Origin of the sequence: Hyphomicrobium denitrificans ATCC 51888 (assembly GCF_000143145.1) — a bacterium.
GTDB lineage: Bacteria > Pseudomonadota > Alphaproteobacteria > Rhizobiales > Hyphomicrobiaceae > Hyphomicrobium_B > Hyphomicrobium_B denitrificans.
The window spans coordinates 1,424,373-1,646,270 of record NC_014313.1 but is presented as its reverse complement, the minus strand read 5'-3'; the positions used below and the strand labels follow the sequence as shown (position 1 = coordinate 1,646,270).

At 60.5% G+C, this 221,898-nt stretch carries 242 protein-coding genes and 1 tRNA gene (1 of these 243 cut by a window edge); 117 read left to right on the top strand and 126 right to left on the bottom strand.

All coding sequences use genetic code 11. The features are described from left to right. From tkt to HDEN_RS07935, 6 genes are all read right to left on the bottom strand, one after another. Positions 1-1,084: the 5' portion of a transketolase gene (gene tkt, locus HDEN_RS07960; protein WP_013215588.1), read on the bottom strand. It extends 926 nt beyond the left edge of the window; the window shows 1,084 of its 2,010 coding nt (coding positions 1-1,084); the start codon lies at positions 1,082-1,084; its stop codon lies beyond the left edge, outside the window. 153 nt (positions 1,085-1,237) lie between these two features. Beyond that, on the bottom strand, positions 1,238-3,076 hold the full coding sequence (locus tag HDEN_RS07955) for a monovalent cation:proton antiporter-2 (CPA2) family protein (protein ID WP_013215587.1): 1,839 nt from the start codon (positions 3,074-3,076) through the stop codon (positions 1,238-1,240). 256 nt (positions 3,077-3,332) lie between these two features. Then, entirely contained in the window at positions 3,333-3,971 is a 639-nt protein-coding gene (locus HDEN_RS07950) for a PQQ-dependent catabolism-associated CXXCW motif protein (RefSeq protein WP_013215586.1), read from the bottom strand. A gap of 119 nt (positions 3,972-4,090) precedes the next feature. Beyond that, complete coding sequence (locus HDEN_RS07945) at positions 4,091-4,975, bottom strand: substrate-binding domain-containing protein (protein ID WP_245256754.1); 885 nt, start codon at positions 4,973-4,975, stop codon at positions 4,091-4,093. 253 nt (positions 4,976-5,228) lie between these two features. After that, the gene (locus tag HDEN_RS07940) at positions 5,229-5,759 is read right to left on the bottom strand and encodes a c-type cytochrome, methanol metabolism-related (RefSeq protein WP_245256753.1); all 531 of its coding nucleotides are present in this window, start codon (positions 5,757-5,759) and stop codon (positions 5,229-5,231) included. A 344-nt stretch (positions 5,760-6,103) separates the two neighbouring features. After that, positions 6,104-7,930, bottom strand: coding sequence for a methanol/ethanol family PQQ-dependent dehydrogenase (locus HDEN_RS07935; protein WP_013215583.1), 1,827 nt, complete (start codon positions 7,928-7,930; stop codon positions 6,104-6,106). Between the two features lie 445 nt (positions 7,931-8,375). Here HDEN_RS07935 and HDEN_RS07930 point away from each other — a divergent pair, with 445 nt between their 5' ends. Beyond that, positions 8,376-9,344: a quinoprotein relay system zinc metallohydrolase 2 gene (locus tag HDEN_RS07930; protein ID WP_013215582.1), complete on the top strand. Its 969-nt coding sequence runs from the start codon at positions 8,376-8,378 to the stop codon at positions 9,342-9,344. 177 nt (positions 9,345-9,521) lie between these two features. Here HDEN_RS07930 and HDEN_RS07925 read toward each other — a convergent pair whose 3' ends face one another. From HDEN_RS07925 to HDEN_RS07910, 4 genes are all read right to left on the bottom strand, one after another. Further along, positions 9,522-9,884: a hypothetical protein gene (locus HDEN_RS07925; protein WP_013215581.1), complete on the bottom strand. Its 363-nt coding sequence runs from the start codon at positions 9,882-9,884 to the stop codon at positions 9,522-9,524. Next, entirely contained in the window at positions 9,881-10,564 is a 684-nt protein-coding gene (locus HDEN_RS07920) for a hypothetical protein (RefSeq protein WP_013215580.1), read from the bottom strand. The genes HDEN_RS07925 and HDEN_RS07920 overlap by 4 nt, the downstream gene beginning before the upstream one ends. A 177-nt stretch (positions 10,565-10,741) precedes the next feature. After that, on the bottom strand, positions 10,742-11,692 hold the full coding sequence (locus tag HDEN_RS07915) for a beta-propeller fold lactonase family protein (RefSeq protein WP_013215579.1): 951 nt from the start codon (positions 11,690-11,692) through the stop codon (positions 10,742-10,744). Beyond that, positions 11,692-12,246, bottom strand: coding sequence for an SRPBCC family protein (locus HDEN_RS07910; RefSeq protein WP_013215578.1), 555 nt, complete (start codon positions 12,244-12,246; stop codon positions 11,692-11,694). The genes HDEN_RS07915 and HDEN_RS07910 overlap by 1 nt, the downstream gene beginning before the upstream one ends. Before the next feature lie 222 nt (positions 12,247-12,468). Here HDEN_RS07910 and HDEN_RS07905 point away from each other — a divergent pair, with 222 nt between their 5' ends. The 5 genes from HDEN_RS07905 to HDEN_RS07885 all read left to right on the top strand — a co-directional run bounded on the left by HDEN_RS07905 (position 12,469) and on the right by HDEN_RS07885 (position 17,520). After that, on the top strand, positions 12,469-13,755 hold the full coding sequence (locus HDEN_RS07905; RefSeq protein WP_013215577.1) for a formylmethanofuran dehydrogenase subunit B: 1,287 nt from the start codon (positions 12,469-12,471) through the stop codon (positions 13,753-13,755). A 20-nt stretch (positions 13,756-13,775) separates the two neighbouring features. Next, the gene (locus HDEN_RS07900; RefSeq protein ID WP_013215576.1) at positions 13,776-15,440 is read left to right on the top strand and encodes a formylmethanofuran dehydrogenase subunit A; all 1,665 of its coding nucleotides are present in this window, start codon (positions 13,776-13,778) and stop codon (positions 15,438-15,440) included. Then, positions 15,437-16,339, top strand: a complete 903-nt coding sequence (fhcD, locus tag HDEN_RS07895) for a formylmethanofuran--tetrahydromethanopterin N-formyltransferase (RefSeq protein ID WP_013215575.1) — start codon at positions 15,437-15,439, stop codon at positions 16,337-16,339. Before HDEN_RS07900 ends, fhcD begins: the two co-directional genes overlap by 4 nt. Beyond that, positions 16,339-17,148 (top strand): formylmethanofuran dehydrogenase subunit C, encoded by an 810-nt coding sequence (locus HDEN_RS07890; protein WP_013215574.1) that lies wholly within the window; start codon positions 16,339-16,341, stop codon positions 17,146-17,148. The genes fhcD and HDEN_RS07890 overlap by 1 nt, the downstream gene beginning before the upstream one ends. A gap of 114 nt (positions 17,149-17,262) precedes the next feature. Next, positions 17,263-17,520, top strand: coding sequence for a hypothetical protein (locus HDEN_RS07885; protein ID WP_013215573.1), 258 nt, complete (start codon positions 17,263-17,265; stop codon positions 17,518-17,520). A 2-nt stretch (positions 17,521-17,522) separates the two neighbouring features. Here HDEN_RS07885 and HDEN_RS07880 read toward each other — a convergent pair whose 3' ends face one another. After that, complete coding sequence (locus HDEN_RS07880; RefSeq protein WP_013215572.1) at positions 17,523-18,305, bottom strand: DUF1194 domain-containing protein; 783 nt, start codon at positions 18,303-18,305, stop codon at positions 17,523-17,525. Positions 18,306-18,533: 228 nt separating this feature from the next. On the opposite strand from HDEN_RS07880, the gene HDEN_RS07875 reads away from it, so the two are divergent. The 4 genes from HDEN_RS07875 (at position 18,534) to HDEN_RS07860 (ending at position 22,378) form a co-directional block, all read left to right on the top strand. Then, positions 18,534-20,270 carry a cytochrome c biogenesis protein DipZ gene (locus HDEN_RS07875; RefSeq protein ID WP_013215571.1) on the top strand — a complete coding sequence of 579 codons (1,737 nt, stop codon included), beginning with the start codon at positions 18,534-18,536 and terminating at the stop codon, positions 20,268-20,270. 157 nt (positions 20,271-20,427) lie between these two features. Continuing rightward, complete coding sequence (locus HDEN_RS07870; protein ID WP_013215570.1) at positions 20,428-20,718, top strand: GlsB/YeaQ/YmgE family stress response membrane protein; 291 nt, start codon at positions 20,428-20,430, stop codon at positions 20,716-20,718. Positions 20,719-20,851: 133 nt separating this feature from the next. Beyond that, positions 20,852-21,583 carry a hypothetical protein gene (locus HDEN_RS07865; protein ID WP_041921602.1) on the top strand — a complete coding sequence of 244 codons (732 nt, stop codon included), beginning with the start codon at positions 20,852-20,854 and terminating at the stop codon, positions 21,581-21,583. 207 nt (positions 21,584-21,790) lie between these two features. Beyond that, positions 21,791-22,378: an HdeD family acid-resistance protein gene (locus HDEN_RS07860; RefSeq protein ID WP_013215568.1), complete on the top strand. Its 588-nt coding sequence runs from the start codon at positions 21,791-21,793 to the stop codon at positions 22,376-22,378. 89 nt (positions 22,379-22,467) lie between these two features. On the opposite strand, the gene HDEN_RS07855 is transcribed toward HDEN_RS07860, so the two are convergent. Beyond that, complete coding sequence (locus HDEN_RS07855; protein ID WP_013215567.1) at positions 22,468-22,764, bottom strand: hypothetical protein; 297 nt, start codon at positions 22,762-22,764, stop codon at positions 22,468-22,470. Positions 22,765-23,118: 354 nt separating this feature from the next. Here HDEN_RS07855 and HDEN_RS07850 point away from each other — a divergent pair, with 354 nt between their 5' ends. After that, positions 23,119-23,514, top strand: coding sequence for an ankyrin repeat domain-containing protein (locus HDEN_RS07850; protein ID WP_013215565.1), 396 nt, complete (start codon positions 23,119-23,121; stop codon positions 23,512-23,514). Between the two features lie 311 nt (positions 23,515-23,825). Here the strand turns inward: HDEN_RS07850 and HDEN_RS07845 are convergent, their stop codons facing one another. Next, a complete protein-coding gene (locus HDEN_RS07845) occupies positions 23,826-24,086 on the bottom strand; it encodes a hypothetical protein (RefSeq protein ID WP_013214224.1) in 261 nt (86 codons plus the stop codon). Positions 24,087-24,125: 39 nt separating this feature from the next. Next, positions 24,126-24,848 carry a hypothetical protein gene (locus tag HDEN_RS07840; RefSeq protein WP_150103159.1) on the bottom strand — a complete coding sequence of 241 codons (723 nt, stop codon included), beginning with the start codon at positions 24,846-24,848 and terminating at the stop codon, positions 24,126-24,128. Between the two features lie 89 nt (positions 24,849-24,937). Between HDEN_RS07840 and HDEN_RS07835 the strand changes: the two genes are divergently transcribed. After that, positions 24,938-25,423 (top strand): HNH endonuclease, encoded by a 486-nt coding sequence (locus tag HDEN_RS07835; RefSeq protein WP_013214222.1) that lies wholly within the window; start codon positions 24,938-24,940, stop codon positions 25,421-25,423. A gap of 154 nt (positions 25,424-25,577) precedes the next feature. Here the strand turns inward: HDEN_RS07835 and HDEN_RS07830 are convergent, their stop codons facing one another. The 5 genes from HDEN_RS07830 to HDEN_RS07810 are packed head-to-tail and all read right to left on the bottom strand — an operon-like array spanning position 25,578 to position 28,744. Continuing rightward, positions 25,578-25,826: a hypothetical protein gene (locus HDEN_RS07830; protein WP_013214221.1), complete on the bottom strand. Its 249-nt coding sequence runs from the start codon at positions 25,824-25,826 to the stop codon at positions 25,578-25,580. Continuing rightward, positions 25,826-26,623, bottom strand: a complete 798-nt coding sequence (locus HDEN_RS17750; protein WP_013214220.1) for a TIGR02594 family protein — start codon at positions 26,621-26,623, stop codon at positions 25,826-25,828. Before HDEN_RS17750 ends, HDEN_RS07830 begins: the two co-directional genes overlap by 1 nt. Next, complete coding sequence (locus tag HDEN_RS07820) at positions 26,620-26,967, bottom strand: hypothetical protein (RefSeq protein ID WP_013214219.1); 348 nt, start codon at positions 26,965-26,967, stop codon at positions 26,620-26,622. The genes HDEN_RS17750 and HDEN_RS07820 overlap by 4 nt, the downstream gene beginning before the upstream one ends. Further along, positions 26,954-27,397 (bottom strand): hypothetical protein, encoded by a 444-nt coding sequence (locus HDEN_RS07815; RefSeq protein WP_013215564.1) that lies wholly within the window; start codon positions 27,395-27,397, stop codon positions 26,954-26,956. The genes HDEN_RS07820 and HDEN_RS07815 overlap by 14 nt, the downstream gene beginning before the upstream one ends. A gap of 57 nt (positions 27,398-27,454) precedes the next feature. Then, positions 27,455-28,744, bottom strand: a complete 1,290-nt coding sequence (locus HDEN_RS07810; RefSeq protein WP_013215563.1) for a DUF2793 domain-containing protein — start codon at positions 28,742-28,744, stop codon at positions 27,455-27,457. A 14-nt stretch (positions 28,745-28,758) separates the two neighbouring features. Here HDEN_RS07810 and HDEN_RS07805 point away from each other — a divergent pair, with 14 nt between their 5' ends. After that, on the top strand, positions 28,759-29,001 hold the full coding sequence (locus tag HDEN_RS07805; protein ID WP_041921476.1) for a hypothetical protein: 243 nt from the start codon (positions 28,759-28,761) through the stop codon (positions 28,999-29,001). On the opposite strand, the gene HDEN_RS07800 is transcribed toward HDEN_RS07805, so the two are convergent. From HDEN_RS07800 to HDEN_RS18630, 23 genes are all read right to left on the bottom strand, one after another. Further along, positions 28,967-31,066, bottom strand: a complete 2,100-nt coding sequence (locus HDEN_RS07800) for a hypothetical protein (protein WP_013214216.1) — start codon at positions 31,064-31,066, stop codon at positions 28,967-28,969. The genes HDEN_RS07805 and HDEN_RS07800 overlap by 35 nt on opposite strands. Beyond that, complete coding sequence (locus HDEN_RS17745; RefSeq protein WP_013214215.1) at positions 31,066-32,247, bottom strand: hypothetical protein; 1,182 nt, start codon at positions 32,245-32,247, stop codon at positions 31,066-31,068. The genes HDEN_RS07800 and HDEN_RS17745 overlap by 1 nt, the downstream gene beginning before the upstream one ends. Then, a complete protein-coding gene (locus HDEN_RS07790) occupies positions 32,247-32,735 on the bottom strand; it encodes an HNH endonuclease signature motif containing protein (protein ID WP_013214214.1) in 489 nt (162 codons plus the stop codon). Before HDEN_RS07790 ends, HDEN_RS17745 begins: the two co-directional genes overlap by 1 nt. Then, the gene (locus tag HDEN_RS07785) at positions 32,735-33,340 is read right to left on the bottom strand and encodes a hypothetical protein (protein WP_013214213.1); all 606 of its coding nucleotides are present in this window, start codon (positions 33,338-33,340) and stop codon (positions 32,735-32,737) included. The genes HDEN_RS07790 and HDEN_RS07785 overlap by 1 nt, the downstream gene beginning before the upstream one ends. A 31-nt stretch (positions 33,341-33,371) precedes the next feature. Next, entirely contained in the window at positions 33,372-33,953 is a 582-nt protein-coding gene (locus HDEN_RS07780; RefSeq protein ID WP_150103158.1) for a hypothetical protein, read from the bottom strand. A gap of 107 nt (positions 33,954-34,060) precedes the next feature. Beyond that, positions 34,061-34,513 (bottom strand): hypothetical protein, encoded by a 453-nt coding sequence (locus tag HDEN_RS07775; protein WP_013214211.1) that lies wholly within the window; start codon positions 34,511-34,513, stop codon positions 34,061-34,063. Then, a complete protein-coding gene (locus HDEN_RS07770) occupies positions 34,510-35,931 on the bottom strand; it encodes a hypothetical protein (RefSeq protein ID WP_013214210.1) in 1,422 nt (473 codons plus the stop codon). The genes HDEN_RS07775 and HDEN_RS07770 overlap by 4 nt, the downstream gene beginning before the upstream one ends. Next, positions 35,931-36,302 carry a hypothetical protein gene (locus HDEN_RS07765; RefSeq protein ID WP_013214209.1) on the bottom strand — a complete coding sequence of 124 codons (372 nt, stop codon included), beginning with the start codon at positions 36,300-36,302 and terminating at the stop codon, positions 35,931-35,933. Before HDEN_RS07765 ends, HDEN_RS07770 begins: the two co-directional genes overlap by 1 nt. After that, a complete protein-coding gene (locus HDEN_RS07760) occupies positions 36,283-36,498 on the bottom strand; it encodes a hypothetical protein (RefSeq protein ID WP_013214208.1) in 216 nt (71 codons plus the stop codon). The genes HDEN_RS07765 and HDEN_RS07760 overlap by 20 nt, the downstream gene beginning before the upstream one ends. A 50-nt stretch (positions 36,499-36,548) precedes the next feature. Next, entirely contained in the window at positions 36,549-37,004 is a 456-nt protein-coding gene (locus HDEN_RS07755; RefSeq protein ID WP_013214207.1) for a hypothetical protein, read from the bottom strand. Between the two features lie 14 nt (positions 37,005-37,018). Next, positions 37,019-38,131 carry a phage capsid family protein gene (locus tag HDEN_RS07750; protein WP_013214206.1) on the bottom strand — a complete coding sequence of 371 codons (1,113 nt, stop codon included), beginning with the start codon at positions 38,129-38,131 and terminating at the stop codon, positions 37,019-37,021. Between the two features lie 56 nt (positions 38,132-38,187). Beyond that, positions 38,188-39,060: a hypothetical protein gene (locus HDEN_RS07745; protein ID WP_013215562.1), complete on the bottom strand. Its 873-nt coding sequence runs from the start codon at positions 39,058-39,060 to the stop codon at positions 38,188-38,190. A gap of 135 nt (positions 39,061-39,195) precedes the next feature. Continuing rightward, complete coding sequence (locus tag HDEN_RS18330) at positions 39,196-39,366, bottom strand: hypothetical protein (RefSeq protein ID WP_013215561.1); 171 nt, start codon at positions 39,364-39,366, stop codon at positions 39,196-39,198. Then, a complete protein-coding gene (locus HDEN_RS07740) occupies positions 39,366-40,781 on the bottom strand; it encodes a portal protein (RefSeq protein ID WP_041921601.1) in 1,416 nt (471 codons plus the stop codon). The genes HDEN_RS18330 and HDEN_RS07740 overlap by 1 nt, the downstream gene beginning before the upstream one ends. After that, positions 40,723-41,406: a portal protein gene (locus HDEN_RS18460; RefSeq protein ID WP_245256752.1), complete on the bottom strand. Its 684-nt coding sequence runs from the start codon at positions 41,404-41,406 to the stop codon at positions 40,723-40,725. The genes HDEN_RS07740 and HDEN_RS18460 overlap by 59 nt, the downstream gene beginning before the upstream one ends. Before the next feature lie 420 nt (positions 41,407-41,826). Further along, entirely contained in the window at positions 41,827-42,789 is a 963-nt protein-coding gene (locus HDEN_RS18455) for a hypothetical protein (protein WP_245256751.1), read from the bottom strand. 88 nt (positions 42,790-42,877) lie between these two features. Next, positions 42,878-43,285, bottom strand: coding sequence for a terminase small subunit (locus HDEN_RS07725; RefSeq protein ID WP_013214200.1), 408 nt, complete (start codon positions 43,283-43,285; stop codon positions 42,878-42,880). Next, a complete protein-coding gene (locus HDEN_RS07720) occupies positions 43,282-43,620 on the bottom strand; it encodes a hypothetical protein (protein WP_013214199.1) in 339 nt (112 codons plus the stop codon). The genes HDEN_RS07725 and HDEN_RS07720 overlap by 4 nt, the downstream gene beginning before the upstream one ends. Continuing rightward, positions 43,621-43,812, bottom strand: a complete 192-nt coding sequence (locus tag HDEN_RS07715) for a hypothetical protein (RefSeq protein ID WP_013214198.1) — start codon at positions 43,810-43,812, stop codon at positions 43,621-43,623. A 3-nt stretch (positions 43,813-43,815) separates the two neighbouring features. Continuing rightward, positions 43,816-45,546 carry a pectate lyase family protein gene (locus HDEN_RS07710; protein ID WP_013215559.1) on the bottom strand — a complete coding sequence of 577 codons (1,731 nt, stop codon included), beginning with the start codon at positions 45,544-45,546 and terminating at the stop codon, positions 43,816-43,818. Further along, on the bottom strand, positions 45,546-46,871 hold the full coding sequence (locus HDEN_RS17960) for a hypothetical protein (RefSeq protein ID WP_013215558.1): 1,326 nt from the start codon (positions 46,869-46,871) through the stop codon (positions 45,546-45,548). The genes HDEN_RS07710 and HDEN_RS17960 overlap by 1 nt, the downstream gene beginning before the upstream one ends. Before the next feature lie 35 nt (positions 46,872-46,906). Then, complete coding sequence (locus tag HDEN_RS07700; RefSeq protein ID WP_049775114.1) at positions 46,907-47,515, bottom strand: sce7726 family protein; 609 nt, start codon at positions 47,513-47,515, stop codon at positions 46,907-46,909. Positions 47,516-48,124: 609 nt separating this feature from the next. Continuing rightward, positions 48,125-48,580 carry an HNH endonuclease signature motif containing protein gene (locus HDEN_RS18630; RefSeq protein WP_425337344.1) on the bottom strand — a complete coding sequence of 152 codons (456 nt, stop codon included), beginning with the start codon at positions 48,578-48,580 and terminating at the stop codon, positions 48,125-48,127. A gap of 681 nt (positions 48,581-49,261) precedes the next feature. Between HDEN_RS18630 and HDEN_RS07680 the strand changes: the two genes are divergently transcribed. Next, complete coding sequence (locus HDEN_RS07680; RefSeq protein ID WP_013214190.1) at positions 49,262-50,299, top strand: hypothetical protein; 1,038 nt, start codon at positions 49,262-49,264, stop codon at positions 50,297-50,299. A 27-nt stretch (positions 50,300-50,326) separates the two neighbouring features. On the opposite strand, the gene HDEN_RS07675 is transcribed toward HDEN_RS07680, so the two are convergent. The 9 genes from HDEN_RS07675 to HDEN_RS07640 all read right to left on the bottom strand — a co-directional run bounded on the left by HDEN_RS07675 (position 50,327) and on the right by HDEN_RS07640 (position 54,491). Continuing rightward, complete coding sequence (locus HDEN_RS07675) at positions 50,327-50,632, bottom strand: hypothetical protein (RefSeq protein ID WP_013214189.1); 306 nt, start codon at positions 50,630-50,632, stop codon at positions 50,327-50,329. Positions 50,633-50,770: 138 nt separating this feature from the next. Beyond that, positions 50,771-51,325: a transcription termination/antitermination NusG family protein gene (locus HDEN_RS07670; RefSeq protein WP_013214187.1), complete on the bottom strand. Its 555-nt coding sequence runs from the start codon at positions 51,323-51,325 to the stop codon at positions 50,771-50,773. Continuing rightward, complete coding sequence (locus HDEN_RS17950) at positions 51,322-51,672, bottom strand: hypothetical protein (RefSeq protein WP_013214186.1); 351 nt, start codon at positions 51,670-51,672, stop codon at positions 51,322-51,324. The genes HDEN_RS07670 and HDEN_RS17950 overlap by 4 nt, the downstream gene beginning before the upstream one ends. Continuing rightward, a complete protein-coding gene (locus tag HDEN_RS18325) occupies positions 51,669-51,809 on the bottom strand; it encodes a hypothetical protein (protein ID WP_013214185.1) in 141 nt (46 codons plus the stop codon). Before HDEN_RS18325 ends, HDEN_RS17950 begins: the two co-directional genes overlap by 4 nt. Before the next feature lie 100 nt (positions 51,810-51,909). Then, on the bottom strand, positions 51,910-52,116 hold the full coding sequence (locus HDEN_RS17945; RefSeq protein WP_013214184.1) for a hypothetical protein: 207 nt from the start codon (positions 52,114-52,116) through the stop codon (positions 51,910-51,912). Positions 52,117-52,453: 337 nt separating this feature from the next. Beyond that, complete coding sequence (locus HDEN_RS07655) at positions 52,454-52,681, bottom strand: hypothetical protein (protein ID WP_013214183.1); 228 nt, start codon at positions 52,679-52,681, stop codon at positions 52,454-52,456. Next, entirely contained in the window at positions 52,678-52,992 is a 315-nt protein-coding gene (locus tag HDEN_RS07650; protein ID WP_150103222.1) for a hypothetical protein, read from the bottom strand. The genes HDEN_RS07655 and HDEN_RS07650 overlap by 4 nt, the downstream gene beginning before the upstream one ends. A gap of 120 nt (positions 52,993-53,112) precedes the next feature. Next, positions 53,113-54,075 carry a hypothetical protein gene (locus HDEN_RS07645; protein WP_013215556.1) on the bottom strand — a complete coding sequence of 321 codons (963 nt, stop codon included), beginning with the start codon at positions 54,073-54,075 and terminating at the stop codon, positions 53,113-53,115. A 68-nt stretch (positions 54,076-54,143) separates the two neighbouring features. Further along, complete coding sequence (locus tag HDEN_RS07640) at positions 54,144-54,491, bottom strand: hypothetical protein (RefSeq protein ID WP_013214180.1); 348 nt, start codon at positions 54,489-54,491, stop codon at positions 54,144-54,146. 352 nt (positions 54,492-54,843) lie between these two features. Here HDEN_RS07640 and HDEN_RS07635 point away from each other — a divergent pair, with 352 nt between their 5' ends. Together HDEN_RS07635 and HDEN_RS07630 are read left to right on the top strand one after the other, a co-directional pair. Further along, positions 54,844-55,122 (top strand): hypothetical protein, encoded by a 279-nt coding sequence (locus tag HDEN_RS07635; RefSeq protein WP_013214179.1) that lies wholly within the window; start codon positions 54,844-54,846, stop codon positions 55,120-55,122. Between the two features lie 200 nt (positions 55,123-55,322). Then, positions 55,323-55,697, top strand: coding sequence for a helix-turn-helix domain-containing protein (locus HDEN_RS07630; protein ID WP_150103156.1), 375 nt, complete (start codon positions 55,323-55,325; stop codon positions 55,695-55,697). An 80-nt stretch (positions 55,698-55,777) separates the two neighbouring features. Here the strand turns inward: HDEN_RS07630 and HDEN_RS07625 are convergent, their stop codons facing one another. Further along, on the bottom strand, positions 55,778-56,401 hold the full coding sequence (locus HDEN_RS07625; RefSeq protein WP_013214177.1) for a hypothetical protein: 624 nt from the start codon (positions 56,399-56,401) through the stop codon (positions 55,778-55,780). 365 nt (positions 56,402-56,766) lie between these two features. On the opposite strand from HDEN_RS07625, the gene HDEN_RS07620 reads away from it, so the two are divergent. From HDEN_RS07620 to HDEN_RS18625, 22 genes are all read left to right on the top strand, one after another. Continuing rightward, positions 56,767-57,135: a hypothetical protein gene (locus HDEN_RS07620; RefSeq protein WP_013214176.1), complete on the top strand. Its 369-nt coding sequence runs from the start codon at positions 56,767-56,769 to the stop codon at positions 57,133-57,135. Continuing rightward, positions 57,135-57,341, top strand: coding sequence for a hypothetical protein (locus HDEN_RS07615; protein ID WP_013214175.1), 207 nt, complete (start codon positions 57,135-57,137; stop codon positions 57,339-57,341). The genes HDEN_RS07620 and HDEN_RS07615 overlap by 1 nt, the downstream gene beginning before the upstream one ends. 325 nt (positions 57,342-57,666) lie before the next feature. Continuing rightward, positions 57,667-58,077, top strand: a complete 411-nt coding sequence (locus HDEN_RS07610; protein ID WP_013214173.1) for a hypothetical protein — start codon at positions 57,667-57,669, stop codon at positions 58,075-58,077. After that, a complete protein-coding gene (locus tag HDEN_RS18320; RefSeq protein ID WP_013214172.1) occupies positions 58,064-58,234 on the top strand; it encodes a hypothetical protein in 171 nt (56 codons plus the stop codon). Before HDEN_RS07610 ends, HDEN_RS18320 begins: the two co-directional genes overlap by 14 nt. After that, positions 58,231-58,947: an ERF family protein gene (locus HDEN_RS07605; RefSeq protein WP_013214171.1), complete on the top strand. Its 717-nt coding sequence runs from the start codon at positions 58,231-58,233 to the stop codon at positions 58,945-58,947. Before HDEN_RS18320 ends, HDEN_RS07605 begins: the two co-directional genes overlap by 4 nt. Next, the gene (locus HDEN_RS07600) at positions 58,944-59,588 is read left to right on the top strand and encodes a lambda exonuclease family protein (protein WP_013215555.1); all 645 of its coding nucleotides are present in this window, start codon (positions 58,944-58,946) and stop codon (positions 59,586-59,588) included. Before HDEN_RS07605 ends, HDEN_RS07600 begins: the two co-directional genes overlap by 4 nt. Further along, the gene (locus tag HDEN_RS18315; RefSeq protein ID WP_013214169.1) at positions 59,585-59,743 is read left to right on the top strand and encodes a hypothetical protein; all 159 of its coding nucleotides are present in this window, start codon (positions 59,585-59,587) and stop codon (positions 59,741-59,743) included. Before HDEN_RS07600 ends, HDEN_RS18315 begins: the two co-directional genes overlap by 4 nt. After that, positions 59,740-60,114, top strand: coding sequence for an HNH endonuclease (locus HDEN_RS07595; protein ID WP_013214168.1), 375 nt, complete (start codon positions 59,740-59,742; stop codon positions 60,112-60,114). Before HDEN_RS18315 ends, HDEN_RS07595 begins: the two co-directional genes overlap by 4 nt. Then, positions 60,111-60,866 carry a hypothetical protein gene (locus HDEN_RS07590; protein ID WP_013214167.1) on the top strand — a complete coding sequence of 252 codons (756 nt, stop codon included), beginning with the start codon at positions 60,111-60,113 and terminating at the stop codon, positions 60,864-60,866. Before HDEN_RS07595 ends, HDEN_RS07590 begins: the two co-directional genes overlap by 4 nt. Before the next feature lie 396 nt (positions 60,867-61,262). Further along, positions 61,263-61,697 carry a hypothetical protein gene (locus HDEN_RS07585; RefSeq protein WP_013214166.1) on the top strand — a complete coding sequence of 145 codons (435 nt, stop codon included), beginning with the start codon at positions 61,263-61,265 and terminating at the stop codon, positions 61,695-61,697. Beyond that, entirely contained in the window at positions 61,691-61,936 is a 246-nt protein-coding gene (locus HDEN_RS07580; protein ID WP_013214165.1) for a hypothetical protein, read from the top strand. The genes HDEN_RS07585 and HDEN_RS07580 overlap by 7 nt, the downstream gene beginning before the upstream one ends. Further along, a complete protein-coding gene (locus tag HDEN_RS07575; protein ID WP_013214164.1) occupies positions 61,933-62,250 on the top strand; it encodes a hypothetical protein in 318 nt (105 codons plus the stop codon). Before HDEN_RS07580 ends, HDEN_RS07575 begins: the two co-directional genes overlap by 4 nt. Next, on the top strand, positions 62,251-62,601 hold the full coding sequence (locus HDEN_RS07570) for a hypothetical protein (protein WP_013214163.1): 351 nt from the start codon (positions 62,251-62,253) through the stop codon (positions 62,599-62,601). It abuts the gene before it with no gap. Between the two features lie 142 nt (positions 62,602-62,743). Beyond that, positions 62,744-63,004, top strand: coding sequence for a hypothetical protein (locus tag HDEN_RS07565; RefSeq protein ID WP_013214161.1), 261 nt, complete (start codon positions 62,744-62,746; stop codon positions 63,002-63,004). Continuing rightward, positions 63,001-63,729, top strand: coding sequence for a hypothetical protein (locus tag HDEN_RS18150; RefSeq protein WP_013214160.1), 729 nt, complete (start codon positions 63,001-63,003; stop codon positions 63,727-63,729). Before HDEN_RS07565 ends, HDEN_RS18150 begins: the two co-directional genes overlap by 4 nt. Further along, positions 63,719-63,955 carry a hypothetical protein gene (locus HDEN_RS07555; protein WP_013214159.1) on the top strand — a complete coding sequence of 79 codons (237 nt, stop codon included), beginning with the start codon at positions 63,719-63,721 and terminating at the stop codon, positions 63,953-63,955. Before HDEN_RS18150 ends, HDEN_RS07555 begins: the two co-directional genes overlap by 11 nt. Before the next feature lie 251 nt (positions 63,956-64,206). Then, positions 64,207-64,461, top strand: coding sequence for a hypothetical protein (locus tag HDEN_RS07550; RefSeq protein WP_013214157.1), 255 nt, complete (start codon positions 64,207-64,209; stop codon positions 64,459-64,461). A 12-nt stretch (positions 64,462-64,473) separates the two neighbouring features. After that, a complete protein-coding gene (locus tag HDEN_RS07545) occupies positions 64,474-64,821 on the top strand; it encodes a hypothetical protein (protein WP_013214156.1) in 348 nt (115 codons plus the stop codon). A 4-nt stretch (positions 64,822-64,825) separates the two neighbouring features. Beyond that, positions 64,826-65,335, top strand: a complete 510-nt coding sequence (locus tag HDEN_RS17935) for an HNH endonuclease (RefSeq protein WP_013214155.1) — start codon at positions 64,826-64,828, stop codon at positions 65,333-65,335. Positions 65,336-65,384: 49 nt separating this feature from the next. After that, positions 65,385-65,576, top strand: coding sequence for a hypothetical protein (locus HDEN_RS07540; RefSeq protein WP_013214154.1), 192 nt, complete (start codon positions 65,385-65,387; stop codon positions 65,574-65,576). Between the two features lie 6 nt (positions 65,577-65,582). Beyond that, positions 65,583-65,852, top strand: a complete 270-nt coding sequence (locus HDEN_RS07535) for a helix-turn-helix transcriptional regulator (protein WP_013214153.1) — start codon at positions 65,583-65,585, stop codon at positions 65,850-65,852. Continuing rightward, the gene (locus HDEN_RS18625; protein ID WP_013215553.1) at positions 65,849-67,084 is read left to right on the top strand and encodes a tyrosine-type recombinase/integrase; all 1,236 of its coding nucleotides are present in this window, start codon (positions 65,849-65,851) and stop codon (positions 67,082-67,084) included. Before HDEN_RS07535 ends, HDEN_RS18625 begins: the two co-directional genes overlap by 4 nt. On the opposite strand, the gene HDEN_RS07530 is transcribed toward HDEN_RS18625, so the two are convergent. The 5 genes from HDEN_RS07530 to HDEN_RS07510 all read right to left on the bottom strand — a co-directional run bounded on the left by HDEN_RS07530 (position 67,036) and on the right by HDEN_RS07510 (position 72,821). After that, positions 67,036-67,110 (bottom strand) — tRNA-Glu (locus tag HDEN_RS07530). The two genes, HDEN_RS18625 and HDEN_RS07530, sit on opposite strands and share 49 nt — an antisense overlap. A gap of 146 nt (positions 67,111-67,256) precedes the next feature. After that, entirely contained in the window at positions 67,257-69,107 is a 1,851-nt protein-coding gene (gene recJ, locus HDEN_RS07525) for a single-stranded-DNA-specific exonuclease RecJ (RefSeq protein WP_013215552.1), read from the bottom strand. 111 nt (positions 69,108-69,218) lie between these two features. Further along, positions 69,219-70,217 (bottom strand): class II fructose-bisphosphatase, encoded by a 999-nt coding sequence (glpX, locus tag HDEN_RS07520; RefSeq protein WP_013215551.1) that lies wholly within the window; start codon positions 70,215-70,217, stop codon positions 69,219-69,221. A gap of 42 nt (positions 70,218-70,259) precedes the next feature. Then, positions 70,260-71,585 (bottom strand): homoserine dehydrogenase, encoded by a 1,326-nt coding sequence (locus HDEN_RS07515; RefSeq protein ID WP_013215550.1) that lies wholly within the window; start codon positions 71,583-71,585, stop codon positions 70,260-70,262. A 9-nt stretch (positions 71,586-71,594) separates the two neighbouring features. Further along, entirely contained in the window at positions 71,595-72,821 is a 1,227-nt protein-coding gene (locus HDEN_RS07510; RefSeq protein ID WP_013215549.1) for an LL-diaminopimelate aminotransferase, read from the bottom strand. Between the two features lie 384 nt (positions 72,822-73,205). Between HDEN_RS07510 and HDEN_RS07505 the strand changes: the two genes are divergently transcribed. Further along, on the top strand, positions 73,206-75,020 hold the full coding sequence (locus HDEN_RS07505) for a PHA/PHB synthase family protein (RefSeq protein WP_013215548.1): 1,815 nt from the start codon (positions 73,206-73,208) through the stop codon (positions 75,018-75,020). Between the two features lie 69 nt (positions 75,021-75,089). Here the strand turns inward: HDEN_RS07505 and HDEN_RS07500 are convergent, their stop codons facing one another. The 3 genes from HDEN_RS07500 to HDEN_RS07490 form a co-directional block, all read right to left on the bottom strand. Further along, positions 75,090-75,410: a hypothetical protein gene (locus HDEN_RS07500; protein ID WP_013215547.1), complete on the bottom strand. Its 321-nt coding sequence runs from the start codon at positions 75,408-75,410 to the stop codon at positions 75,090-75,092. A gap of 21 nt (positions 75,411-75,431) precedes the next feature. Continuing rightward, positions 75,432-76,721: an O-acetylhomoserine aminocarboxypropyltransferase gene (locus HDEN_RS07495; protein WP_013215546.1), complete on the bottom strand. Its 1,290-nt coding sequence runs from the start codon at positions 76,719-76,721 to the stop codon at positions 75,432-75,434. 85 nt (positions 76,722-76,806) lie between these two features. Next, positions 76,807-77,013: a hypothetical protein gene (locus tag HDEN_RS07490; RefSeq protein WP_013215545.1), complete on the bottom strand. Its 207-nt coding sequence runs from the start codon at positions 77,011-77,013 to the stop codon at positions 76,807-76,809. 863 nt (positions 77,014-77,876) lie between these two features. On the opposite strand from HDEN_RS07490, the gene HDEN_RS07485 reads away from it, so the two are divergent. Beyond that, positions 77,877-78,641, top strand: a complete 765-nt coding sequence (locus HDEN_RS07485; RefSeq protein ID WP_013215543.1) for an arginyltransferase — start codon at positions 77,877-77,879, stop codon at positions 78,639-78,641. A 27-nt stretch (positions 78,642-78,668) separates the two neighbouring features. On the opposite strand, the gene HDEN_RS07480 is transcribed toward HDEN_RS07485, so the two are convergent. Continuing rightward, positions 78,669-79,088 (bottom strand): hypothetical protein, encoded by a 420-nt coding sequence (locus tag HDEN_RS07480; RefSeq protein WP_013215542.1) that lies wholly within the window; start codon positions 79,086-79,088, stop codon positions 78,669-78,671. A 108-nt stretch (positions 79,089-79,196) separates the two neighbouring features. After that, positions 79,197-81,446: a DNA topoisomerase IV subunit A gene (gene parC / locus HDEN_RS07475; protein ID WP_013215541.1), complete on the bottom strand. Its 2,250-nt coding sequence runs from the start codon at positions 81,444-81,446 to the stop codon at positions 79,197-79,199. A 174-nt stretch (positions 81,447-81,620) separates the two neighbouring features. On the opposite strand from parC, the gene HDEN_RS07470 reads away from it, so the two are divergent. The 3 genes from HDEN_RS07470 to HDEN_RS07460 all read left to right on the top strand — a co-directional run bounded on the left by HDEN_RS07470 (position 81,621) and on the right by HDEN_RS07460 (position 83,714). After that, on the top strand, positions 81,621-82,328 hold the full coding sequence (locus HDEN_RS07470) for a CAP domain-containing protein (protein ID WP_013215540.1): 708 nt from the start codon (positions 81,621-81,623) through the stop codon (positions 82,326-82,328). 90 nt (positions 82,329-82,418) lie between these two features. Next, on the top strand, positions 82,419-82,688 hold the full coding sequence (locus HDEN_RS07465; protein ID WP_013215539.1) for a hypothetical protein: 270 nt from the start codon (positions 82,419-82,421) through the stop codon (positions 82,686-82,688). Positions 82,689-82,874: 186 nt separating this feature from the next. Further along, entirely contained in the window at positions 82,875-83,714 is an 840-nt protein-coding gene (locus tag HDEN_RS07460; protein ID WP_013215538.1) for an LssY C-terminal domain-containing protein, read from the top strand. 6 nt (positions 83,715-83,720) lie between these two features. Here HDEN_RS07460 and HDEN_RS07455 read toward each other — a convergent pair whose 3' ends face one another. Both HDEN_RS07455 and HDEN_RS07450 read right to left on the bottom strand, forming a co-directional pair. Beyond that, entirely contained in the window at positions 83,721-84,713 is a 993-nt protein-coding gene (locus HDEN_RS07455; RefSeq protein ID WP_013215537.1) for a L,D-transpeptidase, read from the bottom strand. A 157-nt stretch (positions 84,714-84,870) separates the two neighbouring features. Then, the gene (locus tag HDEN_RS07450; RefSeq protein WP_013215536.1) at positions 84,871-85,146 is read right to left on the bottom strand and encodes a metal-sensitive transcriptional regulator; all 276 of its coding nucleotides are present in this window, start codon (positions 85,144-85,146) and stop codon (positions 84,871-84,873) included. A gap of 81 nt (positions 85,147-85,227) precedes the next feature. Here HDEN_RS07450 and HDEN_RS07445 point away from each other — a divergent pair, with 81 nt between their 5' ends. Then, positions 85,228-87,804 carry a heavy metal translocating P-type ATPase gene (locus tag HDEN_RS07445; protein ID WP_013215535.1) on the top strand — a complete coding sequence of 859 codons (2,577 nt, stop codon included), beginning with the start codon at positions 85,228-85,230 and terminating at the stop codon, positions 87,802-87,804. Between the two features lie 16 nt (positions 87,805-87,820). Here the strand turns inward: HDEN_RS07445 and HDEN_RS07440 are convergent, their stop codons facing one another. Both HDEN_RS07440 and HDEN_RS07435 read right to left on the bottom strand, forming a co-directional pair. After that, on the bottom strand, positions 87,821-89,134 hold the full coding sequence (locus HDEN_RS07440; protein WP_013215534.1) for an MFS transporter: 1,314 nt from the start codon (positions 89,132-89,134) through the stop codon (positions 87,821-87,823). A 56-nt stretch (positions 89,135-89,190) separates the two neighbouring features. Beyond that, a complete protein-coding gene (locus HDEN_RS07435) occupies positions 89,191-89,901 on the bottom strand; it encodes an MgtC/SapB family protein (protein ID WP_013215533.1) in 711 nt (236 codons plus the stop codon). 183 nt (positions 89,902-90,084) lie between these two features. Between HDEN_RS07435 and HDEN_RS07430 the strand changes: the two genes are divergently transcribed. Next, positions 90,085-90,963, top strand: coding sequence for an NAD(P)-dependent oxidoreductase (locus tag HDEN_RS07430; protein ID WP_013215532.1), 879 nt, complete (start codon positions 90,085-90,087; stop codon positions 90,961-90,963). An 18-nt stretch (positions 90,964-90,981) separates the two neighbouring features. Here HDEN_RS07430 and HDEN_RS07425 read toward each other — a convergent pair whose 3' ends face one another. Then, entirely contained in the window at positions 90,982-92,160 is a 1,179-nt protein-coding gene (locus HDEN_RS07425; protein ID WP_049775244.1) for an FAD-dependent oxidoreductase, read from the bottom strand. A gap of 347 nt (positions 92,161-92,507) precedes the next feature. On the opposite strand from HDEN_RS07425, the gene HDEN_RS07420 reads away from it, so the two are divergent. Both HDEN_RS07420 and HDEN_RS07415 read left to right on the top strand, forming a co-directional pair. Beyond that, positions 92,508-93,623, top strand: a complete 1,116-nt coding sequence (locus tag HDEN_RS07420) for a WD40/YVTN/BNR-like repeat-containing protein (protein ID WP_013215530.1) — start codon at positions 92,508-92,510, stop codon at positions 93,621-93,623. Positions 93,624-93,629: 6 nt separating this feature from the next. Next, positions 93,630-93,926, top strand: a complete 297-nt coding sequence (locus HDEN_RS07415; RefSeq protein ID WP_013215529.1) for a MoaD/ThiS family protein — start codon at positions 93,630-93,632, stop codon at positions 93,924-93,926. A gap of 117 nt (positions 93,927-94,043) precedes the next feature. On the opposite strand, the gene HDEN_RS07410 is transcribed toward HDEN_RS07415, so the two are convergent. Then, the gene (locus HDEN_RS07410) at positions 94,044-95,576 is read right to left on the bottom strand and encodes an acyl-CoA carboxylase subunit beta (protein WP_013215528.1); all 1,533 of its coding nucleotides are present in this window, start codon (positions 95,574-95,576) and stop codon (positions 94,044-94,046) included. 141 nt (positions 95,577-95,717) lie between these two features. After that, positions 95,718-96,410: a DUF2750 domain-containing protein gene (locus HDEN_RS07405; RefSeq protein WP_013215527.1), complete on the bottom strand. Its 693-nt coding sequence runs from the start codon at positions 96,408-96,410 to the stop codon at positions 95,718-95,720. Positions 96,411-96,628: 218 nt separating this feature from the next. Between HDEN_RS07405 and HDEN_RS07400 the strand changes: the two genes are divergently transcribed. Then, complete coding sequence (locus HDEN_RS07400; RefSeq protein ID WP_013215526.1) at positions 96,629-97,927, top strand: hemolysin family protein; 1,299 nt, start codon at positions 96,629-96,631, stop codon at positions 97,925-97,927. Here the strand turns inward: HDEN_RS07400 and HDEN_RS07395 are convergent. The 4 genes from HDEN_RS07395 to HDEN_RS07380 all read right to left on the bottom strand — a co-directional run bounded on the left by HDEN_RS07395 (position 97,924) and on the right by HDEN_RS07380 (position 101,078). After that, the gene (locus HDEN_RS07395) at positions 97,924-98,739 is read right to left on the bottom strand and encodes an ATP12 family chaperone protein (RefSeq protein WP_013215525.1); all 816 of its coding nucleotides are present in this window, start codon (positions 98,737-98,739) and stop codon (positions 97,924-97,926) included. The two genes, HDEN_RS07400 and HDEN_RS07395, sit on opposite strands and share 4 nt — an antisense overlap. Continuing rightward, a complete protein-coding gene (locus HDEN_RS07390; RefSeq protein ID WP_013215524.1) occupies positions 98,736-99,416 on the bottom strand; it encodes an HAD-IA family hydrolase in 681 nt (226 codons plus the stop codon). The genes HDEN_RS07395 and HDEN_RS07390 overlap by 4 nt, the downstream gene beginning before the upstream one ends. A gap of 107 nt (positions 99,417-99,523) precedes the next feature. Beyond that, a complete protein-coding gene (locus HDEN_RS07385; RefSeq protein ID WP_013215523.1) occupies positions 99,524-100,054 on the bottom strand; it encodes a DUF6790 family protein in 531 nt (176 codons plus the stop codon). 40 nt (positions 100,055-100,094) lie between these two features. After that, on the bottom strand, positions 100,095-101,078 hold the full coding sequence (locus tag HDEN_RS07380; RefSeq protein ID WP_013215522.1) for an RluA family pseudouridine synthase: 984 nt from the start codon (positions 101,076-101,078) through the stop codon (positions 100,095-100,097). A 206-nt stretch (positions 101,079-101,284) separates the two neighbouring features. Between HDEN_RS07380 and HDEN_RS07375 the strand changes: the two genes are divergently transcribed. The 3 genes from HDEN_RS07375 (at position 101,285) to HDEN_RS07365 (ending at position 104,012) form a co-directional block, all read left to right on the top strand. Continuing rightward, positions 101,285-101,935: a polymer-forming cytoskeletal protein gene (locus HDEN_RS07375; RefSeq protein WP_013215521.1), complete on the top strand. Its 651-nt coding sequence runs from the start codon at positions 101,285-101,287 to the stop codon at positions 101,933-101,935. A gap of 98 nt (positions 101,936-102,033) precedes the next feature. After that, positions 102,034-103,353 carry a replication-associated recombination protein A gene (locus HDEN_RS07370; RefSeq protein ID WP_013215520.1) on the top strand — a complete coding sequence of 440 codons (1,320 nt, stop codon included), beginning with the start codon at positions 102,034-102,036 and terminating at the stop codon, positions 103,351-103,353. A 23-nt stretch (positions 103,354-103,376) separates the two neighbouring features. Further along, the gene (locus HDEN_RS07365) at positions 103,377-104,012 is read left to right on the top strand and encodes a ParB-like protein (RefSeq protein ID WP_013215519.1); all 636 of its coding nucleotides are present in this window, start codon (positions 103,377-103,379) and stop codon (positions 104,010-104,012) included. Between the two features lie 38 nt (positions 104,013-104,050). Here the strand turns inward: HDEN_RS07365 and HDEN_RS07360 are convergent, their stop codons facing one another. Together HDEN_RS07360 and HDEN_RS07355 are read right to left on the bottom strand one after the other, a co-directional pair. After that, positions 104,051-105,763: an NADPH-dependent assimilatory sulfite reductase hemoprotein subunit gene (locus HDEN_RS07360; RefSeq protein WP_013215518.1), complete on the bottom strand. Its 1,713-nt coding sequence runs from the start codon at positions 105,761-105,763 to the stop codon at positions 104,051-104,053. Between the two features lie 60 nt (positions 105,764-105,823). Beyond that, positions 105,824-107,611, bottom strand: coding sequence for a diflavin oxidoreductase (locus tag HDEN_RS07355; protein ID WP_013215517.1), 1,788 nt, complete (start codon positions 107,609-107,611; stop codon positions 105,824-105,826). A gap of 633 nt (positions 107,612-108,244) precedes the next feature. On the opposite strand from HDEN_RS07355, the gene pqqA (HDEN_RS07350) reads away from it, so the two are divergent. From pqqA (HDEN_RS07350) to HDEN_RS07325, 6 genes are all read left to right on the top strand, one after another. After that, on the top strand, positions 108,245-108,334 hold the full coding sequence (gene pqqA / locus HDEN_RS07350; RefSeq protein WP_041921595.1) for a pyrroloquinoline quinone precursor peptide PqqA: 90 nt from the start codon (positions 108,245-108,247) through the stop codon (positions 108,332-108,334). 142 nt (positions 108,335-108,476) lie between these two features. Continuing rightward, positions 108,477-109,409: a pyrroloquinoline quinone biosynthesis protein PqqB gene (gene pqqB / locus HDEN_RS07345; protein WP_013215514.1), complete on the top strand. Its 933-nt coding sequence runs from the start codon at positions 108,477-108,479 to the stop codon at positions 109,407-109,409. Then, positions 109,406-110,182: a pyrroloquinoline-quinone synthase PqqC gene (pqqC, locus tag HDEN_RS07340; RefSeq protein ID WP_013215513.1), complete on the top strand. Its 777-nt coding sequence runs from the start codon at positions 109,406-109,408 to the stop codon at positions 110,180-110,182. Before pqqB ends, pqqC begins: the two co-directional genes overlap by 4 nt. Before the next feature lie 12 nt (positions 110,183-110,194). Continuing rightward, a complete protein-coding gene (gene pqqD, locus HDEN_RS07335) occupies positions 110,195-110,497 on the top strand; it encodes a pyrroloquinoline quinone biosynthesis peptide chaperone PqqD (protein ID WP_013215512.1) in 303 nt (100 codons plus the stop codon). 29 nt (positions 110,498-110,526) lie between these two features. Further along, complete coding sequence (gene pqqE / locus HDEN_RS07330) at positions 110,527-111,687, top strand: pyrroloquinoline quinone biosynthesis protein PqqE (protein ID WP_013215511.1); 1,161 nt, start codon at positions 110,527-110,529, stop codon at positions 111,685-111,687. A gap of 152 nt (positions 111,688-111,839) precedes the next feature. Beyond that, a complete protein-coding gene (locus tag HDEN_RS07325; RefSeq protein ID WP_013215510.1) occupies positions 111,840-112,196 on the top strand; it encodes a c-type cytochrome in 357 nt (118 codons plus the stop codon). A 112-nt stretch (positions 112,197-112,308) separates the two neighbouring features. Here HDEN_RS07325 and folK read toward each other — a convergent pair whose 3' ends face one another. Both folK and HDEN_RS07315 read right to left on the bottom strand, forming a co-directional pair. Then, on the bottom strand, positions 112,309-112,836 hold the full coding sequence (gene folK / locus HDEN_RS07320; RefSeq protein ID WP_013215509.1) for a 2-amino-4-hydroxy-6-hydroxymethyldihydropteridine diphosphokinase: 528 nt from the start codon (positions 112,834-112,836) through the stop codon (positions 112,309-112,311). A 12-nt stretch (positions 112,837-112,848) separates the two neighbouring features. Next, on the bottom strand, positions 112,849-113,226 hold the full coding sequence (locus HDEN_RS07315; RefSeq protein WP_013215508.1) for a 4a-hydroxytetrahydrobiopterin dehydratase: 378 nt from the start codon (positions 113,224-113,226) through the stop codon (positions 112,849-112,851). A 116-nt stretch (positions 113,227-113,342) separates the two neighbouring features. On the opposite strand from HDEN_RS07315, the gene HDEN_RS07310 reads away from it, so the two are divergent. The 7 genes from HDEN_RS07310 to fae all read left to right on the top strand — a co-directional run bounded on the left by HDEN_RS07310 (position 113,343) and on the right by fae (position 119,932). Then, positions 113,343-114,311 carry a beta-ribofuranosylaminobenzene 5'-phosphate synthase family protein gene (locus HDEN_RS07310; RefSeq protein ID WP_013215507.1) on the top strand — a complete coding sequence of 323 codons (969 nt, stop codon included), beginning with the start codon at positions 113,343-113,345 and terminating at the stop codon, positions 114,309-114,311. 28 nt (positions 114,312-114,339) lie between these two features. Further along, positions 114,340-115,242 (top strand): NAD(P)-dependent methylenetetrahydromethanopterin dehydrogenase, encoded by a 903-nt coding sequence (locus HDEN_RS07305; RefSeq protein ID WP_013215506.1) that lies wholly within the window; start codon positions 114,340-114,342, stop codon positions 115,240-115,242. Between the two features lie 4 nt (positions 115,243-115,246). Continuing rightward, entirely contained in the window at positions 115,247-116,371 is a 1,125-nt protein-coding gene (locus tag HDEN_RS07300; protein ID WP_013215505.1) for an ATP-grasp domain-containing protein, read from the top strand. A 28-nt stretch (positions 116,372-116,399) separates the two neighbouring features. Continuing rightward, the gene (mch, locus tag HDEN_RS07295; protein ID WP_013215504.1) at positions 116,400-117,365 is read left to right on the top strand and encodes a methenyltetrahydromethanopterin cyclohydrolase; all 966 of its coding nucleotides are present in this window, start codon (positions 116,400-116,402) and stop codon (positions 117,363-117,365) included. After that, positions 117,349-118,332 (top strand): ATP-grasp domain-containing protein, encoded by a 984-nt coding sequence (locus tag HDEN_RS07290; protein ID WP_013215503.1) that lies wholly within the window; start codon positions 117,349-117,351, stop codon positions 118,330-118,332. The genes mch and HDEN_RS07290 overlap by 17 nt, the downstream gene beginning before the upstream one ends. Beyond that, positions 118,329-119,189: a triphosphoribosyl-dephospho-CoA synthase gene (locus tag HDEN_RS07285; RefSeq protein WP_013215502.1), complete on the top strand. Its 861-nt coding sequence runs from the start codon at positions 118,329-118,331 to the stop codon at positions 119,187-119,189. The genes HDEN_RS07290 and HDEN_RS07285 overlap by 4 nt, the downstream gene beginning before the upstream one ends. Positions 119,190-119,419: 230 nt before the next feature. Continuing rightward, complete coding sequence (fae, locus tag HDEN_RS07280) at positions 119,420-119,932, top strand: formaldehyde-activating enzyme (RefSeq protein ID WP_013215501.1); 513 nt, start codon at positions 119,420-119,422, stop codon at positions 119,930-119,932. A gap of 180 nt (positions 119,933-120,112) precedes the next feature. On the opposite strand, the gene HDEN_RS07275 is transcribed toward fae, so the two are convergent. After that, positions 120,113-120,820, bottom strand: coding sequence for a HisA/HisF-related TIM barrel protein (locus tag HDEN_RS07275; protein WP_013215500.1), 708 nt, complete (start codon positions 120,818-120,820; stop codon positions 120,113-120,115). A gap of 58 nt (positions 120,821-120,878) precedes the next feature. Here HDEN_RS07275 and HDEN_RS07270 point away from each other — a divergent pair, with 58 nt between their 5' ends. Then, complete coding sequence (locus tag HDEN_RS07270) at positions 120,879-121,892, top strand: hydantoinase/oxoprolinase family protein (RefSeq protein WP_013215499.1); 1,014 nt, start codon at positions 120,879-120,881, stop codon at positions 121,890-121,892. Between the two features lie 60 nt (positions 121,893-121,952). Here the strand turns inward: HDEN_RS07270 and HDEN_RS07265 are convergent, their stop codons facing one another. The 10 genes from HDEN_RS07265 to HDEN_RS07220 form a co-directional block, all read right to left on the bottom strand. Further along, positions 121,953-122,234, bottom strand: a complete 282-nt coding sequence (locus HDEN_RS07265) for a PepSY domain-containing protein (protein WP_013215498.1) — start codon at positions 122,232-122,234, stop codon at positions 121,953-121,955. Positions 122,235-122,360: 126 nt separating this feature from the next. After that, positions 122,361-123,542: a class I SAM-dependent methyltransferase gene (locus tag HDEN_RS07260; protein ID WP_013215497.1), complete on the bottom strand. Its 1,182-nt coding sequence runs from the start codon at positions 123,540-123,542 to the stop codon at positions 122,361-122,363. Further along, positions 123,539-124,126, bottom strand: coding sequence for a DUF447 domain-containing protein (locus HDEN_RS07255; RefSeq protein WP_013215496.1), 588 nt, complete (start codon positions 124,124-124,126; stop codon positions 123,539-123,541). Before HDEN_RS07255 ends, HDEN_RS07260 begins: the two co-directional genes overlap by 4 nt. Beyond that, positions 124,126-124,740, bottom strand: coding sequence for an amino acid kinase family protein (locus HDEN_RS07250; protein ID WP_013215495.1), 615 nt, complete (start codon positions 124,738-124,740; stop codon positions 124,126-124,128). The genes HDEN_RS07255 and HDEN_RS07250 overlap by 1 nt, the downstream gene beginning before the upstream one ends. Then, positions 124,733-125,194, bottom strand: a complete 462-nt coding sequence (locus tag HDEN_RS07245; RefSeq protein WP_013215494.1) for a dihydroneopterin aldolase — start codon at positions 125,192-125,194, stop codon at positions 124,733-124,735. Before HDEN_RS07245 ends, HDEN_RS07250 begins: the two co-directional genes overlap by 8 nt. Next, a complete protein-coding gene (locus tag HDEN_RS07240) occupies positions 125,191-125,928 on the bottom strand; it encodes a (5-formylfuran-3-yl)methyl phosphate synthase (RefSeq protein WP_013215493.1) in 738 nt (245 codons plus the stop codon). The genes HDEN_RS07245 and HDEN_RS07240 overlap by 4 nt, the downstream gene beginning before the upstream one ends. 40 nt (positions 125,929-125,968) lie before the next feature. After that, the gene (locus HDEN_RS07235) at positions 125,969-126,700 is read right to left on the bottom strand and encodes an ABC transporter ATP-binding protein (RefSeq protein ID WP_013215492.1); all 732 of its coding nucleotides are present in this window, start codon (positions 126,698-126,700) and stop codon (positions 125,969-125,971) included. Then, positions 126,697-127,506 carry an ABC transporter permease gene (locus tag HDEN_RS07230; protein ID WP_013215491.1) on the bottom strand — a complete coding sequence of 270 codons (810 nt, stop codon included), beginning with the start codon at positions 127,504-127,506 and terminating at the stop codon, positions 126,697-126,699. The genes HDEN_RS07235 and HDEN_RS07230 overlap by 4 nt, the downstream gene beginning before the upstream one ends. Further along, on the bottom strand, positions 127,469-128,449 hold the full coding sequence (locus tag HDEN_RS07225; protein ID WP_013215490.1) for an ABC transporter substrate-binding protein: 981 nt from the start codon (positions 128,447-128,449) through the stop codon (positions 127,469-127,471). Before HDEN_RS07225 ends, HDEN_RS07230 begins: the two co-directional genes overlap by 38 nt. Continuing rightward, on the bottom strand, positions 128,446-128,952 hold the full coding sequence (locus HDEN_RS07220) for a DUF3280 domain-containing protein (protein WP_013215489.1): 507 nt from the start codon (positions 128,950-128,952) through the stop codon (positions 128,446-128,448). Before HDEN_RS07220 ends, HDEN_RS07225 begins: the two co-directional genes overlap by 4 nt. A gap of 362 nt (positions 128,953-129,314) precedes the next feature. Between HDEN_RS07220 and HDEN_RS07215 the strand changes: the two genes are divergently transcribed. From HDEN_RS07215 to HDEN_RS07185, 6 genes are all read left to right on the top strand, one after another. After that, positions 129,315-130,571, top strand: coding sequence for an ABC transporter substrate-binding protein (locus HDEN_RS07215; RefSeq protein WP_013215488.1), 1,257 nt, complete (start codon positions 129,315-129,317; stop codon positions 130,569-130,571). Between the two features lie 68 nt (positions 130,572-130,639). Further along, positions 130,640-131,623, top strand: coding sequence for a PQQ-dependent catabolism-associated beta-propeller protein (locus tag HDEN_RS07210; RefSeq protein ID WP_013215487.1), 984 nt, complete (start codon positions 130,640-130,642; stop codon positions 131,621-131,623). A gap of 30 nt (positions 131,624-131,653) precedes the next feature. Next, on the top strand, positions 131,654-132,451 hold the full coding sequence (locus HDEN_RS07205; RefSeq protein ID WP_013215486.1) for an ABC transporter ATP-binding protein: 798 nt from the start codon (positions 131,654-131,656) through the stop codon (positions 132,449-132,451). Continuing rightward, positions 132,451-133,461 (top strand): ABC transporter permease, encoded by a 1,011-nt coding sequence (locus HDEN_RS07200; protein WP_013215485.1) that lies wholly within the window; start codon positions 132,451-132,453, stop codon positions 133,459-133,461. The genes HDEN_RS07205 and HDEN_RS07200 overlap by 1 nt, the downstream gene beginning before the upstream one ends. Positions 133,462-133,472: 11 nt before the next feature. Then, a complete protein-coding gene (locus HDEN_RS07195; protein ID WP_013215484.1) occupies positions 133,473-134,153 on the top strand; it encodes a hypothetical protein in 681 nt (226 codons plus the stop codon). 424 nt (positions 134,154-134,577) lie between these two features. Beyond that, positions 134,578-134,820: a hypothetical protein gene (locus HDEN_RS07185; protein ID WP_013215483.1), complete on the top strand. Its 243-nt coding sequence runs from the start codon at positions 134,578-134,580 to the stop codon at positions 134,818-134,820. A 170-nt stretch (positions 134,821-134,990) separates the two neighbouring features. On the opposite strand, the gene kdsA is transcribed toward HDEN_RS07185, so the two are convergent. Together kdsA and pqqA (HDEN_RS07175) are read right to left on the bottom strand one after the other, a co-directional pair. After that, positions 134,991-135,854 carry a 3-deoxy-8-phosphooctulonate synthase gene (gene kdsA, locus HDEN_RS07180; protein ID WP_041921927.1) on the bottom strand — a complete coding sequence of 288 codons (864 nt, stop codon included), beginning with the start codon at positions 135,852-135,854 and terminating at the stop codon, positions 134,991-134,993. Positions 135,855-135,971: 117 nt separating this feature from the next. Beyond that, the gene (gene pqqA, locus HDEN_RS07175; RefSeq protein WP_015597947.1) at positions 135,972-136,061 is read right to left on the bottom strand and encodes a pyrroloquinoline quinone precursor peptide PqqA; all 90 of its coding nucleotides are present in this window, start codon (positions 136,059-136,061) and stop codon (positions 135,972-135,974) included. A gap of 339 nt (positions 136,062-136,400) precedes the next feature. On the opposite strand from pqqA (HDEN_RS07175), the gene HDEN_RS07170 reads away from it, so the two are divergent. After that, positions 136,401-136,658, top strand: a complete 258-nt coding sequence (locus tag HDEN_RS07170) for a hypothetical protein (protein WP_013215481.1) — start codon at positions 136,401-136,403, stop codon at positions 136,656-136,658. A 115-nt stretch (positions 136,659-136,773) separates the two neighbouring features. Here HDEN_RS07170 and HDEN_RS07165 read toward each other — a convergent pair whose 3' ends face one another. The 5 genes from HDEN_RS07165 to tpiA form a co-directional block, all read right to left on the bottom strand. Next, positions 136,774-138,402: a CTP synthase gene (locus tag HDEN_RS07165; protein WP_013215480.1), complete on the bottom strand. Its 1,629-nt coding sequence runs from the start codon at positions 138,400-138,402 to the stop codon at positions 136,774-136,776. Positions 138,403-138,512: 110 nt separating this feature from the next. Beyond that, entirely contained in the window at positions 138,513-139,103 is a 591-nt protein-coding gene (locus HDEN_RS07160) for a hypothetical protein (RefSeq protein WP_013215479.1), read from the bottom strand. Positions 139,104-139,215: 112 nt separating this feature from the next. Then, positions 139,216-139,593: a preprotein translocase subunit SecG gene (secG, locus tag HDEN_RS07155; RefSeq protein WP_013215478.1), complete on the bottom strand. Its 378-nt coding sequence runs from the start codon at positions 139,591-139,593 to the stop codon at positions 139,216-139,218. A 109-nt stretch (positions 139,594-139,702) separates the two neighbouring features. Continuing rightward, entirely contained in the window at positions 139,703-140,347 is a 645-nt protein-coding gene (locus HDEN_RS07150; RefSeq protein ID WP_245256750.1) for a dihydrolipoyllysine-residue succinyltransferase component of 2-oxoglutarate dehydrogenase complex, read from the bottom strand. Further along, positions 140,344-141,120: a triose-phosphate isomerase gene (gene tpiA, locus HDEN_RS07145; protein WP_013215475.1), complete on the bottom strand. Its 777-nt coding sequence runs from the start codon at positions 141,118-141,120 to the stop codon at positions 140,344-140,346. Before tpiA ends, HDEN_RS07150 begins: the two co-directional genes overlap by 4 nt. Positions 141,121-141,334: 214 nt before the next feature. Between tpiA and HDEN_RS07140 the strand changes: the two genes are divergently transcribed. Both HDEN_RS07140 and trpE read left to right on the top strand, forming a co-directional pair. Continuing rightward, positions 141,335-143,221, top strand: coding sequence for a SurA N-terminal domain-containing protein (locus HDEN_RS07140; protein ID WP_013215474.1), 1,887 nt, complete (start codon positions 141,335-141,337; stop codon positions 143,219-143,221). A 14-nt stretch (positions 143,222-143,235) separates the two neighbouring features. Continuing rightward, the gene (gene trpE, locus HDEN_RS07135; protein WP_049775235.1) at positions 143,236-144,843 is read left to right on the top strand and encodes an anthranilate synthase component I; all 1,608 of its coding nucleotides are present in this window, start codon (positions 143,236-143,238) and stop codon (positions 144,841-144,843) included. A 25-nt stretch (positions 144,844-144,868) separates the two neighbouring features. Here trpE and HDEN_RS07130 read toward each other — a convergent pair whose 3' ends face one another. Further along, positions 144,869-145,270: a hypothetical protein gene (locus HDEN_RS07130; RefSeq protein ID WP_013215472.1), complete on the bottom strand. Its 402-nt coding sequence runs from the start codon at positions 145,268-145,270 to the stop codon at positions 144,869-144,871. Between the two features lie 111 nt (positions 145,271-145,381). Here HDEN_RS07130 and HDEN_RS07125 point away from each other — a divergent pair, with 111 nt between their 5' ends. From HDEN_RS07125 to HDEN_RS07100, 6 genes are all read left to right on the top strand, one after another. Then, positions 145,382-145,900, top strand: coding sequence for a SixA phosphatase family protein (locus HDEN_RS07125; protein ID WP_013215471.1), 519 nt, complete (start codon positions 145,382-145,384; stop codon positions 145,898-145,900). A 124-nt stretch (positions 145,901-146,024) separates the two neighbouring features. Beyond that, positions 146,025-146,621 (top strand): anthranilate synthase component II, encoded by a 597-nt coding sequence (locus tag HDEN_RS07120; protein ID WP_013215470.1) that lies wholly within the window; start codon positions 146,025-146,027, stop codon positions 146,619-146,621. 62 nt (positions 146,622-146,683) lie between these two features. Continuing rightward, positions 146,684-147,682: an anthranilate phosphoribosyltransferase gene (gene trpD / locus HDEN_RS07115; RefSeq protein WP_041921926.1), complete on the top strand. Its 999-nt coding sequence runs from the start codon at positions 146,684-146,686 to the stop codon at positions 147,680-147,682. Positions 147,683-147,685: 3 nt separating this feature from the next. Beyond that, positions 147,686-148,489 (top strand): indole-3-glycerol phosphate synthase TrpC, encoded by an 804-nt coding sequence (gene trpC / locus HDEN_RS07110; RefSeq protein ID WP_013215468.1) that lies wholly within the window; start codon positions 147,686-147,688, stop codon positions 148,487-148,489. Further along, positions 148,486-148,980 carry a cyclic pyranopterin monophosphate synthase MoaC gene (gene moaC / locus HDEN_RS07105; protein WP_013215467.1) on the top strand — a complete coding sequence of 165 codons (495 nt, stop codon included), beginning with the start codon at positions 148,486-148,488 and terminating at the stop codon, positions 148,978-148,980. Before trpC ends, moaC begins: the two co-directional genes overlap by 4 nt. Before the next feature lie 4 nt (positions 148,981-148,984). After that, positions 148,985-150,196 carry a molybdopterin molybdotransferase MoeA gene (locus HDEN_RS07100; protein WP_013215466.1) on the top strand — a complete coding sequence of 404 codons (1,212 nt, stop codon included), beginning with the start codon at positions 148,985-148,987 and terminating at the stop codon, positions 150,194-150,196. 51 nt (positions 150,197-150,247) lie between these two features. On the opposite strand, the gene efp is transcribed toward HDEN_RS07100, so the two are convergent. After that, a complete protein-coding gene (gene efp, locus HDEN_RS07095; RefSeq protein ID WP_013215465.1) occupies positions 150,248-150,817 on the bottom strand; it encodes an elongation factor P in 570 nt (189 codons plus the stop codon). 154 nt (positions 150,818-150,971) lie between these two features. On the opposite strand from efp, the gene epmA reads away from it, so the two are divergent. From epmA to HDEN_RS07080, 3 genes are all read left to right on the top strand, one after another. After that, complete coding sequence (gene epmA, locus HDEN_RS07090; protein ID WP_013215464.1) at positions 150,972-152,021, top strand: EF-P lysine aminoacylase EpmA; 1,050 nt, start codon at positions 150,972-150,974, stop codon at positions 152,019-152,021. Positions 152,022-152,083: 62 nt separating this feature from the next. Then, positions 152,084-152,569 (top strand): GFA family protein, encoded by a 486-nt coding sequence (locus tag HDEN_RS07085; protein WP_013215463.1) that lies wholly within the window; start codon positions 152,084-152,086, stop codon positions 152,567-152,569. After that, positions 152,566-153,636 (top strand): lysine-2,3-aminomutase-like protein, encoded by a 1,071-nt coding sequence (locus HDEN_RS07080; RefSeq protein WP_013215462.1) that lies wholly within the window; start codon positions 152,566-152,568, stop codon positions 153,634-153,636. Before HDEN_RS07085 ends, HDEN_RS07080 begins: the two co-directional genes overlap by 4 nt. Before the next feature lie 71 nt (positions 153,637-153,707). Here HDEN_RS07080 and HDEN_RS07075 read toward each other — a convergent pair whose 3' ends face one another. Beyond that, on the bottom strand, positions 153,708-154,082 hold the full coding sequence (locus HDEN_RS07075; RefSeq protein ID WP_013215461.1) for a DUF6980 family protein: 375 nt from the start codon (positions 154,080-154,082) through the stop codon (positions 153,708-153,710). Between the two features lie 228 nt (positions 154,083-154,310). On the opposite strand from HDEN_RS07075, the gene HDEN_RS07070 reads away from it, so the two are divergent. From HDEN_RS07070 to HDEN_RS07055, 4 genes are all read left to right on the top strand, one after another. Further along, on the top strand, positions 154,311-156,443 hold the full coding sequence (locus HDEN_RS07070) for a molybdopterin-containing oxidoreductase family protein (RefSeq protein ID WP_013215460.1): 2,133 nt from the start codon (positions 154,311-154,313) through the stop codon (positions 156,441-156,443). Positions 156,444-156,663: 220 nt separating this feature from the next. Then, positions 156,664-157,050, top strand: a complete 387-nt coding sequence (locus HDEN_RS07065; RefSeq protein ID WP_013215459.1) for a DUF3307 domain-containing protein — start codon at positions 156,664-156,666, stop codon at positions 157,048-157,050. A gap of 132 nt (positions 157,051-157,182) precedes the next feature. Continuing rightward, on the top strand, positions 157,183-157,740 hold the full coding sequence (locus HDEN_RS07060; RefSeq protein WP_013215458.1) for a sigma-70 family RNA polymerase sigma factor: 558 nt from the start codon (positions 157,183-157,185) through the stop codon (positions 157,738-157,740). Next, entirely contained in the window at positions 157,737-158,378 is a 642-nt protein-coding gene (locus HDEN_RS07055) for an NrsF family protein (RefSeq protein WP_013215457.1), read from the top strand. The genes HDEN_RS07060 and HDEN_RS07055 overlap by 4 nt, the downstream gene beginning before the upstream one ends. A 282-nt stretch (positions 158,379-158,660) precedes the next feature. On the opposite strand, the gene HDEN_RS07050 is transcribed toward HDEN_RS07055, so the two are convergent. From HDEN_RS07050 to HDEN_RS07030, 5 genes are all read right to left on the bottom strand, one after another. Then, the gene (locus HDEN_RS07050; RefSeq protein ID WP_013215456.1) at positions 158,661-159,947 is read right to left on the bottom strand and encodes an NAD(P)/FAD-dependent oxidoreductase; all 1,287 of its coding nucleotides are present in this window, start codon (positions 159,945-159,947) and stop codon (positions 158,661-158,663) included. Between the two features lie 55 nt (positions 159,948-160,002). Continuing rightward, a complete protein-coding gene (locus HDEN_RS07045; protein ID WP_013215455.1) occupies positions 160,003-160,827 on the bottom strand; it encodes an ABC transporter permease in 825 nt (274 codons plus the stop codon). After that, a complete protein-coding gene (locus tag HDEN_RS07040) occupies positions 160,824-161,729 on the bottom strand; it encodes an ABC transporter permease (protein WP_013215454.1) in 906 nt (301 codons plus the stop codon). Before HDEN_RS07040 ends, HDEN_RS07045 begins: the two co-directional genes overlap by 4 nt. Before the next feature lie 9 nt (positions 161,730-161,738). Beyond that, positions 161,739-162,935: an ABC transporter ATP-binding protein gene (locus HDEN_RS07035; RefSeq protein ID WP_013215453.1), complete on the bottom strand. Its 1,197-nt coding sequence runs from the start codon at positions 162,933-162,935 to the stop codon at positions 161,739-161,741. 97 nt (positions 162,936-163,032) lie between these two features. Continuing rightward, on the bottom strand, positions 163,033-164,145 hold the full coding sequence (locus tag HDEN_RS07030; protein ID WP_013215452.1) for a polyamine ABC transporter substrate-binding protein: 1,113 nt from the start codon (positions 164,143-164,145) through the stop codon (positions 163,033-163,035). Positions 164,146-164,621: 476 nt separating this feature from the next. Here HDEN_RS07030 and HDEN_RS07025 point away from each other — a divergent pair, with 476 nt between their 5' ends. The 6 genes from HDEN_RS07025 to HDEN_RS07000 all read left to right on the top strand — a co-directional run bounded on the left by HDEN_RS07025 (position 164,622) and on the right by HDEN_RS07000 (position 174,488). Continuing rightward, the gene (locus HDEN_RS07025; RefSeq protein ID WP_013215451.1) at positions 164,622-166,022 is read left to right on the top strand and encodes a glutamine synthetase family protein; all 1,401 of its coding nucleotides are present in this window, start codon (positions 164,622-164,624) and stop codon (positions 166,020-166,022) included. A 207-nt stretch (positions 166,023-166,229) separates the two neighbouring features. Then, positions 166,230-167,381 (top strand): response regulator, encoded by a 1,152-nt coding sequence (locus tag HDEN_RS07020; protein WP_013215450.1) that lies wholly within the window; start codon positions 166,230-166,232, stop codon positions 167,379-167,381. A 108-nt stretch (positions 167,382-167,489) separates the two neighbouring features. Continuing rightward, positions 167,490-168,887 carry a class I SAM-dependent methyltransferase gene (locus HDEN_RS07015; protein ID WP_013215449.1) on the top strand — a complete coding sequence of 466 codons (1,398 nt, stop codon included), beginning with the start codon at positions 167,490-167,492 and terminating at the stop codon, positions 168,885-168,887. Positions 168,888-168,984: 97 nt separating this feature from the next. Further along, the gene (locus HDEN_RS07010; RefSeq protein ID WP_245256786.1) at positions 168,985-171,537 is read left to right on the top strand and encodes an ATP-binding protein; all 2,553 of its coding nucleotides are present in this window, start codon (positions 168,985-168,987) and stop codon (positions 171,535-171,537) included. Further along, complete coding sequence (locus HDEN_RS07005; protein WP_013215447.1) at positions 171,518-172,756, top strand: response regulator; 1,239 nt, start codon at positions 171,518-171,520, stop codon at positions 172,754-172,756. Before HDEN_RS07010 ends, HDEN_RS07005 begins: the two co-directional genes overlap by 20 nt. A 307-nt stretch (positions 172,757-173,063) precedes the next feature. Then, a complete protein-coding gene (locus HDEN_RS07000) occupies positions 173,064-174,488 on the top strand; it encodes a coniferyl aldehyde dehydrogenase (protein ID WP_013215446.1) in 1,425 nt (474 codons plus the stop codon). Between the two features lie 22 nt (positions 174,489-174,510). Here HDEN_RS07000 and HDEN_RS06995 read toward each other — a convergent pair whose 3' ends face one another. Further along, positions 174,511-175,041: a c-type cytochrome, methanol metabolism-related gene (locus HDEN_RS06995; RefSeq protein WP_013215445.1), complete on the bottom strand. Its 531-nt coding sequence runs from the start codon at positions 175,039-175,041 to the stop codon at positions 174,511-174,513. Positions 175,042-175,306: 265 nt separating this feature from the next. On the opposite strand from HDEN_RS06995, the gene HDEN_RS06990 reads away from it, so the two are divergent. Next, positions 175,307-175,723: a thymidylate synthase family protein gene (locus HDEN_RS06990; RefSeq protein ID WP_013215444.1), complete on the top strand. Its 417-nt coding sequence runs from the start codon at positions 175,307-175,309 to the stop codon at positions 175,721-175,723. A gap of 86 nt (positions 175,724-175,809) precedes the next feature. On the opposite strand, the gene HDEN_RS06985 is transcribed toward HDEN_RS06990, so the two are convergent. Next, positions 175,810-176,187: a hypothetical protein gene (locus tag HDEN_RS06985; protein WP_013215443.1), complete on the bottom strand. Its 378-nt coding sequence runs from the start codon at positions 176,185-176,187 to the stop codon at positions 175,810-175,812. Positions 176,188-176,547: 360 nt separating this feature from the next. Here HDEN_RS06985 and HDEN_RS06980 point away from each other — a divergent pair, with 360 nt between their 5' ends. Beyond that, positions 176,548-177,435, top strand: a complete 888-nt coding sequence (locus HDEN_RS06980; RefSeq protein WP_041921923.1) for a TIGR01459 family HAD-type hydrolase — start codon at positions 176,548-176,550, stop codon at positions 177,433-177,435. A 28-nt stretch (positions 177,436-177,463) separates the two neighbouring features. On the opposite strand, the gene HDEN_RS06975 is transcribed toward HDEN_RS06980, so the two are convergent. From HDEN_RS06975 to mdoH, 3 genes are read right to left on the bottom strand one after another with little or no spacing between them, the layout of a single operon-like run. Beyond that, positions 177,464-178,471 (bottom strand): hypothetical protein, encoded by a 1,008-nt coding sequence (locus HDEN_RS06975; protein ID WP_013215441.1) that lies wholly within the window; start codon positions 178,469-178,471, stop codon positions 177,464-177,466. 32 nt (positions 178,472-178,503) lie between these two features. Next, positions 178,504-179,253 carry an FkbM family methyltransferase gene (locus HDEN_RS06970; protein WP_041921591.1) on the bottom strand — a complete coding sequence of 250 codons (750 nt, stop codon included), beginning with the start codon at positions 179,251-179,253 and terminating at the stop codon, positions 178,504-178,506. Position 179,254: 1 nt separating this feature from the next. Next, entirely contained in the window at positions 179,255-181,066 is a 1,812-nt protein-coding gene (mdoH, locus tag HDEN_RS06965) for a glucans biosynthesis glucosyltransferase MdoH (RefSeq protein ID WP_013215439.1), read from the bottom strand. Between the two features lie 20 nt (positions 181,067-181,086). Here mdoH and HDEN_RS06960 point away from each other — a divergent pair, with 20 nt between their 5' ends. Genes HDEN_RS06960 through HDEN_RS06945 form a run of 4 tightly spaced genes read left to right on the top strand, consistent with a single transcriptional unit; the run spans position 181,087 to position 184,413 of the window. Next, on the top strand, positions 181,087-182,112 hold the full coding sequence (locus HDEN_RS06960) for a zinc-dependent alcohol dehydrogenase (protein WP_013215438.1): 1,026 nt from the start codon (positions 181,087-181,089) through the stop codon (positions 182,110-182,112). Between the two features lie 24 nt (positions 182,113-182,136). After that, the gene (locus tag HDEN_RS06955; RefSeq protein WP_013215437.1) at positions 182,137-182,541 is read left to right on the top strand and encodes a 6-pyruvoyl trahydropterin synthase family protein; all 405 of its coding nucleotides are present in this window, start codon (positions 182,137-182,139) and stop codon (positions 182,539-182,541) included. Then, complete coding sequence (locus tag HDEN_RS06950) at positions 182,534-183,580, top strand: glycosyltransferase family 4 protein (protein WP_013215436.1); 1,047 nt, start codon at positions 182,534-182,536, stop codon at positions 183,578-183,580. Before HDEN_RS06955 ends, HDEN_RS06950 begins: the two co-directional genes overlap by 8 nt. Further along, positions 183,577-184,413 carry a class I SAM-dependent methyltransferase gene (locus tag HDEN_RS06945; RefSeq protein WP_013215435.1) on the top strand — a complete coding sequence of 279 codons (837 nt, stop codon included), beginning with the start codon at positions 183,577-183,579 and terminating at the stop codon, positions 184,411-184,413. Before HDEN_RS06950 ends, HDEN_RS06945 begins: the two co-directional genes overlap by 4 nt. Before the next feature lie 17 nt (positions 184,414-184,430). Here the strand turns inward: HDEN_RS06945 and HDEN_RS06940 are convergent, their stop codons facing one another. Further along, positions 184,431-185,036: a cytochrome b gene (locus tag HDEN_RS06940; protein WP_013215434.1), complete on the bottom strand. Its 606-nt coding sequence runs from the start codon at positions 185,034-185,036 to the stop codon at positions 184,431-184,433. Positions 185,037-185,250: 214 nt separating this feature from the next. Here HDEN_RS06940 and HDEN_RS06935 point away from each other — a divergent pair, with 214 nt between their 5' ends. Beyond that, positions 185,251-187,032: a glucan ABC transporter ATP-binding protein/ permease gene (locus HDEN_RS06935; RefSeq protein ID WP_013215433.1), complete on the top strand. Its 1,782-nt coding sequence runs from the start codon at positions 185,251-185,253 to the stop codon at positions 187,030-187,032. Positions 187,033-187,058: 26 nt separating this feature from the next. Here HDEN_RS06935 and HDEN_RS06930 read toward each other — a convergent pair whose 3' ends face one another. The 5 genes from HDEN_RS06930 to HDEN_RS06910 form a co-directional block, all read right to left on the bottom strand. Further along, positions 187,059-188,366, bottom strand: a complete 1,308-nt coding sequence (locus HDEN_RS06930; RefSeq protein WP_013215432.1) for an SAM-dependent methyltransferase — start codon at positions 188,364-188,366, stop codon at positions 187,059-187,061. A gap of 79 nt (positions 188,367-188,445) precedes the next feature. Continuing rightward, positions 188,446-189,750 (bottom strand): acetyl-CoA C-acetyltransferase, encoded by a 1,305-nt coding sequence (locus tag HDEN_RS06925; RefSeq protein ID WP_013215431.1) that lies wholly within the window; start codon positions 189,748-189,750, stop codon positions 188,446-188,448. 51 nt (positions 189,751-189,801) lie between these two features. Beyond that, a complete protein-coding gene (locus tag HDEN_RS06920; protein WP_013215430.1) occupies positions 189,802-191,817 on the bottom strand; it encodes a 3-hydroxyacyl-CoA dehydrogenase NAD-binding domain-containing protein in 2,016 nt (671 codons plus the stop codon). An 8-nt stretch (positions 191,818-191,825) separates the two neighbouring features. Further along, positions 191,826-194,327 carry an acyl-CoA dehydrogenase gene (locus HDEN_RS06915; RefSeq protein ID WP_013215429.1) on the bottom strand — a complete coding sequence of 834 codons (2,502 nt, stop codon included), beginning with the start codon at positions 194,325-194,327 and terminating at the stop codon, positions 191,826-191,828. Between the two features lie 238 nt (positions 194,328-194,565). Then, positions 194,566-195,882, bottom strand: coding sequence for an NAD(P)/FAD-dependent oxidoreductase (locus HDEN_RS06910; RefSeq protein ID WP_013215428.1), 1,317 nt, complete (start codon positions 195,880-195,882; stop codon positions 194,566-194,568). A 157-nt stretch (positions 195,883-196,039) separates the two neighbouring features. Here HDEN_RS06910 and HDEN_RS06905 point away from each other — a divergent pair, with 157 nt between their 5' ends. The 3 genes from HDEN_RS06905 to HDEN_RS06895 all read left to right on the top strand — a co-directional run bounded on the left by HDEN_RS06905 (position 196,040) and on the right by HDEN_RS06895 (position 197,183). Then, complete coding sequence (locus HDEN_RS06905) at positions 196,040-196,525, top strand: thiosulfate oxidation carrier protein SoxY (RefSeq protein WP_013215427.1); 486 nt, start codon at positions 196,040-196,042, stop codon at positions 196,523-196,525. A 10-nt stretch (positions 196,526-196,535) separates the two neighbouring features. Further along, positions 196,536-196,859: a thiosulfate oxidation carrier complex protein SoxZ gene (soxZ, locus tag HDEN_RS06900; RefSeq protein WP_013215426.1), complete on the top strand. Its 324-nt coding sequence runs from the start codon at positions 196,536-196,538 to the stop codon at positions 196,857-196,859. 84 nt (positions 196,860-196,943) lie between these two features. Next, the gene (locus tag HDEN_RS06895) at positions 196,944-197,183 is read left to right on the top strand and encodes a hypothetical protein (protein ID WP_013215425.1); all 240 of its coding nucleotides are present in this window, start codon (positions 196,944-196,946) and stop codon (positions 197,181-197,183) included. A gap of 22 nt (positions 197,184-197,205) precedes the next feature. On the opposite strand, the gene cimA is transcribed toward HDEN_RS06895, so the two are convergent. The 7 genes from cimA to HDEN_RS06860 form a co-directional block, all read right to left on the bottom strand. Next, entirely contained in the window at positions 197,206-198,825 is a 1,620-nt protein-coding gene (cimA, locus tag HDEN_RS06890; protein WP_013215424.1) for a citramalate synthase, read from the bottom strand. Further along, complete coding sequence (locus tag HDEN_RS06885) at positions 198,822-199,337, bottom strand: GNAT family N-acetyltransferase (protein ID WP_013215423.1); 516 nt, start codon at positions 199,335-199,337, stop codon at positions 198,822-198,824. The genes cimA and HDEN_RS06885 overlap by 4 nt, the downstream gene beginning before the upstream one ends. 153 nt (positions 199,338-199,490) lie before the next feature. After that, positions 199,491-200,132: a GTP cyclohydrolase II gene (locus HDEN_RS06880; RefSeq protein ID WP_013215422.1), complete on the bottom strand. Its 642-nt coding sequence runs from the start codon at positions 200,130-200,132 to the stop codon at positions 199,491-199,493. 202 nt (positions 200,133-200,334) lie between these two features. Continuing rightward, positions 200,335-200,772, bottom strand: coding sequence for a CoA-binding protein (locus HDEN_RS06875; protein WP_013215421.1), 438 nt, complete (start codon positions 200,770-200,772; stop codon positions 200,335-200,337). Further along, positions 200,769-201,212: a VOC family protein gene (locus tag HDEN_RS06870; protein ID WP_041921590.1), complete on the bottom strand. Its 444-nt coding sequence runs from the start codon at positions 201,210-201,212 to the stop codon at positions 200,769-200,771. Before HDEN_RS06870 ends, HDEN_RS06875 begins: the two co-directional genes overlap by 4 nt. Continuing rightward, positions 201,205-202,020, bottom strand: coding sequence for an enoyl-CoA hydratase (locus HDEN_RS06865; RefSeq protein WP_013215419.1), 816 nt, complete (start codon positions 202,018-202,020; stop codon positions 201,205-201,207). The genes HDEN_RS06870 and HDEN_RS06865 overlap by 8 nt, the downstream gene beginning before the upstream one ends. A 53-nt stretch (positions 202,021-202,073) precedes the next feature. Further along, complete coding sequence (locus HDEN_RS06860; protein WP_013215418.1) at positions 202,074-202,670, bottom strand: hypothetical protein; 597 nt, start codon at positions 202,668-202,670, stop codon at positions 202,074-202,076. A gap of 392 nt (positions 202,671-203,062) precedes the next feature. Between HDEN_RS06860 and queD the strand changes: the two genes are divergently transcribed. From queD to argC, 5 genes are all read left to right on the top strand, one after another. Continuing rightward, a complete protein-coding gene (gene queD, locus HDEN_RS17740) occupies positions 203,063-203,452 on the top strand; it encodes a 6-carboxytetrahydropterin synthase QueD (protein WP_150103218.1) in 390 nt (129 codons plus the stop codon). Positions 203,453-203,674: 222 nt separating this feature from the next. Then, positions 203,675-204,136, top strand: a complete 462-nt coding sequence (gene rplM / locus HDEN_RS06850; protein WP_013215416.1) for a 50S ribosomal protein L13 — start codon at positions 203,675-203,677, stop codon at positions 204,134-204,136. Positions 204,137-204,140: 4 nt separating this feature from the next. Continuing rightward, a complete protein-coding gene (rpsI, locus tag HDEN_RS06845; RefSeq protein ID WP_013215415.1) occupies positions 204,141-204,620 on the top strand; it encodes a 30S ribosomal protein S9 in 480 nt (159 codons plus the stop codon). A gap of 166 nt (positions 204,621-204,786) precedes the next feature. Further along, entirely contained in the window at positions 204,787-205,542 is a 756-nt protein-coding gene (locus HDEN_RS06840; RefSeq protein ID WP_013215414.1) for a TerC family protein, read from the top strand. Between the two features lies 1 nt (position 205,543). Next, on the top strand, positions 205,544-206,494 hold the full coding sequence (argC, locus tag HDEN_RS06835; RefSeq protein WP_013215413.1) for an N-acetyl-gamma-glutamyl-phosphate reductase: 951 nt from the start codon (positions 205,544-205,546) through the stop codon (positions 206,492-206,494). Positions 206,495-206,552: 58 nt separating this feature from the next. On the opposite strand, the gene HDEN_RS06830 is transcribed toward argC, so the two are convergent. Next, positions 206,553-207,638, bottom strand: a complete 1,086-nt coding sequence (locus HDEN_RS06830; RefSeq protein WP_013215412.1) for a COX15/CtaA family protein — start codon at positions 207,636-207,638, stop codon at positions 206,553-206,555. 117 nt (positions 207,639-207,755) lie between these two features. Here HDEN_RS06830 and HDEN_RS06825 point away from each other — a divergent pair, with 117 nt between their 5' ends. Continuing rightward, positions 207,756-207,965 carry a DUF2842 domain-containing protein gene (locus HDEN_RS06825; protein ID WP_013215411.1) on the top strand — a complete coding sequence of 70 codons (210 nt, stop codon included), beginning with the start codon at positions 207,756-207,758 and terminating at the stop codon, positions 207,963-207,965. Here the strand turns inward: HDEN_RS06825 and HDEN_RS06820 are convergent. Then, a complete protein-coding gene (locus HDEN_RS06820; RefSeq protein WP_013215410.1) occupies positions 207,934-209,058 on the bottom strand; it encodes a polysaccharide deacetylase family protein in 1,125 nt (374 codons plus the stop codon). The genes HDEN_RS06825 and HDEN_RS06820 overlap by 32 nt on opposite strands. Before the next feature lie 30 nt (positions 209,059-209,088). After that, a complete protein-coding gene (locus HDEN_RS06815; protein WP_245256785.1) occupies positions 209,089-211,344 on the bottom strand; it encodes a GumC family protein in 2,256 nt (751 codons plus the stop codon). Between the two features lie 154 nt (positions 211,345-211,498). On the opposite strand from HDEN_RS06815, the gene HDEN_RS06810 reads away from it, so the two are divergent. The 6 genes from HDEN_RS06810 (at position 211,499) to HDEN_RS06785 (ending at position 218,633) form a co-directional block, all read left to right on the top strand. Continuing rightward, positions 211,499-212,173, top strand: coding sequence for a polysaccharide biosynthesis/export family protein (locus HDEN_RS06810; RefSeq protein WP_013215408.1), 675 nt, complete (start codon positions 211,499-211,501; stop codon positions 212,171-212,173). Positions 212,174-212,227: 54 nt separating this feature from the next. Further along, on the top strand, positions 212,228-213,382 hold the full coding sequence (locus HDEN_RS06805) for a glycosyltransferase family 4 protein (RefSeq protein WP_013215407.1): 1,155 nt from the start codon (positions 212,228-212,230) through the stop codon (positions 213,380-213,382). 73 nt (positions 213,383-213,455) lie between these two features. Continuing rightward, on the top strand, positions 213,456-214,982 hold the full coding sequence (locus HDEN_RS06800; RefSeq protein ID WP_013215406.1) for an undecaprenyl-phosphate glucose phosphotransferase: 1,527 nt from the start codon (positions 213,456-213,458) through the stop codon (positions 214,980-214,982). Between the two features lie 49 nt (positions 214,983-215,031). Beyond that, a complete protein-coding gene (locus HDEN_RS06795; RefSeq protein ID WP_013215405.1) occupies positions 215,032-216,468 on the top strand; it encodes an O-antigen ligase family protein in 1,437 nt (478 codons plus the stop codon). 186 nt (positions 216,469-216,654) lie between these two features. Further along, positions 216,655-218,019: a sensor histidine kinase gene (locus HDEN_RS06790; RefSeq protein ID WP_013215404.1), complete on the top strand. Its 1,365-nt coding sequence runs from the start codon at positions 216,655-216,657 to the stop codon at positions 218,017-218,019. After that, positions 218,016-218,633 (top strand): response regulator, encoded by a 618-nt coding sequence (locus HDEN_RS06785; protein ID WP_013215403.1) that lies wholly within the window; start codon positions 218,016-218,018, stop codon positions 218,631-218,633. The genes HDEN_RS06790 and HDEN_RS06785 overlap by 4 nt, the downstream gene beginning before the upstream one ends. Before the next feature lie 81 nt (positions 218,634-218,714). On the opposite strand, the gene HDEN_RS06780 is transcribed toward HDEN_RS06785, so the two are convergent. Further along, positions 218,715-219,239 (bottom strand): SRPBCC family protein, encoded by a 525-nt coding sequence (locus tag HDEN_RS06780; RefSeq protein WP_013215402.1) that lies wholly within the window; start codon positions 219,237-219,239, stop codon positions 218,715-218,717. Positions 219,240-219,934: 695 nt separating this feature from the next. On the opposite strand from HDEN_RS06780, the gene HDEN_RS06770 reads away from it, so the two are divergent. Together HDEN_RS06770 and HDEN_RS06765 are read left to right on the top strand one after the other, a co-directional pair. Then, the gene (locus tag HDEN_RS06770) at positions 219,935-220,471 is read left to right on the top strand and encodes a superoxide dismutase family protein (protein WP_013215400.1); all 537 of its coding nucleotides are present in this window, start codon (positions 219,935-219,937) and stop codon (positions 220,469-220,471) included. 6 nt (positions 220,472-220,477) lie between these two features. Continuing rightward, positions 220,478-220,795, top strand: coding sequence for a hypothetical protein (locus tag HDEN_RS06765; RefSeq protein ID WP_013215399.1), 318 nt, complete (start codon positions 220,478-220,480; stop codon positions 220,793-220,795). Positions 220,796-220,815: 20 nt separating this feature from the next. Here HDEN_RS06765 and HDEN_RS06760 read toward each other — a convergent pair whose 3' ends face one another. Continuing rightward, the gene (locus HDEN_RS06760) at positions 220,816-221,832 is read right to left on the bottom strand and encodes a dienelactone hydrolase family protein (RefSeq protein ID WP_013215398.1); all 1,017 of its coding nucleotides are present in this window, start codon (positions 221,830-221,832) and stop codon (positions 220,816-220,818) included. Positions 221,833-221,898 lie beyond the last annotated feature (66 nt).

Sequence of the window (221,898 nt, the reverse complement as noted above, 5' to 3'; positions counted from 1 at the left end):
GCGTTGCACGCTTGGTTGCGTCGGCGGCGAATGCAGTCTTCGCAGCCGCAATCGCGGACGCAAGCGCCGTGTCGAGCTTTCGCCCGCTGATCAGTGCCTTTGCTTCGGCGTTGGCGCCCGAAAGACGCTTCGCCCAATCGGCATATGTTTTCGCGCCGCGGCTTCCGACTGCACGCCATGCCGACAGGATGTGATCGGGCACGTCGAACGGCTGATACGGCCAATCGAGACGCTCGCGCGTTGCCTTGATTTCCTCGCCGCCGAGCGGTTCGCCGTGTGCGGAGGATTTGCCGGCCTTGTTCGGCGCGCCGTAACCGATGACGGTTTTGCATGCGATCAGCCACGGACGCGAGCTATCGCCCTTCGCCGCCTTGATCGCGGCTGCGATCGCCGCCGGATCATGACCGTCGACGCGTGCGGTGTTCCAGCCCGACGCCGCGAAGCGTTCAAGCTCGTTGTCGGAGACGGCAAGGCTCGTCGCGCCGTCGATCGAAATCGAGTTGTCGTCCCAGAGAACGATCAGCTTGCCGAGCTTCAGATGCCCCGCGAGCGAGATCGCTTCCTGACTGATGCCTTCCATGAGGCAGCCGTCACCGGCGATCACGTAAGTATGGTAGTCGATGAGATCGTTGCCGACGCGCGCCGCAAGCAAACGCTCCGACAGCGCGATGCCGACGGCGTTGGCGAGGCCCTGCCCCAGCGGACCGGTGGTCGTCTCGATGCCGGGGGCATGGCCATATTCCGGATGTCCGGCCGTCTTGGAGCCGAACTGCCGGAAGTTCTTCAACTCCTCGATCGTCATGCCGGGATAGCCAGTCAGATGCAGCAGCGCATAGAGCAGCATCGAGCCGTGGCCGGCGGAAAGAACGAAACGGTCGCGATTGGCCCAGCCCGGAACCGCCGGATCGAACTTTAGCGCCTCGGTGAACAGAACGGTCGCAACGTCGGCCATGCCCATCGGCATACCCGGATGCCCGGAATTCGCGGCCTGAACAGCATCCATGGCGAGCGCGCGGATGGCGTTGGCCATATCGCGAACGCTAGGGGCCGGCGACGTCACCGCCTTCGTCTGGGCTTTGGTCATTTATTGGTCGATCCCGTCTTGTGGCGCCTCGCGCACCGTCATGAAACTTTGACGGACATTTACCGGGCGAACGGGGGGCCGTCTACCGCGGTTAACCCCTGTCAAGGGAATTAGGGCTGGCTTTTCGAGCACTTGACAACCAATGACCAAGTGTCACGCCGCGCCGGCCCGTGATTTAGCCTTTGCCTCGCGGGGCGTCGCCTCGGAACGGGCAAGCGCGGCCTCTTCGACCTCATCCTCCTGGAACAGCTTTTCGAGCATCGCTTGGGACGAGCGCGCGCGTTCGATCAGCTTGTCGGCGTCCGAGGTGTGCTTGTAGTCCTCGTTCAGGCGTCGCTCGTCGTGATCCCGGAAGGTATTGACGGTGCGTTCCGCGACCCGCTGCGAATAACCGAGCCCAAGCAATAGCAGGCGCGTGAGGTCGAGAGAGGCCAGGAACGTTTCGCGACGCAGTTCCGCTACGCCGAGATCCAGCAATCGCATCGCATGCATACGATCGCGGGCGCGCGCATAGACCGGCACATGCGGATACCGCGTCTTGACGATTTCCGCCGCGCGCATCGAAGCTTCGACGTCGTCGATTGCGAGGACAAACGCCCGCGCCTTTCCGATCTGCGCCGCTTCGAGAACTTCCGGACGGCTGACGTCTCCGAAGAACGCCTTGTTGCCGAAGCGTTTGACGAACTCGATCTGCTCGGCGCTGATATCGAGCGCGGTGAACGGAATGCCCTTGGCACGCAACACGCGCGCCGTGATCTGACCGAAGCGGCCGAAGCCCGCGATGACGACGTGCCCATCGTTCTCTGGGATCGGATCGAATGCACGCTGCGGCGCCTGCTTCTTGAACAGCACGCGCTCGAGCATCAGCAGCAGCGGCGTCATCGCCATCGACAGCGTCACGACGACCGCCAGGATCTCAGACGGGCGCGTGCCGAGCACGCCTGCTGCGCGACCGACCGACAGCAGCACGAACGCGAATTCTCCGCCTTGCGACAGGGCGAAGGCCAAGCGCCGCGCAGGCCCGGCTTCGAGCCCCTGCCAGCGGCCGAGGCCGAAGAGAATGACCGATTTTACGGCGATCAGGGAGACAGTCAGCAGCGCGATCAGCACCGGCTCCGAGACGAGCAATTTCAGGTTTAGCGACATGCCGATCGCGGTGAAGAATATGCCCAGCAGCAATCCTTCGAACGGCGCGATGTCGGCTTCGAGTTCGTGACGATAGCTGCTCTCGGCCAGCAGCGCGCCCGCGATGAACGCGCCGAGCGATGCGGAAAGCCCGACGGCCTCCATGATCAGCGTCACGCCGACGACCGTCAGCAGCGCCGCCGCCGTCATGGCTTCCTTGACCTTCGAAAGCGCGACGAGGCGCAGCAAGAAATCGAGCGCGTAGCGGCCGACGAAGACGACAGCTGCGATCGTCGCCAAGCCTTTCGCGAACGTCAGATAATCGATGTGCGGAGCTTGCTGCATGGCGCTCACGGCGAAGTAAGGCGCGAGTGCGATCAAGGGAATTGCCGCGATGTCCTGGAACAGCAGCACGGAAAATCCGAGACGGCCATGACGCGTCTGGAGTTCTCCGTTCTCCTCCATCACCTGCAGCGCGAACGCCGTCGACGACAACGCCAGGGCTGCGCCAGCAAACAGCGCCGGCTGCCATTGCGTGTCGAAGAACAGCATGCCGATGAAACCGAGCGCGATCGCCGTCAGTACGACCTGCGCCGATCCGAGACCGAACACAGCCTGGCGCATCGCCCATAAACGCTTCGGCCTGAGTTCAAGCCCGATCAGGAACAGCAGAAGCACGACGCCGAACTCGGCAAAATGCAGAACCTGCTCTGCGTCCTGCTCGGAAAAAAGGGCACCGGCTCCAAAAGGCCCGAGCATCACGCCGGCGACCAGATAACCAAGGACGGCTGCTATTCCGAGCCAGCGCGCGAGCGGTGCAGCGAGTGCCAGGGCAGCGAGCAGAATCGCGAGTTCATGGAGAGTCACGCTCGTTCCTCATCTTCTGGGCCAGGGATTTCTGAAGTCATTTGCAGTACGCGGAATACTACAGGATCGGCGGGTGCACGAATCCGGGCGAACCGTGAAGCAATAAGCCGGGCTTAATTCAGGCAAACTCGCAGTTTCAGGGGTCGTGAATTGCCGAGGTATGTGAGGCGCTTCGCAAAGAAGGCTGATAAGCGGGGCGCGTCAATGCACGAGCCCGCATAATCCGCGATTGAGCAACCCTGGCATGCGCTGACGGCTAGGGCCGCGGATGAACCTCTTCCAGCAACCCGCCCTCCTCCTGCCAGCCGTCCGAGCCGTCGCGATACCAGTCGACGTTACGATAGCCGTAGGTCAAGGCACGCTTCGCGGCGTTCCAGCTCATCCAGCAGTCCCTGAGGCAGAAGAAGACGAGCCGTTTCGATGTGTCGCCGCCGCTCAGTTCAGCGAGGCTGCGCCGAAAGTAGCTATCGTTCGCTTCCGACAGCACCCCGTAACCCACGTTTGGAAGCCAGACGGCGTTCTCGATGGATTGATGCGTCGTCTCGCGCCACAGCGTCCCGGCCGGCAAATTCGGCGGTTTCGGCGGATGTGGATAGACGTCGATAAAGACGGCGCTCTTCGCTTGCCAGAGTTCCGTCGCATCGCGGTTGGACAGGATGGTTGCGCCCTTCAGCGTCAGCGGCACCGGAGAGCGATAATCGTCGGTTCGATAGGCGTCGGGTTCCGGAGGCGGCGTGCGCGGCGTCGAAGGCGTGGGCGATGTGATGGCGACGTCAGCGTCGCCTACTGTGCCTGAAGGCGATGACGCCGTCGCGGCCGCTGCGAACAGAGCGCTGGCGACGCCGAAGATGCCCAGGACACCGTATCGCAATCGCATCCGTCGTGATGATTTCATTGCAGGCTTCCGGCACATCAACCCCGGAGCTTTCTGGCATTTTTTGAGATTGCGCGGAAGCTATAAGGGCGAGCGCACAACGACGTGCGCTCGCCCACTAAATCAGGAAGTCGCAAAAATCAGGGAGCAGCGGCTGCGGGCTGCTCCGGCGTTGCTGCCGTTGCCGCAGGCGCGGCCGACCCTCCCGCTGCTGCGGTCGTCCGCGGCTTCGTCACCATCTCCATCGACGTATCGTCGTCGACGAGAAGCGGCACGCCGTAGTCGAGCAGCACCTTGTCGATGTCGCCCTGGCGCTTGCGAATGATTTCGTTGAGCTGACGCTTCCACGCATCGTCGCCGTTGCGCACGCCCATCGTGATGCGGAACGAGATCTTGCCGCCGACTTTTTCTTTCAGAAGTGGCACGACAACCAGCGGCTCGCCGCCGCGCGTCGCCCAATAGGCGCCGATCGGCCCCCAAAGAACACCGGCATCGACATCGCCCTTGCGGATGTCGTTGATCATTTCTTCCGCCGGATTGAAGTATCGCCGGTCGACGTTCATCCGGTATCCGCGGACATTGCTCATCAGACCGTTGGCCGCCACGACATTGCCGCCCGGCGTCCCCTGTTCGACGCCGATCCGCTTACCCTTGAGACGTGGATCAGCGAACGTTTCGAGTCCGTCGAGGCCCGTGCCCTTCTTGTAGAGAAGAACCGATGTCGATCGATAGATGGCGTTGGTGTTGAGCACGATATCGTCGCCCTGCCCCCATCCGATCACGAGGTCGCAGCGTTTCGCCGCCAGTGTCATGCGGATGAAACCGAGCGACTTCGGGTACCATGTGTAGGCGACGGGAATCTTCAACTCATCGGCGATGATGTCGGCGATCTTGTTTTCGAACCCCTCGCCTTTCTGATTGGAGAACGGCAGATCAGAAGGATCGGCACAGACTCTGAGTTCCTTGCGGTTGACCAGATCGGCGCGCGGCACGTCGGCAGCGTGTGCCGAATTCGTAAACGCCAACGCTGAGATGACTCCAGCGAGAGCGAATGCCAGGACAGGCACGGGCGATAGCGTGTTTGCGATAGCTTGCTTCCTCACAGCGGTGACCCTTTTTTATTTTGCGACGTGGTTCGAACGATCCGTTACGAAAAGGGGCAAGCCGGATCACGACCTGCCCCCACAGTAAATCTGTCGAACGGATATTGGGTGTCTTCCGCAACGCCGAGAGCGCAAGACGCATCAAACTTTAGTGAGCTTGGGAAATTACAGTCCCTCAGCCAGTGCACTCATCAGCTGCTTTTTTCGCTTCGTCCGAAATATCTTCGCGTCCGTTGGGACGGCCCGGAGGCATGATGCCGAGCGAACGAGCTTTGATGTACGTGTAGATGTCGTCGAGGTAGCACATGATGTTCTTGTCTTCGCCGAACGACGGCATGACGAACATCGTGCCTCCTCTATCCTCTTTCTTGCCGGCCGAGACGATGCCGACGAACGTGCTGTAGTCCATCGTCTTCAGCGAGTCGGCCAATGCCGGCGCGAACGTGCTGCCCAACGCATTCGGACCGTGGCAGACGTGGCAGGCGTCATGATAGCGGCGGAAACCGTTCCATGTGCCCCAGTCGACCATGTAGTCCTTGGTCGCGACCGGCTGCGGGTCGCCGTCTTTATTGCGATAGCGGCCGTCCTCGAACTTGTAACCGTCCTGCTTCGCGAGTTCCGAAACCGGATCGGGTGGAGAAGTGCGATCCTTGATATCGGTTGGTGCAGCGTCCTCAGCAATCACGGGAATGGAGACCGTCGTCATTAGGGCGGCGCAGGACATGACTGCCACCGCGATTTTTTTACTGAACTTTCCCACGAGTTTCCTCTTGTCGTTGTGTCTTATCTAAACGCCGGATGGGTTCGTTGTATCCCACCTTCTTTGTTTTGGTATGGAACTTACGCGCCGCGCTCAATACCCCATTTGCTTGTTTATCCGGTACATGAGGGCGCAGCAGCGGGAGAATTCCTAGCAGATTTCCCGGGAGGTCTCTTGATTTTGCCCATTTGGGCAAAACTTTCGAAATCGCATCGACCGACGGCCATAAAACGTAAAAAGGAGCCGGCGCAGGTTAACCTGCGCCGACCCCCAAATCGTGACCTTCACTCCTATGGGAGAGCGAAGACGGTGAGTGAGCCACCAAGGTTGGTGTACTGCTTGAGGCCAGCGTAGCCACCGACAGCACCCAGACCATCGGTCGGGTTCGTCAAGCCAGCAGCAAGACCGATACCGGCCCAGCCACCAACGCCCGAGAACACGGCGACGTACTGCTTACCGCCATGCGAGTAAGTCATAGCGTTGCCGATGATGCCCGACGGCGTCTTGAACTTGAACAGTTCCTTGCCATCCTTCTGATCGACGGCTTTGAAGTAGCCCTCGAGCGTGCCGTAGAAGGCAACGCCGCCAGCCGTGGTGAGAGCACCCGACCAGACCGAGAACTGCTCAGGCTTCGACCAGACGATCTTGCCCTTCACGCCATCCCAGGCAATGAAGTTACCCATGCCGCCATGGCTGTCCGGAGCCGGGAACATGGAGAGCGTGGCGCCCACGTAGGGCTGACCAGCCGTGTACGAAACCTTGAAGGGTTCGTAGTCCATGCACACGTGGTTCGTCGGGACATAGAACAAGCCGGTCAGCTTCGAGAACGAAGCCGGCTGCTGGTCCTTGGAGCCGAGAGCCGCAGGGCAGACGCCCTTCGTGTTGACGTCGGCGCCCTTGCCGTCCTTGAACGTCGAGTACTTGGCGACGCGGATCGGACGTCCATAGTTCTTGCTGGACTTGTCCATGTCAACGCCAGTAGCCCAGTTCACGGCCGGGTCATACTTCTCAGCGACTAGAAGCTCGCCCGTAGCGCGATCCCAGGTGTAGCCGAAGCCGTTACGGTCGAAGTGCGTTGCGATCGCGCGCTTCGTGCCGTCGAAGTCGAGCTCGGCCAGGATCGGCTCGTTGATGCCGTCATAGTCCCACTCGTCGAACGGCGTCATCTGGTATGCCCACTTGGCAACACCAGTGTCGACGTCACGAGCGAACATCGTCATCGAGTAGAGCTGATCGATCGGCTTGCCATCCGGTCCCGCACGCTGAGAAGGGTTCCAGGTCGAGGGGTTGCCGGTGCCGTAGTACATCAGGTTGAGGTCCGGATCGTAGGCCATGTAGCCCCAGGTCGAACCGCCACCGATCTTCCACTGATCGCCATTCCAGGTCTTCAAGGACGAGTCCTTGCCGACCGGCTTGCCGAGCATCATGGTCTTCTCGGGGTCGACGAGAATGTCCGAATCCGGGCCCATCGAGTAGGCGCGCCAGACCTTCTTGCCGCTGTTGATGTCGTAAGCCGTCATGTGGCAGCGAACGCCGAATTCAGCGCCCGAGATACCGATAACGACCTTGTCCTTGACGACCATCGGAGCCTGAGTTCCGGTCTCGCCCTTCTTCGGGTCGCCGTCGACGACCTTCCAGAGTTCCTTGCCGGTCTTCGCATCGAGAGCTACGAGCGAAGTGTCAGCCTGGTGAAGGAAGATCTTGCCGTCGGCATAAGCGAGGCCGCGGTTGACCGTATCGCAGCACATCACCGGAATGACCGACGGGTCCTGCTTCGGTTCATACTTCCAGATGATCTTCTGTTCATCGGCGAGGTTCAGAGCGAACACGATGTTCGGGAACGCCGAGTGAAGCCACATGGTGTCGCCGATAACCAGCGGGCCACCTTCGTGACCACGAAGAACGCCGGTCGAGAACGTCCAAGCCACTTTGAGCTGGCCGACGTTTTCGGTCGTGATCTGGTCGAGTGTCGAGTAACGGGTACCGGCATAGTCGCCGGACTGGATTGCCCAGTTATTCGGATCGCTAGCGGCTTTGATCGCGGATTCGTTGGCCCACGTGGGCCCCGTAAACGCGACTGTCGCTAGTAACCCACATGCGAATGCACTTTTGCGCATTGCGCTTCCTCCATTTTGAGAAAAGTCTTGCCACGCTTGCAAGTCGATCCCGAGAACCTTCCGGTTTTTCCGCCTCGAAGCTGAGGATTTTGCGGGATTTTTTCCCGTCTTAATCTCAACTTCGCGGGTTTCTTCACGGAACCGTGTAGAACCGGTAGGTCCTCGTGAACGGTCGGCATGTAGACATTTTTTCCCAGTGTCCGCAACACGAACTGCGACGCCGGTGCGCATGTGGCAAATTAGGACAACGTCTCTGACCAAAAAATCCTCAGAAAACAAAGGCAATCTTCGCGCTGCACCACAAATGCTGCGGCGCACGACTACTTGTGACGTTCGGGAAAATTATGTCGTGCGATCACGCGAAATCGCGCGTTCGTGATCGCACGCGAGCGCTAATCAGCCTTTGCAACGATCGGGATTTTCAGCTTATTGCAGAGACATAGCCATGACAGAAAAATCCCGCCTTTTCTCCCGTCCGACGCGCAAAGAATTCCTACGCGGTGCCGCTTCGGCAGCGCTTTTTCCGCTGTTTCCTCGCGTTTCAGTGGCTGAAACATACGAAGCTGAGGTGTCGGAAGTCGCGCCTGGAGTTTTCGTTCACGTCGCGCCCTACGAACTCGTCGAACCGACCAACCACGGCGACATATCCAATTCCTGCATCATCGTCGGTAACGATGCCGTCGCGATTATCGATACCGGCGGCTCGTACCTCGTCGGCAAGGCGCTACGCGCCGCCGCTGCCAAGGTGACCAGCAAGCCGATCCGCTACGTCATCAACACGCACATGCACCCCGATCATGTGCTCGGAAACGCGGCTTTCGAAGGTAACGGTACGGAATTCGTCGGGCACGCCAAGCTCCCGGCTGCGCTTTCGGCGCGCGCGGAAAGCTATCTGCGGACTGCGCAGACGAGGCTCGGAGAAACCGGCTTTGCTGGAACGAAAATCGTCATTCCGACGAAGCTCGTCAGCGATACGTTGGACCTCGATCTCGGAGGGCGCAGTCTGACGCTCAAGGCGCGGGCGACCTCGCATACCGACAATGACCTGACGGTGTTCGACAGCACAACAGGTACGTTCGTGCTAGGCGATCTGCTCTTCTCCGGACACATTCCGACGCTCGACGGCTCCATCGTCGGATGGCTGAAGCTGATCCCGGAACTCATGAACGAAAAAGCTCAGCGCGCGATTCCAGGACACGGGCCGAAATCGATGCCGTGGCCCGACGCGATGCTGCCGCAGCAGCGCTATCTGGAAACGATCGCACGCGATGTCCGCACCTTGATCAAGGACGGTGCGACGCTCGAGCAGGCGCTCAAAACGGCCGGTCAGTCCGAGCGCGACAACTGGCAACTCTTCGCCGAACTCAACGGCATGAACGTCACCGCCGCCTTCACCGAACTCGAGTGGGAATGATGCGCTTGGCGACCGGCTTCCCACAGAGGGGAGTCGCCAAGCGCCAGTAATATTTGCGTCCGGCGGCCGGCTCCGCGAAGCGGAGTCGCCGGACGCAAACCAAACAAGCTCACAGGACGCAACTAAGACTTCGCGTTTGGCGGCCAGCTCTCCGAAGGAGAGTCGTCAAACGCAAAACTAGAAGCAGCGCAACTCGCCTTCGACCTGCGCACGCCGCATGTTTTTGATCTTCTCCTGCATCTGCGGAATTTTCGTCCAGGCGACGTTTTCACCGCCCTTCAAACCGACAGACAACAGTGTCTCGGCTTCTTCATACTCCGCGTAAGGAAGAAGCGACGCGATCTGATCGATCGAGCACGAGCACTTCTCGAGCACGTCGCGCGTCTGACCGTTGACGGCCATGCAGGCGTAAACATAGTCGGCACGCGCGACCGTCGGATATTCGTTCGTCGGCAGTTCCTGCGCTACGGCTATGCCCGCCACCGGAGTTGCAGCTGCGAATATCAGCGCAAAGAGTCTGTGCTTTCCAGTCTTTGTCATTTTACGTCTCCTACACCCTCGAGAGTGGTCGTTTCGAGAAGCGTCGGCGCGGCTTTGTCCGAGTTGCTGATATCTGCGATCACCCGCGCCAGATGTCCCGGAATTTTATCGGAGAGGGCGATCTTGAACGTCGAGTTTTCAAATCCGCCCATCTTCGACTTCGAGGGGTCATCCGCATAAGGCGTCGCGGTGATCTCATAGCCGTCGACCTCAGCGCCCTTATACAAGATCTTGACGGGGGCAATCGTTGCACGCTCCGCCAGATAGCGGCTGAAAGTGTTCTTCAGATACGCGCTGTCGCCACCCGCAAGCTGGCGGAAGTGCGAAACGGCGTTGTCGAGGCACACGACCATCATCGGGTTGCCGTCCATGCCGGTAATGCGCTGCGGATCGCGCGCGCGATCGCCGGTGTACATCTGCACGATGACGTTTTTCTTCCCCTCCGTCGCGTCGCTTTCAACGGTCACCGTGATGTCGTCGGTGTAGCCCGCGCCGAGCATCTGCTCGTTGGACGGTTTGCGATTGAATTTGTAATCGAGCACCGTGCCAACGGCGATGTTGGAGATATGCGGGCTATTGAAAAGAAGATCGGTCGGCTTCGGCAGATCGGAGGCGCCCGCCGCTGCGGGAACGAGCAAGGCAAACAGTGCGAGTGCAACAACGGGAATTCTCAATGTCACGGGTTCCTCCAGGCGTCCAAACTTGCTTGTTTTTCCCGCTCTTTAGCCTTAGCTCCGCGGATTGACCAGCTATCGTCGGAATATCCGGTAACTGCGGCTGCCGGGCGGTTGGGTAAGTTTGGCAGCAAGATGCCGGAAGAAGCCCCCGCGCGGAACTTAAAACCGCGTAACCTCGCGCTAGCGCAGGAATTTCCCGAACGCGCGGGGCCCGTCGCCGACGTCGGCCTTGCCGGTAACCTTGAGCGTGTCCGCATCGAGCCGGATCAGCACGTTGTCACCCCAGCACGCCACGTACACATCGCCCCCCGATGCATCGGCCTCGATCCCCTCGGGGTGATCGCAGAGCCGGACGGTCTTGATCGGCGATAACGTTCCGAGATCGAAAACGGTGATGCCGCCGCCGTATTGGTCCGTCGAGAAGCCCCGGCCCCGCGCCAGCGCGACCGCATACGGTCGGCGTCCGGTCGGGATCGTGCCGATAAGACGCCGGGCGGCGATATCGATGACGCTGACGTTATTGCTTTTGACGTTGGCGATATAAGCACGCTCGCCTTTTGCATCGATCGTAACGCCGAAGGGGCGCTGACCCGCCGGTATCGACGCGACGCGTGTCCGCGCCGCGATGTCGATGATCGAGATGGAGTCGCTGTCGCGATCGGCGGAGAGAAGGAGACGCCCGTCCGGCGTCACGGCAAGGCCGGACGGCGACTGGCCGACCTCGATCGTCCCCGTAACCGTCAGAGATCGCGCGTCGACGACGATCACCCGGTGCGAGAACCAGTCGGCGACATAAACCTCGGGTAGCGAGGGATGCGCGGCAATACCAAGCGGCCCGCCGCCTAAGGCCAGCCGCCGCGTCACGACGCGCGAAACCGCATCGACCTCGACGAGTTCCTTGCTGTCGGGCGCCGTGACGTAGGCCTTCGTCCGGTCTGGCGACAGCGCGATGCCGGCCGGCTTGCCGCCGATCGCGAGGGTCGCGACGCTTTTCATCGTCGCGAGATCGACGAACGACAGACTGTCGGCCGGTTGATTGGTGGTCAACGCTTCGGCCGCCAGCGCGACGGGTTGCTGTCCGCACAGGGCGAGAAAAGCAACCGCCACGCCGGCGCGAATGCGATGCAGCACTACTTGCCGCCTTCGAGCTTGGCCTTCACGGCTTCGAGCGTGCTCTTATAGAGATCGGTAACCGCCTTTTTCGACGCCTCGTCGTTAAGCTCCGGCGGCGGATCGTTATTCATGAAGCCGCGATAGAACGCGCCCTTCCATTCCAGCGTCGACTTGTCCGCGCCGTTCGCCGTCACCGTCACGTGTGACGAATAATCGTTAACCGGCAGAACCTTTACGTCGACCTTGGTGATCTCGTAGCTAAAGGTCATTTCCTTGGCGTCATAGGCATCGAGCGCCTCTTCGACGACGCCGCCGCCCTGGAGCGTCAGCGTGCGTTTCGCGCCGTCATTGCCCGTTCCGCTCGCCGGCGTGTTGTCGCCGGTGCCTTCGGTCTTGGCGACGGCTGGGATCCAGCTTGCGTCCTGGAAGTTGCCGACGAGGGCCCAGACTTTCTCAGCAGGCGCATTGATTTCAATGGATTCCGTAACTTTCTGGCGCGACGGACCATGAGCCCAGGCCACGATCGGCAGAGAACTCAAGATCGCGGCCGCGATCGCCAAGCGTTTCAACATGCAATTCCTCCGGAGACTTCAGTTGCAAGAGTCCGATGTGGGCCTTTCGGCTGACCACGGACGGCAGGCGCGCCAGACTTCACCCCGAGACGGCAAATTGTATCGCACCGTGCCGAAGCCCCTTAGCACGCTTGACCACCAGGGTGAGAGTTGGTTTACCTCCCGCATTATACGAATGTCGAATCCCGGTGGGTAGCGTCCTTGGCTCTGAGAGGTGATGGATTGGAATCCGAAAAGTCGAGGAACGGCGTAAATCATTTCGAGAATATAGCGTGTCCCTTCTGCGGTATCGCTTGTGACGACCTCGAGATCGGCCCCTCCGCCAGCGGCAGCCTGAAGGTTCTCAAGAACGGCTGCGCGCGGTCCGTCGCCGGGTTCGGGCGCCCCCTGGTTGAACCCAACCCTGAGGTCGATGGCAAAAGCGTTTCTCTCGAAGAAGCGGTCGCGACGGCCGCGAAGCTGATCCGCGAGAGCCGCCTGCCGGTCTTCAGCGGTCTCGGAACGGGCGTCGAAGGTGTGCGCGCCGTCATGGCGCTGGCCGAAGCCGGCGGTGGCGTCGTCGATCACGCCTTGAGCGTATCCGCCTATCGCAATACTCGCGTCATGCAGTCGAGCGGCTGGCTGACGACGTCTCTCACCGAGGCGCGCAACCGCGCCGATCTTTTCATCATCGCCGGTAGCGACATCCACAAGAGCAACCCGCGCTTCTTCGAGCGCGTCGTCTGCAACGAAGCCTCGATGTTCTCCGACAATCCGCCGAAGCGGACCGTCGTTTTCCTCGGCGAAGGACTGGACCCGTCCGCCGCCACTGGGCCTCGCGTCGGCGAAGTCGTGACGATCCCGTGCAAGACGGATCGCGTCGGCGAAATCCTGGACGCAATGCGCGCGATTCAGAAGGGCGCCATTATCACCGATGAAACCATCGGCGGCGTCCCGCGCGCAACCGTTGAAGACCTGTTCGCGCGCTTCAAGGCGGCGAGCTACAGCGTCGTCGTCTGGAACCCGGCGAGCTTCGATTTCGCAGGCGGCGATCTGACCGTTCAGGCGATCTGCGAATTCATCAAGGAAGCCAACGCCACGACACGTTCCGCCGGATTGGCGCTTGGCGGCAATGAAGGCTTGCCCTCTGCCGTCTCGGTATGCGCCTGGCAGTCGGGTTACCCGCTCCGTGTCTCCTACGCGAATGGCAAGCCCGAATACGACGCCGATCTCTACGATGCCGAGCGTATGCTAGCGGCCAAGGAAAGCGATTTGCTCGTCTGGCTCGCATCGATCGGCGACGATCTCGTCCCGCCCGAAACCGATGTAACGACGATCGTTCTCGGCACACCCGGATTGAAGCTCAGCCGCAAACCGAAAGTCTTCATTCCGGTCGGCACACCCGGCGTCGATCATGCCGAACGCGTCATCCGCGTCGACAACGTCGTTTCGCTGCCATTGCGCCAGCTTCGCCAGTCCAAGCTGCCGTCCGCCATGGACGTTCTCGCCTCCATCCAAGCCGCCCTCTAGGCCAACATTCGAGATCAAGAATGCTCATCAAGCTAACAGGCGGCCGCATCTACGATCCTGCGAACGGGATCGATGGCGAGGTTCGCGATATCTTCATCGAGAACGGCCGTATCGTTGACCCGTCTCCGAACGCGAAAGTCGCGCACGAATATCCGGTGCACGGGCGCGTGATCATGGCGGGCGGCATCGATCCGCATTCGCACATCGGCGGCGGCAAGATGACGATCGCCCGCATGATGCTGCCCGAGGATCACATCGGCCAGGAAGTCGAGCGCACCGACATCACGCGCGCCGGCGTCGGCCATGCAATTCCCTCGACGATGACGGCCGGCTATCGCTACGCCGAGATGGGCTACACGGCGGCATTCGAGCCGGCGATGCTTCCGGCAAACGCGCGCCAGGCGCACATGGAACTCGCCGATACCGCGATCATCGACAAGGGCGCGTTCGCGATGCTCGGGTCGGACGATTTCTTCCTGCGCCAGCTCGCGGGCAAGCAGGATTTCTCGGCGATCAAGGATTACATCGCCTGGACGATGCATGCGACGCAGGCGATTGCCGTCAAGGTCGTCAATCCCGGCGGCATCAGCGCCTTCAAGTTCAACCAGCGCAAGCTCGATCTCGACGAGAAGCATGTCTATTACGGCGTCACGCCGCGTGACATCATCCTCGCGCTGGCGCGCGGCCTGAAGGAACTCGGCGTCGTCCATCCGATCCACATTCACGGCTGCAACCTCGGCATTCCGGGCGGCGTGGAAACGACGCTCGCGACGATCAAGGGCGCCGAAGGGTTGCCGATCCATCTGACGCACATCCAGTTCCACAGCTACGGCACCGAAGGCGATATGAAGTTTTCGTCTGCCGCCGCTGAGGTTGCCGAGGCGGTCAACACCAATCCGAACGTCTCGTGCGACGTCGGCCAGGTGATGTTCGGCCAGACGTGCACGGCCTCGGGCGACTCCATGCGCCAGTTCGTCAACACCCGCTCGGCCTATCCGAAAAAGTGGGTCGTGATGGACATCGAGTGCGACGCCGGTTGCGGCGTCGTCCCGTTCAAGTATCGCGACAAGAGCTTCGTGAACGCGCTGCAGTGGGCGATCGGCCTTGAGCTGTTCCTGCTGATCAACGACCCGTGGCGTCTGTTCCTGACGACCGACCACCCGAACGGCGGACCGTTCACGTGCTATCCGCACTTGATCCGGTTGCTGATGGATAAAGCGTTCCGCCAGGACGTCATGCAGACGATCAACCAGGACGCGCTGAAGTATTCGACGCTCGCGTCACTCGATCGCGAATACACGCTCTACGAGATCGCAATCATGACGCGTGCCGGACCGGCGCGCAGCCTCGGTCTCGCCGATCGCGGACACTTGGGCGTCGGCGCCTGCGCGGACATCACCGTCTATGACGACAACCCGGACCGCGAAGCGATGTTCGCGACGCCCGAGATGCTGTTCAAGAACGGCGAGCTGATCGTTCGCAACGGCAAGATCATCAAGGCGGTGAACGGCGCGACGCACGTCGCACGCCCCTCCTACGATCGCGGCATCGAACGCCAGCTGAAGCGCTACTTCGACGACTACAATACCGTGCGGATGGAAAACTTCCGCGTGTCGGATGAAGAGATTCTAGACCATGGCCGCGGCTCCCTTATCATCCAACCGACGAAGGCGCGCTTAGCATGAGCAAGACGGTCAACGGTGTCGAAATCGACGATACCTTCGCCGAAGCCTTCGGCATGAGCGGCACCGGCATCATCATCACCGCCGATACCCTGAAATGGGCGCGGATCGCGGCAACCGTCGCCACCGGCTTCGGCACATCCGTCATTGGCTGCGGCGCCGAATGCGGCATCGACAAGGAACTCAGCCCCGACGAGACGCCCGACGGCCGCCCCGGCGTCCGCATTCTGATCTTCGGCTTTTCGCCGGATGCGCTCATACCGCAAATTCGCAACCGCATCGGCCAGTGCGTCCTGACGAGCCCGGGCTCGGCCTGCTTCTCAGGGTTGAAAGCCGCGCAATCGCTCGGCCTCGGCAAGGCGCCGCGCTATTTCGGCGACGGCTATCAGACATCCAAGAAACTCGGCGACAGCCGCTACTGGCGTGTTCCGGTCATGGATGGCGAGTTCGTCATCGAGGAAGAAACCGGCGTCACGACGGAAGCCGTCGGCGGCGGCAACATGCTGATCCTCGGCACCGACCGCGCCGGACTGCTCCAGACGGCGGAAGAAGCCGTCGACGCGATCGCCAAGATCGACGACGTGATCACGCCCTTCCCCGGCGGCATCGTGCGCTCCGGCAGTAAAGTCGGAGCCAAATACGCGGGCATGTTTGCGTCGACCAACCACGCCTTCTGCCCGACGCTGCGCGGAACGGTCAAAAGCGAGCTCAGCGCCGACACGCTCGCCGTCCTCGAAATCGTCATCGACGGCCTCACCTCGAAATCGGTTGCTGACGCGATGCGCGCCGGTCTGAAGGCCGTAACGGACACCGGCGCCAAACGCGGCGTCACCCGCATCACTGCCGGCAACTACGGCGGCAAGCTTGGTCAGCACCACTACCATTTGAAGGATCTGATCTGATGAGCGGCCTCACGCTGCGCCTCAAGGCGCCCGCGACAGCGCGGATCAATCTCGACGGCATCACGCCCGCCGTTCTGTCGAAGCTGTCTGAACACTCGATCGGTCTGATCAATATCGGTATCGATAAAGGCGGATTGGCTCTTGGTGACGCATTTGACATCAGCGGTAGCCCGGGCGAAACGCTGACGATCGAAGGCGCAACCGCCAACCTCGACTTTGTCGGCGGCGGCCTCGACAGCGGCACGCTCCGCGTCGTCGGCGACGTCGGCTCCTACGCCGGCCGCAAGATGAAAGGCGGAAAGCTCGAGATTCGCGGCAACGCCGGACACTACCTCGCGTCCGGATCGACCGGCGGTTTCATCCATGTCTCGGGCAACGCGGGCGACAACGCCGGCGGTTTCATTCCCGGCGATCGCTTCGGCATGCTCGGCGGCACGGCAGTGATCGGCGGCAACATCGGCGCCCGCGCGGGGGACAAGATGCGGCGTGGCACGATCCTCGTCAAAGGCAAGACGGGCGAAGGTGCCGGCTCGCGCATGATCGGCGGAACGATTTGGGCGGAAGGCGGCATCGGTCCCCGTCCCGGCTTCATGATGCGGCGCGGCACCCTGATCGGACCGAGCGTCGAAAGCCTGCTGCCGACGTTCGTCGACTGCGGCAAACACGATCTCGTGATCGTGCGCGTCATCTCGAAGTATCTGAAGGACACGCTCGGCGCTCTCGCTCCGGCGCCTATGCCCTTGTTTGTCCGTAAGATTGGCGGTGACATGGCCACAATCGGTCGCGGTGAAATCCTTCTGCCTGCGTAGCAACTCTACGCATCCGCGCGCGGCTGGCACGTAATACCCTCGACGGCGTTGACGTAGTAGGGTTTCAAACCCGGCGCGAGTTGCAGCGACCGTTCCTTCTGTGAGCGGGCGAACATGGAAATCGCGCCGGAATTGCGTGATCTTTCGCTCGCTCCGAGGGCTTCGAACCAAATGCTCGCAATCGTCCTGTCGGCCTGCATGGCCAATCAGCCGTCCGTCTGCAGGGACTACAAAATCCCGATCAAGGAAGGTATCGACGCCATGCACTGCATGACGGACGCGCCGCCTTACTTCGCGCAGTGGAACGAGGATCACCCCGGCTGGCAGATCAAGCGCTGGCGGTGCGCCTCGACGAGCGAGGACGACATCTGAGGCTAGCGAGCGGCACTCGCGACCGACGTCAAATTCGGCGGCGGAAGAACGCCGCTCACCTCGATCACGAATTTCTGGCGAATGGCGCGTTCGAAGTCTGAATAACCAAGCGCTGGAAGCACGAAACTTCCCGGCCCCGCCATGACGTGCTCGCGGTACCATTGCTCGAGCGGCGGCTTGCCGCCCGGCACGGCCTTGGGCAGCAGCGCGCCGGCGTCCGGCGTATCCAGCAAAATCGGCAGGCCATTGATGGTCACGCCGTTCGCCACGAGCTCATCGCGAACTTTTTCGATCGGCTCGTCGGCATTGCAGTTGTCCGGCCCATCCCCCGATACGTCGATGACGATGCGCGCGGCTTTGGCCGGAATTTGCGGCACGATCTTATCGTTCGCCGAACGCAGCATGCGCGTCATGCACGTGAATTCGCCGCCTTGATGCGGCAGCTTGCGAACGCGTTGCGCAGCCGCCAGCGCATCCGCCTTGTTCGCGATGCGGATCCACGGAATGACGAGCGCCGGTTTGTCGGCCCACGACACCATGGAGAACAGGATGCCACCGCTCGACCCGCCTGTGATCGCCTCGATCACGCCAGGGTCTTCGAGAGCTTTCGCAATGCCTTCCATCTGCAGTTTGTAGCGCGCCTCGTCGACGGAATTCGATACGTCGACGGAAACGACGAGCGCAGTATCGACCGGAGCGGCGTCGTTCGCTGCGTTCGTGCCACCGGAAAGCAATGCGGTCGCAATCCCAAGGACCGCGCCAAGCGCCGATTTCAAATGTTTCATCACGCTTGGACTATCGATCCTGCCTGTTGTGAGCGAAGTTGCGAGAGCCTAGCAAACGGTGTTTCGCGCGCCAAGCTCGGATCCCGGCCGTCGCCACTGGCCGAAGGGTCTAATCCGTCCCTGCCAGAGCGTCAGGCGGAGACAATGCCGTAACGTCGCCGTGCGCGCGCGCGTAGACGTTGTGCTCGCGAGGCTCGGGGCTTCGGCGTACAGATATGGTGAACCGGCATGCTTCTCATCCTTCTCGCTTATATCGGCGGAATTCTCACAATCGTCAGCCCGTGCATTTTACCTGTGCTGCCGTTCGTCTTTTCACGCGCCGGTCAGCCATTCCTCAGGAGCGGATTACCGATCCTCGCCGGTATGGCGGCAACCTTCGCACTGGTGGCCTCGCTTGCCGCGATCGGCGGAGGTTGGACCGTTGCCGCCAACGATTATGGCCGCATCATCGCGCTCATCATCATGGCTGTCTTCGGGTTGACGCTGATCTTCCCGGAAGTGTCGGAACGCCTGTCGCGCCCTGCCGTCGCGCTCGGAAATCGCTTGGCACAAAAAGCCGAAGCGAACGGCGAACAATCATCACCCTGGTCATCGCTGTTGCTCGGCGTTGCGACGGGACTTCTTTGGGCGCCCTGCGCCGGACCGGTTCTAGGCTTGATTTTGACCGGTGCGGCGCTCGAAGGCGCGAGCGCGCGCACGACACTCCTCCTCGCAGCCTACGCAGCCGGAGCCGCGACATCGCTCGCGCTGGCGCTGTTTGCGGGCGGACGCATCTTCAACGCGATGAAAAGCTCGCTCGGCACGGGCGAATGGGTTCGTCGCGGACTAGGCGTTGCTGTTCTCGTCGCCGTCGTCGCGATCGGAGCCGGCGCCGATACCGGATTGCTGACACGACTGTCGCTTGCGAGCACAGCGCCGCTGGAGCAGCGCCTCGTCGACATGCTTCATCGCACGCCCGGTGCGAGCACCGATAGCGAGCTAGCCGCTGCGTCGGAAACATTGCCCATCGAAGGCCGTGCGCCTGCACTGACCGGCGCCGTCGACTGGCTGAATTCAAAGCCGCTCACGCCTGACGATTTGAAGGGCAAGGTGGTGCTCGTCGACTTCTGGACGTACTCCTGCATCAACTGCCTTAGAAGCATCCCCTACGTTCGCGCCTGGGCCGAAAAATACAAAGATCAGGGTCTCGTTGTCGTCGGCGTGCATTCTCCCGAATTCGCGTTCGAGAAGAATGTCGCGAATGTCCGAAATGCCATCTCCGATCTCAAGATCGCGTACCCGGTCGCCGTCGACAATAATTTCGCGATCTGGCGCGCCTTCAAAAATCAGTATTGGCCCGCGCACTACTTCATCGATGCCAACGGCAACATTCGTCATCATCACTTCGGCGAAGGCGGCTACGCGGCCTCGGAGCGCGTCATTCAAAAGCTTCTGGCCGAAGCCGGCAAAGCGAACGTCGCCGATGGAACGGTGAGCGTCTCTGCCTCGGGCGTCGAAGCCGCATCAGTATTCGCGAACGTCGCGTCGCCGGAAACGTACGTCGGCTATGCGCGAGCCGCGAACTTCGTGTCCGCCGACGGCGCTCCACGCGACACGGCGCACACCTACAGCGGCGAACCGAAAACGCTGAACGAATGGAGCTTGAATGGAAACTGGACCATCGCAGCCCAGCATGCCGCGCTCAATACCGCGGGCGGCAGCATCGTCTATCGCTTCCGCGCGCGCGATCTGCATCTCGTTCTGGGTCCCAGTGCCGACAAGAAACCCATTCGCTTTCGCGTGACGATCGACGGCAAAGAGCCCGGCGACAGTCACGGCTTTGACGTCGCTCCCGACGGCAGTGGAACGGTGACGGAAGACAAGCTTTACCAGCTCGTCCGGCAGAGCGGCGATATTCGAGAGCGCACTTTCGCAATCGAGTTTCTCGATCCCGGCGTCAACGCTTACGCCTTTACGTTCGGCTGATCGACCACATGACCTAGCAACATCGCGCGAAATGAACACTTGAACACACCTGGCACGATCCCGTTAACCCTCATCGGGCGACGGCATGCGCCGTAAACTATTCTGGGTTTGCAAATCGGTGTAGGATTTCGGCGGGCGCGAACGCTGGAGTCGCAACATGCCGACACTCGACCAGTTTATCGTCTGGCTTGTCATCGGTCTCATCGGTGGCGCCTTGGCCGGATCGCTCAGCACGTGGAGTAAACAGGGTTTCGGACGTGCGAAGAATCTCGCGCTCGGATTGGCCGGCGCTTTGATCGGCGGCTTTCTGTTCCGCGTCCTTGGCGTTTTTCCGGATCTCGATAAGTACTCGATTTCTTTGCGCGACGTGATTGCCGCGGTCATCGGCTCGCTCATCGTGCTGGCCGCAATCTGGTTTTACCAGCGATCGGCGCTGCCTCGAGTTTAGCCGATTTCGCCATCTGGCGCAGGCCTCAGGGCCGTATTCAGTGGACCTGAACCGCTTACGCGCATATGACACGGCCTCAAGGGGCATATCTGGAACTATGTGAGGTATTGCGCAGTACAGATAGCTCTGAGCCATGACCAGAACACTCGCTTTAGCAGCGGCAGCCCTGATGCTGTCCGTCTCCAACGCCTCAGCCATCGGGTTTATGACCCAGATGAGCTGCGCAAGCGACTATTATGCCTACTGCAGCCAATTCCAGGTCGGATCGAAAGAGCTGCGCATCTGCATGCGGCGCGCTGGCCCGAAGCTTTCGAAGTCCTGCCTCAATGCGCTGATCGCCGACGGCGAAGTTTCAAAGGCCGAGGTCGAGCGGACGCGTCAGGAAATCCTTGCCGCGAAGAACGCCGGTAAGCAGCCGCCCGCCAAACAGAAAACCGAAGAACCGAAACAGAAGCGGACCGAGATCGCGAAAGCCGACGACGCTGCGCCGAAAGCGCGCGAAGAGAAAAAAGCCGATAAAGCCGATAAGGAGCGCGGCACTCCTCACAAAGCCGAAAAGCTCACGCTCAACGAGCAAACCTTCGCTGCGCTGAAACAACGGCAACCGAAATTCATCGAGGAAGCGTCGGCCGAAGAGATGCCGCCTCCTCGCGATGCGAACAAACGCGCGGACACGCCCACCGCAAAATCAACGGCGTCCAGAAGCGACGACACGCAGAACGATATGCGCGCCAAAAGTCACAAGAAAAAGACGGCAAAGAAATCGAAAGCCGAAACTCCGGCCTCGAAAAAGAAAGCGAAACACGCTGAGAAACAAGAAAAGCAGCGCTCCGCAAAGCGAAACAAGCGTCTGACCAATGAATAATGATCGGGTATCCGCCTGCGCGGTCTCCCAGACCCTCGAAAACAATGCTATATCTCGTTGGATTTCGATGTCGTATTTCCGTTTTTATTTACCAACGTCCGTTTCAGCCGCAGCCTGATGATCTCCGCGATTGACGGCATCGCGGCCAGTCGTGAAACTGAATACACGGTTTGATCCTTTCCAAGCTTCAGCTTTAGAGAGGTTGACATGGCAACACGCACATATCCTCCCGGCACCGTTCTTATGCGTCCCATGCTTGATGGCTTGGCTCGTAACTGGTGGCTCATTCTGTTGCGCGGCATCTGCGCCATCATCTTCGGGCTACTGACGATCATGTGGCCCGGACTGTCGCTTTTGACGCTCGTCATTCTCTACGGCGTGTTCGCTCTGTTCGACGGAGGCTTCGCGATCGGCGCCGCGATCATGGGCGATACGCCGACACCACGCTGGTGGCTGGCACTCGTCGGCGTGCTTGGCATTCTGGCCGGCGCAGTCACGTTAGCCTGGCCTGGCATTACAGGACTGGTGCTGCTCTACTTCATCGCCGGATGGGCGATCGCCGCGGGCGTGTTCGAAATCGTCGGCGCGATCCGGTTGCGCAAGGAAATCGATGGCGAATGGCTGTTGATCGCCAGCGGTGTCGTCTCGGTGCTGTTCGGTGTTCTGATCCTGATGTTCCCCGGCGCCGGCGCACTCGGCCTCGCCTTCACCATCGGCATCTTTGCGCTGATCTACGGCTTCCTGCTCGTCGGCTTCTCATTGCGTCTGCGCAAGCACGCCGAAGTCCGCATCTGAGGCAAGAGCGATAGATCGAGTACGTTTGCGGCGGCTGTCACGGCCGCCGCATTTTTTTGATTTCACCAGGATTGCGCGGGCGAGCTTGCTTACAAGCAGAGCCAAGCGCCGATGCAGGGTTTAGGCGTCGTCACTTTGCACGCCATCTGCGAGGAATGGCACGTCGTCATGGCCGAGGCATCGTCGCATTTCGTATGAACCGGCCCTTTGCCCACGCGGCCCTGCCCATAGATGACGTTTGCAAGACCATGCGTCGAGAACAGCACGGCGATATCGTGGGTCACCGCCTGGCCGACCGCTCCGATCTTGACGCAATCCGCCTGAGCCGTCGCCGAGAGTGCGAAGACCACAGCAATCGTTGCGAAGCCTAATTTCAGAGACCGCATTTGCCCCTCCAAAAATGATCAATATCGGTCCGGAAACTAGTTGAGCGCGCAAACCCCGACAACAGAATCGGTGCCTTGCAAGGAGGGGCTCCCGTAATGAACCCGGCGAGCGTACCGCTTTTGCCACCATCGGCGTCCGGGGCAGCCATCTCGAAAGACCTGTGCGCAGACGGAGAAGCTCAGGGACAACATGTCCAAACGCACGATCTTCTCTCAAAAATGAAATTGTATATTTATATCGGAAACAACCACGCGACTTTATCGCACCCGCCCGCGCACGACGTTCTCTGCGAGCGAGCAATTTAGTTCGACGATGATTTCACGCCTCGGAAGATCGGAACCAAAGAAGCAAAAATGGAAAAATCTCCGCCACTAGCGCCAGAACTTGTCAGCGAGTTTGTCCGCAAAGCTCATAGCGATATCGACGGCGTGCGCGAATTGCTGGAGATCGAGCCAAAACTCGTCAACGCCAGCTGGGACTGGGGCGATGGCGATTTCGAGTCTGGTCTCGGAGCGGCGGCACACACAGGGCGCCGTGAAATTGCGTTGCTGCTGATCGAGCGCGGCGCGCGCCTCGACATTTTCGCTGCCGCGATGCTCGGGATGCTGGATGTCGTCAAAACAGCGTTGACGGCATGCCCCGACGCCCGGAAATCCTTAGGGGCGCACGGCATCCCCCTCATCGTTCACGCCAAGATGGGCGGAGAACCTGCGCGCGAAGTCTATGAGTTTTTGGAATCGTTGGCGTAAACGCCGCTGGCTCTAGAGGCCGGCTCCGGACAGCCGACATCAGGCGTATTCTCGTTAAGGGATGCTTGGAGAGGTGGCCTGCACATAGGCCCACCCGGGGGCTCGGCGCCAACTCATTAAAAGACTTGGCGCTCCCTACGGGAGTGTCAAAAACGCCAAAGATCAATGACTTAATTGATGGTGGGACGCAAAATGTGCCATCGGTGTTTCTTTGCGTCGCAAGCCGTAGTGTCCCACCTAAACCACCACTATGAACGTCGCTATGGCGAGGCAGACACAAAACACCCACGTCCCGGGGCAGAGGGCAGCCTTCATCGTCCGCCATAGAGCTTGACCAGGGAAGCTGCGAGGGTTGTCCACCCGATCTTGTCCGCGATCGCTGCCAGAACCATCGCTATACCAGCTCCCGCCGCCATGTAATCGCGAGGCTGCCAGGTTGGGCGTCCTTCGGCCCTCTCCGTAGTCTTGGCTCCAAGGTGCCGAAGTTGACCCTGGATGTTCCCTAAGCGGCTTTCCACGCCCAGCATCCAGTTCATAAGCCAGGGCGGAAGCGACCCGGGAGAGTCCTGCATTTGACATGTTCTTTCGTTCCGGTTGTTGGAACGCGGGCACTAGTAGTTCAGGAGAGCGTTACGGGGTTCGTCTTGAGAGGGTGCAAGAGCGTTGCCCCAGATCGACGGAAGGCCGTCTGAGTAGAGGGTTTCGCCCGTCGTGGCGCTGCGGATGCTCCCAGGTTGAAAAACGTTCGTGACAGGCGCCGGATGGCCATAGCTCCCAAGGTCGCCAGAAACGCCCGTGTAGCCCTGTTGTCCAAGCGACTGCTGTGCTGCGACTGGATCTCTCCCATTGCCATGGAGCGCAGTCAGGTAATCATCCACGGATGCAAACGGACCTTGCGCATCGACCGGGAACACGCGTGATCCGGTATCTGTAAGAGCCCGCTCTGAGGCGACGGCGGGGCTTTCAGAGAGATAGACACCGGGGCCGAATGAGCCTTCGGAGCTCGGCTTAAAATTCCGGAAGTCCTCTGCCGCCGCGGTCCCGTGATACATGCGCTGCGGCGCCTCGCGAAGGGCGCCAGATGAAAGCGCTCCTTTTGGTATAGCCGCTGCCGGGTTCATCGCATTCCCGCCGTACATCGACATCAGGAGGGTGCGCATATCGTCGGCATTGCCCGGTGCATCTGGGCCTTGTCCGAAGGTTCCTGGATTGGAAGGCGTGCCGAAGAGACGAGAAAGTGCGTTGATCGGCTCTTGGATCATTCCAGGAATTGCAAGCCCGAGAGATTCCGTTCCGTCCGGGTTTGCGTAGGTCCCGAACGGCAAAAACGACATCCGATATGTTAATTCGGAGTCCTTCTTATTCTGTGGAGGAACGTAATCGGGCATTTCTCGCGATTCCTCGAATTAGATACTCTTCCGATATGGATCAGAAAACACTGAGAGAACTTCTCGACTACGATCCGAACACCGGCGTGTTCTTGTGGAAGATTTCGAGAAGCAATAGAGTCAAGGTCGGAGATGTCGCCGGAAGAACAAACAATACCGGCTACAAAGACATAAGTATTGATAGCAGACGCTATCTCCAACATCGGCTTGCTTGGCTTTACGAGACTGGAGCGTGGCCCGTTGCTGAGATCGACCATATCAATGGCCAGAAAGGCGACAATCGGCTTGCCAATCTTCGCGAGGCCACACGATCCGAAAACCTATATAACCGTAAAAAGCCCCCGAGAAATACATCTGGACTCAAAGGCGTTTGTTGGCGCGCCGATAGAAAGAAGTGGTTTGCGCAGCTACGAGTCAACGGTAATCAGATCAACATCGGTTGCTATGACACGAGAGAAGAGGCGTATTCGGCTTATTTGACAGTCGCCAACCAATACCATCGCGAGTTCGCAAACTTTTAGTTCTTGGCGAGAGCCTCACGAGTTCGGGCAAATGGCGTCGAAGACTTTGTTGTGAGCGACGACCGCGCGCTTCGTCGGCTCGGTGTCGGCCTTGCTCCAGCCTATGGGCTTAAAGGAACGGCAGCCGGAATCGACGGGCACGCTCGAGCAGCCGCTAATCCCTACGGTAGCGATCAGTAAGCCTGTCAGCAGGAAGGGTTTCGACCGAGCGGCGAGCGGCTTGAGCTTTTTCGACATTGGCTTGTGTCCGTTGTTCTATCTTCGCGACTGTCTTTGCCGCTCCGATGCTTCTTTGTTCGTACGCAAACCATGTGATGAGACTGGCGATCAGAGCTCCACCAAGAATGAGTTTGCCGCCAACCTTGTCGAAGAAGAATTCGAGAATGTTTTCGATCACGACCATCAGACCGCTCCCTCCATCTCAGTGACGGGAACCGGCAGCGGCTGCACGCCAGTCGCAGCGTCTTCGTGCCGCCACTTCCTGATCCAATTCGAATTCCAGGCGATGCGCAGCACCCAGTAGGCGCTGAGCGCCGCAACGACGAACCAGATTTTTGAATATGAGAAAGTCGCGAAATCGAACCCTGTCTGAAGGGACGATTTCAATGCGCTTGCCGAATGCGCTAACTGCTCATGCGGTGGCAAAGCATCTGGCAGAGACGGCAAGAGTTGATTGGTTGTATTCGAAATCCCCGTCTTGGCTATGTCGGCTTGAATTGTCTTGGCCGTCGCCGCGATATCCGACACCTGATCGACTTGCTTCTGCGTCACGATCTCAGGCCAGATAAACACCATGTCAGCGGTTCGCTTGAACGTCGCCTCGCAAACCTTGTTCGACTGGTTCCCGCCGACACCGGTTATCGTCGTCTTCGTCCACTTGGTGACGAACGTAACGTGATGGCCTCCGGTCCGCTTCATAATGCAACCGCAGCCGACGCGAGGTTCTGGTATCCGTGTGCCGAACCTTGTCGCCGAGTACGCGAGCAATCGTTCCGCCTTCGGGATAGGCGTCAGATCGGCGCCCGCGCGTTTCAGACACCAGAAATAAAAGGCTGCGCACCAGGCGATCTCATCGGATTTAACGTCGGGCCGATCCACGCCCGCGAAGTAGTTGATGATCGTCGCATTTGCGGCCGGCCCAGCGATCTCTTCGACGTCCGACTGCTCTTGTTCCCATGCGATATCGAGCCATTTAGTCATTCCATCTTCTCCCCCGTGAGGCCCGCCGTCATGTCGTTGACAGCGCCTTCAACGCGTTCAACCTGACTGGTGATGGCTTCGAGCTTTTCCGTGTGAGCGATTGACTCTTCGCTGAGAGCGTCGAGACGCGCGTTAATTCCGGAGAGGTCGACTTCGGCCGCCGGAGCGGTCGGCGCCGGATCGTCCCCGCGCTCGAGCCGGAGCGCCTCCGATATCGCCCGCGCTTCCTGCTCACTGATCCGCCGTGCGTGTTCCGGAGCGCGAGCAACAGCCGCGTGCATCACCCGTTCCGATCCATCCTCTATCGTGACGGCGTACCAGCCCATCTCTTCAGGCTCTCGCATCGAAGTCTCTCCACATGCGCTCTTCATCGATTTGCTGGGCGCGGTCCTCGTCAACCCAGACAGGCCCGCCGTTTCGGCTTCTTCGCCAGGCGGCGCGGTAGGTCCGGTCTTTCGGAAGGTCGTCGATGTCGACAATCTCGATCGCCGTTCCCAAATGTCCGCAGTCCCGTTCCGCGATGATCTCGATCGCCTGCCGCCGGCTGCATCCGCCGGTCATCATCATCCGGGCGTATCGATAAGCGGCTCCGGGCCTCACGCCGCGGGCAAGCATCCGGTTGAACTGGACGATCCAGAACCACCACGCCCGTCCGTGCCAGGGATGAAACGGATCGGCGGCCCCGCGCATCAAATAGCTGATGCCGCTCTCCGCCGGGCAGGTGACGGCGACCGTTCCACCCGTTCTGGTGTCGAGGATCCTCTCCCGCGTCATTGATCGCCGAGCCCCGAGAGATACCAAGCCGTTGGGTCTGTATTCGAGGGCGATGAACTACCGAGGGTGTAGCAGAGACCGGTAATTGCTCCTGCGGACTGCGACGAGTCGTACACCCATCCAGCACGCCCTTGCGTGGTGTCCGGCCCCCCGGCAGGTAACGTGACATGCCCAGTTCGCACTGGAAAAATCCGTCGCGATCGTTGCTGTCAAAACGCCCACGTTCGCATCGGTTATTGACGTGTTGTTGTATGAGGCCACGACGGTCGGGGTGCCGCCCGATACTGTGGCTTCCAGCCACCATTTCGGAGAACTCGGATGGAACTGCTGAGTTGCGGGCGTGACTGCGGTATCGGTTGCCGTTGAGGTTTCCTGCACCGCCTGACTTGCCGTCTTGACCGTTCCGGCAACTGAATTGGTTGCGCTCTCTGGCACCCAAGCCGAGTCTCGGAACTGATAGTTCAGATTTTCATCCGCGACGTACGCGAACCATCCGCAATCCGTGTACGGGGTGAAGTTCACCCAGGCTGCAGATCCACCGTGATACTGCACGATGTCGTGCTGGGAGAAGGTCGACCATGCGCCGGATGGAGATGACGTGAGGAGATAGAACGCCCCATGCTGCGGAGAGACCGGCGGGGCCGAAAGCCTATCCGTGATCGGAATGATGCCCTGAGCGACTTTGATGAAAGGCGAGGTGTGGGAAACGACGCTCCAGTTTCCACCATCCGACCTGAGTTCGATGTCTTCGCCGTTGAGCGCCAGCGCATATCCGGTCGAAAACGATTTCGAGCCTTCGGAAATGAGCTGCGAGGATACAGTTGCCAGGATCGCCTGATTTGCCGATCCGGCGTGCTGGACCCGAATGCACCAGCCGTTCCCCATTGCGACCGCAGACGGCAGGGTGAGCGTCACGTCGCCTGATGAGCAATTGATTTTGAACAGGCTGTTCTGATCGTCTTTGACGACCGTGTAGTTCAGGGATTTCGTGACGACGGGAAACGATGCGGTGACGGCAACATCGCTGGACGATGCAGAAACGACGGCGCCGGGGATATTATCGTGCGTCGCAATGGTGTTGGAGCTGCTGTCCTTGATGACGATCTTATACGGTGCTGTCCCGACATAGATCAGGGTCCGGGTGATGCCGTTGGTTGTCGGATAGCCTTGGGAATCCGTGACAACCGAGGTTCCGAGACTTGCGGTCAGATCGGCATCGGCATAGACCGTTTTGGCATTAGTGGTCTGAGCGTCATAGAAATAGATCGTCGCTCCAGAGATCGGAGCACCGGTTGAATCATCTGTGATGCGTTCCCCAGGGGGGAACACATAGGTTGAGTCAGTCATGCGGGGGGTCCTAGATGAGAGAACCGGTATTCAACCCGGGCGGGATTGCCGCTCTGGTTGTCATCATCGGTACGCTTGCGTTTTGCTTCTGGTACGGATCTTACGTTCGATCCTGGATTGATTCCGGATCGTGGTGGCTACTGGCGCTCGCTGGTGTCGCGCCCTTCGTTCTCGGCTATTTCGTCGGTGATGCGCGCGACCGGGAAGACTATCACCGTATTTTCAATTGGCTTGCGCGGAAGTTTGGCTCTCGATGAGAGGCTGCCGCGTGTTCTGTCCAACCGCATTCAGGATACGGATGATCGTATCGCGCTGAGCGGCCGTCGTTTGCCGATGGTTGGCAAGCTGTATCAAGGCATTGACGTAGGTGTCACGATCAATCCCCCGGGCCGTCAGGATACGCGCTTGGTCCGCCATGATGCGCCCGGCACGTTCCCCCAGGGCATTATTCATCAGAGCGTTTACGCCGCGCCGCGCGATCGCGAACACGAGTTCCCCGGTCGACCTCGGAGCCTCGGTATTCACGGGCGCTCCGGCGCCGACCGGCAATCGGCTTTGCCCCGCCTGACGCCGCGCGGTCGCTGAATTCCGCATGATCTCATTGAAGCTTTCGGCCATGCGGTTTTCCGCATCGACCATACGGGCCAAGTGATTGGCGTTTCGTCCACCTGCAATTTGCGCAACGTTCTGCCTGGCAAACTCGCTGTTAAGCGCACGCCTCGCGGTGGCATCCCCGTTGGTTCCGAAGTTCGTTGCCGCGCGGCCCATGATCTGGCGCAGGTTATTGCGCGCGCCGTGGCGGTACATGGTCTGACCGGCCTGTGAGAGGTTCGAAAGTTCGTCAGCAACAATGTTTGGGTCGCGCTTTGACGTAAACACGGTCGAACCCAGTTCCGCCGCTTCCCGGCCTTCCAAGCCATCTCCGGCAATGGCTCGGCCTCGGGCCCATGAGCTTTGCGTGGGATCTGCCGCGTTCAAGTGCGTGTCGACGGTGGTGCGCAGCTGGCGGGCAAGATTGCCGTAAATGCGGGCTTCGTTGCTCCCCCGCTCCGCGCTGCGCGCCAAATCATCCACGGCGCGTTTGAGATAATCGTATTCCAGACCTGTCGGGACAGCTTCGGGTGCTGTTCTCTGTACCCCCGTCATGGCCTGCATCGGATCATTGACGGGCCGCAAACGGAATTGCTGACGATAGCCATCGGCGCGCGCGAGCGTCTGAGCCCGGTTGAACGCTGACGCTGGGATGCTGTCGAGCACATTCTGGATTTCGGGCGTGATCGGAATCGAGGTGTTGTGAAACTGCTCGTAATGCGGTTGTGCGGCTTGACGTGCGCCAGTGTTCACCGCCTCAACGAATTGGCCGAGGTTTCGCTCTGGGCCGAGTGCTCGGTCGACCCCGGCGCGGATACGGTCGGGAGCATCGGCACGACGTGCATTGAGTTCACCACGGACGATCGGAAGCTGGGGACCGTGCGTGTTGGCGAGCGTCTCAGCCGATCCGCGAAGATCCTCACCCATATCGAGCAGCATGCCTTGCGGGCCGAGTTCCTGGGCCTCTTGCGCATAGCGCTGTGGCGTTAGACCTGACGATGCAATGTCGTCGGCAACGCGATTGACTGCGCCTCTTTCAAACGGTTGGAGAGCGGGCGGCAACGTCGCGCCTCGGTTCGTAGCGTAGCTGACGGCGTTGCCGATCCCTCGGGCGACAACTGGAGCGACGCCACCCACAGTTCCGCCGATGGCTGCGCCCTTCACCGCATTCAGTACGCGGTTTTCACCCTCCCCTTCGCCGCCGCCGTACAGCGCGCCATACCCGGCTCCCGTGAGCGCGGCATTGCCTATTTCCGGCAGCAAGGTCGTACCGCGAAAGACGCGAGCAGCGCCAAATGGAGCACTGGCGACGACGCCCCCGACCATCGCGGCGCCCTTCTCGAGGCCACTCGCATTGTTGTCGATGTAGCGTTGACGAGCGTCCTGATAAGCCTTTGCCTCATCATAAGGCGCACCGATGCGGCCGCCGCTGACCTTGTTCAGTCCTGCATCGATCCCTGCCGACGCTTCATCGAGCCAGGATCCGAACGGCAGATATTGCGCCGGGCTCGCATGAGGTGCAAAGCCACCGGCCGCTTCCTTCGCGACGCGTTCGTCCATTCTCTTGTCGAGATCGGATCGTTGCGGTTGTTCGGGCTGCGCCGCTGGTGTTTTTGGGTCCGGAACTGCCGATTTCTGCACGTACGCCATGATGTCGGCATCCGATGCATTGTCCGGCGCATTGACTTCATACTGCGCGCCGTCTGGGCCACTCACATGGAATGTGGCCATCAGTTCACCCTCTTGATGGTCCAGCCGTTATTCGCGGGCGCTTGGGGGGCCGCGGGAACGGTTCCGGGAGTCGTCGGCGTTCGCGTTGCTTGCGTCCTCGCCCGATCCATCCCCCTCTGCACGATTGCGGAATAATCATCGAGCGCGCGGTCGAAGTCTTCCTGGCTCTGTGCTCTGTCCATCCGAGCGAGCGCTTGCGTTGCCTTCGATCCCTCCGCTTCGGTGATCTGGCCGCCACCGCGAAGCGAATTGAAGGCTTGCAAGAAGACTTGCCCCTTTGCCTGATCGACCAGATTGACGAAACCACGCTGTTGAGTTCCCGGGATGCCGGGCAGGACGCCATAAACGCCGACACCGTATTGCTTTCCCGGATGCTTGCGGATCGCATCGATAGTGTCGAGCGCCAACTGTGCGTTATCGATTTGGCGCGGAAGATCGGCTACGGCCTTACCTTCGGCTTCGCCTTGTTCTCGGAGGCTCGCGGCACCGGCCACGTCCTTATTCACCGTCCTGATGGGCTGGCCCGTCGCCTTGTCGATGATTTGCGTTCCGGTTCCGGTATCGATTTCGCCCGTCCCGCGTGATGGCGTCAAACCTCCAAGCTCCGTGCGCTTGACCTGCCCTCGTCCACCAAACTGAACCGCTTCATATCGGCCGGTATCAGGGTTCAGGAAGATCGCACCGGTTTTGCCGTAGGCTTCCCCGCCGTTCGCCGCTTCCGTGTTCAGCTTGTTGATCTTGGCTCGCGTTTCTTGAAGGGCCAGATCCTTCGCTTGGCTGTCTCGCGGGTCGAGGTACATTCCCGCTTGTGCTGCCATGAGCTTTGGACCATTGGCGGGGTCCAGTTCTTCCCCGGTCAATGCCTGACCCGGAAACATCTTTTGATGAGTTGAAATCAAGTTCTGATAGGCTTGCGCCCGGCGGGGATCGCCTACTGGGAACGCCTGATCGATCGCCGTGGCTCGTTTCCCGAACAATTCGACATTCTGACGGTCCGCCGCCTGTTTGGCTTGGCCTTGTTCAAATGCAAATTGCTGATCGGCTCTGTCAGAAGCCCGTTGTTGAAGGCCGAACTGCCGGTTCTGGTTGTTCTGCTGCATGATGCTGTCGAGTGCAGCGTTGACCGGCTCCAGGTTGATCCCTTGGCCGGTACGATAAGCTGGGAGCGGAATGTAAGCCATTAATCAGCCCTCGCAAACGCACCGAAAAGGCTGCGAGCGGCACGGTTATATGCTGCTGCAGCGTCTTCCTTAGTCTTATAGTTTCCGAGAAAGTGATGACGTCCATTCTTCATAATGGATGCGGAAAACATAGCACCACGGCTGTTTTTCTTCACGCCGCGATACCCTGTCTTCGACTTGCGAATTACACTGTTGGCGACATTTTCTCCGTAGGTCGCCTCTCGTAAATTCTCCATCCGATTGTCAGATGGATCGCGATTGCAGTGGTCGATCAGAAGTTTTGGAAATTCGCCATGAACATACAGCCACGCCAACCGATGCGCATAATGGCAGACGCCATCTATCTTAATCTTGCGATAGCGTTTGGCGTCGAGAAAACCGGCAACGGCTCCTTTCTTTCTCATTCTGTCAGTCGGAGCAATCCAACGAAACTCCCCGATCTCTGGATCATATGAGAGAAGTTGCTTGAGACGTTCTTGATCCAGCATCACTTTACTCCGTTGTAGGCGCCGTAAGCCTTGGCGCCTGTCCCGAGCACAGCGAGCACGTTGTTCAGACCAGCGTTACGCGTGCCGGCCATCGCGTTTCCGAAATTTATCGCATTGCCCGCTTTGGTCGCGCCGTAATCAAACGCGTTTTGGCCTTGTGCCGTTCGAACACCGGCCTGCTGTCCCGTGGCCGAGAGGCCCGTCTGGCCCATGCCCTGATATCGGTCGAGCACGTCGTTGTAGTTTTGAAGCAGAACACGTTGACCGGCGAGCGCCGCCGTTCCGGAAGCGCCCATGCCCCGAGCATTGAGGTTTTTCAGGACCGCGTTGGTGTCTTCACCAAGCTTTCCGGACCAGAGCGGATCGGACGTGATGATGTCCTGAGCCGATGACCTCGCGTCGGTGCCATTGAGCCCGAGAAGATCGCCGTACATCTTCTGACCGGCGGTTCCTGACGACACGTACGGATCGAACGAACCTGCCGCCTGATCGTAGTACCCCTGCGAGGTGTTGTAGCCCTGATCGAGAGCCGCGTTGGCGTTCTTATTGGCCTTGTTGATATCAGAGCGCGCGGAGGCGCCCGTGAAGTCCGAAAAGAACCCCATGGGATTTCCTTATTCAGTCAGAGGGAGACGGCTAGCGGAAGGACACAGTGGCGCCGATAAGCCCGATTGCGGTGCCAGCGTTGAACGTCGTCGAAATGTTTGCGGTCGTGTTCGCTATGGCCAGGAGGCTGGCTCCGGAGAGCGCCCCTTCGCTGGCCGTTACTTGCGCTAGAGCAAAGTCCTGCGTTGCCCCGGTCCATGCAACAGAAGAATATGTCCCGCTACCAAGTCGCGCGGCTGACACAGCAAAGCCACCGGCAGGAACGAAAACCGAGGTATTGACGACTTTATTCCAGGTCGATCCGTTGAAGTCCTGATCGATACTTGTGGCGACTGGGACGATGCTCTTGAGCCGCGTCGCGGCATAGACCCCGATAACCGATGTCCATCCGCCCCCCGCCGAAGTCGTGATTGCGATGTTTCCAGAGGTGCCGGTCGGAACTTGCGCGATCCATATCTCGACCGGCAGGGTGTTATTAAAATACCAACTGATGGCGCATCGCGTCGCGCTGACGCCGCCGATGGTCACCGACGTAACCGGAGTTGCTGTCGTGAGGCTCGACGTTAGTGAAACGATGATGCAACGGTCACTGCTAGCCGTTCCGAACGACACGCCGGTATAGGTGTGAGTTCCTGACGTAGTTGGTTTTCGACTCGATGTTAGAAACGTCAGGCTAGCGGGTAGCGCCCCCCCGTAACTGATCGAGCGCCGTCTGACACTCACGTGCGGGTAATCCAGAACGTCAAGCGAAGCCCGGCACAACTGCTATTGGATGATATCGTAACAACGGACGTTCCATTGGCTGCGATGACGTTGTCAGAGGTATGCGTCTTCGTTTGCAGCGTCGAGGAGACTGAATTTGCTCCGCCCCCCAAAGGCGTGGTGCCGATCTTCGTCGTCGCAATGCAGGTTCCCGACCGACATTTGCTGCCAACCTGAGTGATCTTGTATCCGAACGGGCAATCGATCTCGAACAGATAGTCCTGGTTGTCCGGGCTCTCGATGGTGAAGTCGATGGCTTCCTGTTTGGCATTGATTTCACCAATACCCGAGAACGCCCCAGAAATCCCTTTCTGCACACTACCGAGCCACTGATAGAACCGATCCGAGATGTTTCCGTTCGGATCGAGCAAGGCTCTCGGTGGCGGTGGCGCGAGCGGCGTATTCGTCATGCCGCATCCATTTCAAGATCAGCAGAGGCCGCATAGAGCGCCCGGTCGACCTTTGCCGACCACGAGAACCGGTACACCCGGCCATTTTCAGGGGCCTGCCCCAGCCGATGCGTACGGATGCGTGTCAGGTTCCTCCCCTGCTGCCCGAGCTTGATCATCCGTTGCGTGCTGAACGTCTGCCCGCCGTCATGCGACCATTCCAGCATGATCTCAGGATCAACGTCCTGCGGGTCGCCTTGGCCCGTTCCAACGCCCCTCTGCACATCGAGATAGAGCGCGTTATGCGTCACTCTCTGAGGGAAGGCATGAACTGTCGGTGGAATGACGGACGATACCAGCGGATCGCCTGCATCGTCCTTGAACTGCGGTCCCATCTCAAAGAGCGCGCCGGTGTCGGCATCTCCTGCGATGAGTTTCGTGCCGAACGGAACGACGAAGGCAATCCGCCAATTCTCCCGACCGTAGGTCTGACGCTCATGCCACCGCTGCATTCTCGTGTCGTAGACGTGAGTCCACTGCGGGCAGGTCAGAGCATAGAACGTATGACCTCGCGACGACCAGGACGCGGCCCGGATCGTTGACGGGTCTTCGACTTCATGAATGTCGCTTTCGACCTTCGGTGTGGAGATTACCTGCGCGCTGTCGCCTGATCCGAGCAATCGGACCGTGCGATCATGGGCAACCCAGGCAAACGTTTCGGCAACCGTGGCAACTGAATTCGACGCGAGCAATCCAATCGGCATGACGAATGACCGGGCGTATGGGAAGTCCGCGCCACCGCTGTCCTGCCAAACCTCGATTGTCTTCTCGCCAAAGAGATAGAACTGCGCCTGCAGCGCCGCGATGCGGATCAGAGCATCGGGGTCGCCATCGGCCGTGGCAAAGTCCAGTCCATCCCATGCGCTGGCGTCGTCAATGGCGCCGATCTGCCATTTGTTCTGTGCCGTTGTGATCCCGAAATACCCGTCCGAGAATGCGAGCGTGATCGGCGCGAACAGATCGGGGTCCGTTACCTGCGCCAGCACATCGCCCCGGCAGTAGAACATTAGGCCATCGCACACGATCGCGATGTCGGGCACTGCTCTGCGGTTTCGTTCCATGAATACCGGAGCGGTCTTGGAAATGTTCATCGACCCTATGAGGGTCTGAACGCCGGTCGTTGTCACCTTATAGAGCGACACGCCCGCGACGACGTACAGGACGCCATCCACAACGATTCCGGCCCGGCACCCCTGCCCTGCCGCCACGCCTTGCAGAAGCGCGAAACCTTGCAACCCATCCGAGGAATAGATTGCGTTCTTGACCTTCCCCTCCTCGCCAATGGGAGAGAGATAGCAGTTGATGAGCTGCGCCGCGCCACCCTGATTGAACCGGGCCTGGCTTGATCCGGACGGAAGCGCGAGAGGAACGATACCCATCAGAAATCATCCGCATAGGTTGGCATCTCGGCCGAGCGCACATTGACCGTTCGGCGAAGCCTCCGCCGCAAGATGCGCATCCCTTCATCCAGGCTGCGGGCATAGTCAGCAGGCGGCATGGCGGCAGCTTTCCCGAACGCCTTCTCGACCGTCAGGGCGACCATCTGGGTGAGCGGCTCGAAGATTTCGGCCGGCACCTGCCCGATGTTCCAGTACGTCTCGTCGTTCAACGTCATCTCGTTGAAAAGGTCGCGATAGCGGCCGATGACGTACATGCTGTCGCTGGCTGACGGCGACTCCTCCGCTGCGATGATGTTGAAATGCAGCAGGACGTTTGTCGCCAGCTCAAGCTCAGTTCGCGTCGTCGCCATTGTCGCTCACGGGTTGAGCGGGCTTGGCGCCGCGCTTCTTCGGCTCTTTATTCGCTTCCGTTCCGTCTTTCTCAAACAGGACGCTGTTGGAAAGCTTCCGGACTGCGTGATCGTCCGTCACGTCATGCTCGGTTCCGGGATACCACTGGAACCCCATGAACTCGGACGGCTCGCTACCGATAAATTTGAATTTCATCTGATCTCCTCAAAGAGAAAGAGCGGCAGTTGCCCGCCGCTCTCGTTTCATCAGGCCGCAACCAGCGGGGTCGTGTCGTAGTCTTCGTCGACGATGCCCTTGAGCACGCCTTTCAGCGTCCCCGCGACACCGGTGGTCGCAGCAGTGTTGACGTAGGCTTTGATCAGCGTGCGGGCCGTATACTTGTAGAGGAGCCCGACATCTCTAAGCGTCTGAGACGTGCCTGCGGCCTGCCCGGAAAACGCCGCGATGAGACGGTCTTCGTCACCATCATCGCCAACGTCCCACAACAGGCCCGTGGATGAGTCCATATCGGTCGTGTTGAAGACGATGCCGGTCGGCATGAAGCCTTTCGGCACCCAAGCCAATCCAACTTCATCGTTGGCGTTGTCGATCATGGCCGTCGAAACAGCCACGATAAACGGGATGACGACTTCCTGCGTAGAAGCGCCGGGACCTTTGGTCTTGCCGCCAGGAAGAGACTGAGAGGTTGCGTAAATAGCCATTGTTCGGGTTCTCCTTAGGCCACGGCCGCGTGGTAGACGGTGACGATGCCAACGTCCTTGCCGTTGTTGATGCCCTGCGGGTTGTTGTTCCAGCGCAGCTTGTCGATGCCGTCCGCAAACTCGATGCCGACGCCTTTCAGGAAGCCGTAGTCATCGTCTGCACGGGTCGTCGGGATCGCGGCCTGCTTGTTGACGAAGCCGATGGCCTGGGAGCCGCACAGGAACGAAACACCACACTGAATGGTGCCGTTCGAGAACGTCGTCTCAGGGTTCGGAGCGTCCGCCGTGTCCTTGCCCTGATAGAACTCAGGGATTTCACGATAGATGACGCCGTCGTAGATCAGGTCGCCGTCCTGGAAGAGCGGGTTCGAGTCCACATCACGAGGACGCGCGTCACGATTGGCCTGCTGCATGACCGGGTCCGCTTTGAGATCGCGGAAGCCCAGCGGATGGCAGAACATCACGTAGAACTCCCGGCCCTGCGTTCCGGTCTTGTAGGGCCGGATCATTGGACGCGCCTGGCGGGCCATGAAGCGCGCCAGCGATCCGACCTTGGTCGACAGCTTGTCGTCCGTGTTGTCGATTGCGGTCAGGCCGGTCGCATGCGTCGGCGAATAGTTCGCCTGCGTGCTGCCATAGAGGATGCGATCCTTGTTCTTGGCAGAGAAAGCGTTTCGGGTGGTCGCATCGGCTGCCGAGAACGGCGTACCGTCCGACATTTTATGGAAGCACTCGATCAGCCGGTATTTGACGTTCTCGGTTGACCAAGTCTTCAGCGAAGGACGGGCCTGGGCCATGAAATCGACGGCAGATTTTTCCCGCTCCTTCTTCGTCGTGAGCACGGCCTGTCGCCGGAAATCCCAGGTGATGTCCTGGTAATACTGATCAAGCGGTTGTTCGCTACCGGTCAACGAGGTATTGCCGGTGACGCCGGAGCCGCCAAGCTTGCCAATCAGAGGAATACGGATCGTGTATCCGTCCGTCTTCAGATCGTTCACGACGTGGATGATGTCGGTTTCGGCATCGCCCATGTAGGTGTCAAAGCCGGTGTCACGGATGTACTCCGTGATGAACTTCGAGCGCCATTTGGTAAGCTCGAGCCCGGAAAGGGTCGGAGTGGTTGCCATGTTGGATGATCTTTCGTGATCAGGGGTTGGGGATCACGAAGCGCATCTGATGCGGCTTACTTTCGTTTTCGGTTTGAACCGAAAACGTTGCCCATGATGGCTTCGTCGCTAACGGGCACAGCAGCGTTCGATCCCGTTCCGGTCGCGTCTGCGAGGGAGCCTGGGAACTGCTGTACTGGGGGCGGCGTCTGTCCCGGCATCACTGCCCGGTTTCCGGTCTTCAATTCTTCCAGCACCTTGGCGCGGATCTTGTCCTCAAGCGTCTTCTCGTAGGCGTCAGGATCTTCACCCACTCGGGCCAAGACCTGCTGATGACGGTGCCATTTCACCAGCTCGCCGTAGCAATCTCTGCTGCCGACGAAGGATTTGAGAACACCGGCCTGCTGCGCTGCCTGAAACGCGGCGTCGACGATCTGATCGCCGTGCTTGTTCCGGGCAAACATCTCGGAGGTGTTCAAGCGCTGGTTGAGGAGAGCCTGTTGGAATTGTTCCTGCTGGAACGCCATGGCGCCGGCCGGATCGAGGTTCGGATCGGGCGGCGGTTGATGCGGTTGGGCTTGCGCCTGAATTCTGCGCTGGATTTCTTCGACCTGGGCCTGAGTGCGGCGCCAGTTGTCTTCGGCATCCTTGCGCAGACGAGCCTCTTCATCGCGTGCTTTTTCCGCCGACTGGCGTTTTTCACGTTCTGAGGTCAGCTCTTTGAGAGGGACAAATCTCCCTGTTGATGGATCGCGGTATCCTTTGGGCTCCGCGTCGGTTGCTTCGGGCTTTGCCTCTGGCTCTGCCGCTTCTTTCGATTGCGGTTCGGCTGTTGGCTCTTCTGCCCTGGCTTCCGGCTCGGCGGGAGCGGCGGTATCTGCCCCCCTCTCGCGGCCACTCGAAAACACGTCATTCAAAAGGGTATCGTCTGCCGACTGTTCAGTCGTCATTGTCTCTCTCCGCAGTATCGTTGCTGGTCACGAAAGCAGCCGATGTCGCCCGGCTGGTGCGAGGTTCATCCGATTACGCGCGGATGGTCGCGAAGCGCCGCTTGAGGCGGCGAGTCTTACGCACGAAACGCAACCCTACTCGGGCTTGTAATCCTTGAAGGGACGCTCGTTATCGGGCTCGGCCGTCTGGCCGCGACCCTTGAGAAAATCGAATAGCCTCTGAGCTTCCGTGGTGAGGTCAGCCCCGTAATGGACGGTCTCCCGCGCCATCTTGAGGCATTCGAGCTTCAGAAGTTCATCGTCCATTACTGCATCCCTGCGATTTGTGGGTTGACGGGTGATCCGCCCGGCATTCCTGACGGAGGCGGTAAGGCTGCGTTCTGTTGCGGCAACGGTTGCCCGGGTTGCTGCTGATCGTCTGGATTATCCGGTGCCTGGGGCGGTGACGCGTTCTCCGCGTATTGCTCGATTGTCGGTTGTCGATATTGCAGCGGGAACATGTTCAACGCCTGCATCGCAGCCATCATGTCCGGCGCCGCGGGCGGTGCTTGCGGGATGGTGTTGCCCATCTCGTCCATCATCGGCTTTTGCTGTTGCGGTGTGAACGCCTTCGCGAGCGCCGCAACGGCCTGGGCCCTCTGATACTCGGCTTGCGCCACGTTCTTGTCGACCGTCGATGCCTGTACCAGCTGTTCAAGCCGCGCCATACGCTGCTGCATCTGCTGCACAACCGGGTCCGGCTGTGTCGCTTCGTCGATCATCTTGAACAGACGTTCCTTATTCGGAGCGTTAGAAAGTTCGATCAGCACCTTCGGCGGGACCGCGTTCGGACCAAGCTGCGATAGCGTCTGCAGCAATTCCTCGTTCATCGTGATAACGTCCGGGCCTTCTTCCATGATGATGTCGACATCGATCATGGCGACGACGTTCTGGCTCACCGCCTGCCCGGTCTGAGGGTCGATGTTGTACTGGTTGAGCCCGATGAACTGCGGCGCGTCGTTCTCGTCCGTGATCCTGATCCACTTCTCTGCGGTCCAGGACTGCTTGATGCGCGACCAGAGCTTGCGATAGACGCGGAGCTTCCAGTCCCTGTTGCGCTCGAACACGGGAGACAGTTCCGTCATGCCCGAGTCACGTTGAGCAAGGATCGCCCGGCCGGACTGATCGGCGACGCCGCCACCCTTGCCGATCAGGCCAGGGTTGGGCCCGAGGTTTTCAAGCGAGGCCTGCGCCTGCTCGAGCAATTGCATCTGCCCAGCAACGTCCATCGAGTGGTCGACAATGCCGACCTCATTGCCCCAATCTCCGTCGTGCTCGATCATGCCGTCGGGCTTCGCGAGTTCCGATCGCGTCTTATCGACGTCTTCGAGCGTTCCTCTGCGGAAATGCAGCTGCTTGGTCGTGAACAGGTGCAGAGCCTTGGACCGGCGATGGTTCGCCTCGTCCTGCATCGGCTTCATGCTGCGGATCGGGCCGTAACGGTTGCCTCTCTCGTCAACATACGGCGACCATGCCGCGTACGGGCAATCCGGCTTTCCTTCGTCATCGAGATACGGCGAAACTCCGCCGTCGAGCATCACTTCGCCGACGAAGTAGCAGTACGTCCACCCCCGCGGTGTCTTCTCCCAGAACTCGACGACGCGAACGCGGCGGCTTTCGAACTCAGCCCAAGCAGTCTCTTGGTTCTGATCGACACGGGAGAGGATGCCGCCGGCCGCCACACTGTCGATGACCTGCTGAAGCCTGTTGCGCCTTGTCCGGCCATTTCTCCTTGGCGTCGTCAATGTCCATCCAAAGATGCAGGCCCATGTAGCGAGCATCTTCGAAGTCTGGGCGCTTTGAGCGAGGGTCGTAGAAGAAGCGATCACTCTGGACGGATTTGATCTCGGGATCAGGTCCGGTCATGCCCTGCTTGATGCCGACGAAGCAGACACCAATCCCCCGCACGAGGCCATCATGCGTGCCGCCCGAGCCTACGAAGTCCCATCGGTTGATGTCGCAGGCATAGCGCATGCCAGCCGTGGCAACGTCGGCAGACTGCTCGTCATTCGGCGTGCGCGGATAGCCTTTGGGGTCACGGCGCATGCGCTGCTCAACGCCGACGAGGAAATCGATCTTGCGCGCGATGCGGTTGTCGAAGATCGGCGCCTGACCGCGTATCCTGAGCTTTCGGGCTTCTTCCTCTGTCCAGTGCCCCGTGCTGTTGTAGTAGGCCTCATGGACAAGCTGCTCTTGGATTTCGTCCGACTTGTTCGTCTCGTAGGCCGTGAACCATTTGCGGTAGCGGCCAAGGTCGGGCGTAAACGCTTGCGCCTCTGCCGGAACGAGGGCGGTGCTTGGAGTCATCGAGACTTCCATCCGTCGCTATTCCTATCCTCGTTCAATCGCTTGTAGCCGCTGGCTTGGGCCGTCGTGGGTGCTGGCGCCTTCCGAGACCACGGACGTGACATGCAGGCGTACCGCCCCTCGTCGCCCGCGTGGTCTTCGCCGTCCGTATCGATGTCTTCCGGCCTTGTTTGGTCGTGTTGCAGGGCGGGCACCGTCCGTATGAAGTCCAGACAGTTCGAGAAGACCGCCATCATTGGCCGTCCCTCCTCGTCGCCGATCATCCGTTGTCGAACCTGATCCCAACCGCCCATTGCTCCGCGAGCCGGAACTCGCGCATTGTCAGCGCGCCGGAAGACCAACGACCTGGTCTTCGTTCTCGCTGCATCACGCATACGATCTGCTATCGACGGTCCGCCATCAGCTGTGAACGCTGCCGGATCAAGGACGCGGTAATCGATCTTCTCCGTTGTCGGCTCGCGGTCGACCAAGCCAAGAGCGACCTGCTCCGCCGTAAGCTTTAAGCCTGTGTTCGGCTTCCCTGTCTGCATCCCGTACCATTCGCGGTAACGCACAAGGCATCCGCGGCGGCAGAACGATCTTGCGCCCCAATGCTGTCTCGGCCTCGAAGTCGTCGCTTACGACGGTCCACCATCCGAAGCTGAACGGCTTTGCTGATCCCCAGTCGCCAGACATCAGCTTCGTCCAAAGCTCCGGCACGGCAAACGGCCGGATCACGTGCCGTTCAGTTGCCCAGCAATCGAAGAACGCGCCTTCAATGACATCCCAGTCGCCAAATCGCATCGCCTGGACGAGTGATTTTGACCCCAGCCCCGACAGCTTCTGCTCGTAGCCAGGGTCGTCCGTCGTCATTGACGGGTTGTCTTCGAGAACGGCGCGTATGAACTGGCGCTTCATGCCGCCGTCTTCGGGCTCCATGTCCCTTACGGCATAGCTTTCGGCACCATCAACGAAGGTCGACTTAACCCAGAGATGACCGACGTTCCCAGGGTTGGCGCCCGCGAGAATACGGGGAAAGCGGCGCTTCCAAGCCTCTTGGAGCTTCAGGCCCACCATGCGAACGCGGGAGCGGAGAAAGCGATACATGCTTTCGGTGAAGTGCGTGAGTTCGTCGATCAGCAGGACGTGTATTTCGGCGCCCTGATATTTGTAGATGTCCTTCTCATCCTTGCAGTGGCAGAGATAGATCTTCGATCCGTTCCAAAATCTAATCTCATCATCAACAATGCGGACGAACCCGCACAGAACCCACGGCGCCAGCATAGCGCGAAAGCCTTTCGGGCCCTCCATGTGGTTCTTGATCAGATCTTCGCGAACGCGGCGGAACAGATAGACCTGCAATCCTGGTATCGCAGAGCACCAGAGCGTTGCCGCGACACGCATAAGGTGCGATTTTCCCCCGCCTGCAGCACCCCCGTACAGAACCTCTGTCGCATCCGTTTCAAGCGCTAAGGCTTGCTTCGGATGGAGTTCAAGGTTGATTTCGGGAGAGACTGACATTCAACACGGGGACTAGCGGGGCGCCGTCTTTGCCAGTCAGTTCGTTCTTGTCGACGACCAACCCATGAAGCTTGGCTTTGCCCATAGTTGCCGACACGGCGGCGCTGGCTTGGCCTTCCTGCTTTGCCAAGTTGCGGGCCTCTTCGAGCTCTATCGTGAGACTTTCAATCGTCACGTTGTGCTTTTCGCGGGCTTCTGCCTGAAGTTCATGAAGCCTTGTCTGAACCTTGTCTTCAGCCAGCATCTTTGATGCCCTCGGATGAACGGTCGTATCCTTCCAATTCACCGCTGCCGGCTTTGCCCTGCGAAAGGCTTCCGACGCATTACCGGTAGCGTGATATTCTTGGACAAACCGCTCTCTGGCGGGGTCGAGCATCATCTGTAATCCCTGCAGCAACAGTCATGGCCCGCAAAGCGTGAGGCCTGGACGTTGAAGTTGCCCTCTATTGCAATCACGTTGCCGTCAGGATCGGTGCCCTCCCAGCGTGTGAACCAGCGCCCGGCACAATTGGGCGTAACGATTGCCGCATAGTTGCCGGCCGATTGCCTCGTGACGTTGGCATCAGTGCCGTAGACGTAGGTGAATGACTGGCAGCTCGGAGACCGGAGCTTGAGGGTGACAGTATCCGGATCAGACGGCGTGACATCGGAATCGGTGAACGAAGCCGATAGCCTCACTGCGGCCCCTACGAAGTATTTCGATGGCGCGAGCATCTATCTCACCTTCCAGAGACCAGGAGCGCCGCTAGCTTGGATATCCAGAACCGGGCTCGCATTCATCTTTGCTTTCCCGACTGCGGCGCCTGACGCAGTGACCTTTGCAGGAAGATCAGCAAAATCTTCATCGAAGATCTGGAAGGCGTCGAACTGGAAGGCGTCTGGCTGAAAGGCCGTGTTGTCTGCCATTTGTTACGGCGTCGCCTCGTACGTATCCCACCATTTGACTGGGTAGCTGACTCCGCTCAGCACAGGACTTGCCGCGGGCAACGATCTGACGATCAGCCCGCCATCGGTCCCGAACTCAATCTGGCCAACACCGCTGGCAGTTCCGACCGGTGCGCGCACGGTCGTATCGATGGGGCGTTCACAGGCCGGCAACTGGCCAGCTGCAAGAATGACGGTATCTGCCGATGTCGTTCCGCCGCTCAGCGCGCCTTCCCAATGAAGGATGCCGTGCTCGTCGACCATGCGTCGCAGATTGCTCTGCGCCCAACTGTTCGAGTACGTCAGTCCGGAAGCGCTGCGCCAAATGCCTTTGTCTTTGTTGATACCTGGGCTTACGTCAAGGATCATGCGGCGGCTGGCGTCAGTCTGATCGCTCCGGATCGAGCGCGCGCCGCGGAACGTGTTACGCGCTCCAATCGTGTTGTATCTTGGTGCATACCCGTCACCGCCATCGACCAGACCAACGTCCGCGATAGCGCAGAGCTGCATTTGATTTTCATCGATCAAACCTGCGATAGAATTCATCAGCCAAATTGAATAGTTTACGTCACTGCCGCCGCCGAAATTGTTGGCGACGATCCGCCAATGCTTCGCCGGGTAAGCGAGACCCTGGACCTGAATGTGCTGACCTAGCAAATTCGTGCCGCCGTGCTGCTCGACCTGGTTGCTCTCGAAGCTCCAGTTCGACCCGTTCGTGACCAGCAGCGCACCGTCGCGCGTCACGATGCAGTTGCCGGAGATCAGCGTCTTATACGCCCCGAGCACGAGGTTGAGGCGAACGCCAGTCCCGGGTCCGAACATCAGGTTGTTCAGAATGCGGTGCCCGTCGGCGCAGCCGTCTAGGTTGATGGCAAGGCCGCCCGAACTTTGAATGGAGATATTGCAGCCTTCGATCGTGTTGAAATTGGTGTCGCCTGCCGGTGTTGCGCCGCCGATGCGAATGCCACAGAGGCCGCCAGTGATCATCCCATTGCGAATATGCGTTTCGAAATGCGGGTTCTGGCCCGGCGTGGAGTTGGCCGGGTTGACGTTGATCGCGCAGTTGGCGCGGGCGTCCGCAATCCAAGTGCCGCCCTCGATGATCATGTTGCGCACGTCGCTGGACGCGGGATTTGTTACCGCGATGCGCAAGAGATCATCGGAGGAAACGGCGCTGCTCAACGTCAATACGGCGTTCGGGTCGAGCTTCAGCGATTTGTGCTTCGACATGACGAGCGGCACCGTGCCGACATAGCTGTCGGCCGGAAAATAGAGAATGTCGCCTTTCGGCTCAGCATCAAGTGCCGCCTGGATTTTCGCCCAGTCCCCGGCATCGTTACCGCCCTTAACGCCGAAATGGTCCTTTACGTTGACGTAGGTATCACTGACCTTGATGACGGAGCGAAATTCGGCAGCTTTGCTGGAATCGAGGCTTGAAGGAGAGACCTTCCCGGGCGCGATTGTGTCTTCGGGCTGGACGGCGGTATCAGCCTTCTCACCCTGGGCAGTCGTCGCGAATTGACCGTCAAGCATCTCCGCTACGTCGGCGCCCGTCAGCTCTTGCGCAGTTCCAACGTCCCCATCCTTGCGACCGAGAATGCGCGATCCTGACATCTTGAGGTCATGCTCGTCATTCCAATTGGAAGGACGAACAAGTCCCGGTTTTGGCTGGTCAGGGACTGTGCTCTCGAACTTATGCTTGAGCGAGATCACCATCAGAGGCTTTTCATAATCCAGCCGGCAGCCGCAACCTCAATCCCGGGATGCGCGAACGCCTGAATGCCGAGATTGATGTTGAAAAAGAACATCGCCAAGCCGAGCGCGCACACGACGCGCCCGGCCAAGTGAACGATCTGCATGAAGTCCATGTTCTGAATGTTCATGCGAACGCTCCCCTGCGGATTGAGACGGGCTTGAGCCGCGCGCGCGGCATGGACAATGCGCTCCCGATCTCGTTCTACTGCCGCTAGCGCTTCCGCCCCACGCGGATCAAGGTAGTTCGTCACGTAGGTCGTGTTATCGGGCTCCTGGCCCCAGACCTTGCGATAAGCCCAACGATAGGTGCGCGACAGGAAAGACCATTTCCGGCGCGGTCCTTCCGCCGTCAGGCGTGCCGCTTCATCGCGCATCGATCCGAACGAGATGAACACCGAGATGACGAGAACCGAGATCAGGCCCGTCAACTGCTGCGCGCGGGACTCGCTCATGCCGCCCCAGTCCGTCAGCATGAACAGGTCGGCGCGATCCTCAGAGGTCACGACCTTCGTGCTCGACGCTTCGCTGCGGGCGATGACGACTTCCTGCTCGAGACGCTTCACGTCCTGGTCTGCTGCGTTAGCCGCCTCGATCAGAGCCGGGTGGGTATCAGCCCACGAAAGAGCGGCCTTCGCATCGTTGTAGTCGGCGCAGAACTTCCGCGTCTGAGGGCCTTTAGTCGTCTGGCACTCGTTCGTCAGGTTCCAGTAGCGGGTGTTCGACTTGACCTTGGCGATTGCCGCTTCGGCCTGCCCCCGGTCGGTGATCTTCTGCCCATCGACGACAGGGATCGTCTCCCAGGCGGCATTGTGCTTTTCCTGGGCGGCGTTGCGGGCCTTCTTCAAGGCGTCCTGAGCCATGTCGAGACGCGTGCGCGCATCCGCCGAGTGCACGAAGGCCGCCTTCTGAATGTTCGTCTTCTCAGCCTGCCCTTCCGCCGCGGCGCCGATCCAGTTGAAGATCGAGAACGAGAACGCCGCAACCCAGATGGTGAGGTTGCAGAACATCGAGAACGGCTTGGCTTCCCAAAAGGCCCGCATCATCGATCGGGAGGCGCTCATCTCGTAGAGCAGGCCGGCGATGCCGAGCGAGCAGCCGAACAGCACCATGAAGCTCGGAACGTCGACGCCGTTCTTCTTCAGGATCGTGACGACGCCAGCGAAGAAGACGAGGCCAATGGCGATGCGATCGAGGTTGATCCGGGAAGCAGGGCGCGAGACTGCTGAAAACAGACCCGAGACAGCCGGGATCAGGCCCCGGCGGGCGGGCGCGGGAATGGTGCTCATGGGAATCTCCTGCGGGTAGGAGGTGAATTTACGATTTAGGTTTCTGACGCCTCAATCGGCATATTGAGATCACACGCCACACGTTGCCCTAACGACGGCCTTGCCTTGAGCGCGGCGCGAACATGCGCCGTGAGTGAAGCAAATGGTATCCGCTCCACAAGACGCTCCAAAATCTCGGCAGAGCGGCGGGAGCGCCACCCGCCTGCGAGCCCGTGAAAGTCAAGAATCGCTAATGCTTCTTCTTTCCAAAGAAGCTGCGCGATGATCTTAGCGTCCCGGCCTGGATTAATCCGAGCTTTTCGTTTGTGCTTCAACACAAGACGGTTGTCGGATACCCGCGCTTCCAAACATCCCCACCACTTGGGAATAATCTTGAGCGCTTTCTTTGCGTGCTTACTACCGACAACGAGGGTCATGCGGTCGAAAACCTTGCCGTAAATGTCGGCCTGAGCGGGAAGTCGCTCTAAGGTATCGCTGTCGCTCTTCAGTTCGTAGCCGCTTAGCTCACCGTTTATAACGGCAACATCAATGCGTACGGTGCCAGACCAAATGCCCATCTCTTCAACGAGACGCGTATCCGAAGCGCCAGCGTGCTCGGCCCCCAATCGCGCACGAAGCGCCTCGCGCACATCGCTATCGCGCATAATTATTGATCCCACCCCCCAGAGATAGTCTAAGGCGTCGATTGCCGTCTGATCTGTGCTTGGCCATAAGCAAAAGGCGACAAGGGAGGTTGGATTCCCAAGTCGCCTCTGGTGAGCCCTGTTACGGGCCCAACTAGCGCACCATCCCATCCCAGCAGCTTCAAGCGGAGGTGAGAATGACGGCCAAACCATAAACCCGCCCTCGCGGGCACCCAATAGGGCAAAGGGACGGGCGCAAATCGCCGCCCGTCCCGTTTCCGTACTACAAGATGGAGGGCTCAGCCAATGGGCAGCGAGTCAATTTCAACAGCAAGCCCCGCCGCCGCGCATCCATGGCATTGGATCGGGTGCCAGAGCATGTGTCGTGACAATCCCGGGTCAGGAGACAGTCACGGCGACGGGGATTTCAGGATTGTTTGGGGGTCGTTTTGCTCGCATTTCCGGATTCGGCGGCCCGGATTGCGGGTACCACCGTTGGAAATGCGAGCCTGGCCTTGCGATACTGGGCTTTGTTAAGCTCGCGGTCGGCCGACAAGAAACAGAAAAAGCCGATACGCCACGCTAGAATCTAGCAAGAGCGGTGGAGTGATTTGCCTTGTGCGTCAAGGCCTATCCCAGAGGACCGCGGCGCACGCCGCACATGCGTGACATGGCATCCACAGTTCGCTTTGGTAGCTCAGCCGATATCACTTTCCTCTTAATCGAAGGCGGCTTGTATTCGCCAACTTCCGGGCGGGCGAATTCGCCGAAATATTGCGCGGCCGCCGTTTTATAGGCATCAGCTGCCTCATTGAACGTGCCATAGGTCCCGAGGTTCTTCACCTTTCCCCGGACGCCTATATGCGCTTTGAATCTGTTTCCGATCTTACAGACGCCCTTCGCGCCAGACGTATTATTGGACGCGATTTTTCTGTTCTGTTGGTTCTCCGAGTTTGTAGCAAGCCGGAGGTTATCCAGGCGGTTGTTGGAGGGTTCGCCGTCGATGTGATCGATCTGATCTGGTGGCCATTCCCCATAGATGTAGAGCCACGCTAGGCGATGGGCTGGGTATCTCTTTCCGTAAATGGAAATGTACGTATATTTGCCCCGTCGTCGGTGAACAGACCACCGTCCCCCGCCTCTTTCCGGGGTAGTTCTCCGTCCACAGGAAAAGCCCGCAAACCGGGATGTATTTGATCACGCTCTTGAGTTGCTGCTGCGTGAGTTCACCCACCAATTTCATTTGCGCTTTCTCCCCGTTAGGTCCTCTATCACACCAAGAAGCTCCGGCCGCACCCGGACTAACTTGATAATCAGCGCAACGGGTCCCGGTACCGCGACACTTGCCCAATATTGGCCGGTGCGGGGTTTCGCCCCCAACAGTTCCGCAAATTCGGTCTGTGTGTATTTCAGCGCCTTCACGGCTTCACGGTATTCGGCCGGGGTCATTGAGGGGCGATCCGCTCTGCGTTGCCAATACGCAACCTTTAGCATCAAACCCGGCTATTTCAAGCAAAAAATACGCAATCTTTGTTGATTCGCTATTGACGAAAAGCGCAATCATTGCGTATTCTATCAATCGAGCCCCGCAACCGGCTGACACCGCGGCAGGGCTCTTGATCTCAACCTTAGCAAGAAGGATTGAAACCCAATGTCTGGACTATCACTCCTATTAGTCTTCGTCACGGCATCACCGGTTCTTATTTTAGGCGCGGTCGTTGTTCTGAGCCTCTTCGTCGAAACGATGATCGAGGGGAGCATCGGCAAATGAGCACCTCTCTCAAGGGGCGGGCACTCGCAATCATCGCCGGCTGCGCTTTTGCGGCTGGCGGGTTGACCATCCTGCTCGACAAAGACCTGACGAGGCCGCTCGAATGGGCTTCGTCGCAATGGCTCACGATTCTGACCGTCTTCGGTACGATCGCGGCCGGGCATCTCATGGTCGACGCCGCGCGCGCCCGCCATCTGTTCGCAACTCTCGGCTTCCTCGTGCTGTTTCTGTCGGGAACCGGTCTTGTCGTGTATTCCTCCGTTGGCCGTCAGGTTGAAACCGCTGGCACCACCACACTCTCGGTCGAAGACAACAACACGAAGATTGCTGACAAGACCGAAGACCTGAAAGCGGCTCGAGCCCGGCGCGACTATGCCGACCGTGCTGCGGATCGGGAGATGACCGGGCAGCGTTGCGGCCAGCGCTGCAAGGACTGGAAGCAGAACTCGAAAGACATCACGGTCGTCATCCTACAGCTCGAGGCGGAAATCGCCGCCCTGGGCCCACAGAAGCCCGTCAATGCCAAGGCGGAAGCGATGGCCGACATCGTGCGGCTGTTCCCTGTCCCCGCTTCAAAGCCCCAGATCGTTGCCGTCCTGACGTTGCTGGTGCCCTTCTTGACCACCCTGTTCTTCGAAGTCGGAGCAATCGTCTCGCTCGGATTCGCGTTCCGGCAAAGCAAGCGTCCGGTTTTAGTTGCCGCAAACGATCAATTGCCGAGTCAGATCAAGTCGTTTGCCTCAGTTGCCGACACGCTTCAAACCTCGTTCCCCAGTTCAGTTGAGTTGCCGGAACCGCCCGAACCTCCGAAAGGCAAGCGTCGCAAGCCGTTCCCGAAAGAGGTCATCGACTTTCGAAACCATCCCGTCGTCAAAGCTCTGCGAGGCAACGGAGGATCCGTCACAAGTCACAGGCAACTGGCTGAGTTGCTCGGCATCGATGAAGGGGCTGCAACCCGGCGTCGGCAAGAGGTCGAAGACCTGCTGGAGGTGACGCGTCACGGGAAGCAACTGAGGATCGCTCTCAGGGCTTAGGCAATTATAGCTTCTACTTGATATAATTCAGAGGGGCGGCTCTTCGGGGTCGCCCTTTTCATTTGCAGCCGGAAGATACCCGTATTCCGTTCGCGTCACGACGATATCGCCGTTGTCTTGGACATCCGCCGTCCACGATGCATAGACCGGAGTTTTCGTGTTTGTTCGATCTTCCCACTGCCATTGTCGGCAACCCGAAGCTCTATCCCAGCGGAGCGTCCAGTCTATCGTGACGCCAAGAGCCTGCGTGCGGGCGTTTTGCTGCTTTCGAAATCGTTCCTGATCTGCTGCCAGACGTGCTGCGTATTTCTCGGGTGGCTTGTCAGGATTCATCCTCGTGTTTTACCTTTTGAGGCGGGCTGTCTTCCGCGAGCCAAATCAGGAAGCCGCAGAACGTCAGAAGTAGAGGCCAAAAGATCAGGTCACCGATGCCGTGATCGATGCACCAATAGATTATGGTGGCAATTTTGATCATGCCACGTCCAGCATATCAAGGTCGACTTCAACCTCTCTCGTTCCATTGAAAAGATTCAGAAACACCCGCGCCTTTGTCCCGTGTAGGCCGGCAATCTGCGCAACCTGATGCGCGAACGGACCCGCAGCGATTGCCGCCATCTCACCAACTCGGAAAGCGCGGTGAGTGTTCACCGACCGTCGGTGCGGGATAAGCCCTCCTGACATCTCTCTGAGCTTCGCCATTTCATAGTCAGAGATCGGTGCAGGCCGGCGCCTACCGAACTCATCTGGAAAACCAACAGCAGCGGTGATGTAGTTCTCTGCCATCAGCTCGAGCCATGAGAACCGCCCTCCGACAAAAATGTAGCCGCAAAACATGGGATAGAGGACGGGGATCGAGACGCGGCGGCCCTTCTTGATCGTCTTCCGGAACTTCGTTTCCGTCGGGCAGAATACTTGGTCGTAGCCCTTTTTCTCGAGCACGCCGGGGCGCCATTCCCCGTTCTCGTCATAACGGCCAGCGAGCAGGAATTCACGTTGTGGATTGGTGCGTATGGCGTACCAGGTCAAGGCGTGTTCCTCTTCACGGCCATTTCCGGCGATTGGTAGAAACACTTTATGGAATACCCGGCTTTGATCAGGCCTTCGCTGTGCTCATCGAATGAAATTCCGATAAGTTCCGCCAAAATCATTGCATTCGCTTCAGCGCGTATCGCTGACTTTGCCGCTGCTGACTTTGCTGCTGATGCGCGGTCCCGCTCTTCTTTGATTTGAATAGCGCATGCGTTACATCGGATGCTCCTGAGCGAATGCACGCGGCGTCCGCAGTCGATGCAAAATCTTGGCTTTATGGGCTTCGCATCGACGATCTCACGCACACCTGTGAATTGGTTTCTCAGGGCTTCCGAAACGCTCATGGCACCCTCCTTATCGGTTTCGTTTTCTTCGACTTCTTCTGCTTGATCTTCGCAGATGTGTTGAGCCCGTATCCGGATATCTTCTCAACCTTTCCGGACTTCGTGATGCGGTAGCCGCGAAGGGTTTTGCCGGTCATCTCTTCAACGTCCTGCCGCTACGCATATGCAGACTATCCACAGCGTCGTCCAAAGCGGATGTGCTGCCATGAAATCTCCAATCGTCACGCCGCCTTGCTCCTATTGTGCCGGTCCATCTATCCACTGATATAAGATGTCTCTTTCCGCTGCTTTGATAGGACAGCCGATGCCGAGCCGCTTCTCTGGCGGATCTTCATCGACATGCTCTTCCAGAAATTCAAGATCGCCGTCGGTCAAGCGCACACCGCCTAACTTAGCGGTGTGATCGCGATATATTTGCAGCCATTTCCATAGGGAGCCGGGCATTATTTCTTCCCCAAAATCTTAGGGGCATGCTCTCCGCACCCGTCGTCCATAAAAGTTGTCGGCCATTCAGCTAATGAATGTGATGGCTTCATATCAATGTCATGGCCCCGCGCACCAATGCGGCCATACTCCTAAAATATCTCGCTTCTTCTGCGATTCAGGCGACACCGGCATCTCAATCGGCACATGCGAGCGCTCAACAAAAACTCGAAAAACCGCTCTCGGCGCGTGGCGTCTGCATTGTCCTTTATCGAACTCTTCTTGGGCGTGCTCGCGATCCCAAAACCGACACGTGTCGCATCTCTCCATATCCCAGTTTGGGACATCGCTTATGTCTCTAGTTTTGGGCACGGCGGGCCTCCCGAATGATAAAGTCCAAGATCTGATCCCTAGCGCCTAGATCGAAGCCAGCAGCTTTCAGCGTCTCAGCAAAGTCATTGTGGCACCCAATGAGGATATTGAAGAGCCGCGTTTTCTCACTATCGTCGGATGTTTCCTTGACTATTTGAGCGACCATACCGAACGCCGCAGCTAACGCACTGTCTTCTGAAAACGTAATTCTCATGCTGCTTCCTCCTCGCTGCTACGGCGGTTGCTCTCCATGAGCTTCGCCAGCCATCCCGACATATCGCCGGTTCGGACGTTCGCATTCCGCCACTCAGCAGCCTTCCGATAGCGCTCTGCCTGCTGCTTCGCGTACGCGACCCATTCTCGGGGCGGCATCAGTTCGTCGATGTTGTCGTAAGGCTTGCCGTGGCAGATACGGTTCTTAACTGTCAGGATCAGATGGCTGCGAAGTTCCTTGCCCCATCCTTCTGAAATCGCTTCGCGTACCCATGGATGCGGCAGGAAGCGATCGGAGAATTCCCAACCCACCGGCTCTAGCTTTCCCGTCCGCTCGTTTCTTCGCATGGCGTTGACGAGCATCGCGCGCGGTACTCGGCAATGTTCATGAACTCAAGGGCTTCGTCGGCTGTGCGGCAATCGAAAATCGATCTAGTTGATGACATTGGCGAGCCCCTGTTCAACCATCTCGTTGGCGATCTGCTCCTTCCAGCTTTCGTCGTTGAGATGCAGCAGGCGAGGCGATGCTGTTGGCGCTCGCCCGGTGGCTGATTTGGCGCCGGAAGGAACCGTGGCCGTCGCAATGCGCTTGGATGCCGCTAGGCGCTTCACACGCGCGTCAGCAACGGCGTTGGTGAAATAATCCCAGCTCCACACCCGCCGCCCCTTGTGCGTCGCGGCCTTGGCGCGCAACGCCGGCAGGATGTCGAGTTCGAGATCGCAGCCCGAGTTGATCCACGTTTGCGGGATCATTGTGTTGATCAGGCCTTGGCAGTTTGCAGGGTTGTCGAGGCAGGCGCTGGCGGCGTCGCAAAGCCGATCGTAAAAAACTTTCAAATCCTCGCAGCGTGGCGTGGCGTCATCGCGCGCGGGTTCTGGTAGGGAAGAAGCTACTTGGGTAGTTGTAGTATTTGTATTCCTTGTAAGAGTCTGGTTGGACACTGGTTGGACACTGGTTGCGCTCTGGTTGGTTGACTGGTTGCGCTCTGGTTGACGCGCTTGATATTTGTCGTAATTACATATCGTTGCGATGTTCGCGAAGTGACCGCCACTCTGGTTGATTTCCAGCATGTTCTCGGCCACGAGAATTTTGACGAAGGTTCTGACGGTTTGCTCCGACCATCCCCACGTCTCGGCCAAGAATGCGCGGCCGATGAGAACCTGCCCGCGATCGAGATCGATCATCTTGCCCTTGTGATTGACGCGTTTTGTCTTCCAAGCGGCATTGGCTATCAGCCATTGCCAAGCTGAGCGGCGGTCGAAGGGGCCAACATTCAAGACCGGACGATCGAAGATTTCGACGGACGTTGAGAACCACCGCGTCTTGTTTTCGCCATTCAAATCACCGACGTTATCTTCGGTGACAGCGTTCGGTGTTGCGTCTGTTGGTGTCATCGGTTTTGTACCCCCAAAACTTTAGCGTCAGAGCTGGCTCCAATCCCCCGGAGCCAGCTCTTTTGTTTTCAAAGTGGAATGCCGCCTCGGAGCTGCGGATCGGCGTTGCCCAAGATTGCTGCGCCCGCGCTTTTCAAATCGCTGTACGTGACCGTGCATTCAGCATGGTGCTTCTCGCCGCCGAGATCGTACTTCGCGACCGTCTTGCCGTTCTCATTCATCGCGCAAACGGTGCCGCCGTAAACGTAATAGTCGGAACCGTCCGCGTAGATGAAACGTAGGCGTCCCTTTGAGGGAACACGCCCGATCTCGGTTACTAAGGATTGGCACAGTAAGCGATTTTCGAGGAACTCAATTTCCTTGATGGCGAAGACTCTTTCCGGGCCATCCGGTTCGATGTATTTCACTGTCAGCATTCTGTTTCGTCCTTCTGTTGCTTCTGCGTAGAAAAGTGCCGTGACGATCTGATTTGCGGACATAGGTGTCCCCCCAATTTTGGGGCCGCTCACACCTCCGATCAGATCTCTCTCAGTTAGTAGGATGCACGGCATCACCCCCAGGAAAGCGGTGCGAGCGGAAACGCAAACGGCAAGGCGGTCGCGTGGGGCGTGCGTTAGGTGTCTCGGCGGGAGATAAGCGCCTACCGCCCTTTCGGAACGGATCACCTTGGCAATACGCGACCGCCCAGCGGCTTTGCGCCGGGTGTACGCTTACGCAACTGAGACTAGGACTCGTGGTAGGGTCAGGCCCTCAACAGGAGGGACCGACATGGACGATGAGATCAGAGGCCGACTAACAGAACGCGCGGCCGACGTTGCTTTCGGTTCAATGATCAAAATCTTGGTTACAAGATTTCTTTGGAGCGAGGATCGCGATACCTTCCGACGGCGTCTCGCCTCGTTTGAAACCGCCGTTGTCAACGACATCAACGTAGGGCCGCCATGGCCAAAAGTTCCCGACGAATGGAATAAATTTGCGCAGGAAGCCGCCAGCGGATTTGCGACACAAATCATCGCCTCCATCGTCCATAAGACGGACGATCCGTGATGCGTCGACGTTGCAAACCTGAGGCATCTCCTGAAGAGCTCGTAATGCAGCAGCATTGTTCATGCGACTCTCGCCTCCGCTCTGCGCTTAGGGACTTCGATGATCATGCAGTGCACGTCCTATCGTTTTGCGATGCACACTGACGGTTGCATGGCGGAATCATTGTCCCCCGCTCATGGTATGAAAGGCGTCCGCGTAACTTGACCTTACTTTTTTCATTCGCTATGGTCAAGACCTCTGCGCTCGTCAGTTTGCTTGACGTGCATAAGTCCGCGGGTAAGGCAGAATTACCCGCTATGGAAAGGCTCGAAGATCAGGTGAAGAAGGCGTTGGCCAAGAGATTGAAGCTCGCCCGAAAGGAGGCTGGCTTCCGCTTTGCAAACGAGTTTTCGCGAGTGCTCAATATCGAGGAGCACACCTATCGCTCATGGGAGCGAGGAACGCATATGCCCGACGTCTACACGCTTACACGCATCTGTAAGCTGCTGAATGTTGAGCCAAATGACCTTCTTCCTTTGGCTATAAAAAAAAGATCATCCAGCGAGAGTTCGGGTGGGGAATCAAAGGCCGCGTGAAACCATCTACGGCCCCGATTGGTTCCGGTGGGTGCTTGATGCCGCTCAAGAAGCGAGCGCGCTAGACCGATCCGAACTATTCAATCAGAAAGAATAGCTTTCCAGAGCACACACGCAACGCTCCACGTCACCAGCCAAAATGGGCAGGCGATGAGAATGCCGGCCAATAACCCATAATCCCCGGTGGCGCGGTCAAAGATCCAATAGCTTACCCAGATCGCTATGATTGCGATAAGGCCCATCAGAGCTAGAGATATCAGCGCTCTCAGGGCGGTGCCCGCCAACTTCCACACCCAAACAATGCCGTCGATCGCTCGTCGCCAGAACGGAAGCGCCCGACGAGCGGCACACTTTTCGGCTTCGCGCGCCATACGTTCCGCAATTATTCTCGCGCGCGGGTCTTCTGGCGCTAGATCGTGCGTCACCCACGCGAGTTCCGGCGGAGGAACACTGAGGCCGTCTCGATACAGAAAATAGGCGCCGCGCATCGCGCTAAGAAGACCGAAAACCGTTAGCGCACCAGCAATCGGCACTACTCCCTGAGCGATTTCGCTTTCCGGCCACCACAGCAAGCATGCGCCGATAATCAGGACCCCAGAAACAACGGCTGACATCCCGCCTTTCAGAATCTCCATGCCATCTGGCGTGGCCAAGTAGGTGAGCAACGCTGCTGTCTCGTCGTCGATCTCGCGATCGTTTCCCATGCCATCCCCCACTACGATCGATAAGCGCAAGTAATTGGCACCATACAACAATCGCTCGAATTGTGACAGACTTCGGCCCATGCGCGTAATTCTATCTTACTTTTTTATGTTGACGCGCAGAGAAAAGTAAGTCTAAGTTACTCACATCAACGAGCGACAGACCATCCCGTCTCCATCGTCGATACCGCTGCCCTGGGGTGTTCCCACCGTCTTAGCAAACCGCCACTGGGGCAGCGGTCAGCAGATTTCCAATCTCGTGCCGTGCGTATCCAAGCGGGGGCGGCATGAGCATCGAAGCCGGGTGGGCCAGTGGATGAGAGGGACACTGTCCTCTGTCTCGCCCGGCACTTAGGGGGGATTACAAAATGCAGACCCGAGACTGCTATGGCATCCGAGCCATTCCATTCTGCGACACGGAATTCGAGGTCGATGGCCTCAAGATGATGTGGGGCGGTGAAGCTCACATCGAGACCGATGGAACGATCATCTTCATATCGCGGGAATGGCTCGGCGAAGGCGATGACCGCATTACATACCGCGTTCCGAACTCCCACGCCGTTACCGACAATCTGACAGATCGCGCCGTGAAGGCGCTGGCCAAGGTTCTCGAAGTCGATTGCAAAGACGAGATCACCGACGCCGTTACGGATCACGCGGTTTCAAATCTTGAGCAGGTCTGGTCGCCCCGTTCCGAGTGGGGAACCCATCGCACTCTCCGCGGGAGGGTCGCCTGATGCTCCCTCTTCAATTCGATTTCAAACGCCGTCCGGCAATCGACAGCAAGTGCTTCGACCTTGCCGAGCACTTCATTCCGTTTGCTCCGACTGCTGACAAACGCACGCTTGCCGGTGAGTTGCAGCAGGTCGTCGACGACTTCTTCTTCGACAAGACGCAGGCAATTCAAAGCAAGGTCCGGGCAATCGCTGAGGACATCGCGTGATGCTCGAACACTTCCTCGAATTCGTCCGGCAGAACCCTGGCTTCTCGATCTTCGTTACGGTCGCTCACACCATGGCGTTCTGTTGGGCTGTCGCGATCTTCATCAACCGTCGCTGAGTTCAATGTGGAGTTCGTCATGCTTTCAAAGTTCGATCTCGGAATAACACTGCTCGTGCTCTGGGCCATCGGTGTCATGGGAATGGCCCTCTACTACTCAGGATAAAATGATCGACCGCCGACTGTGGGAGGCCTTGGGCCTCGCAATTCTAGCGAGTGCATTCGGGTGGTTTGCGTTGGGTTTGTTGTACGTTTCAGGGGGATTTTAGATGCTGCCGTCGTTCGCAAAGTCATCGTTTCGAGAACTGCTCGAACGCGCATCCAAGACGCAGCCGACAAGCAATATCCGTCCGCTGCATTCACTCGACAGCCTTGCACGCGCCGCACTCGATTCAACGCCAACCGTCGTTGATCTCGAATGCCAGTGTGACCGCCTGAAGAAGGCTTACGAAGATGCGAAGGCGGAAGCGGAAGCTTATCTCGAAACTCTCAAAACCGAGTTCGAAGCAGAGATTACCAAGGCTGAAGTTGCCCTGGCGCAGGCCAAGGATGATCGGCTGCGGGCTCAGTATCGCGCGCTCCGCCAGCAAGTTGATCTTGGCGTGTTCGAGGGCGTGAGAAGCCTCGACGAACTCGTGCGCAACAAAGACCTGAAAGAGGCCTCCAATGGCACTGACTGATTACGCCAAGAACATGCAATCCAACTTCGAACTCCGGCGCGAGATCGAGCGAATGTTCACTGAGTTGAAACGTCGAAGCTCCGCTGAAGCCACCGTCGTCGTTCAGCGGCTCTCGAACATCAATCGTCAAACATCGGCAGGGAGGAATGTCGGATGAGCGCTCTCGCAACAATAACTCAAACGCCCGTCGCTATCACGCCAATGGAGATGTTAAACTCCGCCATTACCCGCGGTGACAGCCTCGACAAGCTCGAACGTCTCATGGATCTAAATGATCGGTGGGAGAAAGCGCAAGCCAAGAAGGCATTCATCGAAGCCAAGGCCGCGTTCAAAGCGTCCGCTCCGGTGATCACGAAGGACAAAACGAACAATCAATATAATTCCCGATACGCGTCGATCGGGAGCGTCGTCAACGCCGTCAATGAGGCGCTGAGCAAACATGGTCTGGACGCCGACTGGCAGTTTGATCAGTCGAACGGCATCCGCGTCACCTGCATCCTAACGCATGTCGCTGGTCATTCGGAGAGCGTCTCGCTTGTCGGAACTCCGGATACATCGGGCGCGAAGAACCCGCTGCAGCAAATCAAATCGACGCTGACCTATTTGAAGCTCGCGACGTTCGAGGCGGTCACCGGCATTGCCACCAAGGAAGGTAATCGCGATGACGACGGAAACGCTTCTGGCGTGGTTTCATTTATCAGTGATGAGCAGGTCGAGGAACTGACCGCACTGATCACCGAGACAAAGACTGACATCGCCAAATTCCTCGAGATCGGCAAGGTCGAAAGTCTATCCGATATAACCACCGCAGATTTCGGGAAGGCGAAAGCCCTTCTTCTCTCCAAAAAGAAGAAGGACGTTTCCAAATGAACGTCATCGACTGTGAGCAGAATAGCGCGGAGTGGCTGGCGGCGCGCTGCGGAAACCTTGGGGCCTCGAGCATTGCCGATATGGTCGCCAAGACGCGAACAGGCTGGGGCGCATCGCGGTTCAACCTAGCTGCCCGTATCGTTTGCGAACGCCTGACCGGAACCCCGCAAGAGTCCTACACGAACGCCGCGATGCAGTGGGGACACGATACCGAGCCGCAGGCGCGCGCAATGTATGAATTCATGCGCGACGTTGCCGTTCAGCAAGTTGGCCTCGTCCTGCATCCGTCCATCAACAAGAGCCACGCTTCTCCGGATGGTCTTGTTGGCGATGCCGGCCTCATCGAAATCAAATGCCCCAACACCGCGACGCACATTGAAACGCTGCTGAGCGAGGATGTGGAAGGCAAATACATCAAGCAGATGCAGTGGCAGATGGCTTGCTGCGGCCGGGCTTGGTGCGACTTCGTTTCGTTCGACCCGCGCCTGCCGGCAGAAATGCAGATGTTCGTTCAGCGCGTTCCCCGCGATGACGGCTTTATCGCGGAGTTGGAGCGCGAGGCCCGGTTGTTCCTTGCGGAGATCGACAAAACGATCGCGACGCTTTCGGACAAATACCTAAGTCGCGAGGCCGCCGAATGACCTCCGATGCCACGGGCGTATGCCTGCTCATTCTCATCTTCGTTGTGGCTGCGGTTCTTATTTCAAAAGCTGTTGCGCCTCAGAACGATTCCGAAATCCGACCAAGGATCGTGAAGACGATTGCTATCAATGTGAATGAGGAAGCAGGGCTGTGAGATCACCCTGGCACCATGAGCCGCGCAAGTTCCTGACAGAGCAGCAGGCGGCGAAGCTGTTTCTCGAACGCGGCGGCGTGTGCAGTCAATGTGGGCGCAAGCTCATGCCGGCTGATGACTGGATCGTGGAGCACGCGCTTGCTCTTGAGAATGGCGGCACGAACGACTGGTCAAATCTGACGCTCACATGCGCCTGGTGCAAGCCGAAGAAGGACGCTCACGATCACGCTACAGCTGGCCACGGACGACGCATGGCCGCCAAGCACATCATCTCGAAATCGATGCGTAAGAAGTCGGCTCTCTCAAAGAAGCCGGGAACGAAATTCAATTGGGCCGCTGGACGATACGAGCGCCAAGAGGACGAGTCATGACCACACCCGATAAAGAAGAAATGCCGACAGAAGATAGGACTGCGGGACCTTGGACGATCGAGGGGCCTGATCAGTTTGGCGATTACAACATTCATCATCCGGCGGATCGCCTGGCGATCGGAGCCGTCGTTTCGAATTTGCGTCCGCCCGAGGAAAATGCGGCCAACGCTCACTTCATCGTCACCGCCTGCAACGCCTATGAGCCAATGAGAGAGGCGCTACAACAAGCGCGTCGAATGTGTTGGACCGCTGTTCGGCTAGGGATCGATGACCCGGCATTTGATCCTGACAAGCACGCCATAATCCAGAAGATCGACACCGCTCTCTCCACCCTCCCTGTAAACGATCGGCATCATTCAGGAAGTGATTCCTATCAAGCTGACGCCAGTGCACCTGCTCTGTCCGAGAAAGTCACCTTGCCATCAGAGCAAGAGGCACTCCTGCTTCGCGATTTCGAGAGCTACCGATCTCGCGGCACCGAATTTGTTGGCGCTTATCGTGCGGGACTTTCATCAGCAATGGGCATTTGCGATCTGCTTGCAGATGAGTGTGGTTCACGCACGAAGGCGACGCGACGAGCCTTCGAGGCGTTGAAGGTAGCTGCGGATCGCATCGAACATTTTCGCAGAATGTGTTCTGCCGAGTTGAATTTCTCGAACGACGCCGAGCGCGATGGCGTCAGCTTGAAATCCGATACTTCCTCTCAGCCTTCAAGCGAAGCGGGGAAGCTCAGCACTGATGAGGTGCTGTGATGTCGAGCCGCTTTAGATGCTGGACAAGCTGGTGTCGGCCTGGGCGTCGATGCTGTCTTTGCAAGCACAAAAACCGCGCTGCTCTCAGCGCCCCCTCTACAGATGAAAAGGTGCGCGGATGACGTGCGAACGCTGCCAAGGGAACGGCGAGATTGTCACCGATTGGGATCGGTATTTGAACCCTCGGACCGGCGACAAAGGTGATGAAGCCGTAGCCGAGTGTCCCGATTGCGGAGGCAGTGGCACGGTTGAAGCCCCCTCTACTAATGGAGCGGTGAAGTGAGCGGGACACCTAATCAAGACGAATGTCGCGGGACGCTTGTTCGTGGCTCAGACGGGGTTCTATCGTGCCCTGAATGCGGCTGGCGCTTTGAGCCTGGATCGCCAAAGTCCCGCATGCGCAAACCGACTGCGATCGAAGCCAAAGACGCCGAGATCGCGTCCCTTCGCGCTCAACTCGATGGCGTGAAACGGGCTGCTGAAGTGCGTGACGGAACCGTCGCTGCGCTGAATGAAACTTGCGTCAATCAGGGTTTCGAGATCGCCGACCTCAAAACGAAACTCGATGAGGCGAGAACCGATCGTGACGCCTACAAGCGCGATGCCGCAAGAGCGCTCGAACAACTCGGTAAGGGGCTCGACGACCAAATCGACGCCGTGCGCGCGGCTGCGATAGAGGAATGCGCGGCGATTGCTGAAGCGTGTGACATGCGCCTGCTTGAATACCCGAACGACACAGCGCGCACTCATTATGAGAGCGCAGTCATGGACGCCAGCATGAGCATTGCAACGATCATCCGCACCCTTCTTTCGGAGAGCAAGTCATGCTGAGCGACATCCTCCTGATGAAGAAGCAATTCAAAGTCGGCAGTCGCGTCGTGCCATCGGAGTACGGGCGCGTGCAGCACATCGTGCAAAAACGCGTCAACAGAGGCACGGTCGTTTCCGTCAGCAATGTATCGCCCGCTGGTTATGCGGGGACTGTTACCGTCCAATGGGACTGCTACAAGCGCGCGCACTCTTATGCGGCGTGCTTCATCGATCCTCTGATGACGCGAGGTAAGTCATGAGCATTGAGATCAACGAGGACTATTTCGAGGTGTTCATCGATGGCCCCGCAATCGCCAAATACTTCACCGCGGCTGAACGCGATGAAATCAAGCGACGTGTGCGGACATCATGCTCATCCTCCGAAAGCGCCCGTATAGCAGAGCTTGAAAAGGCGCTGAAACAGGCAAAAGACGCGCTGATCTCGATGCGGGATTTAGCGCGTAGGACATCAGCGCTCCAAAGCCGCGCGCACGTCGATCTTGGAATATCAGTAAACCACGCGATTGACGAAGCCCGCACCACTCTTGAAGCATCTGAACGAGGGGGTGAATAGATGGAAAATGCTAACAACACCGCATACGATCTCGTTGTCAGCTTTTCCGGGCTCTACGGGACAATGCCTGAAGAACACGCTTTTGTTCACGGATGCGAATTCGGCCAGCTCTGGCAGCGCATGACGAGTGGCTCTGAAGCCGAGATCGAAGGCACATTTCATTCCGCAAATCGTGTCGTCATCGAGCGCGCATGTGTATCGCAGGGTTGGTCGGCTGAGTTCGAAGACGCCAAAGATGACGACGGAAAATCGTATGACGAATGGCTTTTTGTCAAACTCAAGAAAGTGAAATCGGCGTCGCACAATCCACACGGACTGCGCGTGGTGGCATCTGAACGTTGGGGTTCGTGATGTTCATTTTGTATACGGCGCAATTCAAGATCAGGCGCGTATCGTATTGCAGCAGCCTACCGGTCGATCCGAGCGCTCGTTATTTCCAGTGCCTCATGGTCCCTGGCACCGTCGACCCGATGCGTGACTGGGAGTTCGACATATGACCGACCTCCCCACACTCAAATCCTTGCAGAAGCAGTCCGCTCTCCGAGTGCGGACTCTGGGAACCGACTACTTCGAGGTGAGCGCATCGAGCGTAGAATGGTGGACGGCCAAGCGGACGGCAGAATGTTGGTACATAACCAACGCGTTCATGCGCGAGGTCACACCAACCGGAAAACGCGGGCGCGAGATCATTGCGGCCATCGAGAACAAACTAAAAATGGATGCTGTTCGCAATTGCTTGAGGGCGTCGAAATGACCGACCTAGAATCCCTCCGCTCCCTACAGAAGCGCATACGTGAGGACTCAGCAAGCGCCGTTGAGACGGATGCGTCACGCTCAAAACCCCGAAGAACACGAACCAATTTATCTGGATTTACTGTCGAGCAACGTTATCAACACGACACAGAGCGCCGTCGAAAATGGCGACAAAACAACCCCGACAAAGAACGAGCCAGACACAAGAGATACTATGCCAAAAATACGGATAAACACCGCGCGACATGCGCCAGGGTGCGCATGGAACGTCTAGAGGAGCGCCGCCAGAAGGACATTGAAACTTATCGGCTGACGCGATCAGACTGGCGAAAAGATATCGTCCACAAAGTTAGTTCTGCGCGCCGTCGCGCCGGGAAACTCGGCATGGAATTCGATTTAGATCATGCATGGACGCTCGAACAGGTCGAGCGTCTGCGGTTGGACCCACGATGCCCCGCAACTGGCGTTGTCATGTCTCCAGGCCGTGGACAGAACAGAGGGAAGCCATTCCCGACTACACCCTCAATTGATCGGATCGACCCTGCTAGAGGTTACACGAAAGATAACGTTCGCTTCGTTTGCTATTTCGTGAATTGCGCCAAGCGAGATTTCGAAAATGCTGCAATCGAAGCCATAGTACTCGATTGGGCCGCGAGAATCCAAGAAAGCGCCGTCTCCGCCCTCATTGCCCAGGAAGAAGCAAAGGAGAAAGCTGATGCCAGCTGAAGTCGGGAAATATCCGAACGGCGATACGTTCGTGCGGGTGCGGCTTTCTCAGGGCGACTATTCGGTTCGAATTGACGCGACGGTTGAGGGCAGCGGAAAAGACGCCGACGTGGCAACTGAAATGCTGCATGTGGCACTCAGAAATCTCTCGGATATGGCGAGCGATGCCGCCGACGCTATGGGCGACGGAGAGGAAGAAGCAAAGCATACGGAGAAAGCGGGATGACAAAGAATTCCGACACTCTTCCAGCTGAACAGTCGGCGCCAAAGCGGTCTCCGTACGTCTACAGGTGCCAAAAGCATAATTACGTTCTTGAGACGACGGCTCCAAAGATCGGTGCGACGCTCAAGATCTTTTGCCCAATCTGCAAGGACGAGTGGTTTGCACAGCATCTCACAGAACTAGAAAACGAAAACCCCGACGCCGGAAAAATGGTCCCGGTTCCTAACATCACCCAGTCTAAGGAAGGGTAGAGAATGGGAAACAGCGAAACAAAATCCGACTTCCCTCCAAGCCCGATCTGGACGCTGGCCGAAGAACTGGCCGATTGGGCGGCGCAAGATTATCCGCTCAGTGGATGGGACGTGATCAACATGCTTTGCGAACGCGGCCTTTTACACCCTGAGAATGCGAAGCAGATCGCTGATGCCGCCATGCGCAGGCACAACGGGCCTCCTGCCACAGAACTGAACAGAGGCGACTTCGACGAAGACGCAAAGATTCCATTCTGAGGACTAAGCCCAATGCAAGAAGCGACAGACACTTGCGCTCACTGCGGCGGACCAAAAGCCGTCCGCAACCCATCCGGATCGTGTGACCACCTCTATTGGCCTGATTGCCTGTCGTACGAAGCACGGCTTGCAAACGGCTTCGAGCCAACGAGAGATCAGATCATCGAGCGCCAGCAGCAAGTCATAGACCTACTGATGAAAGCGGTAGAGCCGTTCAAAGAATGCATCGACGGCTTTGATACTGCGGAAGTCGACGACGAAGAGATCCGTCTCATTCTTCTTGGCTCCGACCTTACAGCCAAGGATCTCCGTCGTGCTCGTGAAGCAAAGGTAGAAGCTCTCAGGATTTTGGGAGAATAATTTGGTGAGCGAGAAATTCTGCGCAGTTACCGCCGAACAATTGCGAGAAGTCCTCCACTATAATCCTGATAGTGGTGTGTTCGTTTGGAAGGTCCGCGTCGCTCGACCTGTCCGGATTGGCATGATAGCGGGCTCTCAACAGAGTTGCGGATATCGAAACATAAAAGTAGGCGGCCACATGTATCTCGCCCACCGGCTTGCATGGCTATATATGACCGGGAAATGGCCGAATGCACTGCTAGATCACATCAATGGCATTCGAGATGATAATCGGTTCGCGAATTTGCGCGAAGCGACCCAAACACAAAATCAATGCAATTCCCGCAAACGCCGCAACAATACCTCTGGACTTAAGGGAGTTAGTTTCTTTGCGCGCCGAAGCTGCTGGCGTGCTCAGATCCGGGTGCACGGCAGATCAATCGGCCTTGGCTACTTTGACACTCCGGAACAAGCTCACGCAGCCTACATTGCAGGTTCACAAAAATACCATGGTGAGTTCGCGAGGACTGAGTGAAAGCCATCCGTTCACTACACCACTCACATCCAGGACTTGAGAGGGAAGAATGACTGAAATCGAAAACCAAACAGCGCTTCTAGAGGCAGAGATAAAGCACCTTCGAGACGGACTTTCTATTCTTGCTGATCCCAACAGCTTCAAAGGCGATGACGGGGCCATAACGGTGAGGACCAGCAACTTTGCGGAACAGATATTGGCAAGGTCACCGATGCAGTTGCTTGAGAGGGAGAAGGAGTAAGGGGAGATGACGAAATCTCGCGCTGATCGCCTGAGCAGATTGCCGGCCAATCTGGCGCCGCGCGGGTTGTCGCGCGAGGAAGCCGCGACTTACATCGGCATAAGTCCCGGTAAGTTCGACAAAATGGTCGATGACGGATTAATGCCTAAGCCCAAACCTATAGGGGGCCGCCGCGTCTGGGATCTCCGCAAGCTTGACTCTTACTTCGATGCTCTGCCCGATACCGATGGCGATCGTGATTCTCTTGGTGACATCTGGGACCGCGCCGCCGTATGACCGTGGGGGCGGACATGCGCATCGGATACCGGTATCTCGTCGAGGATACCGACAGGCACGGCAATGTGCGCATCTATTTTCGGTATCCGGGATATCGGAAGATCCGTCTCCGAGAGAGACCGACGTCGCCCGAGTTTGCAGAACGTTATAGCTCCCTCATCGAGCAGTTTGCGACGGGTTGCTATAAAGAAGCCGAGAAGACATCAGTCAGCGCGGTACCAGGGACCCTAGGGTGGCTCGTCACGGCCTTCCGCGCATCGAAGGATTTCTCCAATCTCGATCCGTCGACACAGCGCACGAGAGCACGCGTACTCGAATCGATGCTGAATGAGCCGATTTTTCAGGAGGCCGCTGAGACATTCAGAAACTTCCCTCTAGACCGCATTAAACTGTCGGACCTAGAAGTTTTGCGCGACCGCAAGAAGGCTCTGCCGGGTGCCGCAACAGACCGGGTCAAGGCACTTCGGCCGATGTTCAAATGGGCGACATCCAAAAAGCATTGCGTTGCGAATCCCGCGATCAGCCTAACTAAACCTCGTTTGATCTCGAACGGTCACCACACTTGGCTACCGGATGAGATTGAAGCGTTCCAGCGCCGCCATCCGTTAGGAACTAAGGCGCACCTCGCCCTATCTATTATGCTGTATACCGGCGCCCGGAGATCGGATGCGGTGCAGCTTGGCCGGCAGCACGAACAAGGTGATTCTCTCCGATGGACGGCCCACAAGAACCGGAACCGGTATCCCACCATCATTCACATCCCCATGCTGCAGCCGCTTGCCGCCGCAATACAGGCCGGGCCCACCGGTGACATGGTCTACCTTTTGACTGAGTACGGTAAGCCCTTCACGATCGCCGGTTTCGGGAACTGGTTTCACGACCGATGCATCGAGGCTGGTCTGCCACAATGCTCCGCACACGGGCTGCGTAAAGCTGGATCAACGCGCGCGGCGGAAGCCGGCGCCACGGCACATCAGTTGATGGCTATGTTCGGTTGGCGAAGCTTGGCGGAGGCCGAGATATATACGCGCGCCGCCGAGCGGAAAAAAATGGCGGCCTTGGGCATGGCGTTCTTGGAAAAGGGTGTCCAGGCAGGAGAAAGCGTCCCACCAATCCCAGATATAAAATCTAGTGGGACAAATAATAAGAAAAAGCCAGCGAAATCAGATGCGGCCGGTGCCGCTGGCGCTCCCTACGGGAGTCGAACCCGTCTTTTCAGATTGAAAATCTGACGTCCTAACCGATAGACGAAGGGAGCGTGGCCACCGCCTGGAAAGGCAACCCTATAATCGGCTTCGGGCGTCCTTGGCAAGCGCGGCTCATCGGCACGTTCCTGCGACAGGATGGCGTTCGATCCGGACCTCAAAATCAGGCCCGAAACCAAGCCGCAAATCAGGCCCTAAATCAGGACTGCCGGCGAGGATCGGCCGCATCCTCGATCTGAAGTTCGACCCGGTCGCGCCCGCCCCAGGTATCGCGCCGGAGGTGCCCGGCGACGTGCAGCGGCATTCCCCCGCCCGACATCAGCAGATCGCCCAGCGGCTGGCCTGCGGCGCGGAACGCGATGGCGTCGAGACGCGCGCCGTCGCCGCCCTCGATCAGCACCCGAGCGTGCGCATCCCCCACCACCTTCGCGAACTTCACCCGATGGGCAGGGAACACGAAGCGCGGGTCGGGATTCCCCTGCCCGAACGGACTGACGCGCTCGATCATATCCATCAGCTCGGTCGTGGCGCCCGACGCGACGAGCGCAGCATCGATATCGAGCCCTGCGGCTTCGTTCGCTGTGACGGTCGCCGTCCTGAGCTGCGTCTGAAAATGAGCTTCGAGCGCCGCAAGATTGTTCCGTCCGACCGTCAATCCGGCCGCCATCGCGTGGCCGCCTCCCTTGACGAGCAGCCCAGCAGAAACGGCCGCACGCACGGCCGCGCCGAGATCAACGCCCGGTATGGATCGGAGCGAGCCCGTTCCCTCGTTCGGACGCGAGGCTTCTGCTTCCCACGCAATGACACATGCGGGTCTGCGAAAGCGTTCGACCAGGCGGCTGGCGACGAGCCCGACGATCCCTTTATGCCATGTCTCCGACGCGACGATGACCATCGCGCGCGCGGGATCGTCGGCCACCTGCTGATCGGCGATCGCGAGCGCTTCCTCGAGCATGATCGCTTCGACGTCGCGGCGCTCTTTGTTCAGGCGATTGAGAAGCTCGGCGATCTTCTGTGCTTCGACCGTGTCGCTCGTTGAAAGCAGAGTCGCGCCGAGGGCCGCATTGCCGATGCGCCCGCCTGCATTGATGCGCGGTCCGAGAATGAACCCGAGGTGATAGGGTGTTGGTGGCGTCGTCAGCCCTGCGACATCGGCCAGCGCCGTCAAACCGACATTCTCGCGGGCACGCATCACCGCGAGACCTTTTTTGACATAGGCGCGGTTGAGAGCGACGAGCGGAACGACGTCGGCGACGGTCGCGAGCGCCACGAGATCGAGCGATGCCAGCAGATCCGGCTCGCGCACGCTGGTGTAAAAGCCGCGCCGTCTCAACTCGCGCATCACCGCAACGAGAACGAGGAACACGACGCCCGCGGCGCACAGCATTCCTTGCCCCGAAATATCGTCCTGGCGGTTCGGATTGACGACCGCTTCGACATCGGGAAGCCGCTCGTCGGCCTGATGGTGATCGACGACGACGACATCGGCGCCGAGCTTGCGCGCCGCAGCTAGCGGCTCGAAACTCGTCGTGCCGCAATCGACGGTCACGATCAGCTTCGCGCCTTCGTTGACGAGCGTTTCGATGGCGCCGACGTTCGGCCCGTAGCCTTCAAACAGCCGGTCCGGAATGTAGATGCGCGACGGCACGTCATGATGCGAAAGAAAGCGATGCAGCAGCGCCGACGAGCACGCGCCGTCGACGTCATAGTCGCCGAAGATCGCGACGCGCTGCTTGCCTTCGATCGCGTCTGCGAGTCGCGCGGCCGCCTTGTCCATGTCGCGGAGCACGCTCGGATCGGGCATCAACGATTTCAGCGTCGGATCGAGGAAGCCCGGCACGGCGTCCAACCCGACGTTACGCGCCGCGAGAATGCGGCCGATCATTTCGGGCAAGCCGTGATGCTGGCCGATCGCCGTCGCGAGCGACTTCAACTCGGGCCGCAGCCGCTCGCGCCATTGGAAGCCGCGCGCACTCGAGCGCACGCCGAGAAACGCGCCGCCGTCGTCCTGGCTCTCTATTGCCGCCTTCGCCAGACTTGTTGAGCGCACCGGAGCCCCCTCTGCTTTCCGTCGCCAAGTTGTATGTCGATTCGCATGCGCGTGCTGCCGCGGGCGGCAATCGCCCACAGCACAAACACAGAGAAAACGGCAGCTTACAGGCTAAATGAAGCGTGCGCCGACGTTGCGCAACGTCGACTTGATCCGCCTGACCGTGCCTGTCTTGGAGCGCATGACGACCGTCTCGGTCTCGGCGAAATCGCCGCGAATGCGCACGCCCTTGAGCAGCGAGCCGTCGGTGACGCCCGTCGCCGAGAACACGACGTCGGCAGACGCCATGTCCTGCAGACGGAACTTCCGGTTGATGTCGCTGATGCCCATCTTCTCGGCGCGAATGCGCTCTTCGTCCTTCATCGGGATCAGACGGCCCTGAATCTGTCCGCCGATGCAGCGCAACGCCGCCGCCGCGAGCACACCCTCGGGCGCGCCGCCGGAACCCATGTAGATGTCGATGCCGGTTTCCTTGGGGTCCGTCGTCCAGATGACGCCCGCGATATCGCCGTCGGGAATGAGCTGCACGCCGGCGCCCGCTTCACGCACGGCCCGGATCAGTTCCGCGTGACGCGGACGATCGAGAATGCAGGCCATGATTTCGTTGATCGGCACGCCCTTCGCCTTGGCGAGCGCATTGAGATTGTCCGCGGGCGTCGCATCGAGATCGACGATGTCGTCGGGATAGCCCGGTCCGACCGCGATCTTGTTCATGTACATGTCCGGCGCGTGCAGCAAGCCGCCCTTCTCGGCGATAGCCAGCACGGCCAGCGCGTTCGGCATCGCCTTGGCGCAGATCGTCGTGCCCTCGAGCGGATCGACGGCGATATCGACTTCCGGACCCTCGCCGGTGCCGACCTTCTCGCCGATGTACAGCATCGGAGCTTCGTCCATCTCACCTTCGCCGATGACGACGGTGCCCTGGATTTCGACGCGGCCAAGCTCCCGGCGCATCGCATCGACGGCGGCCTTGTCGGCAGCCTTCTCGTTGCCGCGTCCGCGGAGCTGCGCTGCTGCGATAGCAGCCGCCTCAGTCACGCGCGCGAGTTCCAGAACGAGGATGCGCTCCAACCCCGGACCGTGCCCGTTCGATTGCTCCGTCTTGCTCATATTCTCATCCTTCCGGACCATGCTTGGCCAAATGTTCGAATTCTACAGCTCTTCAATGCGGATCATCTGCGGAGCTTCGGTGACGTTGCCGTCCTTCTCGATCGCCGCCAAAGCCTTGCGCATCGCCTCTTCGGTCGTCTCATGCGTAATGATGATGACCGGCTGTGCCTTGTCCTTCGATCGCTGCGGAGCAGTGCGCGGCGCGTGAAGCGTCTGCGGCCGATGCTGCACGATGCTCTCGAGCGAGATCGCCTGATCGCTCATGCTCTTGGCGACGGCGGCCATCGCACCCGGCTTATCGTAGAGAGCCAGGCGGACGTAATAGGAGCCATAATGCTGATCGAGCTTGGCGCGCTTGTGCGTCTTGAGCTTGGCGACCGGCGTAACGAACGGCGGCACGATCAACCCACGCGCGACATCGAGAATGTCGCCGGCAACAGCGGATGCCGTCGGCTTCGCGCCCGCGCCCGCCCCGACCAGCAGGACGCTGCCCGAGAAATCGCCCTCGATGGCGACGGCGTTGGTGACGCCCGAGACTTCCGCGATGGCTGAATCCTTGAACACGAGCGCCGGAGACACGCGCGCTTCGATGCCCGTTTCAGATTCAGACGCCACGCCAAGCAGCTTGATGCGATAACCAAGACTGTCGGCTGCCTCGATGTCGGCTTCCGTGATCGTCTGAATGCCTTCGACATGGATCTGGTCGAAGGCGACCTTCGTGCCGAACGCAAGGCTGGTCAGCAGCGCGAGCTTATGCGCCGTATCGAAACCGCCAATGTCGAACGTCGGATCGGCCTCGGCATATCCGAGCGCCTGCGCTTCCTTCAAAACGTCCGCGAACGGACGCTTGTCGTTTTGCATCTGTGTCAGGATGTAATTGCAGGTGCCGTTCAGAATGCCGTAGACGCGCCGCACTCGGTTCGCGCCCAGCGCTTCGCGCAGCGTCTTGATGATCGGAATGCCGCCCGCGACCGCCGCCTCGAAATTCAAGGAGACGCCATTCTTTTCGGCGAGCTTGGCGAGCGCGATGCCATGCTTGGCGAGCAGCGCCTTGTTGGCCGTCACCACATGCTTTTTTGCTTGCAGCGCCGCCTCGACCGCCGCCTTCGCGACGCCGTCCTCGCCGCCGATCAATTCGATGAAGACATCGTTCGACGGGTCCTTGGCAAGCGCCACCGGATCGTCGAACCACTGATAGCCGTCGATCGCAATGTTGCGAACCTTCTCGCGGCTCCGCGCCGAAATGCCGGTGACGCGGATTTCACGTCCGACGATGTTCGCGAAGTGCGCGCCGTTGGTCGTGAGAAGTTCCAGCAGGCCGCCACCGACCGTGCCAACTCCGGCTATACCGAGTTTAAGGGGTTCCATTTTCACTAACTATCGTGATGCGGATTTCTGAGAGGGAGCGGCGCGCTGATCGGCCTGAGACGTTTCAGAGAACAGCTTTTTGATCGATCGTGCCGCCTGGCGGATGCGCTGTTCGTTTTCGACCAGCGCGATGCGGATGAAGCCTTCGCCATATTCACCGAACCCGACGCCCGGCGAAACTGCGACGTCGGCTTCCTCGATCAGCAGTTTGGCGAATTCGACGGAGCCCAGGTGCTTGTATTTCTCCGGAACCGGCGCCCAGGCGAACATCGTTGCCGGAGGCGCGGGAACGTGGAACCCGGCGCGGTCGAAGCTTTCGACCAGCGCATCGCGGCGGCTCTTGTACATCGCGCGGATCTCGTCGACGCAATCCTGCGGGCCGTTGAGCGCCGCCGCAGCCGCCACCTGGATCGGCGTGAACGCACCATAATCGAGATAGGATTTGACGCGCGCCAGCGCTCCTATCAGCCGCTCGTTGCCGACCGCGAAGCCCATGCGCCAGCCCGGCATGTTGTAGGTCTTCGACAGCGACGTGAACTCGACCGACACATCTTTGGCGCCCGGAACCTGCAGGATCGAAGGTGGCGGCACCCCGTCATAATAAAGCTCGGCATAGGCGATGTCCGAGAGCACGATGATGTCGTGCTTCTTCGCCAGAGCCACTGCGTCCTTGTAGAATTCGAGGTCGGCGACCATCGCGGTCGGATTGGACGGAAATGAAATGACGACCGCCAGCGGCTTCGGGATCGAATGCTTCACCGCATGATCGATGGCGCGCAGGAAGTCCTCGCCGTTGTTGGCGGGCAGATGCCGGATCGAAGCACCGGCGATGATGAAGCCGAACGCGTGGATCGGGTAAGTCGGGTTCGGAACGAGCACGACGTCGCCCGGCGCGGCAATCGCCTGCGCGATGTTCGCGAACCCTTCCTTCGAACCGAGCGTCGCCACGATCTCGGTTTCCGGATCGAGCTTCACGCCGAAGCGGCGCTCGTAATAGGCCGCCTGAGCCTTGCGCAGACCGGGGATACCCTTCGACGCCGAATATCGATGCGTGCGCGGCTTGTTGATCGTCTCGATCAGCTTGTCGACGATGTGCTGCGGGGTCGGCATGTCGGGATTGCCCATGCCGAGATCGACGATGTCGGCACCACGCGCACGCGCGGCGGCTTTCAAACGGTTCACTTCCGCGAAAACGTATGGCGGCAGGCGCTTGATGCGGTGAAAATCTTCGCTCAACAGACTTTGCCCTCGACGCCGTTCGTCACCGGCGTCACAGATATTTCGCTTTTGCACTAGGGATGAACCCGGGATCGGTTAACGAAGACCGTGCGCCGATCGCCGCCTTGTTTACGCTCGCCCGCCATGCTCCGTCCAGTGCCGCGGGGCGACGACCTGGGAAACGGTGCGGAAGTCATGAGATTGGCACCTTCGCAACGCAAAAACGGCCGCAACCGAGTTTGATTTTTCCCGCCCCCCACCTACTTAGAGGCTATATCGGGCACCCGTGATTCGACTTGATCGCTCCCCATCCGAGGGGCACTCTACCCAAGGTGAAATGGCTGCGGCCGGCAGCAGATTGAACTGTCGGCGCCGCATTTTGGAAAGCATTTAAACGCCGCCATGCCCCAGGACAGCTTCAAGCCCGAAATCCCTCCGTTCCTGTCGCGTTACCTGATCGCCAACCCCGAAGAGTTCGCTTCGAACCTTCTCCGCGCCTACGAGCGGGGCAGCATTGCGCTCGCGCAACTTGCCGAGCGCCCGGACGCGAAGGTCGGCCCGTACACGTCCGCGAGCGAGTTCTCGGCCGCGACCGAGACGCTGACGTCGCTGGCGCAGACATGGCTTTCCGATCCGGTGAAGCTGTCGGAGGCGCAGACACTCTTCTTCGGCCAGTTCGCCAATCTCTGGAACAACGTCCTGGCGCGCGCCATGGGCATGCCGATCGCTCCGCTGATCGAACCAGCTTCGACCGACAATCGCTTCAAGGATCCCGAGTGGAGCGCCAACCCCTTCTTTGATTTTTGCAAGCAGGCCTATCTGCTGGCGTGCAAATGGGCCGAGGATCAATTGGCGACGACGCCGGGTCTCGATGAGCGAGCGCGCCACCGCGCCGAGTTCTACCTTCGCCAGCTGACGAGCGCCTACTCGCCGACGAACTTCCTCGCGACAAACCCGGAAGTCCTGCGCGAAACCATCGAGACGAACGGGCGCAATCTCCTGGAAGGCGCCAATCTTCTCGCCGAGGATTTGCGGTCGTCCGGCGATCTGATGAAAATCAGTCAGACGGACGCCAACGCTTTCGAGCTTGGCCGCAACCTCGCCACCACGCCCGGCAAGGTGGTCTTCCAGAATGAGTTGTTGCAGCTCATTCAGTATGTGCCCGCGACGGATAAGGTCCGTGAGCGCCCGATTTTGATGATCCCGCCGTGGATCAACAAATATTACATCCTCGATCTGACGAGCCAGAAAAGCTTCGTCAAGTACGTCGTCGATCAGGGCTTCACGGTTTTTGTCGTCTCGTGGGTCAATCCGGACGAAAAGCTCGCTGCAAAGACGTTCGAAGACTACATTCTCGAAGGCATCCTGGAAGCGGTCCGCGCGGTCAAACAGGAGTCTGGCGTCGAGAAAATCAACGTGCTCGGCTATTGCGTCGGCGGCACGGCGCTGACGACGGGACTTGCGTACCTCGCGCAGCGTGGCGAAGAGCCGTTCAAAAGCTGCACGCTGCTGACGACACAGGTCGACTTCACGCTCGCCGGCGATCTCCTGCTCTTCACCGACGACAACCAGCTCGACAGCCTCGACGCCCTGATGACCGAGAAGGGTTTTCTCGACGGCTCACGCATGGCCAACGTCTTCAACATGATGCGGCCGCGCGATCTGATCTGGCCGTACGTCATCAACAATTACATGCTCGGCAAGAAGCCCTTCCCGTTCGATCTCCTGTTCTGGAACCAGGACTCGACGCGCATGGCCGCCGCCAATCACAAATTCTATCTTCGCGAGTTCTATAACGAGAACCGTCTTGCCAAGGGTGAGATGGACGTCGGCGGCATCAAGCTCGACCTCGGCAAGATCAAGCTGCCTATCTTCTCGGTCGCGACGCGCGAGGATCACATCGCGCCCGCGGCATCGGTTTTCCGCGGCATGCAGATGCTCGGCGGCCCGGTCGAATTCGTGCTCGCAGGATCGGGCCACATTGCCGGAGTCATCAATCCGCCGAGCAAGGCCAAATACCAGTTCTGGACGAAGGGCACGAACATGGCGAACCTTGCCGACTGGCAGACGTCAGCGTCCGTCACGCCGGGATCCTGGTGGCCCTACTGGATTGAATGGCTGTCGCAGCAGTCCGGAGGCTGGATCGAGGCGCGCGCTCCGGGGAAAAAGCTCGGCGTCATCGAGGATGCGCCGGGCTCCTACGTCAAGGCGAGCTAATGTCAAGGCAAGCTGGCCGGCTTCGCGCTTTGCGGCTGGCCCCTTAGGGAAGCCGCAAAGCGCAATTCATCAAGCCAGCTCGAACTCGCCCTCGTAATCGACGGGCCAGAGGACGGTAAAGTCTTCCCCCTCCAGCGCGCGAAACGCGACGGCATTGATGTCGAGTTCGTCCGACGCGCCCTCGACGATCGGCTCGATCTTTTCCCAAACCTTCGTCGCGTTCTTCGCGAGCAGAATGAGATTGATGACGCCGTCGCCAGGCTCATGCCCATCGACTTCCGCCGTCGTCGAACCGCCGAGGGCGTCGATCAGGCGGTCCTCGAGTTCGATCACCTTGTCGAGCGTATCCTCGTCGTCACCCTGAAATTGCAAAACAAGCTGGTAGTTCATGGCCCCTTCCTGGCGGCATTTCTAAATCGCGGCAAGTGCCTGCTCGAGATCGGCGATGAGGTCGTCGACATCTTCGATACCGAGTGACAGGCGGACAACATCCGGGCCGGCCCCTGCGGCTGCGCGCTCTTCGTCGCGAAGCTGCCGGTGCGTGGTCGACGCCGGATGAATGACGAGGCTGCGGGTGTCCCCAATGTTGGCAAGGAAACTGAAGAGCTTCAAGGCCGAGACCAGCCTCACGCCCGCTTCATAACCACCCTTGAGGCCGAACGTGAAGACCGAACCCGCACCTTTTGGACAAATCTTTTGGTGGAGAGCGTAGCTGGGATTCTTGGGCAGCCCGGCATAGTTCACCCAACCGACGCCCGGCTGCTTTTCCAGCCATTCCGCCACGATGCGCGCGTTGTCGACCTGACGCTGGATCCTGAGCGGCAGCGTCTCGACGCCGGTCAGAATGAGAAACGCATTGAAAGGCGAAATCGCCGGACCGAGGTCGCGCAGACCGAGCACACGCGCCGCAATCGCAAACGCCATAGGGCCGAAAGCCTCGGCGAGCTTCATTCCGTTGTAGGACGGATTTGGGTCGACCAGAGATTTGTATCGGTGCGGACTTTTCAGCCAGTCGAACGTGCCGCAATCGACGATCACGCCGCCGACCGAGTTGCCATGTCCGCCGATGAACTTCATCAGGCTGTGCACGACGATATCGGCGCCGAATTCTTTCGGCCGGCAGAGATAGGGCGTCGCCAGCGTGTTATCGACGATGAACGGAACACCGGCGCGCTTGGCAACGGCCGCGATGCCCGGCAGATCGCTGACGATCCCGCCAGGATTGGCGATGCTCTCGCAGAAAATCGCGCGCGTCTTCGGCGTTATTGCCCGCTCAAAGCTCGACGCGTCCGTCGCGTCGGCCCAGACGACGTTCCAATCGAATTTCTTGTAGGAGTGATTGAACTGATTGATCGAGCCGCCGTAGAGCTGACGCGCCGCGATGAATTCGTCACCCGGCTCGAGGAGCGTGTGCAGCGCGAGAAATTGCGCGGCGTGACCCGACGCAACGGCCAGCGCCGCCGTGCCGTCTTCGAGCGCGGCAACGCGTGCTTCGAGCACTGCCTGCGTGGGATTGTTGATCCGCGTGTAGATGTTTCCGAACGCTTCGAGATTGAACAGTGCCGCCGCGTGGTCCGGATCGTTGAACACGAAGGATGTCGTTTGATAGATCGGCGTCACGCGCGCCCCTGTGACGGGATCGGGGCTTGCGCCCGCGTGCACGGCCTGGGTCGCAAACTTTTGCGTCGGCGACTGTGTCATGTGAGAACTCCTGAGCGGCGTTTTTTGCGCCGTCAGGGAGCGCAGCGTGGGCCGGTCTGTCAACCGGCCTTTCTGCAAAAGCTATTCAAAGCTTGGCGAACTGGCCGGCGATGCCGCAGCGCCACTTCTGGATTACCCAGTTGGGATGTTCACCAATCCATTTCGCCATTTCAATCTGGCCGTTCATGGCGCATTGCTGGGCGGTGACCCTCTCACCCTCGAAATTGAGGGTCACGTCCCGGCAGCGAGACGGTTGGTCGATCATGCAGACGGCGACGACGAGTTCGATCATGGAACCTCCAGGTCTAGTCTGACGATCACTCGAAAGAGTGATCCGGCTTGCCTTGAGCGGTTCCTCGATGCCTGTTTGTTATCGTCGAGATTATTTCCCGAAGTATGTGGGAATTTCGGTCAGGCACAAGAACGCGACCGACGCGGCTCAATGCTAAATCGCGTTCATGCCGCTTTGAAGATCCGAGTGTGTCTTGTTGGGCTCGAAAATTCGCCGCAAAAGTAGCCGATAAGCCACAATTCAGCCTCGCACAATGCCCACCCGCGCATAATCAGTCATCGAAATACAACAAACGATTCGGTTTTCTGCGGATTGAGGCAGCTGCGTGCTTGTGCACCGACAGGGTTAAGAGCGAGAAGTGGGCGCGCGAGTCCCGAGACAGATATAAGGGCGGCAAATGACGACTTACGGGGCCTCTTCGGCTCAAAGTGCGGCGTGGGACGGTAAAACCAAATCCGGGGCTCCGACGGTCGGGTGGTTTCTGCGAAGATCGGCCCTTTGGGCGGCGATCGTCGTGGCCGGCATCATCTCGGCATGCGCCCTCTACGCGATTGTGGCCAACGCTGAAGCGACGACTTCTGGCAACTCGCCTGCGGCGACAACTCAGACCTCCCCGCTCGGCGTCTGAGACGCGCTGAAAGCTGCGTGCGCGTCGTTTCGCACCAAACGCGCCGGCGCGACCACTCGTGTTGTAGCTCGCAGGCTCCATAAGACCCGTTTTCGCAGCGCAACGCGCGTGCGCGGCGTACTATTTTTGCCTCCCATTCACCGATCCTATCTATGGATAATCGCCGGTGCCTTGATCCTGACCTGCGCCTCCCTTTATCATCGTAGAAGGCTGGTGCCCCGAGGGACGCGTCGGAATGACGGAGCAACAAAAGAAATTTCCAGAGTTCTACGTTACCGCTCCGCAGCCCTGCCCGTATTTGCCCGGCCGGCTTGAACGCAAACTCTTCACGCATCTGACGCACGACAAGCCGCCGGAACTCATCGACCGCCTGCTGACAACCGGCTTCCGCCGCAGCCAGAACATCGCCTACGTGCCGTACTGCGAGGGCTGCCAGGCCTGCGTGTCCGTGCGCGTCGTGGTCAACGAGTTCAAAAGCAATCGATCGATGCGCCGCAGCTGGGTGCGCAATTCCAAGCTCGCCGCGCGCCGCACCGCGTCGATCCCGACGCAGGAACAGTTCAAGCTCTTCCGCGCCTACATCGATGCCCGCCACAGCGACGGCGGCATGGCCGACATGACGATGCTCGACTACCGCATGATGGTCGAAGACACCGTCATCGACACGTTCCTGACCGAATACCGCCAGAGGCCGGACGGCGCGCCGGATTCCGAATTCGACTCCTGGCCGCTCAAGGCCGTGGCGCTGTGCGACCGGCTGAGCGACGGCATCTCGATGGTCTACAGCTTCTATGATCCCGATGGCGCCGACTCCGGTCTCGGCACGTACATGATCCTGGAGCATATCGCCTTCGCGCAGCGCATCGGTCTGCCGCACGTCTACCTCGGCTATTGGATCGAGGGCTCGAAGAAGATGGCGTACAAAACGCGCTTCCAGCCGCAAGAACGCCTCGGACCGGATCGCTGGGAGCGCGTCCCCGAAGACGCCGAGGAATTCTAAAAGCGCAGACCTTCAGGGTTGCTGATCTTACTTCGCCAGCTCGGCATTGAGCTTGTCGAACATGTACTGCCACTTCGCCGTCTGAGTATCGACGAGCACATTCATCCGGGCTCTGAGTTCCAGCAGGATCGCGCAGTCCGGGCTCGCCGCGCTCGCGCCCTCGCGACCCATCGACGAAATCGCCGACAGCAGTTCGTCCGTCGATTTGTCGTAGACCGCCGTCTTGTCGTCGCGCACGAACGGCGCGGCCTTTTCCATGAAATCGTTCTGATTCCAGTTGCGCTTCAACTTCAGCTCGCGCAGCTTTTCCTGAAACTCAGGCCGGTTCTTGCTGTTGAGATCGCGCAGGCTCGACGCCGTCGCCTCGACGACAGCCTCGAAGTCCTCTTTCTGGCACGTCGTTTCGGTGCCTTGCGCCCGGAGATCGGCGGTCCCGATCCCCATCATCGCCGCCGCCCCCACGATCCAAGCCGCTTTTTTAAACGTCCCACCCATGCGACATGGTCGTAGCCGTGCCGAGCGGCCGCGACAAGCGCGGCCGGTCAACATCCGCAATCAAAATCGCGGACCGAACGAGTTCGATCGCGGGAACCCGCGCGGAACGACACGCCCGGCTTGTGCGCGCTCGCCGACCCAGTCGCGCATCTCACCCCACGCGAGGGTGAATTCTCGACCCGCGCTGTCGACCCACGTCAAGCCATCCGACTTCTTGAAGACGCGAACGTCGGACAGGCTGCCGTCCTTGAAGCGTTGCAGGATGACACCCTTGCCGCGCGTCATCTCGTTAACCTCGTCGATCTTAAAGACGAGAAGCTTGCGATTGTCGCCGACCGTCGCAACGTAATCGCCTTCGGCGGGGACGCAGACGCGCGCCTCATCCGGCTCCGACACGTTCAGGACCTGCTTGCCCTTGCGTGTCGACGCGATCACTTCCTCTTCCGGCACGATGAAGCCGTAGCCCGCCGTCGAAGCGACGAGCAGCTTGCGCGACGGATCGTGCACGAACACCTCGACGATGTCGTGGTTCTCTTCGAGATCGATCATCAGCCGCACGGGCTCGCCGTGACCGCGCCCGCCCGGCAGCGCGTTTGCTTCGAGCGTGAAGAATTTGCCGTTCGTCGTCAGCAGCACGAGCTTGTCGGTCGTCAACGCCTTGATGGCGCGCTTCAAAGCATCGCCCTGCTTGAAGTCCAGCTTCGAGAGATCGTCCTGATGCCCCTTGAGCGTGCGCACCCATCCCTTTTCCGACAGGATGACCGTGACCGGCTCTTTCTCGACCAAGGCCGTTGCAAGATCGACCTCGACCTCCGGCGCATCGGCGAACGTCGAACGTCGGCGGCCGATTGCGGTCTTCTTCGAGTACGCCTCGCGCGTCGTCTTGACCTCGTTCGAGACGTGCTCCCATTGCAGCTCTTCCGATTTCAGAAGCTGCTTCAGCTCGCGCCGCTCTTTCGAAAGCTTGTCGTGCTCGGAACGGATCTCGACCTCTTCGAGCCGCGACAACGACCGCAGACGTAGATTGAGGATCGCTTCCGCCTGCACATCGCTGAGCTTGAATTTCGCGATCAGCTTCGCCTTCGGATCGTCTTCGCGACGAATGATCCGGATGACCTCATCGATATTGAGATAGGCGATCAGATAGCCGTCGAGAACTTCGAGGCGATGCTCGATCTTCTTCAGGCGATGCGTCGAACGGCGAACAAGCACCTCGATCCGGTGCTCCAGCCACTGCCAGAGCACATCGCGCAGATCGAGCACGTTCGGCACCTGGCCCGCCGACAGTACGTTCATGTTGAGCCCGACGCGCACTTCGAGTTCCGAAGCGCGGAACATGCTCTCCATCAGCAGCACGGGATCGACGACGCGGGTCTTCGGCTCCAGCACGAGGCGAATTTCTTCCGCGCTCTCATCGCGCACATCGCCAAGGAACGGCAGCTTCTTGTCGCTCATCAGCTCGGCGATTTTCTCGACGAGCTTGGCCTTCTGAACGCCGTAGGGGATTTCGGTGACGACGATCTGATAGCCGCCGCGTGCCGTATCTTCCTTGCTCCAGCGGGCGCGCACGCGAAAACCGCCGCGGCCCGTCTTATAGGCTTCCAGAATTGCATCGCGCGGCTCGACGATCACGCCGCCGGTTGGGAAATCCGGCCCCGGTACCATCTCGACGAGCTTTTCGATCGTCGCATTCGGATGCTTGATGAGATGCAGCAGCGCGGCGCAAAGCTCATCGACGTTGTGCGGCGGAATGTTCGTCGCCATACCGACCGCGATGCCCGACGCGCCATTCGCCAGCAGGTTCGGAAACGCCGCCGGCAGAACCACCGGCTCCTCGACGCGGCCGTCGTAGTTCGGACGGAACTCGACCGTGTCCTCGTCGATGCCTTCGAGGATCAGCGCCGCCGTCTCCGTCATGCGCGCTTCGGTGTAGCGTTCCGCCGCCGGATTATCGCCGTCGATGTTGCCGAAGTTGCCCTGGCCGTCGACCAGCGGATAGCGCACCGCGAAATCCTGCGCGAGACGCGCCAGCGCATCATAGATCGCCTGGTTGCCGTGCGGGTGATAGTCACCCATCACCTCGCCGACGATCTTCGCGCACTTGATGTAGCCGCCTTCCGGATTGAGCCTGAGTTCGCGCATCGCATAGAGAATGCGTCTGTGGACGGGCTTCAGACCGTCACGCACGTCGGGCAGCGCCCGGTTCATGATCGTCGACAGCGCATACGCGAGATACCGCTCCTCGAGAGCGGTACGGAATTCGACGGGCTCGATCGGGCCGTCGCCAGGAAGAATCGGTTTTGTCGTCATGGGCGCATCCCTACAGCGCGGCCCCAAGGCTCTCAAGCCCGCCATGGCGCCCACACTGCCGCTTTATGAAAAGCGTGCTATTTGGGCGCAAGCTTTTGCGATGGTGCGCGAGTGTCACGGCGAGCACATCATTTGCCAACAGATTGATTTGCCACGATAACAGGATTGGTGCGGATGGCGGCGCTGGTGCCGGATTTACCCAAGGTTGAACTGCAGATCGTCGAGATGACCAATCAGGTCCGGCGTGAGCAGAACCTCAACGCGCTGCGCATCAACGCCATGCTCGCCAAGGCTGCACGCGCGTATGCGGAACGCCTCGCACGCAGCGGCCAGTTTTCCCACACCGCCGACGGCGGCAATCCTGGAAAGCGCGCGGAAACGGCGGGCTACAAGCCGTGCGCCGTTGCCGAAAACATCGCCATGGACCGGTCGGGACAGGGCTTCGATACCGGCCAGCTCGCGATGCAGGCCGTCGCTGGTTGGATGAACTCGGCGCCCCATCGCGCCAATATCCTGATGGCGTCCGCGACCGAGATCGGTGTCGGCGTCGCGAAATCACCGGACCCCGTGCCGAAGTATATCTCCGTCGAAATGTTTGGGCGCCCCGCGAGTGAAGGCGTCAAATTTGAGGTCGTCAATACCTCGGCCGACATCGTCGCTTACCGGTTTCTCGGCAAGACGCGCGATCTCAAACCGCGCATGACGATCACCCAGAGCTCATGCAGCGTCGGCGAAATCACGTTCACGAAGCCGGCTGGCTTTCTTTCGTCGGGAAGCGAGATCGCGCGCTTCAGCCCCGAGAATGGCAAGCGCTACATTTTGAAAAGCGGCGTGAACGGCGCGATCTCGATCGAGATCGGCATCAACATCAAGTCGCGCTGATCTCGATAAGCTTCGCGAAAACTGGCATTCGGAACATTTCGCGCCCGAAACTCGTTTTGCTGACCGAATTGATAGCAAACGAGGTCGCAAATGAATGGCCCCAGATTCGGCAGCATCGCGTTGGTCATTGTGCTGTTCGCGCTGATCGCTGGCGGCGTTTACGCCTACCAGCGCTCGCAAACGGAAGTGCTCGTCGATAGCCCGGCGGTTCGTGTTGAATCGAACAAAGCCACCGGCGAGACCACCGTCGACGCTCCATTTGCACATGTCGAAAAGGACGGCAGTGGAACGCGCGTTCAGGCGCCGGGCGTTGACGTCAATGTTCCGAAGGAGCCGCCACAGGTTCCGTCCAATCCATAGCCGCGATTTGCCACGCATTGATGCCGCCCACCTCGCCGTGGGCGGCTTTTTTTGTTCATGCCCACCATCGCTCCTTAACGCCACCCTCACGATACACTGAACGCACCGTTGCCGGCAAAGCCGAGCATGCTAACATCGCCGGAATTACAAAATTGATCCCGATGTCGGCAGCGCATAAGGCAAATCGTGCGAGCAATCATTCGCCTCATCCAGCGCGTGACGATCGTCGCGCTCGGCATTGTCAGCATTTGGCTGATCGTCGACGTCTTTAAGTTCGTCGACCGCCGGGCGCCGCCAATACTGGCGCTGTGTCTGACTTACGCGCTGGCGGCCTACGTCATCCTTCCACGCGTCGTCAACACGGGACTGAAAATCCAACAGCGCAACCACGTACCGCGTTTCACCGTCACAGGAGATGGATTGCCTGGAGATCCTGTCAATCTCGCGCTGGTCGGCACGTTTGATCAACTCCGCAACGCTTTCGTCAACGCGGGATGGATCGAGGCCGCGCCTTTGAATCTGGCGAGTTCGTGGCGCATGGCCCGCTCATTCGTTTTGAACACGCCTTATCCCTCGGCGCCCTTCAGCACACTTTATCTGTACGGCCGGGGCCAAGACGTGGGGTTTCAAAAAGCCATCGGCGACAGCCCTCGCAAACGCCATCACGTCCGCTTCTGGGCGCAGGGCGACGCTTCGAACACTGACGGTGCGCGGCTGGACGTTGCCAGTCATCCCCTCACGCTATGGGTCGGAGCCGGGACACGCGACACCGGATTCTCGCTGACGTGGCTCACGTTTCAACTCACGCACGCCACGGACGCCGACACCAACGCCGAGCGCGATTTCATTGTCGACGACCTGACGCGACACGGCACGATCCGCCACGCCACGTTGTTCAAGCCTGGCGACAAGCTGGAGCGTGTCAACCACTACATTGCCGATGGCGAGATCGCCGTTGCTGAAATCGCAGTCGCTCCTTCACCAGTTGAAGCGGCCGTCAATAACGGACAATCGCAACGATCCTAGGCGATCTCACCGCCAGGGTTCGTAAGCATACGGATCGTCAAAGTCAGCGCCTCGGCCACCGAAATCGCGGCGATCGAAGCGCTGCGGGCGTGCTCTGTCGCTTGCTTTGGCCCGGACCGGCTTGGAACTCGCGGCCGACGCGATCTTGCCGTCGAGCGATCGCACGACCGTCACCTCGGTGCCGACGCGCACGAGCGATGCCAGATGCAGCACGTTTTCGTTTAGCATACGGAAGCAGCCCGACGATTCCGCGCGCCCGATCGACTTCGGCTCGTTGGTGCCGTGAATGCGGTAAAGCGTGTTGCCGAGATAGATCGCCTTCGCACCGAGCGGATTGCGAATGCCGCCCAGCATGCGCGTTGGCAATTCCGGCTTGCGCTTGCGCATGTCGGCAGGCGGATACCAGTCCGGCCAGTCCGCGATGCGCGAAACTTTTTCCTTGCCCGACCAGCCGAAACCCTGACGTCCGACACCGATCGAATACGCATACGCCGACGTTGAACTGAGCACGTAATAGAGTTTGCGCTTGCTCGCATCGATAACGATCGAGCCCTGAGAATACGGGCCGCTGAACGGCACCACCGGCGGTGCCACCGCCTGAATGTAAGGCCGGCTTCCGCCGTTCGATCCGGGCGTCTTGCTCAGCTGCTGTTCTACGTCCGGCTGCGGCGCGGCATCCCAGGCTCCATAGTCGTCCCGGCCGTCGTAACGGCGATCATCGAAATACCGGCGGCCGTCATATCGATCGTCGCGCCTGACGCTGGTGTCGGGTCCGCCATTGTATCGGGGATCATAGCGCCGATCGTCGTTATCATCGAAACGCCGGTAGACGCGCGGACCGCCGTAGCGATTGTCATCGTAGCCGCGATCATCATCGTCCTGATCGCTGTAGATCTGTCCGCGCCCGCCGTCCCACGGGTCCCACTGCTGTGCTGAAGCCAGCGTTGACCACGTCGTCGACACGAGAAATGCGGCAACGGTTGCAATGAATGTTTTCATGGGACCCCGCGGTGGTCATTCCGACAGAGCCCACAACAACGCTGCGAGCCTATCGTTCCGTCGGGTGTATGTCGCGCCCGAACGAGACTTTCGCGTGGCGAACCGATGGCACAGCACCGCCTGCGACATTACAAATTGAAGGAGCAAGACTTGCAGTTTAGCGCGATGCGCGCGCCAGCACGTCCATCAACTCCGCAACCTTGCGCCGCTGGTCCGCAGCGTTACCGCTCGCGATCGCGTGCTCGACGCAGTGGGCGACATGATCGCGCAGCACCTCTTCTTCGACGCGGCGGAGCGCCGCGCGTACCGCTGAAATCTGCGTGACGACGTCAATGCAATAACGATCGTCCTCGACCATTTTCGCGAGGCCACGCACCTGTCCCTCGATACGGTTCAGGCGTTTCAGGCAGGACGATTTCATGTGTTTGTGCATACCTTGACTCATACCCTATGGGGGTATACGTGTCAAATATCGGAGATACCCTCATGGGGTATAGGGCATACGGAATTTTCTATGGCAACGGATCACGACGGATCGCACGGACACGCAGGCGAAACACAGAACGGTAAAAGCTGCTGCGGCTGTGGTCACGACCCCGCGCCAGCGAAGGCAGAGCATAGGCCGGAGCCTTTGGAAAAAGACCCCGTATGCGGAATGAGCGTCGATCCGCTGACTGCCAAGCATCGCGCCGAGCATGGCGGACACGCGTACTATTTCTGCTGCGCTGGTTGCCGCACGAAATTCCTTGCCGACCCTGAGAAGTATCTCAATCCCGCTGCAGCCGAACAAAAGTCCGAGCACCTGAATAAAGATCCGGTCTGCGGAATGAACATCGATCCGCATACCGCCAAGCATCGCGCCGAGCACGCCGGGCACACGTACTATTTCTGCTGCGCCGGTTGCCGCACGAAATTCGTCGCCGACCCTGCAAAGTATCTCAGTCCCGCTGAGGCTTCCGCCGAGCCCGTGCCGGAAGGCACGATTTACACCTGCCCGATGCACCCCGAGATCCGGCAAGTCGGACCTGGTCCGTGCCCGATTTGCGGCATGGCGCTCGAGCCCGACATCATCACGGCCGACGCCGCTCCCAATCCTGAACTCGCAGACATGACGCGCCGCCTCTGGATCGGCCTCGTGCTCGCCACACCCGTCTTCATTCTGGAGATGGGCAGCCATCTCTTCGGACTGCACCATCTGATCGACCCGGCTGCATCCAACTTGCTGCAGTTTGCTCTCGCGACGCCGGTCGTGCTGTGGGCGGGCTGGTCATTCTTTGAGCGCGGTTGGAAATCGATCCAGACGCGCAATCTCAACATGTTCACGCTGATCGCCATCGGCACCGGCGTCGCTTGGGCTTACAGCGTCGTCGCGACTTTCCTGCCGGATATTTTTCCACCCGCGCTGCGCACGAATGGTGGCTCGGTGCCCGTCTACTTCGAAGCCGCCGCCGTCATCACCGTTCTCGTGCTGATCGGGCAGGTTCTTGAACTGCGCGCGCGCGAACAGACCGGTGGCGCCATTCGCGCGCTGCTCAATCTCACGCCGAAAACCGCGCGGCGTCTTGCAGCCGGAGACAGCGAACAGGAAATCGAAATCGACGCCGTTTCCGTCGGCGACCGCTTGCGCGTGCGTCCCGGCGAACGCATCCCCGTCGATGGCGACGTCATCGACGGCAAGAGTTTCGTCGACGAGTCGATGGTGACCGGCGAATCCAATCCCGTCAGCAAGGCAACCGGCGCGAAGCTCATCGGCGGAACGATCAACGGCAGCGGAACGCTGGTCATGCGCGCGACAGGCGTCGGCCGCGATACCATGCTCGCACGCATCGTGCAGATGGTCGCCGAAGCTCAACGCAGCCGCGCGCCGATCCAGCGCCTCGCCGATCAGGTCGCAAGCTGGTTCGTGCCGCTCGTCATCGCTGCCGCTGCGCTGGCGTTCATCGCCTGGGCGACATTCGGGCCGGAACCACGCTTCTCCTACGCACTGATCGCAGCCGTTTCCGTTCTGATCATCGCCTGTCCGTGCGCACTTGGCCTTGCGACGCCGATGTCGATCATGGTGGGCGTCGGACGCGGCGCGCAATCCGGAGTGCTGATCAAAAGCGCGGAAGCGCTCGAGCGCATGGAAAAGATCGACACGCTCGTCATCGACAAAACCGGAACGCTGACCGAAGGCAAACCGAAGGTGACGGCGGTGCGAACCGCATCGTCCGTCAGCGAGCCCGATCTTCTGAAATTCGCGGCGAGCCTCGAGCATGCGAGCGAGCATCCCCTTGGCGCGGCCGTCGTCGCCGCCGCGAAGGAACGAAATATTGCCCTGGCTCCTGTCTCGGACTTCGACGCACCATCAGGCAAAGGCGTATCCGGCGTCATCGAAGGACACCGCGTCGTCGTCGGCAACCGCCGCATCATGGCCGATGCTGCAATCGACACAGCCGTCTTCGATCATGAAGTCGAACGCCTGCGCAGCGACGGAGGAACGGCCGTCTACGTCGCGCTCGACGGCAAGGCCGCAGGCGTGATCGCCGTCGCCGATCCGATCAAAGCGACGACCGCATCCGCGCTACGCAAGCTCGCCGACAGCCGCATCCATATCATCATGCTGACGGGCGACAACGTGACGACGGCGAAGAGCGTCGCAGCCAAGCTCGGCATTTCGGACGTCAAAGCCGACGTGCTTCCCGAAGACAAGGCGAAGATCGTGCAAGAACTCCGCCGCAATGGTCACGCCGTCGCAATGGCGGGTGACGGCGTCAACGACGCCCCCGCCCTCGCCGCCGCCGATGTCGGTATCGCAATGGGAACCGGAACCGATGTTGCGATCGAAAGCGCAGGCATCACGCTCCTGAAGGGCGATCTCGAAGGCATCGCGCGCGCCCGCCGCCTCTCGGAAGCGACGATGGCCAACATCCGGCAGAACCTCTTCTTTGCGTTTGTCTATAACGCAGCCGGTGTGCCGATCGCGGCAGGCGTCCTCTACCCGGCGTTCGGACTTCTGCTGTCGCCGATCGTCGCCGCCGTTGCGATGTCGCTGTCGTCCGTGAGCGTGATCAGCAACGCACTCCGCCTTCGCGCAACAGACATCGGCTGACGCGGAGTTCGCAACGTCACACGGGATCGGGTTCGAACGCAGCCGTTGGAGAAACGGCCGTTCGTCCCGGTTTGCCGAGCGACAGCGCGAACAGTGCCGCGACGAGACACGCCGCGCCGGCGATGAAAAACGCCGGCAGGTACGTCGACCATTCCGTGCGGGTCAGTCCCGCACCGTACGCCGCGGCCGCTGCACCAAGCTGATGCCCCGCGAAGATCCAGCCGAACACGACGTTCGTGCGCTCGGCGCCGAAATAGCGCGACGTGAGTTTCACCGTCGGCGGCACGGTCGCGATCCAATCGAGTCCGTAGAACATCGCGAATAGCGACAACCCGTAGAACGTGAAATCCGTGAACGGCAGATAGATGAGCGATAGCCCGCGCAAGCCATAATACCAGAACAGCAGCCAGCGATTGTCGAACCTATCCGAGAGCCAGCCCGATCCGATCGTTCCGAAAAAGTCGAACACGCCCATCATCGCGAGCACGCTCGCCGCCTTCACCGGCGCCAAGCCGAAATCCCCGCACAGCGCAATGAAATGCGTCTGGATCAGACCACTGGTGCTCAACCCGCAAATGAAAAACGTGCCGAACAGTACCCAGAACGCACCACTCTTCATTGCGTCCATGAGCACGAGAACCGGCGAGGTGAGAAGTTCGCCAAGACCGCCGCTCGGCCGGACGTGAGGAACGATGTCGGTCGCCCCATACGGCGCGAGACCAATGTCGGACGGGCGATTGCACATCAACAGCGTGACGAGCAATGTCGCGAGAACCAGCATCGCACAGATGAAACACAGTGCTATGCGCCAGCCGTAAGCTTCCGTCAGGCTCGCAAGCAGCGGCAGAAAAACGAGCTGACCCGTCGCCGTGCTCGCGGACAGCAAGCCCATCGCAAGGCCACGCCGCTCAGAGAACCATTGCGTTGCGACCGTCGCGCCGAGGACCATCGCCGTCAGTCCCGTGCCGATGCCGAGTCCGACGCCCCAGAGCAAGATCAGTTGCGAGACACTCGTCATCGCCAGGGACGTGACGAGCGTGACCGTCAGGATGCCGAGCGCCAGCAGCACGATGCGGCGGACACCGAAGCGGTTCATCAGGACGGCGGCGAACGGCCCCATCAATCCGTAAAGCAAAAAGCGGAGCGCAAGCGCCGAGGAAATCTCCGACGTCGTCCAGCCGAACTCACGCTCGAGCGGAACGATGAAGACGCCGGGCGCACCGATTGTTCCGGCCGTGATGAGCATCGTCAGAAACGTCACGGCGGCGACGACCCAGCCGTAGTGTACGTTTCTTCGCGCCAGCGCGGATGTCAGCGACCGCGACGTCATATCGGCTCCGATCCCGCGCGTTCGCAATTCGCGCACTTCGATGTTTATTCGAGCCCCTAGCGGAAGCCCTCGGCAACCATCTCGAACGACTGAAGATTATACTTGCTCGTCAGAAAATCGAGCAGCGGAGGCGGATTGCCGTCAATCTCGGGCTGCTCCCAGTGCACTTCAAATGTCATGTGCCTGCGCTCGTCGCCAACGTCCGTTTCGCTGAGGAACGTGACGCCATATCCCTCGGACTGCACCGTTTTGAAAAACTCGGCGAGCGTCGGCGTATTCCGTGCGCCTTCGATCACCACGTGCGCACGCCGCCTGCGCGCGACGCGCAAGTCCACCCATTTGAATCCGATGAGCGTAAGCAGGATGATCGCGGTACCGACGCTGCCGAGTATCAGGTTGCCGCTTCCGAAACACAAACCGACAACCGTCACGGCCCAGAGCGTCGCGGCCGTCGTGACGCCCGAAATCGTGTTGCCTTGTTTGAGGATCGCGCCGCCGCCGATGAAGCCCATGCCGGTCAGAATTCCGAGAGGCAACCGCATGGGGTCCATGGTCGCGAATGAGCCAGGCGTCTTGCCGCCGACATCGAGAATGGAATTCGCAAGGATCATCGCGAGCGAGGCCGCAAGCGCCGCCAGCACCGTCGTCCGGAAGCCCGCGCTATGTCCGCCGGCTTCCCGGTTGATGCCGATCAGCCCTCCCGCAACCACCGTCAAGAACAGACGGAGCGCAATATCCGTGACACTCGGATAGAGTGGCATTTCCATTCTCGAAACCTCCGCAAGGTGGCACGCGAAATTGTAAGTTTACAGTCTCGGGTTCAGGCCCGAAAGCGGCGATTGCTCGGCACCCCCATCGCCCCGCGCCGCCGAGGTATGCCAAAGCGCATACCTTCACAACGCTCGGAATTGCTACGCTCCGGAACATCGAAAAATCGCAGGATCGGCAAAATGCGCATTGGACTTATCGGCTTGGGACAGATGGGCACCGGCATCGCCGCCAATCTGCTCAAAGCCGGACACGAGCTGACCGTCTACAATCGCACCCGTGCGAAAGCCGATGCGCTCGCATCGCAAGGGGCCAAAGTTGCGGATCATATCGCCGATGCCTGTCGCGGCGACGCCGTCATCACGATGCTCTCCAATGACGACGCCGTCGAAAGCGCGGTCTACGGCGACGGCGGCGTGCTCGCGAGCTTGCCGAAGGGCGCCATCCATATTTCATCGAGCACCATCAGCGTCGCGCTCTCGAAGCGCCTCGCTGAGCATCACGCTGGCAGAGGACAACGCTACGTCGCAGCGCCCGTATTCGGCAGACCGGAAGCTGCTGCGGCAGCCAAGCTGTTTATCGTTGCGGCCGGCCCACCCGAAGCCGTCAAAACCGCAATGCCGATTTTCGATGCCATCGGCCAAAGAACATTCACGGTCTCGGAAGACGCGCCCGCCGCGAACATCATTAAGCTCAGCGGCAATTTTCTGATCGCTTCCGTCATCGAGTCCCTCGGAGAAGCGATGGCGCTTGTCGGCAAGGCCGGCATCGACAAGCACCAGTATCTCGAACTTATGACGTCGACGCTATTCGGCGCGCCGGTTTACAAGACATACGGCACGTTGATCGCCGACGAGAAGTTCTCACCGCCGGGGTTCGCCGCGCCGCTCGGATTGAAGGACGTGCGTTTGACGCTTGCAGCCGGAGACGACCTCCGCGTTCCGCTGCCGTTAGCGAGCCTGCTGCGCGATCGTTATCTGACGCTACTCGCCAACGGCGGCGACAACCTCGACTGGTCGGCCATCGGAGGCTTACCGGCGAAGGACGCTGGCTCGAAATAGCGGCTTGAAACGTGCCCGTCAGTGATTGGCGGGCATTCCACCTTGCATCGCGCCGTTCGCCGGAACGCGCGGAAAGCGTTTGTGTTCGATAAGATTTCGCCCGACCGAACCCGCGTAGCAGCCCCAGCGGTAGGCGCTCCAGAGTGCCGACTGTCCGAGCACGCTGCGCTTCGAGAACAGAGAACTCTTGAGCGATTGGGTGTCGCACGCCGTCTTCTGCGGATCGCGATAGAAGGTCGAAATCTTGTCGCTGCTCATTCCCGGCGTCGCCAGCCACTCCGGGACATGCACGTTACAGAGACGCTCGGCATCGAGGAGCGCTTTGCTCGCGCCCGTGCCGCTCACCGGACAGGCTGTCGAGAACGCGTCGCCAACCAGCGCGATTCCCGGCTGCACGGCATTTTCCGTCGCGATCAAATCGACGGGCCGAATCTTGATCGCACCGCGCACGCGTAGGCGGCCAGCGAGACGTTCGAGGCGCGGCAACGCTTCCGCGATCGCGTCCATCGGATTGATGCGCAGCCGTTTCACCCACGGATGATCGAGGTCGTGATAGGAAAAGATGTTGGCGCGCAGCCCTGTCGCCAGCGGGAACAGCGTGATGTACGCGACGCGATGCGACGGATCTTCTCCGAAGTACGTCAGGGAATCGAAGGGCAGTTCATCGGACTCGGCATCGAACCCGATCGACAGCGAATGGCATTTTGAAATCTCGCGCCGGTGCATGTCGATGCGGTCGAGAAATCCGGCGCCAAGTCCGGTCGCTCCGATGACGAGGCGCGTCGAAATCTGCTCGCCGCCGACCAGCGTCAACGTCTGACGCTCTGGGCTCAGCGTCAGCGATCCGACCTTGTTGTGCACGAAAACAACCTGCGCCGGGATGAGGCGCCGCATGCAGTTGACGAAGTCGCCGTAGGCGAGACCGTATTCAACGATCGGCTTGATCTCGGCGAGGCGGCCAAGACGCGCGACCCACACGTTCTCATACCTGCGCGCAGCCGGCAGAATCTCGTCCAGAACACCAGCTTTGGCGAGGGAGTCGGCGTGCCGGTCTTCAATCTTCTCACAACGGAAATCCGGACGCGCCTGGTCGAACGGATCGATCAGCGCCACCGAATAACCGGCCCGTCCCAGGATCACCGCGGCTAGAGAACCAGCCAGCCCCGCCCCAACGATGGCAACGTCGGTCTCAACCACGGACCCATACCCCACATTTTTCCGGGCAAAAGGTACGCTCGCAAAGTTACGCACGATTTAAAACTTTTTATTCGCGACCGCCGCCATTCAGACTGGTTGAGAAAGTCTTACGCTGAAACTCCACAGATCGTGAAAGCCTCGATTACCAGACACCTGGACTTTGGCTCGACACCGTTCAATTCGGCTTTTTTGGTGAGCGTGTCGGAACCGCCCTCCAAAGAACGTCCTTGTAATCGGCAGGGATCGCGTGTGCCGAATTGAAATCCTTCCTGCCGTGGTCTTGAAATAGCGCGATTGCGGACGGTTCGCGGAATGCGAGACGCCGGCGCAAAACAAGGGAGACAGCGATGGCTGGCGTCAGATTATTGGTCGGGACCCGCAAGGGCGCTTTCGTGCTGACATCGGACGAAGCGCGCAAAAGCTGGGACGTCAGCGGTCCTCATTTCGCCGGCTGGGAAATCTATCACGTCAAAGGTTCTCCCATTGACGAAAACCGGATCTACGCCTCGCAATCGAGCAGCTGGTTCGGCCAGCAAATCCAGCGATCCGACGACGGCGGCAAGACATGGCAACCCGTCGACAATACGTTCGCCTATGACGGCGTCCCCGGCACGCATCAGTGGTACGATGGGACGCCGCATCCGTGGGAATTCAAACGCGTCTGGCATATCGAGCCCTCCACGACCGAGGCCGATACCGTTTACGCTGGTGTAGAAGACGCAGCGCTGTTTCGCTCAAACGACGGCGGCAAGTCCTGGCATGAATTGCCCGGATTGCGCGGCCACGGGTCGGGCGCACATTGGCAACCCGGCGCCGGCGGCATGTGTCTGCACACGATCCTCATCGATCCCTCCGATGCCAAGCGCATGTTCATTGCGATTTCGGCGGCCGGAGCATTTCGCACCGAAGACGGCGGCGAATCCTGGAAGCCGATCAATCGCGGGCTCAAATCGGAGTACATCCCGGACCCAGAAGCAGAAGTCGGCCATTGCGTTCACCGGCTTGCGATGCACCCGTCGCGCCCCAATGTCCTGTTCATGCAGAAGCACTGGGACGTGATGCGCAGTGACGACGGCGGCAACTCGTGGCGCGAGGTCAGCGGCAACCTGCCGACCGATTTCGGTTTCGTCATCGACGTTCACGCACATGAGCCCGAGACGATCTACGTGGTGCCGATCAAAAGCGATTCAGAGCACTTTCCGATAGACGGACGATTGCAGGTCTGGCGCAGCCGCACGGGCGGCGAGGATTGGGAAGCGCTGACCAACGGACTGCCGCAATCCAACTGCTACGTGAATGTGCTGCGCGATGCCATGTCGATCGATACGCTCGACTCCTGCGGCATCTATTTCGGAACGACCGGCGGTCAAGTCTACGCCTCGTCAGACTCCGGTGACACCTGGGCAGCCATCGTTCGCGATCTTCCTCCGGTGCTCTCGGTCGAAGCGCAGACCTTGAGGTAAGCCGGCATGATCCGCGTCGTGCTTCCCGCACATCTTAAGATGCACGCCAACGTCAATGGCGAGGTGATGCTCGCCGTCGACGGACCCGCCACACAGAAATCGCTGCTCGACGCGCTGGAGACGCACTATCCGGTTTTGCGCGGTGCCATCCGCGAACAGGGCACGCTCAAGCGCCGAGCGTTCGTGCGGTTCTTCGCGTGCCAGCGGGACCTGTCGCACGATGAACCGGACGCGCCGTTACCCGACGCGGTCGCATCCGGCGCACAACCCTTCCTGATCATCGGCGCGCTCGCCGGCGGATAGCATACCCCTTCGCCGCTTCCGGCTGGCTGTGCGGAGCACAGTCGGAACAGCGAACATTCGAGGTGCGACCGCCGTTTCCGGCCGGCTCCGCGAAGCGGAGTCGGAAACGGCAATCAATCACAAAGGAATGTTGTCGTGCTTCTTCCAGGGATTTTCGAGCGTCTTGTTGCGCAGCATGTTCAACGCCCGGCAGAGGCGCTTGCGCGTCGTTGACGGCTTGATGACCTCGTCGATGTAGCCGCGCTCGGCGGCGACGAACGGATTGGCGAAACGGTTCTTGTATTCCTCGATCCGCGCTTCGATCTTCTTAGCGTCGCCAAGCTCGGAGCGATAGAGAATCTCGGCCGCGCCCTTCGCACCCATGACGGCGATTTCGGCCGTCGGCCAAGCGTAGTTCACGTCGCCACGAATGTGCTTCGAGCTCATCACGTCATAGGCGCCGCCGTAGGCTTTGCGCGTGATGACGGTGACTTTTGGAACGGTCGCCTCGGCGTAAGCGAACAGAAGCTTCGCACCGTGCTTGATGAGCCCGCCGTATTCCTGCGCCGTACCCGGCAGGAAGCCCGGCACGTCGACAAACGTGACGATCGGAATATCGAAGCAGTCGCAGAAGCGCACGAAGCGCGCGGCCTTGCGCGACGCATCGCTGTCGAGCACGCCCGCGAGCACCATCGGCTGGTTCGCGACGATGCCGACGGTACGGCCTTCCATGCGCGCGAAGCCGGTCACAATGTTCTTCGCGAACGCTTCCTGGATTTCGAAGAAGTCCGCCTCGTCGACGACTTTGAGGATCAGTTCCTTGATGTCGTAAGGCTTGTTCGGATTGTCCGGAATGAGCGTGTCGAGCGAATGGTCGATGCGCTCGGGCTTGTCTTCGGTCGGAATTTCGGGAACGCCCGTCTTGTTGCTCGACGGCAGGAAATCCATCAGCCGGCGCATCTGCAAGAGCGCCTCGACGTCGTTCTCGTAGGCGCGATCGGCGATCGACGATTTCGTCGTGTGGACCTTGGCGCCGCCGAGTTCTTCCGCCGTCACCGTTTCGTTCGTCACGGTCTTCACGACGTCCGGTCCGGTCACGAACATGTAGCTCGTGTCTTTGACCATGAAGATGAAATCGGTCATCGCGGGAGAGTAGACGTCGCCGCCAGCGCACGGTCCCATGATGACGGAAATCTGCGGGATGACACCGGAAGCCAGAACGTTGCGCTGGAACACTTCGCCATAGCCGCCGAGCGCGTCGACGCCTTCCTGAATACGCGCGCCGCCCGCATCGAACAGACCGATGATCGGCGTGCGGTTCTTCAGAGCCATGTCTTGAATTTTGGTGATCTTCTTGGCGTGCGTTTCGCTCAGCGATCCGCCCATCACGGTGAAGTCCTTGGCGAAGACATAGACCGTGCGCCCGTTGATGGTGCCCCAGCCGGTCACGACGCCGTCGCCCGGAACCTTGGTCTTTTCCATGCCGAACTCGGTGCAGCGGTGCTCGACGAACATGTCGAACTCCTCGAACGAGCCCTCGTCCATCATCAGCTCGATGCGTTCGCGGGCTGTCAGCTTGCCCTTCTTGTGCTGCGAGTCGATACGGGCCTGGCCGCCGCCCAGACGAGCATTCGCGCGCCGCGTCTCAAGCTCCCCGATGATGTCTTTCATGAAATAGCCACCCTGCCTTGCCGTGATGAATGCGCTGGCTCTCTAGCACGGCCTCGCGAGAGCGCAAATGTCGAGAAATCGGCGGCCAGCGCGGGCCGCGCCGGACGGCCTTTAATACCGGAAAGCTGCCGGATGTGGGGTTTACGCTGACGGTTGTGCCGCGGCAAGTTGGCGCCCGAACTCACCGATCTTAACCTCAAGAAACCCCGCCCCGGCGATGGGCTCGATCGCGACCGCGTGGGCGCGCGTGGCGGCCCAGGGAAGGGTCACGCCAACGAGATCGGCGATGGAAGCGGCTATCACCCGCTTGCCGCCAGCCTGCTTCAGGTGCCGCTCGGCCTCGGCGCGCGCCGCGAAGACGTGCAGCAGATCACCGGATGGCGCCCACGGACCGGCAGGCGTCAGGATCGGCCCGGTTTCGTCTGCGACGAGAAAAACCTCGCCGCGCCCAGTAGCGGCCGAGGCGTAATAAGGCACAGCTTCCGTCTTGAGGCGGATGAGCAGATCGACGGGATCGACCTCGGCTTCGATCGGATCGGAAACCCAGTCGGTTCCTGCGAAGCCCTTGCCCTTGGCGATGCCGGGCAGGATTTCGGCCGCGAACGTGACGAGGCCAATGTCCTGCAGCTCGTTGTTGCCGGCAAGCGCCTCTGCCCACCGCGTCGCTTCGATCCGGCTCGACCAGAAAAGTTGTACCGTCCTACCTTTGACTTTCTGAGACGGAACGGATGCGGTTTCTTCATCAGCGAATGTCAGCACCCGCCCTTCGCTGACCGCCCGGCGAATGAAGCGGTCGCGTTGTGCAAGTTCCGGAATGCGCGGCCTGTGCAGCATTGGATCAGCCTACGCTTCTGAGAATCATCTGCGCGATTCTCGGTCAATCATATCGCGATAGCAACCATCGAACGCGTTCGGCGCAGCGGCGCGCACCATTTGCAGAATAGGCTGCGCGCAGTGACACAACCTCTTGAACCAGCTACCGGCGAGCCATATGTTTCGCCTTCACTCAACAATGGGAGTGGCTCGGACGCGGTTCCGGAAGCCGAAATCTCGTGATAGAGCTACTGATTGTTCTGATCTTAATAGGCCTTAACGGCCTATTTGCGCTGTCTGAGCTGGCAATTGTTTCGGCTCGAAGACCCCGGTTAAAGACACTCGAGGCGTCAGGACGCCCAGGCGCCAAAAGCGCACTCGCCCTATCGGACAATCCCGGCAAGTTTCTTTCGGCGGTTCAAATCGGCATCACGCTGATCGGAATCGTCAATGGTGCCTATTCCGGCGAAACATTCGGCGAGTACGCAGCCGAATACCTTTTAAGTCTCGGCTTAAGTCCGACGCTGGCTCATCCGCTCGGATTCGGCTTCGTCGTCGCGATCATCACCTATCTCTCAGTCATTGCCGGAGAGCTCGTCCCGAAGACATTCGCGCTTCGCAACGCTGAAGGCATTGCGTGCTTTGTCGCGCCAATCATGACCGCCTTTGCGGGCTTCGCGCGTCCCGTCGTTTGGCTGCTCGACACGTCGACGCGTTTTGTATTCCGTATTCTTGGCCTTTCGCCGCAAAGCGAAAGCCGGGTCACCGATGAAGAAATCAAAACCGTCATCGCCGAGGCCGAAACTGCCGGCGTTCTTGAAAGCGGTGAAGGAGACCTGATCTCAGGCGTGATGCGTTTGGCCGACCGCGCCGTTGGTGGCTTGATGACACCGCGCACGGATGTCGATTGGATCGACATCGCCGCGTCCGACGACGTCATCAAGGCGCGTCTGATTTCGACACCGCACTCACGTTTGCCGGTGGGAGAAGGATCGGTCGACAAGCTGATCGGAGTGATCCAGACGCGCGCCTTGCTTTCGGGCCTGCTCGCCGGCAAGGCATTCGAGATCAATTCCTATATCCGCAAAGCGCCCGTCATTCCTGAAACGAGCGACGCGTTAGCTGTGCTGGCGGTGCTCCGCGATGCGGAAGTCCCGATGGCGCTTATCCATGACGAGTATGGAGATTTCGAAGGTCTGGTGACGCCAGCAGACCTCCTCGAAGCCATCGCTGGCACCTTCAAGTCGGATACCGAAGGCCTCGATCCGTACGCGGTCGAACGCGACGATGGATCGTGGCTGCTTTCTGGTGCAATGCCCGTCGACGAAATGTCGGACAAGATCGGCGTCCCGCTTCCCGCGAACCGCTCATATGAGACCGTTGCGGGATATGTCCTGTCCGCGCTCCAGCACATCCCCAAGACGGGCGAATATTTCGAAGTCGACGGGTGGCGGTTCGAAGTCGTCGACCTCGACGGCCGCCGCATCGACAAGGTCCTGGCGAACCGGGTTTCCAAGGCGCGCAGGCGCAACCCTTAGGTTCGGAGCAGTGCCAGCCAGCGCCATGCCGCATCGAATTCGGCGCGGCGGCCTCGGCGTCGAGCGGTAGCTTCCGCGTCTTCGCCCCAAAGCGAGATCTGGTAGTCCTCATCGACGTGCGCGGCGTTCCAGGCCGCGTCCACCGTCACGGCTTTGCTTTCCAATGCAAGCGCCAGCAGCGCCGAACCCGTCAGCGTCGTCAGGACGTGCAGCCCCGTCAGCCGGAATGGATCGTGCGGCGTCAGCGCGTGTCCGACGGCGGCCAGCGCCTCGGACGACTGCTCGACATGGACCACGCCCGGCACGACCCTGAACCTCGCATCGAGCGTGGCGTCCGCCCAGGCGACGATCGGGTTCCAGTCGCGTGACTGCAGCGCTACCAGTTCATCCGGCGTCTCCGCGCGATAGCAAACGAGATCGCTGCCGGCATAGGCGACGATGTCCGCCGCGACAGCATCCAGGGTTTCGCTGACGGCATCGATCGCTGTATTGGCGAAGCGCGTCAGCGGCATACGCGACGGATCGATGGTATCCACCTGCGCCTGCCATTCGTCGGCAATAGCGAGGGCCAACGCCTTTGTCGGAACGGCGAGTGCTCGCTTCTTCGGCGTCTTGACGGCGCGTCCATCAAGCAAAATCTGAAACGGCGCGACGTCGCCCGTGCTGGCTTCCTTATAGAAGCGGCGTGCGAGCGGCTTTGCGAGACTGTCGCTGATCGTGCCTCGCGGGCCACCCGACGCACGCTCCAGATCGGCGCGATGATCGCCCTTGCCTTCACCGTTGCCGTTTCCGTTGGAAGACGAGCCGCTCATGCCGCGCAGCTTTTCGTGCCAAGCGCGACGTCGATCGCGGCGGGAAGATCGGTGAAGCTCTCGATGATCCGGTGCGCGCCTGCGGTCGTGAGTTCCGCGACGCTGTGATAACCCCACGCGACGCCGATCGCCGAAACGCCAGCGGCGTGTGCCATGTCGATGTCATACGTCGTGTCGCCGATCATCACCGTATCGCCAGGCTCGACACCCGCTTCCCGCATCGCCTGCAGCAGCATCGACGGATGCGGTTTCGACGGATGATCGTCCGACGTTTGAATGGTCACGAAGCTCGACTGCCAACCTTCGCGCTCGCACATGCGCTCGACACCGCGCCGCGACTTGCCGGTCGCGATCGCAAGCAGATGATCGTCACGCGCTGCCAGATGCGCGATCGTTTCCTTCGCCAGCGGGAAGAGGACATCGGCGTCCGACGGATTTCGGTCGAGATCGCGAAACGCCGACTTGTAGGCTTCGCTCAATTCCACGCACGTCCCGTACTCCGCTTCCGGCGCCAGCGCCGAACACGCTTCGAGAAGCGACAGGCCGACGACGGCGAGCGTCTGTTCGCGCGTCGGCGGAATCATGCGCAGCGATTTGAAGGCGTGCTCCATCGACAGGACGATACTGGCCTGGCTGTCGACGATGGTGCCGTCGCAATCGAAAACGATGAGTTTCATGACTGCGTTCTAGCACGCTCCGATATCGCCGCAAATTCCGTGCGATGCTCGATTTCGTCGAGCGACGCCACGTCGCGGCGGGTGGCAGGCGGCAGGCGGCAGGCGGTCTAGCCGGGCATCTCTTGACGGCCGGAGCGGTGACGCAGCCAAAGCAGACCGAACCCGATGAGCGGAATGGCGATGTCCATATAGAAAACCACGCCTGCATTGCCCGGCGCGAAATTCCGGTGCTCGACCATCTGGTAGACATGACCCGCCGCCGCGCCGAGCATGAACAGCGCCGGGCCGACGACCGCGGCAAGCCTCAGATCGAAACTTCGGAAGGCTGCAAGAAATCCGACGGCGGAAAAGCCAAGGCTCGCAGTGGCAACCTCGAATTGGAACGGGCTATCGGGCCAGCCGATGAACGAGGCGACCATCTCTCCAAAGAAAGCGTGCATCACAAAATTATAGAAATAGCCGACGCCGATCGACCAGAACACGTACCAGGACAGTAGCTTTTCGACGACGGTTGCGCTGGAGACGGGCTTCTCCGCGCGAGCAATGGCAACCAATGCGAACGCAAACCCGACGACAAGAAACGTCAGCGAATAATTCGACAGCACGAAGCGGATGATGGACGCAATCAGGTCAGCCATGTCTCACCTCCGCGCATTGCGAGAGCCCGGTGACCGGGCGTCAGTCCTCGAACATGTTTACATCAAAACCGAGCAGGTCCCACGACGCGAGCATATGCGCGGGCAGTGGCGCGGTAACGTCGATCGTCTTGCCGCCCTTGGGATGCGGAATGACGAGACGACGCGCATGCAGGTGCAGCTTCTTCTCGATGTTCTCGGCCGGCATGTGAACGTCGCCTTCGTACTTGTTGTCGCCGACGATCGGATGCCCGATGAGGTGCATGTGCGCGCGGAGCTGGTGCTGACGTCCGGTCACCGGCTTCAACGACACCCACGCAGCCTTGTGCGCGGCGCGGTCGACCACCGAATAGTGCGTTGTCGCGTGCATCGCCGCGTCTTGCTCGCCGGGGCGCGCTTTGCGAACGCGGTCGCCGTCAGGTCCCGACGCCTTGACCAGCGCGGCTTCGACCTTGCCCTGCGGCGGCTTCGGAACGCCTTTGACCAGCGCCCAATAGGTCTTGGCCGCCGAACGCGTCTGGAATGTCCGGCCGAGCTTCGCAGCCGCCTCACGCGTTTTCGCAACGAGAAGCACGCCCGTCGTGTCGCGGTCGAGCCGATGGACGAGGCGCGGCCGCTCGCCGCCGAAACGGTCGGCCATGCCTTCAAGCATGCCGTCGATGTGTTTCTTGGTCCCCGTTCCGCCCTGCACCGCCAGACCGAACGGCTTGTTCAGGACGAGCACATGATCGTCCTCGAAAAGGATCATCTTCTCGATGGCGTCGCGATCGCCCTTCGAGACGCCAAGCGCCGGCCGTCCTGTCGGGCTTAGCTTTTTCGGCTCGCGCACGATGGCCGGAACACGAATTTCGGCTCCGGCGCTCAACCGGTCGTTGGCCTGCGCCCGCTTGGAGTTGACCCGCACCTGCCCCGAACGCAGCAGCTTCTGAAGGTACGTGTAGCCGACCTCCGGAAAATGCACCCGGAACCAGCGATCGAGGCGCATATCCGCCTCGCCATCCGCAACTGTAATCGTCTCGACGCTCATGGATATGGGAGAGCCCGGAATTCGCCTTGAGGTCAAGCGTGGCATGCTCGACCGCACCGGCGATCAACGCCTTTTTACTCTGGTCCGATGCGGTGGAGCGCGCCACCTGAGCTTGCATAGGGTTAACGCCGACACCCGTCACGGTCGAGACAAAATCCTGGTCGAAGTTCGATGCTTGTACTGCGTGTGTGAGGGAGTTTGCGCCAATGGCCGATACGCGAGGCGTCTTGATCCTCGGCGAAGGCGCCGTACTGAAAGGCGAGGTCAAACAGGGCCGCCGCGTCGAAGTCTGGGGCTACGTCGAAGGCGGCGTGACGGCCTCCGAACTCGTGGTCCAGGAGGGCGGCAAGGTCTTCGGCAACGTCAAAACGGACACCGCCGAAGTTTACGGCACGCTTCAGGGCGACGTCCGCGTTCAGCAGCTCTTCACTCTGAAAAGCACCGGCACCGCGGCAGGCAAGATCAAATACGGCCGCCTCGCGATGGAGGAAGGCGCCGAGCTTTCCGCGCATGTCCGCAACATCCCGCCGGCAATTGCGGGCGACCTCGATCTCTCCGTCGACAAGGGCCGCTCGGTACGCATCACGCTGGCCGACTTGAACGCCGTCGATCCGGACGACAAGCCCGAGGATCTGACGTTCTCCGTCTCGAACGCCAACGGCGGCTTCGTGGCGTTCGCCGCGGCCCAAAAGACGCCGGTCACCACCTTCTCGCAGGCCGACCTCGAAGGCGGCCAAGTCTATTTCTCCCATGACGGGTCTGACGGCATCAAAGCCCAGTTCGACGTGTCCGTGGCCGATGCATCGGGCGCCAGCTCCGGCCCTGCCATGACCGTTCATGTCGCGGTCCGGCCGTAGGGCCAGTTACGCGTCATAATCCGGGATATGGGGATGGCCGATAAAGGCCGAACCTTCGCGTTTGGATCGGCGCGCGCCCGGCTCTATATAAGCGCGTCATGACCAATCTCTTTGAAGCCGCTGGACTGGAAAAAAGCGCACCGCGTCCGCTTGCCGATCGCTTGCGTCCGAAAACGCTCCCTGAGGTCGCCGGCCAGGATCACATCGTCGGTCCCGATGGAACGCTGACCCGCATGCTGAAAAGCGGCCGCGTGCCGAGCCTCATCTTCTGGGGACCGCCGGGCTCCGGCAAGACGACGATCGCGCGCCTGCTCGCCAACGAAACGAACCTCAACTTCGAGCAGCTCTCGGCGATCTTTTCCGGGGTCGCCGATCTGAGGAAAGCCTTCGAGCGCGCCAAGATCATGCGCGAACAAGGCAAGGGCACGCTGCTCTTCATCGACGAAATCCATCGCTTCAACCGCTCGCAGCAGGATTCTTTCCTGCCGTACATGGAAGACGGCACGATCACGCTCGTCGGCGCCACGACCGAGAACCCCTCGTTCGAACTCAACGCCGCTGTTCTTTCGCGCGCCAGCGTGCTCGTCCTCAATCGTTTGGATGACGCGACGCTCGAAACGCTGCTGCAGCGGGCCGAAGCGGATGTCGGACGCCCGCTTCCACTCGATGCGGATGCGCGTGAAGCCTTGAAAGGAATGGCAGACGGCGATGGCCGCGCCATTCTCAATCTTGCGGAAGACGTCTTCGCGGCGGTTGCGCCGTCAGGAAAAGCGCTCACGCGCGATGCGCTCGTCAAGCTCGTGCAGCGGCGTGCGCCGCTTTACGACAAGTCGCGCGAAGGCCATTACAATCTGATCTCGGCGCTGCATAAAGCCGTGCGCGGCTCCGATCCCGACGCCGCGCTTTATTATTTCTGCCGCATGCTCGACGGCGGCGAAGATCGCCTGTTCGTCGCCCGCCGCCTTGTCCGCATGGCCGTCGAAGACATCGGCCTCGCCGACCCGCAGGCCCTCGTCGTTGCCAACGCCGCAAAAGAAGCCTTCGATTTTCTGGGCTCGCCGGAGGGGGAACTCGCACTTGCCGAAGCGGTCATCTACTTGGCGACCGCGCCGAAATCGAACGCCAACTACGTCGCCTTCAAAGCCGCGATGCGCGCCGCCAAGGAGCACGGCTCGCTGTCGCCGCCGAAGACGATTTTGAACGCACCGACGAAACTGATGGAGGAAGAAGGTTACGGCTCCGATTACCTTTACGATCACGATCAGCCGGAAGCCTTTTCCGGCCAGAATTATTTTCCCGACGAATTCAAGAAGCGTCCGAAATATTACGATCCACCCGAGCGCGGCTTTGAACGCGACTTAAAAAAACGCCTCGATTATTGGGCCAAGCTCCGCGCCGAACGCAACCGCCGATCCTAGTCATTTGTAAAAGGATGGTCATCATGGCTGAGCCTCAAGCACACGCCCCGTCGCCGGCACTGCACACGGTTTCGATCACCGATCTTCGCCCGACACAAATGACTGTCGGCATGCGCGAGGTCGAGGAAAAGCGGAAAGCATGGCGCGGCCTCGACATTAAGAAATCTGCCGGCTTCCTCGGTCGTCACATGATCCCCGTCGTGCGCGGACCCAAAGACAGGCTGTACGTCGTCGATCATCATCATCTCGCGCGCGCCCTACACGATGAAGGCGTCGAAGAGGTGCTGACATCGACGCTCGCGGACCTGCGGGCACTCGATAAGGAAGAGTTCTGGCGCTTTCTCGACAACCGCGGCTGGATGCATCCCTTCGACGCCGATGGCGTCCGGCAATCGCGCTCCGAGTTGCCCAAGACTGTCGCCGACTTAAAAGACGATCCCTATCGCAGCCTCGCAGGCGAACTGCGTTTCGCAGGCGGCTACGCTAAGGACGCGACGCCCTTCAGCGAATTCCTCTGGGCTGATGCGCTGCGCCGCCGCGTCGATTCAAAAACCGCGAAAAGCGATCCCGAGACGGCACTTGAAGAAGCCCTCGCATTCGCCAAGAGCGCTGCCGCCTCATACCTGCCCGGCTGGTGCGGCCCTCATCAACGCACGTAGGACAATGGCGGAGGCTCGATTGCCGAGGCTCCGATATCTCAAGCCAGCTTCACGTCGTTATGGAACTGGTTGCTGACCAGCGTCGGCTTCACATAACCGGCGCGGATCGTGAAATCGCCGAAGTGCTCGCCCTTCTCGCGGTCTTTCGCGTAATGCTGCACGATCGGCTCAAGCAGCTTCAACGCCTTCTCTTCGTCCACGTCCTGCGCGTAGAGCTTGTTCATGCGCGCTCCATCGAACGCCGCGCCGAGATAGAGATTGTAGAGACCGGGCGACCGGCCGACGAAACCGATTTCTCCGAGGTACGGACGTCCGCAGCCGTTCGGGCATCCCGTCATGCGCACGACGATTTCTTCGTCCTTGAGTCCTGCCTTGTCGAGAATGCTTTCGAACTTCGTGAGGAAGTGCGGCAGGTAGCGTTCGCTTTCGGCCAGCGCCAGCGCGCACGTCGGCAGCGCGACGCACGCAATGCTGTTTCGCCGCGCGCCGGAGAGCGACTTCGGCGCAACTCCGTGATCTGCCAGAACCTTCTCGACTTTGGCTTTGTTGCGCGCACCGATGTTCGCGAGAATGAGGTTCTGGTTCGCCGTCATAACGAAATCGCAGACATCGAGATCGGCAACGGCACGCATGGCGCTCCGGAGACGATGGCCCGGCACGTCCTTGATGCGTCCGCTTTCGACGTAAAGCGTCAGATGCCACTTCTTGTCTTCGCCCTGACGCCAGCCGATGTGATCGCCGTTGCGCGTGAACGTGTAGGGTCGCGCGGGCGCCAGATCGTAGCCGAGGCGCTTGTTGATTTCGGCCTTGAAGTTCTCGAGCCCGTGATCCTCGATCGTATACTTGAGGCGCGCGCGCGCGCGGTTCGAACGGTTACCCCAGTCGCGCTGGATCGTGAGGATGGCTTCCGCAACCTCGATCGCTCTTTCGTTGCTGCAATAGCCGAGCACGTCGCCGAGGCGCGGAAACGTTTCCGCTACGCCATGCGTCATGCCCATGCCGCCGCCTGCCGTCACGTTCCAGCCGACGATCTCGCCGTTCTCGACGATGGCGATGAAGCCGCAATCGTGCGCGAAGACATCGACGTCGTTGTCCGGCGGCACCGCGAAAACGAACTTGAACTTACGCGGCAGATACGTCTGCCCGTAAATCGTTTCCTTCTCCGGCGCCGTCGTCTCCTTGCCGGGGATGCGTTCGCCGTTGAGCCAGATATCGCTGTAGGCTTCCGTCTTCGGCAGAAAATGCATGCTGGTGCGCTTGGCGAGTTCGTAGGCTTCGCGGTGCGCTTTCGAAAGGTACGGATTGGCGATCGACATGACACCACGCGTCACGTCTCCGCACGCCGCGATGGAATCCAGGCCCGAGGCATAGATGGCCTGCATGGCGCGCTTCAGGTTCGACTTGATGATGCCGTGGAATTGGAACGTCGCGCGCGTCGTGATGCGCAGCGTGTTGTTGCCGTAAGTCACCGCGATGTCGTCGAGCTGACGCCACTGCGAAGACGTGACCAGGCCGCCCGCGATCCGCAAGCGCACCATGAACGAGTAAGCTTTATCGAGCTTCTTCTTCCCTCGCTCGCCGCGCACGTCCCGGTCATCCTGCATGTAGGAGCCGTGGAATTTGATGAGCTGCGTATCGTCGTCAGAAATTGCGCCGGTTTCGACGTGAACCAGCCCTTCGCGGATCGTGCCGCGAAGAAAGTCGCTGGCTTCCTTGATATGTTCGGTCTTCGATGGCTTGCCGTCTGTCATTTTATCCCCGCGGAACGAAGTTTGCCGCGCACAGTCCTCTGATGCAGTGTGATCGCCGTCTCAATAAACGTCGCGCTGATAGCGTCCGGCTTTCGTCAATTCCTTGAGCTTGGCGCGACCGGCGTCTTCGTCGCCCTTCGCGGCTTCAGCGAGAATTTTGACGAGCGTCTGATCGACGTCCTTCGCCATGCCCTTCTCGTCGCCGCAGACATAAAGATGCGCGCCGTCCGCGAGCCATCCGGCGATATCGTCCCGGCGCTCCCACAAGCGATGCTGGACGTAGATTTTCTCCGGCTGATCGCGCGAGAACGCAACGTCGATCCGGGTCAGATCGCCGGACGAGAGATAATCCTGCCACTCGAGCTGATAGAGAAAATCGTTCGTGAAGTTGCGCTCTCCGAAGAACAGCCAGCTCTTGCCTTTTGCGCCGGTTGCAACCCGCTCCTCGACAAATCCGCGATAGGGCGCGACGCCCGTACCCGCTCCGATCATGATGATCGGCGTGTGCCCGTCCGGCGGCAGACGATAGTGCCGGTTCGGCTTGACGTAGATCCTCGCCGTCGATCCGACCTTGCGGCGTTCGCCGAGATACGTCGACGACACGCCCTTGCGCTCCTTGCCATGCGACGTCCAGCGCACGGCGCCGACCAGAAGATGCGCTTCGCCAGGATGCGCCTTGAGGCTTGACGCCACCGAATAGAGCCGTCCCGGCAGCGGACGGAGCAGCCCGACGAGTTGTTCCGCCGTCAGCTTTTCCGGGTACGCTTCAAACAGATCGACGAGTTGCCGGTCGGCCGCGAACTTCGGATACGCTTCGCCTTCGAGCAGAGCCTTGACGTCGCTGCGCCCGGTGAGCTTGGCGTAATTTTCAACCGTGCCGCGCGACAGCGTGGTTACGTCGTACGACTTCTGCAGCTTGAGCAGCAGCGCAGCATCCGACGATAGACCAACCACTTTCAGCAACTCATCGACGAGAATCGGATCGTTCTCGGGAATGATGCCGATGGCGTCGCCGGGTTGATAGCTGAATGCGGGATCTTCGAAGGCAAACTCCGCATGCCACGTTTCGCGCGACGATCCCGTGCCGTTGAGATTGACGAGGCCAGTGATCTCGGCTTCGAGCGGATTTTCGGCCGTATAGCGCGGCTCGTCATCATCGCCCGCCGGCGCAATCGCGCCTCCGAAATCGACGTGAACGACCGTGCCGCCCGCAGCCGCATCAGGCGGCGCAAACTTGGCTAAGGACTTTTCCGTCCAGTCAGCGGCCTGCTTTGCGTAATCGAGGTCGAGGTCCGAGCGGTCAGCAACGCGCACGCCGCCGAGTTCCTCCAACCGCGCATCGATCGCCTTTCCGGTCGCGCAGAACTGCGTGTACGCCGTATCGCCGAGCGCCAGTACCGCGAAGCGGACACCATCGATACGCGGCGCGGCATCGCTCATCAAAGCCTGATAGAAGTCGACGGCCCGGCTCGGCGGGTCGCCCTCGCCCCAGGTCGCTGCATAAACGACGATGTTTTTCGCCTTTGGCAGCAACGCCAGATCGGCATCCGCCATATCGAAAACCTTGGCGTCGAGACCGTGCTTCTGAGCAAGCTTCTTCGCCTTGCCAGCCAGCGCCTCGGTATTCCCGCTCTCGCTCGCATACAGGATCGTCAGGGGCTGCCGCGGCTTGGCGGCCGGAATGCCCGCCTGAACGGCGCCGCTGCCCTGGGCTGCTTCAAACCCCGCGAAGAACCCGGAAAGCCACGCACGCTGCTGTGGAGTTGTCTTTGCAACGACCTTGTTCAGCGTGTCGATGTCTTCCGGCGCAAACGGAGCGTTATGCGGAAGCAGTGGAATGGCAGTCACCGAAGGCTCTCCTCGTAACACTTGGCCGATCTACCGACGCCGCCGCAGCGCACATTCGAGCGATCGGAAAACCCTTTGCCAGCAAGACTTAATGAGGCTTACCGGCGGGATAGAAAAACAAACCGTTGGCGGTGAGGTTGCGGATGCCTTTGGCTTATGGTTGCCAGGAAGCCTCCGCGCATCCGTATAAGCTTATTTTACGTCCTGTTGGAAGAATTTTCTACACCGATGCGGCATTCAACCCCAAATATAAGAATAATTTTCTAACATGCCACCAATTTCTCGGGCGGCGCGCAGCCGTTCCAACCCGCCCGAACCGCGCACCTGGGCAGCTCGGAGCAACATGCCTCGCGAATGGCCCTGCCGCGCGGTCGTGGTGGCTCAAGAAAAAATCCAACACCAGCACCGGCCAACCGCATTGCGCCGCGAAAGCACTCACACGCAGACGTGATAGACATTGATTTGAAAAGTTCTATCGCGAGGTGATGTTGATACTACGAACCCGGACGATCTTGACTTTGGTCGATCGATCCGCAGATTGGGCGCGCACAAGAAACGTGCCTGCACCAATCGGGTGGGCCCTCGGCGGGGCTTGCAGGAATGGAAAGCAGTTACCGCTTTGGAGGAACCACAATGAAAATCTGGACGAAGCCCGCTGTGCGCGAGCAGGAAGTTGGTCTCGAAGTGACGAGCTACCTGCCGGCTGAAATCGACCTCATCTGAGGATTGATTTCTTCGGTCTCACAACACTGGTGAGATAACGGCGCGGCGGTCGGTGCGGTTCATCGGCCGCCGCAGTCATATCCTTGCAAATTTTTCTGCGCAGCCTCTTCGGCGAGATGGCGGGCGCAAGACACCGGTATCCATGATCATAAAAGTGCTCGGGTCCTCCGCTGGGGGTGGATTCCCGCAGTGGAACTGCAATGGCATGCAGTCGGCAAAGGTTCGCTCAGGCGCTGCCGGGTTTAAGGCGCGCTTGCAATCGTCCCTTGCCGCTTCGAGCGACGGCAAGAATTGGGTGTTGCTCAACGCCTCGCCCGACATTCGCCAGCAGATCAACGAGACGCCCGAGTTGCACCCTGAAACGACGGGCGCAAAGCGTAATTCGCCGATCAAGGCCGTTGTCGTCACCAATGCCGACGTCGATCACATCATCGGACTGATCGGCCTCCGCGAAGGTCAGCCGTTTTCGATCTACGGTTCCGACCTCGTCCTCGCGACGCTGAAGGCAAATTCAGTTTTCAACGTCTGCAACCCCGAGATCGTACCGCGCTTGGAACTGCCCTTCGACAGGCCGACCGAACTGCATGGCGCCGGCGTCGACCTCGGACTGACGGTCGAAGCCTTCCCTGTCCCAGGCAAGGTTGCGCTCTTTCTGGAGAAGGGCGGCGCCAACGAAAATTACGGCAGCCGCGACGGCGACACCATCGGCTTGAAAGTGACGGATCGTAAAGCCGGCAAGTCGTTTTTCTACATTCCCGGCTGCGCCGAAGTCGACGCGCCGCTCGCCGATCGCATCCGCGGAGCCGATGTCATTTTCTTCGACGGCACGCTTTACGAAGACGGCGAAATGATCGCTCAAGGATTGTTGAACAAGACCGGCAAGCGAATGGGCCATATTTCGGTCTCCGGTCACGAAGGCTCTATCGCGGCTTTGAGCCATCTCAACGTTCGCCGAAAAATTTACGTTCACATCAACAATTCAAACCCGATCCTGGATGAAAATTCGGAAGCTCGAAAAGCTGTTGAAACAGCCGGGTGGGAGGTTGGTTTTGATGGAATGGAGGTCCGCTTATGAACCCGGTCAGCGTTGGAAAGAAATTAGCAGAGCTTCGCGGTGACGAGGCGCCGATGCCGGTCGCCGAATTCGAAGCAGCCATTCGTGCGGTCGGACCCGAGCGCTACCATGACCTGCATCCCTTCCATCACATGCTTCACGGCGGCAAGCTGAACAAGGGACAGGTGCAGGCCTGGGCGCTCAATCGCTTCTGCTATCAGTCCGCCGTTCCGCGCAAGGATGCAGCGCTCATCAGCCGGGTTTACGATCGCGAGCTTCGCCGCGAGTGGACGCATCGCATTCTCGATCATGATGGTCTGCTTCCTGATGAAGAAGGCGGCATCGAGCGTTGGCTCGTGCTGACGGACGGCCTTGGACTCGATCGCGAGTACGTCATCTCGCGGCGCGGCGCGCTTCCGGCGACCGTCTTTGCCGTCGAGGCTTACGTCACGTTCGTGCGCGAGCAGCCATTGACGATCGCCGTCGCCTCCTCGCTGACCGAGCTGTTCGCGCCGAAGATTCACAAAGAACGCATCGCCGGCATGCTCGAGAACTACAACTTCATCGACGACAAGGTGATGGCGTATTTCAAACGCCGCCTGACGCAGGCTCCGCGCGACGCCGATTTCGCACTGAACTACATACTCGAGAACGCCCGCACGCGCGACGAACAGCAAGCCTGCATCGACGCGGTGCGCTTCAAATGCAATGTTCTCTGGGTGCAGCTCGACGCGCTCTACCACGCTTACGTCGACGGACACATTCCTCCGGGAGCTTTCCGGCCGGAGAATTAACGAGGCTTACGTATGAACGCAGACGCACCGCGTACGAGAACGATGGTCGTCCCGGCTTCCAAGCCGGGACTGCCGACGCACATCAAGCTGCGCCACGACGCCGGCCGCGGCCGATGGCACGTGCTTGCTCCCGAACGCGTGTTCGAGCCTGACCCTATCGCTGTCGAGATTTTGAAGCGCTGTGATGGCGCGACGAGTGTTGAGGAAATCGCCACCGCACTCGCAAAAGAGTACAATGCACCGCTGCAAGAGATCCTCGCCGACACCATATCCATGTTGCAGGAACTCTCGGACAAGGGCGTGGTCAAAGCCTAGGACGCGTGAAACAGAACGGAGCCGATGTCATGAACGAAATCGCACCGTTGGAGCAGTTTTCGCCAGACCCAGTGGCGGAAGTCTGCGCACGCGCCCCGGTCGGCCTGCTCGCGGAACTGACGCATCGCTGCCCGCTTCAGTGTCCTTACTGCTCGAACCCGCTCGAGCTTGACCGCGTCAACACGGAATTGACGACGGCCGAGTGGCAGGACGTCATGCGTCAGGCAGCCGAACTCGGCATCCTGCAGATCCACCTTTCGGGTGGCGAGCCGACGCTTCGCAAGGATCTTGAGGATATCGTCGATGTGGCGGCGAAGGCTGGCCTCTACACGAACCTCATCACGGCGGGCGTGACGCTGACCGAAGATCGCCTGAAGAAGCTTCAGGACCTGGGCCTCGACCACGTTCAGCTGTCGATCCAGGATGTCGACGACGCCAACGCCGAGCGTATGTCTGCATATAAAGGCGGCCTCGCGAAAAAGCGCGAAGTCGGCAAGTGGGTGCGCAAGCTCGGCATGCCGCTCACCATCAATGCGCCGATCCATCGCTTCAATATCGAGAACCTGCCGAACATCATCGACTTCGCGGTCGAGATGGGCGCCGGTCGCATCGAGGTTGCGAACATTCAGTACTACGCCTGGGCATTGAAGAACCGGGCGAGCCTCATGCCGACTCGCGCGCAAGTCATCAAGAGCGCCGAGATCGTCGAGGAGGCCAAGGAACGCCTGAAGGGCATTCTCGTTTTCGACTTCGTCGTTCCCGATTATTACGCAAAAACACCCAAGCCGTGCATGGGCGGATGGGGCCGCGGCGTCATGAACGTCACCCCACAAGGCAAGGTGCTTCCCTGCCACGCCTCCGAAACGATTCCCGGATTGATTTTCGATAACGTCAAGGATCGGCGCTTGGCCGACATCTGGCTCAACGGGCAGGCATTCCAGAAGTATCGTGGTACGAGCTGGATGAAAGAGCCCTGCCGCAGCTGCCCCCGCGCCGAAATCGACTTTGGCGGCTGCCGCTGCCAGGCGATGGCCTTCACGGGCGACGCGGACAACACCGATCCGGCGTGCAAGTTCTCGCCATATCACGCCGCTTTCGTGTCAGCCGCCGAGCAGGAGAGCGCCGAAGCCGCGCCCCCGCCCTTCGTCTACCGCCGCATGGGGCCGATCAAGGCTACATCGGATAACTAGCGGCCAAGTTTTTGGCCCTGCAAGCAATTAATCGCTTCCGTGCGTCAATTCTGTTCGTCTTCCATTCAGAAAAAAAATGCCATTCTTCCTGCACTCAGTTATGAGTTGCAGAGTTGTCGTTGCTAAAAGGCGAAACGGGAAGGAACCTCAAGATGCGCAAGTGGATTTTGGCCGCCGCCATGATCACCGCAGTGCCAGTCGCAGCCGTTGCTGCTGACGCGGACGCGGGCAAAACTGTCTTTAACAAGTGCAAAGCATGCCACCAGGTCGACAAGAACGCTGTCGGTCCGCACCTTGGCAGCCTCATCGGCCGCAAGGCTGGCTCGCTCGAAGACTACAAGTATTCGGATGCTCTGAAGAATTCGGGCATCACCTGGGATGACGCGTCGCTCGACAAGTGGCTGCAGGGTCCGGCCAAGGACGTTCCTGGCACGAAAATGATTTTCGCAGGCATCAAGGACGAAGGCGATCGCGCCAACCTGATCGAATATCTCAAGACGCTGAAGTAGGCTCCGACCTGCTCGATCGACATAAGCGCCGCAGAGGGGTTCTGCGGCGCTTTCTTTTTGCGCTCAGGAAGAATAATTATATCCCAACAGGAAACAGATCGCCGTTCGATCGTCAGGCCCCGGCGAGCGGCTGCACGTCGCTGGCGTCAAGACGCGACAACATCTCGTCGATCGACGCGCCATCGATCCTGATGTCCGGAGCGACGTCCTTGAGCGGGACGAGCACGAACGCCCGCTCGGCGATCCGCGGATGCGGAACGACAAGATCAGGCTCAACGATTTTCTGGTCGCGGAAGGTTAGGACGTCGACGTCGATATTGCGCGGTCCCCAGCGCTGCGTGCGAACACGCGCCATGCCGTTTTCGACCGCCTGACATCGCGCCAGCAGTTCTCGCGCTGAAACGTCAGCTTTAACCGCGATACAAGCATTGACGAACCAATCCTGGTCCGTCACGCCCCACGGCGCGGTTCGATAATATCGCGAACGCGCAACGAGCTTGATGACGCCGTCCGCCGTCAAACGCGCGATCGCATCTTCGATATTGCCGACCCTGTCGCCGATGTTCGAACCCAGCCCCAGCACAGCGTCAAATGGATTGCGTGGAACTTTCGTCGCTGGGCCCGAATGACTTTGCGGCATCTGGCGTGCGGCTCAGTCGTATTTGATATATGCGAACCGCTGATCGTTATGCGGCGTGCCTTCGAGCCCCTTGCCTTCCTTGCCCGGCTGCCAATGCACCACGTCCTCGATCTTCTTCGCCAGTTCGAGATCCTTCGAAGTGATGCCCTTTGCGGAATGCGTCACCAAACGCACTTCAACCCAGGCATAAGACGCGGTGATATCCGGGTGATGCCATGCTGCTTCGGCCAGATGCCCGACCGTGTTGACGACCATCAGCGTACCCTTCCAGCTCGCCGTCTTGTAGGTGCGCCGGATCCAGCCGTCCTCAAGCTTCCACGCCGGTAGATTGGCCTCTAACCAGGCCTTAACGTCGGCTTCAGACATCGCTTTTTCACGTTCCGCACTCATCTTGCCCTTATTCTCCTTTTGTCGGACAACTCGACCTGGAGCCTAGCGCTCCTTCCCCCGCCAACGCAAACCCGATGCAGCTGCTTGGACAACACCAAGGAAAGGAATTCCGCTTCGTGAGTCTCTCATCCGCGTCTTCGGCAACGATCCGCGTCAGGGCTCCGGCTCGGCTGCACCTTGGTTTCCTCGACTTGAACGGCGCTATCGGCAGGCGTTTTGGCAGCATCGGACTGGCCGTTGATCACCCGGAGACGGAACTGACGCTGAAACGTTCCGCCCGGCATGAGGCCCACGGATTCGAAAGCGCACGCGCGCTGGCGCTCGTCAAAAAATTCGCAGGCGACACCAAAGGCGCGGGTTATTCCGTCGACGTGCAAAAAGCCATTCCCGCCCATGCGGGCTTGGGCTCCGGCACGCAGCTCGCGCTCGCGATCGGCGCTGCGATCGCGCGGATGGAAGGCCGGACGCTCACTCCCGACGACCTCGCGCAACTCGGCGAACGCGGCGCTCGGTCCGGCATCGGCCTCGCGGCGTTTGCGTCGGGCGGGTTCATCGTCGACGGAGGAAAGGGCGCCGACGACCGTCCCCCTCCCCTGACGGTGCGCTGCGACTTCCCTGACGCCTGGCGCGTCATGTTGATCTTTGAAAGGGACAGCGCCGGCGTTTCTGGCGAAGCCGAGACGACCGCTTTCGCCGACCTGCCCGAATTTTCGCAAAGCTCGGCAGCGCACATCTGCCACCTCGTATTGATGAAACTTATTCCGGGATTGAAGGAAGCTGACCTCGCCGCGTTCGGCTCTGCGCTGACGGAAATACAAGAGATCGTCGGCGGTTATTTCGCGAGCAAGCAGGGCGGCAGCGTCTGGACGAGCCCCGCCGTTGGACGGCTCGCCCACCGCATGCGCGACCTCGGCGCACGGGGAATCGGACAGAGCTCATGGGGCCCCACAGGGTTCGCGTTTGTCGACAGCCCCGATGCAGCACAACGCCTCTATGATTCTTTAGTCGAAGAGGCTAAAGGCGACGGTCTCAGCATTCTCGTTGCACAAGGCCGAAACACCGGCGCCAGCATCGAAGCCAGCTAAAGCCAAAGAAACGGAGCTTGAAAGATCCATGAGCGAGGCAACCCCTATTCTGCACATGCTCGCGCCGCAGAAGCACATGAGCCCCTTCGACGTGAACATGGCCGCGGATGCCGGCTATAAGGTCATCGTCCCCTACATTAACGTTGAGCTGAACGAAGTCGCTGGCCTCATCCAGGACGCCATTTTCTCGCGTCCCCCGAACTACGGTGTGCGCACCGGCTTCTTCATGGGTGGCAAGGACGCGATCCTGGCGCTCGACATGATCGAAGCCGCGAAGAAGGCGATGGTGCCGCCGTTCGAATGCTCGGTCTTCGCTGATCCCGCCGGCTCGTTCACGACCGCCGCCGCGATGGTCGCCTGCGTTGAAAAGGTTCTGAAGGACAAGTTCAACACCGGCTGGAAGGGCGTGAAAGTCGCCGTGTTCGGCGCAACGGGCGTCGTTGGATTCGCATCTTCGATCATCTCTGCCCTCGAAGGCGCTGATGTCCGTCTCGTCGCACACCGCGGCGTTGATCGCGTCATCAAGAGCGCCAAGGTTTCGAAAGAACGCTTCGGCGTCGATCTCGAAGCCGTCGCCGGTGAAACGCCGGAGCAGAAAGCCGACATCATCGCCAACGCCGATGTCATCTTCGCCGCTGCTGCTGCGGGTGTGCAGGTCGTCTCCGGCGAGCACAAGAAGCTCGCGAAGCATCTGAAGGTCATCGCCGACGTCAACGCCGTGCCGCCTGCGGGCGTCGAAGGCATGGAACTGTTCATGAACGGCGACAAGCTTCCGGGCTGCGATGCACTCGGCGTCGGCCCGCTCGCGATTGGCGACATCAAGTACAAGTGCGAGTCCGGCCTCTTCAAGCAGATGCTCACGTCCGACAAGCCGTTGGCGCTCGACTTCCGCCACGCTTACGCGAAAGCCAAAGAACTCGTCGGCATCTAAGAATGTGACCGACGAACCGGTCCTCATAGCAGCATTCTCCGGGCGGGCTCTCGCACAGTCCGCCCGACGCGCTGGCTACCGGCCTCTGGTCGCCGACGCATTCGGCGATCTCGACACGCGCAACGCTGCTGCCGCCGTTCAGGTCATCGACGGCGCGATGGCGACAGGCTTTCGAACCAAGCCGCTGATCCAAGCCCTCGACGCACTGGCGGCCTCCTCCGAAACCAAGCCGGTCGGACTCATTCTCGGCTCAGGCTTTGAGGATAAGCCGCGCCTCATCACGACGCTCGCCAGCCGCTATCCTCTGATCGGCAACGACGCAACGACCTACAAAGCCTGCAAAGACCCAGCCGTCTTTTTCGCAAAACTCGACGCGTTGGGTATCGCGCACCCCGAAACGCATTCCAATCCGCCGACAGATCCCGAAGGCTGGCTGACGAAACGCATCGGCGGTAGCGGCGGACGTCACATCCGCATTTGCGACGCGACAACCTCCGAGCGCCGCCGCCGTTATTTCCAGAAACGGATTTCCGGCGATCGCCTGTCGGTCGGCGGCGTCTTTGGAACGCATCGCACGCGTATCGCGTTGTCGCGCCAGTGGATCGCGCCATCGCCGGAACAACCGTTCCGCTTCGGCGGCGCAGTCTCGATACCGGATGTCGCTCCCAAGCTTCGCAACAAACTCGAAAGCGCCGCGCGCGACGTCGCGTCGGCGTTCCGCATCGTCGGCATGGCATCGTTTGACTTCATCGTATCGGATGGGACACCACACCTGCTCGAAGTCAATCCACGGCCCGGCGCATCCCTGGATGTGCTCGACGATGATAAAGGCTCGCTGTTTCGCGCGCACGTCGCGGCATGTCTCGGCGTCGCTGAAACCGGTGCTACGCCAGACGCGCCGACATCTGCTCGGGCGATGGCGATCCTTCACGCCGATCGCGGCGCGTTAACTCTCAGAGCAACACAGTGGCCGGTGTGGAGCGCCGATCGCGGCCCGCCCGGAACGTACATCCCTAAAGGCGCGCCGCTTGCCAGCGTTTTCGCCGACGCAGCAACGGCGGATGCGGCAGAAGCGCTCGCCAGGGCGCGCTTGGCTGAACTCGAAGACCTGATATACGAACACTCCTAATTCTTACGCCGACCGGAGCATCCCGATAATGCAACATGCTAAACAACCGAGCGTGTCCGCGCGCGCCGCCAAGCTCGTAGACGCGATGGTCGCCGACGCCGACGCGCTCCGCATTTCCGTTTCAACCGGAAGCCACGGCGAACGCATCATCGATCTCGGCGCCAACGTCGTCGGAGGCTTGGAAGCCGGACGTCGTCTCGGCGAAGTCTGCATGGGCGGACTCGGCACCGTTGCCTTCACGCAATCCTCTGGTCTGACGAATTGGCCGCTCGGCGTCGTCGTCAGTTCCAATCATCCGGTCATCGCCTGCCTCGGAAGCCAGTACGCAGGCTGGACGATCACGGACGAGGCGTCGGGTTTCTTCGCACTTGGTTCCGGTCCGGCGCGCGCTCTTTCGCGCGTCGAGGAACTCTACAAAGAACTCGGCTACATCGACAGCAATCCGCAGACGGCGCTCGTCATCGAGGGCGACAAGGCTCCGCCAGCAGCGGCCATCGAACATATCTCGAAGCACTGCGGCATCGATCCGAAGGGCCTGTCGATCCTCTACGCAACGACGTGGAGCCTTGCAGGCACCGTGCAGATCGCCGCGCGGGTGCTCGAAGTTGCTATCCACAAGGCGCACGCTCTGCACTTCCCGCTCGAGAACATTCTCGACGGCACCGGCACCACGCCGATCGCTCCGCCCTTCCCCGATTTCGTCAAGGCGATGGGCCGCACGAACGACGCCATCATCTACGGTGGCCGCATTCATCTCTTCGTCAAAGGCCCAGACAGCGACGCCAAGCGCCTCGCCGACAATCTTCCGTCGAACACCTGCAGCGCCTACGGCAAGCCGTTCGCCGAGATCTTCGCTGACGTCAACGGCGACTTCTACAAGATCGATCCGATGCTGTTCTCGCCGGCCCAGGTCATCGTCTCGAATGTCGAAACCGGCAACTCCTTCCACGCGGGCAAGCTGGCGCCGGAGATCGTCGATGCGAGCTTCCGCTGAGATAAAGCCTGATCCTTCGGGAGGTCCAGGCGATGGTCTCCACCTCGCCCTTCTGATTGAGGAAGGGCGGGGCGAATGGCACGCGCGCCGCATCGTGCGCTCGCTCGAAACCATGGGCGCGCGCGTCACCGTTTCCTCGCTTCCCCATTGCGCGTTCGACACCGGGCTCGAAAGCGGCATCGACATTCCGGGCTTCAAAGGCCGCTTGCCCGACGGCGTGTTCGTCCGCTCGATTTCAGCGGGAACGCTGGAGCAGATCACCTTTCGCTTGGGACTTCTGCACGCGCTGCGCGAAAGCGGCGTCCGCGTCTGGAACGACGCCCGCGCGATTGAACGTTGCGTCGACAAATCCCAGACGACTTTTCTGCTGCACAAGCACGGCGTAGCGACGCCCAGAACGCGCGTCTGCGAAACGCTTCCTCATGCGCTTGAATATACCGAAGGCCTCGATCGCCCGCTGGTCATGAAGCCGTTGTTCGGCAGCCAGGGCAAAGGCATCGGCATGATCTCCTCGCAGAGTGAACTGCCGGCGCCCGAAGCCGTCGACCAGATGTACTACATGCAGGACTACATCGCGCCGAAGGACGGCATCTTCGAAGACTGGCGCGTGCTCGCCAGCCGTCATCGCATCATCGCGGCAATGACCCGTCGCGGAACGAACTGGGTGACGAACATCCATCAGGGCGGCAAGGCGCGCGCGTATCTTCCCGACGAGGAAATGGCGGCGATCTCGATGGCGGCCATGCGTGCCGTCGATGCCGATTACGCCGGCATCGATCTGATCCGCACGCCCGACGGCGAACTACAGGTTCTCGAAGTCAATTCCAATCCCGCCTGGCGAGGATTGCAGAGCGTCGCCGACGTCAACATCGCGTGGGCGATCGCCGAAGACTTCCTGAAAACCGTCATTGCCCATCGCGCAGCGCTCGGCCTTGGCGCGCCGGTTGCGCTCGCCGCCGCATCATGACGACGGCTTTAAATCCAGAGCAAATTTCCTCCGCGTTCCTCGCAGCCTGCCGCGCCGAACTCGACGCCCTGAAGCCAGGCAATGTTCATCGACACTCGGCCGGGCACGGCATGGACGTCGCGCATTTCGAACGCGCCGCCGAAGCTGCCGCCGGACCAATCGCCGATCCATCCCTGAGCGTCGGGAAACGCATATTGCGCGCGACCGAAGCGAGCGTCGCCGCCACCGGCCTCAACACCAACCTCGGTATCGTGCTTCTCAGCGCGCCGCTCGCCAAAGCGGCGAGCGAAACGACATTCGCCATCGGCCTGCGCCGCCGCCTCGACATGATCCTCGCCGCGCTCGACGAACAGGATGCGACCGACGCGTTCGCGGCGATCCGCATCGCCAATCCTGCCGGGCTTGGACACGTCGACGAGGGAGATGTTCGCGATAACCCCGATCGATTGACTTTAATCAAGGCGATGTATCTCGCGGCCGAACGCGATCGCATCGCCAATGCGTACGTCACCGCGTACTCCGACATTTTCGATTTTGCGCTACCTGTTTTTCAGGATGCCCGGCGAGTTGCGATCGATTCCGATCTTGCGGTCACGACGTTGCATATGTCGTTGCTCGCGGAATTTCCGGACACTCATATTGCTCGCAAATACGGAGCCGCCGCTGCGGAGGAAATCCGCGAACAAGCGCGCGCATTGAAAGCGTATTGGTCTCCTGTTGCGTCTGCGAAATCGATGACGCCTTTAATAGAATTCGACGCAATAATGAAATCAAAGGGCCGCAATCCGGGCACGACCGCGGATTTTGTGGTGGCCACGCTCTTCGTCGCAGGGCTAATCGGCCAGAAACCTGCGTGAACGTCGCAAACTCCTACTAAAGGACTTGTCTCGGTCTATAACCTGAGGCTAATACAGGCCCGTGTCCGTAAGCTTTACGGGCCTATCCATTGCGGCTGGCGCTGGTACTCATGACACCTGGGCACCGACGTTCATGGATATTCATCGCCCGAGCAGTTCAGCAAAGTCCCGGCATCTGACGGGGGAGAGTTGGAGCTCGTATCGTTTCATTCGTGGGAGGAACCCCCCTTATGGCCAAAATCAACAAAGTGATGGTCGGCGAGTCGCTCGTCGGCGACGGCAACGAAGTTGCTCACATCGATCTCATCATCGGGCCGCGCGGCTCGGCAGCCGAAACGGCATTCTGCAACGCGCTGACCAACAACAAGGACGGCTTCACGACGCTTCTCGCCGTTATCGCGCCGAACCTCCCCTGCAAGCCGAACACGATCCTTTACAACAAGGTCACCATCAAGGACGCGCGTCAGGCCGTTCAGATGTTCGGACCGGCACAGTACGGTGTCGCCAAGGCCGTTCAGGACTCGGTTGCCGAGGGCGTGATCCCGGCCGCTGAAGCCGACGATCTCTACATCGCCGTTGGCGTCTTCATCCACTGGGAAGCTGCCGACGACGCGAAGATCCAGGACTACAACTATCGCGCCGTGAAAGAGTCGATCGCACGCGCCGTCGCTGGCAAGCCGACCGCTGCTGAAGCGACCGCTCAGCGCAACTCGGTCCAGCATCCGTTCGGTGCGAAGACTTGAAGCGGAAACCGTCCTCAGCAGGTCGAAAACAATAATAACTCTGCCCCTCCCATGAAGGGGGGTCTGCTGCAGCGATTGGGTAGACTGCTCTCAGGCCGTTACAGCGGTTAAGATGAGAACCGAAGCCGCATCGTACCGCGGTTAATGGTTCGCTGGAGCGGCTGCCGCTTAATCGAAGTTCTACCGGCCGGCGATCTCTTTGAGGTCGCCGGCCGAAATTTTTTGCGCATGCAGGATCGACGCGACGAGCGCTCCGGCGGCGCCTGCCTTGCCGATGCGCGCGAGATCTTCGAGACTACGAATGCCGCCCGCCGCATAGACGCGCCGCCCGCCTGCACGCGCCGCGATCGTTTCGAGAAGCGCGATATTCGGTCCGCCCTCGCTCGCAATCCGATCGAGCGTCATGACGATCACGCGCGTCGGCCAGAGCGCGGCGTCGGCCAACAGCGCCTCTGGTCCCATGAATTCGTCGCCGCGAAAATCGAGAGACAGCACGGTGCGGCCCGGAGCCTCCGCCGAAATCTCGTGCCACGCGCGAACGCTCTCGAGGCTTTCCGAACCGACGACCAGCGTCGCGACCGGCGCCGCGAGAACAGCGCGCGCCGCGCTTCTCGATCCCGTTCCCGCATCGATCCAAAGCTCGGTATTCGGCAAGGCCTGGCTGAGTTCCGGAACGAGATGCGTGTTTCGCCCGCGCCCTTCGATGCCATCGAGATCGGCGACATAGGCCCTGCGGAACGGATAGAGCGACCTCAAGCCGCGCGCGACGTCGCCGGGCTCGGACGTCGCCGCCAACGGTGTTTCGATCGGAAGATACGCCGCGCGTTTCCCCTGGATCGCACGTACGACCTTGCCTCGCGACACGTCGATAACCGGAATGATGTCCACTGCTTGCCTCCTCGCCAATTGAGTGTATCACGGGGTCGAATGGCGAGGTGAAGACGATATGACGATTGTCGCCGGTTATGATGTCGGTGGCGCACACTTGAAAGTTGCGCGTATCGAAAACGGCCGTCTCGCCGCAGTCCGGCAGATCGCATGCCCGCTATGGCAGGGCCTCGATCGACTCGATGCCGCGCTCGCAAGCGCCGCTCCGATTGTCAGCGATGCGACGATCCACGCCGTCACGATGACGGCCGAGCTGACCGAAATTTTTGCGAGCCGCGAAGACGGCGTCGTCGCCCTGCTCGAGCAACTGCGCCAACGCATTTCCGGTGAACTCCGGATCTTCACCGGGCTCAAAGGCTTCACCGACGTGCAGGCGGCGCGCGGCGATCCGCTCTCCGTCGCATCCGCAAACTTCCTCGCGACCGCGCGCCTCATCGCCGAGCGGCAGCCGCACGCATTGCTGATCGATTTCGGATCGACGACGACCGACATCGTCGCTTGCGACCGCCCGCAGGGCTTGAGCGATGCCGAGCGTCTGCAAACCGGAGAGCTTGTTTACACTGGCTTGACGCGAACACCGGTGCCGTCCGTCGCGACACGTGCGCCGCTGGCAGGGCAATGGCAAGGCTTGGCGCGCGACACCTTCGCGACGATGGCGGACGTGCGGCGCATCCTCGGCGAACTCGCAGACGACGTCGATGTGCACGGAACCGCCGACGAGCGCGGCAAATCAGTGCCGGAAAGTCTCGCGCGGTTCGCGCGCGGCTTCGGTCGTGATGCCGACATCCGCCATCTGGCGACGTGGCGCGCGTCCGCCGCATATATCGCCGAGCGTCAGTTGCGCTCGATCCACGACGGCGTGCTGCAGGTTCTCTCGCGTCCCGGCCTCATGACGAATGCGGTCATCTCTGCGGGTATCGGCGCGCCGGTTATCGCGCAAATCGCATCGCGGCTGAATTTGCCCGTCACCGATTTCGGTACGTTGATAGATGCTCCTGAGGATATTCGCATCTGGGCGACGCGGTGTGCGCCCGCCGTTTCCGTCGCATTGCTGCAAAGCAAGACCAGCTGAAAACAAAAACGGCCGCAGCAGTGACTGCCGCGGCCGTCGATGAAGTCGCGCGAGCTTCGCTTAGTCGCGATCGCGCTTCAAATGCACGATGTCGAACGTGCCGGCTTCCAGCTTCAGATCATAACGATGGCCGTTTTCACGGCGCGCATCTTCGATCTTCCAGTAGCCGTGGTCCCATTTGACGTAGCGCCAGGAAATGAATCCCATGCGATTCAGGCGTTCGGAAACGACACCCGGATCGTCCCGCACCACGTCGTGGCCCGCGAGAACGGGGGCCGACATCGCGAACGCCATGGCGGCGACTGCGAATGCCCGGCGCGCAAAGCGAGAGACTTCAATCATCAAACTCTACCTTCTTCTGGAAATTCTGGTCGGGAGGGCATGCTGACAACCGTTGCAGCGCAGCATGGTTCCCGAGTCATGACCCCAAGCGCGGCGTGAGACAATATCCCATCGGTACACTTGCGATCATTCGACACCCTTAAGTTGCGCCACCAAGTGCTGCGTTACGAACCCCGTGGCGCGCTTCAGCTCCTGATACTGGCGCTTGGCACGATCGCGATTGACGCTCGCCGATCTGGTCGCGGCAATGAGAATATTTTTTGCGGTGTGCTCAGTCGAGACAAACTCGATCACCTTGACCTTGTATCCCGACGCTTCGAGCAAAAGTGCCCGCGCCGCGTCCGTGACGAGATCGGCCTGACGCTGCTTCAGCAGCGGATACTTAATGATGCCCGCAAGTCCTGCATGCGCATCGTTGATCTGCGGCGCGAGTTCATGCTGACAGCACGGCGCCACGAGGATCATTTTCGCGTCGGCGCCGATACCGAGCGCCAAGGCGTCGTCGGTCGCCGTATCGCAGGCATGCAGCGCAATGACGACATCGGCGGCGGCCCGCTTCTGCTGCGCCTCAACCGCATCGAACGAAAGACCCGAAAACTTCAACGCACGCGCAAGCTCGTTGCACAGCTTGACGAGATCGCTGCGCACCTCGATGCCGGTCATCCGGCAATCTTGTCCAAGCGCCGTCGTCAGGTGATCGTAAAGCGCGAACGTCAGGTAGCCTTTCCCCGATCCGATATCGAGGATCGATAACGGCGTCTGCGCACCATCCCGTTTGCCTTCCTTCAGCAATCCATCGAAGATTTCAATGAAGCGGCAGATCTGGCGATACTTGCCCTGCATCGTCGGCTTGACGCGACCTTCCGCATCCGAAACCTGCAGCGCCTTGAGATAGGGCCGATCCGGCGGAACGAGATACGACTTGCTCCGATCATGCGCGACGGGTTCGGTTGGCTTCAATGTCGGCTTGCCGGACGTCAGATGCGGTTCGCGCTTTTTGCTGTACGTCAGCGTCACGTCGCGTTCCGCCGAGAACAACGTCGCGCTGAGGTATGTTTCCCCGATGAGCACTTTGACGGCATTGATGCCGTCGTTGATCGAGAACGTCTTGGTATCGTCCTTGCGCGCGAAGCTTGTGACGAGCTTCAGATGCGGCACGTCCTTCAAGGCAACGAGCGTCGCGACGGCTTTGCTCGCCTCGCCCTCGCCGCGAAATTTTCCAAGCGTCAGCTTGATGAACGTCTTGCCTTCGAGCGCTGCGGCAAGCGCCGCAATGAACTCGGCTTTCTGGGGATCTTTGCGCGTCATCGGGGTTCGGGCGACTTATCGAAACGTGCCTGCCGCCAGGCATTGATTTTTTCCATCAGCCATTCCCAGGCCTCTTCCTCGCGTGGACCGGCGGTCTTCGCGATCGCGATTTCGAGATACTTGAGCTCGTTCTCGACTTTCTCGGACGGCAGCATGTTGAGCCGCGTCGTTAGCACCGCCAATTCTAGAACCGCAGCCTGCGCGCGGTTGAATCCTTCCCAGACCTTATGCGTCTCTTGATGCACGATGGCGCACGCAAAGCGCGGCCGTTGCTCGTCTTCGATAAAGCGCTCGATCTTCAATTCCCAATGCGACACGCAATCGGCAAGGCGATGCCCCTTGATCGTCGTCGCGGCTGTGAGTGGCCAGAGCTTCCGCCCTGTCACACCACCGGCGAAAACGCGCACGTCATCCGTATGACTCGCAACCGCGAAGGGATGGGCTCTCAAATTCTCGAGCGTCCGCGACGGCTTGAACGGCGCGATAATCCAATGCGCCCCGTCCTCGATCAGCCCAAGCGGCGCGATGTACGCTTCGCCCGATGCATCGGTTGTCGTGATGATCGTCTCGACGATGCGCGGCATCAGCGCTCTCCTTCGCCCGCGAGAAGCGCGCGGAACCGCGCCTCATCCGAAGGCCCGAAAATGGACCACGAAAGGCTGCCGCGCGCAACGATCGACGGCATCACCGGATCGACCACGCCGCGTGCCGCCAAGTCATCGAGGCTGCCACCCTCTTCAACGTCGACGGATTTGAGAAGCACGAGAGGCGCGCCAAGAAGCTCCGCAAGCCGAGCGGCAAGCGTATCCGACGTCGCCATCCATCCCGCCGGAACGGCGGCATCGCCCGCAATCATGCGCAGCGGCGCCCAGACGGGCACTTTGCCGTCGCGCACCGCATCGGAAATCTCAGCCAGCGATTGCACAACAGTGAAACGATCATTCTGCGCGACGATCAGCTCGGCCATCTGATGCATCGCCAGCATCGCCAATCGATGCGCCAGCGCTTCGCCGAATTTCATCGTCGGCTGCAATGCACGAATGCTGTCGGCAAACGGACCGCCGCCCGGAACGACGACGACCGGAACGCGCGCCGCTGCGATCAAGGAGAGCGCGGCAGGCATACGTCCCGTTTCAGCGAGACTTCCACCCACTTTCACGACAAGCGGCGAGACAGTGTCCGCCGACCTCTCAGCCACGGCCAAACTCGCGCGCCGCGTCCCGTGTCGCGGGACGGATGATCTCGACGCCGCGCAGCGGACCGCGCTCCAGCTTTTCGAGCATCACGCGCACCGCGATGATGCGTTTGTCGGAAAGGACGTGCTCCGCGATGCGCTCTGCAAACGTCTCGACGAGGTTGATATGGCCCGCACGCGCCAACGCCACGATGAAGTCGATGATGTCGGCGTAAGACGGCACGTCGGCCATGTTGTCGTCGACCGTGAACACGTCGCGCGCCAATCGTGCGTCGACGGTGAAGCGCACACGCTGCGTGACGCCCTGCTCCTCGGCGTAGACGCCGACATTGCAATCAACGATGAAGTCGCGCACGAAAATGCTGTCGCCGATCTGCCGCGTTTTGGCGGCCGCACGCTTGAGCTTTGCCGCCTTGTCGTCGCGCGCGGGCTTGGCCGCTTTTTTCTTTTCCGTCATGCTACGGACTTCTCCCGTGCCGTTTCGATCGTTTGTACACGGTTGATTTCAAGCCGGACAGCAGCGACACGCGCCGGATCGAGCTTGCTCGAACGGCCCGTTTCACACAGCGCGCCGCGGAAGCCCAGCACATCCGAACCGAGGCTTGCGAGCGGCGCGATGTCCTCCAGCCTGAGCGACCCGGCAAGGCCCGACATCAATCCGGATTTCCGCGCCAGCAGAACGAACTTTGAAAGCTCGCTAGCGGGCAGCACCGTCGGCAAACGCCCAGCCGCCTTGTTCGCGGTGTCGAGCATCACGCCTGCAAAACCGTTCGCAGCGAAATGCGGAATGAGATCGAAGTCCGGAGCCTGATCGGCCATCAGCACCGCGACAAGCCTTGCGCGCCCGAGCTTCGCCTTCCCGAGAGCCGAGATCGCCGGTCGCGCATCGTCATCGCCGAAAAATCCGACTTTCACGATCTCGACGCCGGTCGCGGCCATATGCTCAACAGCTTCAACGAGAGCGCTCGGCTGAGGCGGAAGATCGCCGACAGTCGCACTAACCGGCAGCCGGCCGGAGACCGCTTCCACGATCTCGCGAACCACAGCTTCGGGAAGCGCGCCCAACGCGCCCGCCGACGGGTCCTTGCAATCGATCACGCCGGCGCCACCGGCAAGCACCAGGCTCGCTTCAGCGGCGCTCGTCACGCTCGCCAGAAAGGCGGGACGCCGCCCTTTCAAATTATCAATCATTCGATCGTCCGAGAGTATGAAATCGCAGATCCGAGGGAGATCAGATGGCGAAGATGCGGCTCTGCTCCTGGAGCACCGCAGCCCGGTCATGGCGCTGAGCATCCGTCAGGGCCACGGCCACATCCTGGGCGACACTCGCCTGTCCCGGCGCGAGGCGCAAGATGCGCGTCCCGAGTTGTATTGCCTCGGAGCGGTCATGGGTGACGAAAATGACCGTCGTCGGGTGCCGTCGCCAGAGATCCATTAACAGTTCTCTGAGGCTCGCCGCCGTCGGATCGTCGAGCGACACGAAGGGCTCGTCCATCAGCAGGATCTTGGGCTCGAGAATGAACCCCCGCGCCAGCGCCGCGCGCCGCTGCATGCCGAGCGACAGCATCTCGGGATAGGCGTTCTGCGCTTCGCGCAGCCCGACGCGGTCCAGCATCGCGGGGATCTCAGCGTGCCGAGGATCGCCGTCCGGAAGCGCCAGCGCGATGTTCTCGTAAAGCGTCCGCCAGGGCAGCAACCGCGGCGTCTGAAAGATGAACGTCACACCGTCTTTCGCAGGCCCGAGATCGATCGCGCCTTCATAGTCCCTGTCGAGACCTGCGATGATATTGAGCAGCGTCGACTTCCCGCAGCCCGACGGTCCCGTGATGACGAGGAACGAGCGCGGCGCAACCTCGAACGCGATATCCTGCAGCACGAGTTGCGCTTCGCGATCACCGACTGCCGGAAAAATCTTGCGCTTGACCGCGACGCGGATTGCGCCGCTTGCATCTTTGCCGTTCATCGCCGCCATGCGCTCACCCGTGCTTGCAGCGGCTGCAAAATCGTAAACTCGATGATCTGCACAATCAGAATGAACGCCAGCGCATAGGCCAGGATCGTGCCGACGTCGAATTCCTGGAACGCAATCGCCAACCGATAGCCGACGCCATTTGAACGCCCGAAGGCTTCGACGACCAGCACGATCTTCCACACGAGCGACAAGCCCGATCGCGCGGCGGCCGCAAAGAACGGCGCCAGCTGCGGCAGCGTCACGTGCCGGAGCGTCTTCCAGCTTCCGAATTTGTACATTGCCGCCATCTCGGCGAGGTCTTTCGAAAGGCTGCGCGCACCTTCCCGCATATTGACCGCGACATTCGGGATCTTGTTCAACGCGACTGCGACGATGGCCGCGACATCCGTCAGCCCGAACCAGATGTAGCAGAGCGTAATCGTGACGAGCGCGGGCAGATTCAGAAACAGCGTCAGCCACGCATCGAAAAACTTGTCCGCGGTTTTATATTTGCCGAGCGCGAGCCCGATCGCCGTTCCGATGAACATCGAGAAGATGAAGGCGATCGCGACACGCGCGAGCGTCGCCGACGTATGCTTCCAAAGCTCGCCGCTCTCCGCTTCCCGCATCATGATGTCGAAGACGGCGACCGGCGTCGGCAGATATCTGTTCTGAAGGACGACCGCGAGCACATGCCAGAAGAGACCGAGGACCAGCAGCGATCCCGCCATCCAGGCAAAGCGCTCGATTGTCGAATTGAAGCCGAGCGCGCGCGCCGGCCTAGGTATGGAAGAGGTGCTGGTCGAAACGGGTGCCATCGCCTACGAGTTCCGCATCTCCAAGTTCGATGAGAAGGTTGGTCAGCTTTTCGGCTGCCGCCGTCTCTTCCGGTCGCCATGCTCCGGTGATTCCGGACCTGTAGTAGTCGCGAATCGCAACGAGTTCGGCGTCCGAGGCCGGCTTGATCAACGGCCGCAGTCGCTCCCATGCGGCGTCCGACTTTGCCAGTACCTCATTCGCATCGGCAACGGCGTTCAAAAGAACGTCAACGGGCACGCTCTTTTTCGCCACCGCCTTTTCAGACCAGATGAACCCGACAAGCGCGGGCGTCGGACTGATGCCCAAGCCTTTGACCACATCCGCCATCGAAAGAACTTCCCGCGCGCCATCGGCACGCAGACGTGCAGCGTACGTCCAGAAATTCAAGACAGCATCCAGGCGTCCACCTTTGAACTCAGCCGTGACGAGCGGCGCTGCACCAAAAACGGGCTCAGCGACGTTTGCGATATCCTTGCCGATCACCTTGCGCGAATAGGCGCGAAGTAAAATCCAGCTCTTGTCGATGCCCGTCCCCGCGACGCCGATCTTCTTCCCGACGAGATCACCGAAGGACTTGATCGGACTGTCCTTGGGCACCATCAGGCTGCCGAGCGCGGCGGAATAAGGGGCAAATTTCAGATCGTCGCCCTTGGCGCGCTGCCGCAACGCCCAGGTCCAATCGCTGACGATGACGTCGGCACTACCGGAGAGGAGAGCGATCGGCGCCGCCGCATTGTTCGCGACTTCGACGACATCGAGATCGAGCCCGTGCTTCTTGTCGATGCCTTCTGCGCGCAAGGTATCGATGAGCCAGCTCACCGAGCCGAACTTGACCGATGTCAGCCGCACCGGCACCGATGCTCGAGCCAGACGCGGAAACATCGAAGTCGCGGACAGCGCAAGCCCAGCGCCAAGAGCTTGACGGCGAGTGAGATCGATCATTTCTGTTCGGCCTCGGCGTTGAAACGGTTCTTCCAAAGATAACGCACGCCGCGCAGCCACATATCGTCGGTGTTGCCGCTGATTGCCGCCGACATGGTTTTCGTCGGCTGTCCTGTCGCCGCGTCGCGCACGATGATCTGCAAATTGAGCGCGGCGCTCGAAAGCTTGTCGACGTAGCCCGTCACCGCAATATCGGCGCCTGCGTCCTTGGCGATCGGCGCTTCGCAGCCGTCACACTTATAGAACGGCGACGCGGCATCGATTTCCTTTGCCTTCGATGACAGATCGACGACGTCGAAACGCTCATCCTTCTGCATCAACGATCTCAGCTCGTCGGATACGAGTTGTAGGCGCCGCAAGTCTTCGGGATCATTCTGCGGGAACATTTCGCCGTCCTGCTGCGCATCGTGGAAGTCGAACGGGAACACCGCAGCCTTGGTGGCAGCCACCGCCGGGGTCGCCAGCAACACCACGGCGAAAGCAAACAGAATCCTCTGAAACATGGGCGTTTCGGTCCATTTCGATTTCGAGCCGGCGAGGATGCTAGCCCATGGAGTGAACAATTGCGCTCGGCCGAAGCGCGCCGTCTCTTACGTGCTCGTTACCCCGACGATATTGCAAGAGGTTCCTTCGGACTTTGGCAAAAACGCCCGGTCACAAACGCGCGAGCCAAACGGCTCCGCCTTGACAAGCCGACGAGACACCCCCTTTTAAGGTAATACAGTAACACCTAGAACCCCCGGGACCGGTCGGCCGTCCGGTCCGCGATTGCTTGTCCAAAAGCTATACTGGAGTTGGATCATTGCCTTTGCGCCCAGTCTGCTCTGCTCAACGGTCGCGTCCCTGGACAACCGCTATCTCCAGCATGTTCGTCGGATGCGCGGCCCTCGCGTCCCCCGCCTTTGCTCAGGATACTGCCCCGCAGCCGGCGCCTTCGGCCGCCACGCCAGCCGCGCAATCCGAAACCGCCAACACGAACGCTTCCGAGAAGAAAAAGATCACGATCTCCATCCTATACGCCAAGCAGGATCGTACCGAAGACGAACTGCCGCTTTCGATGCTCGATCTCCCGGCCGCCGACGACGGCGTCGCCGGAGCCAAGCTCGCGATCGCCGACAACAATACCACCGGCCGCTTCCTCAACCAGGCCTACAAGCTCGACGTGCTGAACGGCAGCGTCGACGATCTGATCAAGGGCGCGACGGAAAAGATCGACGCCGGCGACAACTTCATCATCGCCGACATGGAACCCGACGCTCTGCTGAAATTTGCCGATGCCTTGAAGGGCAAGAATGCCCTGATCTTCAACGTCGGCAATCCGGACGACCGGCTTCGCGAAGAGGATTGCCGCGCCAACGTCCTTCACATCGCACCGACGCGATCGATGCTGACCGACGCGCTCGCGCAATATCTCGTCTGGAAGCAATGGCGCAATTGGCTGCTCGTCTACGGACCAACGCCGGAAGACAAACTCCTGGCTGACGCCTACCGGCGCTCGGCCAAGAAGTTTGGCGGCAAGATCGTCCAGGAACTCGAGTTCAAGCAGGACACCGGCAGCCGCCGCGCCGACGGTGGCTATGAGCAGGTTCAGCAACAGATCCCGACGTTCCTGCAGAACGCCAAGGATCACGACGTCATCATTATCGCCGACGAAAAGCATCTTTTCGCCGATTACTTTCCCTTCCGGACCTGGGTCCCGCGGCCCATCGCTGGCTCTGCCGGATTGACGGCGGCGAGTTGGCATCCGGCGCTCGAGTTCTGGGGCGGCACGCAATTCCAGCATCGCTTCCGCAAGCTGAACAGCCGCCTGATGCGAAACATCGACTACGATGCATGGGTCGCGACACGTGCGATCGGCGAAGCCGCAACTCGCAAGCATGCAGGCGATTTCGAAACGCTGCGCGCCTTCATCAAGTCGCCGGATTTCGAGGTTGCTGCATTCAAAGGCGTTGCGACAAGCTTCCGGACCTGGAACGGACAACTGCGCGAGCCGCTGATTATCGGTACGGCGAAGCTACCCGTCAGCGTCTCGCCGCAAGTAGGCTTCCTGCATCAAACCAGTGTTCTGGACACGCTCGGATACGATAAGCCGGAAACCAAGTGCAAAGCCTACACGCAATGATGCCGATGCCAGCAGAACCCGGTAAGCAACGGCAGCTCAATCCCCCACGTAATCTTCGGAGACTAGCGATGTCGCGATCTTCAGCGATTTTTACGGCGTTCCTGTCGGCGGCCGCCATCGCCTCGGGCACGAGCACTGCCGACGCCTACACCGCCTACATCACGAATGAAAAGGACAACACGGTCAGCGTCATCGACACCGACAAGCTCGAAGTCATCAAGACGGTCAAGGTGGGCCAGCGCCCGCGCGGCATCGTGATGTCGAATGACGGCAAATGGATCATCATCTGCACGAGCGACGACAATGACGTGAAAGTCTACGACGCCAAGACGCTCGAATACGTCAAGTCGCTGCCATCCGGCCCCGATCCGGAACTTTTGACCCTGCATCCCGACGGCAATCGCCTCTACGTTGCCAACGAGGACGACAATCTCGTTACCGTCGTCGACATCCACACCTCGCAGGTCATCACCGAGATCCCCGTCGGCGTCGAGCCGGAAGGCATGGGCATGAGCCCCGACGGCAAAGTGCTGGTCAACACGTCGGAGACGACGAACATGGCCCACTTCATCGACACGACGAAGCACGAGACGTTCGACAACGTTCTCGTCGATAGCCGCCCGCGCGTCGCGATATTCAATCATACGCAGACGCAGCTCTGGGTGTCCTCCGAGGTCGGCGGCACCGTCACGGTCATCAACCCGGCCGACCGCAAGATCATCGGCAAAGTCACGTTCGACATTCCCGGCATCACGAAAGAAGCCATCCAGCCGGTCGGCGTGCGCATCACCAAGGACGACAAAATCGCGTTCGTCGCGCTCGGCCCGGCCAACCGCGTGGCCGTCGTCGACACCGCCACTCTCAAAGTTTTGAAATACATTCTTGTAGGCCAACGCGTCTGGCAGATGTATTTCACGCCCGACGGGAAACAGCTGTTCACGACAAACGGTGCTTCGAACGATGTGACGGTGATCGACGTTGCCAATCAGAAGGCGATCAAGTCGATCAAGGTCGGACGCTATCCCTGGGGCGTCGTGATATCGCCGGACTGATTGGGACTTTCAAACGGATTGCGAGAACAGATGACGACGACAATGGCAGATCCGAAACCGGCTTCGGCTGACACCAGCCGGACGCCGGCGCTCGTCGTCGACGGCGTCAGCCATAGTTTCGGCGACAAGAAAGTCCTCGACAACGTCTCGCTGACCGTGGAGCCCGGCGCGTTCGTCATGCTTCTGGGACTGAACGGCGCCGGAAAATCGACGCTGTTCTCGCTCATCACCCGCCTCTACGACAACGTCACCGGCGAGATCGAAATCTGCGGCTACGACGTGCGTCGCAAGCCCTCGCAGGCCTTGCAGCGCTTAGGCGTCGTCTTTCAAAGCCGCACGCTCGACATCGATCTGACGCTGACGCAGAATCTGAAATATCACGCCGCGCTGCACGGCTTTTCCAATCGCGAGGCAACGGAACGCGCGCGCCTCGCACTCGAACTCGTCGGCCTCGCAGATCGCGGCAATGAAAAAGTCCGCGCTCTCTCGGGCGGCCAGCTCCGCCGCGTCGAGATCGCCCGCTCGATGATGCATCGGCCTGACTTGCTCTTGCTCGACGAGCCGACAGTCGGCCTCGACCTCGGCTCGCGCGAGGGCGTCATCAAAATCGTCCGCGATCTCGTGGCCAGGGAACACCTGGGCGTACTATGGGCGACGCATCTCATGGACGAAGTCCTGCGCACGGACCAGGTCATCGTCCTGCATAAAGGCGTCGTTCTTTTCAGCGGCGGTGTTCCGCAACTTCTCTCGCAAACTGGCACCAGCAGCGTGCGCGAGGCGTTTCGCGCTATCACCGGTACCAAGGCTCCGTTCGAGGAGGCCGCTTGATGGCAACGTCCGCCTTTTCGACCGCAGCATCCGAAAGCCTCGCGGAGACGAATTTCGCCGCGCGCCGCCGCCTCGGCATCAGCGGCTATGTGGCCTGCTTCAAGGGCATCGTCTGGCGCGAAATTCTTCGCTACCTACACCAGCGCGAACGCTTCCTCTCAGCACTCGTGCGCCCGCTGATCTGGCTGTTTATTTTTGCGGCCGGGTTTCGCCAGACGCTCGGTGTGTCGATCATTCCGCCCTATGAAACTTACGTCCTCTATGAGGAATTCATCGCTCCGGGCTTGATCGCGATGATCCTGCTTTTCAACGCGATGCAGTCGTCGCTGTCGATGGTCTACGACCGCGAAACGGGCACGATGCGAACCCTGCTCGTCAGTCCGTTCCCGCGCTCCTTCCTGTTGCTGTCGAAGCTTCTCGGCGGCGTTTCGGTTGCCTTGCTGCAAGCCTTTGCCTTCCTGTTCGTCGCCTATTGGTGGGGCATCCAGCCGCCGCCGATCACGGAAGTGAAGCTCTTCACCTTCTTCGATCCGCCAAGTTGGGCTGGCAACGTGATCCCGGCGATGGGCGACCCGATCGTCTACACGCTGTTCTCGGTTCCGGACTTCCTTCAGCCTGCCCTCGGCTACATCGCCGTCGTCCCGGCGATCGTGCTCGGAGGCCTGATGCTTGGCGCCCTGGCGCTGTTCATTTCATCGGTCATCAAGCAACTCGAAAACTTCGCGGGCGTGATGAACTTCGTCATCTTCCCGATGTTCTTCGCATCGTCCGCTCTCTACCCTCTTTGGCGCATTCGCGAGGCGAGCCCGCTTCTTTACGAAATCTGCCGCCTCAATCCTTTCACCTACGCGGTTGAACTGGTCCGCTTCGCGCTGTACGGACAGATCGACACGATTTCGCTTGCCATCGTCGTCGCCTGCACGGTGATTTTCCTCGGCGCGGCGGTGTTTGCCTACAATCCCTCGAAGGGCTTGATTGCTCGTCGGGGCGGACCGGGCGGTCCAGCATGATGAGGTGCGATATGATCACGAACTTCATTTCGAAATTGGCCGGATGGTCGTTGCCGGGCCTGGCCGCGATGGCGTCCGTCGCTCTGATCTCCGCTCCGTCGTTTGCAGAGGATGCCAAACCCGAAGTCAAAAAAGATGAGTGGCCGTGCATCTATCGCAAGGTGCCGCAACTCACCGCCGCGATGATCTGGGACGGCCCCGAAATCACCGATACGACGAGCTGGCACAAAGACGACGCGATTAGAAAGCTCTCGCAATTCGTCATTTCGCGCCGGGTGAAATCCGACGAAGTCGACACCGCGATCAAGAAATACGCGGCGGGACTTCCCGAGGATCAGCGGGATGCAAAGCTGACTGAATTGTTCTCCGCTGTGCTGGCGCGCACGAACGACGACCGGAAGACCGTCATGAGCGGCATCGAGAAATTCCATAAGCGTCAGGTCGAGCGCTCTAAAGAGATCGAGAAAGAAGCGTTAGAGATTCAGCCGGAAGAACAGGCCGCCGCGGAAGATCCGGGATCTGACGTTGGTGTTGCCGGTCGCGCGTCGGATGCGGTGGAAAAGTACAAGTGGGAAATCCGCACCTTCCAGGAAAAGCAGGCCAACATTCCGATCGCCTGCGAAATCCCGCAGTTGATCGATGAGCGCGCAGGCGAGATCGCCCGCGCCATCCGCGCCGAGATGAAGAGCTAACGCTTCCTCAGTACATCCAGCAGCAGCTGCATCGCACGACACGGCCTGATCGCGCGTTCCCCATCAATGCCGTGGATGGCCGCCTGCGCGGCCATGACGGTGTTTTTGTGTGGGCGGATGCCAGACGTTTCCCGGCGGAGCCGCCCTAAAGCGTAGAAGGATGAGGGCGGATAGCTGTCCACTTTCGTCATGGCCGCGCAGGCGGCCATCCACGCGACGTGCTATCCGCTGACCGCCGACGCACACGCGTTTCAATCCACACTCATCGACTCGAAAAAAATCTTCACGCCTCGTTAGCCTTAACGCGCCCTTAACCAAGGTTGACATACCTTGAATGCATTCGATCCGCGCCTCTCCCGGCCCCCAGATCGAAACTGCAAGCGATGTGTCGTCTTCCCTGTTTCGCGTTTTGTGAGGTTGACAGATGCAATACGAAATTGTTTCGCGTGCCCTTGCCTACGTTTCCTGCTTCTCGACAATGAGCCTGTTGATGACGTCGATGGCGATTGCCGCCATCAACGTTGGAAAGTCCGCGCCGCTGCTCGCCTGCGCAGGCCATGCCTGCACCGCCGGCATCGTCGTCGCGAACAGTACGCAATTCGATGCCCTCACCAGCAAGTCTCAAGTCGACCGGCTGGCAATCAAGTTCTGGTCTGCGAAAATCTAAAGCCAAAGACTCGCGCCAGCCGTCGCGGCTTCACACTGGTCACGACGACCTCCAACTGGCGCGAGGGAATTAGCGAAAGCATTCGTAGCGCTGCGAATGCCCGTCGATCCGCGCCACGCCCTAAATCGCCTGCGCAGACGATCGCTCAGGCACGAAACAAGCGCGAGTCCTCAAGCCTGGCTCGCGCTCTTTTTCTTCACGACCCGATCGATCGCCTGAAGCTCAGAGATGAGCGCTGCGAAATCCTTGAGCGGCACCATGTTGGGTCCATCGGACGGCGCATGGTCCGGGTCCGGATGCGTCTCGATGAAAAGACCCGCCACGCCCGCCGCAACCGCCGCACGCGCCAGCACGGGCACGAACCGTCTGTCACCGCCCGACGATGTCCCCTGCCCGCCCGGCTGCTGCACCGCATGCGTCGCATCGAAAATGACCGGCGCGCCCGTCTCCGCCATCTGCGGCAACGCCCGCATGTCGACGACGAGCGTGTTATAGCCGAAGCTCGAGCCGCGTTCGGTGACCAGCACGTTTGGATTTCCCGAACCGGTGACTTTCGCGACGACGTTCTTCATGTCCCAGGGCGCGAGAAACTGACCCTTCTTGATCTTGATGACGCGGCCCGTCGTGGCGGCGGCGATCAGCAGGTCCGTCTGCCGGCATAGAAACGCGGGGATCTGCAGAACATCCACGACTTCCGCAACGCGTGCGCATTGCTCCGTCTCGTGCACGTCGGTCACAACCGGCAATCCGAAACGCTCACGGATCTCCGCGAATATCGGCAGCGCCGCGTCCAAGCCGATGCCACGACGCCCGGAAAGCGAAGTCCGGTTCGCCTTGTCGAAGGATGATTTGTAGACGAGACCGATCCCGAGGTTCTTTGCAGCCTCGGCCAGAGCCGCCGCCGTCTCCAGGGCATGCGCCCGGCTTTCCATCTGGCAAGGCCCGGCGAGCACCGAGATTGGAGCATCGTTGGCGAAGAGGACGTTGCCTGCGCGAACCTGCGACGCTGGCTTCAGCGTTTCATGATGTGTCATGAGAGGTTTATAGCGACCCGGACGCGGCGCCGCGAGCCCTGCACGCACGTCATCCCGCATAAACAAAAACGGCGGCCGATTGGGCCGCCGTTCTAGGAACCGTGTGGTTCGAATTCGTTAGATCAGATCGATCTCAGCCGGGAGATAGCTCGTGACTTCGAGACCAACTTCCTGCTCGCGAACTGCCGGTTTCGTCCAGACTTTCATGGTGTGTCCTCCTCGGTATTCGACAGGTTGTTCCTGTTGCGAATGTACTTAGTGAGCTAACCTATAAAACACCAATCTCTTTTCACTAACGGCGTTCAAACTTTTCGTGATCACGAAATCGCGAACTGTTATAGCATTTCATATAGTTAGATCGCGCAAGCGATGAAGAGGGTGATGCGCCCCGCTATCGGCCCATGCTTCGCGTCACGCACGGCGACCAGCGATCCCTGCCGCCCTATTGTGCAACGCCATAGGCCAAATTCCCCGCACTATGCTATAGAAACGCTTGCAAGCCGCGACTCGGGAGGCGGCATAAACAAAAGGGACTTGGGGACTAGCATGCTTGAACAATATCCTTGGATTGAGCCTGTTCTGATAGGCGCCGTGATCGTCTTCGTTCTCGATCTGATCGGCAATCTGATCTCTTTCTCCAACCGCTTCTTGAACGCGCTGGTAACGGCACTCGTGTTCGCCGTCGTGTTCGGCGGACTGCTCTACTCGGGCGCACTGCGCCTCGATGTCAAAACCGTTACGACGCCGGCAGAAACCAGCGCACCGGCCGCTGCTCCGGCAGAACCCGCCCCGACGACGCCATAACGTCGACGCCCGGCTCAGGAGATCAAAGACAAAATCCCGGCTTCGACAGCCGGGATTTTTCGTTTGTGGATTTGATTTGAACGATCGCCGAGCGCTGTCGGCGACCTCGAAGGTCTTAGACCAGCCGGCTCTGCTCTACGGCCGCCGCGATGAAGCTCGCGAACAGCGGATGCGGATCGAACGGCCGCGACTTGAGTTCCGGGTGATACTGCACGCCGATGAACCATGGATGATCCGGATACTCGACCGTTTCAGGCAGCAATCCGTCCGGCGATAGACCGGCAAACCGCAAGCCCGCACGCTCCAGCGCATCGCGATAGCGCATGTTGACTTCATAGCGGTGGCGGTGCCGCTCGGAGATCGTCGTCGATCCGTAGACTTTGGCGATATGACTGCCCGGTTGGAGTTCCGCCGCATAAGCGCCTAGGCGCATCGTGCCACCGAGCTCTCCGCCCTGGCGGCGCTCCTCGAGTTCGTTGCCGCGCATCCATTCCGTCATCATCGCAACGACGGGCTGGTTCGTTTCACCGAACTCGGTCGAGCTTGCGTCGTGGATGTTCGCCAGATTGCGCGCCGCTTCGAGACACGCCATCTGCATTCCGAAGCAGATGCCGAAGTAAGGCACACCGCGCTCACGCGCGAATTTCGCCGCCAGCACCTTGCCTTCCGACCCACGTTCGCCGAACCCGCCCGGCACGAGAATGCCGTTGAGCCCTTCGAGATAGGGCGCCGGGTCTTCACGCTCGAAGATCTCGCTTTCGATCCACTCGAGGTTGACCTTGACCCGGTTGGCGATGCCGCCGTGAACGAGCGCCTCGTTCAGCGATTTATAAGCGTCCTTGAGCCCTGTGTACTTGCCGACGATGGCGATCGTGACCTCGCCCTCGGGCTGCGCGATGCCGCGCGAAATCGTCTCCCACCGCACGAGATCGGGCTTCGGAGCACCTGTGATGCCGAACGCCGCGAGCACTTCGCGGTCGAGCCCTTCGCGGTGATATGCCAGCGGCACGTCATAGATCGACGCGACGTCGAGCGCCTGAATGACGGCCTCGGGGCGGACGTTGCAGAACAGCGCGATCTTCTTGCGCTCGCCGACCGGAATATCGCGATCGGAACGGCAAAGCAGAATATCGGGCTGGATGCCGATCGAGCGCAACTCCTTGACCGAATGCTGCGTCGGCTTGGTCTTCAATTCGCCGGCGGACGGAATGTAGGGCATCAGCGTCAGGTGGATGAACACCGACGCGCCGCGCGGAAGCTCATTGCCGAGCTGGCGGATCGCTTCGAAGAACGGCAGGCCCTCGATGTCGCCGACCGTGCCGCCGATTTCGACGAGCACGAAATCCACGTCCTCGTTGCCCGAGAGCACGAAGCTTTTGATCGCGTCGGTGACGTGCGGAATGACCTGCACGGTGCCGCCGAGAAAATCGCCCCGCCGCTCCTTGGCGAGAATGTCCTGATAGATGCGCCCCGTCGTGACGTTATCCGACTTTTTGGCCGGAACGCCCGTGAACCGCTCATAATGGCCGAGGTCGAGGTCCGTCTCGGCACCGTCATCGGTGACGAAAACCTCCCCATGCTGATACGGGCTCATCGTGCCCGGATCGACATTCAAGTAGGGATCAAGCTTCTTGAGCCGGACCGAATAACCACGCGCCTGAAGAAGCGCGCCAAGGGCGGCGGAAGCGAGACCTTTTCCAAGGGAGGAGACCACGCCGCCGGTGATGAAGATATACCGTTGCATGGGCCTTGGTTCTCGCACAGCCGGACCCGGATTCGGAAGCGGCTTTTTTGCATCGTCACCAACCGAAAAGGTCGCAATCCCGGATCGTTGCCGATTTGGCTACGTTGCAGCTACCTGCCGCAGTGCTGCGCGACTTCCTGGGCAGCCGCAGCCTGCGCTTCGGGCGGCACGGAATCGGATTGAAGCTCGGCCTTGAGCGCTGAGGCGGTCTGCCGGGTCGGGCGGACGTCGGCGCCCTGCTCCTTGGGATCGTAGGTCACATCGACCGCGACAGCCCTGTAATCCAGCGGCCGGACGTTGAGCTGCCCTTCCTTGGTCGCGATTTTCGTCTTGCCGCAGGTGATGCCAGTTTGCGGTGCCGACGCTTTGAAGGTCTTCGCGCGCTGCTCGTCGCCATATTCCGCAGCACGCGCCAGCGCGATCTTTTCAAGCCGCGCCGCAGGTGTGCCCGGAGACCCCGCGGCCGTAACATGCAAGCTGCCGTCGGCATTGGCGGAAACGCTGTAACCGTTCGGCGAAAACAGACTGGCGGGCTGATAGGTGGCAATAGATGCGGTCGAGCCGTCGGCCAGATTTGCGCTGCAGCCACCGATCGCTGCGACGGCAATGGCCGCCGCTAAGATCGCAACTGCCCGCTTTCCTCGCGAAATAGCGCTGTAGCCGCCACCCGCCTGCAAAACGCTCCAACCGCGCGTTGCCATGATCCCACGTCCCCCACCGTCGCCCGTAGCGATACTTGCAGGGAACGCGTCGGAGGTCCATCGGCCTTCGGGAAGCGAAAGCCGCTATGAACAAAGCTTTTGCAGGTCGCGCTTACTGGTTCTGCGGAACCGCCGGACCCGACGGCTGCAGCTTGTCCAGGATGCCGCCACGGCCAGGAGCGCTTTCGCCAGGCGTCGCAGGGCCGGTCACAGGCGCGCCCGCCGGATGCGTCGAATCGAATACCGAGCCGGCATTTACGGAATGCCGCGCCAGCAACGTCAACGAGATGCTGGTGACGAAAAATGCGGCTGCGAGCGCCGCCGTCGTGCGCGTCAGCAGGTTCGCCGTTCCGCGCCCGGTAAGAAATCCGCCGCCGCCACCAGCGCTACCGCCGATGCCGAGCGCCCCGCCTTCGGATTTCTGCAGCAAGACCACACCGACCAAGGCCGTGGAAATCATGAGATGAATGACGAGGAGAACGGTGGCCATAGTGGTCTCGAATCCAGCAATTTAGCGTTGTTGAACGGAGCAAATTTCGCCCGCGACGGGCCGCTATACACCAGCGCGCCGGTTCCGGCCAGCCCCAGGCCGGTTAAAATCATGGCCCCGAATGCGGCATCACCATGGTCTCACCAAACCCGAACATCAGTTGGTTCTCACCCTGATCGCCGGAAACACCCGGAGATTGTGCCGTCGAGGCGCTCGTCGACGCAGTCCCGTCTGCGGCGGAAGGCGGCACGGACGGAGATGCCGCCGCGCGCGCCGAAGCTGCTCTTCCCGGCGATTCGAGGCTGCCCGACTTCGGATCGCCGGTCTTGGGCTTTTTGCGCGTGGTTTTCTCCGCGGGCGGCTTTTTGGCTGCGGGCACCGCGCCCGGCTTGACCGGGTCCTTGACGACCGGGATCGTCGGATCGGCATCCGAGTTGATCTCGATACGCTCTGCGGCCGCACTCGCCTTCAAGGCATCGACCGAAAGCCGCGCATCCCGGCAGCCGAACTGAACCTGCTCGTCGAGTTCGATGTAGTGCTGCACCTCGCGCAAGCGCGCCGCCGACAGGTTGGCCTTCGCCCACTCCGGCCCCTTGCTCATGTCGTTGAGGATGCCCGACTGGCGGAATTTCTTCTCCTCCGCGCGCAATTGCACGCAGGTGTCGCTATCGAGCTTCGGCTTCGTCGCGTGCGCGGAAACCGGAACGAGAACAGCGGCGAAGACCAGCCAACAGAAGCGTCCAGAAAGCATCATCGGCCCTCATAAGCCCGAAGTATGGCCAGAAAATCACTGGCTTTCAAACTCGCCCCGCCGACGAGCGCGCCGTTGACATTGGGAATCGCCATCAGCTCCGTAGCATTATCCGGTTTGACGGAGCCGCCGTAAAGAATGCGGATGTTCGCCCCTTCCGCGCCGGTGACTTCCGAAAGATCGCGCCGGATGGCGGCATGGACCTGTTCGACGTCGGCAGGCGTCGGCGTCAGCCCGGTGCCGATCGCCCACACGGGTTCGTACGCAACGACGGTATTCGCGGCGGTCGCGCCCTCAGGCAGCGAATTCTTGAGTTGCCGCGACACGACTTTTAGCGTCGCCCCGGCAGCCCGCTCACCCTGCGTCTCCCCAATACAGACGATCGCGATCAGGCCCGCGCGATGCGCGGCAGCGGCTTTTGCTTTGACTTCGGCATTCGTCTCGCCGTGATCCGCCCGGCGCTCCGAATGGCCGAGGATGACAGCCGCCGCGCCCGCGTCCTTGAGCATCTCCGCTGCAACGTCACCGGTATGCGCGCCTGAAGCTTTCGCATGACAATCTTGCGCCGCGACCGCCAGACGAGATCCGGCTGAAATCTCAGCGAGCGGCGCGATGAGCGTTGCCGGTGGGGCGATCATGACATCGGCGGAGATCGAGGCTAACGGACCGGCGAGCGCGTCCCGAACGCCCACGGCTTCGGCGAGGCTTCCCTTAAGACCGTTCATCTTCCAGTTGCCGGCAACGAGCGGCCGAATAGAGTGTCCTTGCCCTGCCATAGTGTCCCTTTTTTAATGTTGGACCCGCCGTTTTCTTCGCAGCTTTCTCCGGATTGGCGTTCGGGCACCCTGCGCCCTTGCAATCTGCGACAGCCTGCGCTTCATATCATGTTGATCCGCCCCGTCACGTGGGGCTGTCCGCCACGAAGCCGTTTGACCCTACGCCCTCCCGCGCGGCAGCGTCACGCTTCCATCAACGGGAATTTCTATACCCATGCTCGACGCAATGAGACGCGGCGCCCAGACACCGGTCGCCAAGCTTCTGTTCGGACTTCTTTGCGTAAGCTTCGCAATCTGGGGCGTGGCGGACGTGTTCCAAGGCTGGGGACGCGGCTTCGTCGCCAAGGTCGGCCACACCGAAATTTCCGCGGAAGAATTTCGCCGCTCCTATCAGAACGAGCTGGATCGCATTTCACGCCAGTCGAATCAGCGGCTGAGCGCCGAGCAGGGGCATGCGTTCGGTCTCGATCGCCAGGTGCTGGCTCAGATGATCGCCGGCGCAGCCATCGAAGCGCACGCCGATCAGCTTGGGCTCGCGATTTCCGACAAGACACTCGCCGAAGGCATTCAGGCCGATCCGAATTTCCAGACCGACGGCAAGTTCAACAGACAGGGTTTCGAAGGCCTGCTGCAGCAGATCGGCATGAGCGAGCAGGGCTTCCTCAACCTCCGCCGCAAGGACGAACTGCGCGGTGCGATCGTCAGCGCCCTGATCAAAGGCCAGACGGTCCCGAAGCCGCTTCTTGATGAGATCCACGCTTACAATCAGGAGAAGCGCGTTCTCGAATGGGTGAAAATCGATCCCGCGGCCGTCACCGTCGCCGAGCCTGATGAGGCAACGCTCAAGAAGCGCTACGAAGACGACAAGGCGAAGTACATGACACCGGAATACCGCAAGGTGCAGGTGCTGATGCTGACGCCCGACGACCTCAAGAAGAGCATCACCATCACCGACGACGAAATCGCCAAGGCCTATGAGGCCGACAAGGACAGCTTCAACACGCCGGAGCAGCGCCGCGTCCAGCAGATCGCATTCAAGGACCGCGCGACGGCCGAAACGGCGCTGAAAGCGCTGCGCGACGGGACGAAGTCTTTAGCCGATGTCGCGAAGGAAACCGGCGCCAAGGATACCGATGTCGATCTCGGCCTTATCACCAAGAAATCCTTGATCGATCCGAAGGTCGCAGACGTGGCCTTTTCGCTCGAGAAAGACAAGTATTCGGACGTCATCGATGGACGTTTCGCGACCGTTGTCGTTCGCGTCACTCAGATCGAGCCGGGCACGACGAAAACACTCGCCGACGTCAAGGAACAGGTGCGCGACAAGCTCGCGAACGACAAAGTTCACGGCAATCTGCAGAGCAAACGCGACGACGTCGAGGATGCGCGTCTCGCCGGCAAAACGCTGAAAGAGGTCGCAGATCAGCTGCAGCTCACCTACAAGGAAATCCCGGCAACCGACGTCACCGGACTTGGGCCCGACGGCAAGCCTGTCCTCGAGACGGCCGACATCCGCAAAATCACCGCACGCGCCTTCGCACCCGACACCGGCGACGACTCGGCCATCGATCTCACGAACGACGGCTACGCATGGGTGAACGTGCTTTCGACGGACGCGCCGAAGCAGAAGGCGTACGACGAAGTCAAAGACGCGGTGAAGCAGGACTACATGTCCTCCGAGCATCACCGTCTGCTCGACGAGCTTGCCAAGAAGCTGACCGACAAGGTCAACGCCGGCGAGCCCATTGCCTCCATCGAAGCCGAGGCCAAAGGCAAGGTCGAAAAAACGGAACCGATCACCCGCAAGACGATCCCGCCAAGCATCAGCCAATCGATGGTGGCGCAGGCATTCGCGCTTGCAAAAGGCAAAGCCGGTCACGGCCCATCGAGCGACAATACGACCGAAATCGTGTTCCGCGTTGCCGAAGTCACGCCAGCCGCCGCGCTGACGTTGACGGAAACCGATGAGTTGACCCGCCGCCTCGAAGACGAGTTGGCCAATCAATCGCTCACCGAATACACCGAAGCCTTGAAGAAGCGCTTCGGAGCCTCGGTCAATCAGGCCGAGCTGAAGTCGGCCGTCGGCGTCACGCAAGAGTAGATCAGGTGACCACATTGTCGTCAGCGCCGTCGGCCAACGACGCAGGAGCCGGAGCCGCTACGGAGGTATTTCCCAGCCGCAGCGACTTCGCGAAGGCCTACGAAAACGGCACGGCGCAGGTCGTCTGGACGCGCCTCGTCGCCGATCTCGAAACGCCGGTTTCAGCTTACCTGAAACTTTGCGACCGGCGCCCCATGAGCTTCCTGCTCGAGTCGATCGAGGGCGGCTCGGCGCGCGGGCGTTACTCCGTCATCGGCTTTTCGCCCGACCTCGTCTGGACCGCCAACGGCGACACGGCGAACATCAACCGGACGCCGATGACCGATCCGGCCGCGTTCACTCCGGATGATCGACCGCCGCTGCCGTCGCTGCGCCGCCTGCTCGCCGAAAGCGCGATCGCATTGCCCGAAACCCTGCCGCCGATGGCAGCCGGGATCTTCGGCTACATGGGCTACGACACCGTTCGCCTGATCGAGCAGCTACCCGAGATGACGCCCGATGCCTTGGGCGTGCCCGACGCGATCCTCATTCGCCCGACGTTGATGCTCATCTTCGACAACGTGAAGGATGAGATGACGCTGGTGACGCCCGCGCGTCCCGCTGCCGGAGTCTCGGCCGACGATGCCTACGCAGCCGCGATCGCGCGTCTGACCGCCACAATCGAAAGCCTCGACGTGCCGTTGCAGCACGGATCGTCGGCAGCCGCTGCGCCCGCGACGCTTCATGAGCCGCAATCGAATACGAGCGCGCCGGAATACATGGCGATGGTTGCGAAAGCGAAGGAGTACATCAAGGCCGGGGACATCTTCCAGGTCGTGCTCTCGCAACGCTTCTCCGCGCCGTTCGCCTTGCCGTCGTTTGCGCTTTATCGCGCGCTCAGGCGACTGAACCCGTCGCCGTTTCTTTTCCATCTCGACTTCGGTTCGTTCCAGCTCGTCGGCTCCTCGCCCGAAATCCTCGTGCGCGTGCGCGATGGCGAGGTAACGATCCGCCCGATCGCGGGCACCGCCCGTCGCGGAGCCAACGAAGCCGAGGACAAGGCTCTCGCCGCGGCACTCCTCGCCGATCCGAAGGAACGCTCCGAGCATCTGATGCTGCTCGACCTCGGCCGCAACGACGTCGGCCGCGTCGCGACGCCGGGCACCGTCACGGTCACCGACCAATTCGTCATCGAGCGCTACAGCCACGTCATGCACATTGTCTCGAATGTCATCGGGACACTGGATGAAGCCAATCACGATGCGATCGACGCATTGATGGGCGGCTTCCCGGCTGGCACCGTATCGGGGGCGCCGAAAGTCCGCGCCATGGAAATCATCGCCGAACTCGAGAAGGCCAAGCGCGGCCCGTATGCGGGATGCGTCGGATACTTCTCCGCCGGTGGCGAGATGGACACCTGCATCGTGCTCAGAACGGCCATCGTGAAGGACGGCATGATTCACGTGCAGTCCGGCGCCGGCATCGTCCACGACAGCATTCCGGAGAACGAACAGCAGGAATGCATCAATAAGGCGAAAGCCGTCGTCAGAGCCGCCGAGGAAGCAGTGCGCTTCGCATCGAAGGGCACCGTGACGTCCGGCAAGATCGGAACCGGCAGCGGCAACGGCGGTGCGTTCGGCTGACGCTCCGAACGCAACTTCGCTCAGATCAAGTCTTCGGCTGCAACTGTTCTTCTTTTCGCCAGCGCCTGCCCCACGCGCGCTGCCACGGCGACCAGTGCGGCCGCCAGACGAGACTGACGATGCTGTGCCAGATCGCATAAAACACGAACCAGAAGAGCACGCGCACCGGCACGACGCCCAACGCAAAAATCCATCTCTGCGCGCGCTTCGACGCCTGCGACCCGTATTTTTGCGTTCTTGCGCGCACCCACCCGCGCACCTTCTCCTGCCCAAGTACGCGCTCAGCAATCCGCAGGGCAACGAACGCGATGACGAGGAGAGGAAGGATCAACCACAGCAATATCCATAGAATCTGCGTGACGATCCAGAAGACGATGCTAACCAAAACTCCGATGAGCCAAAGGAAAGGCGCGAGCACGTAGTCCATCTGTCACCAGCCTTTCATTGCGGCAGTGCGAACTTTGACCAACCCGCTTAACGGCACCAGCGGCGTACTGTAGACTTGCGCGAACTGCCGTAACGCCAGCTCCGGATCAGAATGCTTTCTCTCGCACTCCTTCGTCATGCAAAATCGAGCTGGGACGCCAGCGACCTTGATGATTTCGACAGGCCGCTCAACGAACGCGGCCGAGCCGCCGCGCCCGTCATGGGTGAAGCGCTGCGCGAATTTCCGTTCGCACCCGAGATCATTCTCTGTTCTCCGGCCAAACGTACGCGCCAGACATTGCACCTCATCGATCCGAAATTGAGCGAGCCGCGCGACGATGTCGTGTTCGAGGAGCAGTTGTATCTAACGAACGCCGAGACACTTCTCGATCGCCTGCGCCGCGTCCCTGCGCCCGCCAAAACAGTCCTGATGGTCGGCCACAACCCCGGCCTGCACGAGCTTGCACTGCAGCTGGCCGGACGCGGCGACGCCAAATCGATATCGCGTCTCGAAGACAAATTTCCGACCGCCTCTCTGGCAATCCTGACGTTCCCGCAAACGGCCTGGCGCGATGTCGGCCCCGCGTCCGGATACCTCGAACAATTCATCACCCCGCGCGATCGCGCCTGAAGCGCATTTGAAGCGCGGGTTTAGGACGACCATATTCTTGTGTCGCCCCCCGCCGCGTGTCTGCTAGATAGGTTCGAAATCCCGCTGCGGGGCGTCTGAAGCCATCCTGCGCACAAAGGCCAACATGCTGATTCTGATCGATAACTACGACAGCTTCACGTACAATCTCGTGCACTATCTAGGCGAGCTTGGCGCCGAAAGCGTCGTGATCCGGAACGACAAGGTCTCGGCCGACGAGGTCCTCGAAAAGAAGCCGCAGGCAATCGTCCTTTCTCCAGGACCGTGCACGCCGAACGAAGCGGGCGTTTGCCTCGATCTCATCAAAAAGGCCGGTTCGAAAATTCCGCTGCTCGGCGTCTGCCTTGGTCATCAGGCCATCGGACAGGCTTACGGCGGCAAGGTCGTCCGCGCCCCGGTGCCAATGCACGGCAAGCTTTCGACGATCACCAACACCGGCAAGGGCATCTTCAAGGGCCTGCCGAAACAATTCGACATCACCCGCTACCATTCGCTGATCGTCGAACGCACAACGCTGCCGGATTGCCTCGAGGTGACCGCCGAAACCGACGACGGCATCATCATGGGATTGCAGCACAAGACGCATCCCGTGCACGGCGTCCAGTTCCATCCGGAAAGCATCGCTTCGCAGCAGGGCCACGCGCTGCTCGCAAACTTCCTCGCGCTGGCGGGTTTCACGCCGAAAAGCCGTAAGGCGGCCTGACCGTGAGCACAGCGCCCGACACCTCGATTGTCGCGAACCCGGCTCGCGAACTGAAACGCCTGATGAACCGCATCGCCGACGGCGAGACGCTGGGCGAAGACGGCATTCAGGACGCGTTCGATCTCTTGATGTCCGGCATTGCCCCGCCGGTCGCGATGGGCGCGTTCCTCATGGGTCTGCGCCTGCGCGGAGAAACACGGGAAGAAATCACCGGTGCTGCGAAGTTCATGCGCAGCCGCATGACGACGGTCGATGCGCCACCCGGGTCGATCGATATTGTCGGAACCGGGGGCGACAGCCGCGGAACCTATAACGTATCGACGGCCGCTGCGCTCGTTGCAGCTGGCGCAGGCGCGATCGTCGCCAAGCATGGCAACCGCGCGGTGACATCGCTCTCCGGCGCGTCCGATGTTCTGTCAGCGCTCGGCGTCAAGCTCGACGTGCCGCCAGTCATCGTCTCCCGCGCGATCGCCGATGCGGGCGTCGGCTTCTTGTGGGCGCCGCTTTATCATCCCGCGATGAAGGCATGGGCTCCGGTACGCGCCGATCTCGGTCTGCGCACGATCCTGAATTTGCTCGGACCTCTGTGCAATCCGGCCGAGGTCACGCGCCAGATCCTCGGCGTCTACGACAAGAAGCTCGTTCAGCCGCTCGCAGAAGTGCTTCGCAAGCTGGGCTCCGAACATGCCTGGATCGTGCACGGTGCAGACGGCATGGACGAATTGACGACGACCGGCGTGACGCACGTCGCCGAACTCAAGAACGGCGATATCTTTGCATTCGACCTGACGCCGGAAGACGCGGGCCTTCCCCGCAGCGATATCGCGGCTCTCAAAGGCGGCGACGCGGCAACGAACGCAGCGGCGATCCGCACGCTTCTGCAGGGCGAACCGGGCCCCTATCGCGACATCGTTCTCCTGAATACCGCCGCCGCCTTGATCGTCGCCGGAAAGGCCGACGGTTTGCCGGACGGCATCGCGAAAGCCGCCGCATCCATCGACAGCGGCCGCGCGGCACAAGCGCTCGACCGTCTCGTCGCCGTTACCAACGATACGGTGTGACCGATGGCCGATATTCTCGACAAAATCACCGCCTACAAACGCGAAGAAGTGGCCCGCGCCAAAACCCTTAAGCCTCTGCGCGTCATTTCCGAATACGCGCGATCCGCGCCGCGCGTGCGCCCGTTCGCAGGCGCGATCGAAGAAAAGCTCAAAGCCAAAAAGCCCGCGCTGATCGCCGAAATCAAAAAGGCGTCGCCGTCGAAAGGTCTGATCCGCGCCGACTTCGATCCGCCGACGCTCGCGAAGGCCTATGAAGCGGGCGGCGCGGCTTGCCTTTCTGTCTTGACCGATACGCCCTCGTTCCAGGGCGCACCGGATTTTCTCACCGCTGCGCGCGCGGCGACGCATCTGCCGGTGCTGCGCAAGGACTTCATGATCGACACCTATCAGGTCGCGGAAGCACGCGCCTGGGGCGCCGATTGCATCCTGATCATCCTCGCGGAAGTCGACGACGCAACGGCCCGCGATCTCGCGACCGCGGCCAAGGATTGGGAGATGGACGCCATCGCCGAGGTGCACGACGCGGAAGAACTCGATCGCGCGCTGAAACTCGATTGCCGCCTGATCGGCATCAACAATCGCAACCTCAAGACGTTCGAGGTCAATCTCGAAACGACGGAACGTCTCGCACCGAAAATTCCGAAGGACCGCATCGTCGTCGGCGAAAGCGGCATCTTCACACCGGCCGACATCGCGCGCCTCGCGAAGGCGCACGTCCACACCTATCTCGTCGGCGAAAGCCTGATGCGCCAGGCCGACGTGACGGCCGCGACGAAAACCTTGCTCGGCGGCGCGTCCTCGCAATGAGCAAGCTCTCCCACATCGACGACAAGGGCCAAGCCCGCATGGTCGACGTGTCCGATAAAGCCGTGACCGACCGCCGTGCCGTCGCCGAGGGTTTCATCCGCATGCAGCCGGAAACGCTCGCCCTCGTCGAAGCGGGCGAAGCGAAAAAGGGCGACGTAATCGGCGCGGCGCGCATCGCCGGCATCATGGCTGCCAAGAAAACGCACGAGCTGATCCCGCTCTGCCATCCGCTCGCCATCACCAAGGCGACGATCGAATTCGAGATCTCGAAATCGCCTCCCGGCATCCACGTCTTATCCGAAGTCAAGGTCGCAGGCCCGACCGGCGTCGAAATGGAAGCTTTGACGGGCGTATCCGTCGCATGTCTGACACTTTACGACATGCTGAAAGCGGCCGACAAAACGATGACCATCGAGGACATTCGCCTCGTCGAAAAGACAGGCGGAAAATCGGGAACCTTCAAAGCTCCCGCACGACCCAAAGGACGTTGACGTCATGGCGCTGCTTCCCGTCGCCGAAGCGCTGAAGCACATTCTGGAATCTGCAGACACTCTCGAAACGGAAGACGTCTCGCTTCGTCACGCGCTTGGCCGCACGCTCGCGCGTTCGATCGAAGCACGCGTCGACAATCCGCCGTTCGACGCGTCCGCGATGGACGGATATGCCGTCCGCGCCGAGGATGTCTCGGAGGTTCCGGTTACACTCAAATTGATCGGCGAAGCCGGAGCCGGCCAGCCGTTCTCCGGCACCGTCGCAAAAGGTCAGACTGTACGCATCTTCACCGGTGCGGCGATGCCGAGCGGCGCGGACTCGGTCGTCATTCAGGAAAACGTCACGGCCGACGGCGCGGCCGTCACCTTTCGCGAAGCCGCCGATCGCGACGATAATGTTCGCCCGAAAGGCCAGGACTTCACCAAAGGCCGCGCGCTTTTTGAAAAAGGCCAGCGCCTGACCGCGCGCGATATCCTTCTCGCAGCCGCCGCCGGACACGGCACGCTGCCCGTCGTGCGCAAACCCATCGTCGCGTTGCTCGCGACGGGCGACGAACTCGTCGAGCCGGGAACGCCGCTCGGACCTGGACAGATTTCCGCGTCGAACTCCTTCGGCCTCGCAGCCGTCGTCGAAGCGGCAGGCGGCGAAGCACGCCTCCTCGGGATCGCACGTGATACGCTCGACTCCCTGGACGATGCTATTCGACAAGCCGATGGCGCCGACATCCTGGTGACGATCGGCGGCGCGTCGGTCGGCGATTACGATCTCGTCCGCCCGGCACTGGAAAACGCCGGAGCGAAGCTCGCGTTCTACAAGATCGCGATGCGCCCAGGAAAACCACTGTTCTTCGGATCACGAACCGCAGGGAAAAATCAGCAGCACTGCCTCGGATTGCCGGGCAATCCGGTTGCCTCGCTGATCTGCTCGCGCGTGTTTCTCGTTCCGCTGCTCGGGCGCCTGCTCGGCCGCGATGTTCCGCTCGAAGCCATCGACGCCGTACTCGGCGATGCCCTACCCGCTAACGGCCCGCGCGAGCATTACATGCGCGCCCGGCTCGATCTCACGACCGCACCGCCGCGCGCCGTTCCGTTCAAAAATCAGGACAGCGGAATGATCACGGCCCTGCAGTGCGCCGACTGCCTGATCGTGGTCCCCATCGACGCCCCCGCGCAACCTGCGGGAAGTCCTGTGAAAGTGTTGAAGCTCGACATCTGAGCATCGCGCGCCGCACGTAAACCGTGCGGCGCAAGATCGAGTTAAACCCGATCAGTCCTTCGCACGCTCGACATATGAGCCATCGACGGTCATCACGACGACGCGCGTCCCCGTGCCGATGTGCGGCGGCACCATCACGCGGGCGCCGTTCGAAAGTTTCGCGGGCTTGTAGGACGACGACGCCGTCTGCCCCTTCACGACCGGGTCGGCTTCGATGATTTCGAGCGTGACACGCGCCGGCAGCTCGATCGAGATCGGGTTGCCTTCATGCAGCGCCACGAGGCACGTCATGCCTTCCTGCAGCCACTGTCCCTGATCGCCGACGACATCCCTCGAGATCGTGATCTGATCGAAGGTCTCGGGGTGCATGAAATTGTACCCCATGTCGTCTTCGTAAAGATAATTGAAGTCCTTTTCATCGAGATAGGCGCGCTCGACCTGATCGGTCGTGCGGTAGCGCTCGGTCACCTTCACGCCATCGGCGATGCGGCGCATTTCGAGATGGGTGACGGGCGTACCTTTGCCGGGGTGGATGTTTTCCGCGTGCATGACGACGGCAAGCTTTCCGTCGAGATCGAGCACATTGCCTTTGCGGACCGAGCTTGCGATAACCTTGACCACCTAACGTCTCCGTTCTCAAATTCAAAATAGCCGCGTCCGCCGCATTGGCGGCCGGTCGGCGGCAACCCTTCGGGGAATCTGTCGCGTCCTCTTACCTGCTTACCTTTCGGCCGCCAAGTGCGGCAACGGCACCGCGAAAGCCCATTTTTCAGCCATGTCGCAAGCGTCTCCCTGGTGGAATCCCGGCCGGCATTCGGATCGCAGGCCCTTTCTTGTGGCGCGCGGGCGCATCAAGACAGCGTTAAGGGATTGGTTCACCACGCAAGGTTTCATTGAGGTCGAGCCCGGATGCCTGCAGGTTTCTCCGGGCAACGAAACCCATCTGCATGCCTTCCGGACGGAACTCGTCGGCACGGATTTGACGCGCCGCGACCTCTATCTCCATACCTCGCCCGAATTCGCGATGAAGAAGCTGCTGGCCGCGGGCGAGACGAAGATCTTCACGTTCACCCCGGTCTTCCGCAACCGCGAACACGGCAAGCTGCACGCATCCGAATTCACCATGCTCGAATGGTACCGCGCGGGCGAGCCCTACGAGACGCTCTGGAGCGACTGCGCATCGATCCTGTATATCGCCGCCCGCGCCTGCGAGCGGATGCAATGGTCGTATCGCGGCAAGTCGTGCGATTTGACCAAGGGCTATGACTGGACGACGCTCTATCAGGCCTTCGTGCACTTCGCAGACATTCCGCTGCATGAAACGATGACCGCGACGTCGGTCGATCGCGATAGGCTCGCCGCGCACGCGCAGGCTCAAGGCATTCGTGTCGGTAACGATGATACGTGGTCGGACATCTTCAGCAAGGTTCTCGTCGAAAAGATCGAACCGGGGCTCGGCGTCCATCGGCCCGAGATCCTGTGTGAATACCCGATCAACGAGGCTGCTCTCGCTCGCCCGACGGCGCTCGACCCCGCCGTCGCCGAGCGCTTCGAACTCTACGTGTGCGGCGTCGAACTGGCGAACGGCTTCGGCGAGCTGACCGATGCCGGCGAGCAGCGCCGCCGCTTCGAAACATGGATGGCCGATAAGTCCCGCATCTACGGGGAACGATACCCGATCGACGAGGATTTCCTGAGCGCGCTCGCGGCGATGCCTCCCGCGTCCGGCTGCGCTCTCGGCTTCGACCGGTTGGCAATGCTCGCATCCGGCGCCGAGCGCATCGAACAGGTCATCTGGACGCCGCTGCCCGATAGCGGCACATAGGGCGCAACAATCGCTCCCCTCTCCCTGCACAAGACCAGGCGAAAGGGAGATGGAGACAGGCCATGCCGAACGAAACACATTCTGGCGGATGCCAATGCGGCGCCATTCGATTTCGCGTCGAAGGAAGCCTGGGCGACGCCTCCGTTTGTCATTGCCGGATGTGCCAGAAGGCATTCGGAAATTTCTACGCCCCGCTCGTCTCGGTCCGCGACGCCAAGCTCACCTGGACGCGCGGCACACCGAAGAAATTCCGCTCGTCGAATTTCGTCGAGCGCGGGTTCTGCACCGAATGCGGCACCCCATTGACCTATGAAGCTCCCGATGGCATCGCGCTCGCGATCGGCGCCTTCGACAACCCGGCGGATATCACGCCGAAACTGCAATGGGGCATCGAGGGCAAGCTGCCCTACGTCGACACGATCGGCGCGCTGCCCTCCCATCACACACTGGCCGATGCCAATGCCGCGCCGTTCTTGCACGACATGGTGTCATATCAGCATCCCGATCACGACACGGCACAGTGGCCGGAGCAGCATCCCAAACGATGACACGCACGCCACGAAAACTGACGTCGGTCGACGACCTGATTGCTGCAGAGCTTGCGCCGGCGTCCGCGCGCGACGCGTTGAACAATGTCGGCGCGCGTTACGCCATCTCCGTTACGCCCGCCGTTGCCGATCTTATCGATCCCAATGACCCGGCCGATCCCATAGCCCGGCAATTCGTTCCCGATGCGCGCGAGCTTGAAACCCACGCGGCCGAACGTGCAGACCCGATCGGCGATCGCATCAAAAGCCCAGCGCCCGGCGTCGTCCATCGCTACCCGGACCGCGTTCTGCTCAAGATCGCCAGCGTCTGCCCGGTCTATTGCCGCTTCTGCTTCCGCCGCGAAATGGTCGGCCCTGCCAATGGCGAAACCCTCTCGGCCGATGATCTCGCCGCCGCCGTCGCTTACATCCGCGCAACGCCCGCCGTTTGGGAGGTGATCCTGACGGGCGGCGATCCACTCGTTCTGTCACCGCGCCGCATTCGCGAGGTGACGGAGATGCTTTCGGCCATTCCGCATGTAAAAATCCTGCGCTGGCATACGCGCGTGCCGGTGGTCGATCCCGATCGTGTGACGGATGAGCTGATCGCCGCATTGAAAGCCACGCACAAGACCGTGTTCGTCGGTCTTCATACCAATCACGCGCGCGAATTGACGGGATCGGCACGCACTGCCGTTGCAAAGCTCGTCGATGCCGGCATCCCGCTCGTCAGCCAGACCGTGCTGCTCAAGGGCGTCAACGATGATGCCGATACGCTCGAAGACCTGATGCGCACGCTCGTCGAACTGCGCGTCAAGCCCTACTACCTGCATCATGGCGACCTCGCGCCCGGCACCGCCCACTTCCGCACCACGATCGCGAAAGGGCAAGCCGTGATGCGCGAATTGCGCAAGCGGCTTTCGGGGCTCGCACTGCCGACATATGTGCTCGATCTCCCCGGCGCACATGGCAAGGTGCCGCTGGAATCCTACGCGAGCCTCGAGTCCTCCGGCAGGACGCGCCTCCGCGACGCATACGATCAGGAACACATCTACGACGACTGCTGCTCCGCCCCCGACATCCCCTGACGACGGGTTACTTCGGTGTCTTCCCGTACAGGAGGAACCGGGGCCATGGCGCCCACTCACCACTCACGTCTCTAGCCCCGCCGCCGCCATTCGCCTGAAAAATACTTGGCAGGCGGGTCAGCGGCCTCCGCAAGATCGAGCGCATCGACTTCATCAAACCACCTGTCGCGCGCACTCTCGGGCAATCCCGTTCCACACCACGGGCAGTGGTCGATCAGGAGATACGACGCACTGCCGTCATGAATGATGAGCCCGTACTCGTCCATCGCCTCATTGTAGACGATGAGAGAGTCCGCACATTCGAACGGATCGATGTGCTGATCGCAATCAAACTCGAGCGCCTTCACCATTGCAGCGCAGCAATGCACAGCCGACTTTGACGGCGGCTTCCAATCCCCGATCGGCATCCACAGAACGCGCCGGTCAGGATAAAGTGCTTTGCTCACGGATCATTCGCTCCACGCATGCGGATCAACCGGTCCAACCGGCTGATATCATACGATCAATGCATAGATTGTCCCTGAAAAATCAGCAAATTCGGGCGTCCGCTATCGCAGCGGAATGCTGATCCAAGCAACGATTTTGCTTGGGAACGGCACCGTCTAATGCCAAATTGACGCAAATCAACGCGTAGGATTACCTACGGAACAACGAAAAAAACGGCGGGAGGAACAATGAACGAACAGCTGAAGCGTGAGACCTTTTTCGGGGCGTGTCCGCATGATTGCCCCGACACCTGCTCGATGATCTACGAAGTCGTCGACGGTCGCCTGTCTTACGTGCGCGGGAATAAAGAGCACCCGATGACGCGCGGCGGCCTGTGCGTCAAACTCAAGGACTTCCACGACCATCACGCCAACCCCGACCGCTTGATGTACCCCATGCGGCGGTCTGGGCCGAAAGGCTCGAAGCAGTTCGAACGCATCACCTGGGACGAGGCGATTTCCGAGATCGGCAAGCGCTGGCGCGCGATCATCGCCGAGTATGGCAGCCAGGCGATCATGCCCTACAGTTATTTGGGCAACATGGGCCTCGTGCAGGGCATCAATTCCGGCGACCCGTTTTTCAACAAGCTCGGATCGACGGTCAACGAGAAGACGTTCTGCGCCTCCGGCTCGTCGACCGCATGGCTGCTGACCGTCGGCCCAACGGGCGCGGTGGATCCCGAAAGCTTCGTCCATGCGAAATATATCGTGATCTGGGCGTGCAATTCGATCTCGACCAACCTGCATCATTGGCCGTTCGTGCTCGAGGCGCAAAAGCGCGGCGCAAAAGTCGTCGTCATCGACTCTTATCGCTCGCGCACGGCGAAGGCTGGCGATTGGCACATCTGCCCCCGCCCCGGCACCGATGGCGCGCTGGCGATGGGCTTCATCAATTCGATCATCGAGCAAGGCCTCGTCGATCACGACTACGTCGACAAGTACACGTACGGCTATCCGGAGCTTAAGGAACGCGCTGCGGAATTTACGCCGGAGTACGTCGAGAAAGTCACCGGCGTGAAAGCGGCCGACATCGCCAAATTCGCCCGCGAGTTCGCCACGGCGCAACCGTCCGTCATTCGTCTCGGCGTTGCTCTTGAGAGAAGCGTCGGCGGGGGGCAAGCAATTCGCGCCGCCTGCTGCCTACCCGCACTCGTCGGCTCCTGGCGCCATGTCGGCGGCGGCCTTTTGCAAATGCCGCTCTGGGATTTCCCGATCGACTGGGCCAAGGCCGCACGCCCCGACTGGATCAAACCCGGCACGCGCGTCGTCAACAACCTCAAGCTCGGCGCGGCTCTGACCGGCGAGATGCCGCTTGATCCGCCGATCAAAAGCCTGTTCGTGTTCTGCACGAACCCGGTCTCGCAGGCACCCGAGACGAACAAGATCGTCCAGGGTCTGCAGCGCGAGGACCTGTTCACCGTCGTCGCCGAGCATTTCCTGACCGACACGGCAAAATACGCCGACATCGTTCTGCCCGCCGCAATGGCCGGCGAGGCCGAAGATATGATGTGGTCTTGGGGTCATTTCTATATGACCTACAATCAGAAGGCCGTCGAACCTCCCGGCGAATGCAAACCGACGAGCGAAGTCTGGCGTCTGCTCGCCAAGGAAATGGGCTTCGACGATCCCGTCTTCAAAATGACCGACAGCGAGTTGTGCGCGGAATACATCAATTGGTCCGACCCGAAGATGGGCGGCATCGACATGGAGTATTTCAAGAAGCACGGCTTCTATAAGATCGACGTCGGCAATGCCGACACGCGCATACCGCACGCCGAGGGGCACTTCCCGACACCGTCCGGCAAGGTCGAGTTCCTGCTGCACGACGCCAAGAACTTCGTCGCCGGTCCGTTCCGCGCGATGTACGACGGCGAGCAGTCGGGCGAGCCGGTCGATCCGCTGCCGGGTTACATCCCGGCACGCGAACGGCCCGAGACCAATCCAGAACGCGCCAAGCTCTATTCGCTGAATATCATCTCACCGAAAAGCCACGCGTTCCTGAATTCCTGCTACGCCAACGAACCGCACAAGATCAAAACCCAAGGCGATCAGTTCGTGCTGATCTCGCCCGGTGACGCGACGACGCGATCGATCCGTGAAGGCGATCCGGTGCGGGTCTATAACGATCGCGGCGATTTCGAAGGTCTGGCGCACGTGACGGACGACGTGCCCAACGGCGTCGTCGTGGCGACACTCGGCTATTGGCGCTCGCTCAACCGCTCCGACGGCTCGGTAAACTGCATTTCATCCGACGCCTGGTGCGGACTTGGCCGAGCCCCGACGTTCTCCGACAATCTCGTCGAGGTGCAGCGCGTCAACTGACCGGCACGACGACGAACACAAACAGAAGCCGTTCCGGGCGACGAATTCTCGCCCGGAACGGCTTTACGTTTTTTAGCTGCCTGTTCCCCAGGGAACAGTCCCGCACACGACACCTGCGCTAACCAACGCCTTGGTAAAAAAGACGCCGCCCGCTCTTCTGCCGGAGCCGAGCATTTCGTAAAAGAATGCGGGAGCGAGGCCGCTTCAGCACTGGATGTCCATGTCCCCCGCGCACGCGGCTCTTGCCGCCATGACGTATCTGCTGGCCAAACACGCCGTCGCGGATTTCTTTCTGCAGACGCAGATGATCTATCGCCAGAAGGGGATCTACGGCGCGCCGGGCGGCCTGCTTCACGCCCTCATCCATATCCTGCTGACGGCGCCGGTCTTCTTCCTGTTTCCGGGCGGCAGCGCGGGACTTGCGCTCGCGCTGCTCGCCGGCGAATTTCTCGTTCATTATCACATCGATTGGGCCAAGGAGCAGATCGTCCACCACTACGGCTGGAAGTTCGCCGACCGGCAATATTGGTGCGCACTCGGCTTCGACCAGTTTCTTCATGGACTGACCTACGTCGCCCTGCTCTGGATCTGGCTGCCGGCTACCTGAACGGGCAAACGGCCACCTTGCGATTCCCGCTATCTCTCTGCCATATGCAGCGAGCCAAACCTGCCGACCGCAAAAAACGACGCCGCCGTAACGTTTCGGCGCTCTCTGGCGAAATATCCTAAAGGCGAAACCTTGGACCGAAAGGCACGAGACGCGGAGTGGTCGGCGCTGATGCGCGCCGCAACAGCGGGCGATGAACCCGCATACCGCACGTTGCTCGAAGACCTTTCGCGGCTTTTGAGAGGTGCCGTGCGGCGCGGCTTTGCCGGCGTCGGCGTGGCGCGCGACGATGTCGAGGACGTGGTGCAGGACACTTTGCTGGCGATCCACTTGAAGCGGCACACCTGGGACCCAGCTATGCCCTTGGGACCCTGGGTACTCGCAATCGCACGCAACAAGATGATCGACGATTTGCGCCGTCGCGGCCGGCGTCCGGAGATCCCGATCGACCTGACGCAATTCGACATCGAAGGCGACGATCAACAAGCCTCGATCGACGCCCAGGATGTTGCGCGCATCCTGAATGGCCTGTCGGATCGCAACCGCGACATCGTCCAGTCGATCAGCATCAACGGGCATTCGGCGCGTGACGTTGCCGATCGCTTAGGGATGACCGAAGTCGCCGTCCGGGTCGCCCTGCATCGTAGCCTGAAGGCGTTGGCCGATACCTATCAAGAGAAGAGCCGATGAAGACCGACGACCTCATCAAAGCCCTGGCCGCCGATGCCAAAAGCGTCGAGCAGCCGATTGCGCGCACGCTCGCCGTCGCCGTCGGCATCGGGGCGCTACTGTCGCTCGCCGCCTTCCTCGCAACCCTCGGGATGCGCGCCGATTTCGCGCAAGCGGCATCGACGTCGATCCGCTTCCTGTTCAAGTTTGTCGTGACGCTGAGCCTCGCTGTTCCCGCCTTCCTGCTCGTTCGCGGCTTGTCACGACCCGATTTCAAGCTCGACAAGCGACTGTGGTGGCTGGCGCTTGGCCCCGTGTTGCTGATCGGCGGAATTGCACTCGAAATGATTTCGGTACCGGCCGACGCCTGGCAGGCGCGGATGATCGGCCACAATTCATTCTATTGCATGGTCACGATCCCGCTGCTGTCTTTGGCACCCTTCGCGGCGATCCTCTATGCCTTGAAGTGCGGGGCTCCGGCCAACCCGGCGATTGCAGGCGCCGTCGGCGGCATCCTCTCGGCAGCGATCGCGGCGACGCTCTATGCTAGCCACTGCGCCGACGACAGTCCGCTCTTCGTCATGGCCTGGTACCCCTTCGGCTTCGCACTGATGGCCGCCCTCGGCGCAATGATCGGCGCGCGCTTCCTGCGCTGGTAGCCGACGCCTGACAATCGCTCGTTGCTGCTTGCGTGGATGGCCGCCTTCGCGGCCATGACGTGAGATGGACAAACGTAGCGCACGTTGCCTCGACGCATACTGGTGCTTTTAGAGCGGAGACAGACTTCCGGTCGCGCAACTCTCCTCTTTCCGTCATGGCCGCGAAGGCGGCCATCCACGTTTCTTTCACGCGCTCCGCATTTCCAGTGGACTTCAATGGGAGCGGGTTGGGCTGGCGTGAAGCGCTTGGGCGGTTTCCCAACGCAATCTGCGGATGCCGCGCTAAAGCAGATCGCGCAGGCGGTAATAGAGCATGCCGAGCGCCAACATCTGATTGCCGAACACGTCGCTGAGCGGCAGTCGCGTATGCCGGATGCGGTCGAAAAGATCGAACCTTTCCGTCACGCCGCAAATCGCGTCTGACACGATCTCCGCCCCGATGTGCGTTGCGTTCACCCCGTGCCCTGAATAGCCCTGCAGAACATAAAGGTTCGGCTCCAGGCGCTCGATCACCGGCACCCGGTTCATGACGATCGCGATCCGCCCGCCCCATGCGAAGTCGATCTTCGCGTCCTTGAGCTGCGGAAAAATCTCGATCATGCGCGGCCGCATCGACGCGCCGATGTCCTTCGGATCGCGGTTTGAATAGTTGCAGCGCCCGCCGAACAACATCCGCCGATCCGCCGACAAGCGATAATAATCGAGCACGACATTGCTGTCGCAAACGGCGAGATCCTGCGGATTGATCTCTGCGACCATCGCCTCACTCAGCGGCTCCGTCGCGATGATGTAGCTTCCCGTCGGCAGCATTAGACCGCGAAGCCGCTCCTGACCGAAACGATCAAAAATTTCGCCGCCGATGACCACCGTTCCGGCCTCGACGCGCCCGCGTTCGGTTCTGACGTACGGCTTCGCGCCGCCTTCGAGCGCCACCACCGGGCTGTCTTCGAAAATCCTGACACCGAGGCCCGTCGCGGCGCGCGCTTCCCCGAGACAGAGATTGAGTCCGTGCACATGCCCGCTGCGGCGATCGATGAAGCCGCCATGATAAATGGACGTGCCGAGCACACGCGGAAGATCGACAGACTCGACGAGTTCGAGATGATCGCCCTCGCCCTCCTTCACGCGCTCTTCGTAATGCGCGCGCAGACCCGGCATGTGCCTCGGCCGCGCCGCGACCTCCATCCAGCCGTGCTTCAGATCGCAGGTGATGCCGTATTTCGCGACGCGATCTTCGATGATCTCATGCCCGCGATAGCGAATGTCACGGACAAGCTTGGCGCCCGCCTTGCCGAGCTGACGCTCGATCGTCGCTTCGCCGCTGATGCCGCCGATCATCTGACCGCCGTTGCGCCCCGACGCGCCCCAGCCAATGCGATTGGCTTCGAGCAGCACGACGGAACGCCCGCGCTCCGCCATCGTCAGCGCCGTCGCGACACCGGAAAAACCACCGCCCACGACGCACACGTCGGCCTTGACCGTGCCTTCGAGCGCCGGATAGCGCGTCCGGTCGTTCGCGGTCGCCGCGTAATAGGAGTTGATATGATCTTGAGCCGTCACGGCCAGCACGATTACCCTGCTTCGCGCGCGAGCACAAATCGCGCCGGCCGATTATGACACGTCATCAGTCCGACGCACCGAAAGCGATACGCCGCTCGCGCTCCTGACGCTCCGACTGCCGTTTCGTGAAATAGGCGGCGGCGAGCACGCCGACCGTCACGATGCCGATCAGGATCGTCGAGATCGCGTTGATTTCCGGCGTCACGCCGAGCCGCACCTGACTGTAGATTTTCATCGGCAGCGTCGTGGCGCCCGGCCCCGTCGTGAAGCTGGCAACCACGAGATCGTCGAGCGACAGCGTAAACGACAGCAGCCACGCCGAAATCACCGACGGCGCGATGATCGGCAGCGTCACCTGGAAGAACGTGTTGACCGGCGTCGCGCCGAGATCCATCGCCGCTTCCTCGACCGACTTGTCGAAGTCCTGCAACCGCGCCTGTACCACGACGGCCGCATAGCACATCGTAAACGTGATGTGCGCCAGCGTGATGGTCCAGAACCCACGATCGATGTTGAGAGCGACGAACAGCAGAAGCAGCGACAGGCCGGTGATTACTTCCGGCATGACCAGCGGCGCGAAGATCATGCCCGAAAACAGCGTCCGTCCGGGGAAGCGCCCCATGCGCACCAAGGTGATGGCCGCAAGCGTGCCGAGCACGGTCGCGACCGTCGCCGAAATGAAGGCAACGCGAAGGGTGACCCATGCCGCTTCCTTCAGCGCCGTATTGTCGAGCAGCGAGGCGTACCACTTCGTCGACCAGCCGCCCCACACCGTCACCAGCTTCGACTCGTTGAAGCTGTAAATGACGAGCAGCAGGATCGGGATGTAGAGGAACGCGAAGCCCAGTGTCAGTGACGTCGCGTTGAACCAAGAGAACCGGTTTTTCATCGGCCCGCCTCCCGCTCATTCTGTTGCTGTCGCTGGAAGAAGACAATCGGCAAGATCAGCACCAGCAGCAGCACCACGGCAACCGCCGACGACAGCGGCCAGTCACGGTTGTTGAAGAACTCGTTCCAGAGTGTGCGCCCGATCATCAGCGTTTCCGACCCACCGAGGAGATCGGGAATGACGAACTCGCCGACGGCCGGAATGAAGACCAGCAGGCAGCCTGCAAGCACGCCCGGCAGCGACAACGGGAACGTCACCTGCCAGAACGCTTTCCACGGGCGCGAGCCGAGATCTTCCGCGGCTTCGAGCAGCGTCGGGCTGATTTTCTCGAGGCTCGCGTAGAGCGGCAAGATCATGAATGGCAGGTACGAATAGACGATGCCGATGTAGACGGCCGTCGTCGTGTTCAGAATGCTGAGCGGCTCGCTGATAATGCCGAAGTGCATCAGAAACAGGTTGAGCAGCCCCTCCTTCTTCAAAATTCCGATCCAGGCATAGATGCGGATCAGGAATGACGTCCAGAACGGCAAGATGACGAGCATCATCAGCGTTGGTTGCCAAGCTTTGGGAGCCCGCGCCATTCCGTAAGCGATCGGATAGGCAACAAGCAGCGTCATCAGCGTCGCGACGGTCGCGATCTTGAGGCTCGACCAATACGCGTTGACGTACAGCGGATCGCTGAAGATGAACTTGTAGTTCTCGAAATCGAGCTTCGACAGGAAGCCGCTGATGCCGTCGCTCCAGTTGAACGTCGGCGTATACGGCGGAATGGCGATGGCCGAGTCCGACAGCGACAGCTTGAAGACGATGAAAAACGGAACGAGGAAAAACAGGAAAAGCCAGAAATACGGCGCCCCAATAACATACCATCGCTTGAGGCCGGAGGAGTTCGCGCTTGCCATCTGAAACTCCTACCGCGTCAGAACCACGCCTGCATCGACAGGCCAGTCCAGCCACACATCTTCTTCCCAATTGATCGTGCGCTCGACCGCGTGCGCCGCATTGGCACGCAGAGCGGTCACACGTTCGCCGGGTGCTGTCCGCACATGATAATGTGAGATCGACCCGAGATAGCCGATGTCCTCCACCTTGCCCGGAATAGCGTTGAGCGGGCTCGCAGGCTTGTCATGCGCGATGCGGATTTTTTCCGGCCGCAGCGCCAGCCACACTTGCTGCCCGACGGTGACGGGCTCGGCACTGCGCGTCTTGAATTTATATCCGTCGTTGGCATCGATTTCGACGCAGCCTTCGGAAACGGCCGAAACCTTGCCTTCGAATACATTCACGTCGCCGATGAAACCCGCGATGTAGCGTGTCTTCGGATTTTCGTAGATATCGCCCGGCGTCGCGACCTGCACCAGTTCGCCCTTGTCCATGACGGCGATGCGGCTTGCAACGGTCATCGCTTCTTCCTGGTCGTGCGTCACGATGATGAAGGTCGTCCCCGTCGTTTCCTGAATGCGCATCAGTTCGAACTGCGCCTGCTGGCGAAGCTTCTTGTCGAGCGCGCCCAATGGCTCGTCGAGCAGCACGATGCGGGGCTTCTTCGCAATGGCGCGGGCAAGAGCGACGCGCTGCTGCTGGCCGCCTGAAAGCTGGTTCGGCTTGCGCTTGGCGAAGGGACGCAATTCCAGCATCGTCATCGCTTCGTCGACCCGTTCGGCGATCTTGTCTTTCGCCATGCCTTCCTGACGAAGGCCGAAGCCGATATTCCCCTCGACCGTCATATGCGGAAACAGCGCGTAGGATTGGAACATCATGTTCACTGGCCGCTCGTAAGGCGGCAGGTTCGTGATGTCCTGTCCGGCAACGATCGTGCGCCCGTCTGTCGGCATTTCGAAACCCGCGAGCATTCGGAGCAACGTGCTCTTGCCGCAGCCGGACGGCCCGAGCAGCGCAAAAAATTCTCGCTCGTAGATATCGAGCGTCACATTGTTGACGGCGACGAAATCGTCGAATTTTTTGGTGACGTTCTCGAAGCGGACGATGGACGACTTGTTGGGATCCTTCCACGGCGCAAAGCCTGATTGCGGCGCAGCCGTGCGCGGACCGGCGCGCTGCGGACCGGCGCCCGGCTGCTTGGCGTCTCCGATCATCCCAACCGTCATGACGAAATCCTTTGAATTGATTGTTTCAGCGCACCGCAAAAAAGCGGCGCAATCAAAAAAGGGCCCGATCATCGATCGAGCCCTGTGTGTCATTTGCCTATTGTCCTGTAACGACTTTCGTCCAGGTTCTCGTCACGACGCGTTGCGTCTTCGGATCGTAAGCCGTCTTGACGAACAGCCGCTTCATCCCATCGGGATCGGGATAGATCGATTTGTCCGATGTGATCGTTTCGTCGATCAGCTTCTGCGAGGCGAGGTTTCCGTTCGCGTACGAGACATAGTTCGACGCCTTCGCGATCACCTCCGGCCGCATCATGTAGTTCAGGAAAACGTGCGCTTCTTCGGGATGCTTTGCATCTGCCGGAATGGCCATTTCGTCGAACCACATCTGCGCGCCCTGCTTCGGCAGCGAATAGCCGATCTCCTGCCCGTTCTTGGCTTCCTGAGCACGCGTGCGTGCCTGCAGAATATCGCCAGAGTATCCGACCGCGATGCAGATATCGCCGTTCGCCAGCGCGTTGATGTACTCGGAGGAATGGAATTTCTGAACGAACGGGCGCACCTTTTCCATCAGCGCTCCGGCCTTCTCGATGTCTTCCGGCTTGCTGCTGTTGGGATCGAGACCCAGATAGTTGAGCGCCGCTGGTAGAATATCGTCCGGCGCATCGAGCATCATCACGCCGCAATCCTTGAACTTCGCTAGAATTTCCGGCTTGAAGATCAGATCCCAGGAATCGACCGGCGCATCCGCCATGCGCTCCTTGACCTTGCCAATGTTGTAGCCGATGCCCGTCGTACCCCACATGTAGTTGATGGCGTAGTCGTTACCGGGATCGTAGATCGCAAGCTGCTTCATGATCTCCGGCCACATGTTGGAGAGATTGGGCAGCTTGGATTTATCGAGCTTCTGGAAAACACCTGCTGTGATCTGCCGCGAAAGAAATGGCCCGGTCGGAACGACGACATCGTATCCGCTGCCGCCCGCAAGCAGTTTCGTCTCTAGGACTTCGTTGCTGTCATAAACGTCGTAAACGACTTTGATGCCGGTTTCTTTGGTGAAATCGGTAAGAATCTGCGGATCGATGTAATCCGACCAGTTGAAGATTCTGACTTCCTTGTCCGCTGCCTGAGTGGCCGCTCCGGCGAACAAGGCTGCGAAAGATAAAGCGACACATGCGGCACGCCGAGCCGCTTTCCCGAACGTCAACATCGGTCTTTCTCCACGGACAGGTCTGCCCTAGCCGACCCGCCGCTTGGCCATTCCGCGAGCGGAAAGGCGGTGGCGCGTCGCACGGCCTATGCTAAACGCCGACTATTCTGCGCAGGAAAAATGCGAAGCACAACAACATCCGCGCAGCAAAATGCACATGCCTTTGCCTAATCTGAAGTCACGATGCTCGCGACATAGGTCGCTCGTCGTGTCAAGCGCATCGGGAAGGAGGACCGACATATTTTGTCGATGCACTGCATCGCACCCGGCCTTGAGCTTCCGGCACGTTTATGATGACTATAGAAAATGGGCGGCAGGGGCTCCGTTAAGCCTGCCGGCTGTCCTAGTCTTAAGTCGACGGGACGATGATCCGTGGAGATGCTTCTCTGCGATCCGTACCCTGGCGGCTCGGACGACGCCCGTAATTGACGCCGCTTCGTTCGACGCCGTTCCAATCGAAACACCCAGGTGCCATCATGACTGCCCCACTTGGAGGGACACCCAGCGAGGACGGCGAGTTCGGCGTCGGCTCGACGCCCGAGACCTTGCGCCATTGGCTGCGCCAGCATCGCATCGAAGAAATCGATTGCGCCGTTCCCGACATCGCGGGCGTCGCGCGCGGTAAGACGATGCCCGCGGAGAAATTCGTCAAGCTCGATCCGGTGCATCTGCCGATCTCGATCTTTCATCAGACGATCACCGGCGATTACGTCGGCTTCGAGGAAGACGGCCAGCAGCTTTACGCCGAAAGCGATCTGATGATGGTGCCGGATCTTTCGACGATCCGCCCCGCGCCGTGGGCGTCGAGCCCGACGGCTCAGGTCATCCACGACGCGCTATGGCAGAGCGGCGGTCCGGTCGAAATCGCGCCGCGCAATGTGCTGAAGCACATCGTCGAGCTCTACGAGAAAGAAGGCTGGCGTCCGGTCGTCGCACCGGAGCTGGAATTCTATCTCACGAAAACCAACCCCGATCCCGACTATCCGCTCGAACCGCCGACGGGTCGATCCGGCAGACCCGGCGCGGGTCGGCAGGCCTACAGCCTCGGCGCGGTCGACGAATATGACAAGATTGTCGACGACATCTATGAATTCGCCGAGCGTCAGTATCTGAAGATCGACACGATCATTCAGGAAGGCGGCGCGGCGCAGCTCGAGATCAACCTGCTGCACGGCGACCCGGTCGATCTTGCCGACCAGGTCTTTCTATTCAAGCGCACGATCCGCGAAGCCGCCTTCACGCACAACTGCTACGCGACATTCATGGCGAAGCCGCTGGCCAACGAGCCGGGAAGCGCCATGCACGTTCACCAGAGCATCGTGGACATCAAGACCGGCAAGAACATTTTCACGCTCGGCAACGGCGAACCGAGCAAACTCTTTTTCAACTTCATCGGCGGCCAGCAGACCTACCTGCCGGATGCGATGTGCCTGTTCGCTCCGTACGTGAATTCTTATCGCCGCCTCGTGCCGAACGGCGCGGCCCCGATCAATGTCGAATGGGGTTACGACAACCGGTCCGCCGGACTGCGCATTCCGATTTCCCCCGATACCGCGCGCCGTGTCGAAAACCGGCTCGCAGGCGCCGACTCGAACCCCTACCTCGCACTCGCTGCGAGCCTCGCCTGCGGCTACCTCGGCATGAAGAACGCGATCGAGCCGCGTGCGGCCGTCGTCGGCAACGCCTATCGCAACGATCGCCAGTTGCCGCGCGGTCTGCTGGAATCCCTGACGGCCTTCGAGGAAAGCAATGAGCTTCACGAGGTTCTGGGCAAAAGGTTCTCGCACGTTTATCTGGCGCTGAAGCGCAGCGAGTTCGAGGAATTCATGCGCGTCATCAGCCCGTGGGAACGCGAGCACCTGCTCCTGAGCGTCTGATTTCAACGCGGGCATAAAGGACCAGCGGACCGCTGCGAGAGCACGGCTGCTCCATCGCGGAGCAACGTGATAGCTTTATTTAAGCTTACGGCAGATTACCGACAATTCCCGCCGCAATGACGCATTGCACGCTGTTGCATAGACTCCGATTTAACCGGTCGAGAGTGAACTTGGCACGCGCATCTAACACGCCGGAAGGCTATTCCGATGAACGTCAAGCATGCAAACGAGGCGGTCCGCGCCGGAACGATCCTGTTCGTCGACGATGAACCCCTCTCCCTCAAATACTTCAAAGCTTCGGTCGGCAAATACGCGAATGTCGTGACGGCGGACTCGCCGGAAGCCGCGCTGAAGATCCTCGAAACAAAGGGTGACGACATTTCCGTCGTCGTCAGCGACGAGCGCATGCCGCGCGACAGCGGCGTCGCGTTCCTGAGCGACGTCCGCAAATCGTGGCCCTCGACGGTCCGCATCCTGACCAGCGCCTACGCCAACATCGATCTCGAACAGGCCATCAACGGCGCCGCCATCCACCGCTTCGTTCCGAAACCGTGGGACCTGGACGAGTTATGCGCCGCAATGAAGGACGCCCTGCACGGCGAAGATTTGATCAACGAAGCCGCCGTACCCTCGCTCGGCAGCGATCAATGCACGGATGCTCACAGCGCGAGCGTCGAATTGTTGGCCGTCCTTTCGAGGGAGCTCGCGAGACCGCTGAAATCGCTCGAATCCGCAGCGTCCAGCATCTCGGCGCTCACGGGAATGCAGCCTATTCCCTCCTCGCTGCACGGGGTTTCGCAGAACTTAAATTGGCCAGCGCGATATCGCGACGGCAAGCTTGCCGCTGCGGCCGACCAGATGCATCGCGATATCGCATATTGCAAATCTCTCGCCGAACCGATCACCGCGCTCAGCGAAAGCCTGTCCGACCTGGTCAATATGAAGACCTATTCGATGGCGGAAACGGCCGCCGAAACACTTGAGAACATCGGCAGGCGTTCGAACCGCAAACTCATCGAACTCGATGCACGCCACGATTTCCAATACCGCATGCCCAAGCAAGTGGTGGCGTTCGTTTTGTCTGCTCTGTTACAGAGCGCGACCGAAAGCCTGCATGACGGGCGCACCGGCATTCGGATCGAGTTCGTCCGCCGCCGCGATCACAACGAGGTGAGGATCACATCCGCCAGCGTCGCAACACTCGGCGTCGTCGGCCCCAATAGAGAACGCCTCAGCAGAAGCGCGCTCTGGGCATTCGGTGGAGAGCTGTTGTTTTCCAGCGACAACAGCAAGGGCACGCAAACTGCGGCGATATGCCTACCACGCGTGCCTGATGATGTGGCACGCGCAAGCCATTAACAAAACATTAAAAAATGATCTAAACGGGATATTAATCTGACGCCCCAAAACTGGACGATGTGCTAGGGTCGACCGCAGGGTCACATCGACAGGGAATGGGAGCGGACATTGCGTATCGAGAGAGATATCGACCGCACGGTCTCCTTTAAGAGCAGTCAGGGGACGATTGTAAGAGGGACACTCAGCAAGCTTTCCAGACGAAATATCGTCTTCGAGATTTACAATCCTTTCTCACCGATTCAGACGAGCGAAGTGTTGCGCGACCTGTGCGTCCGCCGCGGCAAGAACCTCGTATATCAAGGCGATGCCGTCGTCACCGGCGTCGTAACGACGAGCATTCTCGTTGTCGTCTCGGCCACCCTGGTCGACGATTGGACGGCTCTCGACACCTTCGATTCGGAGCCGACCCAGTTGAGGTCGGAAGTTGCTCGTTTCGTCGACGAATGGGAACGTCTCAATAAGCTCGACCCCAATTATCAGCTCAAGGTCGCCGACCTCAGGTCGTTTTTGAGTGACCTGAGCTTCTGGCTCGATCAGGTCGATCTCGCCACCGAAGGCGAGCAGGCGACATCCCCGACACCGCTCGACGCCGCGAAATTCGAAGAGATCAAAGGCCCCGTGATGCCGCGCCTGACGGCGCTGTTCATGGAGCTTGAGGAAGCCTGCCGGCAGCTCGAAGCCGACGAGGTCGAGAACCACAAGCAGCTGGCGCAGCGCGATCTGCTGCCGCTGATGATGGCCTCCCCGTTCTTCAACCGGGTCTATTCAAAGCCGCTCGGCTATGCCGGCGACTACGAGATGGTCAACATGATGTTCCGCAAGGAGCGGGGCGGAAAGACGACCTACGCGCAGATCGTCAACGAGTGGCTGCTCAACGGCGGCCCGCCGCAGGCCCATCGCAATCGCATCTTCCTTCTCGAGAAAATGCTCGAGCAGGCTGCCGATGAGGCCACCAAAGGCAACAAGTGCCCGCGCATCCTGAACGTCGGCTGCGGCCCGGTTCAGGAACTTCAGCTCTTCATCTCGAAAAACAAATCGGCGCACCGCTTCTCGTTCGACCTGCTCGACTTCAACGCCGAGACGCTGGCCTACGCCAAACGGCAGATCGAGGCGATCACCGCGGGACAGGCCGAAGCTCCGAAGATTACTTACATCCTCAAATCGGTGCAGGACCTTCTGCGGCAAGCCATCGAAATGCCGGCGAACTCACCGACCTATGACATCGTCTACTGCGCCGGACTGTTCGACTACCTTTCGGATCGCGTCTGCGCCAAGCTCGTCAAGCTTTTCTACGAGTGGTGCGAACCGGGCGGTCGCGTGATCGTGACAAATGTTCATTCGTCAAACCCTGTGAAAGGTTTGATGGAGCATATTATGGAATGGCATCTGGTGATGCGGGACGAGTCAGATATGTTGCGCTTGGCGCCCGATCCAAATGCGGCAAAAATTTATACGGACGATACCGGCATTAACGTCTTTTTGGAGATCGTTAAGCCAATAGCTTAGGCTTATGGAAGAGACACTAAGACTTCGGCAGGCCTTTGAAGCGGAGGAACACGAACTTCGGCTCAGGCAGTCGAAGGTAGCCTGTATTTTGGGCATCGTGTTGATTCCGGCGGGCATTGCGCTCGACTACATTTCCTATCCCGACCAGCTTCTATCGCTCGCAGCCATTCGACTGGTGGCCGCGGCTCTGATCGCGGTCATCTATGCCTTGCACTTCTGGGATAAGACAACGCCGTACGTGCGCTATCTCACGATGGCCGGACTATTGATTGCCGTTGCCTCGATCTCGCTTATCATCGCGATGACCGACGGCGCCGCATCGACATATTACACGGGCCTGTTTCTCATTCTTTTTGCCGTCGGCGTCCTGGCGCCGATGCAGCCGTTCGAGGCCACGCTTCTCTGTATAGCGACGCTCATCATCTACATCATCGGCTGCTCGGTTCAGCCCGAGCACGAGAACACCGTCAAATCGCTACTCAATAACCTCTACTTCCTTGTGCTCACGTGCATCATTTCCGTGACGGCGGTCCACTTCAACTATCGTCGCCGCTTCAACGAGTTTCAGCTCAAATACAAACTCGCAGCACAGCACGAGGAGCTGTCGGCTCTCGACCGCCTGAAGTCTCAATTCTTCGCCAACGTCAGCCACGAGCTGCGCACGCCGCTGACCCTTATCCTCGCGCCGGTTGAAAAACTCAAAAGCGATGTCGCGTCGTTGGGCGCTCCGGCAGCCGAACTGCTCGAGGTCATTGAAAACAACGCCCTCCGCCTCCTGCGTCTCGTCAACGATATTCTCGGTCTGATCCGGCTTGAGGAAGGTCGCGCCTCGCTCGTCAAGAAGCAGATCGATATGGCGCATTTCTTGAGCCATACCACCGCATCGATGAAGCACCTCGCGGCGATGAAGGGCATCGAGCTGACCCTTTCGGAGCCGCAAGGTGACCTTCGGATCGACGCCGATCCCGATGCGCTCGAAAAGATCATCGGCAACGTCATAGCGAACGCGATCAAGTTTACACCGCCCGAAGGACGCATCGACGTCGCGGCCGCACACGAAGGCGACATGGTGACGGTTCGCATCGCCGACACCGGCATCGGCATCCCGCCCGAGCAGCTGCCGCACATCTTCGACCGCTTCTATCAGGTCGACGGCTCCGCCACGCGGCGCCACCAGGGCTTGGGCCTCGGCCTGGCTTTGGTGCGTGAGCTGATCACCCGGCACGGTGGCGACGTGGCGGTGTCGAGCGACTCCGGCCGCGGCACGACCTTCGTGCTCCGTTTCCCTCAGGCCGCGCCCGAAAGCCAACAACTCGCCGGCCGGCCCGAAGCCACTCCCGACCGCCTGGTCAACGATCCGTTGCGCGCATTCGACCGCAAGGCGTCGGCTCGCGCACTCACGGCCGATGAGCCGGCGAAACCGGCACAGCACGACGCACCGATCCCTGCCACGGCGACACCCGATACACGGACCGAGTTGCCGCTCCTCCTCGTCGTCGACGATGAGCCGGACATGCGTCGCTATCTCGTGACGATGCTGCGGGAGACCTATCGCGTCATCGAGGCGGAAGACGGAATCAGCGCCCTCGAGAAAGCCCGCGCAGCCCACCCTGACCTCATCCTCCTCGACGTCATGCTGCCCGGCGTCAGCGGCCTCGAAGTCTGCCGTTCCCTGAAGGAACGCACCGAAACGCGCGCCATAAAGATCATCGTCCTCACGGCACGCGCCGACGAGGAAGCCAAGATCGTCGCCCTGAAGAACGGCGCCGACGACTTCCTCATCAAGCCGTTCAGCGGCATCGAAGTCCGCTCGCGCATCGCCAACTTCATCCGCGCCGCCCAGCTGGAACGCGACCTCCAGCGCACCAACGTCGAATTGAAGGACAGCCTGCAACAGCTGCGCGAGACCGAGGCCGCCCTCGTCCAGAACGCCCGCCTCAGCGCCCTCGGCACCATGGCCGCCGGCCTGCTGCACGAGATCGGCAATCCTCTGAACTTCATGGGAACCGCGCTGCAGCTCGCCGCCCGCGATCCGACGATCCAGGGCGACCCCGACACGGCGGACACAATGAAGGACATCCAGGCCGGCTACGACCGCATCCATCGGGTCGTAACCGATCTCCGCGGTTTCACGGCGCCGCAAAAGCCGGAGCATCCGCGCCCCTTCCCGATCGAGTCCGCGATCGATCACGCGCTCCGTTTCACGGCACACGTTCAGAAAGGCATAAACATAACGCGAGACATCAGCGAGAACGGAATAGTCTTCGGCTCGCAATCGACGATCACGCAGGTCCTTGTTAACCTCATCGCCAACGCGATCGCCGCCGTCCGCACCGTGGAGGAGAAGCGCCAACCCGAGATCAGCATCAGCTCCTGGATTCAAGGAAACGAACTGTTCGTCTCAGTTCGCGACAACGGCACCGGCATCGACCCTAAGATTCAGAGCCAGATCTTCGACCCGTTCTTCTCGACGAAGGACGTTGGCGAGGGCATGGGGCTCGGGCTGGCCGTCAGCCATCGGATCATAGCGAATCACGGTGGTTCATTGAGTGTTAAGAGTTCCCTAGGAGACTGGACCGAGTTCCGATTCAATCTGCCGCTTTCGTCAGAGAAAGAAGACCAGGTCCCTCATGGACTCGTTTCCTATTGATCAACCTGTCGAAATCTTGATCGTTGATGACGAGCCGCAGGCAGTAAAGTATTTCAAGAAGGCATTCGGCACCAAATACGACGTTTTGACCGCAACGAGCGCCGATGAAGCCGAAGCGCTCGTTCTTTCCGGCAATCACAACATCGGACTGGTAATCACCGACCAGCGCATGCCGGGCCGCAGCGGCGTCAGCTTGCTCAACCGCATCCGGAGCGAGCGCCCCGACATCATCCGCATGCTGACGACGGCCTATGCCGATCTCGACAGCGCCATTGACGCGGTCAACAAGGGCGAGATCCTTCGCTACATTTCGAAGCCCTGGGACCTGCGCGTCCTCGAAGCGGAAATCGATCAAGCGATCACGTTCTTCCTGCTGAAGAACGAATACGACATGCTTCTGCGCGACAAGCTTAGCGCTCTGCACCGCACGCTTCTGCGCGACCGCATGAACGGTCTGGCGGTCATGGCGGGAACGCTGCCCTACAACAACGCGCCGCTCACGATGTACCATTACCTCAAGGACGCATTGGCCGAGCCGTGCTGGCGCTCGATCGTGCGCAAACAATGGTCACAGCTGAGAGTCCAGGACCATTGGCGCATTCCCGTCGATGAGACGAAGCGCGCCATCAGCCTGACCGAAGATCTCATGGACCGTGCGCTGTTCGCGAACAATGACGCGGGCGCGACGGCGGACATCGTCGCCATCGCCAACGCCTGCGCCGATAGCATCAACGAAGAGCACGGCGAAAGCCACGTCCGCATTCTCAGCGACGCGGCATCCATCGTCGTCGGGACAAGTCCCTTTGTCGTCCAGTCCATCCTGCAGCGGCTGATGGAACCGGCGAGCCGCTGGGCTGCTCCGGGAAGCATTCTGCAGGTCAACCTCAGCCGCAACGATCAGGGCGAGGCGACCATCCATCTCGAAACGCGCAACTGCGAGCCGGGCAAGGCGCTGCAGGATTCCGTGCTCTTCACGCCCGCCATGCAGGTAACGCCCCAGCATGCGAGCGACCTCCTGAAGGCAGCGCTCGCCATCGGACATCTCGGCGGCAGCATCAGTTCGCCCCCGATGCAAAACGGCTACAAGCAGATTCATGTCATCCTGCCGGTCAAACCCGCCCAGCACAGCGAACCGTCGGTTTTCCCAGCCGAATGGATCGAGGATCTGAGCAGCGATTATGAGAAGTGGGTCCTAGGGTCCCTCGATATCGCTGCCTAAGACGGAAATCGCACCGGCGCGCCTCTCCTGCTCGCTGGAACTTTCCGACGCTCTTTCGCGTGACTTGCGCGTCACCGCCTCCGTGTATGCAATGTCGGAGCATTAGCTCCACGCTGTCGCATGCCCGCGCATGGTCGTCATTTCGCCAATCCTGCAAACGAGTCTGTTGCCTGACCGCAGCTTGTCTGTGAAGGTCAGCATGGTTAAAGCGGGCTAGCCGCGCATGAGGGAACCTATCCTGCCGGCGATGACTTATCGCCCGGCGCGTTGCCTGCCCACATAACCTGCATTGGGAGACAGGTTTTTGATGACAGCCCAAGTCCTCGTCAAAGACGAATTCCTGCTGAGCCGGATTTTGTCGAGGCAACGGGCTGCGTTCGATCGCGATGGCGAGCCCTCGCTTGCGCAACGCAAGGCCGACCTCAGGAAACTCAAAACCGCCGTGCTCGCGCGAAGAAGCGAGATCGAAGCTGCATTGAATGCCGACTTCGGCAATCGGTCCGCCTATGAAACGCGCATCATGGAATTGGTGCCCATCGTCCAGACCATCAATTACCTGAGACGCAATCTCAAAGCCTGGATGCGTCCCGAACGTCGACGCGTGGCGATCCATTTCACCGGTGCCCGCGCCTACGTCGTGCAACAGCCGCTCGGTGTCGTTGGAATTATCTCGCCCTGGAATTATCCGCTGTCACTGGCGTTGATCCCTCTCGCGACGGCCCTCGCAGCCGGCAATCGCGTGATGCTGAAACCGTCCGAGCTTGCACCCACGACGTCGGCATTTCTGAAGCGAATGCTGGAAGAGCTTTACGGAGAAGATCGCGTCGCGGTCGTCACCGGCGGTGCCGACGTCGGTGCGACGTTCGCAAGCCTTCCCTTCGATCACCTCGCGTTCACGGGCAGCACGGCCGTGGGCAAGCTCGTGATGAAAAAGGCCGCGGAAAATCTCGTCCCCGTCACGCTTGAACTCGGCGGAAAATCGCCGGTCGTTCTCGGCCCGGATGCGGATTTCGAAACGGCTGCGACGCGCATCGCCTATGGCAAACTCGCAAACGCCGGACAAACCTGCATCGCGCCCGACTACGTTCTCGTGAAGGACGAGCAGGCCGAGGCGTTTCTCAGCGCCTATCGCGAAGCCGTCGCAAAGCTCTATCCCAACGGCATCGGTAGCGAGACCTACACCTCGGCAATCAACGCGCGCCATCTCGAACGGCTGCGCGATCTCGTCACCGACGCGAAAAAGAAAGGCGCACGCATCGTCGACGTTGCGCTAAGTTCAAGCGCCAACGCCCAAAGTCTCAAGCTTGATCCGGTCGCAATCCTCGGCGCAACCGACGACATGGCCGTGATGCGCGAAGAAATTTTCGGGCCGCTGCTCCCTATCGTGACGTATCACGACATCGAAGCTGCGATCGCCTTCATCAACGACCGCCCTCGGCCGCTGGCTCTTTATTATTTCGGAAGCGACGGCGACGCGCGCCGCAACGTGCTGACGCGAACAACATCAGGCAACGTCACGGTCAACGACACGCTGATGCATTACGTCCAGAACGCACTTCCGTTCGGCGGCATCGGCAGCAGCGGCATGGGCGCTTATCACGGTCCAGAAGGCTTCAAATCCTTCAGCCATGCCAAGGGCGTCTTCGTTCAGTCGCGCTGGAATTTCGGCGGACTGCTCCGTCCCCCATTCAATCGCCTGACGGACATGGCCATCCGCTATCTGCTCTGGTGAACGGTCCCGGCGCGGATATCCCTTAAGGACCCATGCAGCTGTTTTCGAAATCGGTCGCCTCTTTCGATTTGTCTTCGTGCGACTGTGGCCTGCCGCGACCTAGCGCGCCATCCGATCGGGCACGCAGATAGATGTAAATGTCGTCGATATAACACATGACGTTTTTGTTCGTGCCAAACGCCGGCATGACCAACGTCTGAGCCGTGTTGACGTCCTGCTTGCCGCCGGAAACGATGCCTAGAAAATCAGAGTAGCTGAGCGATTTTAGCGCATCCGTCAGATCCGGACCGAAGCTCGAACCTGCGCCGTCCGGCCCGTGGCACACATCGCACGTCCCGTTGTAGCGCCGGAAGCCCGAGAACGTATACCAGTCGACTTTGCCATCCGGCGAAATCTTGTAGGTCGGGTCACCCTTGGCGTCGAAGTACTTCCCACCGTCGTCTTTGACCGCCTTGGACGACGCAGGGATGGCCGCATTGGCGACGCCCGATGCAAACGCCAGCAGAACGCCAAGCAGAGCCCCGGCACGCCGGGCTGTCTTATGAGATGTCATCCCGATCACTCCTTGAAACCAACACGGACGGGCAGGCGCTGGAAGCCGGAAATTGAGAGACAGTGCGAGAGACGAATTCGGGGGCTTTCAGAACGTCGCCGGAGACGGCCAGCAGCATGCGCCGGTCACTACAATCACAAGTGAATTGAGACACGTTGGTTCCGAATTACCTATTTACTTTCCTGTAACGTCAGCAAAAAAGAAGCCGATCCGGCGAACGTCCAGGAACGCTGCGATAGACGCCATTCGATCGAAGGATGAGTTCGTGGAACAGACAGTCGTCAGGGTCATTTGCGCAATCGGCCAATCGGGACAACTCGGCCACAACGGCGTTTTGCCGTGGGAGGGTAATCCGTCACCGGAATACGTCGCCGACGTCGCGCGCTTCTTCGACATCACCCGAGGCCACGTTCTACTTGCAGGCCCCAAGACCATCGCAAGCGTTCCGAAGTTTGCATTCGCGGATCGGACGATTGAAGTTCTGCGCTCGCACATGGACCCCGAGCAGACGCTGAAACACTACGCTGGCCGCGTCGTCTTCATCGGCGGCGGTCCTCCGGTGTGGGATATCTATGCGCGCTACGTCAGCCATTGGGACGTGACCCGCCTGCCCTACGACGGCCCCGCCGATCGCTGGTTCAATCCGCTCTGGCTGACGTGCGGCGAGCACCAGCAGCGCTGACGCAGTCTCGCAATAAAAAAGGGGACGACGCCATGCGCCGCCCCTCATGAATATGATGAACCGGTGAGATCTTCGCGGCGCTGAACTCAGTGCCGCGGCTCCTGAAACGTAAATTCAAAATCATCATTGATATTTTGCGCCGCCTCGCGCCAGTCGGCGCCGCCGGCGGTGTTCTCGACTTCGGGATGCTCGTAGGGCCGCGGCTGATCGATCGCCGCAACCGTCGCACGCGCAGCGTTCCGTGCAGGCAAAGCGCAAAGCCGCGTCGCAAGCGTCTGCAATTCGCCCACGATCGCCTCGCGGCGCATTTCATGCTGGATCGTCACGTTGCGAACTTCCCGGAGCAATTGCTCATCGACGCGACGGATCGCATCGCCAAGGGCCCGGATCAATTCCGTCTCGCCCTGTGCTTCTTCCGTCAGCCGGACGAGCATCTCATCAACATTCTGATGTATTCGAGTCATTTATATCTCGCTCCTAGAACCCCTTATGAAAACTCGTGATTCTAGTGGCAAAAAAAAGATCGGCGGCGCCACAGCAGCGCGAATTCAGGACCAGCCGCACAGCTTTTGATACAGCCGACTTAGTCTCAGATTTTCCAATAGATTATCGCGGCGGAGAGCCTACCGGGCGCAAATAACGGCGCATTGACGGGCTATTGAGAATGGCTAAGACGCCGGCATTTCCAATCAACGGGAAACGAGCTTGATAATGCCTCTTACCGAGGCTAATGCCTCAGCCATCGCGCTGCGGATCGCTTGATCTTCAGCTTTTCCCTCAACCACCTGATGACGAGGCCGGTCGACCTGGCCAATGAGGCTCTATTGCCGTCGCAAGCAAACACCGTCGCACCGCCCCCGACTCTCACCAACGCCGCGCCGCTCCTCGCGCGATACGACGTTATTTTCTGCGACATCTGGGGCGTCGTTCATAACGGATTGACCGCCTTCGAAGGCGCGTGCTCCGCGCTCACGAAATTTCGCGGCAACGGCGGGACGGTCATTCTCGTTTCGAACGCGCCGGTTCCGAAGCAGCGCGTCGCCGAAACATTGGAAACGCGCAATGTACCAACGTCGGCATGGGACGACATCGTTTCCTCGGGCGACATCGCGCTCGCGCACGTCAACGAGCGGCGGTTCGAGCGCCTCTATTGCATTGGACCGCAGGATCGCGACGCCGCCCTGTTCCAGGCGTTGACCGCGCGCTCCGTGCCCCTCACGGAAGCCGAAGCGATCATCTGCTCGGGATTGAATTTCGATCGCAGTGAAGTTCCCGACGACTATCGTCCGCTCTTGCAGCAGGCATTGCAGCACAACCTGCCGTTCGTTTGCGCCAATCCCGACTTTGTCGTCGATGTCGGCGGCACGCTGCTCTATTGCGCGGGCGCCATTGCGGATCTCTACGCCCAAATGGGCGGACCGGTATTCTGGGCGGGCAAGCCGCATCTCAACGCTTACGAGACGGCTCACGCCAAGGCCGAAGCGCTGCGCGATCGCAACGTGGCGCGCGAGAAAATCCTCGTCATCGGTGACTCGCTCCGCACCGACATGAAGGGCGCCGAGAACTTCGGCTGCGACGCCCTCTTCATCGCGTCAGGCATCCATCGTCACGAGACGATGGATGAGATCAGTCTGTCGCCTAAACGCCTGCAAGAGCTGTTCGTGCCGGGCTCACCACCCGCTATCGGCGCGATGGCCGAACTCGCCTGGTAGACGACAGGCTCAGCCTTAAGTCCGTTTGTTACGGCGTTGCTTCCGGCGGCGGCGGAGCTTCGTTCTTCGGCCGCTTCGGCGTCTGATCTTCCGAGAAGCTGTTGAACACCAGATCGGGTGACGTCGTATTGTGCTGCGACGGCGTCAGACGACCGATCCAGATGTCGCTCGCGCGCGCATGATCGAATTTCATGATGTTGTCTTCGCGCCAGCCTTTCGCGCCATGTTCGCGAACCGCAATGCGCGCCGTATCGTTGTTGAATTCCGTGACGTACATCGAACGCAGCATGGCGAACGGCCCGCCGGCAATTCCCTTATCGAACGAAACGTCGAGCGCGATGCGGTTCATATCGACGGTGGCGATCTTGAGCGTCGCCGACCCGCCTTTCACGAACTTCAATTGAAAGGATCGCTTCTTGGGCTCGATCGTCACCTCTTCGATGTTCACCAGCGGACGGACATCGTGTTGGATCGGTCCGATCAGGAACGAGGAACCATAGGCGGTCATGCGGATATTATCGGGCGTCATCGGACGCGGACGCCAATATCCGTCTTGCGGATAGAGCACCAGAACTTCTTCCGCGCTGTCGGTTCCGCGAATCCAGAATTGCAGCATGTGGATGTTGTCTTCGACGCGATCGCCGATGCGCACCTTGGCGGTCGCCGGACGCCAGAACGTAGGGAACGTATATCCGATGACCCACACGGAAGGATCTTCGTACAGCGTGACCTTCCTCGGCTCGCTCGCCGGTTTGAAATTCGGATCCGAAGCCATGTCGCATGCCGTCCAGTCAGGCTCGATATTGTTGCGCATGGAAGAAGACAGATAAACCGGATGCGCGGCCTCGATGCGGAACGCGCTGACGTTTTCGTTCGCGAACGAAACGGCGACGTTATCCTTCTCCGCGCAGAGAACCGGTTCGCTCTCGTTCTTCACATCGACCCCGAGACCGTCGAGAGATGCGGCCTGCGCCGTCGTCAGAAGCGGCACGACGAGCAGAAACGAGAGCAGAAGGGAACGTAAGCGCAACGGCATTTAGGTACTCCGGTTGGAAGGGTGTCACCGTCTTAAACGTCTGAGGCAAGCCTTGCATAGACGTCGCCCGAATTTGCCTCATGCGGTAAATTGAAAAGATGCTTCGCCATGTCGGCATCGGAAAGCCAATTTCCAAAGCTGAGACGCTGGGTTTCTCCGAGCGCAAAGTTGTAGCGATAATCGCCGAGCAGCGCCAATCGTTCGATGCACGCAATCGCCGTATCTCGCATGATCGTCGTAAATTCGAATGACAGCGCTTTCACCGGACGCGAGAGGCCGCGAAGCACCGCATCCTCATAGCCTTCGACGTCGATCTTGATGAAGACGGGAACGCCGAAGCGCGCAAGCAGTGCGTCGAGTGTCACCACATCGACATCGACGTCATCGTCCCAATGCTGCCCCTCCCAGCCCGGAGCATCCTCGGCACGCTGCAAAAACGCGTCCGAAATCGTCGATACCGTCGGATTGTCCGTATTGAGATGAAACGCCTGCCGCCCGCTCCGGGCGCCCAGCGCACGCGGCAGGATGATCACATTCGCGTCCCGACCATGAATGTGCGTCAGGACATCGACCAGCAGCGATTGCGGCTCGATGGCGATGACACGCGCGCCGAGACGCCGGAACGACGAGACGCGGTCGCCGACATGCGCGCCGACATCGAACACGAGATCGCCCGGCTCGATAAACTGCCGATAGAGCGCATCCATCGCAGCGCGCGGCGCATCTGGCCCCTGGTAAATGCGGAGCGAGCGAAACACGCCTTGCAGGGCACGCGAGACCATCTCACGCCCCATCTGTCGACTGCAACGCACGAATTTCCGGTAGTGGCGCGACATCCTCCGGAATCGCAGCAATGCCATGCCGGCGCAGGAACTGTCCCACAGCAGGACTGGCGGTCAGAACGGCAAATGGGATCGCGGCGAGAAAACAGAAAGCCAGCGGCAAACTCCAGAACAGCACATGCGGCGCAAATATCGCGAAAGCGAAACTCAGAATGAGGCCGAACAGAGCATGCGGCCAAAAGCGCGACGCCGCCTCCGCCCACGGAAGCTCGCCGCTATCCCGCGACTGGGTCCTCCATCCATTCGATCGACCGAACAGAAGCCCGATCATGAACAGCATCGTCCGAAGCGACGTTGCGGCCGACAGGAACACCGAGAACAGCAGCTCAAGTCCCGCCCCGAGAGCAAATCGCACGCGGCCGCCGAAACGCTGGACCTCGCCGGGCGTCAGCATCACGTTCAACGCTGCCGAAAGCTTTGGCGCGAGGTTCATCGCCAACAGCGTCAAAGACAACGCAACCGCGGAGCCAACGGGAAAATCCGGAACGGTCTCCGCATCGGCGGCAACGAATGGCAGTAGTCCGAAAAGCACGATCCAGGCTGGAACGCCGATAAACATCAGCACCGCCCAGGCGAGCTGATAGCGGCTGACGGGCTCGAGGCCCTTGAGCCCGATGAGCTTCAGGTATTGCAGATTTCCCTGGCACCAGCGCGTGTCACGCTCCGCGAATGCGGCGGCATTCGGCGGATTGTCTTCATACGACCCGATCTCCACGGGCAGCACGCGGACTTCAAACCCGCCCTTGCGCATCAGCGCTGCTTCGACTTGATCGTGCGACAGGATATGACCACCGAACGGCGGCCTGCCACTGAGCGTCGGCAGCCTGCAATGCTCGACGAACGGCGCGATACGAACGACGGCGTTATGGCCCCAGAACGGCCCGCAGTCGCCGACCCACCAAGCTTGCCCCATCGTATAAGTCCGCATGCCAAGCCGCATGCCGAACTGAAAAATGCGCGCGAACGCCGAAGCAGTCGGCGTGCCGACGACGAGACTTTGCAGTATGCCGAGCTTCGGATGCCGCTGCATGATCCGCACGAGGTCGAGGATCGCAGCTCCTGTCATCAGGCTGTCGGCATCGAGCGGCAGCATCAGCTCGAAGTCGCGCCCCGCCGTCGTCGCGAAGTCACGGACGTTGCCAGCCTTGAATCCGAGATTGTGATCCCGGCGGCGATACACGATCCGCTCGCGATCTGCATCGTTCGCCCGCCAAAGCGCGATCGCATCTTCCTCACGCCTCGCGATCTCGGGGCGATCCGTATCGCTCAGCACGAAATAGGAAAAATGAGCGCCCTCGCCCGTACGGTCGAGACTATCCTTAACGATCTTGAGCCGCCTCAGCGCGCGCGCCGGGTCTTCGTTGCGCAAGGTCATCACCACGGCCGTCTTAACCGTGATGGGCGCATGCGCATCACGTTCGAGCGCCGGAACGATCTCGGGATTACGCCGGCCGCCGAGCTGCCAAAGCCCGATGGCGGCGTTCCAGAAGCCCAGAACCGGCCAAGGGGCTGCGAGCCCGAGGCAGATAACAACGGCGCCGTCGACCCACGTCCACCCTCCGCTTGAGAGGACCGCGCACGCCCAGAGCATAACTATGGTCCACGTCGCGACGTTGAGAACGAGCATGATCCGGCGCCGACGCTTGAGCGTCGCGATTGCCTCGAAGCCCGCTGGTGTCGTAAGGCATGGCTCCAGCGCCACTGACCGGGAGACGGCCTCGGGTAGGACTTTGCGATCGCAATCGATCGTCATGACGGGTTCAGTCTCTCACAATGAACGACCAGCGCAGCACACCCGATCTCGATCCGCCCCGGATGCGTCGCAGCCAGGGCCAGATCGTCGTCGCACGCGCGCTTTGGTACACCAAACCGGATCAGGCTGAACTCCGAACTGAGCGTTTGGCCCCACCCGCTCCCGGAGAAGCACGCGTCGCCACCGAATTTTCCGCAATCAGCCGCGGCACCGAGCGGCTCGTCGCAAAAGGCGAGGTGCCGCAAAGCGAATGGTCTCGCATGCGCGCGCCGCTACAGGCGGGAAGTTTCTCTTTTCCGGTCAAATACGGTTATTCGGCGGCTGGTATTGTAACGGCCGGTTCAGACACGATGCTAGGACGCCGCGTCTTTGCGTTGCATCCGCATCAGGATTATTTCCAGGCCGCCGAGGACAGCCTTATCGCGATCCCCGATGCCATCCCCTCACGACGCGCCGTACTCGCCGCAAACATGGAAACAGCGCTCAATGCCCACTGGGACGCGGGGACGGCGCCCGGTGACCGCATCGCCGTGATCGGCGCAGGCATCGTCGGATTGCTGGTAGCCTATCTGGCGCGGCGCATCGCGGGGACTGACGTGACCCTTGTCGACATCGATCCGGCACGCGCACGCTACGCCGAGGCTCTCGGGCTGACGTTCGCGACACCGGACGATCTTCCGCCCGACAATCGCATCGTGTTCCACACCAGCGCCACGGAAGCCGGTCTCAATGCCGCGATCGGCGCCTGCGTCTTCGAAGGTAAGGTCATCGAGATGAGCTGGTACGGAACGCGGCCAGTCACGATCAATCTCGGCGCGGACTTCCATTCCCGCCGCCTGCGGATCATATCCTCGCAGGTCGGTCACGTCGCTCCAAGCCATCGCGGCCACATCAAACATCGCGACCGGCTCGAGCGCGCGATGGCACTTCTTGACGATCCGGCACTCGACGTCCTGGTCACGGACACCGTCGCCTTCACCGAATTGCCGAAATCGCTCTCCGATATCTGGTCGTCGACGGGACTACCGCCCGTCATCTCCTATTGACTCAAAATGAAATGAGCCGTGCCGATGTTCTCCGTTGAAGTCCGCGATCGCATCATGATCGCCCACTCCCTGCCGGATCCGTTTTTCGGACCCGCCCAGAATTTGCACGGCGCAACCTATGTCGTCGACGTCGCGTTCTTCCGAGAGAAACTGACGGCCGAGAACGTCGTTGTCGATATCGGGGCGGCCCTTCGCGTGCTCAACGAAACGCTGAAGCCTCTCGGTTATCAAAACCTTGACGCTTTACCTCAATTCAAAGGCCATCTGACGACGACTGAGTTCCTCTGCAAGTATATCTTCGACCGCATGGCCGAAGCTGCTACGTCAGGGAAATTCGGAACCGAAGGACAACGGCTTTCGCGCATCCGGGTGACGCTCTCTGAAACGGATCTTGCACGAGCCAGCTACGAGGGGCCGATCAGTGGCTGATGTCGTCTTCGCGATACCCGGCGATCTGAAAAGTACGACCGGCGGCTACGCCTATGACCGGCGCGTGATCGAATTGCTGCCGGACTTCGGCGTTCGCGTGTCGGTTCTCCCGCTCGCCGATACGTTCCCCAATCCGAGCGCGAGCGATCTCGCCGAAACGACCCGCCTGCTGAAAGCCAAGCCGCGTGACGAAGTGCTTATGGTCGATGGCCTGGCATTCGGAGCATTTACGGGCGACGTCCTCGACGCGCTTTCAGGCCGCGTCGTCGCGCTCGTTCATCATCCGCTGTTCCTCGAAACCGGCCTGCCCCACAGCCGCAAAGTCGAAATCAAAGCGAGCGAGGAAATCGCGCTTCAGCACGCCAGTCACATCGTCGTCACGAGCCGCGTCACGAAACGCATTCTCGTCGACACGATGGGAATCTCGCAGGAAAAAGTCACGATCGCCGAACCCGGAACCGATCCGGCCCAACGCGCCACGGGAACCGGCGCGCCGCTTCAGATCCTCGCCGTTGGAGCCGTACTGCCGCGCAAAGGCTATCACGTGCTCGTCGAGGCGCTGGCGCCGCTGAAGCACATCGACTGGCGATTGACGATCGCGGGCGCACTCGATCGCCATCCCGACGCCGTCGCGACGGTGCAAAACGCAATCTCGTCGAACGGCCTCGAAGACCGTGTTACGCTCGCAGGCAAAGTCGTCCCGGCGACGCTCGACCGCTACTACGAAAGCGCCGATCTTTTCGTCTCGGCCTCGCTGTTCGAGGGCTACGGCATGGTGCTCGCCGAGGCGATGGCGCGTGGATTGCCGATGGTCATCGCGGCCGGCGGCGCGGCTGCCGAGACCGCAGGAGAATCGTCCGCCCTTCATGTCGAAGCAGGCAACGTGACCGCGCTGACCACCGCGATCGAGCGAGCGCTCACCGACAAAAAACTGCGCGATCGTCTGGCGGACGCGGCATGGGAAGCCGGACGAACGTTGCCGACCTGGCACGAGACGGCACGGCGCATCGCCGCCGTCATCCTGGGCCTCCGGCCGTGAGCGAATTCGCCCCCGAATGGCTCGATCTGCGCGAACCCGCGGACCTGCGCGCACGCTCGAGCGACGTCGCCAACACCGTCAGCGCTCGCTTCGCTCTGCGCGACGATGTCAGCGTTCTCGATCTCGGATCGGGCACCGGTTCGAACCTTCGCGCCACCGCGCCTCTCCTGCCGCACCGGCAAAGCTGGAAACTCGTCGATCACGACGCGAGCTTGCACGAGGTCGCCAAGACACGGCTCGCCGCCTGGGCCGATGCGGCGGAATTCTCAGACAATGGCCTTCGCTTGCGCAAGGACCGCCGGGAGATCGACGTCACGTTCGTCGTTGCCGACTTGGCATCCGAGACGGCGCACCTGCTCGATCAGCCATTGCACCTCGTCACGGCATCCGCATTCTTTGATCTCACATCGCCGGACTATATCCGCGCCCTCGCAAAGGCCGTGGCTGAACACCGGATCGCATTCTATGCGACGCTCACGTACAACGGTCAGCGGCGCTGGACCCCGCGCCGGCCCGCCGACAATCAGATGGCATCCGCCTTCCATCGCCATCAATTGCGCGACAAAGGTCTCGGCCTCGCGGCTGGTCCGATGGCGCCTGCACATCTCGCGGATCAGTTCCGTCTCAACGACTATTCGGTGATCGAAGGCGACAGCGACTGGCGTCTGGAACGCAGCGATCGCATGCTGATCGAAGAACTCGTGCGCGGCCACGCCGTCGCCGTTTCAGAGATCGGCGGCGTCGACGCGAAAACCATCGTCAATTGGATCAACGTTTCGCGGACGGGCGTCGTCGTCGGCCACACAGATACGTTCGCCGCGCCGGCATCCTGACCGTTGCAAGCCCTCGATCAGGCATCGAGCGATCGTTTCGGCAGCATCCGCTCAACGACCCGATCCTTGCGGAAGAAGCGGTGATAGATCGCAGCTGCGATATGCAGCGACACGAGCAGGAGCAGCACGATCGCCGCCCTCTCGTGCCATTCGAAAACCTCTTTCGATAGATCCTCGTTCTTCTCAGTCACCGCTGGCAATGAAAAGCCGAAAACATCGAGATAGCGGCCATAGGAAATTCCGCGATACCCGATGATCGGAACCGCGATCAGCAGCGCATACATCAACCAATGCACGAGATGACTGATGCCGATCAGCGGCTTCGGCACAGACGGATCCGGCCGCGGCGCGCCGCGCGTCAAACGATAGGCAAGACGGATCAGCACCAGGAAAAAGATCGTAAGCCCGATCACCTTGTGCCAGCTATAAAAGAAGCCGGTAACGTCGTCGAAGACGCCTTTGACCGCTTCGCCTTTGTCGTTCACCGCCGACATTTCGTAGCCGCGGTAGGTCATGTAGAAGGCAATCGGAAACTGGATGAGGATCAGAAGCGCGATCAGCCAATGCAGGCCGCGCGCCGTCGGCGTGTACGTCGGAAGCTGATATTTCGGATCCTGGGCCATGACTTTCGAGCCTCCCGGACGCTGCCTGAACCTAGCATTGAGCAGACGCGCACGCCCGTCAAGGCGATCGGCATTCGCCCCTTTTCCCTGATGCTTATTCTCCGCGGAATGCTATAGAGCGGCCAGGGTCAACGGCAATTCAATCAGGCATGCACATGGGGGCTTCGGAAAGTCCTTCCGTTCATCTCGGCTGCGGCGCTCCGGAGGAGCAGGCATGACGTCGAAGCCGCTGAACCTCTTCCAAATCTACATCCGCGCCCTGAAGCTGCTCGAGTCCGAAAAGTATCTCGCGATCGGCTTGGCACTCGCGAGCATATTCATCGCAGCCATCCAGCTTGCCGAGCCTATTCTGTTCGGACGCGTCGTCGACGCACTCAGCAAGGGCGAAAGCGCATTTGGCTATATCGGCCTATGGGCCGTCCTCGGCCTGTTCGGCGTCATCGCCGGCGTGATCGTCAGCATCAATTCCGATCGCCTCGCCCATCGCCAGAAGAACGCGCATCTCGCCACCGTCTTCGAAAAGGCGATGGCACTGCCGCAGAGCGTGCACGCGACGCGCGGCAGCGGCGCAACGATCCGCACCATTCTCGCAGGAACGACGGCCCTCTTCTGGCTCTGGCTCGGAGCCATGCGCGAACATTTCACCGCACTGTTCGGCATCATCCTGCTCGTTCCGACCGCGATCAGCATGGACGCGCGCATGGCCACGATCCTTGTTGCGCTGGCCGCCACCTATACGCTGATGAACGTCCTCGTGATGCGCAAGACGACCTACGGGCAGGCCGCCGTCGAAGAGCATGAGACGGCACTCTCAGGCCGCGTCGTCGACGTGATCGGCAACGTCATGGTGGTGCAGAGCTACGCCCGTCTGCAGGCGGAAGCGGAGGCTTTGCGCGGCCTGTCGCGTGAGCTGCTGACAGCACAATTTCCGGTCGTCACCTGGTGGGGCATCCTGACGGTCATGCAGCGCTCGGCGGCGACGCTGACGATGGTCGTGATCTTCGTCGCGGGCGCCGTTCTCGTCGGACGTGGCGAGCTGACGGTCGGCCAGATCGTAAGCTTCGTCGCCTTTGCGACGCTGCTGATCAGCCGCCTCGATCAGCTCTCCGCGTTCGTCGTGAAGGTTCACCAACAGGCCCCGACGCTCACCTTGCTGTTCGAGCTGATGGACGAAAAGGCCAACAGCGAGGACAAGCCCGGCGCCAAGCCCTTGGAGAACGTCGCGGGCGCCGTCGCATTCGAGCACGTGAACTTCCGCTATGGCGGCAGCCCGCAGGGCATAACGGACGTGACGTTTGCCGCCAAAGCTGGGGAGACGGTCGCCCTCGTCGGCCCGACCGGCTCCGGCAAATCGACGACGATCGCCCTGCTCCAGCGTTTCCAAACGCCATCGTCGGGGCACATCACCATCGACGGTCAGAACATCGCCGACGTCACGATACAGTCGCTGCGCCAAGCGATCTCCGTCGTCTTCCAGGACGCCGGACTTTTCAATCGCACGATCGGCGAGAACATCCGCATCGGCAAACCGGACGCAACCGACGCCGAGGTCGAGCGCGCCAGCAAACTCGCCGAAGCGCACGACTTCATCATGCGAAAGCCGGGTGGCTACGGCTTCATGATCGGCGAGCGTGGACTATCGCTGTCAGGCGGCGAACGCCAGCGCATCGCCATCGCGCGCGCAATTCTAAAAGACGCACCGATCCTGATCCTCGACGAAGCAACGAGCGCGCTCGATTCCGAAACCGAAGCCAAGATCAAACGCGCCCTCGACACGCTCAGAACGGGGCGCACGACGTTCGTGATCGCGCACCGCCTGTCGACCGTTGCCGATGCCGACGAAATCTTCGTCCTCGATCACGGCGAAATCGTCGAGCGCGGACGCTTCGACGACCTGGCGCAGGGAACCGGGCTGTTCGCGCGTCTCGTCGCGGAAGGCGGTTTCACGGTGCCGAAAACCACCGAAACCCCGCCCGACGCGAACGGCAAACGCTAAGCTGTTCTCGCCGCGCGAACGCGCACTCAGCGATACAAATCCGCGCGTGTCGGCGGCAGCGGCGGCGGACGCTTTGCCGTCTTCGACGCCAGTGTCTGATAAAGCCTGAGCGACCCGCGCGAGAACGCGAGACTGACGCCCGCGAGATACGCGACCCAGATCCGGTATTTCTCTTCGCCGACGAAGCCGATCGCTTCATCCTTGCGCGCCGTCAGGCGCTCGCACCAGAGTTGACACGTGCGCGCGTAATGCATCCGCCACGCTTCGACGTCGTGCACCTCGAAACCGGCGCGCTCCATCGCGTTGACCGTGTGCCCGATGTCATCCAGCTCGCCGCCCGGAAAAATGTATTTCGCGATCGCTTTCTTCTCCGGCCGCGTCAGCCATTTCTTGGCGTTCTTCGGCGCACGATGCGAAATGGCGTGATTGAGGAACAGCCCGTCCTCGCTCAGAAGCGAACGCACCTTGCTCATGTAGCCCGGAATGTTCTTGAGCCCGATATGCTCGTACATGCCGATCGACGCGATCTTGTCGTAGGTGCCGCTGATGTTCTGATAGTCCGCAAGCTCGAACGTAACGCGATCCGCAAGGCCGAGCTTTTTCGCTTTCTCACGCGCGAACGAGAGTTGTTCTTCGGACAGCGTGATGCCATGTGCGGTCACGCCGTAGGCCTGCGCCGCATGACAGAGGAGCCCGCCCCAACCCGCGCCGATATCGAGCATCCGGTCGCCGGGCTTCAGCCGCAGCTTACGGCAGATCATCTCGAGCTTGTCGCGCTGCGCCTGTTCGACACCGTTCGACCAGTCCGTGTAATAGGCGCACGAATAGACCATCTCCGGATCGAGAAAGAGCGCGTAGAAGTCGTTCGACAGATCGTAGTGGAACTGAATGTAGTCCTTGTTGTCGGCGATCTTGCGATTGACACCGGACTCGTCACCGCCGAAGCCGTGCGCATCGCGCGCATCCTTCTTCGCAAAGACAAACGGCAGCAGATTGCGTCCGACTTTCGCGATGTCGCGACCTTTGACCTTCGGCGCCTTGTCGTTCTTCTGCAGATCTCGTCCGAAATCGACGAGCGTGCCGCCCGAGAAGTCGATCCCCTTCTCGATGTATTGGCGAATGATCGTATCGAGACGCGGACTGCGAACCAGCGTGCCGATCACGCCCGGATCGCTGATCGAGATTTCGAAATTCGAGGTCGGAGCTTTGCCGAGCGGCAGACGCGAACCGTCCCAGAGACGCGCCCAGGCATTGAGATCGAAGCGATCGGCAACGTCGCGCACCAGCGCGCGCGCCGCTTCGAGTTGCCTGTCCTGACCTGTTCCGCCTGCCATGCGCACGCCCCTCAGCTTCACCTATTGCGAGGTGCATAGCTCATTCAGGATCGCGCGTCTCGCGTTGCGATTGCGTTATTCAGGCCGCAACGCGGGCTTCAATGGATTTCGGCGCTTCCAGGATCGCAGCGACGCCCATGCCGCCGGCCGTGCAGATCGAAATCAGGCCGCGACCGCCATTTGTCGACAACAGTTTCGCAAGATTGGCGACGATGCGCGCACCGGTTGCGGCGAACGGATGACCGAACGCGAGAGAAGAGCCTTTGACGTTGAGCTTGGCGCGATCGATCGAACCGAGCGGCGCATCCTTGCCGAGCACCCTCTTGCAGTAATCGGCGTCTTCCCAGGCTTTCAGTGTGCAGAGAACCTGGGCCGCGAAGGCTTCGTGGATTTCATAGAAATCGAAGTCCTGCAGCGTCAGCCCGGCACGGTCGAGCAACTTCGACACCGCGATCGTCGGCGCCATCAGCAGACCGTCGCCACCGACGAAATTGTTGGCGATATGTTGCCCGTACGTGAGGTAGGCGAGCACCGGCAGATTGTGCGCTTTCGCCCACTCTTCAGACGCAAGAAGCACAGCCGACGCGCCATCGGTCATCGGCGTCGAATTGCCTGCTGTCAAAGTTCCGCGCTCCGATTTCTCGAACGCAGGCTTCAGCGACGCAAGTTTATCGAGCGAGATGTCCGGACGAAGGTTGTTGTCGCGATAAACGCCCGCGCACGGCACGATCAAATCGTCCATATAGCCTTCGTCGTAAGCGGCCGCGCCTTTCTTATGACTCTCGAAGGCAAGCTCGTCCTGCGCGGCGCGCGGGATTTTCCATTCCTGCGCCATCAGCTCGCAATGCTGCCCCATCGAAAGGCCCGTGCGCGGCTCGGAAACCGCCGGCGGCTGCGGCGCAAGCTCGGACGGCGACAGCCCTTTAAAGACGCGAATTTTATCGAGCGCCGTCTTGCTCTGCCCGACCTGCACGAGGCGCTTTGAAAACTTCTTCGAGAAAACGATCGGTGCATCGGATGTCGTGTCCGATCCGACCGCAATCGCGCTTTCGATCTCGCCGGTCGCGATCTTGCCCGCCGACATCAGCGCCGATTGCAACGACGTTCCACACGCTTGGATCAGCGTCACCCCCGGCGTCGATGGCGCAAGCTTGGACGACAGCACCGCTTCGCGTGCCAGATTGAAATCGCGCGAATGCGTGACGACCGCGCCGCCGACGACTTCGTCGATGTGCTGGCCCTTGAGCCCGAACCGGTCGACGACACCGTTCAGCGCCGCCGCCATCATCTCGAGATTCGAGAGATCGGCATAAAGCGTGTTGGACCGGCAGAACGGGATACGGACACCGCCGATCACCGCAACGCGCCGAAGCTCTCGTGTCATCTCGATCTCCAATGTTTCCCCTCCGCGTAAGAACGGGGAGTGGGAATAAATTTACTCTGCAGCGGCGCGCGAGGTGATCGCAGGCTCCGTCTCGGGATGCGTTTTCTTGTAGTGCAACGGCCCACCGCGGAACGGCGCAAAGCCCGTCCCGAAAATCATGCCCGCATCGACGAGATCGGCGTTCTCGACGACACCCTCGTCGAGCGTCTTCTGCGCTTCCGCGATCATCGGCTCGATCAACTCGCGCCCAAGCTTGTCGAGTTCGGTCTTCGAGAACTTGGCGTCCGACTTCACCGGCTTGCCGTCCTTCCAGACGTAGAAACCTTCGCCCGTCTTCTTGCCGAGTCGCCCTGACGCCACGAGACGATCAAGCCGCGAGCCCTCGCTCGACTGACCGAGAATTTTCGCGACGTGCGCGCAGATATCGAGACCGACGTTGTCTGCAAGCTCGATCGGCCCCATCGGCATCCCGAAGGCACGCACGGCTTCGTCGATCTTCTCCTTATCCTCGCCCTCTTCGAGACGCTTCATCGCCGCGAACATGTAGGGCGTCAGAACCTTGTTGACCATGAAGCCTGGCACGTCCTTCGTGATCAGCGGGAACTTGTCGATGGCCGTGACGAACGTCGCGCCCTTCTTCACTTCCTCGTCGCGCGTTTTCGAACCGCGCACGACTTCGACGAGCGGCATTTGCGGCACCGGCGAGAAGAAGTGCAGGCCGATCAGACGGCCGGGATCGTTGAGCGGCGCAGAAATGTCTTCGAGCTTCAACGACGACGTGTTCGTCGCCAGAACCGCACCGGGCTTGATCTTTGTTTCGAGGTCCGCGAACAGCTTCTGCTTGATGTCGAGCCGCTCGACGATCGCCTCGATGATCACATCGGCCCGCGCGACGCCCTTGCCTTCGGGGTCAGCGATCAGACGCGTCTTGGCGGCATCGCGCGTCGCTTTCGTCTTGAACTTGCGCGCGAATAGCTTGCCTTGCGCCTTTATGCCTTTTTCAAGCTGCTCTGGCGAAATGTCCTGCAGCGTCACTTCCATGCCGGCGGCGACGCAAACGCCAGCAATATCGGCGCCCATCGTACCCGCGCCGATGACGTGAACACGGGTCGGCCGCCATTTGAAGCCCTTCGGCGCTTGCGCCTTCAACAGCTCCGTCAGGCGGAACACGCGGCGCAGATTGCGCGACGTCTCCGAAACCATCAACGGCGCGAACGCCGTCGTCTCGGCCTTTTTCATCTGATTGAGATCGCCGCCCTCTTTCTCGAAGAGGTCGATCAAACGGAAGGGCGCCGGATAGTGATCTTCGCGAACTTTTTTGGCGGTCTCCTGACGCATCTTGCCCGCAAGGAAACCGCGCGCCGGCCATTTTGTCAGAAGCATCTTCGCGAGACCCGCCGATTGCGAACGCCGGTTCTGCAGCACAGCTTTCCGCGCCGCCCAATGCAATTCGCCCGGACTGCCGACGAGCTGATCGATGAAGCCTTGCGCCTTCGCAACCGTCGCGCGGATCATGCCGCCGGTCAGCATTGCCTGCATCGCCGCCATCGGACCCGCCTGCTTGATCGAACGCGCGGTGCCGTTGAAGCCTGGGAAAATGCCGAGCTTGACCTCGGGGAAGCCGATGCGCGTCGAGTCATCGCGCGTCGCGATCCGGTAATGACAGGCGAGGATCAGCTCCAGCCCGCCGCCGACGCAGACACCGTGGATGGCCGCGACCACCGGAACCGGCAGCTTCTCGATGCGATCCAGAAGTGCATTGACCGGCTTCAGCGCGTTGACGACGTCCTGCTCGTTCTGAAACGTCTCGAACTCGCGGATGTCGGCGCCGACGACGAAGCCGCGCTCCTTGCCCGAGATGATGACGAGACCGCGAACGCTCTTCGCACGCGCTTCCGCTTCAACGCGTTCGATGATGGCGTCGAGTTCCTCGATCGGACGGCGGCCAAGCGAATTCGCACTCTCGCCTTCCCGGTCGAACACCGCCCACGCGATGTTTTCGCCGTCGATCGAGAAGCGCCAATCCTTCAAGTGCACTGCCTTCACGTCCGCCGTCGCTTCACTCATGGCACACCTCAAACTCCGAAACCGGCGATAGCTTTTTCCGAGGCCACTTTTTCAGACCCGCGAATATTATGGCCGAGGGTCGCGTAATTCGGCTTCACCTCGGCAGGATCGAAATGATCGACCGCGATGACGCGCGCCACGAGCTGCTCGACCTCGCGAAGCTGCTCGGCTTCCGCTGCCGAGATGACGCCCTTGTCGGCCGCTTCCGCAAACCAGTCGATGCCGTGATAGCGCCGAACGAGCCCGTCGCGAATGGCTTTCTCGAGCTTCTTTTCGATCGGCTCGGCTGCGATGACTTTCTCCAGCGTCACCTCAAGGATGCCCGTCGGATCGTTGACGTCGCGCGAAACGAAGATGTGGCGCGTCAGCCGATCGCGAACCTCGCCGGGCTGCAGGACATGCCGCGCAACCTGATGCCCAAGCACATCGGACGCCGGCTTGAAGCGCCGCCCGAGCGGAAACACCACGATGCGCATCAGCGGCCGCGCCCAGCGAACGGGGAAATTGTCGATGACGCCGCCGATCGCCTCCTGGAAACGCCACAAGCCGTTCTGCGCTGCAAGCTCGACGATCAGCTCATCGCCTGCCGGACGGCCGTCGTCCTGATACCGCTTCAACGTCGCCGACAGCATGTAAAGCTCGGCCAGCGCATCCGCCATGCGCCCGGTGATCTTCTGCTTGATCTTCAGACCGCCGCCGAGCAAGGCCACCGTCAAATCGGCCACGAACGCATAAGAGCGGCTGGCGCGCGCAAGCTGGCGATACCAGTGCGACATGCCGAGCGCATCGTCAGGCGACGACACCAGCGCGCCGCCGGTGATGTTATGGACGAACGCGCCGGTCGCATTCGACAACGAGAAGGCGATGTGGCCGTTGAAGGCCGTCTCGAAGGCATCGAGCCCGCGTTGCCTGTCGGCATCCTGCGCCGCCTGCACTTCCTTGTAGAGAAACGGATGCGAGCGCAGCGCGCCCTGCGCAAACGTGATCAGGGTGCGCGTCAGAATGTTGGCGCCCTCGACCGTAATGCCGACCGGAACCATCTGATAGGCCGACTGGAGATAGTTCGACGGCCCGTCGCAGATACCGCGGCCGCCGTGAATGTCCATCGCGTCGTTGACCGCGCGGCGCATCTTCTCCGTCGTCTGATATTTCATCAGCGCCGAGATGACCGACGGCTTTTCACCGCGCGAAACCATCGCGGCGGTCATCGCACGGGCAGCCTCGTTGACATAGGCCGTCTCGATGATGCGAACGAGCGGCTCCTCGACGCCCTCCATGCGTGACACCGGCAAGCCGAACTGCTTTCTGATCCGCCCATAGGCCGACGTGACGCGCAGCATCATCTTTGCGCCCGCCGTCGCCGAGGACGGCAGCGAAATCGCACGCCCCGCCGACAGGCATTCCATCAGCATGCGCCAGCCGTTGCCGGCCATCGCCTGACCGCCGATGACCCAGTCGATCGGAATGAAAACGTCGTTGCCCCAGTTCGGCCCATTCGGGAACGCAGCACCCGACGGCAGGTGACGCCGCCCGATGTTGACGCCCGGATGATCCGCCGGAATGAGCGCCAGCGTAATGCCGACGTCCTCGCCTTTGCCGAGCAGGTTGTCCTTGTCGAACAGACGGAACGCGAGGCCGACGAGCGTCGCGTTCGGCCCGAGCGTGATGTAGCGCTTTTCCCAGGACAAACGGATGCCGAGCGTTTCCTTGCCTTCATGCGTGCCGCGCGTGACGTGGCCGATGTCGCGCATCGTGGCAGCATCCGAACCCGACGTCGGACCTGTCAGCGAGAAGCATGGAACTTCCTCACCCTTCGCGAGCCGCGGCAGATAATAATGCTTCTGTTCGTCGGTACCGTATTTCTCGATGAGTTCGCCCGGCCCGAGCGAGTTCGGAACCATGACGATCGTCACGACATCGGGCGACCGCGACGCGATCTTGCCGAGGATCAACGATTGCGCCTGAGCTGAAAAGCCGAGGCCGCCATGCTCCTTCGAAATCAGCATGCCGAGGAAGCCGTGCTTTTTTACGAAAACCCAGATCTCCTCTGGAATCTCGCGCAACGAATGGCGAACCTGCCAGTCGCTGATCATCCGGCACAGCTCTTCCGTCGGCCCGTCGAGGAACGCGCGCTCCTCGGCCGAAAGCTCGATCGGAGGAATGGATTGCAGCTTGCTCCAGTCCGGAGTGCCGGAAAACAGCTCCGCGTCGAACCCGACCGTTCCGGCTTCCAGCGCCTGCGCCTCGGTGTCGGAGACCTTCGGCAGAATTTTCCGTACCGTCGCAAAGATTGGCGCGACGATGAAACGGCGGCGCAGAGCCGGAAACGACAGCAGCGCGAGCCCCACGAATGGAAGCCACGCGAGCCACGCCAGCGCGCTCGTGCAATTGTAGGTGGCCAGAAGCGTCAGAAGTCCGACAGCCGCCGCCCAGCCCCAAAGGGGTGCACGGACCATTCCGAGCAGGAGAAACCCGCCGAGCGCCAAAATCAACAGAACAACGGCCGCCATTTCGAGGTCTCCACTTGGAACCGCGGCGCACTTCGAAGCGGCTCCGACGGATACGCGAGTATCGTAAGCTGACGTGTACGCCAGCTTAACGATGCGGCCTGCCCCGGCCGCACCAAGTTGTATTTAAACACATTTGTGCGACAGCGGCTAATCCGGCATCGCGCCGGATTTTGGCAAACTCCCGGCATCGAGCCGCACCCTCAATGCTAGAGAGCTTCGATGTTACGGCGCCGTAACGCTACGGGCCCGCCATTTGCGGAGTTTCACCGAAGAGATCGGCAACGACCGTCTGATACCAGTCCTGGCTTTCCTGATTGGTTTCAAGCCGCACCGCCGGGCTGTCGTCGGGCTGCGAAATGAACTCGTTTTCGCCCTTTAGGAACGGCTTGCCGTTTTTTTCACCAGGGGAGTAATCGCCACCGATCTTGGCGCTGTCACCCGGCGCAACCATCGACCAGCACGTATTGTGGTATCGCCCGGCCGTCCGAGGCTTGCCCGTGAGATCGGCAATGATGTCGGCGGCGACGACGCCGGCCTGACTGACAGCGGCATAGGCCGACTTCGGCATGTCCGCCGCGATCGCCGCATCGCCGATCACGTAGACGTCGCGGGCCTTGGTCGACGAAAAGTTCTGCGGATTGATCGGGCACCAGTCCCCTTCCGTCAACCCGGCGCTCGCGGCGATGGAACCCGCCTTCTGCGCCGGAATGATATTGGCGACAACGGCGCGCTCCGTTTGGCCCGACTTGGTCGTCACTTCGCCCGTCTGCGGGTTGACCTTGACGACCGAATAGTCGTCGATCTCATTCGTCAGGTTGATCTCGACGATATCCTTGTAGAATTCCATGAACGCCTGCTCGAATACGGCCTGCTTGGAATAATACCGCTTCGCATCGAACAGGATGATCTTCGACTTCGGCTTCGTCGTCTTGAGGAAATGCGCGATCATACAGGCGCGCTCATAAGGACCCGGCGGGCAGCGGTAGGGATTGGGCGGCGACGACATCACCACCAGACCGCCATCGGGCAGCGCCAACAGCTTTTCCTTCAGGATCCACGTTTGCTCGCCGCCCTGCCACGCGTGCGGCATGATTTTCGCGGCCTCGGGCGAATAGCCTTCGATGCTGTCGAATTTGATATCGATGCCCGGCGCAACGACCAGCCTGTCGTAGCTGAGCGGCGAGGCGCCGCGCGCCAGCGTCACCGTTTTCGTGGTCGTATCGATGGCCGTCGCCGCATCGGTGACGACGGTGATGCCACGCTTCCGGACGCCTTCGTAGTCGAAGGTGATCGAACGAAACGAACGGAAACCTCCGATATAGACGTTCGAGTAAAAACACGTGGTGTATTTTTCCTTGGGCTCGACGAGGGTGATGGCGAGGTCGGGAGCTGCGGTCCTGAGCCGGTTGGCAACCGCCGCGCCGCCCGGCCCGCCTCCGATAATCACGATCTTCGCAGGCCCGGCCGCTAGCGCCGGTCGCGACAGTCCGGAGCTTGCCGCCGTAACCGCGCCCGCCGCCATCAGCGAAAATTCGCGACGCGTCACCTTGGTCATCTTGCAACCTCTTTCTCGATTTCGCCGCGCGAGTCCGGATTAACCGGCACAATTTTCACCGGGATTTAGGCAGGAAGGCAATCGCATGTAACTGGAATTTCAGAACGCAGACATCTTATATATCGGTAACCAGACGTTTCTTCAAAAAGCGGCAGCAATGCGAGACCACGCCAGAATAACGCAATTCGATCGCCGGCAATTTCTGCTGTCAGCGACGGCCGCTGCCGGACTTCTCCCGTTGATTACAAAAGCTGCGCACGGCGAAACGGCTCTCGAGCGCAGCCGGCAATTCGAAGAGACCTTCGCGAGGCTCACGCACGGCGTGACCCCGGTCGCGGAAAAGGTCACCGTCGACCTGCCCGAGCTTGCCGACAACGGCAATTTCGTTCCCATAACGATGACGGTCGCGAGCCCCATGACCGACGCGGATCACGTCAAGGCCATTCATATCGTTTCGACCGCCAACCCCGTGGCGCTTGTCGCGACATTCCACCTTTCGCCGGTGAACGCGGTCGCACGCGTCCAAAGCCGGATGCGTCTCGCAAAAACGCAGGATGTCATCGTGCTCGCCGAGCTATCGAGCGGCGAAATGCTGATGTCGACGACGAAGGTCGGGGTCACCATCGGCGGCTGTGGAGATTGAGAGCAAAATCATGGCCGCAAACCCGCGCATCAAACTACCCGAGAGTGCCAAAATCGGCGAAGTCATCGAGGTGAAATCGCTGATCACGCACATCATGGAAACCGGCAACCGTCACGACAAGTACGGCAAGCTGATCCCGCGCGACATCATCAACCTGTTCGTTGCGAAATACGCCGGACAGGAAGTGTTTCGCGCCGAATTCGGCACCGGCATTTCCGCCAATCCCTTCGTCGCCTTCCAGATGCGCGTGCCGGGACCGGGCACGTTCGAGTTTTCATGGACCGACGATCATGGCGTCACGACGGTGGCGACCGCGCCGCTAGCGCTCACGTGAGCGAGGCGTTAAATCCTGTTTGATCTTGTCGGCAAAGAATAATCCGCGCGCAAGAACCCGCATAATCTCACAGAAGGACCTCGCATGCGCAGAGCCGTTCGAACGATTCTGATCGTAATAGTCGCCGGAGCGATCTTCTTCGGGCAGCACTGGTATTCCTACGTGACAAACAAGACGACTCCCTACGACGAGAGCGGCATCGAGTTGAACAGCATGATGCCCGCGCCGATCCGGAAATGGGGCTGCGATAAGCTGCACGCAACGTTCGCCAACGCGCTGCCGCCGAAGGGATGCCAGGCAGAAGACGGCAGAAGCTGGATGTAGCAGGGTAGCGCCGACGGTGACGTCAGGCGGCGCGCGCGTCGTCTTTCAGCAGCTTGTAATTGATGCTGTCGAGAAGCGCCTCGAAGCTCGCATCGATGATGTTCGTGGACACGCCGACCGTCGTCCAGCGCTCGCCGGTTTCAGTGTCGTGGCTTTCGACGAGCACGCGCGTCACGGCATCCGTGCCGCCACTCTGCGTTTGCGTCAGGATGCGAACCTTGTAGTCGACGAGTTCGACGTGATCGATGTGCTTCTGGTAGCGGCCGAGATCACTACGTAACGCCTTGTCGAGGGCGTTGACCGGACCGTTGCCCTCGCCGACCGAAACGAGCGGATCGCGTTCGCCAGCGATCGACACCGTTACGACCGCCTGAGCATGCGTGCCGCTGCCGTTCAGCGCCCGGTTGCGTTCGACGGTCACGCGGAATGAGTCGACGGAAAAGAACCGCGGCACGCTGGCGAGCGAACGCCGCGCCAGCAGTTCGAACGAAGCTTCCGCAGCCTCGTAGGAATAGCCCTGATCCTCGCGCGCCTTGATCTCATCGAGCAGCGCCTGCACGCGCGCATCGTCCTTGTCGGACGGCAATCCAAAGCGCTCGAGCGCGGCGGTGAGCGACGACCGACCGCCCTGCTTCGACACCAGGATGCGCCGTTCGTTGCCGACGCTTTCAGGCGGCACGTGCTCGTAGGTTTCGGGCGCCTTGATCAGCGCCGATGCATGAATTCCGGCCTTCGTCGCGAACGCGCTTTCACCGACGTAAGGCGCATGCCGGTCCGGCGCCTCGTTCAGAACTTCGTCGAGCACGCGGCTGGCGTGCGTCAATGTCCGAAGCTTCTCAGGCGTGACGCTGGTCGCGAAGGCATCGGCGAATTCGCTCTTCAACAGCAGCGTCGGAATGATCGAGGTCAGATTGGCGTTGCCACAGCGCTCGCCAAGACCGTTGAGCGTTCCCTGGATCTGTCGGCATCCGGCGCGCACCGCCATCAGCGTATTGGCGACGGCGTTCTCGGTATCGTTGTGCGTATGGATGCCGAGGTTCGCGCCCGGCACGTGCTTTGCGACGTCGCTGACGATGCGCTCGATTTCGTGCGGCAGCGTTCCGCCGTTCGTGTCGCAGAGAACGACCCAGCGCGCGCCCGCGTCAAAGGCGGTTCTCGCAACGGCGAGCGCGTACTCGCGATTGCTTTTGTAGCCGTCGAAAAAATGCTCGCAGTCGATCATCGCCTCGCGCTGCGTCTCGACGACGGCGTGGACCGATTGCTTGACGGAGTCGAGATTTTCTTCCTTCGAGATGCCGAGCGCGACGCGCACCTGATAGTCGGACGACTTCGCGACGAGGCAGATGCTGTCGGCCGCCGACTGCAGAATCGCCTGCAGGCCCGGATCGTTCGACACCGAACGCCCGGCCCGCTTGGTCATTCCGAATGCCGTGAACCGCGCCGACTTCAGGTCCGGCCGCGACGTGAAAAGCTCCGTATCGGTCGCGTTCGCGCCGGGATAGCCGCCCTCGATGTAATCGACGCCGAGATCATCGAGCACGCGCATCAAACGCCGCTTATCCTCGAGCGAAAAATCGACGCCCGTCGTCTGCGCACCGTCGCGCAGCGTCGTGTCGAAAAGATAGAGGCGCTCTTTGCTCATGACGGTTTGGCCGAAGTCTCTGCTTTCGCTTTCGCGTCTTTGAGCGGCTTTATCATGGTCGTGTTCGAAAGCCATTGATCATCGCGCGGCACCGAGTTGCGCTGCACCGCCGCATAACCTCGGCTTTCGAAGAACGGCATCGCCGTATCGCTGGCGTCGACCGTTACGGCTTCGGCGCCGCGTGCTCCGGCGATCTTTTCGAGAGCATCGGCGATCGCGGTCCCGACGCCTTCGCCCGCGAAGTCCGGATGCACATAAAGCATATCAATCGTTTTATTGTCCTTAAGGGACCCGAAGCCGAGGTACTCGCCTTCGACCTGAACGATGAGCGTCAGCGTCCCGCCGAGCCGCGCGCGGAACGCATCCGCATCCGCGGCGCTCGCCGCCCACGCAAGGCGCTGGTCCTCGTCGTAGTCGTCGGCCGTCAACTCTTCGATGCTTTGGGCGAAGAGATCGCGCAAAGCCATCGTATCGGCGGGCAGGAACGGACGAAGCGGAAACTCATTGGACATAGGAAAATCAATCGCACAGGCGGCCGGACGCTCCGGCCTGGAACTTTCTCATTGATTGCGGCACCCGGCCTATCGCCATGAGGCTCACGACGCAACCCCTCCGCAAGCTCAGGGAGAGGCGCAAAATCGTCCGAAGGTGGCTGCCGCGAACGGTTAAAGCTTATGCGCCATGCGTGCGCGCTTCGTTTCCAGATAGCGCTTGTTGAACTTGTTCGGCTTGATGACCAGCGGCAGGCGCTCCGCAACGCGAATGCCGTGCGCTTTCAACGCCTGTTCCTTCGCCGGATTGTTCGACAGCAGCTTGATCTCGGGCATACCGAGATCCTGCAGCACGCGCGCTGCAAGGCTGTAATCGCGACTGTCGATCGGCGCTCCGACCTCGATGTTGGCCTCGACCGTATCGAGACCCTGATCTTGCAGGGCGTAGGCCTGAATTTTCTTGAACAGGCCGATACCGCGACCCTCGTGATACGGCGCGTATACGATGACGCCGAGCGGAACCTCGGTAATGGCTTTCAACGCTGCCTGGAGTTGCTGATAGCAGTCGCAACGCAGCGAATGGAAAATGTCGCCCGTCACGCAGCCGGAGTGAATGCGCACGACCGGGATCGCAGCCGAACCGTTCGCAACGTCCGGATCGCGATGGACGAGAACGACCATCTGCTCCGCGTCCGTTTCGCCCTGGTAGGCATGGGCTTCGAGCGTGATTTCGCGCCCTTGAAATTCGATCGGAAGGATAGTCTCCACCGACCAGTCTGCTGGCAGTTTTACGGACGTCAAGGCACCCGACTTCATCGTTAAATCGCTCCGGGGTTTCCCCCCGAGCATATGCTCCATTGCCCGAGGGAAAGCAAAGCCTGACCGCCGGGTCATCCCGTTTACCGGGAAACCGCCGGTGCTGCCAGACATGGGTTGAAAAGCATAAATGGCGACGGCATCGAATGAAAGCATATCGTCAGGATGCCGCAGGCAAACCCGCAAAAATACGGGTCCAGGCTTAACTTCGCGCAAGCCGGGAGAGTTCGATCTTCGGACAGCGATCCATAACGACGGTGAAACCTGCTGCACGCGCTTCGGCAGCCGCTGCCTCGTTGATCACGCCGAGCTGCATCCAGATGACCGTCGCACCGAGCTTGTCCTTGACCGCGATCGCGTCTCGAACGACCTGTAGCACTTCGCTCGGCGCGCGGAAAATATCGATGACATCGACCGGCGGCGGAACGTCGGCGAGGCGCGCATAAACCTCTTGCCCGTGAATGGTCTTGCCTGCGACGCCGGGATTGACCGGCATCACGGCGTATCCCTCACGAATAAGAAAACTCATCACGCCGTTGCTCGGACGCTCGGGGTTTGCGCTCGCGCCGACGACTGCGAATGTTTTGACGCGCGCAAGAACGGCCCGGATGTCGGCATCGCTCAGCCCGTCGATACTCATGCCGCGCGCTCGGGAAGCGTTGGACGACCATCCCCGTCGAGCGGCATGAAAGGATTGTATGCCACCTCCCAGAGATGACCGTCAGGGTCCGAGAAATATCCGGAGTACCCGCCCCAGAATACTTTCTGACCGGGCTTCAAGAGCTTCGCGCCCGCCGCGACAGCCTCGCTAAGGGTTCGATCAACGTCAGCTTCCGAATTGACGTTGTGCGCCAACGCAAAGCCGGAAAAGCCCGATCCATCCGCCGGAACCGAAGCATCCTCAGCAAGCGCGTCGCGGCCAAAGAGCGCGAGAACGACGCCGCCCGCGTCGAAAAACGTCACACTCGGCTGGCTCGCTGACGAAGCCTTGAACCCCAGCGCCTCATAGAATTTGCGCGAGCGGCCGATATCTCGAACACCGAGGGTAATGAATGTGACCCGTGGTTCCAAGTCAGGCATCCTTCCAATCGGGTGCGCGCTTTTCAATGAAGGCGCAGATTCCTTCGGCGGCATCGAGCTTCATCATGTTCTCGACCATGACTTCGCTGGCAAAGGCGTAGGCATCGCCGAGCGGGATATCGATTTGCCGGTAGAAGGCCGCCTTGCCGATCGCGACCGTCGCCTTCGATTTCGCCGCGATCGCACGCGCCATGCCGATGGCTTCCGCGCGCACGTTTCCGAGCGGCGTCACACGGTTCACGAGGCCATAGTTCACCGCATCGGCAGCCGAGAGCGCTTCTCCGAGCAGCAGCATTTCCATGGCGCGTTTCCGCGGGACGTTGCGCGATAGCGCGACCATCGGCGTCGAACAGAAAAGACCGATGTTGACGCCCGGCGTCGCGAAATCGGCCGCTTCCGACGCGACGGCCAGATCGCACGTGGCAACAAGCTGACACCCGGCGGCCGTGGCGCGGCCTTCGACAGCTGCGATGACCGGCTTCGGACACGCGACGATCGCCAGCATCATGGCCGAGCACGCCTGCATGGTATCGCGGAAGAACGCCAGCCCGCCGTCCGAGTCGGAGCGATGCGCGGTCAGCTCTTTTAGATCGTGGCCCGAGGAAAACACCTTGCCGTTGGCCGCCAGCACGATCGCTGCGACCTTCGGATCGCCGCCCAAGCGCTCGATCTCGCGATGAATGACCGCGATCAGCTCGCGCGACAGGGCATTCCGCGCGTGCGGCCGGTTGAGTGTCAGAAGGGCGACGCCCGCTTCCGCCTCTTCGACGAGCAAAAGCGGGGCAGTATCAGACAGATTATCTTGCATAGCGGATTGTTACCGCCTGACGCATCGCCTCGCAAGCGCGACCGGAGCGCTGCTTACTGCAGCGCCTTCTCAATCTCGGCTTTGTGCGCCTTCACGATCTCGATGTTTTCCTTGTACTCGAGGTTCGGCGTCGTCCCGATGGCTTCCGTCAACTCGTCCAGCAGCTGCTTCTTGTCGGCCTCGGGGATGCTCGAATCCTTCTGCACGTCGTCGCGCTCTTTCTTCAACGCTTCGACGGGATCGACGAAGTTCCCGGTCGCCGAGTCGAGTCCGGCCATCACGATCGAGATGTTCGCCGCGACGTCGTCGAGCTCCGAAAAATCTCCAAATCCGTGCTTTTTCGCGATGCCTTCGAGTTCGGTTTGGAGTGCCGGATCGGGGGAATCCCCCGCCGCCTGGATCTTCGAGGCGATTGCGGCCAGATCCGTTTGCGCGGCGATGAACCGCTTCACCTGATCTTCCGTCAGCTTGATCTGCTTGACGTTGTCCTGCGGAGCGGCGGCGGCGTCCGCATTCGGTGCGGCTCCATCCTGCGTTGCCGCGGCCGGCGGTGCCGGAGTTTCCTGCGCGGTGGCGGCCGCGAGCCCAGCCCAGAGGCCGACCAGAACCACTCCAACACGACCCGTCATTTTGGCCATCGAGACCAGCATCGGCTTTCTCCGCTCTGAAACGCACCCCGACCAATTCCGGCGGGACCATGCTACCCCGACTAAGACAAGATTAAGAAAAGCGATAGGCCGCCAGATGAAATCGCCATAAGAAATCGTAACCCCAGCCAACCTGCGGCACGTGTCGGCCGGTTGGCGCCACCGGCCACACCCTGCTCCGTTGCAAGCCCGACGGCCAGGCCAGGCGCAAAGCCTCGAAAAAATTGAGGCGCGACTTGATGCGGCGGAGCAAATACCGCTCTGCTACGCGACAATATGAGGATCGTCGCCCGGCCCGGATACGCCCAGGGCAGCCAGCCGCAAAGCCGAGCCTTGGATCGACGATTTTTCACGACACGGCGATGCCTCGCGCCGCCGGCAAAGGAGACTGGGACGTGACCGTACCTCACGACGCAACCGCCACGGACGGGCAGACGATCCGCATCACCGCGACTTACACGTTTGAAGCCGCCCATTTCCTGCCCAAGGTCCACGACGGACACAAATGCCGCCGTCTCCACGGCCACAACTATCGCGTCGATGTCTCCGTGGCGGGCGGCCTGGACGAACGCGGCTTCGTCCTCGACTACGCCGAACTCGACGGCATCGTGCAGCCCGTCATCGACGAACTCGACCATCGCTGCCTGAACGACATCCCCGGCCTCGAAAATCCGACCAGCGAAATTCTCGCCCTCTGGCTCCGCAGCCGCATCGCCGCCAAAGCCGGCACCAAACCTATGATCCGCGTCTGGGAAACCCCGAGGTATCTGGTGGAAGTGTCGTGACGAAATCCTATCACCAGCCAACAGGTAATATAATACCACAAGAAGGTATTATATTACCACAAAACATAAGACATTGAAAAAGCGTACATTTTCGCGGCGACTTAAATTCAACTTGCCATCTCGCGCCGAATTCAGTATCACCCGCGCTTTCCGGATAGGCGAAGGCTGACGGCGCGCGCCGCTGTCTCCTGCCATTCATTCCGCCAAGGAGCCTGAAGTCCAATGTCTACCTATGTCGCCAAGCCGGCCACGGTGGAGAAAAAGTGGGTGCTGATCGACGCCGAAGGGCTTGTCGTCGGCCGCCTCGCCGCTCTCATCGCGACGCGCCTTAAAGGCAAGCACAAAGCCATCTACACCCCGCACGTCGATTGCGGCGACAACATCGTCGTCATCAACGCCGAGAAAGTTGTCTTCACCGGCGCCAAGCGCGAAGACAAAGTCTATTACAAGCACACCGGCTATCCGGGCGGGATCAAGGAGCGCACGCCGCGCCAGATCCTGGACAGCAAGCACCCCGAGCGCATCGTCGAGAAGGCCGTCGAGCGCATGCTCGCACGCGGCCCGCTGCATCGTCAGATCATGCGCAATCTGCGCGTCTATAAGGGCAGCGAGCATCCGCACACCGCGCAGAACCCTGAGAAGCTCGATGTTGCGAAACTCAACCGTAAGAATGTGAGGGTCTAAGACAATGACCACCGAAACCAAGACCCTCGCCGATCTCGCGGCCGTCAAGGGCGCAACGCCCGAGGCAGCGCCCGTCCGCACGCAGAAGCTCGACAAGCTCGGCCGCGCCTACGCGACCGGCAAGCGCAAGGACGCCGTCGCCCGCGTCTGGCTGAAGCCGGGCAAAGGCGTGATCACGGTCAACCAGAAAGACTTCAAGGCCTACTTCGCCCGCCCGGTGCTCCAGATGCTGCTGCAGCAGCCGCTGAACATCGCCAACCGCGCGACACAGTACGACATTCGTATTTCGGTCGCAGGTGGCGGACTTTCGGGTCAGGCCGGCGCCGTCCGTCACGGCATCTCGAAAGCTCTGACGTATTACGAGCCGGAACTGCGCGGCGTACTGAAGAAGCAGGGCTTCCTGACGCGCGACAGCCGCACCGTCGAGCGTAAGAAGTACGGCCGGGTCAAGGCCCGCAAGTCGTTCCAGTTCTCGAAGCGCTAAGCCTGGAACAATCGCCAGACACCGAACAGTCCGCCCCTTCGGCGGACTGTTTTTGTTTGTGCTTGTGGCCGCGAAAGGGTTGTCGGCGCGGGGGCGCGATGCCAAATACCGGCCTAGTCCTGCCCTACGGCCTTAGCGACGCGCAGCCGGTTACTCGGAGAACAATATGGATTGGCTGCTGAACGGCCTTCACGAGCTGATATCGACGCTCGTCTTGGACATCGGCTATCTGCTGTCACCTGAATGGTGGCGCACCCACAGCGTTCCGCTGTTCAACATCCTGATGATCGACCTGACGCTCGCCGGCGACAACGCCATCGTCGTCGGCATGGCCGCCTCCCGCGTCCAGCCATCGATGCGGGCCAAGGTCATCTTCTGGGGCATTGCGGGCGCCGTCGTCCTGCGGATCATCTTCTCGAGCATTGCCCAGCAGATGCTGCAGGTGATCGGCCTGACCTTGGCAGGCGGCATCTTGCTTCTGTTCGTTGCCTGGAAGATGTACAAACAGATCGTCGAGTCCGACGCGCACTCTATCGACGAAGTCGAGAAAAGCCTCGCGTCAACCGAAGCTCATCCGAACGAAACGTCGTTCTGGGCGGCCCTCTGGACGATCATCCTCGCTGATCTTTCGATGTCGCTCGACAACGTGCTTGCGGTCGCTGGCGCTGCGGGCGAGTCCACGCTCGTTCTCGTCATTGGCCTTGCGATTGCGATCCTCCTGATGGCCGTAGCATCGACCTATATCGCCAAGCTTTTGGCGCGCTATCCCTGGATCGCCTGGTTCGGTCTGCTTATCATTCTCTACGTCGCGCTCGACATGATCTACCGCGACAGCCACCGCATCGTCTGCGCCCAGTATGGCGTCGGCTGCTCGGAAACGATATGGCAGGGCATCAAGCACAGGCTCGGATTTGGCGGTTGAGATGACGGCAAGTGTTGCTCAGAAAGCGAAGACGGCGACAGTCTTCATCGACGGCGAGGCTGGCACCACCGGCCTCGAAATCCGCGAGCGGCTTGCCGGCATCGACGCCATCACCGTTAAAAGCATCGATCCCGACAAGCGGAAGGACAAGGCGGCGCGCGCCGACATGATGCGCGGCGTCGATCTCGCCGTGCTGTGCCTGCCGGACGACGCTGCGAAAGAAGCCGTGGCGCTGGCCGACACGCTCGGCAAGGACGCGCCGAAAATCGTCGACGCCTCGACGGCGCATCGCGTTGCACCGGGATGGGTGTACGGCTTTGCCGAACTGTCGCCGGCACAGGCCGACGCCATTCGCAATGCAACGCGCGTCGCCAATCCCGGCTGCTACCCGACCGGCGCCATTGCCCTGCTGCGGCCGCTGGTCGATGCCGGGCTCATCCCCTCGGACTATCCGATCACGATCAACGCCGTCTCGGGATACTCGGGCGGCGGACGCAGCATGATCGAAGCTTACGAGGCCGGAAACGCGCCGTCGTTCGAGCTCTACGGTCTCGGCCTCGAGCACAAGCACGTCCCCGAACTGCAGGCGTACACGGGCCTGACGCGCCGGCCGATTTTCGTTCCGAGCGTCGGCAACTATCACAAAGGCATGCTGGTGTCCGTGCCGCTCCACCTCGATACGCTGAGCGGAAATCCAAGCCTCGCGGATATCGAGGCGGTTCTGGCCAAGTATTATAAGTCGGCGGAGCTTGTGAGCGTCGTCACCGGGGCCGCGGGCAAGATCGCGCGCCTTGAAACGGAAGCGCTGAACGACACGGACAAGCTGGAGCTCTTCGTCTTCGGAAAGCCGGAGTTGAAGCAGGCCGTGCTCGTCGCCCGCCTCGACAACCTCGGCAAAGGCGCCGCCGGCGCCGCCGTCCAGAACATCAAACTGATGCTCGGCCTCGCCTAATGGCGTCCCACTTTCCCCTCCCCGCTAGGGCGAGGGGAACATCCCTATTCCCTATTCCTTATTCCCGAACCGCCGCTCGTCGGATTGCGTGCAAATGCACGACCGCCAGCACGAACACGATCGCGCCGCCGAATTGATGCACGACTCCGAGTTCGAGCGGCACATGCGCCAGAAGAGTCATGATACCGAGCGCGACCTGCGCCAACACCGCCAGCGCAAGCAGAACGGCAGTCGTCCGCGCGCGGCTGTCGACCGGCGACCGCATCACCAGCCAGAGTTCCGTCAGTACGATCAACACGACGATGTACGCCATGATGCGGTGATTGAATTGCGACGCGGCGTGACTTTCGAAAAACGTCAGATATGCAGGCGTTGTCCAATAGTCGCTCGGAAACCACTGACCGTTCATCGTCGGCCAGGTGTTGTAGATGAATCCGGCTTTGAGGCCCGCAACGAACGCTCCGAGAACGACCTGCAAAATCACCGCCGCGACGATGATCGCACCCATGCGCCGGATCAGCGGCGTGACGGAACCCGCCGCGCGCCGTGCCGCATCGGGCCATTCTTCAAGCGCCAGCCAAACCAGAAGCCCAAGAATTGCGAACGCCGTCGTGAGATGCAGGGCCAGCCGGTACTGGCTGACATCGACGCGTTCGACGAGACCGGATTTCACCATGTACCAGCCGATGACGCCCTGCACGCCGCCAAGAGCCAGAACGCCGAGGAATTTCGCGCCGCTGCCATGCTTCAGACGCCCGGTCAGCCAAAAGAAGACCAGCGGCACCGCGAAGGCGACGCCTATGATCCGCCCCAGAAAGCGATGGCTCCATTCCCACCAGTAGATCGACTGAAACTCGGCGAGCGACATGCCGTGGTTCATGATGTGATATTGCGGGATCTGCTTGTACTTCTCGAAAGCAGCGAGCCAATCGGCGTGGCTCAACGGCGGAATGGCGCCGAGCAGCGGCTGCCACTCCGTGATCGAAAGGCCGCTCTCGGTCAGACGCGTCGCCCCGCCGACCACGATCATTGCGATAACGAGCGCCGCCACGGCCCAGAGCCAGATGGCGACGGCACGGTTTCCGTCAGAGTGTCGAGCTGAGAATGTGTTTTGCCGATCATCTGCGGCGCGGAGCAACGTCATTGCGGCAAATATCCCTAAACGAATGTCGCCGTGGTGTGTTACGCACTCCCCCGCCCGGAACAATGCGCCTTTGCGGCGCGGTTGCCAGCCGAAATCCGACCGTTTAACTGAGCCAGCATGACCCAGCGCCAGCGCAAACTTCTCGGCACGATCGCCCTAATTCTGCTGATCGCGGTTTACGCCGTGCTGGCTGTCGGCGTCGCCATTGTGCTCCAGGTGCAGAATGCGAGCAAATTGGCGGAGCTGATCTATTATGTGGTCGCCGGCCTGCTCTGGGTTCTGCCGGCCGGTCTTCTCATCTCGTGGATGCAGAAGCCGGATAATTGACCCCGCGCGCAGGGTCGTTGCGGGCGCCACCTTTCACCTGCCGCACCAGCGCTTTCACGCCGTCGCGAAGCGCAAACGGCAAGCCTGAAAGCAGCACCTTCACGTAACGCGCGTCCTGATAATCGCCGTTGAGCGAGAGGCGCGGCAGCGCCGTCATCGCATCCGCGTGAGCCGCTCGGATAAGCCCCTTACGCGTCGTCACCGCCGTCTCGATGCCGAGATCGCGCGCGATCTCGAACTCACGCTCCCCGGCACTTCCCTCATCGCCGTAAGGGTAGCTGAAATGCCGGACGGGCTTGCCGAGCTCCTGCGCGACACGCGCGACGCTGTCGGCGATCTCCCGGCGCGCATCCTCAGGACGGAGCTTGGCCAGCGCGAAATGATTGGTCGTATGCGCGGCGATCGTAACCAGAGGGTCTTGGGCGAGTGCGCGGATTTCGTCCCAGGTCATGATCAGCCCGCGGCAGAGCGCGGACACTTCGAATCCGGCTTTGCTTGCCAAATCGCGCACCACGGCGCGCGCACGCTCTTCAGGAATTTTGCGCAGCCACCAATAGAGTTCGTGGAAGGCTCGGCCCTTTTCGGCATCCGTCGCAAGCGAATAGCTTCGCACGACACCGTCGCAATCGACGTCGACATGCGAGAGACGCCGCAAGGCTTCCTCGAACGCCAGCCACCACAACTCACCATGCCCGTCGGCATAGGCCGTCGGCACATAGATCGTGAACGGCGCGTTGTGGCGCTTGAACACCGGATACGCGAAGTCGCGATTGTCCTTGTAGCCGTCGTCCAGCGTAAAGACCGCGAACGGCTTGCGCTGAGTACCCGCGTCTCGCAAGCGGGCTTTGACATCATCGAGTGAGATGATCTCGAACCCGCTGTCGCGCACCTGACGAATGACGCCATCGAGAAATTCCGGCGTCACCTTCAGAATGCCATTCGGATCGAAACCGCGCCGCGCGCCGGGCATCACCTGATGCAACATGAAGATCACGCCATCGCCGCGCGTGAGCGGTGCCGCGAGCCGATCGGCACCACTGTAATGCAACGCGGACAGCGCCGCCTGCAAAGCCTTGGTCGTACGCCTGGACATCACACAGACCCTGGTGTTGGCAACGCTGGATCAGTTCGGACGGGGAGCTTCGGCAGTCCGCCCAGCCGTCGCGCGCGCGATGCGCTGTTGCACCGGAGAAGAAACCGCGGCACGGCGCTCGAAACGGACGATATCGATGTCGGCGACTTCGAACCCGAGGAACGTATTGGCGGGGTCCTGAACCGCGGACACCTGCGCACGCGGCTCGCTTACGACGATGCCGGTATCGAAACGGCCTTCGATCGTTTCGAAAAGCTCGCGCGCCGCATCGTGGCGTCCGGCAACGACGATGAAGTCGTACGCCTCGTCGAGCGCATCGAGCACGAGATTCAGGTGATCGGAATCGACGGGCGCCGCCGGATGCTCGAGAGCATTGCCGCTGGCGATCGCGTGCGCATCAGAACCTGGCAGACGCTGGATGATCTCGCCGAAGTTCGTTTCGCCCCGCAGCAAATCGTTGATACCGACGCCTGGATTGAGGCCGATGGACGATGCCAGATCCTGGCCGTCCGGATTCCAATCGACGAGAATGACCTGCTCGCCACTCTGCGCCAACGCCTTCACGAGTCCGAGCGCTTCCTTCGACGCGTCGATGTTTTCATTCTCGCCGGTCAGGATCGTGCGATGCCCGCCGCTCTGCGGCCGCTTCTGCATCAGACGCAAGACCAGCGCTCCGATATCAGACGCGCTCGTCGCGATGACAGGCGCTTGCCGTTGCGGCTCATGCGAGGGCGGCGGAGGCGGCGGCGCATACTGCGGCGCGCTGATCTCATCATCGTCCATCTCACGCAGCAGCGGTTCGCGATAAGGCGGGAAATCCGGCTCCCGCTGCAGGCTGAGCGGCTTCGTCCGCTCGCGGGAGATTGCCGCCTGCGAACCGCTTCGCGCACCTTGGAACAGCGCCTTCGTTACGACCCACGCCGTGCCGAGCATCAAAGATGCAAGCGCTATGAGCGCCGACAGCGCACCCTTGCGCGGGAACACCGGAACGCTTTCCGGCTGCGCATTGGAGATGATCTGCGCCGCGACCGGCTGCGCACGAGTGTCCAGTTTCTTGCGGTTCGATTCAAGCTGCGCCTGAATATTGTCGAGTTCCGTCCGCTTGGCCTTGGCCGTCGCTTCGAGCTGCCGCAGCTGCGCCTCTTCCGGGGCATTCGTCACAACGCGGGCTTTGATATCGGCTAGGCTCTGCGCGATGCTGTCTTCGCGCCCCTTCGCAACCGCCGCTTCCTTTTCGAGGCTATCGACGATCTTGGCGATTTCCTTGCCGATCTGAACTTTGAGCCCTGCAAGATCGGCGTTGAGCTGGCGCATGCGCGGATGCCCCGGCAGCAAGGTCGCGGAAAGCTCCGAAATCTGCCGCTCGATGCGCACGCGCTGCTGCACGAGATTCTGAATGAGCGGCGATTTCTGGACGTCCGCCAGCTGATCGGCCGACCCGAGCGTGATCATCTCGCGCGCTGATTTCGCCCGAACGTCCGCTTCGCCGCGCGCCGCCTTGGCCTTCGTCAGCTCGGCCGTCAGCTCGGACATCTGCTGTTCGTTGAGGCCCGTATTCTGCGCGCCGCCACGGAACCCATCGATCTTGCCGCGATAGCGGTCTACGGCCGTTTCAGCGTCCGCGACTTCCGTCGTCAATTTCTGCACCTTGCCTTGCAGCACGGACTGGAGATCGTCGACCTCCGTGACACCGTGCGCGGCGAGCGACGTACGATAGTTTTCGGCAAGAGCATTCGCGATTTTCGCCGCCAGTTCCGGATCGTTCGACGTCACGCGCACGCCGATAAAGCGGCTTTCCTTGGCAGAGTAGACTTCGAGCCGCGCACGCAGCGCATCGAGCACCCGGTCGCGCGTCGTCTCGCCCTTGCGCGGACCGCCGAGCCCCACAGCCCGCATCATTGCATCGAGCCTGTCGACCGGACCCAGCGCATTGTTGAACTCGGGACGATCTTCGAGCTTCAGATCCTTCGCAATCTTCTCGAGCAATTCCTGCGACTGCATCGCGCGGACATGCGTGTTGATCGCTTCCTTGTCCATGCGCGTCGTGATGAGGTCCGGGCCACCCGACGCGTTACGGTCGGCGAACGTGCCGTCGGCACCTTTCGCGATAATCGCCAGTTCCGCTTCGCTCTGATACCGGGGCGCGATCAGCGACAGCACGCCATACGTCAGGCCGCCGAACAGCAACGCCAACGGAATGAGCCACCGCAGGCTTCGTTTGAAGGCGCCAAACACCGACCCGAGGTCGATGTCGTCTGGCGAGGCGTGCACGCGTGACTGCATCACTTTGCTCAAATCAAAGAGTTTCCAACGGTTAAAGTAATCCCCCGGCGCGGTTAGCATCTCCTTAAGCGGATCAAAAAAAGACGTGCCGTTAGGCTTTTTTAACTGCCGCGCACATAATCTCCGGGCGTCAATTCGCATGCGGGAATTCGCGCCAATGTCGCTTCGCCACCTTTTGTTCGCTGCGGCGGCTATGTCGCTGATGCTTGGCGGCTGCGCTTCCGGCATCGGCACTATGATCCAAGCCGAGATCGATGGCCCCGCTGTCGACGGCTATCCCGTGCCTGTGACGACCGCATCGGCGAGCCCCCGCGACTGGGGTCCGGCCGTCGTCGTTCCCGCAGTGATGTCGGAAGCCCTCATCGGGCATGATGGCCCATACCGGCTCGATTCCGGAGACCGCATCCGCGTCTTCGTATATGGCCAGCCGAGCCTCTCGCGCCTTTATATCGTCGACCCCGACGGCAAGATTTCCGTGCCCCTCATCGGCACGATCTCGGCGCGCGGCAAAACGACGACGCAGCTGCAGGGCACCATCCGTTCTCGCCTCGGCTCCGAATACGTGAAGGATCCGCAGGTTTCGGTCGACATCCAGCAGAACCGGCCCTTCTTCATCTTCGGCGAAGTCCGCAACGCCGGACAATATCCCTACGTCTCGGGCATGACCGTCGAAACCGCCGTCGCGATCGGCGGCGGCTACACCGAACGGGCCAGCGATCGCAGCTTCCGCATCTCGCGCAAGGTCGACGGCCTCGTGCAGGAAATCGAAGCCCCAGGCATCGCGCCGATCCGGCCCGGCGACACCGTTTACGTGTTTGAGAGATATTTCTGAGAAGCATCGGACCTTTCCTCGGCCTACCCGGCCGGCAAATCCGACAGGTCCGGAATGCGTATCCTCCACTGTCTTCGCGCTCCCGTCGGCGGGCTGTTCCGCCACGTCCTCGATCTGGCTGAAGAGCAGGCCAAACGCGGACACGACGTCGGCATTCTCGCCGACAGCAACGCCGAGGACAGGCTGACATCGTCGAAGTTCGCGGCCATCGAACCGAAACTGACGCTCGGCATCGCGCGCATTCCGATGCGTCGCCAGCCCGGCCTCGGTGATCTTGCTGCCGTGCGAGCCGTTCGCCGCCATGCTTCGAAGCTCGATCTCGATGTGTTGCATGGCCACGGTGCCAAGGGCGGCGCATACGCACGGTTGGCCGCTCTTTCGATCCGCGACCGATCCATAAAGACGTTCTATACGCCGCACGGCGGCAGCTTGAATTTGAAGCCCGGAGCAGAACAGCGCGTCTTGATGCTGGTCGAGCGCGGCCTCGAGAAAGTCACGACGGGACTGATCTTCGAGAGCGCCTATGCCGCACGCACGTATCGCGCCCGCATTAGCGCCGACGGCGCGCCACAACGCGTCATCCCGAACGGACTTCGACCATCTGATTTCGTGGCTGCGACGCCCGCCAGCAACGCAACCGACGTCCTGTTCGTCGGCGAACTGCGCGATTTGAAAGGCGTCGACGTTCTGCTCGAAGCTCTCGCGGAATTGGACGAGCGCGGCATCACCGCAACGATCGTCGGCTCGGGTCCCGACGAAGCCAAATTCCGAGCCCTGACTTCATCGCTCGGGCTTGACGGCCGCGTCCGTTTTACGGGGGCCTTGCCAATTCGGGACGCTTTCGCGCTCGGGCGCATCATGGTTGTTCCATCGCGGGCCGAGAGCTTCCCTTACGTCGTACTCGAGGCCGCCGCCGCCGAGCTTCCGCTGATCGCAACCAACGTCGGCGGCATCCCGGAGATCGTCGCCGGAACCGATACCGGCCTGATCGCGCCTGGCAATGTCCAGGAATTGGCGCTGGCGCTGACCGCCGCCCTCGACGCACCGGACCTCGCAAAAGCCCGCGCCGCGAGGCTTAAAAGCGCCGTTGCGCAGAAATTCACGGTCGCGGCCATGACCGACGCCGTTCTGGATTTCTACGCCGCGCCGTCTCCGAAGGCCGTGCCCGCAGCCTATTCGGTTCCGGCCCTCCACGACCGACGCGGTTAACGCCGCTTAACCCGCGTGGCATGAAGCCTGCTTCCTCTGCGATCACGTTATCCAAACGGGACGCGCAGCAGCCATGTCATTGACCCTCCAGTTGAAGAATTCGCCGGCCGATCAGATTGCAGACTCCGGAGTCGTCACACGCCCGCTGGCGTTCATGCGCGGCAAGCTGGCCGACAGGGCAGACCATGCGCGCACGCTCTCGCCGGTCCTGGTCAGCGGCAGCATTCGCTGCGCGGAACTTCTGATGTCGACCATCCTTGGGCTCGCAATCGCACATCTCTACGTGAAAGAGACGACCGTTATCGGCGATCCGGCCTACCTCTTTGCGACGACCCTTGTCGGCACCGCAACGATCCTCGTGTTCGGCCTGCTCGATCTCTACAGCCTTCGCGCTCTTTCGGCGTCGATCAAATCTCTGCCCGCCGCGATGCTCGGCTGGACGACCGCATTCGCGACCCTGATCGCCGCGATCTTCTTCTTGAAGATCGGCGAGGAAATTTCCCGCGTCTGGCTCGCCGTCTGGTTCGTCGCAGGCGCCGCCGCCATCATGACCGGCCGCCTCGTCGCAGGATCGTATGTCCGCAACGCCGCGAACTCGGGCCGACTCTATCAGCGCGTCGCAATTTACGGCGCCGGCCCCCTCACCGAGAATTTCATCAAGGACCTCGAAGCCGACAGTCATTCGATCGTCCGCATCGCCGGCATCTACGATGACCGCAAGGATGCCCGCGCTCCACATCAGATCGCAGGCTACCCGCGCGTCGGCGGACTGAACGATCTCATCACCATGAGCCGCACCAAGCAGCTCGACCTCGTCGTCGTGTCGTTGCCGCTCGCCGCCGAAGACCGCCTCTCGAGCGTCGCCGGCCGCCTCTCGGTTCTTCCCGCCGACGTGAAGATGCCGGCGCGCGCCACCGACCTGCGCTTCTCGCCACGGACGTACTCGCACGTAGGATCCGTTGCCATGATCGATCTCTTCGACAAGCCCATCGCAGATTGGGACTACGTCTCGAAATGGCTGTTCGACAAAGTCATCGGCACACTCGCGCTGATCGCGCTGGCGCCGCTGATGCTGCTCGTCGCTCTCGCAGTCAAGCTCGACAGCCGCGGCCCGGTCTTCTTCCGCCAGAAGCGCTATGGCTTCAACAACGAGCTGATCGAAGTCTACAAGTTCCGCTCGATGTACGTCGATGCCTGCGATGCCACGGCCTCCAAGCTCGTGACGAAGAACGATCCGCGCGTCACCCGCGTCGGCGCCTTCCTGCGCAAGTCGAGCCTCGATGAGCTGCCGCAGCTGATCAACGTCGTCAAAGGCAACCTGTCCCTCGTCGGTCCGCGCCCGCACGCGCTTCAGGCGAAGGCCGCCGGCCATCTCTATGACGAAGTGGTCGATGGATATTTCGCGCGCCACAAGGTCAAGCCCGGCATCACCGGTTGGGCGCAGATCAACGGCTGGCGCGGCGAAACCGACACCGAAGAGCAGATCACGAAGCGTATCGAGCACGATCTCTACTACATCGAAAACTGGAGCGTGTTTCTCGATCTCTACATTCTGCTGAAAACGCCGTTCGCCCTGCTCAATACGGAACGCGCCTACTGAGATCCTGCGCGACCGTTACAGCTCCCGACGAAATGGAAATACCGTTCAGATGCCCACGATGACCGCCTCGGCTCCGGCCTTCGAAATTTCCGATCTGCGAGACGGTCATCGCAAAAGCGCCGCGCATCGGATCGCTCTGGCGCTCGTCTGGCTGACGATCGTCGCAAGCTCGATTGTTTTCACCGAGCCCGCACCCGTCGACGCGCTGACGATTGGCTTGATGCTCCTGCTTCCCATCGTCGGTCTGGTCGACGCGCGGCCGATGCTCTGGGCGGGCTTCGCGGTGCTCCTCGCGATCACGGCGAGCGGCGAGATCAGCGCGGCGCTAGCGCGCGACACGGGCATCGCCGTATCGCACATGACGGTTTCGCTCTACCTCGTCGCGGCATGCTTCCTGTTCGCGGCGTTCATCGCCAAAGAGCCTGAGAAGCATACGCGGCTTGTCCTCAATGCCTATGTTCTGACCGGCATTATCGCGGCACTCTGCGGCGTCGCGGGCTATCTCAATCTTTTCCCGGGCGCGTTCGATCTGTTCACGCGCTATGGACGTGCGTCAGGCCCCTTCAAGGATCCGAACGTGTTCGGACCTTTCCTCGTCGCGCCTCTCTTGATGTGCTTGCACGTCTGGCTCAACGCGCCGTGGCGCCGTGGCGTACTGCCGTTGCTCGCCGCCGGTCTGCTCGCCGTCGGTATTCTGTTCAGCTTCTCGCGCGGTGCCTGGGCTGCCGCTGCGATCGCACTTGCGATCTACGGCTACGTTTACATGATCACCGCTCATAGCAACCGCGAGCGTGTGAAGCTCGCAGCCCTCGTGCTGGTTGGCATCGCTGCTTTGGGAATGATCCTGATCGCCGCGCTGCAGTCGGACGCTATTTCCGATCTCCTCGAACAGCGCGCGACACTAACGCAGTCTTACGACGTCGGTCCCGACGGACGCTTCGGCGGACAAGCCAAGGCCATCGGCCTGATCCTCGATAATCCGCTCGGCATCGGATCGGCGAATTTCACGCGCTTCTATCACCACGAGGAAGTGCACAACGTCTACCTCAGCATGTTCCTGAATTCCGGCTGGATCGGCGGACTCCTCTATTTGATCGCGTGCGCGGGAACGCTGATCGTCGGAATGCGCCACGCCTTCAAGACGTCGGCGACGTCGCCGCTGTTTCTCGTCGCGTTCGCGGCGCTTGCCGGAAACATCTGCGAAGGCGTGCTGATCGACAGCGATCACTGGCGGCATTTCTATCTGCTGCTGGCATTGGTCTGGGGCATGATCGCCGCCACTCCGCGCCCCACACGTCCCGCGCGAAGCCTCAAGGAACGCCGTCCGCTTCTGCTGCAAAAGCTGCTGCTCATTCCGCAATCGCGCCGGCAGCCCCGCATCATCGGGACGACGGAAAGCACGGCCACGGTTGGCCCGGATAGAAAATTGGCGGGAAAAATTCCCGGATGGCGCCGCGGGCGCGGTCGGATTATTGCACCAGCATAAGCGCCGATCCGGCGACGCTTCGAAACCATCCTGAACACGTGTCCGGCCTCGCCGGACGCATGTGCATGTCCATATCGGACTATAGTTCTCTGCCTTTCGCCAGCACGTCCGGTCACAAACCTTGACGCAATGAAACCGCTACTCCAAGAAGTTACATTGTTACACTACCTGGCGGAGCATTGATCGATGCCTTTGAGACGCCGCCTCCTCGTTCTCGTCGCACTCGTCTTGGGGGCTTGCCTTCTCGTCGGCGGCGCGCTGACGTACTGGGCCGGACTGCGCAAAATCGAACTCGAAATGTCGTCGGCCATCGCCGTCGGCAGCAGCGCTGTCATGGACGCTCTCAACACGATCCAAGGGAGCAGCGATCCGGAGGCGCAACTTACCCGCATCGTCGGCGCATTCGATGGCGACCGCCACCTCGTCGCTCGCCTCGTCGGCCCCGACGGCGCGCTGAAGTCAGCATCGCGCCTCAAGGCCCCTGTGGATCCGCCTCCCGCCTGGCTCTACGAGCTGCTCGAAGGCAAAATACACAAGCAAACCTTCACGCTGCCCGACACCCTTAAAAATCTCGGAAGCATCACCCTCGAAGCCGATCCCCACAACGAGGTCGGCGAAGTGTGGGAAGACCTGCAGCTGAAGTTTATCATCATCTCCGGCTTCTGCGGCATCGTGCTGGCTCTGATCTATGCGAGCCTCGGGCGCGCGCTCAAGCCGCTCGACGATCTGTCCGTCGCACTGAAGCGCGTCGGAGAAGGCGATTATTCCGCGCACGTTGCCGAACAAGGACCGGAAGATCTCAATCTGATTTATCGCGCCTTCAATCGCATGGCCGATCAGCTGCGGACGTCAGAAGAACAGAACCAGCGCCTCAACGAACAGCTGTCGACCGTGCAGGAAGAAGAGCGCTCCGAGATCGCGCGCGACCTGCACGATGAAATCGGACCGTTTCTTTTTGCGGTCGACGTCGATGCGCAGTCCATTCCGCTCATGCTCGCCCGCAATGCCACTGATGACGTGAACAGCCGGGCAGGCGCAATCCGTCAATCGGTCCAGCATATGCAGGTGCATCTGCGCGGCATCCTCAGCCGTCTGCGCCCGGCGATGCTGATCGACCAGGGCCTCACCCACGCCATCGAGCATCTCGTGGCGTTCTGGCGAACGCGCCGGCCCGCGATCGTTTTTCAGACCGACATCGAGGACGCGCGCTTTCCCGCGCACATCGAAGAAGCGGCGTTTCGCATTTTGCAGGAAGGCACGAGCAACGCCATTCGGCACGGCAAACCGTCGAAAATCGGCCTCAGCGCAAACCGCACTCCGGAAGCTGCGCTGCAGATTGTCATCTCTGACGACGGCTCGGGTATCGCCGCCAGCACCAAGCGCGGCTTCGGTCTCGTTGGCATGCGCGAACGCGTCGCGGCGCTCGACGGCACATTGGAAATCACAACCTCAAAGGAGGAAAAAGGCGTCATGCTGATCGCCAGAATCCCGCTTCCCGCGGAACGCCGCGCAAAAACAAGCGACAACAAACAAGCCACGAGTGCAGCATGAAAATCCTAATCGTCGACGATCATGGAGTCGTACGCGAAGGCCTGAAGAGGCTGTTTGTTGCGCACTTCGATGCACAGGTTCTCGAAGCCGCCGAAATCGAGGAAGGCCTCGCCATCTATGCGCGCGAGCGGCCCGATATCGTCGTGCTCGACCTCAACCTCGAAGGCGCGGGGGGATTGGAATTACTACGGCGCGTCCAATCGTTCGACAGCGGCGCACGCGTCGTCGTCTTCAGCATGCATCACGAGCCGATTTATGCCGTCCGCGCATTGCGCGGCGGCGCGAGGGGGTACGTCAGCAAAAGCGCACCCGTCGAGGAACTCATCGCAGCGATCAAAAAGGTGCGTGGCGGCGAACAGTACATCGATCGAGACCTCGCCTCGCGCATCGCCGTCAGCCAGATTTCGACCGACGACCCGCTGCAATCCCTATCGATCCGCGAAGTCGAAATTCTGCGCATGCTCGGCCAGGGTAAGAGCATGACGGCCATCTCGGAAAGCCTCGGCATCGCCTACAAGACCGTTGCCAACATCTGCACCCAGATGAAGGTGAAGCTCGGCGTCGACCGCACCGCCGACCTCATCCGCCTCGCCATCGAGACCCTGAAAACCTGACAAAAAAAAATCCGGCGCCGGCTTCCCTCTTCGGAATTCAGAAAGGGAGCCGGACGCCGGAATGGTCTGCAATTCAATTCGTTACTTCGTGCCGGCCGTCGCCTTGATATTGTCGAGGCCTGCCGTGAAAATCCCATCGATGACGTCGTGCGCTTCCTTGTTCGTCTTGCCGTTGGCGTCGAATGTCGCCGACCACGCGAAGTTGATCTCGTCTTCGTCGTCATCGTCCGGCGTCAGCGCAAACTGTGCCTGATAATTCTTGACCGGCAACGGGCTTTCCAGAATCTCGTAGCGATAAAAGTTTGGCTTTTCGTCGAGAAGCTTCTCTTTGATCTTGCCGCCGTCCTTCAGCGTGAGAACGCGGATCTTTGCATCGCCTTCCGTGCTTTCCTCGCAATTGGCGACGGCCGGATGCCAGTCCTTCAAGGCGCACCAACCGCCGAACTTCGTCCAAAGCCGCGTGCGCTCTTCGTCCATCTTCTTAGCATCGACTTTGAGTTCGAGCTTCTTGCCGACCGCGATGCTTGCCGCGTTCGCAGCCGAGCCCGCAAACCCACCCGCAAGCGCCACCACGCCCGCCACCGCGAGCCCTTGGAAAAACTTCATTGGTCCACTCCCATTTTTCTATCGGGACGCTCTTACGGGAAAAGCGCCGGGCCGCAGCTTCACAAGCTCGTTACTCCGTGACAAGAAAAACTTGCAAGCTGCGTCGGCTCCGCTGCGATTTCGGGAGCGGATTCCGCCTGAAACGTAAATGACTTCGGATTGCCACCGATGTCACCCTCCATGCATCGGGGAAGCATGGCATGCTCTGTCACCAGCACGCTTGAGGAGGGAAGTTTTCCCGCTTTCGATTTTGAAGGCCGTGACGCCCCTCGAACGCTCGCGGATCTGAATAGGATGATCTCCGCCGCCAAACCGTTTGTGCGCGGCGGCCCGCTCGCTCTGGTGGGCGAGCAGCCCGGCGAGCAGCAAAACTTGCAGGACCATCCGTTCGTGAAAGCTGCCCTACGCGACCTTCGGAACGCCCCGGAGCTCGCCGCTCCAGTGGCAAAGGGGGAAAGCGGAGCGGCCCCGATCTCACCGAAATCGGGGCGCTCCTTCTTCACCACAGCGTTGGGGGCGGTCGCACTGAGGGGGGATGTGCGAGCTGTGGTCGAAGCAATACTGAAGAGGTGCGATCGGGTTTCAATCGCAGTCAAAAAAAGCAGCAGGAGATGGCTGCCTGGAAAGCCGATGGAACTTACCGCTGTTTTATTTGTTCAATTGTAGAGGACGATTGCCGCGAGATTGGAGCCACAATGAAACGCCGCGCATTACATCTTGTTTTGGGATGCTGTTTTGGTATCGCGCTTTCGGCGTCGGCTTATGCCGCTGACGTCAGCGTCGATATCAACAAGATCACCCCCGACGGCGTCGGCGATAAGATCGGCACGGTAGTCATCTCCGAGAAATCCGGCGGCGGACTCCAATTCAAGGTCGACATCACAGGCGTCACGCCGGGCGAGCACGGCTTCCATGTGCACGCGACCGGCGATTGCGCGGCCCAGACTAAGGACGGAAAGCTGCAGGCAGGGCTCGCGGCTGGTCCACACTACGATCCGACATCTTCGAAGAGCCACAAAGGCCCCACCGGTCAAGGACACAAGGGCGACTTGCCGTTCCTCACCGCAACAGACAAGGGCATCAACGTCGTCGTCTCGGCTCCGCATCTGACGCTCGCAGACGTAAGCGGGCGCGCGCTCATGATTCATGAAGGCGGCGACAATTACACCGATCATCCTGAGAACGGCGGCGGCAAAGGGCGAATTGCCTGCGGCGTCGTCCCTAAGAGCTAAGCCCTGATGCGCAATCAAACCCACTCCATGTTGACTGCCATGCTCGCGGGTGCCGCGATGCTCGCGACGGCGTCGTTCAGCTCGGCTCAGACTTCGCCTCCGAAAGCGCCTGATGCGCACAGCCCCGCGCCTGAGCAAAAACCACCGGTCAAAACCGATGAGCCGCTGAGCGAGAAGCTGAATAAAAGCGAAGGCGTTCTGGTGCCGCCCAGCGGCGTCGATCCCAAGATCCACAAGGAGCCGCCTCCCGGAACCGGTGACCGCATGCCCGTGATCGTCCCGCCCGGAGAACCCGGCGGCGACCAGCAAATCCAACCCAAGTAAGTGCGAGCGATCGCGCAGACTTACTTCACGCTCGGCGTGATGGTGGACGTTTCGATCATCACGGGCGATCGCGAGCCGTGGTCGTCCGCCATCTCGACGCTCTTCGGAGCCGCTTCGCGCACGCGCTGCAGAAAACTGTCGAGGCTCGGCCCCCAGATGTCCCAGCCCTGACGATCGTCGGCAATGGCATGGCCGTCGTTGCCGTAAGGTTGGAGAATGTGCTCTTCGACGCTGCCCCCCGCGCTGCTCCACGTCTGCGCCAGATCTTCCGCAAACTTGGGACCAAAGTAGCTGTCGTTCCTCGCATAGAACCAGATTGTCGGCTCTTGCGCATGCGTTGCATACACGCGCGCCGCCGAGAGCAACGCGTCCCTGCCGCAAATCGCGTTCAGCTGTCCATACGCGTGACCGCCACGGCCACCTGCGAAATTCACGATGGCCTGAACTTGCGGCAGATTGCGCGCCGACAGCGCCAGCGACGCCCATCCTCCGGTCGACACACCGACGACGATCGCACCATCGTGCGAAACGAACGGCTGCTCAGTCATGAACTTCACCGCCGCTTCGATATCATCCGCCGCGACGTTGCCTGATGCGTAGTGATCGGGATGCGCGCAATTGCCGATCGCCTCCGCCAACGGACCGCCCGTCGCGCCGTGACCGCGCCGTTGCGGCAGAACCACGACGTAACCGCGATCCACGAACCAGCGTGAGAGATAATAGTAAACCGGCATCGACACAGCGAGCCGCGTCGTTTCATCCGTACCGTGATTGATCACCACCAGCGGCCGCTGCTTGTCTTCGCCGGACGGATCGATCGCAGGACGAAACACCGTCGCGCGCATCGGAAAATTCGCGTCGCCACTCGGCAAAATCCAAAGCTGCTCGCGCATCCGTGCACCCTCGGGGCCGAACGCGCCGAGCATTGGCTCGGACGCGACCGAAGCCGTTGGCGCGACTGCCAACGCAAGCAGACCGACCCACAGCAACGCCAAACCTGTCGCCAGGCCCGGAGCATTCCCCCGCGCACAATTCATTCCGTCAGTGTTCCCCGTGTCCGCGCTTTGCGCAGTGCGCATTGGAACTTGTAGGCACACCGCCGT

Excerpts from the sequence above, each read along its gene's own strand:
- HDEN_RS06865 (WP_013215419.1), bottom strand. The coding sequence starts at position 202,020 with ATGCAAGATAATCTGTCTGATACTGCCCCGCTTTTGCTCGTCGAAGAG.
- pqqA (WP_041921595.1), top strand. The coding sequence starts at position 108,245 with ATGAAAATCTGGACGAAGCCCGCTGTGCGCGAGCAGGAAGTTGGTCTC.
- HDEN_RS18150 (WP_013214160.1), top strand. The coding sequence starts at position 63,001 with ATGACCGACCTAGAATCCCTCCGCTCCCTACAGAAGCGCATACGTGAG.
- HDEN_RS06810 (WP_013215408.1), top strand. The coding sequence starts at position 211,499 with ATGTCGCTTCGCCACCTTTTGTTCGCTGCGGCGGCTATGTCGCTGATG.
- HDEN_RS07635 (WP_013214179.1), top strand. The coding sequence starts at position 54,844 with ATGGACGATGAGATCAGAGGCCGACTAACAGAACGCGCGGCCGACGTT.
- HDEN_RS06925 (WP_013215431.1), bottom strand. The coding sequence starts at position 189,750 with ATGACACGAGAGCTTCGGCGCGTTGCGGTGATCGGCGGTGTCCGTATC.
- HDEN_RS07880 (WP_013215572.1), bottom strand. The coding sequence starts at position 18,305 with ATGAAACATTTGAAATCGGCGCTTGGCGCGGTCCTTGGGATTGCGACC.
- HDEN_RS06820 (WP_013215410.1), bottom strand. The coding sequence starts at position 209,058 with ATGTCCAGGCGTACGACCAAGGCTTTGCAGGCGGCGCTGTCCGCGTTG.
- HDEN_RS06790 (WP_013215404.1), top strand. The coding sequence starts at position 216,655 with ATGCCTTTGAGACGCCGCCTCCTCGTTCTCGTCGCACTCGTCTTGGGG.
- HDEN_RS07240 (WP_013215493.1), bottom strand. The coding sequence starts at position 125,928 with ATGATTGATAATTTGAAAGGGCGGCGTCCCGCCTTTCTGGCGAGCGTG.
- HDEN_RS07575 (WP_013214164.1), top strand. The coding sequence starts at position 61,933 with ATGAGCATTGAGATCAACGAGGACTATTTCGAGGTGTTCATCGATGGC.
- HDEN_RS07450 (WP_013215536.1), bottom strand. The coding sequence starts at position 85,146 with ATGCACAAACACATGAAATCGTCCTGCCTGAAACGCCTGAACCGTATC.
- HDEN_RS17945 (WP_013214184.1), bottom strand. The coding sequence starts at position 52,116 with ATGCCCGGCTCCCTATGGAAATGGCTGCAAATATATCGCGATCACACC.
- HDEN_RS07270 (WP_013215499.1), top strand. The coding sequence starts at position 120,879 with ATGACGATTGTCGCCGGTTATGATGTCGGTGGCGCACACTTGAAAGTT.
- HDEN_RS06785 (WP_013215403.1), top strand. The coding sequence starts at position 218,016 with ATGAAAATCCTAATCGTCGACGATCATGGAGTCGTACGCGAAGGCCTG.
- HDEN_RS07710 (WP_013215559.1), bottom strand. The coding sequence starts at position 45,546 with ATGGTGATCTCGCTCAAGCATAAGTTCGAGAGCACAGTCCCTGACCAG.
- HDEN_RS07640 (WP_013214180.1), bottom strand. The coding sequence starts at position 54,491 with ATGCTGACAGTGAAATACATCGAACCGGATGGCCCGGAAAGAGTCTTC.
- HDEN_RS07235 (WP_013215492.1), bottom strand. The coding sequence starts at position 126,700 with ATGAACGGCAAAGATGCAAGCGGCGCAATCCGCGTCGCGGTCAAGCGC.
- HDEN_RS18625 (WP_013215553.1), top strand. The coding sequence starts at position 65,849 with ATGACCGTGGGGGCGGACATGCGCATCGGATACCGGTATCTCGTCGAG.
- HDEN_RS07290 (WP_013215503.1), top strand. The coding sequence starts at position 117,349 with ATGCGAGCTTCCGCTGAGATAAAGCCTGATCCTTCGGGAGGTCCAGGC.
- HDEN_RS07395 (WP_013215525.1), bottom strand. The coding sequence starts at position 98,739 with ATGAGCGGCTCGTCTTCCAACGGAAACGGCAACGGTGAAGGCAAGGGC.
- HDEN_RS07125 (WP_013215471.1), top strand. The coding sequence starts at position 145,382 with ATGCTTTCTCTCGCACTCCTTCGTCATGCAAAATCGAGCTGGGACGCC.
- cimA (WP_013215424.1), bottom strand. The coding sequence starts at position 198,825 with ATGAGCAAAGAGCGCCTCTATCTTTTCGACACGACGCTGCGCGACGGT.
- HDEN_RS07680 (WP_013214190.1), top strand. The coding sequence starts at position 49,262 with ATGAGCACCTCTCTCAAGGGGCGGGCACTCGCAATCATCGCCGGCTGC.
- pqqC (WP_013215513.1), top strand. The coding sequence starts at position 109,406 with ATGAACCCGGTCAGCGTTGGAAAGAAATTAGCAGAGCTTCGCGGTGAC.
- HDEN_RS07025 (WP_013215451.1), top strand. The coding sequence starts at position 164,622 with ATGACTGCCCCACTTGGAGGGACACCCAGCGAGGACGGCGAGTTCGGC.
- HDEN_RS07065 (WP_013215459.1), top strand. The coding sequence starts at position 156,664 with ATGTCCCCCGCGCACGCGGCTCTTGCCGCCATGACGTATCTGCTGGCC.
- HDEN_RS07785 (WP_013214213.1), bottom strand. The coding sequence starts at position 33,340 with ATGGGGTTCTTTTCGGACTTCACGGGCGCCTCCGCGCGCTCTGATATC.
- HDEN_RS07875 (WP_013215571.1), top strand. The coding sequence starts at position 18,534 with ATGCTTCTCATCCTTCTCGCTTATATCGGCGGAATTCTCACAATCGTC.
- trpC (WP_013215468.1), top strand. The coding sequence starts at position 147,686 with ATGGCCGATATTCTCGACAAAATCACCGCCTACAAACGCGAAGAAGTG.
- HDEN_RS07625 (WP_013214177.1), bottom strand. The coding sequence starts at position 56,401 with ATGGGAAACGATCGCGAGATCGACGACGAGACAGCAGCGTTGCTCACC.
- HDEN_RS07405 (WP_013215527.1), bottom strand. The coding sequence starts at position 96,410 with ATGCTGCACAGGCCGCGCATTCCGGAACTTGCACAACGCGACCGCTTC.
- HDEN_RS06940 (WP_013215434.1), bottom strand. The coding sequence starts at position 185,036 with ATGGCCCAGGATCCGAAATATCAGCTTCCGACGTACACGCCGACGGCG.
- HDEN_RS07775 (WP_013214211.1), bottom strand. The coding sequence starts at position 34,513 with ATGACGAATACGCCGCTCGCGCCACCGCCACCGAGAGCCTTGCTCGAT.
- HDEN_RS07930 (WP_013215582.1), top strand. The coding sequence starts at position 8,376 with ATGACAGAAAAATCCCGCCTTTTCTCCCGTCCGACGCGCAAAGAATTC.
- HDEN_RS07480 (WP_013215542.1), bottom strand. The coding sequence starts at position 79,088 with ATGATGGGGATCGGGACCGCCGATCTCCGGGCGCAAGGCACCGAAACG.
- HDEN_RS06840 (WP_013215414.1), top strand. The coding sequence starts at position 204,787 with ATGGATTGGCTGCTGAACGGCCTTCACGAGCTGATATCGACGCTCGTC.
- HDEN_RS07655 (WP_013214183.1), bottom strand. The coding sequence starts at position 52,681 with ATGAGAATTACGTTTTCAGAAGACAGTGCGTTAGCTGCGGCGTTCGGT.
- HDEN_RS07745 (WP_013215562.1), bottom strand. The coding sequence starts at position 39,060 with ATGACGACTGAACAGTCGGCAGACGATACCCTTTTGAATGACGTGTTT.
- HDEN_RS07220 (WP_013215489.1), bottom strand. The coding sequence starts at position 128,952 with ATGTTTCAGAGGATTCTGTTTGCTTTCGCCGTGGTGTTGCTGGCGACC.
- HDEN_RS07225 (WP_013215490.1), bottom strand. The coding sequence starts at position 128,449 with ATGATCGATCTCACTCGCCGTCAAGCTCTTGGCGCTGGGCTTGCGCTG.
- HDEN_RS07420 (WP_013215530.1), top strand. The coding sequence starts at position 92,508 with ATGGCTGGCGTCAGATTATTGGTCGGGACCCGCAAGGGCGCTTTCGTG.
- HDEN_RS06875 (WP_013215421.1), bottom strand. The coding sequence starts at position 200,772 with ATGAGTATCGACGGGCTGAGCGATGCCGACATCCGGGCCGTTCTTGCG.
- HDEN_RS07195 (WP_013215484.1), top strand. The coding sequence starts at position 133,473 with ATGATCACGAACTTCATTTCGAAATTGGCCGGATGGTCGTTGCCGGGC.
- HDEN_RS07100 (WP_013215466.1), top strand. The coding sequence starts at position 148,985 with ATGGCGCTGCTTCCCGTCGCCGAAGCGCTGAAGCACATTCTGGAATCT.
- HDEN_RS07080 (WP_013215462.1), top strand. The coding sequence starts at position 152,566 with ATGACACGCACGCCACGAAAACTGACGTCGGTCGACGACCTGATTGCT.
- HDEN_RS07030 (WP_013215452.1), bottom strand. The coding sequence starts at position 164,145 with ATGTTGACGTTCGGGAAAGCGGCTCGGCGTGCCGCATGTGTCGCTTTA.
- HDEN_RS07070 (WP_013215460.1), top strand. The coding sequence starts at position 154,311 with ATGAACGAACAGCTGAAGCGTGAGACCTTTTTCGGGGCGTGTCCGCAT.
- HDEN_RS07370 (WP_013215520.1), top strand. The coding sequence starts at position 102,034 with ATGACCAATCTCTTTGAAGCCGCTGGACTGGAAAAAAGCGCACCGCGT.
- HDEN_RS07870 (WP_013215570.1), top strand. The coding sequence starts at position 20,428 with ATGCCGACACTCGACCAGTTTATCGTCTGGCTTGTCATCGGTCTCATC.
- HDEN_RS07385 (WP_013215523.1), bottom strand. The coding sequence starts at position 100,054 with ATGGCTGACCTGATTGCGTCCATCATCCGCTTCGTGCTGTCGAATTAT.
- HDEN_RS06955 (WP_013215437.1), top strand. The coding sequence starts at position 182,137 with ATGTTCTCCGTTGAAGTCCGCGATCGCATCATGATCGCCCACTCCCTG.
- HDEN_RS07035 (WP_013215453.1), bottom strand. The coding sequence starts at position 162,935 with ATGACGGTTGGGATGATCGGAGACGCCAAGCAGCCGGGCGCCGGTCCG.
- HDEN_RS07810 (WP_013215563.1), bottom strand. The coding sequence starts at position 28,744 with ATGACTGACTCAACCTATGTGTTCCCCCCTGGGGAACGCATCACAGAT.
- HDEN_RS06825 (WP_013215411.1), top strand. The coding sequence starts at position 207,756 with ATGACCCAGCGCCAGCGCAAACTTCTCGGCACGATCGCCCTAATTCTG.
- HDEN_RS07130 (WP_013215472.1), bottom strand. The coding sequence starts at position 145,270 with ATGGACTACGTGCTCGCGCCTTTCCTTTGGCTCATCGGAGTTTTGGTT.
- HDEN_RS07890 (WP_013215574.1), top strand. The coding sequence starts at position 16,339 with ATGAGCGGCCTCACGCTGCGCCTCAAGGCGCCCGCGACAGCGCGGATC.
- HDEN_RS07120 (WP_013215470.1), top strand. The coding sequence starts at position 146,025 with ATGCTGATTCTGATCGATAACTACGACAGCTTCACGTACAATCTCGTG.
- HDEN_RS07160 (WP_013215479.1), bottom strand. The coding sequence starts at position 139,103 with ATGGCAACGCGCGGTTGGAGCGTTTTGCAGGCGGGTGGCGGCTACAGC.
- HDEN_RS07140 (WP_013215474.1), top strand. The coding sequence starts at position 141,335 with ATGCTCGACGCAATGAGACGCGGCGCCCAGACACCGGTCGCCAAGCTT.
- mch (WP_013215504.1), top strand. The coding sequence starts at position 116,400 with ATGCAACATGCTAAACAACCGAGCGTGTCCGCGCGCGCCGCCAAGCTC.
- HDEN_RS07565 (WP_013214161.1), top strand. The coding sequence starts at position 62,744 with ATGACCGACCTCCCCACACTCAAATCCTTGCAGAAGCAGTCCGCTCTC.
- HDEN_RS07285 (WP_013215502.1), top strand. The coding sequence starts at position 118,329 with ATGACGACGGCTTTAAATCCAGAGCAAATTTCCTCCGCGTTCCTCGCA.
- HDEN_RS07215 (WP_013215488.1), top strand. The coding sequence starts at position 129,315 with ATGTTCGTCGGATGCGCGGCCCTCGCGTCCCCCGCCTTTGCTCAGGAT.
- HDEN_RS07055 (WP_013215457.1), top strand. The coding sequence starts at position 157,737 with ATGAAGACCGACGACCTCATCAAAGCCCTGGCCGCCGATGCCAAAAGC.
- HDEN_RS17750 (WP_013214220.1), bottom strand. The coding sequence starts at position 26,623 with ATGACTAAATGGCTCGATATCGCATGGGAACAAGAGCAGTCGGACGTC.
- HDEN_RS07470 (WP_013215540.1), top strand. The coding sequence starts at position 81,621 with ATGGCGGCGCTGGTGCCGGATTTACCCAAGGTTGAACTGCAGATCGTC.
- HDEN_RS07165 (WP_013215480.1), bottom strand. The coding sequence starts at position 138,402 with ATGCAACGGTATATCTTCATCACCGGCGGCGTGGTCTCCTCCCTTGGA.
- HDEN_RS07820 (WP_013214219.1), bottom strand. The coding sequence starts at position 26,967 with ATGCGAGAGCCTGAAGAGATGGGCTGGTACGCCGTCACGATAGAGGAT.
- HDEN_RS07755 (WP_013214207.1), bottom strand. The coding sequence starts at position 37,004 with ATGGCTATTTACGCAACCTCTCAGTCTCTTCCTGGCGGCAAGACCAAA.
- mdoH (WP_013215439.1), bottom strand. The coding sequence starts at position 181,066 with ATGACGATCGATTGCGATCGCAAAGTCCTACCCGAGGCCGTCTCCCGG.
- HDEN_RS07850 (WP_013215565.1), top strand. The coding sequence starts at position 23,119 with ATGGAAAAATCTCCGCCACTAGCGCCAGAACTTGTCAGCGAGTTTGTC.
- HDEN_RS07580 (WP_013214165.1), top strand. The coding sequence starts at position 61,691 with ATGCTGAGCGACATCCTCCTGATGAAGAAGCAATTCAAAGTCGGCAGT.
- HDEN_RS18320 (WP_013214172.1), top strand. The coding sequence starts at position 58,064 with ATGGCACTGACTGATTACGCCAAGAACATGCAATCCAACTTCGAACTC.
- HDEN_RS07230 (WP_013215491.1), bottom strand. The coding sequence starts at position 127,506 with ATGGCACCCGTTTCGACCAGCACCTCTTCCATACCTAGGCCGGCGCGC.
- HDEN_RS07325 (WP_013215510.1), top strand. The coding sequence starts at position 111,840 with ATGCGCAAGTGGATTTTGGCCGCCGCCATGATCACCGCAGTGCCAGTC.
- HDEN_RS18455 (WP_245256751.1), bottom strand. The coding sequence starts at position 42,789 with ATGCGTGTCGCGGCAACGCTCTGGTGCTCTGCGATACCAGGATTGCAG.
- argC (WP_013215413.1), top strand. The coding sequence starts at position 205,544 with ATGACGGCAAGTGTTGCTCAGAAAGCGAAGACGGCGACAGTCTTCATC.
- HDEN_RS07365 (WP_013215519.1), top strand. The coding sequence starts at position 103,377 with ATGGCTGAGCCTCAAGCACACGCCCCGTCGCCGGCACTGCACACGGTT.
- HDEN_RS07935 (WP_013215583.1), bottom strand. The coding sequence starts at position 7,930 with ATGCGCAAAAGTGCATTCGCATGTGGGTTACTAGCGACAGTCGCGTTT.
- HDEN_RS07725 (WP_013214200.1), bottom strand. The coding sequence starts at position 43,285 with ATGATGCTCGACCCCGCCAGAGAGCGGTTTGTCCAAGAATATCACGCT.
- rpsI (WP_013215415.1), top strand. The coding sequence starts at position 204,141 with ATGACCACCGAAACCAAGACCCTCGCCGATCTCGCGGCCGTCAAGGGC.
- HDEN_RS07360 (WP_013215518.1), bottom strand. The coding sequence starts at position 105,763 with ATGACAGACGGCAAGCCATCGAAGACCGAACATATCAAGGAAGCCAGC.
- HDEN_RS07040 (WP_013215454.1), bottom strand. The coding sequence starts at position 161,729 with ATGGCAAGCGCGAACTCCTCCGGCCTCAAGCGATGGTATGTTATTGGG.
- HDEN_RS06930 (WP_013215432.1), bottom strand. The coding sequence starts at position 188,366 with ATGGCAGGCGGAACAGGTCAGGACAGGCAACTCGAAGCGGCGCGCGCG.
- HDEN_RS07620 (WP_013214176.1), top strand. The coding sequence starts at position 56,767 with ATGCAGACCCGAGACTGCTATGGCATCCGAGCCATTCCATTCTGCGAC.
- HDEN_RS06765 (WP_013215399.1), top strand. The coding sequence starts at position 220,478 with ATGCGCAATCAAACCCACTCCATGTTGACTGCCATGCTCGCGGGTGCC.
- HDEN_RS07900 (WP_013215576.1), top strand. The coding sequence starts at position 13,776 with ATGCTCATCAAGCTAACAGGCGGCCGCATCTACGATCCTGCGAACGGG.
- parC (WP_013215541.1), bottom strand. The coding sequence starts at position 81,446 with ATGACGACAAAACCGATTCTTCCTGGCGACGGCCCGATCGAGCCCGTC.
- HDEN_RS07570 (WP_013214163.1), top strand. The coding sequence starts at position 62,251 with ATGGAAAATGCTAACAACACCGCATACGATCTCGTTGTCAGCTTTTCC.
- HDEN_RS07770 (WP_013214210.1), bottom strand. The coding sequence starts at position 35,931 with ATGGGTATCGTTCCTCTCGCGCTTCCGTCCGGATCAAGCCAGGCCCGG.
- HDEN_RS07390 (WP_013215524.1), bottom strand. The coding sequence starts at position 99,416 with ATGAAACTCATCGTTTTCGATTGCGACGGCACCATCGTCGACAGCCAG.
- HDEN_RS07790 (WP_013214214.1), bottom strand. The coding sequence starts at position 32,735 with ATGCTGGATCAAGAACGTCTCAAGCAACTTCTCTCATATGATCCAGAG.
- HDEN_RS07205 (WP_013215486.1), top strand. The coding sequence starts at position 131,654 with ATGACGACGACAATGGCAGATCCGAAACCGGCTTCGGCTGACACCAGC.
- HDEN_RS07590 (WP_013214167.1), top strand. The coding sequence starts at position 60,111 with ATGACCACACCCGATAAAGAAGAAATGCCGACAGAAGATAGGACTGCG.
- HDEN_RS06920 (WP_013215430.1), bottom strand. The coding sequence starts at position 191,817 with ATGAGTGAAGCGACGGCGGACGTGAAGGCAGTGCACTTGAAGGATTGG.
- HDEN_RS07555 (WP_013214159.1), top strand. The coding sequence starts at position 63,719 with ATGCCAGCTGAAGTCGGGAAATATCCGAACGGCGATACGTTCGTGCGG.
- HDEN_RS07600 (WP_013215555.1), top strand. The coding sequence starts at position 58,944 with ATGAACGTCATCGACTGTGAGCAGAATAGCGCGGAGTGGCTGGCGGCG.
- HDEN_RS07835 (WP_013214222.1), top strand. The coding sequence starts at position 24,938 with ATGGATCAGAAAACACTGAGAGAACTTCTCGACTACGATCCGAACACC.
- secG (WP_013215478.1), bottom strand. The coding sequence starts at position 139,593 with ATGGCCACCGTTCTCCTCGTCATTCATCTCATGATTTCCACGGCCTTG.
- HDEN_RS07540 (WP_013214154.1), top strand. The coding sequence starts at position 65,385 with ATGACTGAAATCGAAAACCAAACAGCGCTTCTAGAGGCAGAGATAAAG.
- HDEN_RS07840 (WP_150103159.1), bottom strand. The coding sequence starts at position 24,848 with ATGTCGTTTTTGCCGTTCGGGACCTACGCAAACCCGGACGGAACGGAA.
- HDEN_RS07020 (WP_013215450.1), top strand. The coding sequence starts at position 166,230 with ATGAACGTCAAGCATGCAAACGAGGCGGTCCGCGCCGGAACGATCCTG.
- HDEN_RS07245 (WP_013215494.1), bottom strand. The coding sequence starts at position 125,194 with ATGACGGAAAAGAAAAAAGCGGCCAAGCCCGCGCGCGACGACAAGGCG.
- HDEN_RS07485 (WP_013215543.1), top strand. The coding sequence starts at position 77,877 with ATGACGGAGCAACAAAAGAAATTTCCAGAGTTCTACGTTACCGCTCCG.
- HDEN_RS18325 (WP_013214185.1), bottom strand. The coding sequence starts at position 51,809 with ATGACCGGCAAAACCCTTCGCGGCTACCGCATCACGAAGTCCGGAAAG.
- HDEN_RS07045 (WP_013215455.1), bottom strand. The coding sequence starts at position 160,827 with ATGAAAAACCGGTTCTCTTGGTTCAACGCGACGTCACTGACACTGGGC.
- HDEN_RS07500 (WP_013215547.1), bottom strand. The coding sequence starts at position 75,410 with ATGAACTACCAGCTTGTTTTGCAATTTCAGGGTGACGACGAGGATACG.
- pqqD (WP_013215512.1), top strand. The coding sequence starts at position 110,195 with ATGAACGCAGACGCACCGCGTACGAGAACGATGGTCGTCCCGGCTTCC.
- HDEN_RS07535 (WP_013214153.1), top strand. The coding sequence starts at position 65,583 with ATGACGAAATCTCGCGCTGATCGCCTGAGCAGATTGCCGGCCAATCTG.
- HDEN_RS06795 (WP_013215405.1), top strand. The coding sequence starts at position 215,032 with ATGCCCACGATGACCGCCTCGGCTCCGGCCTTCGAAATTTCCGATCTG.
- trpD (WP_041921926.1), top strand. The coding sequence starts at position 146,684 with ATGAACCGCATCGCCGACGGCGAGACGCTGGGCGAAGACGGCATTCAG.
- HDEN_RS06860 (WP_013215418.1), bottom strand. The coding sequence starts at position 202,670 with ATGCTGGTCTCGATGGCCAAAATGACGGGTCGTGTTGGAGTGGTTCTG.
- HDEN_RS17950 (WP_013214186.1), bottom strand. The coding sequence starts at position 51,672 with ATGAGCGTTTCGGAAGCCCTGAGAAACCAATTCACAGGTGTGCGTGAG.
- HDEN_RS07950 (WP_013215586.1), bottom strand. The coding sequence starts at position 3,971 with ATGAAATCATCACGACGGATGCGATTGCGATACGGTGTCCTGGGCATC.
- HDEN_RS07430 (WP_013215532.1), top strand. The coding sequence starts at position 90,085 with ATGCGCATTGGACTTATCGGCTTGGGACAGATGGGCACCGGCATCGCC.
- rplM (WP_013215416.1), top strand. The coding sequence starts at position 203,675 with ATGTCTACCTATGTCGCCAAGCCGGCCACGGTGGAGAAAAAGTGGGTG.
- HDEN_RS07750 (WP_013214206.1), bottom strand. The coding sequence starts at position 38,131 with ATGGCAACCACTCCGACCCTTTCCGGGCTCGAGCTTACCAAATGGCGC.
- soxZ (WP_013215426.1), top strand. The coding sequence starts at position 196,536 with ATGGCCGCAAACCCGCGCATCAAACTACCCGAGAGTGCCAAAATCGGC.
- HDEN_RS06985 (WP_013215443.1), bottom strand. The coding sequence starts at position 176,187 with ATGACTCGAATACATCAGAATGTTGATGAGATGCTCGTCCGGCTGACG.
- HDEN_RS07515 (WP_013215550.1), bottom strand. The coding sequence starts at position 71,585 with ATGGAACCCCTTAAACTCGGTATAGCCGGAGTTGGCACGGTCGGTGGC.
- HDEN_RS07185 (WP_013215483.1), top strand. The coding sequence starts at position 134,578 with ATGCAATACGAAATTGTTTCGCGTGCCCTTGCCTACGTTTCCTGCTTC.
- HDEN_RS17745 (WP_013214215.1), bottom strand. The coding sequence starts at position 32,247 with ATGGCTTACATTCCGCTCCCAGCTTATCGTACCGGCCAAGGGATCAAC.
- HDEN_RS07805 (WP_041921476.1), top strand. The coding sequence starts at position 28,759 with ATGAGAGAACCGGTATTCAACCCGGGCGGGATTGCCGCTCTGGTTGTC.
- HDEN_RS07200 (WP_013215485.1), top strand. The coding sequence starts at position 132,451 with ATGGCAACGTCCGCCTTTTCGACCGCAGCATCCGAAAGCCTCGCGGAG.
- HDEN_RS07645 (WP_013215556.1), bottom strand. The coding sequence starts at position 54,075 with ATGACACCAACAGACGCAACACCGAACGCTGTCACCGAAGATAACGTC.
- HDEN_RS07435 (WP_013215533.1), bottom strand. The coding sequence starts at position 89,901 with ATGGAAATGCCACTCTATCCGAGTGTCACGGATATTGCGCTCCGTCTG.
- HDEN_RS07910 (WP_013215578.1), bottom strand. The coding sequence starts at position 12,246 with ATGTTGAAACGCTTGGCGATCGCGGCCGCGATCTTGAGTTCTCTGCCG.
- HDEN_RS06830 (WP_013215412.1), bottom strand. The coding sequence starts at position 207,638 with ATGACGTTGCTCCGCGCCGCAGATGATCGGCAAAACACATTCTCAGCT.
- HDEN_RS06880 (WP_013215422.1), bottom strand. The coding sequence starts at position 200,132 with ATGAAGTCGGGTGCCTTGACGTCCGTAAAACTGCCAGCAGACTGGTCG.
- glpX (WP_013215551.1), bottom strand. The coding sequence starts at position 70,217 with ATGAGCAAGACGGAGCAATCGAACGGGCACGGTCCGGGGTTGGAGCGC.
- HDEN_RS06975 (WP_013215441.1), bottom strand. The coding sequence starts at position 178,471 with ATGCCGTTGCGCTTACGTTCCCTTCTGCTCTCGTTTCTGCTCGTCGTG.
- pqqA (WP_015597947.1), bottom strand. The coding sequence starts at position 136,061 with ATGAAAGTCTGGACGAAACCGGCAGTTCGCGAGCAGGAAGTTGGTCTC.
- epmA (WP_013215464.1), top strand. The coding sequence starts at position 150,972 with ATGTCGCAAGCGTCTCCCTGGTGGAATCCCGGCCGGCATTCGGATCGC.
- HDEN_RS07150 (WP_245256750.1), bottom strand. The coding sequence starts at position 140,347 with ATGATGCTTTCTGGACGCTTCTGTTGGCTGGTCTTCGCCGCTGTTCTC.
- HDEN_RS07445 (WP_013215535.1), top strand. The coding sequence starts at position 85,228 with ATGGCAACGGATCACGACGGATCGCACGGACACGCAGGCGAAACACAG.
- HDEN_RS06970 (WP_041921591.1), bottom strand. The coding sequence starts at position 179,253 with ATGGTCTCGCGTGCCCTGCAAGGCGTGTTTCGCTCGCTCCGCATTTAC.
- HDEN_RS07260 (WP_013215497.1), bottom strand. The coding sequence starts at position 123,542 with ATGACGCGCAAAGATCCCCAGAAAGCCGAGTTCATTGCGGCGCTTGCC.
- HDEN_RS07585 (WP_013214166.1), top strand. The coding sequence starts at position 61,263 with ATGCGCAAACCGACTGCGATCGAAGCCAAAGACGCCGAGATCGCGTCC.
- HDEN_RS06885 (WP_013215423.1), bottom strand. The coding sequence starts at position 199,337 with ATGTCCAATGAGTTTCCGCTTCGTCCGTTCCTGCCCGCCGATACGATG.
- HDEN_RS18315 (WP_013214169.1), top strand. The coding sequence starts at position 59,585 with ATGACCTCCGATGCCACGGGCGTATGCCTGCTCATTCTCATCTTCGTT.
- HDEN_RS07375 (WP_013215521.1), top strand. The coding sequence starts at position 101,285 with ATGGCCGATACGCGAGGCGTCTTGATCCTCGGCGAAGGCGCCGTACTG.
- HDEN_RS07800 (WP_013214216.1), bottom strand. The coding sequence starts at position 31,066 with ATGGCCACATTCCATGTGAGTGGCCCAGACGGCGCGCAGTATGAAGTC.
- HDEN_RS06770 (WP_013215400.1), top strand. The coding sequence starts at position 219,935 with ATGAAACGCCGCGCATTACATCTTGTTTTGGGATGCTGTTTTGGTATC.
- HDEN_RS07170 (WP_013215481.1), top strand. The coding sequence starts at position 136,401 with ATGCTTGAACAATATCCTTGGATTGAGCCTGTTCTGATAGGCGCCGTG.
- HDEN_RS07885 (WP_013215573.1), top strand. The coding sequence starts at position 17,263 with ATGGAAATCGCGCCGGAATTGCGTGATCTTTCGCTCGCTCCGAGGGCT.
- HDEN_RS07815 (WP_013215564.1), bottom strand. The coding sequence starts at position 27,397 with ATGACGCGGGAGAGGATCCTCGACACCAGAACGGGTGGAACGGTCGCC.
- HDEN_RS06760 (WP_013215398.1), bottom strand. The coding sequence starts at position 221,832 with ATGAATTGTGCGCGGGGGAATGCTCCGGGCCTGGCGACAGGTTTGGCG.
- pqqE (WP_013215511.1), top strand. The coding sequence starts at position 110,527 with ATGAACGAAATCGCACCGTTGGAGCAGTTTTCGCCAGACCCAGTGGCG.
- fae (WP_013215501.1), top strand. The coding sequence starts at position 119,420 with ATGGCCAAAATCAACAAAGTGATGGTCGGCGAGTCGCTCGTCGGCGAC.
- HDEN_RS07925 (WP_013215581.1), bottom strand. The coding sequence starts at position 9,884 with ATGACAAAGACTGGAAAGCACAGACTCTTTGCGCTGATATTCGCAGCT.
- HDEN_RS07860 (WP_013215568.1), top strand. The coding sequence starts at position 21,791 with ATGGCAACACGCACATATCCTCCCGGCACCGTTCTTATGCGTCCCATG.
- HDEN_RS06995 (WP_013215445.1), bottom strand. The coding sequence starts at position 175,041 with ATGACATCTCATAAGACAGCCCGGCGTGCCGGGGCTCTGCTTGGCGTT.
- HDEN_RS07615 (WP_013214175.1), top strand. The coding sequence starts at position 57,135 with ATGCTCCCTCTTCAATTCGATTTCAAACGCCGTCCGGCAATCGACAGC.
- HDEN_RS07005 (WP_013215447.1), top strand. The coding sequence starts at position 171,518 with ATGGACTCGTTTCCTATTGATCAACCTGTCGAAATCTTGATCGTTGAT.
- HDEN_RS07465 (WP_013215539.1), top strand. The coding sequence starts at position 82,419 with ATGAATGGCCCCAGATTCGGCAGCATCGCGTTGGTCATTGTGCTGTTC.
- HDEN_RS18330 (WP_013215561.1), bottom strand. The coding sequence starts at position 39,366 with ATGGACGATGAACTTCTGAAGCTCGAATGCCTCAAGATGGCGCGGGAG.
- HDEN_RS07605 (WP_013214171.1), top strand. The coding sequence starts at position 58,231 with ATGAGCGCTCTCGCAACAATAACTCAAACGCCCGTCGCTATCACGCCA.
- HDEN_RS06800 (WP_013215406.1), top strand. The coding sequence starts at position 213,456 with ATGTCATTGACCCTCCAGTTGAAGAATTCGCCGGCCGATCAGATTGCA.
- HDEN_RS07085 (WP_013215463.1), top strand. The coding sequence starts at position 152,084 with ATGCCGAACGAAACACATTCTGGCGGATGCCAATGCGGCGCCATTCGA.
- HDEN_RS07700 (WP_049775114.1), bottom strand. The coding sequence starts at position 47,515 with ATGCGCGATAGCGATGTGCGCGAGGCGCTTCGTGCGCGATTGGGGGCC.
- HDEN_RS07720 (WP_013214199.1), bottom strand. The coding sequence starts at position 43,620 with ATGCTCGCGCCATCGAAATACTTCGTAGGGGCCGCAGTGAGGCTATCG.
- folK (WP_013215509.1), bottom strand. The coding sequence starts at position 112,836 with ATGCCGCAAAGTCATTCGGGCCCAGCGACGAAAGTTCCACGCAATCCA.
- pqqB (WP_013215514.1), top strand. The coding sequence starts at position 108,477 with ATGATCATAAAAGTGCTCGGGTCCTCCGCTGGGGGTGGATTCCCGCAG.
- HDEN_RS07265 (WP_013215498.1), bottom strand. The coding sequence starts at position 122,234 with ATGATTGAAGTCTCTCGCTTTGCGCGCCGGGCATTCGCAGTCGCCGCC.
- HDEN_RS07495 (WP_013215546.1), bottom strand. The coding sequence starts at position 76,721 with ATGACACAGTCGCCGACGCAAAAGTTTGCGACCCAGGCCGTGCACGCG.
- HDEN_RS06915 (WP_013215429.1), bottom strand. The coding sequence starts at position 194,327 with ATGGCGGCCGTTGTTCTGTTGATTTTGGCGCTCGGCGGGTTTCTCCTG.
- HDEN_RS07845 (WP_013214224.1), bottom strand. The coding sequence starts at position 24,086 with ATGCAGGACTCTCCCGGGTCGCTTCCGCCCTGGCTTATGAACTGGATG.
- HDEN_RS07305 (WP_013215506.1), top strand. The coding sequence starts at position 114,340 with ATGAGCGAGGCAACCCCTATTCTGCACATGCTCGCGCCGCAGAAGCAC.
- HDEN_RS07715 (WP_013214198.1), bottom strand. The coding sequence starts at position 43,812 with ATGGCAGACAACACGGCCTTTCAGCCAGACGCCTTCCAGTTCGACGCC.
- HDEN_RS07000 (WP_013215446.1), top strand. The coding sequence starts at position 173,064 with ATGACAGCCCAAGTCCTCGTCAAAGACGAATTCCTGCTGAGCCGGATT.
- HDEN_RS06960 (WP_013215438.1), top strand. The coding sequence starts at position 181,087 with ATGAACGACCAGCGCAGCACACCCGATCTCGATCCGCCCCGGATGCGT.
- HDEN_RS07505 (WP_013215548.1), top strand. The coding sequence starts at position 73,206 with ATGCCCCAGGACAGCTTCAAGCCCGAAATCCCTCCGTTCCTGTCGCGT.
- HDEN_RS06870 (WP_041921590.1), bottom strand. The coding sequence starts at position 201,212 with ATGCCTGACTTGGAACCACGGGTCACATTCATTACCCTCGGTGTTCGA.
- HDEN_RS06935 (WP_013215433.1), top strand. The coding sequence starts at position 185,251 with ATGACGTCGAAGCCGCTGAACCTCTTCCAAATCTACATCCGCGCCCTG.
- HDEN_RS07410 (WP_013215528.1), bottom strand. The coding sequence starts at position 95,576 with ATGAAAGACATCATCGGGGAGCTTGAGACGCGGCGCGCGAATGCTCGT.
- HDEN_RS07865 (WP_041921602.1), top strand. The coding sequence starts at position 20,852 with ATGACCAGAACACTCGCTTTAGCAGCGGCAGCCCTGATGCTGTCCGTC.
- HDEN_RS07255 (WP_013215496.1), bottom strand. The coding sequence starts at position 124,126 with ATGCCGCGCATCGTCGAGACGATCATCACGACAACCGATGCATCGGGC.
- kdsA (WP_041921927.1), bottom strand. The coding sequence starts at position 135,854 with ATGACACATCATGAAACGCTGAAGCCAGCGTCGCAGGTTCGCGCAGGC.
- HDEN_RS06895 (WP_013215425.1), top strand. The coding sequence starts at position 196,944 with ATGCGCAGAGCCGTTCGAACGATTCTGATCGTAATAGTCGCCGGAGCG.
- HDEN_RS07830 (WP_013214221.1), bottom strand. The coding sequence starts at position 25,826 with ATGGTCGTGATCGAAAACATTCTCGAATTCTTCTTCGACAAGGTTGGC.
- HDEN_RS07415 (WP_013215529.1), top strand. The coding sequence starts at position 93,630 with ATGATCCGCGTCGTGCTTCCCGCACATCTTAAGATGCACGCCAACGTC.
- fhcD (WP_013215575.1), top strand. The coding sequence starts at position 15,437 with ATGAGCAAGACGGTCAACGGTGTCGAAATCGACGATACCTTCGCCGAA.
- HDEN_RS07455 (WP_013215537.1), bottom strand. The coding sequence starts at position 84,713 with ATGAAAACATTCATTGCAACCGTTGCCGCATTTCTCGTGTCGACGACG.
- HDEN_RS07765 (WP_013214209.1), bottom strand. The coding sequence starts at position 36,302 with ATGGCGACGACGCGAACTGAGCTTGAGCTGGCGACAAACGTCCTGCTG.
- HDEN_RS07550 (WP_013214157.1), top strand. The coding sequence starts at position 64,207 with ATGGGAAACAGCGAAACAAAATCCGACTTCCCTCCAAGCCCGATCTGG.
- HDEN_RS07490 (WP_013215545.1), bottom strand. The coding sequence starts at position 77,013 with ATGATCGAACTCGTCGTCGCCGTCTGCATGATCGACCAACCGTCTCGC.
- HDEN_RS06910 (WP_013215428.1), bottom strand. The coding sequence starts at position 195,882 with ATGACCAAGGTGACGCGTCGCGAATTTTCGCTGATGGCGGCGGGCGCG.
- HDEN_RS07440 (WP_013215534.1), bottom strand. The coding sequence starts at position 89,134 with ATGACGTCGCGGTCGCTGACATCCGCGCTGGCGCGAAGAAACGTACAC.
- HDEN_RS07760 (WP_013214208.1), bottom strand. The coding sequence starts at position 36,498 with ATGAAATTCAAATTTATCGGTAGCGAGCCGTCCGAGTTCATGGGGTTC.
- HDEN_RS18460 (WP_245256752.1), bottom strand. The coding sequence starts at position 41,406 with ATGACTCCAAGCACCGCCCTCGTTCCGGCAGAGGCGCAAGCGTTTACG.
- HDEN_RS06905 (WP_013215427.1), top strand. The coding sequence starts at position 196,040 with ATGCGAGACCACGCCAGAATAACGCAATTCGATCGCCGGCAATTTCTG.
- HDEN_RS17960 (WP_013215558.1), bottom strand. The coding sequence starts at position 46,871 with ATGAGCACCATTCCCGCGCCCGCCCGCCGGGGCCTGATCCCGGCTGTC.
- HDEN_RS07855 (WP_013215567.1), bottom strand. The coding sequence starts at position 22,764 with ATGCGGTCTCTGAAATTAGGCTTCGCAACGATTGCTGTGGTCTTCGCA.
- HDEN_RS07610 (WP_013214173.1), top strand. The coding sequence starts at position 57,667 with ATGCTGCCGTCGTTCGCAAAGTCATCGTTTCGAGAACTGCTCGAACGC.
- HDEN_RS06805 (WP_013215407.1), top strand. The coding sequence starts at position 212,228 with ATGCGTATCCTCCACTGTCTTCGCGCTCCCGTCGGCGGGCTGTTCCGC.
- HDEN_RS07210 (WP_013215487.1), top strand. The coding sequence starts at position 130,640 with ATGTCGCGATCTTCAGCGATTTTTACGGCGTTCCTGTCGGCGGCCGCC.
- HDEN_RS06780 (WP_013215402.1), bottom strand. The coding sequence starts at position 219,239 with ATGAAGTTTTTCCAAGGGCTCGCGGTGGCGGGCGTGGTGGCGCTTGCG.
- HDEN_RS07545 (WP_013214156.1), top strand. The coding sequence starts at position 64,474 with ATGCAAGAAGCGACAGACACTTGCGCTCACTGCGGCGGACCAAAAGCC.
- tpiA (WP_013215475.1), bottom strand. The coding sequence starts at position 141,120 with ATGGCAGGGCAAGGACACTCTATTCGGCCGCTCGTTGCCGGCAACTGG.
- HDEN_RS07940 (WP_245256753.1), bottom strand. The coding sequence starts at position 5,759 with ATGACGACGGTCTCCATTCCCGTGATTGCTGAGGACGCTGCACCAACC.
- HDEN_RS07315 (WP_013215508.1), bottom strand. The coding sequence starts at position 113,226 with ATGAGTGCGGAACGTGAAAAAGCGATGTCTGAAGCCGACGTTAAGGCC.
- HDEN_RS07675 (WP_013214189.1), bottom strand. The coding sequence starts at position 50,632 with ATGAATCCTGACAAGCCACCCGAGAAATACGCAGCACGTCTGGCAGCA.
- HDEN_RS07380 (WP_013215522.1), bottom strand. The coding sequence starts at position 101,078 with ATGAGCGTCGAGACGATTACAGTTGCGGATGGCGAGGCGGATATGCGC.
- moaC (WP_013215467.1), top strand. The coding sequence starts at position 148,486 with ATGAGCAAGCTCTCCCACATCGACGACAAGGGCCAAGCCCGCATGGTC.